The sequence below is a fragment of the Natrialba magadii ATCC 43099 genome (assembly GCF_000025625.1).
Taxonomy (GTDB): Archaea; Halobacteriota; Halobacteria; order Halobacteriales; family Natrialbaceae; genus Natrialba; species Natrialba magadii.
Genome location: NC_013922.1, coordinates 1,133,220 through 1,358,938 on the forward strand (window position 1 = coordinate 1,133,220; position 225,719 = coordinate 1,358,938).

The 225,719-nt window shown below is 62.1% G+C and carries 211 protein-coding genes, 1 tRNA gene and 3 pseudogenes (2 of these 215 cut by a window edge); 104 read left to right on the top strand and 111 right to left on the bottom strand.

The window, feature by feature from the left end; all coding sequences use genetic code 11:
• The 4 genes from NMAG_RS05315 to NMAG_RS05330 all read right to left on the bottom strand — a co-directional run.
• A protein-coding gene (locus NMAG_RS05315; RefSeq protein ID WP_004216970.1) for an AI-2E family transporter crosses the window boundary here: on the bottom strand, nt 1-361 show its start. Its footprint begins 785 nt before the window's first position; the window shows 361 of its 1,146 coding nt (coding positions 1-361); it begins with the start codon at nt 359-361; its stop codon lies off the left edge, out of view.
• 87 nt (nt 362-448) lie between these two features.
• Nucleotides 449-913: a DUF302 domain-containing protein gene (locus NMAG_RS05320; RefSeq protein ID WP_004216971.1), complete on the bottom strand. Its 465-nt coding sequence runs from the start codon at nt 911-913 to the stop codon at nt 449-451.
• A gap of 66 nt (nt 914-979) precedes the next feature.
• Nucleotides 980-1,687: a CPBP family glutamic-type intramembrane protease gene (locus NMAG_RS05325; RefSeq protein ID WP_004216972.1), complete on the bottom strand. Its 708-nt coding sequence runs from the start codon at nt 1,685-1,687 to the stop codon at nt 980-982.
• A gap of 6 nt (nt 1,688-1,693) precedes the next feature.
• On the bottom strand, nt 1,694-1,978 hold the full coding sequence (locus NMAG_RS05330; protein WP_004216974.1) for a DUF5789 family protein: 285 nt from the start codon (nt 1,976-1,978) through the stop codon (nt 1,694-1,696).
• Between the two features lie 143 nt (nt 1,979-2,121).
• Here NMAG_RS05330 and NMAG_RS05335 point away from each other — a divergent pair, with 143 nt between their 5' ends.
• The gene (locus tag NMAG_RS05335; RefSeq protein ID WP_004216976.1) at nt 2,122-3,822 is read left to right on the top strand and encodes a thiamine pyrophosphate-binding protein; all 1,701 of its coding nucleotides are present in this window, start codon (nt 2,122-2,124) and stop codon (nt 3,820-3,822) included.
• A 95-nt stretch (nt 3,823-3,917) separates the two neighbouring features.
• Nucleotides 3,918-4,976, top strand: a complete 1,059-nt coding sequence (locus tag NMAG_RS05340; RefSeq protein ID WP_004216978.1) for a DUF7139 domain-containing protein — start codon at nt 3,918-3,920, stop codon at nt 4,974-4,976.
• Nucleotides 4,977-5,010: 34 nt separating this feature from the next.
• Here the strand turns inward: NMAG_RS05340 and NMAG_RS05345 are convergent, their stop codons facing one another.
• On the bottom strand, nt 5,011-5,496 hold the full coding sequence (locus NMAG_RS05345; RefSeq protein WP_004216979.1) for a metal-dependent hydrolase: 486 nt from the start codon (nt 5,494-5,496) through the stop codon (nt 5,011-5,013).
• 101 nt (nt 5,497-5,597) lie between these two features.
• A complete protein-coding gene (locus NMAG_RS05350) occupies nt 5,598-6,143 on the bottom strand; it encodes a CinA family protein (protein ID WP_004216980.1) in 546 nt (181 codons plus the stop codon).
• A 119-nt stretch (nt 6,144-6,262) separates the two neighbouring features.
• Here NMAG_RS05350 and NMAG_RS05355 point away from each other — a divergent pair, with 119 nt between their 5' ends.
• From NMAG_RS05355 to NMAG_RS05365, 3 genes are all read left to right on the top strand, one after another.
• Nucleotides 6,263-7,369, top strand: a complete 1,107-nt coding sequence (locus tag NMAG_RS05355) for a pyridoxal phosphate-dependent aminotransferase (RefSeq protein ID WP_004216981.1) — start codon at nt 6,263-6,265, stop codon at nt 7,367-7,369.
• Nucleotides 7,370-7,513: 144 nt separating this feature from the next.
• Nucleotides 7,514-7,936 (top strand): universal stress protein, encoded by a 423-nt coding sequence (locus tag NMAG_RS05360; RefSeq protein ID WP_012996463.1) that lies wholly within the window; start codon nt 7,514-7,516, stop codon nt 7,934-7,936.
• 137 nt (nt 7,937-8,073) lie between these two features.
• Entirely contained in the window at nt 8,074-9,342 is a 1,269-nt protein-coding gene (locus tag NMAG_RS05365) for an ArsA family ATPase (protein WP_004216983.1), read from the top strand.
• Between the two features lie 182 nt (nt 9,343-9,524).
• Here the strand turns inward: NMAG_RS05365 and NMAG_RS05370 are convergent, their stop codons facing one another.
• Nucleotides 9,525-10,022, bottom strand: coding sequence for a universal stress protein (locus NMAG_RS05370; RefSeq protein WP_004216984.1), 498 nt, complete (start codon nt 10,020-10,022; stop codon nt 9,525-9,527).
• 252 nt (nt 10,023-10,274) lie between these two features.
• Between NMAG_RS05370 and NMAG_RS05375 the strand changes: the two genes are divergently transcribed.
• Together NMAG_RS05375 and NMAG_RS05380 are read left to right on the top strand one after the other, a co-directional pair.
• Complete coding sequence (locus NMAG_RS05375; RefSeq protein WP_012996465.1) at nt 10,275-12,257, top strand: SLC13 family permease; 1,983 nt, start codon at nt 10,275-10,277, stop codon at nt 12,255-12,257.
• A gap of 362 nt (nt 12,258-12,619) precedes the next feature.
• Nucleotides 12,620-12,847 (top strand): hypothetical protein, encoded by a 228-nt coding sequence (locus tag NMAG_RS05380; RefSeq protein WP_004216987.1) that lies wholly within the window; start codon nt 12,620-12,622, stop codon nt 12,845-12,847.
• Nucleotides 12,848-12,892: 45 nt separating this feature from the next.
• On the opposite strand, the gene NMAG_RS05385 is transcribed toward NMAG_RS05380, so the two are convergent.
• The 4 genes from NMAG_RS05385 to NMAG_RS05400 form a co-directional block, all read right to left on the bottom strand.
• Entirely contained in the window at nt 12,893-13,522 is a 630-nt protein-coding gene (locus NMAG_RS05385; protein ID WP_004216990.1) for a hypothetical protein, read from the bottom strand.
• A 52-nt stretch (nt 13,523-13,574) separates the two neighbouring features.
• Nucleotides 13,575-14,591, bottom strand: a complete 1,017-nt coding sequence (locus tag NMAG_RS05390) for an SDR family oxidoreductase (protein ID WP_004216991.1) — start codon at nt 14,589-14,591, stop codon at nt 13,575-13,577.
• A gap of 95 nt (nt 14,592-14,686) precedes the next feature.
• Nucleotides 14,687-15,535 carry an endonuclease V gene (locus NMAG_RS05395; RefSeq protein ID WP_004216992.1) on the bottom strand — a complete coding sequence of 283 codons (849 nt, stop codon included), beginning with the start codon at nt 15,533-15,535 and terminating at the stop codon, nt 14,687-14,689.
• Nucleotides 15,536-15,652: 117 nt separating this feature from the next.
• Nucleotides 15,653-16,612, bottom strand: a complete 960-nt coding sequence (locus NMAG_RS05400; protein WP_012996466.1) for a rhomboid family intramembrane serine protease — start codon at nt 16,610-16,612, stop codon at nt 15,653-15,655.
• Between the two features lie 210 nt (nt 16,613-16,822).
• Between NMAG_RS05400 and NMAG_RS05405 the strand changes: the two genes are divergently transcribed.
• From NMAG_RS05405 to NMAG_RS05435, 7 genes are all read left to right on the top strand, one after another.
• The gene (locus tag NMAG_RS05405; RefSeq protein WP_004216996.1) at nt 16,823-18,043 is read left to right on the top strand and encodes a hypothetical protein; all 1,221 of its coding nucleotides are present in this window, start codon (nt 16,823-16,825) and stop codon (nt 18,041-18,043) included.
• On the top strand, nt 18,043-18,408 hold the full coding sequence (locus NMAG_RS05410; protein ID WP_004216997.1) for a response regulator transcription factor: 366 nt from the start codon (nt 18,043-18,045) through the stop codon (nt 18,406-18,408). The genes NMAG_RS05405 and NMAG_RS05410 overlap by 1 nt, the downstream gene beginning before the upstream one ends.
• Before the next feature lie 17 nt (nt 18,409-18,425).
• Nucleotides 18,426-19,502: a HEAT repeat domain-containing protein gene (locus NMAG_RS05415; protein ID WP_004216998.1), complete on the top strand. Its 1,077-nt coding sequence runs from the start codon at nt 18,426-18,428 to the stop codon at nt 19,500-19,502.
• Nucleotides 19,493-20,893 (top strand): glycosyltransferase family 2 protein, encoded by a 1,401-nt coding sequence (locus NMAG_RS05420; RefSeq protein WP_004216999.1) that lies wholly within the window; start codon nt 19,493-19,495, stop codon nt 20,891-20,893. The genes NMAG_RS05415 and NMAG_RS05420 overlap by 10 nt, the downstream gene beginning before the upstream one ends.
• Nucleotides 20,894-21,018: 125 nt before the next feature.
• Complete coding sequence (locus NMAG_RS05425; RefSeq protein ID WP_004217000.1) at nt 21,019-21,459, top strand: DUF5788 family protein; 441 nt, start codon at nt 21,019-21,021, stop codon at nt 21,457-21,459.
• Between the two features lie 5 nt (nt 21,460-21,464).
• A complete protein-coding gene (gene polX / locus NMAG_RS05430; protein ID WP_004217001.1) occupies nt 21,465-23,216 on the top strand; it encodes a DNA polymerase/3'-5' exonuclease PolX in 1,752 nt (583 codons plus the stop codon).
• Nucleotides 23,217-23,243: 27 nt separating this feature from the next.
• The gene (locus tag NMAG_RS05435; RefSeq protein ID WP_012996469.1) at nt 23,244-23,738 is read left to right on the top strand and encodes a Mut7-C RNAse domain-containing protein; all 495 of its coding nucleotides are present in this window, start codon (nt 23,244-23,246) and stop codon (nt 23,736-23,738) included.
• A 648-nt stretch (nt 23,739-24,386) separates the two neighbouring features.
• Here NMAG_RS05435 and NMAG_RS05440 read toward each other — a convergent pair.
• Nucleotides 24,387-25,139, bottom strand: a complete 753-nt coding sequence (locus NMAG_RS05440; protein WP_049916407.1) for a PHP-associated domain-containing protein — start codon at nt 25,137-25,139, stop codon at nt 24,387-24,389.
• 150 nt (nt 25,140-25,289) lie between these two features.
• Between NMAG_RS05440 and NMAG_RS05445 the strand changes: the two genes are divergently transcribed.
• Nucleotides 25,290-25,589 carry a DUF7565 family protein gene (locus NMAG_RS05445; RefSeq protein WP_004217005.1) on the top strand — a complete coding sequence of 100 codons (300 nt, stop codon included), beginning with the start codon at nt 25,290-25,292 and terminating at the stop codon, nt 25,587-25,589.
• 83 nt (nt 25,590-25,672) lie between these two features.
• Here NMAG_RS05445 and NMAG_RS05450 read toward each other — a convergent pair whose 3' ends face one another.
• On the bottom strand, nt 25,673-26,110 hold the full coding sequence (locus NMAG_RS05450) for a transcription elongation factor Spt5 (protein ID WP_004217006.1): 438 nt from the start codon (nt 26,108-26,110) through the stop codon (nt 25,673-25,675).
• Nucleotides 26,110-26,289 carry a protein translocase SEC61 complex subunit gamma gene (locus NMAG_RS05455; protein ID WP_004217007.1) on the bottom strand — a complete coding sequence of 60 codons (180 nt, stop codon included), beginning with the start codon at nt 26,287-26,289 and terminating at the stop codon, nt 26,110-26,112. Before NMAG_RS05455 ends, NMAG_RS05450 begins: the two co-directional genes overlap by 1 nt.
• Nucleotides 26,290-26,453: 164 nt before the next feature.
• Between NMAG_RS05455 and NMAG_RS05460 the strand changes: the two genes are divergently transcribed.
• The gene (locus NMAG_RS05460; protein ID WP_012996471.1) at nt 26,454-26,687 is read left to right on the top strand and encodes a hypothetical protein; all 234 of its coding nucleotides are present in this window, start codon (nt 26,454-26,456) and stop codon (nt 26,685-26,687) included.
• A 32-nt stretch (nt 26,688-26,719) separates the two neighbouring features.
• Here NMAG_RS05460 and NMAG_RS05465 read toward each other — a convergent pair whose 3' ends face one another.
• The gene (locus tag NMAG_RS05465; protein WP_004217017.1) at nt 26,720-27,676 is read right to left on the bottom strand and encodes a TIGR03557 family F420-dependent LLM class oxidoreductase; all 957 of its coding nucleotides are present in this window, start codon (nt 27,674-27,676) and stop codon (nt 26,720-26,722) included.
• An 84-nt stretch (nt 27,677-27,760) separates the two neighbouring features.
• Entirely contained in the window at nt 27,761-28,924 is a 1,164-nt protein-coding gene (locus NMAG_RS05470; RefSeq protein WP_004217018.1) for a S1C family serine protease, read from the bottom strand.
• Between the two features lie 379 nt (nt 28,925-29,303).
• On the opposite strand from NMAG_RS05470, the gene NMAG_RS05475 reads away from it, so the two are divergent.
• The gene (locus NMAG_RS05475; RefSeq protein WP_004217020.1) at nt 29,304-31,394 is read left to right on the top strand and encodes a glycoside hydrolase family 15 protein; all 2,091 of its coding nucleotides are present in this window, start codon (nt 29,304-29,306) and stop codon (nt 31,392-31,394) included.
• Nucleotides 31,395-31,512: 118 nt separating this feature from the next.
• On the opposite strand, the gene NMAG_RS05480 is transcribed toward NMAG_RS05475, so the two are convergent.
• From NMAG_RS05480 to NMAG_RS05495, 4 genes are all read right to left on the bottom strand, one after another.
• Entirely contained in the window at nt 31,513-32,751 is a 1,239-nt protein-coding gene (locus NMAG_RS05480) for a mandelate racemase/muconate lactonizing enzyme family protein (RefSeq protein ID WP_004217022.1), read from the bottom strand.
• 116 nt (nt 32,752-32,867) lie between these two features.
• Entirely contained in the window at nt 32,868-33,935 is a 1,068-nt protein-coding gene (locus NMAG_RS05485) for a glucose 1-dehydrogenase (protein WP_004217024.1), read from the bottom strand.
• Nucleotides 33,936-34,322: 387 nt separating this feature from the next.
• Entirely contained in the window at nt 34,323-34,970 is a 648-nt protein-coding gene (locus tag NMAG_RS05490) for a bifunctional 4-hydroxy-2-oxoglutarate aldolase/2-dehydro-3-deoxy-phosphogluconate aldolase (RefSeq protein ID WP_004217025.1), read from the bottom strand.
• A gap of 138 nt (nt 34,971-35,108) precedes the next feature.
• Complete coding sequence (locus NMAG_RS05495) at nt 35,109-36,200, bottom strand: TrmB family transcriptional regulator (RefSeq protein ID WP_004217026.1); 1,092 nt, start codon at nt 36,198-36,200, stop codon at nt 35,109-35,111.
• 158 nt (nt 36,201-36,358) lie between these two features.
• Here NMAG_RS05495 and NMAG_RS05500 point away from each other — a divergent pair, with 158 nt between their 5' ends.
• On the top strand, nt 36,359-38,506 hold the full coding sequence (locus NMAG_RS05500; protein WP_004217027.1) for a hypothetical protein: 2,148 nt from the start codon (nt 36,359-36,361) through the stop codon (nt 38,504-38,506).
• 137 nt (nt 38,507-38,643) lie between these two features.
• Here the strand turns inward: NMAG_RS05500 and NMAG_RS05505 are convergent, their stop codons facing one another.
• Nucleotides 38,644-39,783 (bottom strand): ABC transporter ATP-binding protein, encoded by a 1,140-nt coding sequence (locus tag NMAG_RS05505; protein WP_004217028.1) that lies wholly within the window; start codon nt 39,781-39,783, stop codon nt 38,644-38,646.
• A 257-nt stretch (nt 39,784-40,040) separates the two neighbouring features.
• On the opposite strand from NMAG_RS05505, the gene NMAG_RS05510 reads away from it, so the two are divergent.
• Genes NMAG_RS05510 through NMAG_RS05520 form a run of 3 tightly spaced genes read left to right on the top strand, consistent with a single transcriptional unit; the run spans nt 40,041 to nt 43,298 of the window.
• Nucleotides 40,041-41,243 (top strand): extracellular solute-binding protein, encoded by a 1,203-nt coding sequence (locus NMAG_RS05510; protein ID WP_004217029.1) that lies wholly within the window; start codon nt 40,041-40,043, stop codon nt 41,241-41,243.
• A 43-nt stretch (nt 41,244-41,286) separates the two neighbouring features.
• Nucleotides 41,287-42,321, top strand: a complete 1,035-nt coding sequence (locus NMAG_RS05515; RefSeq protein WP_004217030.1) for a carbohydrate ABC transporter permease — start codon at nt 41,287-41,289, stop codon at nt 42,319-42,321.
• On the top strand, nt 42,318-43,298 hold the full coding sequence (locus NMAG_RS05520) for a sugar ABC transporter permease (protein ID WP_004217031.1): 981 nt from the start codon (nt 42,318-42,320) through the stop codon (nt 43,296-43,298). The genes NMAG_RS05515 and NMAG_RS05520 overlap by 4 nt, the downstream gene beginning before the upstream one ends.
• Before the next feature lie 85 nt (nt 43,299-43,383).
• Here NMAG_RS05520 and NMAG_RS05525 read toward each other — a convergent pair whose 3' ends face one another.
• From NMAG_RS05525 to NMAG_RS05540, 4 genes are all read right to left on the bottom strand, one after another.
• Nucleotides 43,384-45,642: an alpha-amylase family glycosyl hydrolase gene (locus tag NMAG_RS05525; RefSeq protein WP_004217033.1), complete on the bottom strand. Its 2,259-nt coding sequence runs from the start codon at nt 45,640-45,642 to the stop codon at nt 43,384-43,386.
• 46 nt (nt 45,643-45,688) lie between these two features.
• Nucleotides 45,689-46,927, bottom strand: a complete 1,239-nt coding sequence (locus NMAG_RS05530) for a mandelate racemase/muconate lactonizing enzyme family protein (RefSeq protein ID WP_004217034.1) — start codon at nt 46,925-46,927, stop codon at nt 45,689-45,691.
• Nucleotides 46,928-47,100: 173 nt separating this feature from the next.
• Complete coding sequence (locus NMAG_RS05535; protein WP_004217035.1) at nt 47,101-48,441, bottom strand: alanyl-tRNA editing protein; 1,341 nt, start codon at nt 48,439-48,441, stop codon at nt 47,101-47,103.
• 94 nt (nt 48,442-48,535) lie between these two features.
• Nucleotides 48,536-49,060, bottom strand: coding sequence for a helix-turn-helix domain-containing protein (locus tag NMAG_RS05540; RefSeq protein WP_004217036.1), 525 nt, complete (start codon nt 49,058-49,060; stop codon nt 48,536-48,538).
• Nucleotides 49,061-49,201: 141 nt separating this feature from the next.
• Here NMAG_RS05540 and NMAG_RS05545 point away from each other — a divergent pair.
• Nucleotides 49,202-49,286 (top strand) — tRNA-Leu (locus NMAG_RS05545).
• A 543-nt stretch (nt 49,287-49,829) separates the two neighbouring features.
• Nucleotides 49,830-50,393 carry a DUF420 domain-containing protein gene (locus NMAG_RS05550; RefSeq protein WP_004217037.1) on the top strand — a complete coding sequence of 188 codons (564 nt, stop codon included), beginning with the start codon at nt 49,830-49,832 and terminating at the stop codon, nt 50,391-50,393.
• 180 nt (nt 50,394-50,573) lie between these two features.
• Here the strand turns inward: NMAG_RS05550 and NMAG_RS21995 are convergent, their stop codons facing one another.
• The 3 genes from NMAG_RS21995 to NMAG_RS05560 all read right to left on the bottom strand — a co-directional run bounded on the left by NMAG_RS21995 (nt 50,574) and on the right by NMAG_RS05560 (nt 53,016).
• Entirely contained in the window at nt 50,574-50,717 is a 144-nt protein-coding gene (locus NMAG_RS21995; protein ID WP_004217038.1) for a hypothetical protein, read from the bottom strand.
• Nucleotides 50,718-50,814: 97 nt separating this feature from the next.
• Nucleotides 50,815-52,287, bottom strand: a complete 1,473-nt coding sequence (gene purF / locus NMAG_RS05555; protein ID WP_004217039.1) for an amidophosphoribosyltransferase — start codon at nt 52,285-52,287, stop codon at nt 50,815-50,817.
• A gap of 150 nt (nt 52,288-52,437) precedes the next feature.
• Entirely contained in the window at nt 52,438-53,016 is a 579-nt protein-coding gene (locus NMAG_RS05560) for a hypothetical protein (RefSeq protein ID WP_004217040.1), read from the bottom strand.
• Between the two features lie 140 nt (nt 53,017-53,156).
• Here NMAG_RS05560 and NMAG_RS05565 point away from each other — a divergent pair, with 140 nt between their 5' ends.
• Entirely contained in the window at nt 53,157-55,082 is a 1,926-nt protein-coding gene (locus NMAG_RS05565; RefSeq protein ID WP_004217041.1) for a MutS-related protein, read from the top strand.
• A gap of 34 nt (nt 55,083-55,116) precedes the next feature.
• On the opposite strand, the gene NMAG_RS05570 is transcribed toward NMAG_RS05565, so the two are convergent.
• Together NMAG_RS05570 and NMAG_RS22825 are read right to left on the bottom strand one after the other, a co-directional pair.
• On the bottom strand, nt 55,117-55,785 hold the full coding sequence (locus NMAG_RS05570) for a DUF6735 family protein (RefSeq protein WP_004217042.1): 669 nt from the start codon (nt 55,783-55,785) through the stop codon (nt 55,117-55,119).
• Nucleotides 55,786-56,081: 296 nt separating this feature from the next.
• Nucleotides 56,082-56,225, bottom strand: coding sequence for a DUF7577 domain-containing protein (locus NMAG_RS22825; protein ID WP_449289181.1), 144 nt, complete (start codon nt 56,223-56,225; stop codon nt 56,082-56,084).
• A 390-nt stretch (nt 56,226-56,615) separates the two neighbouring features.
• On the opposite strand from NMAG_RS22825, the gene NMAG_RS05580 reads away from it, so the two are divergent.
• Nucleotides 56,616-57,278 carry an HAD family hydrolase gene (locus NMAG_RS05580; protein WP_012996474.1) on the top strand — a complete coding sequence of 221 codons (663 nt, stop codon included), beginning with the start codon at nt 56,616-56,618 and terminating at the stop codon, nt 57,276-57,278.
• A 4-nt stretch (nt 57,279-57,282) separates the two neighbouring features.
• Here NMAG_RS05580 and NMAG_RS05585 read toward each other — a convergent pair whose 3' ends face one another.
• On the bottom strand, nt 57,283-57,729 hold the full coding sequence (locus NMAG_RS05585; protein WP_004217047.1) for an SRPBCC domain-containing protein: 447 nt from the start codon (nt 57,727-57,729) through the stop codon (nt 57,283-57,285).
• 126 nt (nt 57,730-57,855) lie between these two features.
• Between NMAG_RS05585 and NMAG_RS05590 the strand changes: the two genes are divergently transcribed.
• The 3 genes from NMAG_RS05590 to NMAG_RS05600 all read left to right on the top strand — a co-directional run bounded on the left by NMAG_RS05590 (nt 57,856) and on the right by NMAG_RS05600 (nt 59,582).
• A complete protein-coding gene (locus tag NMAG_RS05590) occupies nt 57,856-58,626 on the top strand; it encodes an NAD-dependent epimerase/dehydratase family protein (RefSeq protein ID WP_004217048.1) in 771 nt (256 codons plus the stop codon).
• 123 nt (nt 58,627-58,749) lie between these two features.
• The gene (locus NMAG_RS05595) at nt 58,750-59,211 is read left to right on the top strand and encodes a hypothetical protein (protein WP_004217049.1); all 462 of its coding nucleotides are present in this window, start codon (nt 58,750-58,752) and stop codon (nt 59,209-59,211) included.
• A 125-nt stretch (nt 59,212-59,336) separates the two neighbouring features.
• Nucleotides 59,337-59,582, top strand: a complete 246-nt coding sequence (locus NMAG_RS05600; protein WP_004217050.1) for a DUF7535 family protein — start codon at nt 59,337-59,339, stop codon at nt 59,580-59,582.
• 19 nt (nt 59,583-59,601) lie between these two features.
• Here the strand turns inward: NMAG_RS05600 and NMAG_RS05605 are convergent, their stop codons facing one another.
• Both NMAG_RS05605 and NMAG_RS05610 read right to left on the bottom strand, forming a co-directional pair.
• Nucleotides 59,602-60,606 carry a glutathione S-transferase family protein gene (locus NMAG_RS05605; protein WP_004217051.1) on the bottom strand — a complete coding sequence of 335 codons (1,005 nt, stop codon included), beginning with the start codon at nt 60,604-60,606 and terminating at the stop codon, nt 59,602-59,604.
• 183 nt (nt 60,607-60,789) lie between these two features.
• Nucleotides 60,790-61,038, bottom strand: a complete 249-nt coding sequence (locus NMAG_RS05610) for a bacteriophage holin (protein WP_004217052.1) — start codon at nt 61,036-61,038, stop codon at nt 60,790-60,792.
• Between the two features lie 98 nt (nt 61,039-61,136).
• On the opposite strand from NMAG_RS05610, the gene NMAG_RS05615 reads away from it, so the two are divergent.
• Complete coding sequence (locus tag NMAG_RS05615; RefSeq protein WP_004217053.1) at nt 61,137-62,237, top strand: DNA methyltransferase; 1,101 nt, start codon at nt 61,137-61,139, stop codon at nt 62,235-62,237.
• An 82-nt stretch (nt 62,238-62,319) separates the two neighbouring features.
• Here the strand turns inward: NMAG_RS05615 and NMAG_RS05620 are convergent, their stop codons facing one another.
• Nucleotides 62,320-62,970, bottom strand: a complete 651-nt coding sequence (locus NMAG_RS05620) for a potassium channel family protein (RefSeq protein WP_191219371.1) — start codon at nt 62,968-62,970, stop codon at nt 62,320-62,322.
• Nucleotides 62,971-63,164: 194 nt separating this feature from the next.
• Between NMAG_RS05620 and NMAG_RS05625 the strand changes: the two genes are divergently transcribed.
• Together NMAG_RS05625 and NMAG_RS05630 are read left to right on the top strand one after the other, a co-directional pair.
• Nucleotides 63,165-64,610 carry an NCS2 family permease gene (locus tag NMAG_RS05625; RefSeq protein WP_004217056.1) on the top strand — a complete coding sequence of 482 codons (1,446 nt, stop codon included), beginning with the start codon at nt 63,165-63,167 and terminating at the stop codon, nt 64,608-64,610.
• A gap of 154 nt (nt 64,611-64,764) precedes the next feature.
• Nucleotides 64,765-65,013 carry a glutaredoxin family protein gene (locus NMAG_RS05630; protein ID WP_004217057.1) on the top strand — a complete coding sequence of 83 codons (249 nt, stop codon included), beginning with the start codon at nt 64,765-64,767 and terminating at the stop codon, nt 65,011-65,013.
• Between the two features lie 53 nt (nt 65,014-65,066).
• On the opposite strand, the gene NMAG_RS05635 is transcribed toward NMAG_RS05630, so the two are convergent.
• Together NMAG_RS05635 and NMAG_RS05640 are read right to left on the bottom strand one after the other, a co-directional pair.
• A complete protein-coding gene (locus tag NMAG_RS05635) occupies nt 65,067-67,007 on the bottom strand; it encodes a pentapeptide repeat-containing protein (protein WP_004217058.1) in 1,941 nt (646 codons plus the stop codon).
• A 37-nt stretch (nt 67,008-67,044) separates the two neighbouring features.
• Entirely contained in the window at nt 67,045-68,010 is a 966-nt protein-coding gene (locus tag NMAG_RS05640; RefSeq protein WP_004217059.1) for a transcriptional regulator, read from the bottom strand.
• A 226-nt stretch (nt 68,011-68,236) separates the two neighbouring features.
• Here NMAG_RS05640 and NMAG_RS05645 point away from each other — a divergent pair, with 226 nt between their 5' ends.
• Entirely contained in the window at nt 68,237-69,619 is a 1,383-nt protein-coding gene (locus NMAG_RS05645; RefSeq protein ID WP_004217060.1) for a tRNA(Ile)(2)-agmatinylcytidine synthase, read from the top strand.
• A 68-nt stretch (nt 69,620-69,687) separates the two neighbouring features.
• On the top strand, nt 69,688-69,903 hold the full coding sequence (locus NMAG_RS05650; RefSeq protein ID WP_004217061.1) for a hypothetical protein: 216 nt from the start codon (nt 69,688-69,690) through the stop codon (nt 69,901-69,903).
• Nucleotides 69,904-69,969: 66 nt separating this feature from the next.
• Here NMAG_RS05650 and NMAG_RS05655 read toward each other — a convergent pair whose 3' ends face one another.
• Entirely contained in the window at nt 69,970-70,173 is a 204-nt protein-coding gene (locus NMAG_RS05655; protein ID WP_004217062.1) for a VNG_1110C family protein, read from the bottom strand.
• Nucleotides 70,174-70,336: 163 nt separating this feature from the next.
• On the opposite strand from NMAG_RS05655, the gene NMAG_RS05660 reads away from it, so the two are divergent.
• The 5 genes from NMAG_RS05660 (at nt 70,337) to NMAG_RS05680 (ending at nt 77,098) form a co-directional block, all read left to right on the top strand.
• Complete coding sequence (locus NMAG_RS05660) at nt 70,337-71,449, top strand: OBG GTPase family GTP-binding protein (RefSeq protein WP_004217063.1); 1,113 nt, start codon at nt 70,337-70,339, stop codon at nt 71,447-71,449.
• Between the two features lie 243 nt (nt 71,450-71,692).
• Nucleotides 71,693-73,387 (top strand): Na+/H+ antiporter NhaC family protein, encoded by a 1,695-nt coding sequence (locus tag NMAG_RS05665; protein WP_012996475.1) that lies wholly within the window; start codon nt 71,693-71,695, stop codon nt 73,385-73,387.
• Nucleotides 73,388-73,550: 163 nt separating this feature from the next.
• Entirely contained in the window at nt 73,551-74,348 is a 798-nt protein-coding gene (locus NMAG_RS05670; RefSeq protein WP_004217066.1) for a VOC family protein, read from the top strand.
• Between the two features lie 162 nt (nt 74,349-74,510).
• On the top strand, nt 74,511-76,034 hold the full coding sequence (locus NMAG_RS05675; protein ID WP_004217068.1) for a sugar transferase: 1,524 nt from the start codon (nt 74,511-74,513) through the stop codon (nt 76,032-76,034).
• A gap of 242 nt (nt 76,035-76,276) precedes the next feature.
• Nucleotides 76,277-77,098, top strand: coding sequence for an IS5-like element ISNma2 family transposase (locus NMAG_RS05680; protein WP_004217070.1), 822 nt, complete (start codon nt 76,277-76,279; stop codon nt 77,096-77,098).
• A 40-nt stretch (nt 77,099-77,138) separates the two neighbouring features.
• Here NMAG_RS05680 and NMAG_RS05685 read toward each other — a convergent pair whose 3' ends face one another.
• The 4 genes from NMAG_RS05685 to NMAG_RS05700 form a co-directional block, all read right to left on the bottom strand.
• Nucleotides 77,139-77,582 carry a DUF4870 domain-containing protein gene (locus NMAG_RS05685; RefSeq protein ID WP_004217071.1) on the bottom strand — a complete coding sequence of 148 codons (444 nt, stop codon included), beginning with the start codon at nt 77,580-77,582 and terminating at the stop codon, nt 77,139-77,141.
• Nucleotides 77,583-77,882: 300 nt separating this feature from the next.
• A complete protein-coding gene (locus tag NMAG_RS05690; protein WP_004217072.1) occupies nt 77,883-78,665 on the bottom strand; it encodes a hypothetical protein in 783 nt (260 codons plus the stop codon).
• A gap of 4 nt (nt 78,666-78,669) precedes the next feature.
• Nucleotides 78,670-79,407 carry a hypothetical protein gene (locus NMAG_RS20850; RefSeq protein ID WP_237076819.1) on the bottom strand — a complete coding sequence of 246 codons (738 nt, stop codon included), beginning with the start codon at nt 79,405-79,407 and terminating at the stop codon, nt 78,670-78,672.
• A complete protein-coding gene (locus NMAG_RS05700; protein ID WP_004217077.1) occupies nt 79,376-81,295 on the bottom strand; it encodes an eCIS core domain-containing protein in 1,920 nt (639 codons plus the stop codon). The genes NMAG_RS20850 and NMAG_RS05700 overlap by 32 nt, the downstream gene beginning before the upstream one ends.
• A 563-nt stretch (nt 81,296-81,858) precedes the next feature.
• Here NMAG_RS05700 and NMAG_RS20855 point away from each other — a divergent pair.
• A pseudogene (locus NMAG_RS20855) lies at nt 81,859-82,527 on the top strand (hypothetical protein); the annotation flags it as partial.
• A 220-nt stretch (nt 82,528-82,747) separates the two neighbouring features.
• On the opposite strand, the gene NMAG_RS05710 reads toward NMAG_RS20855, so the two are convergent.
• Nucleotides 82,748-83,449, bottom strand: coding sequence for a DUF2270 domain-containing protein (locus NMAG_RS05710; RefSeq protein ID WP_004217078.1), 702 nt, complete (start codon nt 83,447-83,449; stop codon nt 82,748-82,750).
• Between the two features lie 125 nt (nt 83,450-83,574).
• On the opposite strand from NMAG_RS05710, the gene NMAG_RS05715 reads away from it, so the two are divergent.
• From NMAG_RS05715 to NMAG_RS05725, 3 genes are all read left to right on the top strand, one after another.
• Nucleotides 83,575-84,384: a helix-turn-helix transcriptional regulator gene (locus NMAG_RS05715; protein ID WP_004217080.1), complete on the top strand. Its 810-nt coding sequence runs from the start codon at nt 83,575-83,577 to the stop codon at nt 84,382-84,384.
• A 290-nt stretch (nt 84,385-84,674) separates the two neighbouring features.
• Nucleotides 84,675-84,908, top strand: coding sequence for a DUF1059 domain-containing protein (locus NMAG_RS05720; protein ID WP_012996478.1), 234 nt, complete (start codon nt 84,675-84,677; stop codon nt 84,906-84,908).
• 63 nt (nt 84,909-84,971) lie between these two features.
• Entirely contained in the window at nt 84,972-85,751 is a 780-nt protein-coding gene (locus NMAG_RS05725; RefSeq protein ID WP_004217082.1) for a methyltransferase domain-containing protein, read from the top strand.
• A gap of 16 nt (nt 85,752-85,767) precedes the next feature.
• Here NMAG_RS05725 and NMAG_RS05730 read toward each other — a convergent pair whose 3' ends face one another.
• Nucleotides 85,768-87,456 (bottom strand): HTTM domain-containing protein, encoded by a 1,689-nt coding sequence (locus tag NMAG_RS05730; protein ID WP_004217083.1) that lies wholly within the window; start codon nt 87,454-87,456, stop codon nt 85,768-85,770.
• Between the two features lie 101 nt (nt 87,457-87,557).
• Here NMAG_RS05730 and NMAG_RS05735 point away from each other — a divergent pair, with 101 nt between their 5' ends.
• Nucleotides 87,558-88,052: a DUF7260 family protein gene (locus NMAG_RS05735; RefSeq protein WP_455363789.1), complete on the top strand. Its 495-nt coding sequence runs from the start codon at nt 87,558-87,560 to the stop codon at nt 88,050-88,052.
• 281 nt (nt 88,053-88,333) lie between these two features.
• On the opposite strand, the gene NMAG_RS22000 is transcribed toward NMAG_RS05735, so the two are convergent.
• Nucleotides 88,334-88,690 carry a hypothetical protein gene (locus NMAG_RS22000; protein ID WP_004217085.1) on the bottom strand — a complete coding sequence of 119 codons (357 nt, stop codon included), beginning with the start codon at nt 88,688-88,690 and terminating at the stop codon, nt 88,334-88,336.
• Between the two features lie 283 nt (nt 88,691-88,973).
• Here NMAG_RS22000 and NMAG_RS05745 point away from each other — a divergent pair, with 283 nt between their 5' ends.
• Nucleotides 88,974-89,687 carry a glycosyltransferase gene (locus NMAG_RS05745; RefSeq protein ID WP_012996480.1) on the top strand — a complete coding sequence of 238 codons (714 nt, stop codon included), beginning with the start codon at nt 88,974-88,976 and terminating at the stop codon, nt 89,685-89,687.
• A gap of 87 nt (nt 89,688-89,774) precedes the next feature.
• Nucleotides 89,775-90,167, top strand: coding sequence for a pyridoxamine 5'-phosphate oxidase family protein (locus tag NMAG_RS05750; protein ID WP_012996481.1), 393 nt, complete (start codon nt 89,775-89,777; stop codon nt 90,165-90,167).
• 60 nt (nt 90,168-90,227) lie between these two features.
• Here NMAG_RS05750 and NMAG_RS05755 read toward each other — a convergent pair whose 3' ends face one another.
• The 3 genes from NMAG_RS05755 to NMAG_RS05765 form a co-directional block, all read right to left on the bottom strand.
• Nucleotides 90,228-90,719 (bottom strand): TspO/MBR family protein, encoded by a 492-nt coding sequence (locus NMAG_RS05755; protein ID WP_049916415.1) that lies wholly within the window; start codon nt 90,717-90,719, stop codon nt 90,228-90,230.
• A gap of 70 nt (nt 90,720-90,789) precedes the next feature.
• On the bottom strand, nt 90,790-91,563 hold the full coding sequence (locus NMAG_RS05760) for a Nif3-like dinuclear metal center hexameric protein (RefSeq protein ID WP_004217091.1): 774 nt from the start codon (nt 91,561-91,563) through the stop codon (nt 90,790-90,792).
• A gap of 84 nt (nt 91,564-91,647) precedes the next feature.
• Nucleotides 91,648-92,379, bottom strand: a complete 732-nt coding sequence (locus NMAG_RS05765; protein WP_004217092.1) for a class I SAM-dependent methyltransferase — start codon at nt 92,377-92,379, stop codon at nt 91,648-91,650.
• A gap of 359 nt (nt 92,380-92,738) precedes the next feature.
• On the opposite strand from NMAG_RS05765, the gene NMAG_RS05770 reads away from it, so the two are divergent.
• Entirely contained in the window at nt 92,739-93,650 is a 912-nt protein-coding gene (locus NMAG_RS05770; protein ID WP_004217093.1) for an acetamidase/formamidase family protein, read from the top strand.
• A gap of 31 nt (nt 93,651-93,681) precedes the next feature.
• On the opposite strand, the gene speB is transcribed toward NMAG_RS05770, so the two are convergent.
• Together speB and NMAG_RS05780 are read right to left on the bottom strand one after the other, a co-directional pair.
• Complete coding sequence (gene speB, locus NMAG_RS05775; protein WP_004217094.1) at nt 93,682-94,536, bottom strand: agmatinase; 855 nt, start codon at nt 94,534-94,536, stop codon at nt 93,682-93,684.
• A gap of 2 nt (nt 94,537-94,538) precedes the next feature.
• Nucleotides 94,539-94,913, bottom strand: coding sequence for a translation initiation factor IF-5A (locus NMAG_RS05780; protein ID WP_004217095.1), 375 nt, complete (start codon nt 94,911-94,913; stop codon nt 94,539-94,541).
• Nucleotides 94,914-95,110: 197 nt separating this feature from the next.
• On the opposite strand from NMAG_RS05780, the gene NMAG_RS05785 reads away from it, so the two are divergent.
• On the top strand, nt 95,111-95,977 hold the full coding sequence (locus NMAG_RS05785; RefSeq protein ID WP_004217097.1) for a hypothetical protein: 867 nt from the start codon (nt 95,111-95,113) through the stop codon (nt 95,975-95,977).
• A 183-nt stretch (nt 95,978-96,160) separates the two neighbouring features.
• Nucleotides 96,161-97,501, top strand: coding sequence for an outer membrane protein assembly factor BamB family protein (locus NMAG_RS05790; RefSeq protein WP_012996483.1), 1,341 nt, complete (start codon nt 96,161-96,163; stop codon nt 97,499-97,501).
• 57 nt (nt 97,502-97,558) lie between these two features.
• Here the strand turns inward: NMAG_RS05790 and NMAG_RS05795 are convergent, their stop codons facing one another.
• The 3 genes from NMAG_RS05795 to NMAG_RS05805 form a co-directional block, all read right to left on the bottom strand.
• Nucleotides 97,559-98,656 (bottom strand): enolase-like domain-containing protein, encoded by a 1,098-nt coding sequence (locus NMAG_RS05795; RefSeq protein ID WP_004217099.1) that lies wholly within the window; start codon nt 98,654-98,656, stop codon nt 97,559-97,561.
• A 154-nt stretch (nt 98,657-98,810) separates the two neighbouring features.
• Nucleotides 98,811-100,448 (bottom strand): ABC1 kinase family protein, encoded by a 1,638-nt coding sequence (locus NMAG_RS05800; RefSeq protein WP_004217100.1) that lies wholly within the window; start codon nt 100,446-100,448, stop codon nt 98,811-98,813.
• 63 nt (nt 100,449-100,511) lie between these two features.
• Entirely contained in the window at nt 100,512-101,090 is a 579-nt protein-coding gene (locus tag NMAG_RS05805; RefSeq protein WP_012996484.1) for an Hsp20/alpha crystallin family protein, read from the bottom strand.
• A gap of 149 nt (nt 101,091-101,239) precedes the next feature.
• Between NMAG_RS05805 and NMAG_RS05810 the strand changes: the two genes are divergently transcribed.
• The 3 genes from NMAG_RS05810 (at nt 101,240) to NMAG_RS05820 (ending at nt 105,492) form a co-directional block, all read left to right on the top strand.
• Nucleotides 101,240-102,571 carry a molybdopterin molybdotransferase MoeA gene (locus NMAG_RS05810; protein ID WP_004217102.1) on the top strand — a complete coding sequence of 444 codons (1,332 nt, stop codon included), beginning with the start codon at nt 101,240-101,242 and terminating at the stop codon, nt 102,569-102,571.
• A gap of 39 nt (nt 102,572-102,610) precedes the next feature.
• Entirely contained in the window at nt 102,611-104,659 is a 2,049-nt protein-coding gene (locus tag NMAG_RS05815) for a molybdopterin biosynthesis protein (protein WP_004217104.1), read from the top strand.
• Between the two features lie 185 nt (nt 104,660-104,844).
• The gene (locus NMAG_RS05820; RefSeq protein WP_004217106.1) at nt 104,845-105,492 is read left to right on the top strand and encodes a helix-turn-helix domain-containing protein; all 648 of its coding nucleotides are present in this window, start codon (nt 104,845-104,847) and stop codon (nt 105,490-105,492) included.
• A 46-nt stretch (nt 105,493-105,538) separates the two neighbouring features.
• Here NMAG_RS05820 and NMAG_RS05825 read toward each other — a convergent pair whose 3' ends face one another.
• The 8 genes from NMAG_RS05825 to NMAG_RS05860 all read right to left on the bottom strand — a co-directional run bounded on the left by NMAG_RS05825 (nt 105,539) and on the right by NMAG_RS05860 (nt 112,074).
• Nucleotides 105,539-106,189 carry an HAD family hydrolase gene (locus tag NMAG_RS05825; RefSeq protein ID WP_004217107.1) on the bottom strand — a complete coding sequence of 217 codons (651 nt, stop codon included), beginning with the start codon at nt 106,187-106,189 and terminating at the stop codon, nt 105,539-105,541.
• Nucleotides 106,190-106,342: 153 nt separating this feature from the next.
• The gene (gene lwrS / locus NMAG_RS05830) at nt 106,343-106,741 is read right to left on the bottom strand and encodes an LWR-salt protein (RefSeq protein ID WP_004217108.1); all 399 of its coding nucleotides are present in this window, start codon (nt 106,739-106,741) and stop codon (nt 106,343-106,345) included.
• Between the two features lie 259 nt (nt 106,742-107,000).
• A complete protein-coding gene (locus NMAG_RS05835) occupies nt 107,001-107,282 on the bottom strand; it encodes a 4a-hydroxytetrahydrobiopterin dehydratase (protein WP_006166884.1) in 282 nt (93 codons plus the stop codon).
• A gap of 264 nt (nt 107,283-107,546) precedes the next feature.
• Nucleotides 107,547-108,920: a glutamyl-tRNA reductase gene (hemA, locus tag NMAG_RS05840; RefSeq protein ID WP_004217111.1), complete on the bottom strand. Its 1,374-nt coding sequence runs from the start codon at nt 108,918-108,920 to the stop codon at nt 107,547-107,549.
• On the bottom strand, nt 108,917-109,633 hold the full coding sequence (locus tag NMAG_RS05845) for a precorrin-2 dehydrogenase/sirohydrochlorin ferrochelatase family protein (protein ID WP_004217113.1): 717 nt from the start codon (nt 109,631-109,633) through the stop codon (nt 108,917-108,919). The genes hemA and NMAG_RS05845 overlap by 4 nt, the downstream gene beginning before the upstream one ends.
• 26 nt (nt 109,634-109,659) lie before the next feature.
• Nucleotides 109,660-110,751 (bottom strand): siroheme decarboxylase subunit beta, encoded by a 1,092-nt coding sequence (gene ahbB / locus NMAG_RS05850; RefSeq protein WP_004217114.1) that lies wholly within the window; start codon nt 110,749-110,751, stop codon nt 109,660-109,662.
• A gap of 265 nt (nt 110,752-111,016) precedes the next feature.
• On the bottom strand, nt 111,017-111,571 hold the full coding sequence (locus NMAG_RS05855; protein ID WP_004217115.1) for a hypothetical protein: 555 nt from the start codon (nt 111,569-111,571) through the stop codon (nt 111,017-111,019).
• 98 nt (nt 111,572-111,669) lie between these two features.
• Entirely contained in the window at nt 111,670-112,074 is a 405-nt protein-coding gene (locus tag NMAG_RS05860) for a DUF5778 family protein (protein ID WP_004217116.1), read from the bottom strand.
• A 167-nt stretch (nt 112,075-112,241) separates the two neighbouring features.
• Here NMAG_RS05860 and uppS point away from each other — a divergent pair, with 167 nt between their 5' ends.
• Together uppS and NMAG_RS05870 are read left to right on the top strand one after the other, a co-directional pair.
• Nucleotides 112,242-113,219 (top strand): polyprenyl diphosphate synthase, encoded by a 978-nt coding sequence (uppS, locus tag NMAG_RS05865; RefSeq protein ID WP_004217118.1) that lies wholly within the window; start codon nt 112,242-112,244, stop codon nt 113,217-113,219.
• 127 nt (nt 113,220-113,346) lie between these two features.
• Entirely contained in the window at nt 113,347-113,718 is a 372-nt protein-coding gene (locus NMAG_RS05870; RefSeq protein WP_004217120.1) for a DUF7344 domain-containing protein, read from the top strand.
• A gap of 386 nt (nt 113,719-114,104) precedes the next feature.
• On the opposite strand, the gene NMAG_RS05875 is transcribed toward NMAG_RS05870, so the two are convergent.
• Nucleotides 114,105-114,710, bottom strand: a complete 606-nt coding sequence (locus NMAG_RS05875) for an undecaprenyl diphosphate synthase family protein (protein WP_004217121.1) — start codon at nt 114,708-114,710, stop codon at nt 114,105-114,107.
• 162 nt (nt 114,711-114,872) lie between these two features.
• Here NMAG_RS05875 and NMAG_RS05880 point away from each other — a divergent pair, with 162 nt between their 5' ends.
• Both NMAG_RS05880 and NMAG_RS05885 read left to right on the top strand, forming a co-directional pair.
• The gene (locus NMAG_RS05880) at nt 114,873-116,216 is read left to right on the top strand and encodes a DUF92 domain-containing protein (RefSeq protein WP_004217122.1); all 1,344 of its coding nucleotides are present in this window, start codon (nt 114,873-114,875) and stop codon (nt 116,214-116,216) included.
• 166 nt (nt 116,217-116,382) lie between these two features.
• Complete coding sequence (locus NMAG_RS05885) at nt 116,383-117,498, top strand: hypothetical protein (protein WP_004217123.1); 1,116 nt, start codon at nt 116,383-116,385, stop codon at nt 117,496-117,498.
• Between the two features lie 83 nt (nt 117,499-117,581).
• Here the strand turns inward: NMAG_RS05885 and dnaG are convergent, their stop codons facing one another.
• Together dnaG and NMAG_RS05895 are read right to left on the bottom strand one after the other, a co-directional pair.
• The gene (gene dnaG, locus NMAG_RS05890; RefSeq protein ID WP_004217124.1) at nt 117,582-119,057 is read right to left on the bottom strand and encodes a DNA primase DnaG; all 1,476 of its coding nucleotides are present in this window, start codon (nt 119,055-119,057) and stop codon (nt 117,582-117,584) included.
• 200 nt (nt 119,058-119,257) lie between these two features.
• On the bottom strand, nt 119,258-120,250 hold the full coding sequence (locus NMAG_RS05895) for an ArsR/SmtB family transcription factor (protein WP_004217125.1): 993 nt from the start codon (nt 120,248-120,250) through the stop codon (nt 119,258-119,260).
• A gap of 175 nt (nt 120,251-120,425) precedes the next feature.
• On the opposite strand from NMAG_RS05895, the gene NMAG_RS05900 reads away from it, so the two are divergent.
• The 4 genes from NMAG_RS05900 (at nt 120,426) to NMAG_RS05915 (ending at nt 123,952) form a co-directional block, all read left to right on the top strand.
• On the top strand, nt 120,426-120,695 hold the full coding sequence (locus NMAG_RS05900) for a DUF3311 domain-containing protein (protein WP_004217126.1): 270 nt from the start codon (nt 120,426-120,428) through the stop codon (nt 120,693-120,695).
• On the top strand, nt 120,692-122,176 hold the full coding sequence (locus NMAG_RS05905) for a sodium:solute symporter family protein (RefSeq protein ID WP_004217127.1): 1,485 nt from the start codon (nt 120,692-120,694) through the stop codon (nt 122,174-122,176). Before NMAG_RS05900 ends, NMAG_RS05905 begins: the two co-directional genes overlap by 4 nt.
• 117 nt (nt 122,177-122,293) lie before the next feature.
• Nucleotides 122,294-123,007: a hypothetical protein gene (locus tag NMAG_RS05910; RefSeq protein ID WP_004217129.1), complete on the top strand. Its 714-nt coding sequence runs from the start codon at nt 122,294-122,296 to the stop codon at nt 123,005-123,007.
• Between the two features lie 48 nt (nt 123,008-123,055).
• A complete protein-coding gene (locus tag NMAG_RS05915; protein ID WP_004217131.1) occupies nt 123,056-123,952 on the top strand; it encodes an HFX_2341 family transcriptional regulator in 897 nt (298 codons plus the stop codon).
• 342 nt (nt 123,953-124,294) lie between these two features.
• Here NMAG_RS05915 and NMAG_RS05920 read toward each other — a convergent pair whose 3' ends face one another.
• Entirely contained in the window at nt 124,295-124,735 is a 441-nt protein-coding gene (locus tag NMAG_RS05920; RefSeq protein ID WP_004217132.1) for a hypothetical protein, read from the bottom strand.
• Nucleotides 124,736-125,073: 338 nt separating this feature from the next.
• On the opposite strand from NMAG_RS05920, the gene NMAG_RS05925 reads away from it, so the two are divergent.
• The 3 genes from NMAG_RS05925 to NMAG_RS05935 all read left to right on the top strand — a co-directional run bounded on the left by NMAG_RS05925 (nt 125,074) and on the right by NMAG_RS05935 (nt 128,560).
• Nucleotides 125,074-125,529 (top strand): winged helix-turn-helix domain-containing protein, encoded by a 456-nt coding sequence (locus NMAG_RS05925; protein ID WP_012996485.1) that lies wholly within the window; start codon nt 125,074-125,076, stop codon nt 125,527-125,529.
• Nucleotides 125,526-125,804 carry a DUF7521 family protein gene (locus tag NMAG_RS05930; RefSeq protein ID WP_004217135.1) on the top strand — a complete coding sequence of 93 codons (279 nt, stop codon included), beginning with the start codon at nt 125,526-125,528 and terminating at the stop codon, nt 125,802-125,804. The genes NMAG_RS05925 and NMAG_RS05930 overlap by 4 nt, the downstream gene beginning before the upstream one ends.
• A 188-nt stretch (nt 125,805-125,992) precedes the next feature.
• Nucleotides 125,993-128,560 carry an efflux RND transporter permease subunit gene (locus NMAG_RS05935; RefSeq protein WP_004217137.1) on the top strand — a complete coding sequence of 856 codons (2,568 nt, stop codon included), beginning with the start codon at nt 125,993-125,995 and terminating at the stop codon, nt 128,558-128,560.
• A gap of 441 nt (nt 128,561-129,001) precedes the next feature.
• Here NMAG_RS05935 and NMAG_RS05940 read toward each other — a convergent pair whose 3' ends face one another.
• Nucleotides 129,002-131,590, bottom strand: coding sequence for an efflux RND transporter permease subunit (locus NMAG_RS05940; RefSeq protein WP_004217139.1), 2,589 nt, complete (start codon nt 131,588-131,590; stop codon nt 129,002-129,004).
• Between the two features lie 580 nt (nt 131,591-132,170).
• Between NMAG_RS05940 and NMAG_RS05945 the strand changes: the two genes are divergently transcribed.
• Complete coding sequence (locus tag NMAG_RS05945; RefSeq protein ID WP_012996487.1) at nt 132,171-134,861, top strand: valine--tRNA ligase; 2,691 nt, start codon at nt 132,171-132,173, stop codon at nt 134,859-134,861.
• Nucleotides 134,862-134,989: 128 nt separating this feature from the next.
• Here the strand turns inward: NMAG_RS05945 and NMAG_RS05950 are convergent, their stop codons facing one another.
• The 5 genes from NMAG_RS05950 to NMAG_RS05970 all read right to left on the bottom strand — a co-directional run bounded on the left by NMAG_RS05950 (nt 134,990) and on the right by NMAG_RS05970 (nt 139,744).
• Nucleotides 134,990-136,039: a hypothetical protein gene (locus NMAG_RS05950; RefSeq protein ID WP_004217142.1), complete on the bottom strand. Its 1,050-nt coding sequence runs from the start codon at nt 136,037-136,039 to the stop codon at nt 134,990-134,992.
• Between the two features lie 94 nt (nt 136,040-136,133).
• A complete protein-coding gene (locus NMAG_RS05955; protein WP_004217143.1) occupies nt 136,134-136,991 on the bottom strand; it encodes an ABC transporter permease in 858 nt (285 codons plus the stop codon).
• A complete protein-coding gene (locus tag NMAG_RS05960; RefSeq protein ID WP_004217145.1) occupies nt 136,991-137,773 on the bottom strand; it encodes an ABC transporter permease subunit in 783 nt (260 codons plus the stop codon). The genes NMAG_RS05955 and NMAG_RS05960 overlap by 1 nt, the downstream gene beginning before the upstream one ends.
• Complete coding sequence (locus NMAG_RS05965) at nt 137,770-138,711, bottom strand: ABC transporter ATP-binding protein (RefSeq protein ID WP_004217146.1); 942 nt, start codon at nt 138,709-138,711, stop codon at nt 137,770-137,772. Before NMAG_RS05965 ends, NMAG_RS05960 begins: the two co-directional genes overlap by 4 nt.
• Before the next feature lie 301 nt (nt 138,712-139,012).
• Nucleotides 139,013-139,744 (bottom strand): DUF1405 domain-containing protein, encoded by a 732-nt coding sequence (locus tag NMAG_RS05970; protein WP_012996488.1) that lies wholly within the window; start codon nt 139,742-139,744, stop codon nt 139,013-139,015.
• A gap of 407 nt (nt 139,745-140,151) precedes the next feature.
• On the opposite strand from NMAG_RS05970, the gene NMAG_RS05975 reads away from it, so the two are divergent.
• Complete coding sequence (locus NMAG_RS05975; protein ID WP_237076820.1) at nt 140,152-140,499, top strand: PH domain-containing protein; 348 nt, start codon at nt 140,152-140,154, stop codon at nt 140,497-140,499.
• 92 nt (nt 140,500-140,591) lie between these two features.
• The gene (pdxS, locus tag NMAG_RS05980; protein WP_004217150.1) at nt 140,592-141,500 is read left to right on the top strand and encodes a pyridoxal 5'-phosphate synthase lyase subunit PdxS; all 909 of its coding nucleotides are present in this window, start codon (nt 140,592-140,594) and stop codon (nt 141,498-141,500) included.
• A 114-nt stretch (nt 141,501-141,614) separates the two neighbouring features.
• On the opposite strand, the gene NMAG_RS05985 is transcribed toward pdxS, so the two are convergent.
• The 5 genes and pseudogenes from NMAG_RS05985 to NMAG_RS06005 form a co-directional block, all read right to left on the bottom strand.
• Nucleotides 141,615-142,910 carry a S8 family peptidase gene (locus NMAG_RS05985; protein ID WP_004217152.1) on the bottom strand — a complete coding sequence of 432 codons (1,296 nt, stop codon included), beginning with the start codon at nt 142,908-142,910 and terminating at the stop codon, nt 141,615-141,617.
• A gap of 218 nt (nt 142,911-143,128) precedes the next feature.
• Nucleotides 143,129-143,500, bottom strand: a complete 372-nt coding sequence (locus NMAG_RS05990) for a hypothetical protein (RefSeq protein WP_004217153.1) — start codon at nt 143,498-143,500, stop codon at nt 143,129-143,131.
• Nucleotides 143,501-143,644: 144 nt separating this feature from the next.
• Entirely contained in the window at nt 143,645-144,535 is an 891-nt protein-coding gene (locus NMAG_RS05995) for a homoserine kinase (protein ID WP_004217154.1), read from the bottom strand.
• Between the two features lie 177 nt (nt 144,536-144,712).
• A pseudogene (locus NMAG_RS22750) lies at nt 144,713-147,389 on the bottom strand (methyl-accepting chemotaxis protein).
• 188 nt (nt 147,390-147,577) lie between these two features.
• The gene (locus tag NMAG_RS06005) at nt 147,578-150,373 is read right to left on the bottom strand and encodes a methyl-accepting chemotaxis protein (RefSeq protein WP_012996489.1); all 2,796 of its coding nucleotides are present in this window, start codon (nt 150,371-150,373) and stop codon (nt 147,578-147,580) included.
• 270 nt (nt 150,374-150,643) lie between these two features.
• On the opposite strand from NMAG_RS06005, the gene NMAG_RS06010 reads away from it, so the two are divergent.
• Nucleotides 150,644-152,068: an ABC transporter substrate-binding protein gene (locus tag NMAG_RS06010; RefSeq protein ID WP_012996490.1), complete on the top strand. Its 1,425-nt coding sequence runs from the start codon at nt 150,644-150,646 to the stop codon at nt 152,066-152,068.
• 24 nt (nt 152,069-152,092) lie between these two features.
• Here NMAG_RS06010 and NMAG_RS06015 read toward each other — a convergent pair whose 3' ends face one another.
• Nucleotides 152,093-152,737, bottom strand: coding sequence for a DUF6149 family protein (locus NMAG_RS06015; RefSeq protein WP_004217163.1), 645 nt, complete (start codon nt 152,735-152,737; stop codon nt 152,093-152,095).
• Nucleotides 152,738-152,948: 211 nt separating this feature from the next.
• Between NMAG_RS06015 and NMAG_RS06020 the strand changes: the two genes are divergently transcribed.
• Nucleotides 152,949-154,187 (top strand): NAD(P)/FAD-dependent oxidoreductase, encoded by a 1,239-nt coding sequence (locus NMAG_RS06020; protein ID WP_004217166.1) that lies wholly within the window; start codon nt 152,949-152,951, stop codon nt 154,185-154,187.
• 66 nt (nt 154,188-154,253) lie between these two features.
• Here the strand turns inward: NMAG_RS06020 and NMAG_RS06025 are convergent, their stop codons facing one another.
• On the bottom strand, nt 154,254-154,664 hold the full coding sequence (locus NMAG_RS06025; protein WP_004217167.1) for a universal stress protein: 411 nt from the start codon (nt 154,662-154,664) through the stop codon (nt 154,254-154,256).
• Between the two features lie 212 nt (nt 154,665-154,876).
• Here NMAG_RS06025 and nrfD point away from each other — a divergent pair, with 212 nt between their 5' ends.
• Nucleotides 154,877-156,244, top strand: coding sequence for an NrfD/PsrC family molybdoenzyme membrane anchor subunit (gene nrfD / locus NMAG_RS06030; protein WP_004217168.1), 1,368 nt, complete (start codon nt 154,877-154,879; stop codon nt 156,242-156,244).
• Nucleotides 156,245-156,306: 62 nt separating this feature from the next.
• Here nrfD and NMAG_RS06035 read toward each other — a convergent pair whose 3' ends face one another.
• A complete protein-coding gene (locus tag NMAG_RS06035) occupies nt 156,307-157,020 on the bottom strand; it encodes a triose-phosphate isomerase (RefSeq protein WP_004217171.1) in 714 nt (237 codons plus the stop codon).
• Between the two features lie 117 nt (nt 157,021-157,137).
• Here NMAG_RS06035 and NMAG_RS06040 point away from each other — a divergent pair, with 117 nt between their 5' ends.
• Nucleotides 157,138-157,377, top strand: a complete 240-nt coding sequence (locus tag NMAG_RS06040) for a hypothetical protein (protein WP_004217175.1) — start codon at nt 157,138-157,140, stop codon at nt 157,375-157,377.
• A gap of 11 nt (nt 157,378-157,388) precedes the next feature.
• Here the strand turns inward: NMAG_RS06040 and NMAG_RS06045 are convergent.
• Nucleotides 157,389-158,252, bottom strand: a pseudogene (locus NMAG_RS06045) (RNA-guided endonuclease InsQ/TnpB family protein); the annotation flags it as partial.
• A 140-nt stretch (nt 158,253-158,392) separates the two neighbouring features.
• Nucleotides 158,393-158,989, bottom strand: coding sequence for a hypothetical protein (locus NMAG_RS06050; protein ID WP_004217177.1), 597 nt, complete (start codon nt 158,987-158,989; stop codon nt 158,393-158,395).
• 187 nt (nt 158,990-159,176) lie between these two features.
• Between NMAG_RS06050 and uvrA the strand changes: the two genes are divergently transcribed.
• Both uvrA and NMAG_RS06060 read left to right on the top strand, forming a co-directional pair.
• Nucleotides 159,177-162,140 carry an excinuclease ABC subunit UvrA gene (uvrA, locus tag NMAG_RS06055; protein WP_004217178.1) on the top strand — a complete coding sequence of 988 codons (2,964 nt, stop codon included), beginning with the start codon at nt 159,177-159,179 and terminating at the stop codon, nt 162,138-162,140.
• 167 nt (nt 162,141-162,307) lie between these two features.
• Entirely contained in the window at nt 162,308-162,544 is a 237-nt protein-coding gene (locus tag NMAG_RS06060; RefSeq protein ID WP_004217180.1) for a hypothetical protein, read from the top strand.
• 354 nt (nt 162,545-162,898) lie between these two features.
• Here the strand turns inward: NMAG_RS06060 and NMAG_RS06065 are convergent, their stop codons facing one another.
• Nucleotides 162,899-163,909 (bottom strand): PLP-dependent cysteine synthase family protein, encoded by a 1,011-nt coding sequence (locus tag NMAG_RS06065; protein WP_012996492.1) that lies wholly within the window; start codon nt 163,907-163,909, stop codon nt 162,899-162,901.
• Between the two features lie 202 nt (nt 163,910-164,111).
• Between NMAG_RS06065 and NMAG_RS06070 the strand changes: the two genes are divergently transcribed.
• Both NMAG_RS06070 and NMAG_RS06075 read left to right on the top strand, forming a co-directional pair.
• Entirely contained in the window at nt 164,112-164,516 is a 405-nt protein-coding gene (locus tag NMAG_RS06070) for a hypothetical protein (RefSeq protein ID WP_004217182.1), read from the top strand.
• Nucleotides 164,517-164,619: 103 nt separating this feature from the next.
• On the top strand, nt 164,620-165,633 hold the full coding sequence (locus NMAG_RS06075; protein WP_004217183.1) for a WD40/YVTN/BNR-like repeat-containing protein: 1,014 nt from the start codon (nt 164,620-164,622) through the stop codon (nt 165,631-165,633).
• Nucleotides 165,634-165,669: 36 nt separating this feature from the next.
• Here the strand turns inward: NMAG_RS06075 and NMAG_RS06080 are convergent, their stop codons facing one another.
• Both NMAG_RS06080 and NMAG_RS06085 read right to left on the bottom strand, forming a co-directional pair.
• Nucleotides 165,670-166,317 carry a hypothetical protein gene (locus NMAG_RS06080; protein WP_004217184.1) on the bottom strand — a complete coding sequence of 216 codons (648 nt, stop codon included), beginning with the start codon at nt 166,315-166,317 and terminating at the stop codon, nt 165,670-165,672.
• Between the two features lie 221 nt (nt 166,318-166,538).
• Nucleotides 166,539-167,819, bottom strand: coding sequence for a PQQ-binding-like beta-propeller repeat protein (locus tag NMAG_RS06085; RefSeq protein ID WP_004217185.1), 1,281 nt, complete (start codon nt 167,817-167,819; stop codon nt 166,539-166,541).
• Between the two features lie 214 nt (nt 167,820-168,033).
• Between NMAG_RS06085 and NMAG_RS06090 the strand changes: the two genes are divergently transcribed.
• The 7 genes from NMAG_RS06090 (at nt 168,034) to rdgB (ending at nt 173,056) form a co-directional block, all read left to right on the top strand.
• On the top strand, nt 168,034-168,354 hold the full coding sequence (locus tag NMAG_RS06090; RefSeq protein ID WP_004217186.1) for a 30S ribosomal protein S24e: 321 nt from the start codon (nt 168,034-168,036) through the stop codon (nt 168,352-168,354).
• Complete coding sequence (locus tag NMAG_RS06095; protein WP_004217187.1) at nt 168,355-168,489, top strand: 30S ribosomal protein S27ae; 135 nt, start codon at nt 168,355-168,357, stop codon at nt 168,487-168,489.
• A 19-nt stretch (nt 168,490-168,508) separates the two neighbouring features.
• Nucleotides 168,509-170,182, top strand: coding sequence for a bifunctional N(6)-L-threonylcarbamoyladenine synthase/serine/threonine protein kinase (locus NMAG_RS06100; protein ID WP_004217188.1), 1,674 nt, complete (start codon nt 168,509-168,511; stop codon nt 170,180-170,182).
• Between the two features lie 128 nt (nt 170,183-170,310).
• Nucleotides 170,311-171,006, top strand: coding sequence for a pyroglutamyl-peptidase I (gene pcp / locus NMAG_RS06105; protein ID WP_004217189.1), 696 nt, complete (start codon nt 170,311-170,313; stop codon nt 171,004-171,006).
• 141 nt (nt 171,007-171,147) lie between these two features.
• Nucleotides 171,148-171,432, top strand: a complete 285-nt coding sequence (locus NMAG_RS06110) for a DUF5808 domain-containing protein (protein WP_004217190.1) — start codon at nt 171,148-171,150, stop codon at nt 171,430-171,432.
• 60 nt (nt 171,433-171,492) lie between these two features.
• Nucleotides 171,493-172,308, top strand: coding sequence for a hypothetical protein (locus tag NMAG_RS06115; RefSeq protein WP_004217191.1), 816 nt, complete (start codon nt 171,493-171,495; stop codon nt 172,306-172,308).
• A 202-nt stretch (nt 172,309-172,510) separates the two neighbouring features.
• Complete coding sequence (gene rdgB, locus NMAG_RS06120) at nt 172,511-173,056, top strand: RdgB/HAM1 family non-canonical purine NTP pyrophosphatase (RefSeq protein ID WP_049916416.1); 546 nt, start codon at nt 172,511-172,513, stop codon at nt 173,054-173,056.
• A gap of 32 nt (nt 173,057-173,088) precedes the next feature.
• Here the strand turns inward: rdgB and NMAG_RS06125 are convergent, their stop codons facing one another.
• Genes NMAG_RS06125 through NMAG_RS06130 form a run of 3 tightly spaced genes read right to left on the bottom strand, consistent with a single transcriptional unit; the run spans nt 173,089 to nt 174,886 of the window.
• Nucleotides 173,089-173,583, bottom strand: a complete 495-nt coding sequence (locus NMAG_RS06125) for a DUF7384 family protein (RefSeq protein ID WP_004217193.1) — start codon at nt 173,581-173,583, stop codon at nt 173,089-173,091.
• Nucleotides 173,576-173,779, bottom strand: a complete 204-nt coding sequence (locus tag NMAG_RS21530) for a hypothetical protein (protein WP_004217194.1) — start codon at nt 173,777-173,779, stop codon at nt 173,576-173,578. The genes NMAG_RS06125 and NMAG_RS21530 overlap by 8 nt, the downstream gene beginning before the upstream one ends.
• Before the next feature lie 3 nt (nt 173,780-173,782).
• Entirely contained in the window at nt 173,783-174,886 is a 1,104-nt protein-coding gene (locus tag NMAG_RS06130) for a putative sulfate/molybdate transporter (RefSeq protein ID WP_004217195.1), read from the bottom strand.
• A 270-nt stretch (nt 174,887-175,156) separates the two neighbouring features.
• Here NMAG_RS06130 and NMAG_RS06135 point away from each other — a divergent pair, with 270 nt between their 5' ends.
• The 5 genes from NMAG_RS06135 (at nt 175,157) to NMAG_RS06155 (ending at nt 181,760) form a co-directional block, all read left to right on the top strand.
• Nucleotides 175,157-176,194 (top strand): AIR synthase family protein, encoded by a 1,038-nt coding sequence (locus NMAG_RS06135; protein ID WP_004217196.1) that lies wholly within the window; start codon nt 175,157-175,159, stop codon nt 176,192-176,194.
• Nucleotides 176,195-176,310: 116 nt separating this feature from the next.
• Nucleotides 176,311-177,696 carry a bifunctional hydroxymethylpyrimidine kinase/phosphomethylpyrimidine kinase gene (gene thiD, locus NMAG_RS06140; protein WP_004217198.1) on the top strand — a complete coding sequence of 462 codons (1,386 nt, stop codon included), beginning with the start codon at nt 176,311-176,313 and terminating at the stop codon, nt 177,694-177,696.
• A 95-nt stretch (nt 177,697-177,791) separates the two neighbouring features.
• Nucleotides 177,792-178,127, top strand: a complete 336-nt coding sequence (locus NMAG_RS06145) for a tRNA-binding protein (protein WP_004217199.1) — start codon at nt 177,792-177,794, stop codon at nt 178,125-178,127.
• Between the two features lie 63 nt (nt 178,128-178,190).
• Nucleotides 178,191-180,860 carry a DNA mismatch repair protein MutS gene (mutS, locus tag NMAG_RS06150; protein WP_004217201.1) on the top strand — a complete coding sequence of 890 codons (2,670 nt, stop codon included), beginning with the start codon at nt 178,191-178,193 and terminating at the stop codon, nt 180,858-180,860.
• A gap of 99 nt (nt 180,861-180,959) precedes the next feature.
• Nucleotides 180,960-181,760 (top strand): SDR family NAD(P)-dependent oxidoreductase, encoded by an 801-nt coding sequence (locus NMAG_RS06155; RefSeq protein ID WP_004217202.1) that lies wholly within the window; start codon nt 180,960-180,962, stop codon nt 181,758-181,760.
• A gap of 54 nt (nt 181,761-181,814) precedes the next feature.
• Here the strand turns inward: NMAG_RS06155 and NMAG_RS06160 are convergent, their stop codons facing one another.
• Entirely contained in the window at nt 181,815-182,702 is an 888-nt protein-coding gene (locus tag NMAG_RS06160) for a M48 family metalloprotease (protein ID WP_012996497.1), read from the bottom strand.
• Between the two features lie 154 nt (nt 182,703-182,856).
• On the opposite strand from NMAG_RS06160, the gene NMAG_RS06165 reads away from it, so the two are divergent.
• The 3 genes from NMAG_RS06165 (at nt 182,857) to mutL (ending at nt 187,248) form a co-directional block, all read left to right on the top strand.
• Nucleotides 182,857-183,783, top strand: coding sequence for a dihydrodipicolinate synthase family protein (locus tag NMAG_RS06165; protein WP_004217204.1), 927 nt, complete (start codon nt 182,857-182,859; stop codon nt 183,781-183,783).
• 27 nt (nt 183,784-183,810) lie between these two features.
• Entirely contained in the window at nt 183,811-184,803 is a 993-nt protein-coding gene (locus NMAG_RS06170; protein ID WP_004217205.1) for a hypothetical protein, read from the top strand.
• 147 nt (nt 184,804-184,950) lie between these two features.
• On the top strand, nt 184,951-187,248 hold the full coding sequence (gene mutL, locus NMAG_RS06175) for a DNA mismatch repair endonuclease MutL (RefSeq protein WP_004217206.1): 2,298 nt from the start codon (nt 184,951-184,953) through the stop codon (nt 187,246-187,248).
• Between the two features lie 26 nt (nt 187,249-187,274).
• Here mutL and NMAG_RS06180 read toward each other — a convergent pair whose 3' ends face one another.
• Complete coding sequence (locus NMAG_RS06180; protein WP_004217207.1) at nt 187,275-188,600, bottom strand: MFS transporter; 1,326 nt, start codon at nt 188,598-188,600, stop codon at nt 187,275-187,277.
• Nucleotides 188,601-188,726: 126 nt separating this feature from the next.
• Between NMAG_RS06180 and rtcA the strand changes: the two genes are divergently transcribed.
• The 4 genes from rtcA to NMAG_RS06200 all read left to right on the top strand — a co-directional run bounded on the left by rtcA (nt 188,727) and on the right by NMAG_RS06200 (nt 192,313).
• On the top strand, nt 188,727-189,845 hold the full coding sequence (gene rtcA, locus NMAG_RS06185) for an RNA 3'-terminal phosphate cyclase (protein ID WP_004217208.1): 1,119 nt from the start codon (nt 188,727-188,729) through the stop codon (nt 189,843-189,845).
• Between the two features lie 107 nt (nt 189,846-189,952).
• A complete protein-coding gene (gene kdgK1, locus NMAG_RS06190) occupies nt 189,953-190,906 on the top strand; it encodes a bifunctional 2-dehydro-3-deoxygluconokinase/2-dehydro-3-deoxygalactonokinase (RefSeq protein ID WP_004217209.1) in 954 nt (317 codons plus the stop codon).
• Between the two features lie 230 nt (nt 190,907-191,136).
• Nucleotides 191,137-191,709, top strand: coding sequence for a GNAT family N-acetyltransferase (locus NMAG_RS06195; protein WP_004217211.1), 573 nt, complete (start codon nt 191,137-191,139; stop codon nt 191,707-191,709).
• 100 nt (nt 191,710-191,809) lie between these two features.
• Nucleotides 191,810-192,313, top strand: a complete 504-nt coding sequence (locus NMAG_RS06200) for a hypothetical protein (RefSeq protein ID WP_004217212.1) — start codon at nt 191,810-191,812, stop codon at nt 192,311-192,313.
• A gap of 114 nt (nt 192,314-192,427) precedes the next feature.
• Here the strand turns inward: NMAG_RS06200 and NMAG_RS06205 are convergent, their stop codons facing one another.
• The 5 genes from NMAG_RS06205 to NMAG_RS06225 form a co-directional block, all read right to left on the bottom strand.
• Nucleotides 192,428-193,726 carry an RNB domain-containing ribonuclease gene (locus NMAG_RS06205; protein ID WP_004217213.1) on the bottom strand — a complete coding sequence of 433 codons (1,299 nt, stop codon included), beginning with the start codon at nt 193,724-193,726 and terminating at the stop codon, nt 192,428-192,430.
• A 191-nt stretch (nt 193,727-193,917) separates the two neighbouring features.
• Nucleotides 193,918-195,054: a sensor histidine kinase gene (locus NMAG_RS06210; RefSeq protein ID WP_004217215.1), complete on the bottom strand. Its 1,137-nt coding sequence runs from the start codon at nt 195,052-195,054 to the stop codon at nt 193,918-193,920.
• 171 nt (nt 195,055-195,225) lie between these two features.
• Nucleotides 195,226-196,704: an ATPase domain-containing protein gene (locus NMAG_RS06215; RefSeq protein ID WP_004217217.1), complete on the bottom strand. Its 1,479-nt coding sequence runs from the start codon at nt 196,702-196,704 to the stop codon at nt 195,226-195,228.
• A gap of 154 nt (nt 196,705-196,858) precedes the next feature.
• Nucleotides 196,859-197,683, bottom strand: a complete 825-nt coding sequence (locus tag NMAG_RS06220) for an MBL fold metallo-hydrolase (RefSeq protein WP_004217218.1) — start codon at nt 197,681-197,683, stop codon at nt 196,859-196,861.
• A gap of 87 nt (nt 197,684-197,770) precedes the next feature.
• Entirely contained in the window at nt 197,771-198,199 is a 429-nt protein-coding gene (locus NMAG_RS06225) for a hypothetical protein (RefSeq protein WP_004217219.1), read from the bottom strand.
• 196 nt (nt 198,200-198,395) lie between these two features.
• Here NMAG_RS06225 and NMAG_RS06230 point away from each other — a divergent pair, with 196 nt between their 5' ends.
• On the top strand, nt 198,396-198,596 hold the full coding sequence (locus NMAG_RS06230) for a hypothetical protein (RefSeq protein WP_004217220.1): 201 nt from the start codon (nt 198,396-198,398) through the stop codon (nt 198,594-198,596).
• A 150-nt stretch (nt 198,597-198,746) separates the two neighbouring features.
• On the opposite strand, the gene NMAG_RS06235 is transcribed toward NMAG_RS06230, so the two are convergent.
• Complete coding sequence (locus NMAG_RS06235) at nt 198,747-200,180, bottom strand: ATP-binding protein (RefSeq protein ID WP_004217223.1); 1,434 nt, start codon at nt 200,178-200,180, stop codon at nt 198,747-198,749.
• A gap of 192 nt (nt 200,181-200,372) precedes the next feature.
• Between NMAG_RS06235 and NMAG_RS06240 the strand changes: the two genes are divergently transcribed.
• Both NMAG_RS06240 and NMAG_RS06245 read left to right on the top strand, forming a co-directional pair.
• Complete coding sequence (locus NMAG_RS06240; RefSeq protein ID WP_012996499.1) at nt 200,373-200,741, top strand: universal stress protein; 369 nt, start codon at nt 200,373-200,375, stop codon at nt 200,739-200,741.
• Between the two features lie 2 nt (nt 200,742-200,743).
• A complete protein-coding gene (locus NMAG_RS06245; RefSeq protein ID WP_012996500.1) occupies nt 200,744-201,307 on the top strand; it encodes a GNAT family N-acetyltransferase in 564 nt (187 codons plus the stop codon).
• A gap of 53 nt (nt 201,308-201,360) precedes the next feature.
• On the opposite strand, the gene NMAG_RS06250 is transcribed toward NMAG_RS06245, so the two are convergent.
• Together NMAG_RS06250 and NMAG_RS06255 are read right to left on the bottom strand one after the other, a co-directional pair.
• A complete protein-coding gene (locus tag NMAG_RS06250) occupies nt 201,361-201,822 on the bottom strand; it encodes a universal stress protein (protein ID WP_049916418.1) in 462 nt (153 codons plus the stop codon).
• Nucleotides 201,823-201,905: 83 nt separating this feature from the next.
• Nucleotides 201,906-203,222: an APC family permease gene (locus NMAG_RS06255; protein WP_237076840.1), complete on the bottom strand. Its 1,317-nt coding sequence runs from the start codon at nt 203,220-203,222 to the stop codon at nt 201,906-201,908.
• A gap of 387 nt (nt 203,223-203,609) precedes the next feature.
• Between NMAG_RS06255 and NMAG_RS06260 the strand changes: the two genes are divergently transcribed.
• Entirely contained in the window at nt 203,610-204,161 is a 552-nt protein-coding gene (locus NMAG_RS06260; RefSeq protein WP_004267937.1) for an Lrp/AsnC family transcriptional regulator, read from the top strand.
• An 82-nt stretch (nt 204,162-204,243) separates the two neighbouring features.
• Nucleotides 204,244-204,705 (top strand): universal stress protein, encoded by a 462-nt coding sequence (locus NMAG_RS06265; RefSeq protein ID WP_004267938.1) that lies wholly within the window; start codon nt 204,244-204,246, stop codon nt 204,703-204,705.
• A gap of 93 nt (nt 204,706-204,798) precedes the next feature.
• Here NMAG_RS06265 and NMAG_RS06270 read toward each other — a convergent pair whose 3' ends face one another.
• Nucleotides 204,799-205,572 (bottom strand): SDR family oxidoreductase, encoded by a 774-nt coding sequence (locus tag NMAG_RS06270; protein ID WP_004267939.1) that lies wholly within the window; start codon nt 205,570-205,572, stop codon nt 204,799-204,801.
• A gap of 127 nt (nt 205,573-205,699) precedes the next feature.
• Here NMAG_RS06270 and NMAG_RS06275 point away from each other — a divergent pair, with 127 nt between their 5' ends.
• Nucleotides 205,700-206,989 carry a DHH family phosphoesterase gene (locus NMAG_RS06275; protein ID WP_004267940.1) on the top strand — a complete coding sequence of 430 codons (1,290 nt, stop codon included), beginning with the start codon at nt 205,700-205,702 and terminating at the stop codon, nt 206,987-206,989.
• 85 nt (nt 206,990-207,074) lie between these two features.
• Here the strand turns inward: NMAG_RS06275 and NMAG_RS06280 are convergent, their stop codons facing one another.
• Together NMAG_RS06280 and NMAG_RS06285 are read right to left on the bottom strand one after the other, a co-directional pair.
• Nucleotides 207,075-207,377 carry a hypothetical protein gene (locus tag NMAG_RS06280; protein ID WP_004267941.1) on the bottom strand — a complete coding sequence of 101 codons (303 nt, stop codon included), beginning with the start codon at nt 207,375-207,377 and terminating at the stop codon, nt 207,075-207,077.
• Nucleotides 207,378-207,477: 100 nt separating this feature from the next.
• Nucleotides 207,478-208,182: a hypothetical protein gene (locus NMAG_RS06285; RefSeq protein WP_004267942.1), complete on the bottom strand. Its 705-nt coding sequence runs from the start codon at nt 208,180-208,182 to the stop codon at nt 207,478-207,480.
• Nucleotides 208,183-208,348: 166 nt separating this feature from the next.
• Here NMAG_RS06285 and NMAG_RS06290 point away from each other — a divergent pair, with 166 nt between their 5' ends.
• Nucleotides 208,349-209,716 (top strand): restriction endonuclease, encoded by a 1,368-nt coding sequence (locus NMAG_RS06290; RefSeq protein WP_004267943.1) that lies wholly within the window; start codon nt 208,349-208,351, stop codon nt 209,714-209,716.
• A 62-nt stretch (nt 209,717-209,778) separates the two neighbouring features.
• On the opposite strand, the gene NMAG_RS06295 is transcribed toward NMAG_RS06290, so the two are convergent.
• From NMAG_RS06295 to NMAG_RS06315, 5 genes are read right to left on the bottom strand one after another with little or no spacing between them, the layout of a single operon-like run.
• Nucleotides 209,779-211,077 carry an MBL fold metallo-hydrolase gene (locus NMAG_RS06295; RefSeq protein ID WP_004267944.1) on the bottom strand — a complete coding sequence of 433 codons (1,299 nt, stop codon included), beginning with the start codon at nt 211,075-211,077 and terminating at the stop codon, nt 209,779-209,781.
• 58 nt (nt 211,078-211,135) lie between these two features.
• Nucleotides 211,136-211,480, bottom strand: a complete 345-nt coding sequence (locus NMAG_RS06300; protein ID WP_004267946.1) for a hypothetical protein — start codon at nt 211,478-211,480, stop codon at nt 211,136-211,138.
• Nucleotides 211,473-212,780, bottom strand: a complete 1,308-nt coding sequence (locus NMAG_RS06305; protein WP_004267947.1) for a hypothetical protein — start codon at nt 212,778-212,780, stop codon at nt 211,473-211,475. Before NMAG_RS06305 ends, NMAG_RS06300 begins: the two co-directional genes overlap by 8 nt.
• Before the next feature lie 33 nt (nt 212,781-212,813).
• Nucleotides 212,814-213,623: a TetR/AcrR family transcriptional regulator gene (locus tag NMAG_RS06310; RefSeq protein WP_004267948.1), complete on the bottom strand. Its 810-nt coding sequence runs from the start codon at nt 213,621-213,623 to the stop codon at nt 212,814-212,816.
• Between the two features lie 52 nt (nt 213,624-213,675).
• Nucleotides 213,676-213,954 carry a hypothetical protein gene (locus NMAG_RS06315; protein WP_004267949.1) on the bottom strand — a complete coding sequence of 93 codons (279 nt, stop codon included), beginning with the start codon at nt 213,952-213,954 and terminating at the stop codon, nt 213,676-213,678.
• A gap of 295 nt (nt 213,955-214,249) precedes the next feature.
• On the opposite strand from NMAG_RS06315, the gene NMAG_RS06320 reads away from it, so the two are divergent.
• Nucleotides 214,250-214,654, top strand: coding sequence for a 30S ribosomal protein S6e (locus NMAG_RS06320; RefSeq protein ID WP_004267950.1), 405 nt, complete (start codon nt 214,250-214,252; stop codon nt 214,652-214,654).
• 24 nt (nt 214,655-214,678) lie between these two features.
• Entirely contained in the window at nt 214,679-215,113 is a 435-nt protein-coding gene (locus tag NMAG_RS06325) for a DUF7112 family protein (RefSeq protein WP_004267951.1), read from the top strand.
• 139 nt (nt 215,114-215,252) lie between these two features.
• Here NMAG_RS06325 and NMAG_RS06330 read toward each other — a convergent pair whose 3' ends face one another.
• Nucleotides 215,253-215,816: a PadR family transcriptional regulator gene (locus tag NMAG_RS06330; RefSeq protein WP_004267952.1), complete on the bottom strand. Its 564-nt coding sequence runs from the start codon at nt 215,814-215,816 to the stop codon at nt 215,253-215,255.
• A gap of 468 nt (nt 215,817-216,284) precedes the next feature.
• Between NMAG_RS06330 and NMAG_RS06335 the strand changes: the two genes are divergently transcribed.
• The 3 genes from NMAG_RS06335 to solA all read left to right on the top strand — a co-directional run bounded on the left by NMAG_RS06335 (nt 216,285) and on the right by solA (nt 218,741).
• Nucleotides 216,285-216,878, top strand: coding sequence for a DUF5807 family protein (locus NMAG_RS06335; protein WP_004267953.1), 594 nt, complete (start codon nt 216,285-216,287; stop codon nt 216,876-216,878).
• Between the two features lie 61 nt (nt 216,879-216,939).
• Nucleotides 216,940-217,365 (top strand): hypothetical protein, encoded by a 426-nt coding sequence (locus NMAG_RS06340; RefSeq protein WP_004267954.1) that lies wholly within the window; start codon nt 216,940-216,942, stop codon nt 217,363-217,365.
• Between the two features lie 245 nt (nt 217,366-217,610).
• Nucleotides 217,611-218,741, top strand: a complete 1,131-nt coding sequence (solA, locus tag NMAG_RS06345; RefSeq protein WP_004267955.1) for an N-methyl-L-tryptophan oxidase — start codon at nt 217,611-217,613, stop codon at nt 218,739-218,741.
• Between the two features lie 64 nt (nt 218,742-218,805).
• Here the strand turns inward: solA and NMAG_RS06350 are convergent, their stop codons facing one another.
• The 6 genes from NMAG_RS06350 to NMAG_RS06375 form a co-directional block, all read right to left on the bottom strand.
• Entirely contained in the window at nt 218,806-220,212 is a 1,407-nt protein-coding gene (locus NMAG_RS06350) for a DUF5305 family protein (protein WP_004267956.1), read from the bottom strand.
• Between the two features lie 56 nt (nt 220,213-220,268).
• A complete protein-coding gene (locus tag NMAG_RS06355) occupies nt 220,269-221,582 on the bottom strand; it encodes an RNA-guided endonuclease InsQ/TnpB family protein (RefSeq protein ID WP_004267958.1) in 1,314 nt (437 codons plus the stop codon).
• 123 nt (nt 221,583-221,705) lie between these two features.
• Nucleotides 221,706-222,722 carry a signal peptidase I gene (locus NMAG_RS06360; protein ID WP_004267959.1) on the bottom strand — a complete coding sequence of 339 codons (1,017 nt, stop codon included), beginning with the start codon at nt 222,720-222,722 and terminating at the stop codon, nt 221,706-221,708.
• 139 nt (nt 222,723-222,861) lie between these two features.
• The gene (locus NMAG_RS06365) at nt 222,862-224,520 is read right to left on the bottom strand and encodes a hypothetical protein (RefSeq protein WP_004267961.1); all 1,659 of its coding nucleotides are present in this window, start codon (nt 224,518-224,520) and stop codon (nt 222,862-222,864) included.
• Nucleotides 224,521-224,719: 199 nt separating this feature from the next.
• On the bottom strand, nt 224,720-225,106 hold the full coding sequence (locus NMAG_RS06370) for a hypothetical protein (RefSeq protein WP_004267964.1): 387 nt from the start codon (nt 225,104-225,106) through the stop codon (nt 224,720-224,722).
• Between the two features lie 399 nt (nt 225,107-225,505).
• A protein-coding gene (locus NMAG_RS06375) for a DUF1102 domain-containing protein (RefSeq protein ID WP_004267965.1) crosses the window boundary here: on the bottom strand, nt 225,506-225,719 show its 3' end. 338 nt of this gene lie beyond the right edge of the window; only the last 214 of its 552 coding nucleotides appear in the window; its start codon lies beyond the right edge, outside the window; the stop codon is at nt 225,506-225,508.

Sequence of the window (225,719 nt, forward strand, 5' to 3'; positions counted from 1 at the left end):
CGGCGGTTTCGAGCGACTGGATCTGTTCGGTGTCGATACCGAAGTCATCGTGGGCAATCGTTCGGATTTCGTCAACAGTACTGGCGGCGTCGAAGCCGACGACAAATGAGACGACGGTATCGAGGACGATCAGGGAGACGAGCATGAGCGGAACGATAGCACCGACGATGGCGACAACAGTTAACAGGAGCGCGCTGGGACGCGTTCCGAGTCTGGGCTCGAGTCGCTCGTGCGTTGGATAGAGGATAAACGCAAGGAGCGCAGCGCCCAGCACGTACTGGAGCAGCGGTGCGACCATCAGGGTGGCAATCGCGCCAAGGACGAGGAGGAGGAGGACAAAGGCGGCAGTTCGAACGTCCATGGCGCTACGTGACCCGTCTGACACGTAAGTCTTGATATTTTGTAACAGACAGACAGTCGATGAAAACGGAGTGTCGTGGAGAACGACTTACGACGAGACGGCGGCGTCGGAGGACTCGAGTTCCGCGAACAACGCTTCGGTGAGTTCGCCGGTTTCCGCGAGAATCTCGTCCCAGGCCTCGTTGTCCGGCGCGGTGCCAAGCAGGCGGGAGATTTTCATGATCGACACGTGATAGACGCGCTGGCGTCCCGGTTCCTCCTCCCAGATGATCACGTTGCAGGGGAACAGGCCGCCGATCCGTTTGGTCTCGTCGAGTGCCTTGTTCGCGATTTCGGGATTGCAGGCACCGAGCACGTAGTACGGATCGCGGTCCGCATCGACCTTCTCGTTCAGCAGTTCCGAGGGTGAGAACTCGACTGGAATCCCGAAGCCACAGTCGGTACAGGCCTCACGGACGAACTCGATTGCTTCGTCGTGGTCCATCTCGAGTACGGTCTCTTTTTCGCCGTACGCGTCCGGGTCGATCGCTGCGGGATCGAAGGGGAGTGACATACAGGCGATTCGGACTGGGTGATGAAAAGCCGTTGGGTCAACCGAAGTGCTGCGACTCAGCCCACGCTACAGCGGAATCGGTAGCCACTCGAGTACCCCGAGGAACAGGTTCGGATCGAATAGCGGGTCGTGGAGGACGAGCCAGTCGAGGAGGACGAGGCCGGCACCGTGTGCGATGACGGAGGGGAGGATCGAGTTCGATTTGTAGTCCACTGCGCCGAAGAGCACGTCTGTCGGCCCCGAAAGCAGGAATTCGATCGGTGGCTTCGAGGCGTGGTGAATCATGTAGACGATAGGGCTGATGAACACCGCCTTGAAGCCGATATCTCTGACGCCGACACAGAGGAGGCCGCGGTAGTAGGTTTCGGCGGCGAGCGCGAGCATGAATAGCTGAAACGCGTGTGGGATGAACTCGCCGGGTGCGGTCGAGGTCTCCCACATCGGGTAGAACTCGCGGATCGTCGGCAGCGTCGAGCCGACGAGGTAGAAGGGGAGGACGAACATCGAGAGCAAGACGGCGTTGCGGACGGCCACGCGGTTGATGTTCCAGCCGATGTGGCGTCCGTGGGTGAGGCCGAGGGCAAGCGGACCGCCGATTAACAGGACGCTGTCGACCACGACGCGGCGGTCGAGCTCTCCGGGAACGACGTACATCCACAGCAGCGTGAGCACTGCGCCGGTCAGTAACGTCTTCTGGAACCAGGAGAGGCGATCAGTCTGCTCACGAATCCAGCCGAGCAGGCCGACGACGCGCCGGTCGTCCTCGGTCGCCACGGGTCGTTACTCGTCCGCGGTCGGGACCGGGCCGGTTCCGATCACGTCGCGAACGTGAGACTCGAACTCCTGTCGACGCTGGAAGTACGTCTCGTCGACCGACTCGAGTACCGTCGAGAGTTCGACTGGGCCCTCGGGCGTGCGGATGACGCTGTCACCTTCCATGCGGTCGACCTCGCTGCGCTCTTTCGGCCAGGTCAGTCGCGAACTTACGCGAGCGAGTGGGGCACCCTCGACGGGCACGTGCTCGCCGAGTTCGACGGCCGGCTCGGAATCGTCCTCGTCACTCATGGCCGGAGGTTTGCAAGCGCGTCGATTCAAGGTTTCGCTTCCAGCCGCAGCCCGCAGCCAGATTCGGGCCTTCGTGGGGACTCGGAGACACGTCAATCCATCCGTGATATCCATATAAGGCCCCTCCATCGAGACGTAGCGCTATGGTAGCGACGGGTGCTGATCTCTTCATCGACAGTCTCGAATCGTACGGTGTCACGAAATTGTTCGGTAATCCCGGCACCACCGAACTCCCGCTCATGCAATCGCTCGTCGAGAGCGAACTCGAGTACGTGCTCGGCTTGCACGAGGACGTAGCGGTGGGAGCGGCGGCGGGGTATGCAATGCGGCGGCGGCATCACGCGACCGAAGCGGCAACTGGTACTGGTGGTCGCGATGCCGACGACGTCCTCCCGCTCGGCGTCGCGAACCTCCACCTCGCCGGTGGACTGGCACACGGGCTGGGGAACCTCTACAACGCAGACGTTTCGGGCGCGCCGCTGCTGGTCACGTCGGGAACCCACAGCCGGGACTACCAGCAGGAGGAACCGATTCTCAGCGGCGACCTCGTCGAGATGGCCGAGCCGTTCACGAAGTGGAGCGCCGAGGTAAAACACGTCGATGCGCTGCCGACGATGGTTCGTCGGGCCGTCCGGACCGCGCTGACGCCGCCGACGGGACCGGTCTTCCTCTCGATTCCGGTCGACGTCCAGACGGAGGAGACCACGGCTGAACCGGAGCCACTCGGTCGGATTCCGACGGCGGGCCGGGGCGACGAGGCGGCGATTCAGGAGGCTGCCACGATGCTCGCCGACGCCGACGAACCCGTCTTCGTCCTCGGCGACGAGGTTGGGCGCAGCGGTCCGGCAGCGGTTGAGGCTGCGGTCGACCTCGCTGAAGCGACGGGCGCACGCGTCCACAACGAAATCCTCGCCTACGAGGCGAACTTCCCGACGGACCACGGCCAGTGGCAGGGCGCGCTCTCGACGAAAGCGCCCGGCTCGGCCGCCGCGATGGACACGGACACGCTCGTCTTCGTCGGCTGCTCGACGAACACGACGGTAACGCGGCCGACGACTCAACTCGTCCCCGATGAGGCGACACGAGTTCACATCTCGCCCGACGCGTGGGAACTCGGCAAGCACGCTCCCGCAGAGACTGCGGTGCTTGGCGACCCCGCGACCGTCCTTGCGGATCTCGCCGATCGTGTCAGCAACGCTGTCGACGACGGCGAACGCGAACGGCGACTCGAGTCCGTCCGCGACTGGGCGAACGCACACGACACCGATCCTGCCCCCGAAACGATCGACGGGACGCTGACGAAAGCGGGGCTCGCTCGGGCGTTCGACAGCGTTGCGCCGGATGCGCTCGTGGTCAGCGAGGCAATCACCGCGTCGCCGCCGCTGTTCGACGAGTTCGAGTTCGAGGCCAACCAGCTCCTGGGAACGAAAGGTGGCGGCCTCGGCTACGGACTGCCGGCCAGCGTGGGCGCTGCGGTCGCAGAGCAGGAAGCCGGCGGCGACCGCTCGGTGCTTGGCTACGTCGGCGACGGCTCGTACCTCTACTACCCGCAGACGCTGTACACGGCGGTTCGAAACGACCTCGATCTCACCGTCGTCGTCCCCGACAACCGCAACTACCGCATCCTGAAGGAGAACACGGCGAACCTGCTCGGCGGCGACCCCGACGAGTACGAGTACGACGGCTTCGACTTCGAGCCGCCCGTCGACATTGCAGCGAGTGCCGCCGCCCACGGTGCGACGGGAGTGACTGTCGAGGAGCCAGGGGAACTCGAGTCGGTACTCGAGGACGCACTGACGACGGCGGGGCCTGCGGTTGTCGACGTACCGGTGACTGACGAATAACCCTCGACCGATCGGCTGTCAACGGGGTGGTTACTCCTCTGACGCTGACATATGTCTGACGTATCGTTTTGTGCTGGGAACACGAACGACCCAGCATGACAAGCCTGACGGAGGCGTATCAGGGGAACGCACGAGAGGTGACGAGCCTCCGGCGGCTGTACGCGGGAACTGCCCTCGTCCTGCTCGGTGCGACGCTTGCAGTGGTCGCTGTGCTCGTCGCGACGACGGACGTCTTCGCCGAGTTCGTGCTTGGACTCACTGATTGGGGAATGAACGACCAGTTCGCCATCGTGGCAATTGCCGGCGTTCTCGCAGGGACCGGTGTGCCGGCGGCACTCGTCGGTGTGTTCACTGTTCTCCCTGCCAGCCCCCGCGTTCGGGCCGCTGCCGCAATTAGCGCGAGTCTCTGTCTCCTCGGCGTCGTTCTCTTCTGGTACGCATACCCCCACCACTGGCGTGGCTACGGCGAGGACCTCACGCTTCACGTCTCTGCGATTTACCTGCTTGGCCTCTTCATCGCCGTCTGGTGTCTGTTCGTCGCCGTCGTCAACTTCAAGACCCGGAACGACCCTGGCGGTATGCTCGAGATGAACGTGACGCGGCACAACCAGACCGTCGTCGAGGTCGACGAGTCGACCGACACTGGTGGCTTCAGTGGCATTGGCTTCCTCGGTGGCACGCCCGATGGCGAAGTCGAGACGCAGACGAACGCCTCGAGCGAGGACGAAAACAAGGACACGACCGGACCCGCCGCAGCCGGCACGCAGTCTGAAACGGCCGCCAGCGACTCGACGTTCTCCTACGACGAATCACAGTCGACTACGAGCCGAACACAATCGAAATCACAGTCGAACGCCTCCCACTCTGGGGTCGGCGGACGCAGCGCCGTCACCAGCGACGGTGGCTCGACCACCCAGGATATCTCCTCGCCACTCGAGTCCCAGCCGATCGGCGACGGGCGGGATGCCGAAATCGTGACGGATGCGTCGGACGCCGACGAGTCGAAGACTGCGCCCACGGATCGATACTGTGGCAACTGTCAGCACTTCGAGTACGTGCGTTCGTCGTCGGGAATGGTGCCGTACTGCGGTCGTCACGAGCAGGCGATGGACGATATGGATGCCTGTGAGGAGTGGACGCCGAACCGTCGATAGATCGGCAGGAAACGGTTTGTAGTCGACAGATCCGTTACAGTCCGACTGACTGTCGCGCCAACTCAAACCCTTCTTGTGGTAGTTGAAAGATGATGACGGCTGCGATGACGAGTTCGCCTGCAGTGACGAGCACCGTCACGAGGTCGGCACGCTTGCTGCTGACTGCGACACCGGTCGGGAGCCCGTACTCCGTCTTCAGGACCGGGTAGAAGAGCGCGATGCCGCGCTTGCTGCCCGCGATGTCGAGCACGTAGTGGGTCAGGATACCGACCCAGACCCACTCCAGATTGCCGAAGAGGTACGGAAACGCCATGAACCCGGCGAGCAGCGGGAGGTTGTGCAGCGTCTTTCGGTGCTTGCCGAACGCCGTGTCGATATCGGGGACCATCGCGCCGAGCGTGATTGGGACGCCGATGGCGATGATCATCTCGAACGTTGCCAGGCTCCCGGACGGCTCGAGGAGATACCCCAGTCCAATACTCAGCAGGACGGCGTTGAGCACGTGCCCCTTCTTGTTCATTACCAGCAACTGGCGACCGGACCGCCGAATAGCTTTCTGTCGTGACTTTCAGTTCGCGGTATCAGTTCGTGGGCCGTCCGTCGGCGTGGAAGTTTCCGGGGTTAGTCCGTCGACTCGGGGTCGACCGCCTCGGGGTGCTGGCGCTCGACTGCGGCGAGAAGATCCAGCAGCGCCTGATCGACCGTCTTGGCCCGCACGTCCGCCCGGTCGCCGTCGAACTGGTAGCGCGAGACGGTTGCGAACGAGGCGTCGCTTCCCCAGGGACCAGCGTAGGAAATGGCGATATAGACCGTCCCGACCGGTTCGTCCTCGGTGCCGCCGGTTGGGCCGGCAACACCGGTCGTCGCGATTCCCCAGGTTACGTCCGTCACGTCGCGGACGCCACGAGCCATCTCGCGCGCGACTGGCTCCGAGACCGCACCGTGTTCGTCGAGTGCCTCGCGGCTCACGCCGAGGTGGCGGCGCTTGGCGTCGTAGGCGTAGGTCGTCAGTCCCGAATCGAAGTAGTCACTCGCACCCGGGACTGCGGTGATCGCCGCGCCGATCAGCCCGCCGGTACAGGACTCGGCGACCGCGAGGGTCTCCCCGGTCTCTCGTAAGGCATCCGCGACGTCCATCGGGAGTGTGCGGTCGATGTCGTCGTTCATGGCTGGCACGAGGAGCGCCAGGCTTGTCAAGGCGCGGTCTTCGGCGGTGTCTGTACCTCACAGAGGAGCAAACGAGACAAACGGAAAGAACGACGGTTCCGGCGTGCACACACTCACCTATGGACACGGAGTATGAGACGCCGCTTTTCTTCCACGTCATGGAGTACGCCGGCAACGCGGACACCGACGTGATCGACATGGTCAGCGGCAACCCCGACTGGGAACCGCCCGCAGCGCTTCGCGACGGTTTACACGAGTACGCCGACAGCAACCCCGACCAGTTCCAGTACCCGCCGAGTGAGGGGGTACTCGAGTTACGCGAGGAAATCGCCGAGCGACGCGGTGTCGCCACCGAGCAGGTCGTCATCACCAACGGCGCGGGTGAGGCGAACTATCTCGCGATGGCGCGCGCCTTAGAACGCGACCGCGGGAGCGAAATCGTGCTGACGGAGCCGGTCTACCCCTACTATCCGGGGAAGACGACGATGCTCGGCGGGACGACGAACTTCGTCGAGACGGCGGCGGACGGGCAGCTCGAGCCCGACGACGTGCGCGCCGCCGCGAGCGACGAGACGGCCGCCATCGTCGTCAACTCGCCGAACAATCCCACAGGCGCGGTCTACTCACGAGAGACGATCCGCGAACTCGTCGCCATCGCCGAGGAGCACGACGCGATCCTCGTCAGCGACGAGGTCTACGATCACTTCGACCTCACCGGCCGGTTCGCGAGCGCACTCGAGTTCGATTCTGATCACCGGATCGTCACCAACGCGTTCTCGAAGTCACTCGCCATCACGGGCTTTCGTGTGGGCTATGCGATTTTCCCGCCAGACCTCGTCGAGAACGCGAAGAGCCGCCACATGCTGGTGAACGTGGCAGGGAGTCGGCCGTCGCAGTATGCAGTGTTGCACGCACTTCGGGAGACGGGTCCCAACTACTACGAGCAGAATCGGGACCGCCTGCGCGAGCGCGTTGAGACGTTCACCGACGCGCTGGACGCTGCGGGTGCGGAGTATACCACACCGCAGGGGGCGTTCTACGTGATGGCGCGCTTCGACGGCTATCCGGGGACACTCGAGAACGTCGAGCGACTGATCGACGAGACGGGCGTCGCGGGGATGCCCGGCGAGGCGTTCGGCGACTCCCGTCGGGAGTGGCTCCGATTCGCGCTGGTTTCGCCGCGCGTCGAGGAGGCAGCAGAGCGGCTGGCGCGGTACTTCGAGTAGGTGGGTGGCAACTCGTTCTCGATGCCGGTCTGCCAGCCAGTGACACTCGGTACTGGTCTGCCAGCCAGTGACACTCGGTACTGGTCAACCAGCCAGTGACACGACGCCTTCACGTTTATGCGCCGTGCCGTCCGAGTTGCCAGTATGATTGACCGCGTGCTCGTCCCCTACGACGGGTCGGAGCCGGCGACTGCCGCACTCGAGTACGCACTCGACGCGCATCCTGAGGCCGACATCACCGTCCTCTACGTCATCCCGATACCGGAACTGGATTTCGAGCGCATCGACGGGCCAGATCTCACGCTGCCAGTCTCGGATCAGGCACGGGAGTACGCAGCCGGGATACTCGAGGAGGCGACGGAACGCGCGACGGCTGCGGACCGGACAATCGATACCGAAATCGCGACGGGTCGACCGGAGCGGCGGATCGTCGAGCGAGCGGGGGAGGGCTACGATTGCATCGTTATCGGGGCTCACGGGCGGCCCCGGGCCTCGCGTGTGTTGCTCGGTAGTGTTGCAGAGCCGGTCGTTCGCCGGGCACCGGTTCCGGTGACGGTGGTTCGATAGCTGAGCTGTACTTGGATCAGGATCGGAATCGGAATCGGAATCGGAATCGGAATCGGAATCGGAATCGAGACCAGCACATAGCTGACCGAGCACACAGGACCGACGAATACTCGTGTGGTCACCCCGAACCGCCTGTCATGAGTGGAATCGACGTCGAAGTCGTCGACGAGGACGACGCGAATACTGCAGCAGACGGCGGGGACGAGGGCGATGGCGAGTCGGACAACACCATCGAGGTCACGCCCACCAGTTCGACCGACTCCGCAGACGTAGAGCCGGACGAAGACCGCACAACCATCGATGTCGAACCGTCCGACGAGCCAATCGACGGCCCCGACTATATCCTCTACGGCGGCAAGGGTGGCGTCGGCAAGACGACCATGGCCGCGGCCACCGCACTCGACAGCGCCCGCGGCGGCACCAGTACGCTCGTCGTCTCGACGGACCCCGCCCACTCCCTCTCTGACACCTTCGAGAGGGACGTCCCCGCAGAACCCGCCCGGCTGCGCGAGGATATCCCACTGTACGGCGCTGAAATTGACCCCGAGGCGGCCGCTGAGCGTGGACAGGCCGTCTTTGGGAGTAACGCGAGTGCAGACTCAGACACTGACCCCGAGTGGGAAGCCAATGGACTCGGCGACGACGGCTTCGGCGGCGACAGCAGCCCCTTCGGCGACGACCAGGGCGGCCTCGGCGGCATCGGCCAACTCCTCGGCGATGACAATCCCATGGACGCCCTCTTCGGCGGTTCCATGCCAGGTGCCGACGAAGCTGCCGCGATGCAGTTGCTACTCGAGTACATGGATGACCCGCGATTCGAGCGCGTCGTCATCGACACCGCGCCGACGGGTCACACCCTTAGACTGCTCCAGTTACCCGAAATCATGGACTCGATGGTCGGGAAAATTCTGCAGTTCCGCCAGCGTATGAGCGGCCTCTTCGAGGGAATGAAGGGGATGTTCGGCGGACAGGACCAGCCGGCAGACCAGACGCCGGATCTCTCCGATCTAGACGAACTCCAGGAGCGGATCGAGCGCCTGCGGGCGGCGCTCCAGGATCCGACACGGACGGACTTCCGGATCGTGATGATTCCCGAGGAGATGAGCGTCTACGAGTCGACGCGGCTGCGCCAGCAGCTTCAGGAGTTCGACATTCCGGTCGGTACGGTCGTCGTCAACCGTGTGATGGAGCCGCTGTCGAACGTAACCGACGACGTGCGCGGCGAGTTCTTACAGCCGAATCTGGACGACTGTGAGTTCTGCCAACGGCGCTGGGATGTCCAGCAGTCCGCCCTTGCTGAGGCACAGGACCTCTTTCGCGGACCGGACGTTCGGCGCGTCCCGCTGTTCGCGGATGAAGTCCGTGGTGAGGGCATGCTCGAGGTCGTGGCGGCCTGTCTGCGATAACGGTGGTCGTTTTCGCTCGCGCTCACGCTCGTCTTCCGCCGCTGGCGGGTTACAGTTACAGTTACAGCCACAGTCGCAGTCGCAATCGCAGCCACAGTCGCAGTCGCAATCGCAGCCACAGTCGCAGTCGCAATCGCAGCCACAGTCGCAGTCGCAATCGCAGCCACAGTCGCAGTCGGAGATTACGACTCCATCTCCGTCACCGGAGCCGTCATCACCGGTCGATCGCTGTCGAGAAGCACCGCCTGCGCGACGCTCCCGAACAGGATTTTCCCCACCGGCGAGCGGTCCTGAACCCCCAGCACGATGAGGTCGCTCTCGTACTCCGTCGCTGCCTCGAGAATCGTCTCGGCCGGGTCACCAGTCGTCTCGTGAACCGTGTGCACGATCGAGGCGGACTCGAGTACCTCGCTTGCGACGCTGACCGACTCCGGAAGTCGATCGAACCGGTCGACGTTTTCGGCCATCTCCTCGGCGTAGGTTTCGGAGAAGCCACCGCCAGCGGCCCACTCCGCATCGGGTCCGGTGACGTCTCCATGGACGTGGAGGATGTCGACGGTAATTGTTGGATCCGCCGAGTCGGCCGGGTGAGAGTCCGCTTGCGGGAGAGTGATGACTGCATGGGCCTGTGCTCGTGCTCGTGAGTCCCGTTTGTCGACAGGGAGTAACACGCGATACATGACCGACCGTTCGACGTACGGTCCTAAAGTGGTTTGCTGCTCATCGATTGGCTCGTCCTGGCTGTCGCCGGTGCGATTAGAATCCTCGTTGGCTCGGTTTAATATCATAATTCTGATAGAACTCTGAGCACCAGTATTGTATGTCAGAAAGGAAATCTGTTCACGCATCGTGACCAAACATGTCAGTTCCGAACATGGCGTGTCAACCCGAATCATCGGTGTTTAATACCCGTACCTGAAATCTGTAGAAAGATGGCGTCTACTCGCAGAGAGAAATATCAAATATATTTACAACAGCTCTGGTCGTCCCTGTGGCGTCTCAACGAGCAGACGAAAGCGTATCTGACGCTCGACGGGCCAGCCATGCTCGCGGACATGGACGACAACCTGCCAGCCGAACACCGCCACGTTCAATCGGCTCCCGGTGACGACGAGCGGGACGTGGCTGACAGCAGTGCCAGTGCCACGAACCGAGAGACAGAACACGACGATGGCGGCGCCGAGACCGTCACCGCTGCCGACAGCCCCGATGGTAACGGTAACGGGGACGGGGGCGGGGGCGGGGACGGGAACGGAAGTGGAAACGGAGACGGCGGCAAGTCACCCTTCGACGTCGACGCGAGCTACGGGCTCCGGCAGAAGGTCGGTTTCGTCCTCGGCCCACTGCTGTTTGCCCTCCTGTTTCTCTCGCCGACACCCGAGGGACTGACGCCCGAAGGACAGGCAGTTGCAGCCGTCACCGCGTGGATCGCCGTCTGGTGGATGTCCGAGGCGATTCCGATCCCGGCTACCTCGTTGCTGCCGCTCGTCCTCTTTCCGTTGACGGGTGCACTCCCGGTCGAAGCGACAGCGCCCTCCTACGCCCATCCGCTCATCTTCCTCTTCATGGGTGGATTCTTCCTCGCGATGGCGATGCAGCGGTGGGGCCTCCATCGACGGATCGCTCTCCGAACGATCAAGGCCGTCGGCACGGAGCCCTCGCGACTCATCCTCGGGTTCATGCTTGCCACGGCGTTCCTCTCGATGTGGGTCTCGAACAGCGCGACCGTCATGATGATGGTTCCGATCGCGCTCGCGGTGATCTATCAGACCGCGGATCTGGTCGACGAGACCGGCCTTTCGATCGACACCAGCGAGGGGAACTTCTCCTTCGGCGTCGCACTCATGCTCTGTATCGCCTACGGGGCCTCCGTCGGCGGTGTCGCGACACTCATCGGGACGCCACCGAACATCCTCTTTGCCGGTCAGGCCGGCGAACTGTTCGACACGACGATCGGATTCGCCGAGTGGATGCTCTACGGCGTTCCGATCGCGATTATTGGGCTCGCGACGGTCTACCTCTACGTGACTCGCGTCGCTATCGCCCCGGAGTTCGATGACCTCCCGATCGGTGCGGACACGATCGACCGCGAACTCGAAGCACTCGGTGCGACGAGTCGCCAAGAGAAACTCGTGCTCGTCGTCTTCGTCGGGATGGCCGCCGCCTGGATCGGTGCCAGTCTGATCGACCAGTTCGATCAGTTCCCCGTCGCAGAACCGGATCTCGCCATCATCGGAACACTCGTCCTGTTCCTGACGTCGCTGCTGGCAACGGTGCTCGATCCGATCCTGGCGCTTCCGATTCCCGACGATGTCGACACGATCGTCGCTATCGGTGGCGCGCTCGTGCTCTTTACGCTGCCGACGACGACCGACGACGGCGGCCACACCTTCCTGCTCGACTGGACCCACGGCGTCGACATTCCGTGGGGCGTCATCCTCCTGTTCGGTGGCGGCCTCGCCATCGCCGCCGGTTTCGGTGAAACCGGCCTCGCTGCCTGGATCGGTCAACAACTCGCGCTCCTCGAGGGCGTCCCGATGATCGTCATCTTGCTCGCCGTGGTCACGATGACCGTCTTCCTCACGGAAGTCACCTCGAACACGGCCACGACGGCGATGCTCATGCCGATTCTCGCCGGCGTCGCGGTCGGAATCGGCGTCCACCCGTACGGACTGATGATCGCGGGCGCAACTGCTGCCTCGTTCGCGTTCATGCTCCCGGTCGCGACACCGCCGAACGCCATCGTCTTCGGCAGCGGGTACATCACGCTCCCACAGATGGCCCGCGTCGGTGCAGGACTCAACGTGATCGGAATCGCGTTGATTACACTCGTCGCCCTCCTCTGGTTGCCAGTCGCCTGGGGAATCGACCTCACGTCAATTCCGACGGCGTTCGTCGAGGCCTGGGACGGCTAAGCCGGGCTCCGCCACTTCGCGACGTGTCCCCTCACGCCGTGTCCGGAACCGGTGTCCATGCTCCCCGCTGTTCGCTCACCGACTCCCCGTCGACTCACATCGTTCCCACCGATTGGGAATCGGCTCGCGTCTTGATTGTCGAACTCGATAACGGAGACAACGAGGATGGCGCTGCCGACTTCGATTCGAGACAACCGCTCGACCCCGGTATACCAGGACGCTGATACAGTTCGTCACTCAGCGCCCATCGACGCTGTGCACACAAACACACCCCACAGAACAGCAGCGTCCGCCACTGCCGACTCGCCCGCTGCGCTTTCCACCGGCCCTCTCACCCAAACGCCCCTCTGCTCACACCACCAATGACTCGACTCTCGTCACAGGACCGATCGATTCTCGCCGCACTCGACAGCGCACAGCCGGCGACCGTCGCCGAACTCGCGGACGTACTCGAGTCGAGGCCACATCCGATGACGGTCGAGCGTCGCTGCCGGGCGTTACAACAGGCGGGATATCTGAACCGCGGACCGGGTGGCGCGTATCGGTTGACGAGAGCGGGTGCGTCGACGCGGCAGACAGCTGCGGATTGAACGGGCTGGCTCGAGAGTGTCTTCTGCGGTCTCGTTCCGTGTTGGTCAAGTGTCGGTGGTCTCGGCTTCGAGGTCAGCGTCAGCCGTGGTCTTGGTCGCAAGATCGGTCTGCGAATCACTGTCTGTAGTGGTGCTCCCGTCGACCTCGGAGAAAGCTTCACGCCAGTTCCCAGATTCGATTTCTTCCGCCTCGATAGCGTCCGGCAACTGAAGTTCCGCAGCTGCACACGCGAGGCAATAGTGGTTGTGTCCCACGGAATCGGTGTATACCGGCACGCCCGCGAGTGCGAATTCGGTTCGGTAGCGACGAACCATTCCCTTCTCGATCGGTGACTGACAGGCGACACAGCGTTCGGTGCAGTCTTCCTCGGGGCGAATCACGCGCTGGTCGACGGACTGGACGCGGCCGAACGTCGAGAGTGAGTGACGCCGACTAAGCCGGCGACGGAGGCGTGGGTTGACGAAGATACCGAGCGCGACAAAAACGAACGAAACCGCCAGCATGAGCGCAGTCAACAGCGCCTCCATACCGGCCAATCCGTCTCCGATAGCGTTCAGAGAGACCGTAACCGCAGCGAAAAGTCCGAGACCGATCAGGAGCCAGCCGACGATGCCGTAGAGGAGTTCAGAGACGGTGTCAGCGAGTGCAACGACGGCGCTGTTCGAATCAGACATCCGGGTTCTGTGGTCGTTCTACGTGTTCACTCGTCGTAACTCTGACGAAAACTCACACCAGCCGCTGAATGAGTCCGTACGCCGCATCGCGCAGTCGATCCGGCAGGAAGCGGGCGTAGACACCGTACTGAGCGATCGGCCCGACCGGGTACCGAGCCGGCGGTTCCGGCGTCGACGCCGCGTCGAGAATCGCCGCCGCAACGTCCTTCGGTTCCGAGGCGAACGGGCCACCGGCACCGCTACCGATCAATTCCGCCTCGTCGAGCAACTCGTACAGTGTCTCGTAAGCTGGCGTCCGCTCGTCTTCCGGTAATTCCTCGTCCAGACGCTCGGAGAAGTTCGTCTGCACCGGCCCGGGTTCGATCAGCGTCACCTGAATATCGAATCCCTCAACCTCTGCACGAAGCGAGTCGGTCATCGCCTCGAGTGCATGCTTCGAGCCAGCGTAGGATCCCATCCCCGGCACCGAGATGCGGCCGACAACACTCGAGACGTTGATGATTCGACCCTCGCCCTGAGCGCGCATGTGTGGAAGTGCGGCGCGAGTGAGTCGGTGTGGACCGTAGACGTTCACGTCGAACTGGCGGTGGAGGTCCGCCGTGGAGACGTCCTCGAGTGGCCCCGTCTGTGCGTAGCCGGCGTTGTTGACGAGGCAGTCGATTGCGCCGCCGATCTCGACGGTTTGCTCGACGGCCCTGGCGACCTGTTCGGGGTCGGTGACGTCGAGTTCGAGTGTCGTACAGCCGGCCTCTGCGAGCTCGGCGATGTCGTCGGTGTTGCGGGCGGTCGCGACGACCTGCCAGTCGCGCTGGAGAAATGCGAGTGCGGTCGCGCGACCGATCCCGGAGGAGCAGCCGGTGATCAGGACGCACTGTTTGCGGGTGTAGCGGTCGTCGGCTGTGGTTGTGCCGGTCTTCGGATCCGTTTCCGTTTCTGTTTCCGTCTCCGTCTCTGGATCCGTCTGTGCACCCGTGTTCGTGCGCGTATCCGTCTCCCGATTCGTGTCGGCGCTATCGGCCCCGACCCCGTCGGAGTCCGCGGGACGATCGGCTTCCTCAGCGGTGGCCATACGTGACCCGTTCGTGAGACGATACCTAAGTATCGACGGTTTGTCGCGCTACGTGGAAGTTCCGGATCGTGTGACTGTCAGGATGCCTCCGCAACTCAATCGAGGAACTCGCGTTTGGCCTCGCTGGCATACTGATCCGCCAATCGAACCGGCTCTGGCAACTTGTAGGAGCCCGCGAGCCCGAGCACAAGGTCGGCAGCCGTCTCCGGACCGACGCGATGGCCGGGGCTCACGTACAGCGGGTTGATGTACCGGTTCGGCGAGTCGTACTGGCGCGTCTGCACCGCGTAGCCGAGCAGCGTTCCCGCGGGCGCGTCGACTGAGTCATCGGCCTCGATGGCGACGCGCGTGCCTGCAGAGAGATTGTCGGTGTCGCCCTGGAGACGACCACAGAGCAGACTCTTCGCGACTCCGATGCTCGGCACGTCACGAACGACCCCGATGTGCGTCGCAATGCCCGCCTGTCGGAAGTGGATGCGTCCGCTCCCGTCGAACAAGAAGAGATCGGGTTCGACTGTGAGGGACTCGAGTGCAGCCAGAATTGCGCCACCTTCACGAAACGAGAGGAGACCGGGGATGTAGGGGGTTTTGAGGTCGGTGACGGCGTGGACGCGTTCGACCACTTCGCCGCCGCGCATGGCAACGACGGCGCTCAGGGCGCGGTCCTGATCGCCTGCCTCGTTGGTGAGAAACGATTGGTCGACGCCGACGACGGTGGGCTGGGAAGCGTTTGGAGAGTCGGCAGCGGAGTCAGTGTCTGTCGTCGCTGTCGCAGCGCTCGCAGCGAGCGGGTTGGTCAGCGGTTCGGGATCGAATCCGAACTCGTCTTCGAACACTGCAGCGCCGGCGATGTCGCGCTGCAGCGCTTCCATCTCCGCGTGGCCGAGGGACGGATCGGGTGCGAGGTCGGGGCGCGGTTGTGATTCGGAGCGAGGTGAAGTCATTGATACGGGTTGGTACGGTCGGACGAAAATAGGCGTTGGGTTGGCTGCTGGATGCTGAAGGCGACACCTGGAGTTGGGTAGCAGTGTGAGAACGGGTTTCGGGTGACGGTCGGTGAGTTAGAAGCGACGCCGTCCGCCGGGGCCGCCTGGGCCACCGGGACCGCCTGGGCCACCCGGTCCACCGCCACCGAGTTGGAACTGATTCGCGGTGCGGACGTTCTTCGTTCGTTTAATGTATGCGCCGTAGGCCAGTCCGATGACGAGGCCGACAAGGTGGGCTGCGTGAGCGATGCCACCGGCACCGCCCGCGCCAGTGCCGATGAGGCCGACGCTGATGAGCGCCGTCCCCACCGCGAGCATCCAGAGCCGAACGGGGACGATCATGTAGAGGTAGACGGTGAGGTTCGGGTTCAGGATGGTGAGCACGCCCATGATCGCGAGGGCTGCCCCGCTGGCTCCGAGGACGCCGCCGCCTCCGGGGAGCACCGGCCCCTGGTAGATCTGGATAGCGACCTGACTCAGGCCGGCGATGGCACCGCTGACGAGGAACAGAATGAGGAAGTTCCGCGACCCGATGTATCGCTCGACGAGCGGACCGAAGAAGAATATCACGATGGCGTTGAACGCGATGTGAACGATGCCGCCGTGGGCGAAGATCGAGGTCACCCAGGTCCAGACGTACTCCGGGTTCTGCGGGGTCAACACGAACAGCGAGCGCTGGAGACTGGCGGAACCAAACGTGCCGACGAGCAACTGCGCGAAGAACGTGATCCCCATGAGCGCGAGAATCGTGTAGGTCATGTTCCCGCGGAAGTACGCGAGCGGTCCGCCGGGGCCAGTGTCGATCGGCACTTTGTCGGCGATGCTCGCCGTTTTCGACGTGCTCCCGCTTGCGCTCCCGCTGTTGACACCCTCGTCGAAGCCGCTATCGAAGACACCGCTCGGATCGTTCCAGTTTTGCAGTCCGGAACAGTCGTGGTTCTCCGGCAACCGATGGTCGGCACAGTAGGTTCCCCCGCAGTGCCGACAGTTGTACGGCATGCTTTCGTCCTTCCGACACACGTCGCACTTGGCCATTGCCGGGGGGTATGTGCGGCGTCGCTAAGGGGTTTGGGGTTCCGGGGTTTCGACGTTTCGGGATTCCGGCGCTCCGTTCGTCGACTACATCTCGACCCGCTTCCCACTCCCCGCGGTTACCGGTCCATCCCCGTTACTTTCTATGATATTCTTTCACTCGTGACCTTGCTCGGATTTATGTCTGTCCGTGTTGACCTCTCTGTCGACTGTATGACCGATATTGGGTCCGAGTCCGCTTCTCCGTCACCAGTTGCGGACGACAACGATGACGATGCGAGGGCCGACGACACGGGCGACGACGGAGACGGAGACGGAGATGGAGACGGCGGTTCCAGTACCAACCAAAACGGATCCAGAGACGAGTTTGCGACACTCAGCTACGAGTTTCGGCGACACCTGGCGGTCGTCTACGGCAACTCAGAACTTCTCCTCGAGGAAGCCTTCGGCTCACTCACACCAGATCAGCAAGCGGCACTCGAGGAGATCATCGTGAACACCAGCGAACTGACCGCGCTCACGGCGCACGCGTTCGAGACGAACGATATCGAGGACGCGGTCGACCGCACCGATGCTCTCCCGGAGTCGACCGGCACGGACGAGTCGACACTGGCCGACCCCGACGAATTCGACCCGATCGTGCTGGCGTTCCAGAGCGAACCGTTCGCCGAACTCGTCGCCGAGCAACTCGAGTTGGCTGGCCACGAGGCGGCGCTGGTCGACGGTATCGACGAGAGCGCTGGTCTGGATACCCCATACCATCTCGTCGTCGACTGCGGGTTCCCGACGACGGAGATCGTCGAGCGGCTCGCAGCGCTCGCCCAGCCGACGAACGGACAGCGGTCGATAACGCTCGCGTCGACCGTCGATCCGGTGGTGGAGATGGAAGAAACAGCGAGAGAGCGTGCAGGAACGAAACCGGGAGCAAGATCAGCTGCAGGCACTGGCGCGACCGTCGGAGTCGCCGGTCCACTACTCGGGATCGACGGCATCCTCGACCCGGCAGCGAGTCGCTCGACTGTCGCCGAACTGGTCGCGGACGAGCTGGTACACACGGTTGATACCCCCTCGATTTCGACGGTTCATGTCGCCGGCGACGAGACGGAGGCACTCGCATCGTCGCTCGCAGAGCAGTCGTACACTGTCCAGCGCCAGACGACGGCGACGCTTCCGGAGCTCAACCCCGATGGAGACTCGTGTCTCTTCCTCGGGACGGACGTTTTCGACCGGTGTGACGCGCTCACACTCTCGCGATTCCGTTCGCCGGCCGACACGTCACAGCGTCCGATCCCAATCATCGCAGTTGCCGAAACCCCGTTCGCTGACCGGTCGTGGATACCGACCTGCGGCGCGGACCTCTTCGCACACAAACCAGTTACTGCCACAGAGTTCGCGGCCGAACTGCTGTGTTCGCTACCGGATGGTGATGGCTGATGCAAGTGCTCGTTGCTGAAGACGACGAGCACATCAACGAGATGCTTGTCTACCGGCTCGAGACCGCTGGCTACGATGTCATCTCCTTCCAGAACGGAGACGAGTGCTGGGAGTACCTCAAAGATACTGACGAGCCGCCGGACGCCCTGCTCCTCGACGTGATGATGCCCGGCATGGACGGCTTCGACGTTCTCAGACGGCTCCGTGAGTACGACTTCGACCCGGAACCCGCCGTCATCATCGTCTCCGGCCGTGGCCTGGAGCAAGACGTCCTGACCGGCTTCGATCTTGGTGTTGACGACTACGTCACGAAACCGTTCAGCCCCTCCGAAGTGGTTGCTCGACTCCGGCGGATACTCCAGTAATACCTCATTCCCACACGATGAACGGACTTCTCTGGACAGTGTTCGTCGTTATCGCCGTGGTAACGGTGTTCGTCGGATTCCTCACGCTTTCGCTATCGGTCTTTCTGTTCTGGTTCGATGGCAGGCGGACGGCTGCTCGCGCGGAAATCGCACCGGCGATACTGACACGTCTCGACCAGGACGACCCGGAGTGGGACGGCTGGTACCGAGAACTGTCATTGATCGAGCGCTACGTTGCCCGCCAGGTGGTGGCGAGCTATCTGCGACGCATTCGTGGCCATGAACGGGCGCAACTCGTTCGATTTGCGGAGGACGTGGGGATCGTCGATCACGCCCGCTCGTTGCTCGGCAATCCGTTGCTGTTCAACCGGCTGCGCGGACTCGTCTGGCTCACGCTACTCGAGTATCCGGTGTCGATCGAGCGGTTGCGAGCGACGAGTACGTCGCACCCTGAAACCAGAGCTGCGGCGGCGCGGTTGCTCGCCGTTAGCGACGCACCGGAGGCGAGCCAGAACGGGACGGCGTTGCTCTGCTGGTCGGGTGAGGACCGGCTGTCGACGTTCGGACTGGATACCCTCTATCAGCTCAACAACACCGACGCGACGGCGCTGTTGACGCTGACTGCCACGGACGGCGTCTGGTGGGACGAGGGCCTGTTGGTGCAGGCGCTGACGACGCTTGGCTACTGCCAGTCGACGCAGGAACTCGCGCAGTTCGAGTGGCTCTTGCCGTTGCTCGAGCACGACTCGCCGCGCGTTCGGTCGGCGACGCTGATTGCCCTCGGTCAGCACGGCTGGCGCTGGCGGCTGCGCGACCGTATCGACGTGGAGCGGGCACTCACTGATCCGGAGCCGCAGGTGCGAACGGCGGCGTACGACCTGTTCAGTCGTTGGGGCGATTCGGACTCGATCGAGTGGCTGCAGTATGGTGTCGTGTCGGATCCCGACGAGCGTTCGCGGCTGGCCGCCGTGCGTTTTCTGAATCGTTCCGGGACGTCGCTACCTGAGGCCACCGACGACGCCGTCGTCCGAACGATCGACTGGGTTCGCGCCGAACACGCCACACAGCGGCGGGTGACGACCGGATGGACGTAGCGGTCGAAGCCGTTGTCTGGCTCATCAGCTGGTTCTTCCTCGCGTACTTCGCACTGGTAAACGGCAGCTATCTGTTCGTCCACCTGGTTTCGATTGTCACCCTCCAGCGTGGGATCCGTGACTGGCTGCTCGACCCCGTCTATCACCCCCATAACTCGCCGTTTCTGCCGGGCATTGCGGTCATCGTCCCGGCGTACAACGAGGAAGTAACCATCGTGGACACCGTCCAGTCGCTACTCAATCTCGAGTACAGCAACCACGAGATCGTCGTCGTCAACGACGGGTCGCGAGACGAGACACTCGAGCAACTCATCTCGACGTTCGAACTCGAGCCGGTCGGCGAGGACGTTCCGTTCGATCTGCCCTGCGAGACGGTTCACGAGGTCTACCAGTCCTCGCGGGTCGATCTCGTCGTTATCGACAAGGACAACGGCGGGAAGGCAGACGCGCTCAACGCGGGCGTGTTCTTCACGGACCAGCCGTTGTTCTGTGCGATCGACGCGGACAGTATTATCGAGCGGAACGCGCTCCTCGAGGTCGTCCAGCCGTTCCTGCGCGATCCCGAGCGAATGATCGCCTCCGGCGGCGCGGTTCGGGTCGCAAATGGCTGTTCGATTACCCGCGGTGTCATCACCGATATCGGACTCTCGCGAAGCCATCTCGCGAATCTCCAGACCGTCGAGTACCTTCGTGCGTTTCTCTCCGGTCGGATCGGGTTGAGTGGCCTCGGTAGCTTGCTCATTATCTCCGGCGCGTTCGGCCTGTTCAGGACGAGTACAGTCCGCGAGGTCGGCGGCTACTCGACGGAGACGATCACCGAGGACATGGAACTGATCGTCAGACTCCAGAAACACGTTTCGGACGAGAAACATCGAATAACGTTCGTCCCGTACCCAGTCGTCTGGACGGAGGTGCCCGAGCGGCGGGCTGTCCTCGCCCGCCAGCGTGGTCGCTGGTTCAAAGGCATGCTCGAGACGCTCTGGGTACACCGGCGGATGATCGGCAATCCGAAGTATGGGATGGTCGGCCTGTTCGCGCTGCCCTTTTTTCTCTTCGTGGAGGCGCTCGGCCCGCTCATCGAGGGCTTGGGCTATATTATCGTCCCTGCTGCCTTTCTCCTCGGCTACCTGAACGTGCCCTTCTTCGTCGTCTTCCTCGGCGTCGCGGTTGGGGTCGGGACGCTGCTCTCGTGGCTCTCCGTGCTCAACGAGGTTGTGAGCTTCCGCCGATACAGGAATCCGAGAGACATCGCACTCTTGCTGCTCTATGGCCTCCTCGAGCACGTGCCGTTCCGCCAGTGGAAGTCGTTCATCACCTGGGTCGCATTCGTCCAGTATCTCCGTGGCGAGACAAGCTGGGGTGAGATGTCCCGACTCGGTTTTGACCGCTGAGCCGGACGATGGTGCAGTGACGGAAACGGAAACAGCGACGGAGACGGAAACGGCAACGGCAACGGCAACGGAGACGGCGACCGGGACGGTGTACACTTTTGCCCCTCAGTCCCCAACACAGAGGCGTGCAAGAGTTCGAGCGAAAACAACTGCTCGAGCGCGTCGAGCGCGAGGGTGCGACCGTCGGCGCGGACATTCCCGAGACGATCACGGTGCAAGGTGAGGAAATCGACCTTCGCACCTTCGTCTTCGAGATCAAACGCCGTGAGACAGTACCCCCAGGCGAGCGCGACCGCGTCGAGCAGGCGAAACGAAACCTCAGACGAGAGCGCGTCGAGCGCATAGAGCAAATCGAGGACGGTGAGATCCCCCGTACAGAGGGCGAAGAACTCGCCCAGAGCATCATCGGGATCGACCGCGCGCTGAACGCACTCGAGAACCTCGGTCCAACAGACCTAGAGCGCGAACAGCAGGCCAAGCAGGCTGCCGACACGAAACGCTGGATGTCGTTCCTCAAACAGGCGCTTGGCCACGAGGACGACCAGAGCGCGCGGCGGGGGCGGTGATCACAGTGGCGACCAACGCCGAACTCGCCGGCCGCTTCGAGGAGTTCGCCGATTTGCTCGAGGCTGATGACGTAGAGTACAAACCCCGCGCGTATCGCCGGGCTGCCGAGAATATCCGGGCTCATCCCGTTCCGATCGGTGACCGAGTTGCAGACGGCGACGAGGAGATTCTCGACGAAATCGACGGCGTCGGCGACGCGATTTCCGCGAAAATCGTCGAGTACGTCGAGACCGGTGAGATCGAGGAACTCGAGGAACTCAAAGCTGAGTTGCCGATCGACATCGCGGACATCACCCGAATCGAGGGCGTCGGCCCCAAGACGGCCGGCAAGCTGTACCGCGAACTGGGGATCGAAACGCTGGACGATCTCGAGGACGCCGCTGAGGCCGGCGAGATTCAGGAGGTCAAGGGGTTCGGTCCGAAGACGGAAGAAAACATCCGCGACAACATCGAGTTTGCACGCGAGGTCGGCCAGCGTCAGTTGCTCGGCGAGGCTCGCCCACTTGCCGACGACGTGCTCGCCTTTCTCGAGTCGCTCGACGCCGTCGAGCGCTGCGAGGTGGCGGGCTCGATTCGGCGCTGGCGTGAGACCATCGGTGACGTGGACGTGCTCGTCGCGACGAACGAGAACGAGACGGTGGTCGAGGAGTTCGTCGGCTGGAACTCCGTCGACAGCGAAATCGAGTCCGGGCCGGCAAAGGCGAGCGTGCGCATCGGCGAGAGTCGCGTCGACCTCCGCGTGGTCGTCCCCAGCGAGTTCGGCTCCGCACTGCAGTACTTTACGGGAAGCAAGGACCACAACGTCCGACTCCGCAACTACGCCATCGACCGCGGCCTGAAGGTCAACGAGTATGGCGTCTTCGACGTCAGCGACCTCGATGAGGGAGACGAGGGCCAACGCGTCGGCGAGCGTATTGCCGGCGAGACCGAGGACGGGATGTACAACGCACTCGGGCTACCGTGGATTCCGCCGGAACTGCGAACCGACCGCGGTGAGATCACGGCCGCCGAGAACGACGTTCTGCCGGACCTGCTCACACACGAGGACATCCGCGGCGACCTGCACAGCCACACCGAGTGGTCCGACGGCAACACCTCCATCGAGGCGATGGTGGCGGCCGCCGAAGACCGGGGCTACGACTACTTCGGTATTGCAGACCACGCAGAGGGTCCCGGGATCGTCGGCGGCATGGGGCTCTCGGACGCCGAGATTCTGGAGCAAGTCGAGGAAATCCGCGCGGTCGACGATGAGAGCGAGATTACCGTCTTCGCCGGCATCGAGGCAAACGTCGACGCCGAGGGTGAGATTGGTCTCTCCGAGGAGGTCATCGACGCGCTCGACGTTATCGTCGCCTCGACCCACAGCGCACTCGACCAGGACGCCGAGCGAGCGACCAACCGGCTCATCACCGCCGTCGAAAATCCCGCCATCGACGTTCTCGGACACCCCAGCGGGCGCATGCTGAACGAACGCTCCGGCCTCGACTTCAACGCGAGCGCACTCGGTGCGGCCGCCGCCGAGCACGGCACTGCACTCGAGGTCAACGCCAATCCGCGCCGCCTCGACCTCTGGGGCAGCGCCGCCCAGGCCGCAATCGACGAGGGCGCGGTAATCGCCGTCAACACGGACTCCCATCGGCCATCGACACTCGAGTACATGCGCTGGGGCGTCCACACGGCGCGTCGGGGGTGGGCCGAGCCCGAGGCTGTGATTAACACGTGGGAGCTAGCGGAGTTGCAGGCGTTCCTGCACTGAGTGGGCACTACGGCGTTGCTTTCGACCATGCAATTCCTCCTCGACACCATGTGCGGCGGGCTCGTTGCCTACCTTCGGATGTGTGACTACGACACGGTCTACGCGGGTGACCGCGAACCGGTACTCGAGTCCGACGACGACCTGCTCGCCGTCGCGGCGGCAGAAGACCGCACGCTCGTCACGCGAGATACCGAACTCGCAGGCCGCGCGGACGATGCGATTCTGCTGACGGCACTCGAGGTGGAGGAACAACTGGGGGAACTCAGCGAGGCAGGTGTGGAACTCGAACTCGCAGCTGAGCCGTCGTACTGCGGCCGGTGCAACGGGGTACTCGAGCGCGTCGATCCGTCAGCCGAGACGCCCGAGTATGCGCCGGATCCAGTTGCGGACCCAGGCGACGACGATGGTGGCGACGACGAGGACAGCGATACGATGGCCGTCTGGCGCTGTCGTTCGTGTGGACAGTATTTCTGGCGTGGGAGTCACTGGGACCGTGTCGCGCGGACACTGAGCGAGTACTGACGGGTAAAGTACCACGGGTCCGGTGACCCGTGGCGTTCCCAGAGGCGCGTCACGCCCAGAACCGGGCGGTAAAGCGTGTGAATCTTTAATTCCCTTCGCGCTCCCGTTCGGTCGCGTGGAACCAGTAACACCCGAACACGACGTTCGTATCCGTGAAGGTCAGCCACTTTACGATGGCTCGACACCACCAGTCTCACCACGTCTTACCATGTTTCAGTGCGTGGGTTTTGAGAGGTTGGTAACGGCGAGCTCCAGCATAATTCAATTATCTTACCAGTAATAAAACTATGGGTTATGACGAGGGGCGTACGCGATTCACCCACGGGTCGGGTGACCCATGGAACTCTCGCTGTACTCTTTAGAACCCCATCTGGACGAATACGACAGCGAACACGAGGAGCCCGAAAAGAGCGGTGAGTAGGAGCCAGATCGCAACGATGAGTCCTGCTTGCCGCCCCGTCAATTCTTGACCATCCAAGAAATCGAGCCGTTCTCCAAGCATCTCTTTAAGACCCATTTCTGGATGAAACTACCACCGGACGTATTAATCGCAACAGCTGTTTTCAGGTACTGAATCTGGTGTGGATCTCCTATTGCTGCGCTTAGTGTCATCACTGGTCTTTCAGTGGACCAGGACTCGCGCACCGTTCAGTACACCGCAGCATCGTCGAACCGCCCATTGTAGGCGATGTGATCCGGATGCGTCGGCTCCGTCCCCGAGAGAAACAGCCGCTCCGCCTTCTTCCACGTGTTCTCGTAGCCAAGATGGAGTAACTCCGCCGTCGTCGTCTGCCACCGGTCGAGTCCGTTCGAGCGGACAATCTGGCGTGGAGTATCGTTCTCGAACGCCTCACAGAGCTCCGCCTCGGATTCGATCACCGTCTCGAACGCCGTGTGGGCCACACCCACGGAACTCGGCAGGTGCGCATACGACGACGTGAACGGCGGCAACTCGAGTTCGTCCGCCAGCCGGCGCGCCCGTCGATTGTGCGGCGGCAGGTGTTTCGGGTTAAAAGTCTCGATGGCGTCGATCGTCTCGCAGTACTCGCGCAGGTCGGCGGGCGAGAGACTCACGTTCAGGAAGTCCGGATGCGGGGCGAGCACCGTCGCGTCCTGTCGGTCGAACGCTGCCATCGCGGCCTCGAGTGTGATGAAGTCCGGCACCGGCTCCTCGAGTCCGATCGCGAGCACGTGTTTTCGGTCCGACCAGGGACCGGTGAACACCTCACGACCAGGAACGACCAGCAGGTCGTCGTTCGAGTACTGTGTGGCTGTCTCCCGAATCTCTGGCAGCCGTTGGAAGTGCGGTGCGTAGACGATCACGTCGAGTTCCGCTTGCGTGGCGCGCTCGACGACGGTTTCGTCGAGCACCTTCACGTGGCAGTCGACCCGAGACGACACTCCATCACTCACGGCTGCTCGTTTCACGACCGGAGAGTTATGAATTCTGATTCGCCACAGGTCCAGCTACCGGGGTCGAACTCGTCTACTCGGTCACATGTACTACGAAAAGACCATTAGGGCGGCCCGTCCAGTTCGACGCGAAGACGAATGGGAACGGGACTAGCCTGGGAATGCGAAATCGACGGCTGTGGCGAAGTCTTTGGCGACATCGAGTCGGCTGTCACCCATCAGGCGACGGCGCACGACCATCTCGAGTGTGAAATCTGTGATGCGCTCGTTCCCGATGGGTATCTCGCGATCCGCCACACGTTCACGGAACACAGCCGTGCGGAGTACGTCCGCGCGTACGGCGCGAACTCGGCCGATGTGCGCGAGCGAGAGGAATTACTGGAGACAGTTGCGGATGTGGCTGATCCGGAGTCGCTTGGCTCCGACGTTCAGGAGTAGGTGCAATTCACAGCCCGGTACGAACTGTTTGACTGGCTGACTAGTGACTGACAGAGACGCCGTCTCACTCGCTCGTCGGCGTGCTATCGCTCGTCGGAGTCGAGCACGCGGATCTGGTCTCCGCGAACCGTCACCGGAATCGGAACCGTCGCTTCGTAGAGTTCGACCGTCACCTGATCCTTGCCTTCGTCGATGCGCTGAACCTGTGCCTTCTCGCCTTTGAACGGCCCAGCGATGAGTTCGACGATGTCTCCCTCCGCGATCCCCTCGACGTCCGGCTTTGGCGAGAGGAAGTGCTCGACTTCGGAGATGTCGGACTCGCCGGGGACGATGCTGCGCGCGTGGGGGATGTCCTCGAGGACGCGGTTCAGGACGGCGTTACCTTCGGCTTCGACCATCACGTACGAGGTCAGCGAGTCAGGCGCGAGCGCGGCGTGAATCTCTGGCTCTTCGCGATTGATGATCATGTCCGCGACGGTGCGCTCCTGGCTCGCCGTCGTTTTGACAGCGAAGATGCCCATTAGACACCACCACTACCGGTCAGCAACAGCATGATGCCGCCGATGATGAAGCCGATAAATCCGACCAGTAGGATGCCTGCGCCGGCGATCTTCGACACCTGGAGGAACTCCTGGGTGGTGGGTGTCGTCGCCATTTTCAACACCCGAACGTACGAGGTGAGATCGTAGGGAACGTCCATATTTGTCTGTTCACAACGCGGGGACTTTTATCTGTCTTTCGTGTTTTCCGAGAGATCGATCCCGGCTGAACCCGCCTGTACTCGAGTACCGACCGCCGACAACAGCCATCCGACGTTGCACTCGACGGCCGGTCGTCCAAACGGCTTGCGGCTGAAGTCGGAGTATGGCAGAAGACAACACCGATCGAACGGACGAGTACGAATCGGAGCGCAAGGCGGAGATCGAGGACGAACTCGAGCGCATCGACCGCGATCCGGACGAGGTCGACGAGGGGAGTACCGACGTTGGGTCCCAGAGCGCACCGAGGCGGGACGAACGTGGCGAGCAGGACGAACTGGGAGGCGAGGAGGGCGAGGAGGGCGAGGAGGCAGCCGAACGCGAGGAGACTGAAGAGTAGCGAGCCGACTCCTCCTCGAACAGGAGCCCGTCTCACTCGATCTCGGGAATGACTTCCTCCTCGTAGAACTCGACGAACTCGGCCTGATTCGAGCCGATCTGGTGGATCGTGATGTGATCGAAGCCGGCGTCGACGTACTCCTGGATCGTCTCGATATGCGCGTCGGGATCTGGTCCGCAGACCACGAGGTCGGCGATATCCTCCTCGGAAACAACCTCGGTCGCCTGCTGGAAGTGTGCAGGTGTCGCGAGTTCCCAGAGCAGTTCGCCGGGAAGCGCCGCCTGCGGCCAGATTTCGTGGGCGGTTTCGATCGCTTCCTGTTCGTCCTCTGCGTAGCAGACGTCGACCTCGGCGTACCGCGGTTTGTCCTCACCACCGCCGTCTTCGAACGCCTCGACGAGTTCTTCGTCCGGCGCGACGGCGACGAGTCCGTTGCCGATTTCGCCCGCTGCGCGTGCCGTTTTCGGCCCGTCGGCGGCGATCGGAATCGGCGGCAGTTCGTCGGGTAGCGTGTAGAGGCGTGCGTTTTCGACGGTGTAGTACTCACCGCGATAGCTCGTCGTCTCTCCTTCCCAGAGGGTGCGGATGAGGTCGACGGCTTCGCGCAGCATCTCGAGTCGAATCGCGTGTGGCGGCCAGCGATCGCCGAAGACGTGCTCGCTCAAGTTTTCGCCGGTACCGACGCCGAGGAAGAACTGGCCGGGAAGCTGGACGCCAGCCGTCGCGGCTGCCTGTGCGATAAGCCCGGGGTGATATCGGATGATCGGACAGGTGATGGACGTGCCGAGACGGAGGTCGTCAGTCGCCTGCGCGATTGCGCCGATGACGTTCCAGACGAACGGGCTCTCGCCCTGCGTCGAAGTCCAGGGATGAAAGTGGTCCGAGATCATCGCGAACTCGAACGCGGACTGGTCGGCCAGGGTGGCGTACTGGGTGAGGTCGGTCGGGCCGTGCTCCTCGCAGATGAGTTTGTAACCGAGTTGTGTCATGAGTGTGGTTGTGTGAGACGTGATCGATGCTATGACGGGGCTGTCTGGTGGGATGTGGTAGTGTGGCGTCGTGTACCGCTGTCGCTATGGGAGGTCGACATCCGGCCGCTCCTCGAGTGTCAACTCGACCTGCTGGGACTCGCCCTCGCGGATGACTTCGAGGTCGATCGTCTCATCCGGAGCCGTCTCGAGTGCGAGCACGGCGGTAAGTCGTGCCTCGTTCGGAATCTCTTCGTCTCCAATCGAGACGATGATGTCGCCGCCGGTGGGGACGGGCTCACCGTCGATGGCCGTCTCGCCATCGATCGGCTCGAGGACGCCATCTGCCGGTGAGTCGGGGACGACCTCTGAGACGAGGACGCCGCGGGCTTCCTCGAGGTCGTTGGCGGCAGCGATCTGGGGACCGACAGGAGAGACGCCGATTCCCATGTATGAATGCTCGTACTCGCCGTCTTCGATGAGCGCCGGGATGACGCGGTCTGCGAGTTGGGCGGAGATCGCGAAGCCGATCGTCTGACCGGCACCGGCGAAGACGACGCCGAGGACGTCGCCGTCGAGTGAGACGAGCGGGCCGCCGCTGTTGCCCGGGTTGACCGGCGCGTCGGTCTGGATCGCGGCTGGAATGGCAAAGCCCGTCGGACTCGGGAGCTGGCGGTCGACGCCGCTAACGATTCCCTGGGAGAGGGAGGCGTCGAGTCCGAGCGGGTTTCCGAGGACGAGGACCTCCTGGCCGATTACCGGGTCGTCCGCTGCGAACGACAGCCCGTCGGTGATTGCTGGACGGTCGTCGACAGCGATTGCTGCGAGGTCGCTGTGGCTGTCAGTGCCGACCACCTCGCCCTCTCGCCACTCCTCGTCGCGAAACTGGAGTTCGACGTCGTTGGCGTCGCCGACGACGTGAGCGTTGGTGACGACATGATCGCCGACGACGAAGCCAGAGCCGATACCGCCAGGGTCGCCGAACGGATCGTCGGAACCGAGCACGTTCACCAGCACCACGTCGTCGATAATGTCGTCGTAGACGTTTGCATAGGGCCCGCCAGCATCGAACGGGTCGTCTCCGTTTTCGTCGTTTTCGTCGTTTTCGGCGTTTTCGGCGTTTTCGGCGTTTTCGTTTCCGTCGTCCTGCATTCCTCGAGCGCCGCCGGTTCCGATACCTGCGCTTGCGCCGACCCCGGCGACCGCGATACCGGTGCCTGCGCGAAGAAGTCGTCGCCGTGAGAGTGTGTGCTGTCGTTGCCGTCCCATCGTAGACGTTCCACCTCGACGAGGGCCATAAAACGACGCCCAGCACGCCATTGTTCCACGACACCGGTCATACGACGAGGTCGTGTAGGCACTCCCTATTTGCCACACCCGGCCGCTGCTGGCCGACACTTATTCTCGCACGCGGTAGACAACGTAACGAGTTACGGAGATTCCGTGTGTGCATTGCCCCATCCAACCGCCGCTCGCTCAGCAAGGCCACAACGCTCGCTCAGCGAGACTACAACGGACGCGGACGCAACCCATGTCTTCCACAGTCCGCTCGCAGTCTGCTCATGCTCACAGCCCAGGTCCGTGCGCCGGTCCTGGCGACTGGTCCGATCACCGCGCGACCGGTCCGATCACCGCGTGACACACAACGATGGAACACGACTATCCACCCCTTCGAGACTACGGCAGTATCGGCAACGACGACCGGTGTGCACTGGTCAGCAGATACGGCTCGATCGACTGGTGTTGTTTCCCCCACCTCGAGTCACCGAGCGTGTTCGCCCGACTGCTCGATGCGACTGACGGGGGACACTTTACCGTCTCGCCGACGGCCGACGACTTCGAGTCGAGTCATCAGTACGCCGACCGAACGAACGTCCTTCAAACTACTTTCGAGACGGAATCGGGCCAGGTGACGCTGACCGACTTCATGCCCATCCAGAACGGGGATGCAGCGGAGCAACAATCTCGCAACCAGGATTCCGACGACCAGCACCGGGACCAACACCAACACCCACACCAACACCCACACCAGCACCAGCACCAACACCCACACCCCCAGCACGCAATCTACCGCCAACTCGAGTGCGACCGCGGTTCGATGGAGTGCCAGGTCGTTTTCGAACCCCGACTCGAGTACGCGCGAGTGACGCCGGCACTCGAGACGAGTGATGGTGGCGTCACAGCGGTTCGTGGGGGTGGTCGCAGCGAACCGGGCAATGATGATGATGATGATGATGATGGTGTCGATGGCCATGTCGATGACAATGCCGACTGGCTCGAGCAGCGCCACCAGCCGCTACACTACGTCGGCGATGTCGATCTCGAAATTAACGAGGCGGCGGCGAAAGCGACTGGAACAGTCACGCTCGAAGCCGGCGATACCTGCTGGCTCGGGGTCCAGTACGGCGGCGAGGAGCCACAGGGATCGCCGTCGTATCAGGAGTGGCTCGACGAGACGAAGCACTACTGGCGCGAGTGGGTCGGCGATCGGGAGGGAGTCGCAGAGTCAGTCTCGGAACGGTGGCACGAGATGGTCATCCGTTCGGAACTGGTGCTGAAACTCCTGATTCACCACGAGACGGGTGCAATTCCCGCGGCTGCAACCACGTCGGTCCCGGAGGAAATCGGCTCCGAACGCACCTGGGACTACCGGTATAACTGGATTCGGGACGCGAAGTTCACCGTACAGGCGTTGCACGACACCGGCCACCGCCAGGAGGCCAGAGACTACTTCGACTGGTTCGTCGGTATCGCAACGGATCATCCCACCGAAATCCGGCCGCTGTACGGACTTCATGGCGAATACGACGACGATCTCGAAGAACGGACGCTCGATCATCTCTCCGGCTATCGCGATACTGGTCCGGTTCGGATCGGCAACGGTGCAGCATCACAGCTCCAACTCGACGTCTACGGCACGTTCGTCCAGGCAATCTACGAAACCATCCAGTTCGACGAGGAAGCCGAACTGAGCGAGGACAGCTGGGACGCCGTCATCGAGAGCATCAACCACGTCTGTCGCAACTGGGACCAGCCGGACGCCGGAATCTGGGAGTTCCGCGACGAACATCGTCACTTCCTGCACTCGAAGCTGCTGTGCTGGGTCGCCCTCGACCGCGGTATCGCACTGGCTGAGGCAAACGACTTCGACGCACCGCTCGAGCACTGGAGAGACACACGCGACGAGGTTCGTGGCGCTATCGAAACGCGCGGCTACAGCGAGGAGGCCGGCAGCTTCGTCCAATACTTCGACAGTGACGAGGCGATCGACGCGACGGCACTTCTGATCCCCATTTACGAGTTTCTCCCGCCGGAGGACGAGCGCGTCCAGTCGACCATCGACACCGTCCTCGAGAAGCTCACGACGGACGATGGGCTCGTCGTGCGCTTCGTAGATACCGACGTACGGGAAGACGAGGAAGAGGGGTTCTTGCTCTGTTCGTTCTGGCTCATCGACGCGCTCGTCCTCTCGAACCGACTCGAACTCGCCACAGAGTACTTCGAATCGCTACTCGAGTACACCTCGCCGCTCGGGCTGTATTCGGAGAAGGTCGACCCCGATAGCGGTCGACTGCTCGGGAATTTCCCGCAGGCGTTCTCGCATCTGGGGTTGATCAACAGCGTGAGTTACCTCGCGCGGGCGATCGATGCGGAGGGGGACGTTTCACCCGAGGATTTCCATCCGGAGAACGTGGAGACGTTGTTTCGACGGGGTGACGAGGATGTCGTGACTGAGTAAGCGGCCTGTCGCTGCCCCAGATATCGAACGCTGAATTCTCAGTTCATTTGTTGCCGATGCGACGGACGCGTCGTCGAAAACGAAATACGAAACCCCTCAATTTTCGGGCGTGACGGGGTTACATCTCGTCAAAGAGCTCTTCACCCTCAACCATGTGCTCCTCGACAGTATCCAGATCGAGCGTGACACCGAGTCCTGGCGTTTCGGGAATCTCGATGTAGCCGTCCTCGATTACATCTTCCTCGACGAGATCCGACCACCACTCGAGTTCGTAGGAGTGGTACTCGACGGCGAGCGAGTTCGAGATGGCTGCGCCGACGTGGGCGCTGGCCATGGTCGCGACGGGCGAGGCGACGTTGTGCATCGCGACGGGGACGTAGTAGAGATCCGCGAGGTCGGCAATTTTCCGGGTTTCGCGCATGCCGCCGACCTTCGGCATGTCGGGGGCGATGATGTCGACGGCCTGCTCCTCTAAGAGGCGGCGCTGGCCGTGTTTTCGGTAGACGTTCTCGCCGACAGTGATCGGCGTGGTAGTGCTCTGCGTGACTTCGCGCTGGACGTCGTGGTTCTCCGGTGGGACGGGGTCTTCGAGCCACCAGACGTCGTACTCCTCGAGTCGCTTTGCGAGCCGTTTCGCGGAGCCACCGGAGAACGTCCAGTGACAGTCGAAGGCCACGTCGGCACGCGAGCCGACGCGTTCGGTGATGGCTTCGACGATACTGGCTTTGTGCTCGATCTCGGGCTTGCGAAGATGGCGGTTCGCGCGATCTTTTTCGTGGCCAGAGGGCACGTCGAGGTCGAATTTGAGGGCGTCGTAGCCGAGCTCTTCGACGACGCGTTCGGCCTCGTCAGCACACGAAATTGGGTCTGCCTCGTCCTCGGTGTGACAGTCACAGTAGACGCGGACCTCGTCGCGGTACTTACCGCCGAGTAACTGGTAGGCAGGGACCTCGAGAATTTTGCCCGCGAGGTCGTGGAGTGCGACTTCGATTCCTGAAATCGCCGTCACGGTGACGCCGCCGATCGAACCCTCGCCGGACATTTTCTGCACGAGGTGTTCGGTGAGCCGGTCGATGTCGAGGGGATTCTCCCCGCGGAGGAAGGGGGCCATGCGTTCGATCAGTTCTGGTGCGCCCGCGCCCCAGTAGGCCTCGCCGGTGCCGACGATGCCCGCGTCCGTGTAGATCCGGACGAGCGTCCACGGGAAGTTGCCGTCGACCATCGTCGTCTGGATATCCGTGATCTCGACGTCGCGGCCGCCGCCGCGTTCGCGTGTCACGCCCATCGTCTCCGCCGAGAGCTCTCGCATCGTGTACTCGGCGTTCGGATCGTGGAGCCGCGTGTAATCTACACCCATGAAATAGATACTTACACCTATGATAGTAATAGTTTTGCATCCATTACGGAAGAAGGAGCTTGAAGCGCAGTGTAGACGCGCAAACGGACAGTACAGACGACGAGCAGCGATTCGGCTCAGACGGTGTCGAACTCGATCGCAGTCTTGACGACTTCGTCGCCCGCATCGAAGGCGTCCTGATAGTTCTCGAGGTCGTACACCCCGGCCGCGAGTTCCTCGGTGAACCAGTCAGAAAGCTGTGCGAGCGTGTTGATCGCGGCCTCGAAGTGTCCGCGGTGGGAGTTGACCGTCCCGAGCAGCGCCTTGTTGTGCAAGACGAGTTCACGGTGGAGGCGGCCGCCGTCGACCTCGAACTCCCAGGGTTCGGGCACCCCCAGCAAGACGCCGACCCCGTTCGGCGCGAGCGCATCGACCGTCTCGAAGGCGTGCTTGGCATGCCCCGTCGCCTCGTAGACCAGGTCGACAGCCTCGTGTTCGGCCGGAATCTCGGACACCGGTGTCTCCCGCGAATCGACGTAGGTGCCGCCCAGTTTCGAGACGAGTTCGACCGTTGGGTGGGACCGATCCCGACGACCCAGACAGTAGGTCCGATCGAACTCGAGTACCGACTCGAACATCGCGAGGGTGATGAGCCCGAGCGGGCCGTTCCCGAGGACGAGCGCCGAGTCGGGCTCCCACTCGAAGGTGGATCGACTCGCGACGGCGTGCTCGAGTGCTTTCTCCGTGATGCTGATCGGTTCGACGAGGAAGCCAAGCGGTGCGAGTTCCGCGGGAATCGGGACGAGGTACTCCGCCGGGCTGGTGAAATATTCGGCCATAAAGCCGTGCGCACCGACGATTCCGCGCTCGACGTACGCACCGCTTGGGGCCATGTCGGGCTCGCCGCGTTCGAAGAACTCGTTATTCTCGTCGGGACGGCGGCGCACAGTCGGGACGACGAACTGACCGGACTCGAGTGCGGTCCCGTTTGGCTCCTCGACGACACCGACGGCTTCGTGGCCGAGAATGAGGTCGTCCGCCCCGGCGGGGAGGTCGCCGTGGTGGCCTGCGATCACCTCGTGGTCGGTGCCATCGATACCGACGCGCAGCGTCCGGACGAGGGCCTCTCCTGGCTCGGGTTCAGGGCGGGGCCGCTCGACGAGAGCGGGTTCGCCGGCCCCGGGGTCGACAGCGATCGCTTTCATATCCGAACCACAGCACTACGGGAATAAAAATTCACCCCTCCAGTAGTAAACTTCTGAATACTGCGGTCGTGACCGGCAGTACCTGTTCGGATTCGGATAGTGGGACGCTCTTCGACGAACGCCCGGTCCAACGCTTGAATTCCTGGTTTCGTCGCTTTCGGGCCCGCTTATCGGCAATCAACTCGAGTTGACTGTTACGCCCGTCCTGTTGGCTCGACTGGGGGTCGAACTGCCGTTCGATCTCTTGGACCTAACACAGCACTGCTACTGGTAGCAACGGACCACTTGTTTGGTCGCTGAGCAGGTTTTTGTGGCAAGCGCTGCCACTGCTGGGTAGATTGTGAACAGTGGTTCAGGGTCGGCAGTAACTATGGTGATGCCGACTACTTATCGAGCGTCTTCGACCGCCGCAACGAACGCCTCGGCGGTTTCGCGGACCTTCTCCATGTCGCCGCGTTCGATGGCTTCATCGTCGAGGATGGCACCGCCCGCGCCGACAGCGACGGCGCCCGCGTCGAAGAAGTCGGCGACGTTGTCCGGCGAGACGCCACCGGTCGGAATAATGTCTACATCGCCGAGTGGGCCGCTGAGCGCGCCGATGTGACCGGGTCCGACCGTCGAGGCGGGGAACATCTTCAACAGATCCGCGCCGGCTTCCATCGCCGTGACGGCCTCCGTCGGCGTCATGACGCCGGGTGCAGCGAGCACGCCGTGGCGATTGCAGGTCCGCACGACGTCGGGACTGGTGTGTGGCGAGACGACGAACGTCGCGCCCGCGTCGATCACCGACTGGGCCGTCGCCGCGTCGAGGACGGTTCCCGCGCCGATCACGGCATCGGTGTCCGCGAGTTCACGATCCACGTCGGCGATCATCTCGGCAGAACGGGTTCCATCGGCGGTGATCTCGAGTGCTCCGACGCCGGCGTCGGCGAGGGCGCGCGAGACGGGAACGATCTGGTCCTCGCTGACGCCGCGCAGGACGGCGATAACGCCACTCTCGACGATCCGGTCCTCGACGGTTCGTTTATCGGTCATTGGGTACCTCCACGTGGGCCCGACGGATAGTTCTCACCGGGCTGGCCGTTCCGGACGGTCGTGTCATGAGTCGCGTATTCGGACATCGCCTCCGACTTTCTGGCCACTACTCAAGAAATTTACTCACAGGCGACTCTATTACTCGCCGTTCAGTTCGCGGAGCGTCACCGACTCGGCCTCGAAATCTTCGAGGAACGCGCCGGTGCCGCCGATCGTGTAGCGCTCGGTCGCGCCGTCTCGCTCGTCCGCAACCTCGATCGTGAACGAGTTCTCGATCGGCACGGACGACGTTTCCGGGCGAACGAGACTCTGGCGCACGTCGACGACCCGCCCCGTGAGCGTGACCGGCGAAGTTTCGACATCTCCGTCGCCAACGGGTGTCCCCTCGACGGTCGCCTCGAGTGCCGTGTCCGTCGCGCGATGGAGTGCGATCTGGAACACCGCGTTCCGGAACCCGTCGTAGGTCTCGGGCAGCGCTCGCGGCGTCGTCACGTAGCGCTCCTCGGCAGTTGGCCAGTAGTTCGCCAGGAACGAGCCCGCGAGCACCGGCGCGAGCTGTTCCTGTGACAGGGAGATCGCGCGCGTATCGCTCGTCGAACTCGTGAGCAACTGACTCGGCGCGAGCAGCCCGTGCTGGCGATCCACGGTGAGCATCGTCGGTACCAGCGCATCCCACGTCCGTACCGTGCTTGCGGCACCTGCAAGCGAGGCGATATCCTGCTCGTCGCCACCGGTCGCACCGAGCAGGAGGAGCACGAGCACGCCGCGGTCGACGGTCTCCTCGAGTGTCGATCGAATCTGGGGCAGGATACCGACGGGAATCGAGAGCGTCACTTCGGTGTCGGCGCTCGCGAGCAGTTCCTCGAGTCGCTTGACGACGGTCTGGCGGGACTTGATCACCTCGAACTGCTCGCCGGTGCGTTCGGTCGCGGTGTAGCGTTCGCGGAGTTCGGGCTCGATATCTTCGACGCTGCGGGTGAGCCGGTCGACGACGGTTTCGGGATCGACGGGTCTGATCACGGTCGGGACGGCGTGGTCGTCGACCTCGACGAAGCCACGGCTCTCGAGTTCCTCGCTGATGCTGTAGACGTAGCGCTTCGAGACGTCGGCGGCGTCGGCGATGGTACTCGCCTTCGACGCACCGTGGTCGAGAATTGCGAGATACGTGTCGATTTCCTTTTCGGAGAGTCCGAACCGTTCGAGGAGGTCAGCGAGCCCGTCAGTATCCATGAGTATACAGTACCTCACGGATTGCGACGGTGCGTGAAAAAGTTTCACGGTTGTGCCGGGCTCGCAAGCCGATTGAGCCCCACAGGCGGGCAGTTCGAAAAGTAAGATTACATTTTACAACAAACTTTAATCGGTGGGGGTCGTAGTCGTTCGTCACGATGAAACTTCACAGCGCCCTGAACGACGTGAAACGCTCGTGGGGTGACGACCGCCGATTCCCCGGCGAGCGCCGGTCGACGACGGGCCGCTTCTCCGGCTTCGACGACAGGCTCGTCCACGTCGCACCGAACGGTGCACTCAGGGACTACTCCTACCCGCTCTCGGGACTGGTCGGTATCGACCATTCCCGGTTCGGTCTCGAACTCGACGACACGCTCTACTGGCTCGATAAACCGGGCGACCAGCGCTACGTCGACGACACAGCGCTCGTGGAGACGGCACACGAGGTCGCCGGCCACACGCTCACGCAGTACGATCTCACGCTCGGCCGCCTCCACCTCACCCACTTCTCCCTCTCTACCGACGAGCACGACGACACCGACCCGGACGCGACTCTCCACGCCTGCGTCGCCTTCGCCCCCGAAGACCGCGTCAGCCGCATCGGCCAGTTGCTCCACGGTGACGCCGTCGAAGTCCACCACGACCGCGAACACGACTTCCTGACCGCCGCGACCGACATCGAGGTCACCGGCCAGATCCCCGCGACATTTGCGGAGCTACTCGAGTCCGAACCAACGGAACTCCCCCGTGGCGAGGACGATGGCCGGTACGAGGAGGCACGACTGAGCCCGATCACGCTGGCCGAAGTCGACCTTTCGGAATCGGACGCCTCGACAACGGTGGCGACGTTGCTCGCCGATTCGGAGGCAGACGAGGAGTCCCGAACTGGTGCGCTCAAACGCGCCCGCGCTGGCGCTGCGGAGCACGCGACTCGTGACGGACTCCTCGAGGCAGCCCGAGCGCAGGCCGAAACCGCGTTCGAGGGCGTTCGAGCGACTGCAGACGACGGCGAGACTGTCGATATCGCCGATCCGATCGCCGACTTGCGAACGCTGCGCCTGCTTCGCGCGCCAACCGGGGCGCGCATCGCCGGTCCCGAGTTCGACCCGTTCTACCGCTACTCGGGCGGCTACGGCTACACGTGGTTCCGAGACGACGCCGAAATCGCCGGCTTCCTGCTCGCGGCCGACCGTCGCGCCGGACTCGGGCTCGAACAGTGGCACCGCCAGAGCGCACACTTCTACACCACGAGTCAGCTCGCAGACGGCACCTGGCCTCACCGCGTCTGGCCGCGAAACGGACGGCTCGCTCCCGGCTGGGCACACGGCCGCGTCGAGGAGGCCGCTGACTCGACGGACTACCAGGCCGACCAGACTGCGAGCGTCGCCGCCTATCTCGCGACGTACCTTCGCACCGTCGACGCCGACGACGAGCAGGTCCGGGAGGCGCTCGTCGCCGCACTCGACGGCCTCGACGCGACGCTCGCCGACGACGGCCTGCCGGAGCGCGTCCAGAACGCCTGGGAGAACATGACCGGGCGATTCACTCACACCGCCGCGACGTTCCTCGAGGCCTACGCGGCGATCGCTCGCGCTCCCATCGCGGACGAGCACCGCGAACGTGCACGCGAACGGGCTCGCACCGTCTACAGCGCGCTCGACGACCTCTGGGTCGCCGACCGCGGCTGCTACGCGCTCCGACTCGACGATGGAGTACTGGACGAGCGCCTCGACGGGAGCACCTTCGCGCTCGCTGCAGCCCATCGTGAGTTCGACGTACTCGAGTCTGAGCAATCAGCCGCTGACGGAACTGGCGAGAACGGCGGCGACGGCGTCGGGGTCGACGCCGATCGCCTCGACCGACTGGTGACACACATCGAGACGACCATCGACGGGCTCTACCGCGATCCCGAGGGGGCACTCGAGGGCGTCGCTCGCTTCGAGGACGATCCGTGGCGTGTCGACGATCAGGCTGACGCCAAGATCTGGTCCGTGACGACGGCGTGGGGAGCACACGCCGCGGCCGAGATGGGATCGCTGCTCGCCGCACACGACCACGAGACCGCCTCGCGTTTCGACGAGCGAGCGCGTGAATTGCTCGCGCTCGTTGCGCCCGGTGGGAAACTCCGTCGCGACGGGGAGTATCTCCCCGAGCAGTTCTTCGACGACGGAACGGCCGACAGTGCGACGCCGCTGGGCTGGCCGCACGCGTTGCGGCTCGCAACGGCGGCGGAGCTGGCGACGGGTGCGCAGGAAGGAACAGCAGCGCCGGTAGTGGACTCAGATCGCGCGCCGGTTCAGGACTGAGACTGAAGTTGTGGCACTTTTTTAGTGGGGTGTGCGCGTCGCTGGCGGGATAATAAACAGGCCGAGAAATAGCAGTCTGCGGTGCTCCGAAACGATTTTTCGAGAATCGGATTTCGTGCTGGCCGAACCGTCCGCTGCTACGGCGCCGTTGCCGGCTGGGACTCCTGGTCGTGACCGAGAATCTCCGCACCGCTGTCCATGTCGAACAGGTGGATATCCGATTCGTCGAACGTGATCGAGATGTGATCTCCGGACTCGATATCGACGTCAGACGGCACACGAGCGATGAATTCCGGGCCAACGTCGAGATGGAGGAAGTTGTCCGAGCCGACCGGTTCGACGACGTCGACGCCGGCCGTAATCGCGTTCTGGGGCTGTCCGTCTGCGAGGGAGACGTTCTCCGGCCGAATACCGAGCGTATAGCGATCCATGCCGAGCGCTGCGTCGTTCGCCGTGGCGTACGCTGCGGACAGTGTAAACGAGAAGTCGCCGTCGGTATCACGCAGTCGGAGGCCGTCGCTTACCTGATCGACAGTGACATCGATGAAGTTCATCGACGGCGAGCCGATAAAGCCACCGACGAAGCGGTTTGTTGGGTTCTCGTAGACCTCGGTTGGCGCGCCCTGCTGTTGCAGTTCGCCGTCGTTCAGGATCACGATTCGATCACCCATCGTCATCGCCTCGTGCTGGTCGTGTGTGACGTAGACCGCCGTGATCCCGAGTTCATCCTGCAGGCGCTGAATCTCGGCCCGCATGGTCGTCCGGAGTTTGGCGTCTAAGTTACTGAGTGGCTCGTCGAACAGGAACAGGTCGGGCTCTCTGACGATCGCGCGACCGAGTGCAACGCGCTGTTTCTGCCCACCGGACAGTTCGTCCGGCTTGTCCTCGAGTAGCTCCGAAATATCCATCATCTCGGCGGTCTCGACGACGCGTCGTTCGCGTTCGCTCGCGTCGAGATCGGTGCTCATTCGGAGTCCGAACTCCATGTTCTCGAAAACGGTCTTGTGCGGGTACAGCGCGTAGTTCTGGAACACCATCGCGACGTCCCGGTTCTTGGCGTGAACGTCGGTAACGTCCTCGTCGCCGATCTCGATCCGGCCACTGGTCGGCTCCTCGAGTCCGGCCAGCATTCGGAGCGTGGTCGTCTTTCCGCAGCCGGAAGGACCGACGACGGTAACGAACTCGCCGTCCTCGATTTCGAGGTTCAGATCGTCGACTGCGACGACCGTTCCAACGTCGTATTCCTTTCGGAGCGATTCGACCCTGACACGTGCCATTTCCGTGTTCGTTCGGTGAGCGGCCATAAAGTCCTTTCCCAAAAATCAGGACGAAAGAAGAAATATTACACCACGAATTATAATCTGGCTGGCTGTCAGTCGTGCCGAGTCGGTGTGTTCATCCGTGTCCGTTGCTGAAGCCATAGCCGGCACCCGCGCGAAGAACGGCCGCGTGCGCTTCGCTGGCGGTCGACAGCCCAGAGTACCGGATCCTAACAATTAAATATATGAAGATATAATTCATCACTGTTTCCACCATGCCACTGCAACGCAGGCAACTCCTCGCGGGGATCGGGGGAGCCGCAACGCTGACAGTCGCAGGATGTCTCGGTGACGATGACCGCGGTACCACGCTCTGGAACGAGTTCGAAGACGCTGAAGAGGAGACGCTCGAAGAGCACCTCGAAGTGTTCAACGAGGGTCGTGACGACGAACTCAACGCGGATAACATCGCCGATATGGAAGACCAGCTCGAGACGGCGATTCCAGCCGGTGACGGTCCTGGAACGTTCGCATGGGCGCACGACTGGCTCGGGCGCTACCACGACCAGGAGTTCGGCTACGATGCCAGTGGCGACCTCTCGCTCGACCTTGAGAGCGAGTTCACCGCTGACGCTGTCGACGCAGTCCAGTGGGAGGGGCACACCTACGGCGTCCCGTACGCGTCCGAGACGGTGACGCTAATGTACAATCCAGATCTTGTCGACGAGCCACCAGAGACGCTCGAGGAGATGGTCGACATCATGGACGACCACCACGACCCGTCCAACGGCCAGTACGGCCTCTCGTACCCACCGGTCGATCCGTACTTCGTCAGCGGCTATCTCCACGCCTTCGGCGGCCGAATCTTCCACGAGGATACCGGCGAACTCGGCATCGAAGACGACGAGTTCATCGAGGGCCTCGAACTACTCCAGGACAACCTCTGGGAGTACGTTCCTGAAGACCCAGAGTACGGGTCCCAGATGGCACCGTTCAACGACGGCAACGCACCGTTCGCGATCAACGGTCCGTGGCAGGTCGGCGGCTTCCGGGATGCTGGCGTCGACGCGACGCTCGCACCGCTGCCGGACGTCGACGGCGGATCGCCGACGCCGTACACCGGCATTCAGGTCTGGTACTTCACTGCCGCACTCGAGGACGCAGACGAGACCACGTTCGAGACGATCATGGACTTCGCCGAGTGGTACACGACGAACGAGGACGTCATCGTCGACAACGCCGAACGGCACGGCCTGATTCCAGTCCATCAGGAGTACGCAGAGAGCGACGACCTGGGTGAGGACGTCGAGACCTTCATCGAAACCGTCGAGATGGGAACGCCGATGCCGGCCGACCCGCGAATGGACCTCGTCTTCACGCCACTCGAGGAGGCACTCGAGCGCGTGTTCAACGAGAGCGAAGAACCGGCCGAGGCGATGGAAGCGGCAGCCGAAGAGATTCGCGGACGCTGGGACTAAGCGTAAGCGACTGCCACCCAGTTTCAGTTAGCACCTTCACGTCATGTCTACGTCATTCCTCGATCGCGTTTCGTCGGAGGGCCAGCGGCTGCTCCCGTTCGAGACGCGTAATCTCAACCTGTTCGGGCTCTTGCTCGTTGCACCCGGCGTCGTGTTGTTCCTGTCGTTCATGCTGTTTCCGATCGCGTTCCTGGTCTATCTCTCGATGACCGACGCGACCCACGCAGGGACGATTATCGGCGGCGACACGAACTTCGTCGGGTTCGACAACTACGTCGACCTCTTCACAGATAGTCAGTTCTGGACCTCCTTCGGGATAACCTGGCTGTTCCTGGCGGTGAGTCTGGTCATCAAGATTATCGTCGGACTCGGCCTCGCGATGTTGCTCACGCACGCTCGCGTCGTCGGAAAGCGGTACATGCGAGCGATCGTCATCATCCCGATGGGGCTGCCGGCGATTTTCATTATCACGGTCTGGCGCGGGATGTTCAGCGGTGCCCGATTCGGTCCGTTCAACGAGCTATTAGCGACGTACAACAGCGCTGTCTCCACGCTCGCCGGCATGGTCGATCAAGCGCTGTTTTTCGTTGCCGTTTCAGTACCCGAGTTCCTGCTCGTTGACCTGCCAGTGAGCTGGCTGAGCGGTCGGTGGAGTGCGTTTATGGCGTACGTGACGACGGAGGTCTGGTTGGCGTATCCGTTCATGGTGATCATCATCGTGAGCGCGCTGCAGGACGTCCCGATGGAACTGCACGACGCTGCCAAAGTCGACGGCGCGGGCTACTTCCACCGCTTTATCCACGTGACGCTGCCGGCGGTCAAGCGGCCGGTCATGTTCGCGTCGATCCTGACTGCTGCAACCTCGTTCCAGCAGTTCCTCATTCCGTGGATCTTCAACGCGGGTGGTCCCTCGCGCCAGAACGAGTTGCTCATCGTCTACGGCTATCGCGAGGCGATCGAACTCAATCAGTACGCCTACGCATCCGCAATCATGGTCACAGCAATCGCATTTATCGGCCTGTTCATGTGGCTCGCCGTCAGAAAAGGCAACCTCGCCGAGGGGGTGGATAGCGCATGATCGCGGTCGTTGCCATCCTCGCGAACGTCATCGGCGTGCTCACCACCTGGGCACACGAGAAGGTGGCCTGGCCGATGCGGGCCGCCAGAACGGCCAGACTCACCTTCGAACAGGTTCGCACCGGGAAGCGAAGCGTCTGGGATCTCGCCAAGACGGTCGCCAGTACCGTTGGCGCGATTGCGGTCCTCGTCGTGCTCATGTTCCCGATCTACTGGATCTTCGCGGCCTCGCTCTCCGAGGGCGCGGGGCTGATGAGCACCGACGGCGTCTTCGCGGATCCATCGACGTACAATCTGGATGCCTACCGCTGGGTGCTGTTCGAATCCGCCTTCCCGAGTGCGCTGCTCAACAGCCTGATCGTCGTCTTCGTGACCGTCTCGGTCTCGATGTCGGTCGTCATCCCAGGCGCGTACGCACTCTCACGCCACGAGTTCCGCGGTCGAAAGAAGATTCTCTACGGCTACGTCCTGTTTACGCAGGTCGGTGCCGGACTGTCGATCGCGACGCTCATCGCACTCTACGTGCTGTTCGTCAACTTCGGCCTGAGCAACAACCTGCTTGTGCTCGGGCTGTTCTACGCTGCGGGTGCGATTCCGTTCAACACCTGGCTGCTCAAGACGTTCATGGACAACATTCCGATCTCTTACGAGGAGGCCGCCGTCATCGACGGCGCGAGCCGCTGGCAGGTCATCCGCGAAGTGATCCTCCCACTCTCGAAGCCCGGTATCGCCGTCGTCCTGGTGTTTACCTTCCTCGCGGGCTGGAACGAGTTCATCGTCGCCCAGACACTGCTTCGACCCGAGAACTACACGCTCTCGGTCGAACTCTACGCGCTCGCGACGTCCGGCCAGTACGACACACCGTGGACCCAGTTCTCGGCGTTCGCGATCCTGTTTGCGATGCCCGTGGCGCTGATCTACTTCTTCGCCCAGAGCTACGTCGAGAGCGGACTCTCGTTTGGCGGGATGGAAGGGTAACGGCTGCGGCCCGCCGCTCCGTTTGCTTTTCAGCGGACCACACGACAAAACAGAGACGCCAAGAACCAGCGATTCAACAGCAGCGCTACTCCATACTCGATCCCGTGGACTCGAGTACCACCGCCGAATCGACAGTCACCGCCCGATCCCACTCAGGGTCGCCCCCGTCGCTCTCGCTGACGACCTGTGCACCGGAGAGCAGATCTTGGCCCGAAACGCGCTCGCTCACTCGCACTGTCGTCGGTTCCGGGCTGAAATTGAGGACGACGAGAACACGTTGTGGTCCGTCCTCGGTGTCCGCTTGATCCGCCTGCACCGCCCGATCCGCCGTCGATGCGTCACGCGCGTACACGACTGCATGCTTCGTCGGCGTCTCGTAGGCCACCCGCTCGAGTGCCGCCGCGCGCTGGAGCGCCGGTACCGACTGACGCAGGTCGATGAGTTGGTGGTAGTACTCGAGTACCTCCGTCTCGAACGACCCCCAGTTCATGGGTTCGCGGCGCTCGGTAAGACCGGTTTCCTGGCCGTAGTAGAGCATCGGCGAGCCGGGGAGTGTGAAGGTGGCAGCGGCAGCGGCCCGCTGTGCGTCGCGGCCGTGTTCGGTGAGGAAGCGGTCGGTGTCGTGGTTTTCGACGTAGAGGAGCCACTCCGAGTCGGGGTGTGCACCGCGGCGTGCTCGTTCCGCGACAGCGTCGAGGATAGCGCGAGCGCCGTCGCTGGCGTCGACGGACATGTCGGAGAAGGTGTCTGCGACGGCGTCTTCGGTGTCTGTGTCGTTGTTTTCTGTTTCTGCTTCTTCGTCTTCCGCTTCGTCGTCTTCCCCTTCTCCTCGCCCCCTTCCCTCAACCCGATCAGCGTCGTCGCCCGCATCTCGAGACACAGCCGCCGCGGCAACCGACTCGAGTGTATCGTGCAGCACGTCGTCGTGGTGCATGTGGAACCGGCCGCCGCCCATCTCGACGTCCGAGGGGATGGTTTCATCGAGCAGGAAGAACTCCGCGTCGTACCGGCGCAGTCGGTCGGAAACTTCCGTCCAGAAGCCAAGTGGGACGCCCCAGGCGACGTCCGTGCGGAAGCCATCGACCAGCGGAGCCCAGAAGTCGATCACCTCAAGTAGGTACGCGCGCACGGCTGGGTTGCTGTGATCGAGGTTCGGGATGCCCTCCCAGCCGAAGTAGGTGTCTGCGTCTCGCTCGTCGAAACTCTCCCAGCGGTACCAGTCGCGGTAGCGCTCGTGCTCTGGATGGGAATCGTCGACGGCGGCCTCGTAGAACGGATGCGTATCCCCGGTGTGGTTGATCACCAGGTCGAAGACGACTCGGATGTCGTGGTCGTGGCAGGTCTCGACCAGGGCCTCGAAATCAGCTATCGAGCCCAGATCCGGGTCGACCTGGAGGTAGTCGTCCGTGTGATAGCCGTGCGGCCCACCCTGGCTGTCCGGCGTGCCAAAGCCACGGTCCGTCTCGAGCATCGGTGTGAGCCAGAGCACGTCGATACCGAGGTCGGCGAGATGATCAACTCGATCCGCGATCGTCTCGAAGGTCGGGTCGTCCTGGTCCGGGAACCGACGCGTGAAAATTTCGTAGATGATGGCGTCCTCGACCCAGGTGGGGGGTTCGAAGGGACGCTCGAGTTGGACACCGTCAGCGTCGGCTGCTGAATCGAGTTTCACTGCGTCAGGAATCGAATACCGTCCGTCGTCGGTGACCGCAACCGCGTAGACGCAGACGGGGTACTCGAGCCCCTCGAGTTCAGCAATGCGAATCCCGTTCCGGTCGTCCAACTCGAGTGCGCTCCGATCGTCGACGTAGTATTCGACGGTCAGGTCGGTTTGGGTTTCGTCATCGTCGTCCGCTGTCGCGTCGCTGCCCGCCAGATTCGCCGTCGCGTCAAACTGTATTCGATCCGGGTCCTGATTCTGATTTTGATTCTGACCCTGTTCCCGATCCTGCTCCGTGTCCACAGTCGTCTCGAGTCGGACCTGCGGACGCAGCTGTTCATCCCTGCCCTCGTCCGCCTGCTGTGGAAACGCACGAACCGTGAGTTCGTGCTCGCCGTCGGGAGCCTCGAGGACGAGGGTGTACTCGCCGGGAACGTCGGGGACGAACTCCGCGATTGGCGCGTCGGTGGGAGTGGCAGTCGAACCCTCGGGTGCGTCTGCGACGTGCCAGGCATAGTCGCCGTCAGGATTGCGGTCGAGATTCCACGGTGCGAGTTCGTCGCGCGTCTCCATCTCGTGCCCGTTCGGGTTGACCAGTCCCTCGCCGACGGTGACGAAGCGCGGCGGACCGGGATGGTGAGAGCCGTTGCCGCTTTCGAGTCTGTCGGTATTTTCGCGAGCCATACCGCCAATACGCACAGCGGCTGTATAGTTATGGTGTACTATTACATCACGCCTCGTCAAAGAGTTCTTCGCCGTCGATCATGTGCTCCGCAACGGCGTCCATATCCAGTGTGACGCCCAGTCCTGGCTCCTCCGGCACCCCGATGTAGCCATCCTCGATCACGTCCTCCTCGACCAGGTCTTCCCACCAGCCGAGTTCGTAGGAATGGTACTCGAGTGCCAGCGAGTTCGAGATTGAGGCAGCGACGTGGACGCCGCCCATCGTCGCAACGGGAGAGGCGACGTTGTGCATGGCGACGGGCATGTAGTAGAGGTCCGCGAGGTCGGCGATCTTCTGTGTCTCGCGCATCCCCCCAACTTTCGGCATGTCGGGGGCGATGATGTCGACGGCCTGTTCCTCGATGAGCCTCCGTTGGCCGTGGGTCCGATAGACGTTCTCGCCGGCGGCGATCGGTGTCGATGTCTGGTGGGAAATCTCGCGCTGCACGTCGTGGTTCTCCGGCGGGACGGGATCCTCGAGCCACCAGATGTCGTACTCCTCGAGTCGCCTGGCGAGTCGTTTTGCGCTGCCGCCGGAGAAGGTCCAGTGACAATCGAAGGCGACATCGGCCCGCGAGCCGACGCGGTCGGTGACGGCCTCGACGATGCTGGCCTTGTGCTCGATTTCGGGTTCGCGAAGGTGGCGGTTCGCGCGATCCTTCTCGTGGCCCGAGGGGACGTCGAGGTCGAATTTGAGGGCGTCGTACCCCAGTTCGTCCACGACGCGCTCGGCTTCGTCCGCGCAGGCGATCGGATCAGCTTCTTCTTCGGTGTGGCAGTCGCAGTAGACGCGGATCTCGTCCCGATACTTCCCACCCAGCAGCTGGTAGGCGGGCACGTCGAGCACTTTGCCGGCCAGATCGTGCAGCGCGATTTCGATTCCCGAAATCGCCGTCACCGTGACACCACCAATCGAGCCCTCACCGGACATCTTCTGGACGAGGTGTTCGGTGAGCCGGTCGATATCCAGCGGATTTTCGCCACGGAGGAAGGGTGCCATACGTTCGATGAGTTCCGGCGCGCCCGCGCCCCAGTAGGCCTCGCCAGTGCCGACGATGCCCGCGTCGGTGTAGACCCGGACGAGCGTCCACGGGAAGTTGCCGTCGACCATCGTCGTCTGTACGTCGGTGATCTCGAGATCCCGATCGCCGCCACGCTCGCGTGTGAGGCCCATCGTCTCCGCAGAGAGCTCCCGCATCGTGTACTCAGCGTTCGGATCACGAAGCTGTGAGTAATCGATTCCCATCGGGGCGAGTACACTGATGACGGGCATAATGCTGGGGGGCAAAGCGCTCGGCTCGTTGACACAGTCGTCTCGGAGATCACGACTCCGACTCCGACTCCGAATCCGAATCCCGACCCAGATCTGAGTGGCAACACAAACGTAGCCCAACCAAAACCGAAGTCTCAGCCAAAACCCTACTGGAACTCGACCGACTCGAGTACGTCCCGAATCTCGTCCTCGTCTGGCAACTCGGCGAAGCCACCGGCCTGTGCGAGCGCATCCGAGCCGCCGCCACCACCGCCGAACTCAGCCGTAAGAGCGTCGATCACCGAGCCAGCCGACATCGTCTCCTGTGCGTCTTCGGCTACGCTTGCAACCGCATACGGTGAGCCAGCCGCACCCGCGATGACGACGACGTCCGCACGCTCTCCCGCAGCTTCGCGCGCGATTTCGCCCGCATCGTTCGCGTCGACACCTGCGCTCTCGCCGCCGCCTCCGTCTTCTCCTCCGACCGCGACGGCCAGCCACTCGAGTCCGTCCCGTTCGAACGAGTCGGCGGACTCGAGTTGCTGGTCGACCAGGTCGCGCTGGAGTGTTTGTATCTCGGCGGAGAGGTTGTCGCGTTCGTCCTGCAGGCGAGTCAGTTCGTCGCCGACCTCCTCGAGGGGAACGCCGAGTTCCTGACGCGCGGTGAGCGCGGTGGCTTTCTCCTCACGGCGGCGGTCGATAGCCGTCGGGCCGACGCTGAACTCGACGCGCGTCATGCCTTCGCCGGGGTTCGATCGTCCGAGGACTGTGACGGGGCCGATTTCGCGCGTGTTACGGACGTGTGTGCCACCGCAGGCGGCGACATCCCACGGTTCGGCTGAGCCGTCGGTGCTCGTGGTCACGGTCGGCCCGCTAGAAGATCTGTTCCGCGCGCGTGTACCGTTGCCGCCGTTCTCGTCCGCGCCACCGATCGTGACGATGCGGACGCGCCCCTTCTGGAACGCGCCGTCCTCGGTGGCCTCGTTGAACGCGATATCCTCGCGCTCGCGTGCGTCGGCAACCGGGATGTCATCCCAGGAGACGGGTCGGGACTCCCAGACGGCTTTGTTCACGAGCGAGTCGAGTTCGAGCAGCGTCTCGTCGTCGAGGTCACTGGTCGTCTCGAGGTCGACGCGGACCTTCTCCTCGCCGATGTCGAAGCCGCCGTAGCCGAGGTCGTCGAGGAGCCGGCGGCCGGCTCCGTAGAGTACGTGGCTGGCAGTGTGTGCGCGCATGCAGTACATCCGGAACGCCCAGTCGATCGAGCAGAGGACGCGCTGGCCAGTTCGGAACGTTGGCTCCTCGGCCATGACGTGGACCTGCTTGCCGTCCGCGAGTTGGACATCCTCGACTGCGGCCCCGTCGATCGTCCCGCGGTCGGCCGGTTGGCCGCCGCTCTCGCCGTAGAAGTAGCTCGTCTCGAGCCAGATTCGTCGGCCGTCGATCGCTGTCACTTCGGTCTCGAACCGCGTGGCGTACGGCTCCGCTGCCGCCCGTTGCCCACTCATCGGTCTCACTCCGTCGCCCGGCACTAAAAAGCTGCTCGCCGATCGCGGGTGTTACCCTGTTCAGTCTCGGTTACTCCCGATCGTTTTCGGTCTCTCACTCGGCCAGTTCGATATCGAGGTGCTCCTCGAGTGCATCGATCAGTCCGCCGCCGATGCCGGCCTGCGTTGCACGGGCCTGTTCGACCGCGAGGAGGTCTTTTTCGGGAACATCGAGTTCCTCGGCGAGTTCGGAGCGCTGGAGGCCGGCTTCCTGGCGGGCCTCGGTGAGTTTGTCACCGTAGTCCGAAACGAGGTACGGTAGCGGGTCGTCGTCGTAGTTCGTGCCGTCCTTTTCCCAGTGCTCGGAGTCGCCGTCCCAGACGGGGTTTGCCTTCGCGACGTTCTGGGCGGCCTTTTTCTTGCGGCTCGGTTCGTCCTGCGAGCGCGAGCCGCCCGAATCCTGCGAGGAGCGTCGGCGACTCGACGTTTGCTGGGTATCGTCGTGGGGCGCACAGTCGGGGCAGACCTCGAGTTCTGCGCCGGCGACTGACGCTAGCCGCAGGGAGTCGCTTTCGGCACCACAGAGTTCGCAGTTCGTCCCGCCACCGCCGCCGGACGAACCGGTCGAGTATTTAGCCATGGTATGCTTTGGCAATTGCGCCATTTGAAATCTCCGTTCCAATCGGTCCCGTGTGACCCCGCCGCAGACGCAAGCACAAAGGAAAGGGCTTTTATAACCACACTGGATACGATTGAGTGCAGACAAAGAACGAAACCGCGAGCGTGGGTAGCCAAGCCAGGCCAACGGCGCAGCGTTGAGGGCGCTGTCCCGTAGGGGTCCGCCGGTTCGAATCCGGTCCCACGCATCGCATGCGCGGTACATCGTACCGCGAAACGCAAGGTGGTTTCACCGCCAAGCAAAACGATGCAGGTGATTTCCCTTCGCGGACATCACCCACGCATAATCCTTTCAGGAAACTACACCAAGAAGCGACGGCTTTCCCGACCCGTGAGGGCGCTGTCCCGAACGGGTCCGCCGATGAGCGATCGGCCCTGCCGATCGCGAATGTCGTCGTGGAGCGACGCGTGGCGCGGAGCGAAACGACGGTAGTTCGAATCCGGTCCCACGCATCGCATGCGCGGTACATCGTACCGCGAAACGCAAGGTGGTTTCACCGCCAAGCAAAACGATGCAGGTGATTTCCCTTCGCGGTCATCACCCACGCATAATCCTTTCAGAAACCTACACCAAAGAGCGACAGTGTAGCGTTCTGGCCCGGAACACCACAACACCTACTCTCACTCGAGAGCACCGCTGCACCGCTGCACCGCTGCACCGCTGCACCGCTGCCCGCCACACCAAAGTCGATACGCACTTCCTCGTTCCCTCTAACACTCTCACATAGACCATGGAATACGTCCCTCGCAAACGCGTCACCCCCCTGACCGCCATCCTGAGCGTCGTCTCGCTCATCATCGTCTTCGCCGCTGCCGGTGGTCGCGTCCCCCAATCAGCCGTCCCCGCCGCGCCCGAGTGGATACTCGAGTCCATTCCGCATCTCAACGTTGCGATCAGCGCAACGGCGATCGTGACGATCGTAGTCGGATGGCGAGCGATCCGCCGTGGTGACGTTGTCGCACATCGACGGGCAATGCTCGCCTCGTTCGGCCTGTTCGGAGCGTTTTTGGTCTTCTATCTCTACCGACTGATCGCGACGGGTGGCCCGGATCCGTTCCCCGGTCCCGAGACAGTGTACCTCACCGTCTATCTGCCCATCCTGGCGATTCACATCTTCCTCGCGGTCGTCTGTATCCCGCTTGTGTACTACGCGCTGCTGTTAGCGGTGTCTCGCCCGATTTCTGAACTTCGGCAAACGAGCCACGCCCGCGTGGGCCGGGTTGCGGCGAGCCTCTGGCTGATCTCGTTCTCGCTGGGAATCGTGGTGTATGTGCTCGGACACGTGCTCTATTGAGGGACAGTACTGGTTCGGCGTCCTTGTCGGCAGTCGAAACGGGGAGAGAAAGAGAGAGGGCTGGTGACAACGAGCTGTGTTTTAACGTCGGGGGAGGGGGAGCCGAAGCGGTGATGAGCCCTGATCCCATTGATCACCGATTACCGATCACCGATCACTGTCGCGGTCGGTCTGGCGTCATCACGAGATTAGCTCCTGGAAGAAGTCACTGAATGTGATCAGAAAGATCCCCGCGATGATAATCAGCAACAGGAACGTAAAGAAGATAATCGCTGCCTGTCGCCCGGTCAGGTTATGCCCCTCGAGGAATTCGTTCAGGTCCATAGTGGGGTGTTCACGCGTCTCTATGTTAAAATTAGCGCAGCGTTTTGTTGGCTGTCACGTTCGGGCGACGACAATCGATGCCGGGAGCGACTAACGACTAGTCGTTAGCCGACAGCTGTCGACTGGTGAGTTGCGGTCGCTCTACGTTGCGATCGGTCTCCTCGCCCTCGATATCGTAGGGATACTCGCCGGTAACACAGCCCAGACAGAGATCGAGGCGCTCTTTACCGAGCACGTCGGCGACGGCATCCGTCGAGAGGTACGCAAGACTATCGGCGCTAATCGCGTCTCGAATCTCGTCGATTGACTTGCCCGAGGCGATCAGTTCCTCGCGAGTAGCCATGTCGATCCCCATGTAACACGGTGCGACGATTTCCGGAGCGCCAATCCGGACGTGGACTTCTGTCGCGCCGCAGTCTTTCAGGAGCTGGACGAGTTGGGTCGAGGTCGTCCCACGGACGATCGAGTCGTCGATGACGGTGACGGTTCTCCCCTCGATCGTCGACTTGATCGGGTTGAGCTTCAGCCGGACGGCGCGCTCGCGTTCGTCTTGCGTTGGCATGATGAACGTCCGGCCGACGTAGCGGTTTTTCATCAACCCCTCGGCAAACTCGACGCCGTCGTCCGCTTCGTCCCGAGTCTCGCCGTCAGCGGTTGTCTCGGTTGCCGCGTCGGCGTAGCCGGACGCAAAGGCGCGTCCGGAGTCCGGCACCGGCATGACGACGTCCGTCTCGACGCCGCTTTCCTCCCAGAGCTTGCGGCCCAGGTTTCGCCGAGCCTCGTAGACGAGCGTTTCGTCGATGATACTGTCCGGTCGCGCGAAGTAGACGTGCTCGAAGAAGCAGTGGGCGGTGTTGTCCTCCTCGACGAGCTGGTAGGAGTCGAAGCCGTCGCCGTCTTCCTGGAGAACGACGAGTTCGCCCGGCCGAACGTCGCGGACGAGTTCGCCGTCGAGCGTGTCGATCGCAGCCGACTCGGAGGCGAGTATGTAGCCGTCCTCGAGTTCCCCGATACAGAGCGGGCGATTGCCCTGCGGGTCGCGGACGCCGAGGACGGTGTCGTCGTGGCTGATCGTTAACGCGTAGGAGCCGTGTACCCGGCCCATCGTACGTTTGACGGCACGCACGAGGTCCTCTTCCAGAAGGTTGCGTGCAAGGTCGTGGGCGATAACCTCGGTGTCGCCGTCGCTCGTGAACGCGTGGCCGACGGCGGCGAGTTCGTCCCGGATCTCGTCGGCGTTGACGAGGTTCCCGTTGTGAGACAGGCCGAGCGAGCCGCTCTTGAACGAGACGGAAAAGGGCTGTGCACACGAGGTGTCGACGGAGCCGGCGGTCGGATAGCGGACGTGACCGATCCCGGCCGATCCGGCGAGTGGGTTGAGGTCGCCCTCGCCGAAGACGTCCCCGACGAGGCCCATGTCTACGTGGCTGTGTTGCTGGAAGCCGTCGTGCGTGACGATCCCGGCGGACTCCTGGCCGCGGTGCTGGAGTGCGTAGAGCGCGTAGTACAACGGTCGTGCCGCGTCTCGACCATCCAGTGAGACGCCGACGACGCCGCACTTTTCGGTCATTCCTGTTCGCCGGGGAGTTTCGCCCCGCCCATCAGTCATGGTCGTCCATAGGAGCCTGCCCGGATAAAAATCCCCGTGTTTGTGCGCTCCAGAGACGGTTCATTGGACAGTATTATACACATTTGTGTATACTATCGGCGATCGGGGTCGCTATCTGTATTCGTCGAGGGTGACCGTTGTCGTCGCAACCGACTCACTACCCGACCGAAGTTCGACCGTCAGCACGTCCTGGTCCCGATGAATCCAGCTCCACGCGACGTCGACTGTCGCCGTCTCGCCCGACTCGAGTGCCACCGCCTCGATCGGCGCGCCCTTTTCTGGCTCGTCGTCGAACGCGAGTCCCGCGCGGTCGACCGTCAGCGGCGCAGTACCACGATTTTCGACAGTGACGACGAACGACTCGACGGCGTGTTTCGTCTGGGTGGACTCGAGTACGAGTTCTACATCGACGATCGTAGCAGTCTGTGCAGCCGGGTCGGATCCTCGATTTGGTTTCGATGGAGTCTTCGACGAGTTGCCTGTTTCCGACGAGTTGCCTGTTTCCGGCGATCCGTCTGCTTCTGCTGACCCGTCCGCTCCGCGGTGTCGCGCGATTACGCGATCCGGCACGTCTTCGAGGTCGAGTTCGACCCAGCGCATTCGGGTGGTGTCGTACTGTCGAACCATTCCGTCGCTGGCACCCGCCTCGTCCCAGCCGGAGTACTGCCGTTCGTGACGCTTGTTCGCCATGATGTGGTCTTGCTGGTGGTAGCTGCTTAAAGATACGCTCAGCCGATTGCGTACGCGTTTGGCTGTGCTGTCGGTCTCGCCCGTTGTCCGACAGATGACACAGTATTCAAGCGTACTGACTCGAATGCGGTGCGTATACAATGCGACTCGAGGAGTACTGGGGCGTCGGCCCGAAGACGAGGGAGACACTTGTGTCGGAGCTGGGACGGGAACGCGCGATCCAGGCGATCGAGAGCGGCGACGTTCGCGAACTCGCGACTGCCGGCCTCGCTCGCGGGCGCGCAACACGTATCTTGCGACGGGCGACCGGCGGCGACGGAATCGACATGCTGGCGACGAGCGACGCCCGCGCGGCGTACAAGGACCTGCTCGATCTGGCGGTCGAACACGCCGTCACGCAGCGCGCGGCCGACCGAATCCGCGTCCTCACGCCGCTCACCAGCCGCGAGGAGATGGAATCTCGCCTCGACGACGTGCTCGCGGCCCGCGACGCCTGGGCGACACTCGAGAAGGCAGACCGCGAGGCCGTCCTCGCAGCCTACGAGCGCTACGACGAGCGCGACGAGAGCGAACGCGCTGCCGTCGAAACCGCGCTCGCCCTGCTTGAGGCCGGGGTCGACTCCGGTCCGTTCGAAACTGTCGCCGAACTCGAGCGCGACACGCTCACAACCGCCGCCGATGCACTCTCCGCGTTCGCAGACGACGGCGGGCAGGGTCGACTCGTCCGCGGTGCCGACGACGAACTCGACCGCCTGCGCGACGCACTCGGCACCGTCGAAGACATGGACGCCAACGCACTCGAGTTGATCGAGGAACTGCGAGACGACGGCGTCCGCGACGTGAGCCAGTTCCGCGAGGCGTTCGAGGACCACCTGCTCTCGGAGACGGCGGTGACGGTCGACCAGGTTCGCGAGGCGATGCCGACGGACGCGACCGACGCGACGGATTTCGTGGGGAGTACGCTTCGGACCTTGCGCGGCGATCTCACGGCGGCGATCGACGAACGCGAAGAGCAGGTCGCTGGGGAGTTGCAGGCAGAACTCGAGGACGCTCGCGACGCCATCGACCAGGCGGTCGCGGCGGTCGACGACATCGCGTTGCACCTCTCGCTCGCGCGCTTCGCGCTCGCGTACGACTGTACTCGTCCGACGTTCGTCGAGGGCGAGTCGGCCGCAGTGTCGGTCGTCAACGCGCGAAATCTGACGCTCGCCTCGCCGGCGACCGACTCGAATGTCGACCAGCGCGATGGTGGCCGGGGCGAGGGTGGCGATCAGGTCCAGCCGATCACCTACGCGCTGGGTGAGCATGGGCTCACTGAGGCGGATGCGATTTCCGGTCGAAGCGGGATTGGTACTGGCGTTGGCACTGGTACCAGCATCGCCACCGAGACCGGCGTCGGCACCGATACCGACGGCGACGACGGCTCCAGCGCAAACGCACTTCCCGGACGGGAACGCGTCTCCGTCCTCACCGGCGCGAACAGCGGCGGGAAAACCACGCTGCTCGAAACGTGTTGCCAGGTCGTCCTGCTCGCTTCGATGGGACTGCCCGTCCCCGCCGAGCGCGCCGAGGTGACGCCCGTCGACTCGCTCGTGTTCCACCGCCGCCACGCCAGTTTCAACGCGGGAGTACTCGAGTCCACCCTGCGCTCGGTCGTCCCACCGCTGTCCTCGGATGGTCGGACGCTAATGCTGGTCGACGAGTTCGAGGCGATAACGGAGCCGGGAAGTGCGGCTGACCTCCTGCACGGCCTTGTGACGCTGACGGTCGAGCGCGACGCGCTCGGCGTCTTCGTCACGCACCTCGCAGACGACCTGGAGCCGCTGCCGCCCGAGGCTCGCGTGGATGGTATTTTCGCCGAGGGACTGAGCCCGGAACTCGAGTTACTCGTGGATTACCAGCCGCGGTTCGATACGGTGGGCCGGTCGACGCCGGAGTTCATCGTCTCGCGGTTGGTAGCGAACGCGGATGACCGGGCCGAGCGTGCGGGGTTCGAGACGCTTGGCGAGGCGGTCGGCAACGACGTGGTTCAGCGGACGCTGGCGGACGCTCGCTGGAGTGAGTGAGCAAGTGACGGCGATGAGCAAGTGACGGCGATGATCACGTCCAGTCGGAATCTCGCTCATCGTCTCGCTTATCGTGCGGTGAGGTGGAGTCGTTGGGTGGCGTCCCATCGACCCACTCGTGGAGATCCGGAGGTAATCGATCTCCCTCCGGAAGTGAAGTCGGCTGGACCGGCGATTCACTGGCGGCTCCGGATAGATCTGTTTCCGCCGAACCGGAACCAGTCCCCGTGTAGGTGTAGACGACGCCGGCGTACTCCTCGCAGACGCGCGCTTCGAGATACGCCTGCGCGGCTCGCTGTGAGAGGACGCCCATTTCGATCACGTCAGAGAGGGTCGTTTTGGTCGCGCGAAACCACGTTCTGACGGGCTCGTCCGTCTGTTCCGTTCCGATGAGTGCGCCCCGGCCGTCCTCGTGGCCGTCACCCCACTCGAGCCAGCAGACGTGGTAGGGTGTGACCTCGTAGCCGGCACTGGGTGCGACGAGAAACAGCATCTCGTGGACACACGGATCGAGGTAGTCGGTGAGGATGCGGTCGCGTGCGATCGAATCGGTGAGCAGGCTCGCAGAGACTGCGCCGTCGGCGAGCGGGGTGTCGTCGCTGATCTCGGCTGCGAGTGAGGGATCGGTGCCGCCCCAGTGGCTGTATCGAAGGTCGTAGAGCCCGTCTGGGCGGCGGTAGCCGACGAGTGCTCTATGTCCCACGCGTCCCCTCCATCTCGTCGCGTGTGATTTCCGAGGTTCCGTCACGGCCGCTGGTGTGGTCTGCTTTCGGTGTGTGTCGGTGTCTCCAGCGTGGGACGTTGCTGAGACGGGCACACGGTGTCAGCACCGACATCGGCATCGTCACCGACATCGGCATCGGCATCAACATTGGAATCGGAATCGACATTGGAATCGGAATCGACATTGTCGACTCTGGTTCCCCTTCGGTATTTGAACCTCAGGACGGAAACCCGGCCGACCGACGAACGGTTCCAGTGAGGACAAACTGACTGTCGTCAGTGTGGTGAGTGACGCCGCGCGTTACTCGGCAGTTCCTGCAAACAGTTCCGACAGAACGTGTAGAAAAAGTCGTTTTCGGCCGAACAGTACGGGCACGAACCCTGTACCGTCGAGTTACTCGAGGCAGTCGTCTCTCGCATACACACCGCTCCGCCCGTCCCGGGAAAAAGAATGGCTCCGGCACGCGAAGGCACCGTCACTATAGTAACAACTGCAACTATTCACACACTGATCGCCGAACTGTCTGGTGATCAGGTGTGCATTGACTTGCAGTGGCTACTATAGCAGGTGGCGGTTACTCGGAGCATGATTCGATCAGCAGTTATAGTAACAACTGCAACTATTTACACACTGATCGCCGAGCAGGCTGGCGATCAGGTGTGTATTGACTTGCAGTGGCTACTATAGTCGCTCCTCCAGTCGTGAGGCGCATCTGTTCAACGAGCAGACTCGTCCACCAAGCACACCTTCGAATCCGAACCCGGCGAAACACCGAACTGGCTCGCGCCCCTCCGTCGAACTGAACACGAATGGATATGGACGGCTCGTACGACGCAATCCTCTTCGACAACGACGGCGTGCTGACCACCCCGACGGACCGAGACGTCCTCCTCGAGGCCATGACCGAGGCGTTCGCGACCGTCGGCGTCTCGAACCCTCCACAGGCAGCCATCGAGACGCTCCTCAGTCCAGATGTCGACTCGCTTCGGACCACCGCAGTCGAGCACGGTGTCGAACCCCAGACGCTCTGGACCGCCCGCGAGGAGGCCGCCATCGCCGCCCAGCGCGCAGAACTCACTGCCGGTCGCAAACAACTCTACGACGACACGGCCGTACTCGACTCGCTGTCCCAGCCAACCGCGATCGTGAGCAACAACCAGCACGAGACGATCGGAAACATCCTGGAACACCTCGATCTCCCGCCGTTCGAGGTCTGGTACGGGCGAGAGCCGACGATCGAGGGAATCAACCGCAAGAAACCGCGGCCGTACTATCTCGAGCAGGCAATCGACGAGTTAGGGGCGACGGAGCCACTCTACGTGGGCGACAGCTACGCCGACGTCGCGGCCGCGGCTGCTCTCGACATCGACGTGGCGTTCATCCGGCGCGAGCATCGCGAGGGCTACACCTTCGACGGTCCCGCTCGGCCGACGTTCGAGATCGAGTCACTTCGAGCGCTTCCACTCCACTAACGGCTCAACTCGACGCCGCAACGCGCGCCTCGGCACGCTCCTTGATGGCCTCGTTCATCGACTGAAAGCCGCGCTCGAGTTGGGCCTGATTGGCGAGCAGCGGAACGAGTGCACCACGAAACGTCTCCCGATGCAGGAATCGCGTTCGTTCGCCCCCGTCGACCGGCTCCAGTCGGAACTCGTGGTAGCCATCGAACGCGAAGGGGACGACCAGCCGCCCGAACCAGGCGAGTCGCCGCTGGTCCTCGACCGCGACGACCTCCGGTTTGAACGTCAGTCCGCGGCCGCCAGGCGGCTGAATACGTACCGTCAACTGCTCGCCCGCCGCCGGTGTGCCCTCGATCGACTGCACGAACGGATTCCACTCCGGATAGCGCTCGAACTCGAGTAGGACGTCCCAGACGACGTCGGGAGGAGCGTCGATCTCTTCGAAGACCTCGATCTGTCTCATGAGTAGCGCTAACGTGACGCATCTGTATGGGCGTAGCGGTTGGGTGAGTCCTCGATCAGTTCTCGAGTGTTGATCACCGGAACGCGCTGGCCCGACCTATTTCCCCGCGGTCGATGTCCTCCCGGTATGACGAACGTTGCGATCACTGGAGCAACCGGCCGGGTCGGCGGGGAGACTATCGAGGCGTTCGCGAACCGCGAGGAAACACTCACGCTCTTCTCGCACAGTGAACCCGACGACCTCGAGGCGACCCCAATCGAAATCGGCAATCGCGAGGAGGTCATGGACGCACTCGACGGACAGGATATCGTCGTTCACCTCGCAGCCAACCCCGATCCGCGCGCCGAGTGGGATGCAGTGCAAGAACCGAATATCGAAGGTGTCTACAACGTCTACGCGGCCGCAGTCGAACACGACCTCCAGCGCGTCGTCTTTGCGAGTTCGAACCACGCGGTCAACATGGATAACACCGTCTCACCCACCCGCCCGGAGTCGACTATTGGCACGCCGACCGCCGTCCAACCGGACGATCCGATGGACCCAGACACGTACTATGGCGTCACCAAGGTCTTCGGCGAGGCGATGGGGTCCTACTATGCCAACCGACACGGCCTGGACGTGATCAATCTCCGAATCGGCTGGCTTCTCTCACGTGAAGAACTGGCAGACGAGATTGCCGACCGCGACGGTCCCGGCGAACGCTACGCCCGCGCGATGTGGCTCAGCCCCGATGACTGCCAACGACTCATGAAGGCTGCCGTGACGAGTTCGCTCCCGAACACACCGGTTACCGCCCACGGCATCTCGAACAACTCCGAACGATTCCTCTCGCTCACCGAAACCATGCTTGCACTCGAGTACCAGCCACAGGACGATTCGGCGCGGGTACTCGAGTAGTCCTCGTTCCCAGACTGTGGTTGTGGGCTGTGGGTTGTGGGTTGCGGGGTGTCGGATTCTGTGCGGACGGGATATCACACGCACGTTTTTATAGGAATACGTGAAAGATCAGAGTCGATACGGATGGGGGAGACAGATGGATCTGCGGCGCGACTCGTAGATTATGGACTCGCCGTGCTCGTACTTGCCGTTGCAGCCGTGGTGTTCACCGATATTCCGCGGCCGTATCCGGTGTGGCTGAGCGGTGGCTCTGTTCCTGTCCCGCTCCCCGTTTCTGTTCCCGTTTCGCCCGAACTCGTCGCCGCTGGGTCGCTTGGTCTCGTGGTGTTGCATCGCCTGCAAACGGCTGAGATGCGTGGTGTGACGCCGATCACCGTCTTACTGGGAACGCTGACGCTGTTTCTCGCCGTGTTGGCGACGTACCTTCGGTGGGCCGGTGCCGGCGAGGGAAGCGGCGTGATCGTCATCGTGGCGTTCACGTTGGTCTGTGGTGTGGTCCTCGCGGGAGTCGTACTGGCCGAGGCGCTCGTTCGTGCTGGCCGATACTGGCAGCGACGGCGAGGCCAGTCGGTGTCTGTCCAGTGATCATCGCCACGTCGGTGTGATTACCTGGAGAGCGGCAACAGACAGTGTCAGGGCACGATTCAGGAGTTCGTCGAGCCGTCGCTGGGATCGAAAGACCGAATATCGGAACGTTCGTACGATATCGCATGTCCACGAAAGTCTCCGAGTCGACGGGCTACATGCCGAATCGACAGATGTCGGCGTTCGGCTACGTGATGGCGGTGGCAATTGCCCTGTTGCTCTTACCGGCACTGCCAGTCATCGCGGTCGTGTGGCTCCTCTGGCGTGCCTTCGTCGCCGAGGATCCGCCGGAATCGAGTTACGAACGCTGGCGAACCGAGACGGCGAATCGAGAACGAGACCGGGAGCCCAACTCGCCGAACGGCGCCTGATCGCGACGGACTGACTCTCTCACCGACCTGCAGACGAGACGAGCGCAGCCGGCGGCTCACCGGCCAGCTCGTCCCGGCTGTGTGGTGCCTCGAAGTCGAGGTCGGGCCCGCGGGCGACGATTCGGTGTGGATTCACATCCGGGTGGGTCGTGTAGTAGTGTTCCGTGATGTGGTCCATTTCCACCGTTTCGGCAATACCGTGCGTCTGATAGAGGTCCCGAAGGTAGGGCCACAGATTGTCGAACTCGCGGATGTACTGGACGTTACACATGAAGTGGGTGTGATAGACGTTGTCGAATCGAACCAGCGTCGTGAACATGGCGATATCGGCCTCGGTTAGCCGGTCACCGGCGAGATAGCGCTGGTCTGCAAGCACGTCGTCCCAGTGGGCGAGGGCACCGAAGAGTTCGGCGACCGCCTCGTCGTACGGCTCCTGTTCGGTCGCGAAGCCGGCGCGGTAGACGCCGTTGTTGATCGGCTCGTAGATGTTGTCGATGATTTGGTCGACTTTCTCCTGATATCCTTCTGGATAGAGGTCGACGGTGTGGTCCGCGAACTCGTCGAACTCGGTGTCGAACATCCGCATGATCTCTTCCGATTCGTTGTTGACGATGGTATCTTCCTCGGTGTCCCAGAGAACCGGCACCGTCACACGGCAGGTTACGTCCGGAGCCGCCCGAACGTACAGTTCGCGCAAATAATCGACGTCGTGAACGTGGTCGTGCGTACAGCCTTCCTTCTCGGGTGTAAACTGCCAGCCGTCCTCGGCCCGGTAGGGGTCGACGACCGAAACTGAGATGGCGTCCTCGAGTCCCTTCAGCGTCCGCGTCACGAGCGTCCGGTGTGCCCACGGACACGCGTAGGAGACGTAGAGGTGGTAGCGGCCCGCTTCGGGCTGGAATCGGGCGTCAGAATCGTCCTGCACCCAGTTACGGAACGTCGTCGCTTGACGCTCGAACGAGCCGTCGCCAGCCGTCAGTTCGTGTGCGTCTGTCCGCCACTCGCCGTCGACGAGCATGTTCATACCCCTTCGTAGCGCTTTGAAACCTAAAGCATGCAGCCAGCGTGCCAAGCGGCTACCAAGTGCGTGCTACCCGCTCGAGAACACTGTATCTGGATGTCTATAGTTGCAGTTGTTACTATAGAACGATCATCCTGTCCTGCAATGGGTATTGCCAACTACCAACACTACACGGAGACGAGTGAGTTACTCCGCGAGACGATTGTACAGCCAGCCAAACGAGACTCCGGCACTGAATCCATCCACAAACGCCAGTGTCGTCCCCCAGAGAAGGTCGCCAGGTGTTCGGTCGTATCCCGGGTAGATATCCTCGAAGAGCAACCGCCACCGCTCGCCATATCCGGTGCCGGCTGTCAGTTCGAGGACGGCGATGAGCAGTGCCCAGAAAATACCGGACGCGAGTCCGAGTGCGCGCGTATCGATCGGTCCAGTCATGGCTCTGTAGACGATACGTCGACAGCTATGACTGGTGGCTGCAATCGAAAGCCCAGTGTTCGGAATTTAAGTGGACTGGGCGTTCACTCCGGGATACAATGGCAGATGAGGGCGACGGGACGGGGAAACACCGACAGAGCCGACTCTTGACCGACGACGACGGCACGTTCGACGCCGAACGCGCTCGTGACGAGTCGCTGCCGGTCGAGGACGGCGAGGTCATCGACACCGACGACCTTGCTGATCATCAGCACTATATTGCGGGGCGAGGCATCTACGACGACCGAAATCGGGTCAACGACCTCACCGGCAAAGAGTGGAAGTACGCGACCAAGTCGGTCATTGCGGAGCGCTACCCGCCGGATGTCCAGCACGACCTGCGAAGCGAACACGGTGGCCAGAAACCGCCCCGACTCTGTGCGGAACTCATCGGCCGGTTCAGCAAGGCCGGCGATACCGTCCTGGACCCGTTCGCCGGCGTCGGCGGCACCCTCCTCGGTGCGAGCTTCTGCGAACACGAGGGGACCGGTCTCCGCGAGGCCATCGGCTTCGAGCGGACCGAGCGCTGGACCGAAATCTACGCCGAGGTACTCGAGTGCGAGAACGCGGAGCGTCGCGACCGCGGGGAACCCGAACTCGCCGCACAGGACATGCGCCACGGCGACTGTGCGGACCTGATCGAGGAGGTTGACGACGACAGCGTGGATCTGCTCCTCACTGACGTCCCCTACTGGCACATGGACGAACTCGAGCAGACGCGCAACGTCCACGAGGCCCGAGAGAGCAAGTTGGGGTCGTTCGACGTGGACGAAACGGGAGATGACGGGGCTGAGAAAGAAGATGGCACAGAGACCACCGGAGACGCAACGGAGCCTGTTGGAGACACGGCCGAAACCGCAACAAAAGACGACTGGCTCGCCGACATGGCCACCAAATTCGACCGCTTCACTGACGCCGTCGCCCCCGACGGCCACGTCGTCGTCTTCATCGGCGACATGTACCGCGACCAGTCCTACAAGTTCCTCTCGGCCGACCTTGCACGAGCGATTGAATCGACCGCTCCCCTAACCCTCGCGGCAAACCTGGTCTGGTACGACCCGACGAAAGACCTCCACGTCTACGGCTATCCGTTCTCGTTCGTCCCCTCGATGGTCCACCAAAATATCCTCGTTTTCCGCCCCGACGACACTGCAGACTGACGGTTGTTCGTTGGTTCGTTAGGTGCACTCGAGTACCCGACTGGTCCGTACCTCTTACAGCAGATCTGTTCCTCGGCCACCACTACTGCAACGCCGTCCGCACCTCGTCTGCACTACTCGTCTCCGTCACCACCGCCACCTCGTCACCCGCCTCGAGTTCCGTCCCCGGCAGCGGAATCGTCAACGACTCGCGGGCTCGCCCGTGAGCATAGATCCGCGCCGACTCGGGTAACTCGAGCTCACTCATGCGCTTTCCGACTGCGGTCGAGCCGTCGGGGATTTCGAGAACGGTGAGCTGGAGATTCGTTGCGAGATCGGTGACGGCGTTGAAGTCGCCACCGAGCATGGCGGTTTTCGCACCGGCCGCGCCGAGGCGTTCGGGGTAGATGATCTCGTCGACTTCGTCGGCGTATCTGGTATAGATTTCCTCGCGATAGTCCTCGTCGATTCGCAAAGCGGTCCGGCAGTCGTGGTGGTTACCGACCATACAGGCGGCGAAGTTGGCGTTGAGGTCGGGAGTGAACGCGCCGATTGCGTCTGCTGTTTCGATGTCGGCGTCGACGAGGACGGCTTCGTCTGCGCCGTCGCCCTGGACGGTTTCGAAGCCGTCGCCGCTCGCCCGATCGATCCGGTCGGGGTCGTTGTCGACGACGACCACGTCGTGTCCTTCCTCGCTGAGGATCCGACTGGTTCGAGAGCCCACGCGACCGTACCCAACGATGACGAACTTCATGATAACACAGTACATGCTCCGAGATGAAATACGTTCGTCCCATCACGGGTTGTGAACTGCTACTCCAATCGTGTCAATCACCACACCAACCTCTCTGCCACGGTATTCGAATGTATGCACATATGTGGAACGGATTTCCGAAACTGAGACAAGAACTTTTAACTAAGCGCTGTGGATATGCTTGACCATCCAACATGGGGGTTACCGAAACGATCGCGGACTACTTTGGATTCGATGAGTACGACACAAGCCTGTCGACCGAGGCGGTCGCGGGACTGACGACGTTCCTGGCGATGTCGTACATCATCATCGTCAACCCGACGATTCTGAGTAGTGCAATCCAGATCGACGGCTACACCGACACACAAACATTTCAGATGATCGCCGTTGCGACGATTCTCGCATCGATCGTCGCGACAATCGTGATGGCGTTCTGGGCGGACCGTCCGTTCGGACTCGCACCCGGAATGGGGTTAAACGCCTTCTTCGCGTTCACCGTCGTCATCGGACTCGGCGTCCCCTGGGAAGTCGCTCTCGCCGCCGTGTTCGTCGAAGGAATCATCTTCATCGCACTGACTGCAGTCGGTGCGCGTCGCTACATCATCGAACTATTCCCGGAACCAGTCAAGTTCGCCGTTGGGGCCGGTATCGGTGTTTTCTTGCTCTTCCTCGGTCTGCAAGAGATCGAACTGGTCGTCGCCGACGATGCAACGCTGGTCTATCTCGGCAACGTCGCGACGAGTCCCGTTGCCGCACTTTCGCTCGTCGGATTGGTACTGACGTTCGTCCTCTACGCTCGCGGTGTGCGTGGTGGGATCGTTCTCGGCATTCTCTTCACCGCGATCAGCGGCTGGCTGCTCACCCTCCTCGGCTTTGTCGCACCGGGTGAACTCGCGCCCGAAGACGAGTACAACCAGATCACGAACGAGGGGCTGAGCGGCATCATCGACATGATCACGAGCGTTCAGTACGACTTTACGCCACTCATCTACGGCTTCGTGGACGGACTGGGGATGATCACTGAGGAGCCACTCGTCTTCGCGCTCGTCGTCTTCACGTTCTTCTTCGTCGACTTCTTCGACACCGCCGGCACGCTTATCGGCGTCTCCCAGATCGGTGGCTTCCTCAACGAGGACGGGAACCTGCCCGAGATGGAGCGCCCGCTGATGGCCGACGCAGTCGGCACAACCGTCGGTGCAATGATCGGGACCTCGACCGTGACGACGTTCATCGAATCCTCGGCCGGACTCGAGGAGGGCGGTCGAACCGGCTTCACCGCGCTGGTGGTCGCCGGTCTCTTCACGCTCTCGCTGCTGTTCGTCCCGCTGATGGGTGCGATTCCGCAGTACGCGACCTACATCGCGCTGGTCGTGGTCGGTATCATCATGCTCCAGGGCGTTGCTGACATCGACTGGAACGACCCTGCCTGGCTGATCTCGAGTGGACTTACGATTACGATCATGCCGCTGACGGCCTCGATTGCGAACGGCCTGGCCGCGGGGATCATGAGCTACCCGCTTATCAAGGCGGCGGTGGGCGAGCGCGCTGACGTCTCGCTCGGTCAGTGGGCGCTCGTCGTTGCGTTCATCATCTACTATATTGCCTACTTCGCGACGGATGCTGGCATGCTGGCGTTCTGACGGCTGACGGCAGACGGCTGACGGCTGACGGCTGACGCGGGGCACCGTCCCCGGTGTTTTGTCACTCCATTTGTCACCGTTTACTACACCGCACCGCCAACCGATCGATACCGCTACCGGTGTCCTCATACACCTCCATCCGTTAGCCCTTCGTATGGCTGACATCACACTGTACAATCTTCCCGGCTGTCCATTCTGCGTCAAGGTCCAATCGAAACTCGACGAACTCGAACTCGAGTATGATGTAATCAACGTCGAACGAGACCACGCGAAACGAACGGAGGTCGAAGCAGTGAGTGGGCAGACTGGCGTCCCAGTTATCACTGATGAAGCAACCGATGTCGAGGGAATGCACGAAAGCGATGATATCGTTGCCTATCTCGAGGAAATGTACGGAGCCTGAAAGACCTGTCAGGTGGAACGAATCGCTATCGATGGCCCGTCGTCGACCTGACGCTACCGTTGAATCGACCGCGTAAGCGTAAACACGAATAGCGCGATGAGAAAGGCCCCAACGAACGCCTGCACTTGTGCTGCCAGTCGAACGGCGGTGCGCTCGACCGGTACGGAGCCGCCCAGTACGAGCGTTACGAACGATTCGAGACTAAACATCAGGTAGCCGACGGAACCTCCATATGGCGGTGAGCCCGGCCAAAGCGCCGCGTACAAGAGCGCAAACCCAGCGACGATTCCAGCAGCAGTCAGGACGACCCGACCCGGTCGTTCGCCGTGACCGGCGACAGCACCGAAGATCGCATTTGCGACCCACTTACCGCTATCGACGATTCTCGACCGTGACCAACCCGCCTCTCGTGCGCGTTTTGCGTGTCCATCTCGCCGGTAGCGCATCTCGTGGCGGAAGAACTCGCCGGCAGCCTTGCTATCGCCGACGGCTTTTGCACCGTGTTTTGCCTTGAGGTACGTGCTCTCGAGTGTTTCTGGCGACCATTGTCGCTCGTCTCTGTCTCTGTCTCTGTCTCTGTCTCTGTCTCCGTCGCCTGCACCCTCGCTTCCATGGTTCCCCTCGTGGAGTCGCCACCCACTGGACTCGAGTGCACTCCGCACGGTCCGATCCCGGAAGTCGAACCCGTCGAAGTGCGTGTTTTCGATGATGAACTGGGAGAGCGACAGCGGAACCGTTTCCGTCCGGTTTTCAGTGTCGGTGTTGCCCTCCGTACCAGTGGCTCCGTCGGTCTCACTGTCGCTTTTCGTTCCCCACTCGATCGGTCCAACTTCGGCACCCGAAAGATCGTACGTGAGTGACGCAACCGTTTCTAGTCGTCCACCAGAGAGCACTGCGCCGGACAGATCAACCAGACAGGAATCGGCATCGCACTCGAGTCCCGTGAGCAATAGTCGGTCGGCAAACGTCGCCTGTGCGAAGACGGCTCGAGATGGAACGGTGACGTTGGTGAGTCGGACGACATCCTCGAAGGTCCCGTCCTGGAACATTGCCTCCTGTCGAATCGTCGCACCGCCGAAACGGGTCGGCCCAGCGACAGTTACGTTCCACCAGTTGAGTCCACCGGCGAAGGTAGCACCGGAAAAGAACGCTTCGCCCTGAAACGAGGCGTTGCTGAACGACGACTCCTCGATTGCTGTCGCCCTGTCGAAGAGTGCGTCGTCCCCAAATCTGGCACCAGGCGCATCGATCCCGCGACCAGTTTCCACTCCGCGGCAGACGGCACGACCGCCGAACGTCGCATCGGGTAGCGAGAGGTCGCCCGTAACCACGGTATTCGATATCGAGACGCGATCGTCGAACCGTGCGTCACCTGCACGTAGATCGCCGTCGATGTGAGCGTCTGCAACTGAGACTGACTGTTGTGCACGGATAGTCGAACACTCAAAATCACCGTTGCAGATCGCACCATCGAACTGGAGCGGGTTCTCGACTGTCGCCTTGCGCAGATCGACCCCCTGTTCGATAGTCGCGTGACGGAGATCGATTGGGTAGTTATCTCGAGTAGCCAGTGTTTCGTGGCGAAGGTCGAGCGAAACGAATATCGCTCCGATGAACTGTTTGCTCCGACGACGGTCTCGCTTGCCGTCGCTGTCGCTATCTCTATCACTATCACTATCACTATCACTATCGCTATCGTTATCGTTTCCGTCCGGGTTACTACAGACTGCGTCTCGGAGCGCGTCACCCGTTTCGCTGGGGTCCCAGTCCCGTTCTGCAAGCGGGGTGTGAAAGCGACAGTATCCATCGTTCCCGTCGGCGGACCGATGGCATCGCCACGTTCCGTCGGCGTTCAACTCGCTTGTATCCAGTGTGTTTCCGGTTTCGGCCGTTCGTTCCCATCCATCGGGATCGAATTCGTACTGACACTGGCGCTCACGCTCACACTCGCGCTCACGCTCACGCTCACGCTCACACTCACTCTCGCTCGTCACACCTTACCTGTCCGCGAAACCAAAATAAATCGACCGGCTAGGCTGCTTCCTCGTGCTCTGCGCGCTCGCGAATCACGTCTCGAAGTTCGTCTGTATCGCGAAGGTTCTCGAGTTCCTCGCGTTCGACGAGCGCCGTGCCGTCGACGGACTCCTGCTTGGCGCGGTCGACGACGTACACCGATCGCGTGCGGGTGACGTGCCCGATCGAACTCATGATGCGGGCGCGCTTCTCTGCGGCCTTGGTGAACTTCGAGTGGCCGGTGAGGACGACTTCGCTGTCGTCTTCGTCCTTGCTGACGGCCTTGAACGGCGAGCGGATCGTCGGGTGAACGCTGTAGCCGGCTCGTGTGAGAACGGCGACGACCTGTTTGTCGTCCGGATCGGCCTCGGGGTCGTCCGGCGTATCATCGGTCTCGTGGACGTCGTCTGCACCCTCGAGCACGTCGACGGGGCTCGTCAGCGGCGCGTTGAAGAGATCCTCAAGTGCCATTGCGACTTCGACGGAGGCGTTCATCCCGTCTTCGTACTTCGAAACGGTGCGCCGGGAGACGCCGAGTTCGGTTGCGAGTTGGCCGAGACTCCAGTCGCGGCCCTCGCGTTCGTCGGCGAGAAGATCGCCGTCGATGTTGACGTAGAGGCCGCCGGGTGCGGCGTAGATCAGCGGCGGCACGTCCTCGATGAACAAGTTGTACGCGGTGTCGGGACTCAGGACCGGAACGCCGTGGCGGAAGTAGACGACGTCTGGCTTGAGATCCTCGTCACGACTGCGCAGACCGAGCACGAGCGGCGTCGCCTGGAGATAGGTTCCGAGACGACGCATCTCGTGGCCGGTCGCTTCGTTGAACGCATCGATATTGCCGAGAATCTTGACGAGCAACAGGTCCTCGCCACGACGCGCGGCGATATCGAAACTCTTCGGGCGGATTGCACACCGGTCACTGACGACGAATCCCGCGTCCTCTAACATCGCGGTCACGTTGCCGACCAGTGCGGAGCGGGACATAGGGTATTGTAAGCTATTCCTCCTACAAGAGCGTTTCCCCGCGATGGCTACCTGCGGGGTCGCGATTGGAGGGTGTATCAGCAGTATTCTTATGTAGGGTCGACAGTGCTCATGTATAATTGTTCGTCTCGCATCGGCTGCTGATTCTGCTGCTCCAGTCGCCGCAGTTCACTGGAACAGTTGGCACACCGAAAGGCGTTACTCACGCCCGTCATAAGACTCGCTGATGACGATCGTCGGGCTCGACGACACAGATTCCCGTGAACACGGTATGTGTACGACCTACGCCGCCGCACAGGTTGCAAAGCAACTGCGTCGTGAGGCTGGCGCCGCGGTCGCTCGCACCCTCCTCGTCCGGCTCAACCCCGCAGTTGAATACAAAACGCGCGGCAACGCCGCGCTCGCGATCCACACCGACTGCGATCCTGCTCGCGCGTTCGAAATTTCACAGGGAGTACTCGAGTCCCTCGCGGAAACGCGCGACGAACGGACCAACCCGGGACTGGTCGTCGCGGACGTCGATCCCGACGCTGGCGAGGACGCGATTCCGGCGTCACTCGCCCGCTTTTCCACGCGCGCAATCAGAGATCACCTCTCGCGCGCTGCGGCCGAGACGCTGATCACCGACCACGACTACCAGTCCTGGCACGCGGGAAACGGCCGCGGGCGAATCGGCGCGCTGGCTGCAATCGGCGCTTGGCGCGCGCTCTCGGACTGGACCTACGAACAGATCTCCTACCGCGAACCCGAACGGTGGGGAACGCCGCGCGAGGTCGACCACAACAGCGTCTTCGCGGCCGCAGCAGCCGGCTATCCCGACGTGTGGGACACCGTCGACCGCGGAGAGAACGAACCCGTCTGCGTCCCCCACACACCGGGGCCGATCCTTCACGGGATCCGTGGCGACTACCCCGAGGCCGTCCACCGCGTCGCCGAACAGATCGACAGCGAGCCGGTGTACTCGAGTCACCTGTTCGTGACGAACCAGGGGACGGACGTGCATTTGCGGGATGTAACTGTGACTGTGGGTGCTGACAGTGGCTCAGGGATCACTGAGGCGGATACCGGTGCAGCGACCACGACCACCCTGCAGGACGGCCGCGCCTACCGACTCGACGCACGAGTCGTTGCTGAGCCGGAGACGCGACGCGGCGGCCACGTCTTCGTCGACGTTGAGCCGAAGGGTGTGGCAGTCGACGATGCGGACAGCACCGCTAGCTCACCGTCCACTCTCTCCTGTGCCGCCTTCGAACCCACCAAACGCTTTCGCGACCACGTTCGCGCACTGCGACCCGGCGACCGCCTCACCGTCTGTGGGGAACTCGCCGGCGGCACGCTCAAACTCGAGAAGGTCGCCATCCGCGACCTCGACACCACCGACCTCGTGACACCGGTCTGTCCCGACTGCGAGCGAACGATGGAGAGCGCGGGCCGCGATCAGGGCTATCGCTGTCGAGATTGTGGAACCGACGCACCCGGGAAGGAACGCACTGAGATCGAGCGGGGACTCGAGTTGGGCTGGTACGAGGTGCCGCCGTGTGCGCGGAGACATATCGCGAAACCGCTGGTTCGGGGTGGGTTCGACGGGCCGGTGCATCCGGAGCGCTAAGGGCGCGTTGGAGTGGAGTCGCCGGAACGTGACCGGAGATTCTTTGTTCCCGCCGTCGTGCAGCCGATATGGGACTATCGACGAGTGCGGACCCGAAGCCGCCGGGTGTGTTCGCGTTCGAGATGCTGGCAGCGCTGCTCGTTCCGCCGCTGGTCGGTGGCGCTGGACTCGCAGCGGTGAGCGGGACTGAGAACTTTCTTCCGGGATTCGGTATCGGGCTTCTGCTGGGGATTATGCTTGCATCGCTCAGACGGGAGATTCGTGGCGTACGGGGCGGCGAATGATGCGAGCGTGCAGGGTGAGAAAGAGATGCGGGGCCAGCGTCGAACAGCTGACACTGCGAATACAGCCTACGGGACACTCACGCCGCGTCGAGCCAGGAACTCGCCCACGGCCTTGATCTCGACTGGACTGCCGATGATCCGACAGTAGTTCTCGCCCTCCGGGAACACCGTGATGGTAAACTCCTCGGTGAGCTGTGGCTCGAGACTCTCGACAGCCTCGGCCGGGAGGACGATTTGCGTACTGTCACGCAGCCGTGTCGGGTCTGACATCTGCTTAGGCTGCGGTTTTGCCTGGTCCCGTTTATCTGTGTCGGAATTCAGTTTGTATTGGTAATAGGACCGGGAACAATGAACAGGAGCGGGGACTCGAACACGACTCGCCGTTCCCTCGCATGGAAAGGGTTTTTCGGGACGACCGGCTGGGTATAGACAAATGGGGCTCGAGGAGGACATCCAGGAGATCGAGGACGAAATCGCCAACACGCCCTACAACAAGTCGACCGAGGCCCATATCGGTCGACTGAAGTCCAAGCTCGCCGAGAAAAAAGAGAAGTTCGAGAAACAACAGTCCGGCTCGGGCGGTGGCGGTGGCTACTCCGTGGAGAAACACGGCGACGCCACGATCGCGCTGGTCGGCTTTCCGAGCGTCGGGAAGTCGTCGCTGTTGAACTCGATGACCAACGCGGAGAGTGAGACGGGCTCCTACGAGTTCACGACGCTCGACGTGAACCCCGGCATGCTCAGTCACCGCGGGGCGAACATCCAGATGCTGGACGTGCCCGGGCTGATCGAAGGCGCAGCGACGGGGCGTGGCGACGGCAAGCAGGTGCTCGCGGTCGTGCGAAACGCGGACCTGATCGTGTACGTACTGTCGGTGTTCGAAATCGAGCAGTACGACCGCTTGCAAGAGGAACTGTACGACATCAACATCCGCGTCGACGAGGAGCCACCCGGCGTGACGGTTCGCCCGAAGATCAAAGACGGAATCAAGATCACTTCCAGTACCGAGCAGGACCTCGACGAAGAGACGATTTCGGACGTGCTCCGCGATCAGGGCTACGTCAACGCCGACCTGAATCTTCAGGAGAACGTCACGATCGACCGTCTGATCGACGGGTTGATGGACAACCGTGAGTACATCCCGTCGATCACCTGTGTCAACAAGGTCGACCTCATCGAACCCGACTACAAGGAAACGGTCGACGAACAACTTCGCGAGCGCGACCTCGACCCTGAGGAGGTGACGTTCATCAGCGCCGAAATGGAGAAAGGACTCGAGGCGCTCAAAGACCGCATCTGGAACAATCTCGACCTCATCCGCGTCTATATGGACAAACCCGGTCGCGGCGTCGACTGGGACGAACCGCTCGTCATCGAACGCGGCTCCACCGTGGGCGAGGCGATCACAAAACTCGGCGGAGAGATGGAAGAACGGTTCCGATTCGCCCGGGTCAGCGGACCAAGTGCGACACACGACGAACAGCAGGTCGGTGAGGAGCACGTACTCGAGGACGAGGACGTGTTGAAGTTGATTCTGCGTCGCTGACGGACGGGGCACTTTTTCGACACACGTTGTTCGACATGCGTTGGTGAGTCTCGAAACTAGGTCAGAACGTCTCACGATCGGACTGACTTTTTCGAGCGCAACGCGAACGAACGAGTCGCGGTTCGGGACACAATACGTTGCTGTCCGTAAACGAGACGCGGATAGACTTTCGAGAATATACTGATCTATAGGGCAAACAATCGAATACGTAGGATTATTTGCACACCTGGTGAATAGTGGCGCATGTCGGATTTTGGTGCACTTTCGCTCGTTCCACCGCTGCTTGCGATTGTCCTCGCAATCGTGACACGCCGACCGATTCTATCGCTATTTGTCGGGATCTGGTCGGGTGGCATCATCGCAACGGGGACGCACGGAATTGGACAGACGTTCGATTGGATCTCCGGATCGATTGGGGACGTATTCCACGCCCAAATTCTGGTCTTCACGCTGTTGCTTGGTTCCGGCGTGGCGCTCATCTGGCGTCTCGGTGGTGCAACAGCCGTTCGAAACTGGGCGACCAATCGGATTCGAACCCAGCGAACCACCGGGCTCACCACGTGGATTCTCGGGATACTCCTGTTCTTCGACGATTACGCAAACACGGCCATCGTCGGCAACACAATGCGCGAAATCTCCGATCAGATGCGGATGTCGCGCGAAAAGCTGTCTTACATTGTAGACTCGACCGCCGCACCGGTCGCAACCATCGGGCTCTCGAGTTGGGTCGCGTTTCAGCTGTCGATGATCGACGAGGGGTACGAGAGTCTGGTCAACGACGATGACCTCGACGTTGCTGCAGGAGACGTGCCAGGAGTCTTCGAAACGTTCGTCGGGTCGATTCCGTTTAATACATACTCGCTGCTTGCGATCGTGATGGTTGGCGTTATCGTCCTCTCGCGACGCGATTACGGGGAGATGCTCACCGCCGAGCGCCGCTCCTGGCAGACGGGGAAGGTCAATCGGGACGACGCACAACCGCTGCAAGAGGTCGAAGAGGACCTTCGCGAACCGATCGAGAAAAAGCCGATGCTACGGACGTTCTTCGCGCCGATTGTGGCCCTCGTTGCGGTGACGCTCGCCGGTGCGTTCTGGACGGGGTATCAGGAGTGGGGTGCCGAACAGGCCGAGGAGGGAGCCCCGACGACGGTTACGGAGGCCATGAACGAGGAGGGGGTCGTTCAGGCCCTTGTTGACATCGTCGGTGCCGGTGACTTCGCTGCCGCGCTCGTCTGGGGATCGTTCGCCATGGTCGCGACGGCAATCATCATCGGACTCGCGTACGGCCTGTTCGATCTCGGTGACAGCGTCGAGACGGTACTCGAAGGATTCAACCTTATGCTGACCGCAGTGACCGTGCTCGTCCTCGCGTGGTCGATCAGCGCCGTCGCGGAGGACCTCGGGACCGGCGACTACGTCGCCACCGTGGTCGGCGACTTCCTCCCGCCCGAACTGCTCCCAATCGTCGTCCTCTTTGTGGCCGCCTTCGTCGCGTTCACGATGGGGTCGTCCTGGGCAACGATGGGGATCGTGACGCCGATTGCCATCACGGTCGCCTACAACCTCACTGGTACCTTCGAACTGATGCCAGTCGTCGTCGGCGCAGTGTTCTCCGGTGCTATCTTCGGTGACCACACGTCGCCGATTTCGGACACCTCCGTCCTCTCGTCGACGTTTACCGGCGCAGACCTCATCGACCACATTCGGACGCAGATATACTACGCTACGACGGTCATGTTTGTCGTCGTCATCTGCTACCTCCTCTACGGCTACTTCTCGGTGCCACCCATTGTCTTCCTCCCGATCGGTTTTTTCCTGCTTGTCGGGCTGGTCTACGCCCTTTCGGAACTCGATGGGCTCCGCCGGGGAGTCGACCCGAAGACGTCTGCCGGTCCCCAGGAGCCACCCGCTCGCTCGGCCCAGGACCGCGAGGACTGAGACTGAGCACGAACCACGACCGAGAGGACTGCACACCACTTACGGACTGTTTCACCATTCCTCGCCAGCCACTCGCCAGCCACTCGCCAGCCACTCGTCACACACTACCGAACAGACCGCCGCCTTCGCCACTCTTTTGCCAATTCCCGGCGTTTGCTCGCCCATGGACGGAACGCTCGACCACGTGATGCTTCGCGTCGCAAACCTCGAGGAGTCACTCGAGTGGTACCAGACCCATCTCGAGTACGAAGAGAAAGATCGCTACGAGGGCGACGGCTTCACCATCGTCTATCTCGGCCCCGAAGAGATGCACGAGGACGGTGCACTGCTCGAACTCACCCACAACGAGGGCGAGGACGACCTCGAGGTCGGCGACGCCTGGGGGCACATCGCTGTCCGCGTTCCCGAGGGGGAACTCGAGGACTACTACCAGCAGCTCATGGACGAGGGCGTCGAGGACTACCGCGATCCTGAGTCCTGCGGTGGCCGCTACGCGTTCGTGAAGGATCCGGACGGCCACGAAATCGAGATCGTCAAGCGCGACCCCGATGAGGGCGCGCTCTGGTCGCTCGACCACACGATGATCCGCGTCGAGGACGCCGACGAGGCGCTCGGTTACTGGACTCGCAAATTCGAGTACGAACACACCGGCCGCTGGGAGGCAGACACGTTCTCGAACTACTTCCTGAAGCCCGAGGACGCCGCGCCTGAAGAGATGGCACTCGAGCTCACCTACAACTACGACGGCCGTAGCTACGACATGGGCGACGCCTGGGGTCACCTCTGCGTTCGCGTCGACGATCTCGAGGACGACTGGGAGCAGCTGCTAACCCGTGAGGCGCCGGATTACCGCGACCCCGAGAGCAACGACAACATGTACGCCTTCACGAAAGATCAGGACGGCCACGAGATCGAGCTCCTCGAACGCGACCCGGACGCTGACTCACTGTTCCCGTTCTAGATACAGTCAATTAAGCAACTAGAACGTCTCGTATTAGCGGTTTCGAAACACCGGGGTAATAACGATATCGGCCGTTATCGGCTGTTTCTCGGAAGAAAGACGGTACCAGCTGGTGATATCTTCAACAAGTTTATGCCGGGTCCGGTTCGTAAACAGTAACGAATGTTGACAGGGTGGCGGTTTCGAATCGGAAGCGTTCTTGGCGTGATCGCGGTGACGATCACTGCCGTACTCGCTGCAAACCACCCCGCTTTGCAGGCTCTCTTTACGACGTACGTGCCGCTGTTCAATCGACTCGAGGTTACAGTCCTCTCTGGATCGTCGTTGTACTGGGCGGTCGCACTGAGTGTGATCGCAGTCGTTGGCTGTCTCATTCCGCTGTATAAACCCCAGCCGCGGCGGACGCTCGATCTGGTACTTTTCGCCCAGAAACGCGTTGTTGTCGCAATGCTCGCACTCGCGGCACTTGGCTACTTCAAGTGGTCACACCGCTTGCCACGAGCGACGCTTGCGATGATTGCAGGCGTGCTTCTCGTGACGATTCCGCTGCTGTTTCTCGTCATTCGTCGTCATCCCGGGAAAGGCGCTTCGCGGACACTCATCGTGGGTGACGACCTCGGCCAGATCGAACGTATCGCTCCGGAAATCGATACACCGGTGCTTGGCTATCTCTGTCCGTCGACAGTAGCCACGTTTTCCTTCGACGAACAGACGATCGACTCTCATCTCACGACTGACGGTGGGATGGTCGTTGGAGATCCAACGAATCAGCAGCCCGGCGACCACGATCAGGATTCAGAGGGGAAGGCCTCCGGTGAGACAGATCCGAATGCTGGGACACTACGTCACGGCGACCACGACACCGTCGACGCGTTGACCCGACTCGGTGGCCTCTCGAGACTCGAGGACGTGCTGGTCGAGTACGACATCGACACCGTCGTACTCGCCTTCCAGCGGCCCGACCGCGCCGAGTTTTTCGGTGCGCTCGATGCCTGCCACGAACACGGCGTGCGAGCGAAAGTCCACCGCAAGTACGCCGATAGCGTGTTGGTCGCGAGCAGCGCCGTCGATACACTGGTCGACGTCGACCTCGAGCCGTGGGATCCGTTCGATCACTTCTTCAAGCGCGTCTTCGACGTCTGTTTTGCCGCCGCCGGGTTGCTCGCGTTCGCGCCGCTCATGCTGGTGATCGCACTCGCGATCAAACTCGACAGCGCCGGACCGGTGCTGTACAGCCAGCATCGAACTGCCGGCTTCGGTGAGACGTTCCCGATCTACAAGTTCCGGACGATGGTACCCGAAGGTGAGTCCGCGACACCGACCGACGACGAAAACAACGACCGCATTACGCGGGTCGGACGCGTGCTCCGAACAACCCACCTTGACGAGCTCCCACAGCTGTGGTCGATCCTGCTCGGCGAGATGAGCGTCGTCGGTCCGCGGGCGGTCTGGACCAGCGAGGAGCCGCTGCTCGAACAGGACGTTCCCGCGTGGCGAAAGCGCTGGTTCGTCAAACCCGGCCTCACCGGACTCGCTCAGATCAACGACGCCAAGAGCACCGACCCGAACATGAAGCTCCGGTACGATCTCGAGTACATCCGCAAACAGTCCATCTGGTTCGACTGTACGATCGTGATCCGCCAGCTCTGGAAGGTACTCGACGATGTCAGAGGGGCGTCTGAGTAAATCGTCATAATATAGTAACAACTGCAACTAGTTACACACTGATCGCCGAGCAGGCTGGCGATCAGGTGTGCAGTGACTTGCAGTGGCTACTATAGTGCCTGAAGCGTCTCAGCCAGCGGCGTGCACTGGTCTGCCCCGCCAGATGGAGCGAAAGTGGCCAATCCACGGTGAGACAGTCTGGTATTCGATAGGCTCTGTTGAAATCCTTAGTGAGTTACAGGTTCGGTCGGTAGTTTGAGTAGATGCAGACCCTCCCAAAGTCTCGGTTGCTCCGATTTGTCGAGGAAGCATTTCAGTTAGCGAAACGTGCCGTAGCTCGATACTCCTCAAAGTTCTCGAAACAACGCTACACGCTCCATCAGCACATCGTTCTCCTCTGTCTCAAGGTTCGGAAGAACACGACCTATCGTACACTCCTCGACGAACTCATCGAGATGCCCCGTATCCGGAACGCGATCAATCTCACTGAACTCCCTGCGCCGTCTACGCTCTGCAAGGCGTTCAACAGACTCGATATGGCTGTCTGGCGAGTGCTGCTCAATCTCTCTGTTTCACTGCTCCCGACCACCGGCGTTGCGGGGATCGATGCTTCGGGATTCGACCGCAGTCACGCCTCGAAACACTACACGAAACGAGCCAAACTCACGATTCAGCAACTCAAAGTAACACTGTTGGTCGATTCCAAAGTGAACGCAGTCCTTGATTTACACGTGACGACGACACGAAAACACGATAGCCAGATCGCTCCATCGTTGATCAAACGTAACCCCGAGACTATCGACATCTTGCTCGGGGACAAAGGCTACGACGACCAGAAAATCAGACAGCTTGCTCGTCAACACGAGATTCGTCCACTAATCAAGCATCGTGAGTTCACACCGCTTCACAAGGCATGGAACGCACGCTTAGACGCTGACCTCTACGGCCAACGGAGTCAATCAGAGACAGTCAACTCAACGCTCAAGCGGAAGTACGGTGCATTCGTCCGTTCACGACGCTGGTGGAAGCAGTTTCGTGAACTCGCTCTTGGGTGTATCGTCCACAATCTTGACCAAGCAATCTAACGGTTAGTACAGGGCAAGAAGTCATCGCTCAATAGAGCGACTATCGGAACCGTTCGATGATATTAATCGAGCCGGGATACGACCACGCTGACCCGGACGCCGCTTTCTGTGTGGCAACGACAGCAAATCCGAATGTAGCGAAAACCGCGACCACCAGTGCAAGTAGCAAGGGGATTCCAATGAAGGTAAACACTGTGTCGAGGGGTGACGGTACCGCCAGCAGTTCAGTCGGCTCACCGTTGATTGTTACTTCGTCGGCACCAAGGAAGCCTGTCACGAACGCAGCAACTGCCAGAACAATAACGGTGATATGCCAATTAATCGCGTTTCGGGCGTTCTCTCGCGTAAATTCGTGGTCTGATACGGCATACATGATGGCAGGGCCAACGAAACTGGTGAAAAGCGCCAACACGTGGACGAGAATGCCGCCCAAAGAACGATTCTCAGGTTGGTCGGAGCCGGACAGTGTTGCTGTGGAGGGCATTATATTTTGATAACTTGTCTCGCCCTGTATATCTTTTCTTGCTCAGTTCGCACGTGTAGGGCACAGTAGATTCGCGCGAATAAATATCTAAAGAAGAGGATTTCAACAGAGCCTTATAACCGTAGCAACACCTTTCACGCCCTCTTTAAATCTGAAATTACACTGCTGATTCCAAGGCCGAGGTCGTTTCACCTTTCCTGATAGCTGCTGTGTAACCCAGGTATACTTTCATCCTCATTGTAGGAAGAATTTATATTGATGTCATTCTTGAGTGTCAAGATGCCTCAGGAAACCTATCGGTTATTCCCATGGTAGATATTGGTCATAATCGAAATTACCGGTCCCCTTCCCAAACCCTTGAATATTGTACTGTTCTGGTGGATCCTCACCCATATTCAGATAAATATCTCTAATCTGGCATATGAGGTTATGGATCATGAACCCTCGGAAATCCTCAGGGTAGACGAAATCATCATCACCAGGTGGCTCTTTGAACGGTGGAATCATTGGCGTTATTTGCGTCAAATTATCTGAACAACTTGCAAATGTTCCTGTCGTATAATTCATCTCCGCATTCTCATTTGAGTAGTAAATACAGAAATCAGAAAGAACGTTCACAACTTTGTTCGACTCATCAATACAGAATCCTTTCATAATCAGCGAGACCTGGGGTTCACCAGGAAATTCGACTGAGTCTTTAGTAATGCCGTACTCTTCCTTGGTTTTTTCCGGATTGATGAGTGCGTGGTAATACTCACGGAACGCTTCATCAAACTCCTCCGCTGGCATGTTCTCGAGAGCGTCAATCCCCCGTCGTAGTTGTCGAGGGTCCCAGCCGTCCCGAAGGATCTCATATTCCGTCTGAGTATGGGCTTCGAACCTGGCTCGAGCTGCAACTTGATTCATGAGACGTTCCTGTTCTTGGGTTCGCTTCGATGCGTCGAGCGGATACGATTCTTGGGCGTGGAGATCTTCGGAATCCTCGTCTTCAACGTCAATCTCAACGAGATGTTGATTTCCACGTGGATCGATAACTTTCACACCAATAATGCCATCTTCGGTGCCGATGATTTCTGCCTTCATAAATCTACTTTGCTTGTTCGTTGAAGGGAACAATTTCAGAATCGTTGACCCCTAACCCGTCTACCCGATACTTTTCTGGAGGGTGACATCCTTGCATATAGTGGAGATCTCTTATCCTACATTTAAGCTGGTGGATAATAAGGTCCCGGAACCGCTTATCACAGGCGAATATCTCCTCGAGCGGCGGGATTGTAACATAAGCGTCGGGATCGCGCTCGAAAGAAAACTCAGTGTGAGCGAGATCATCGTTTTCGTGATAGAACGCTACTGGATCAGATTGTCTAACAAGTTCATCACGACCATCGTTCAGGAAGAGGAACAGTGCAGTATAGGCAACGTTGTCGACGGGTGGATCCTGAATCGCTTCATAAAAGTCCTCGAAGTGTTCCATAATCTGTGGAACATCGAACGATTCGAGCACGCCGATGGTGTCTTCAATGACGGTCCAGTCGAGGATGGGAAGGAGAAGATCGGCTTCAGTCTGGCGATGAGCCTCGTTTCGTGCCCGGAACTGCACCCGTTTGAGGATTCGGGCAGGTTCTGGATCAGTTTGGGTTGCTTCTGTGAATCGTTCGTGTACGTGACCAATGAGTTCCCCATCCCGGTCGAATAACACGTGGTTCGTGTATCCCTTGCAGTCAGTTACTTCGACTGCGATTCCTACCGAATCTTCTCCGATAATATGTGCATCCATCGATTCGTGTCCGTTATTAGTCATAATTCTCGAAACGTTCCTCTTCATCTAGTATTTTGATGAGTTCGACGACGAGTTCGTCGTATGCTTCCTTCGAATCCTGCGTCTGTTCTGGTTGGGATCTGATTCCTTTCACAGATTTTAGGATATCTTCCTCTATTCTGTCGCCTGTCTCTTTGATTTTTTCTTCAGTGCCAAGTCGATCGGCAGCAATCTTCGTGAGGATTGTTGCAAAGCCTTTGGTGCTCCCCTTCGCTGCTCCGATTGACAGTGCCTCTATTGGATCTGTGCTGCCCGAGTCGACAGTATTGGTCCCTGCCTTCTGTACCGTACCCGCTGTTCCTGATACTCCAGCACTCGATACACCCTCTTTTGCATACTCAACGGGATCTGGTCGATCGATATTCTCCGGATCGACCGATGCCATCGTGCCGACGAGCACACGCGACATCAGCCCTTCCTCCTGTAATGTTTTGATGTACTTTTCACGCTTGTCCTGACTCAGATTCACCCATTCCTCGCTTTGTATTGCTCTGAGATCCCGAAGATTTTCTTCGATCTGTTCAGGACCCGTTGACTGGCCTCCGGTACTAGACTCTATTCCATGGTCTGTCTGTATCTGATCACCGTATTTTGCATTTTCAAACTGGGTTCGCTCAGTTTTAGGTACCTTCTCTTCGTCCCTCTCTTTGGTGAGGTCTCTCTCACTCTCTTTGGCTTCTTTGAGAGCATCTCTGACTAGTTCGAGCTTGTTGTATTCCTCGTAGTCTTTTGGGAGACGTTTATCGACCTGATACTCGAGTTGCGCTTTGACAGGCGCGGTAATCGCCCCCACTGTGGTTGCGATAAACGGCTGACCCAGCGAGAGATCGACTACTGCCCCAGCAGTCGAATTTTCGGCGGTCTCGTTCAGATAATCGCCCCCGGAGAGACCCTGCCAGTGGCGCTCGATCGTTTTTCCGAACTCCGCAGCGATCTCGTCGGATTCGTTCATGAACAGCGCCAGCGTTCGTTGCTCGCGCTCGCTGAGATTCTCGATTCCTTCCCGACTATTGTATAGGATCGAATTGGCGACCTCTTCCCAGGTCCAGTGGACTTCCCCCTCCTCACCCCAGCGCTCACTGTTTCGGAACGACGATTTGGTGAGGTCCTGAAACGTCGCATTATCGAACTCCCGCTCATAGGCCCGCGTAAACGCTGGATGACCGTTCTCGTAGCCGTCACGTAGTGCCTCTGGCAGCTTTTCGAGGACCTCCTCCGGCAGGCCGTCCTCGAACTCCTCGGGGAGGTCTTCCTCGAGTTCGTCGTCAAGGACCTCAAGGAGTTCGTGTTTGTGCATCCGCTGGACGGACAGCGCTGCTTGGCTCGGGGTGAGCGCCCCTACGCCCGCGTCCGATCGGAGCGCCTCACTGGCGAGCTCGTCCGCCTCACGCTCGTACGCACTCGAGGAATCTCGCACCTCGAGTTCCTTTGCAGCCGGCAATCGAGTGACCTGTCCGTCCGTCTGCTGGCGAGTATGCACCAACTCGTGGGCAAGCAGGTACTTGCCTGTGGCGCTGTCCGGATCGAACTCGCCGTAATTGAACACGACGTGCGAGCCCACGGTGAACGCGCGGGCGTCGATCGACTCGCAGGCTTTCGCTGCTTCCGGGCCGGTATGAATCGTGACGTCGTCGAAACGATCACCCAGACGCTCGGCCAAATCCGACTGGACCGCCGCATCCAGCGACTGCCCAGGTGTGGAGAGAACCCGTCGAACTGGGTCGGGAACGGCTGTTTCTCCAGACCGGTCATCATCCAGGTGAGTGTATCTGTTTCGGTGTTTCGACAGCTCGTTCTGCCGTTCGATATCAGTTGGGACTGCTTCAGGAGACTGCGCTTGCCGCGTTCGGAACGCAGCCATCTTCTCGGAATCACCCATTATCTCGACTGGCATCCCTTCGTCGGCCCACTGTTCGACTGTCTCACGACCTTCGGTGTTTACTACCTGCTCGAGCGTCCGCCTGAGAGACGCTGTGGGTACCGAGTGGCCAAGTAACGCTTCGCAGTCGTCGGGTGAGAGCCAGATTCGATCGGCGTGATCGGTATCGGTCTCAGCAGCAGACCGGCTACGCCGAGCAGCAGATGACTGTGAGCCGGTTGTAGTGCGGGTGGCGTTGCGGTTGGATCGACGAGCCGTTGTCGACGGCTTCGACGATGGAGACGCTGATGACTGAGATGATGAAGTACCTGAATCGGAGCTGGATTTCCGAGGGCGGCGAAACCCCATCTATTACAGACAAATGTAGAGAGGAATTATATATCTTACCATTGGAAAGTAGATGAGATTTATACAGATTACTGTAACGATTTACCGGCGCACCCACCGACTGGGTCGTGGGTGCGCCGGAAATGACTTACAGTAAACCGTATGAGTGGTTCCCGAACTCCGTCATCAATATTTTCAGCTCGGTACAAGAAAAAGAAGCAGGGTTGCTGGTATATTCTGGAGATTATATACGAAGCGACGATGGACCGACGCAGAAGGCGGTCTCCCTCCGAAGCGCGAGTGGGAACGGGAAGACGAGGCCGATGACGGCACGGACGTGACGATTCGCCAGGAACTCATCGAGGACTTCGAGGACATCGGCGATACAACACCGCTCTCGGCGGATCGTGACGGCGACTCGCCGTTGAGCAATCTTCTCGATGAAGTAGCGGACGAGGAGGAGATCGACGAGCCGGCACGAGTCGAAGCGCCGACGGTACCCTTCGAGACGAACCTGCCGTGGGTAGACGTCGATCCCGCTGACGAACAGGAGATGAAGCACCAGATCGGGCGGGTATAGTAGCCACTGCAAGTCACTGCACACCTGAGCGCCAGATGACTCGGCGATCAGTGTGTAACTAGTTGCAGTTGTTACTATAATAGTCCGATAGAAGCGGCGCTGGGGTATCGAAAACGGGTTCAAGAAGCTGAAGACGTTCCTCGCAGAGACACAGTCGCCCGACCACCGGTTCCGGTACTTCAATTTCGCGTTCGCCTGTGTCCTATACAACTGCTGGCGGCTGGTGGATATCCTCGTCCAACTCGAACTGGACGGCAAAGTGGGGGACGGGCCGGCGCTCACGGCGAACTCGTTCCTGACGTTCGCCAAGAAGAATTACGGCCACGACCCACCCGACTAACCCACTCGTTTCCGCTGGACTCTCCTCACTGGGGAGCGCCAGCGCTGTCCTGAGCGCGGTTTCTCCAGTGATTTCCTGAGATCTATCCGATAGGTTTCTCAGAAGTGCGTTCTCAATGGCTCTCGGAGAGTTCTTTCAGCCTGTTTAGTCGTGAAACCTGTGCATCATAGAGGCATCTACGCAACATCAGGACACTACATTTCGTATAGCTGTATGTGGTTCATCCTGTCCGTTTCCACGCGTGCTCCTCGCCCTTCCGGAACTCTCCCATCGCGCCTCGGTCGTGTGGCCACAACGAAATTACCAGTATCACCGCGTAGAACACGCCAACGACCACGGACACGACAGTCCCCGAGAAGTCACCAACCGACGCCGCGGTTCGGAAGCTCTCTCCGGTGGCAAACGCGGTGACGCGGAAGATCCAGGCGAGCAACAACACGAACAACAGCGCGAGATAAATCCGCCGAAGCCGGTTACTGGCCGCTTCGAGAAACGTGATCTTTACCGTCGGTCGTCGATAGTCACTACTCAGCTGTGTGCGCCAATCGTCGTGTGTAAGTCCCTGCGATGGATCAAGGGCGTCCGCGAGTAGATTCTTCTGGAAGAGTCGGACGCGCGATCGGTAGACGTCGTAGTCGCGATACCGACGTGCCTCGATCACCAGAAACGTCGTCACAGCCAGCACGGCGACCAGAATGATATAGTGCGGATTGTCCGGACTCGAGAAGGCCCACGTGAGAATCGCAGCCATCACGGTAACGCTCCAGGTGGTCGTCTGATCGAGTCGGCCCCGCCAGGTCGTCTCGCGGTCGAGTTCGCCGCGGTAGGCGTCGCCGAGAACGGAATTCATCGTCGAAATCTCCTCGCCGATTTCGTCGCCGAGTTCCTCCTCGGTCGCGTCCTGTTCGTTGTCCGACCCCATAGCGAACGCACACGAGCGAGTCCCAAGTAACGACCACCAGGGCTGACTACACAGCTGGTGGCGACGACGGCATACCTAAGTCGTATGAGTGGCAGAACTATAGTCGCCGGGTCAGTACTAGAACTATGTTACCACACACCACAGACACGGCGCTCGACGACATCGAGTTTCTGGCTCGCTCGCCCCACCGAGTTACCGTACTCGAGTCCCTCGCCGAACAGCCACAGAGTCGGGCGGCGCTTCGTTCGGAGACGGGGGCGTCGGCGTCGACGGTCGGTCGGCTGCTTCGAGAGTTCGAGGCGCGCCACTGGATCGTTCGGGAGGGAAACGAATACGTGGCGACGCAATTGGGTTCGTTCGTCGCAGCGGGGCTCGGCGAGCTCATCGAACGGATCGAAACCGAGCGGACGCTGCGCGAGGTCTGGGAGTGGTTGCCCATTGAGGCGAGCGAGTTCCCCATCGAGATTGGTGCCGACGCGGTGGTGACGGTCGCAGAGACGAGTGATCCGTACCGACCGATCAACCGGTTCGTCGAGTTGCTTCGAGAGACGAGCGAGTTTCGATTCCTTGGTTTCGATCTGGCGCTGCTCGATCCCTGTCGAGAGGAGTTCTGCCAGCGGATTATCGACGGGATGCAAACGGAGATTATCGACCCACCACACGTTGCGGCTGCTGTGCGCCGAATGTACCCGGACCTCTCGACAGAGACCCTCGAGAGCGACAATATCACCGTCTTGCTCCACGAGGAGGTGCCACCCTACGGAATCAGTCTGTTCGATCACCGCGTCGGCATCAGCGGCTACAATCAGGACAGCGGTACCGTCAAGGTGTTCGTCGACACGGAAACGCCAGCGGCTCGCCGCTGGGCCGAGGACACCTACCAGCGGTTCCGGCGTGAGGCGCGTCCGCTCGCGGCCGGCCCGGAACTCGAGTGACGCTGCAGTCGAGTAATGTTGCGGCCGAGTAACGTTGCGGCACGTTGCGTTTGCGATGTCTGTCTGGTGGAGAGTTCGTTTGTGTCGATGCGTTTCGCCGCCCTTCTGCGAGTTCTCGTCTATCGGTGTGTGCTGCAAGCCGGTCACACCGTGCACGGTGTGCAGCACCTGCACTCACATCACCGTCTGCCCGCGTGTCGCGGTCTGCTCGCGGTGCACCGCGTACCAAGCCGGTGTCGGATGACTACATGCGCGTCTCGGTCGTATCGACACTCGCGAGGCGAGAACCCATGACAGCAAACGTTCACGACGAGGAAACAACGACAGCGCTTCAGGTTGCCTGCGACACGGCTGTCTCGGGCTGTGTCTTCACGATGCGGACCGAAGAGAACGACAGGGAGCGACTACTCGAGATCACACGCGACCACGTCGCCGAACAGCACGGAAAGGATTACACACTCGAGGAGATCGAAGAACAGCACGTCGAAACGGTCGACGTCTCGACGGACGGGCACGACCACTAGCGCGGGGCAGAGCCAGGTGCGGTCGCGAACAGGGAGGAGAACGTCGAAACGAACACAGCCACTATGGCATACAAACTCGACGAACGCGAACTTGAGGAGAAGGTAACGACACTCTATCAAGCGGTTGCGACGGAGCCGGACGAGGAGTACCACTTCGAAATGGGGCGACCGCTGGCGGAGCAACTGGGGTATCCGACGGCGGATCTCGACCGGATTCCAGAGCGTGCACTCGCATCGTTCGCTGGGGTTGGCTACCACATAGACATGGCCGGACTTCGAGCCGGCGATTCGGTACTCGACCTGGGGAGCGGGTCGGGGACGGACGCCTTTGTCGCCGCCTTGCACGTTGGCGACGAGGGACGCGTCGTCGGGATCGACATGACCGACGAGCAACTCGAGGGCGCACGTGCCGCTCGCGACGCGGCCGGGATGGACACCGTCTCGTTCGAACGCGGCTACATCGAGGAGTTACCTTTCGGTGACGACTCCTTCGACGTCGTGCTCTCGAACGGCGTAATCAACCTCTCGGCGCAGAAAGAACGGGTATTCGAGGAGGTCGAGCGGGTCCTCGCACCGAACGGACGCCTCGCGCTCTCAGATATCGTCAGCCGAGAGCACATGCCGGAACGGATCAAGAACGACGTGGATCTCTGGGCGTCGTGTATCGGCGGCGCGATGCAGCTCGACGACTACACCGACGTCATCGAACGTCCCGGCATCGATATCGTTGTGATGCGCGCGAATCCACAGTACGAGTTTACCTCAGAGCGCGCACAGGGTGCCTGCCAGCGCTACGGCGTGCGGAGCATCTCGATCGGGGCTCGCGTCAACCCTCATCGGTAACCGACGAACAGTCAAACTACGGCATCCCATCCCGCTCGGGGTCCACGATTTCGATCGGCTCGTTGTCATCGCAGCCGTGTTTATACAGCAACACCGCCGAGCGATCGCGCTCGTCCGGCGTTCCGATCGTCTCGCGGGTCACCTCCTCTTGCACTTGGTACATCGTGAGGTGCGTGAGTTCGTCGCCGCCGTCGTGGGCCTCGTTCCACTCAGTGCAGATGTGTTCGGCCAGCAGGGCAGTTGTCTCGGGCGGGTCTGCCGACCCGACACTGTTCATGTAGAAGCGCTCACGGTACGTCTCGTACTGGTGTTGCAGGTTATCGTACGGCCGATCGAACGACAACGCCCGGTCGTTGTACACGTCGAAGCGCTCGCCCGAGGCAGTCTCCGCCGGGAAGACGTAGTAGCGGTCCGTCGTTCGCGGCTCCGGTGCAAAGATACTCCACTCCGTCTGGTGGTCGATGAACCCGGTCGCCCCCCGTTCGATTTCCGTAGCCGGATCGACCTCGTCACTGACCAGCCCGCCAGCTGAGAGCACCGACACCAGCGCGACGACGGCTCCGAGCGCGACAACGGTTGCCGCCACTGTCCGGGCGGGGTTGTGTCGGATTCGATGTGTGAGATTTGCAGTGTACTCGAGTCGGAGCCGTGGCAGGTGGGTGGCGATTGCAGTTGCAGTTTCAGTTGCAGTTGCAGTTGCAGTTGAGAGGATACGGTGGCTGCGGTAGCGACGAGCGAGCGGGAGTCGAGTGTGGACTGTTCTGTGGGTGTCGGCGGTCGTGGTCGTGGTCGCGGTCGTAGTTGGAAGCGAGAGTCGCTGTGCAACGGCCGAGAGATCGTCCCAGAACGACGACTGCAAAAAGAGGAGGAGGCCGGCGAGCGCGACGAACGCGAACGCGCCGATGCGGACGGTGACGGCGAACGACAGGTGTGCGACCATGTAAATCGAGACGAGTCCAGTGCGGAACCGACCGTGTGCGAGGACGAGCAGGCCGGAGACACTGAGCATGTAGTACCACGCGAGGCCGCCGGCCTGGAGCAACGACGGGACTGCGTGAAGCGAGTCCGCGAGGAGAAAGGTCATGTCGTCGAGGCCGAAGACGAGGACGGCCGCCTCGCCACTCGTCCACAGGTCAGAGCCTGACTTGTGATAGCCGTTGACCGTGTACATCGTGATCATCTGAAAGAGTGCGAGCGCCGAACCGATGCTCGCGACGCTGGCTCTCGATTCCCGATCAACGTGGACAGCGTCGATCGACCACCGTTCGCCGAGCGGGAGGAAGATCGCCCAGAAAAGCAGCCAGGCGAACAGCGTATCGGCGTAGCTCAGCACCAGCGGGTTCCGCAGGTCGAGCGAGAGAACGAACACGAACGAGAGCGCAGTCACGATCCGAGTGTGGTAGCCAACGAGCAACAGGACGGCGAGTACGCCGTGGAGGACGAACAGCGCCGCCGTGCCGGCAGGATCTGTGGTGAGGAAGTATACGGCCGGCACGTCAGCCGGTAGTGCGATCGTTGCGAGCGACTGAGGGACTGGGCCGGCCTCCGTGTAAAAGTACGAAAAGTTCCGGGATCGAAGGAAGAGATCGGCGAGAATCAACAGTGCAAGAGCAATTCGAAAGAGCGCGAGCGATCGGGTATCGGTGCGGACACGCTCGCGAAGGGCAGTTCGCAGCGCCGAGAGCGTAGAGGTAGCCGAGACCATCGAGAGCGTCTTTTTCCAGACGAATCGGACACAGTATATGTCTTGTTATGTGGCAGTCCGATGAACAGTGATTACACGCTGAGCGCTCGCTTTGGTCTCGTCTGCACTATCACGTCCCACGCGACTGGTGTGACAGCAGCGCGTCTCTCGATCGGTTTACGCCAATACTGCAGGAAGCGATCCAGATGAGCGCGGGCCATCGCCGAACCGAACTCGAGACGATGGCTCGCGTCCTGGAGCGCGAAATAGCCTCGCTAAACGAGGCAGTAACTGCGGTCGACGGCGTACTCGAGTGGCTCGAAACGGTGGACAAGTCGCCGCTGTCGTCGCTCGGGTTCGAAGCGCTTCGAGAACGCCACGAAGCCCTCGCTGTTCGCCGAATGTGCTGTCAGCGATTCGTCAAGGAGCGACAGGAGACGTTGGCGCGGGTGAGTGCGCAGGAGACGCCTGCCAAAACGGCTCATCGCGAGGTTGTCGAGTACCTGTATCAGGAGCAGCGACAGACGTATCCGGTTCTGGCCGCGATGGTGGCTCTCGATCGGCTCTGTGGGACGTGCCAGCGGGTTGTTCGTGCTCACCTCGTCCGGCGTGCCTGAGCGGCGGTGTGTCTGGCACTCGCGAATTGAACACAGCGTCCAACAGCCAGTCGGCTGGTCGAATCCAATTCGAGAGAACGCTATCGCCGGGAATCGGCGACAGCGGGCCTGGCAGTACTCATAGGGTTCGTCATCGCCAGGTGCCGAGTCTGGCTCGGGTCAGCACTTCGTCATCGGCCAGGCGGCAATAGGGATGCGAGCGGAAAACGGTTGTCGGTTAGCCAGCTAGCCTGGTGACCGGCGGCTGTGAGTGGGTGTACTCGAGTCCAACTGCGTTCTGACTACGGTTGAGTGGAGTCATCCGAGGACCGCGAATTTGCGAAGGCGGTGTTCCACTCGTCGATGAGGTTCTGGAGGCGGTCCGTGTGGCGGTGGGAGAACGTTGCTGGCGAGCGGGCGGTGGCGGATGTCCCCGATGAAGGACTAGCTCCGTCGGCAGTGCTTGCGTCAGTGCTAGTATCGGGTCCGAAGCGTGTAGCGGTGTCTGTCTGTGTCTGCGTCTGTGTCTGTGTCTGTGTCTGTGTCTGCGTCTGTGTCTGCGTCTGCGTCTGTGTCTGCGTCTGTGTCTGTGTCTGTGTCTGCGTCTGTGCTTGTGCTTGCGTTCGCGTCTGGGTCTGTGGTCGGTGTCGTGTGCTCATGTCGGTCGGGTCTGGTTGGGCTGCAGGGTATCATAAGAGGCGGTTCGAAGACGGGGTGGTGTGTGAGCGAGTTCACGCTCCAAGGCGTACGTGTACGACCGACATTGTCTGTACACAATCCATCATGGTCCATCATTATAAATCTTCATGATAGATACTGCATGTTGCCGTGAATAGACGAATCGGCGGCTAACAGGGTGATCTCCGGGGAGAGACTGCGATTACGCGGGGCGTACACCACCACGGCTAAGCAACCCGCAGGTGAGCGAGTACGACGAGAAGGATGTCCGCGAGTACGACCCGGTCGGCAGTTGAGGACTCATCGTCGACACCAGCCCCACCACCCATCGACGTGAGCATCGTTATCCCCGCACGAAACGAGGCCGCATACCTGCGCGGCGCGCTCTCGAGTATCGCCGCGCTCGACACCGCCTACGAGTACGAGGTGATCGTCGTCGACGGCGCGTCTACCGACGACACGCAGGTGATCGCCCGCGAGTACGGGGCGACGGTCGTCGAGGAGGAGGGCTCGAGTATCGCCGTGGCTCGTAACCGTGGTGCCAGCCACGCCGACGGCGAGTGGCTTGCGTTCGTCGATGCCGACACCCGCATGCGGGCTGATTACCTCACCGAGATGCTGGGGTTCGTCGAACGCGAGGGGATCGCGGCCGCGAGTTCGCGCTGTTGGATGACCGGCCCCGTTCGCGCGAAGCTGATGGAGGCGACGATCAATCAGCTCTTCCCACGGCTTGCGTCCCCGGTGCTGCCAGGGTTCAACTGCGTCGTACACCGGCGGGCGTTCCACGATGTGGGCGGCTTTCCGGACGTCCCGAACGAGGATACGGCGTTCAGCCGACGGCTCGGCCGACAGTATCCGACGGCCTACCATCCCGACGTACTCGTCGCGAGTTCTGGCCGCCGGATTACCGACGATGGACTGACGGGAACGCTCTGGCACTATTTGCGGCTGGACGTGGGCCGACTCCGGTCCTCGTGATCGTGATTCTGTTGCGAACGCCGGTTCCGACACGAGCATGACTCCGCCGGGACACCACTTTTGTCCGTTCTCGTGGGGTACCGAGTCGTGTCTACCGTCTCAGCCGAGACTGCCGAGCTACTCGAGAGCGAACCGCTCATGGCACACCTCGGAACCTGTGTCGACGAGCGACCACACGTCGCGCCGGTCTGGTACTCCTACGACGAGTCGGCCGAGGTCGTCGAGGTCGTGACGAGTGGGAAGAAACTGGCGAACATCAGGGAGAACCCGCGCGTCGCGCTTTCGATACAGGCTGACGAGGGCGGACAGACCCAGTGGACGGTGAGCCTGCTCGGCACGGCGACGATCGTCGAGGACGAGGCAGCGAACGAGGACGCTCGCCGGCGAATCCATGCGAAGTACGACGCGCCTGCAGACGCTTACGCGGATAACACGCTGGTGCGGATCGACGTGGGGTCGGCAACGTCACAGACGTATTGAGGATGGTGCGTGACCAACTGAGACTGTCACGTGGCTGTTCTCGTGCCCGCGTTTCGGTGCTCAGCTGGCGTAAATCGTGTAGTTGAGCACGGCGGCGAACGAGACCCAGGCGATGTAGGGAACCAGCAACACCGCCGCCAGTCGATCGACGCGGGCAAACGTCCAGATGGTCGCGACGACGGCGACCCACAGCACCGCGATGACGAGCAAGCCGAGATCCGCCCGCTGCAGGCCGAAAAACGCGGGCGTCCACGAGACGTTCACGACGAGTTGCACCGCGAAAATAGCAATTGCGAGGCGAACATCGCTCCGGGAGGTGCCGTGTCGCCAGACGAGGTACAGCGCGAGTCCCATCAGCGTGAACAGGGTCGTCCAGGCGATCCCGAAAACGATCCCCGGCGGAAAGAACCACGGCTCGGCGAACCAGCTCGTATCCGAACCGAAAACGAGCGACGGCGACGAGCCGATCACGTTGACGCCGATGATCATACCGACCGCGACCGCAACCTCGCGCGCAGACGGTCGTGGCGGGAGTTCGCGTACAACCTCCATATCCATACGGAACGTCCACCGGCGACTGGAATAGTATTCGGGGTGAGTTAGCCAGTCGGCCAGCTCCAGCCTACAGCCCGGTTGGAACCTCGAAATAACTCGTCTCGAGGTCGACGTCCCACGACTCGACGCGCTCCCGAACTGCTCGGACGCCGAACGTCTCCGTCGCGTAGTGGCCTGCCAGCACGACGTGAATGCCAGCCTCCCTGGCCTCGTGGTAGGCCTTCTGTTTCCCCTCTCCCGTCACAAGCGCATCCACGCCCGCCTCGACTGCCTCGTCGAGCCAGTCCGTCCCGCTTCCCGTGATGATCCCTACCTCCTCGATTTCGTCCGGGCCGAACTCGAGTACTTGCACTGGCTGGCCGCCCGTCTCGAGAGTGGACTCGAGTTGGTCGCGCAGTTCGGCAGGCGTATACGAGTCAGTAGCGCGGCCGCGCTGGCCGATGTACTCGGGGCCGAGTTCGCCGAACGGCTGGCGGTTTTCGAGGCCGAGGACGTCGGCGACGCCGGCGGCGTTGCCGAGTTTCTGGTGGCCGTCGAGTGGGAGGTGTGAGACGTACAGCGCGAGGTCGTGTTCGATCAGCGGTTGGAGGCGGTCGTAGGTTCGACCAGTCACACGATCAAAGCCGCCCCAGGAGATGCCGTGGTGGGTGACCAGCACGTCCGCGTCGGCCTCGATCGCCTGCTCGAACGTCTCTTGGACGCCGTCGACTGCGAACGCGACGTGCTCGACTGTTCTCTCGTGTGGTCCGACCTGGAGGCCGTTCGCGCTGGCGTCGAGGTCGGCGTACGCTGCGGTGTCGAGCGTCTCGTCGAGTCGGTCGACGAACGCGGCGAGTTCCATGCTCATGGGTAGCTTACACGCGTCCGTTATTCCGCGGCGGGCTTGTATCCTTGCGGTCTCTGGCTGTGCCGTGGACGGAGTCAGCTACGACCGACAGTCGAACGCACGCACCGTGTGGCGCTCGATTTCGGTATCGGTGCAGTCGACCGGCCGGAGACCGCGGTCGGTGAAGACCTGTTCCCAGTCTCGGATGTAGAGCGGGAGTCCGTCGACTTCGCGGACTTCGCGCAGTGGGGAATCTGAGTCTGGGCCTGAAGCTGAATATGATTCTGCTTCTGGCCCTGGCCCTGCTTCTGCTTCTGGCCCTGCTTCTGGCTCTGCTTCCGCTGTCGAATCGGACCCAGAATCCCCGTTCGAGGTATTACCCTCGTTCTCGGCCGTGATAACCGCAGTACTGGCGATACGAGCGAGGTCGTCGAACACCCAGTCGTTGTCGGGGTGGACGTGCTGAATCGTTTCGACCGAGTAGACGACGTCGAAGCGATTCGTCGGGAGAGAGTCGACGAGGTGTTCGATCGAGCAGCAGTAGAAGGTGCCCGCTTCGAACAGTTCGGGTGAGTTCTGAGCCATCACCTCGAAGGCGGTTTCGTTGATGTCGATGCCGGCGAGATTTTCGTAACCGTGTTCGTGGAGGTGTGCGAGGTGGCGTCCCGAACTGCAGCCGAGTTCGAGGACGGACGCATTCGGGTCGACGAGTTCGGACAGCGTCTGCTGAAGGGCCTTGCTCGTCGCGTTCGGGCCGTAGTAGGCGTAGTATTCGGGGGAGTAAGCTCCCGAGAGCGATTCCCAGCGGTCGTGGACGTCGGTTACGTTCATGGTGGATCGGTGTCGTATGCTCCGCATCTGCGGTCGCATCGCCGGTCGGACTCACAGTCACGTGTGCGCGTCTCAGTGTCCGTTTCCGTGTCCGTGTCCGACTCCAACGGGCTGATTTCGCGATCGTGTCCGCAACCGTATTGCAGTCATCGCCGCGACCATACCGCACCTCTCGCCGCAGTCGCATCGCAAACAGTCCGCGAGTAGCCTCCACCCGCGTGATACATATACCTGTGGTCCTGCACTCGCACGCAATCCTGCACTCGAACGCTGTAAACCGCGCCAGCACCGCTTGCGACTCCGAATCACGAATTTCCGCGAGAGGACGATTTACAACCACGCCATTCGTATCGATGGCTATGTCGCGACGAACGATCAGTCACGAGGAGGGCGCTATCTACGAGTTCACGCCGGAACTGGAACCGATCGCAACGGTCGAATCTGGCGAGAAGCTGACGATCGACACCAGAGACAGCTTAGACGGCGCAGTCCAGTCCGATTCGGACGTGATCGAAGCCGTCCCCGACGAGGTCAACGCCGCAACGGGACCCATCGAAGTCGCAGGTGCCAAACCGGGCGACGTACTTCGCGTCGACATCGAGGACATCCGCCTCACGGAAGAACACGGTCGCGTCATCTCGATCGAGGGCTTCGGTTTACTCGCCGGCCACGACGGGATCGAGGCCCCGAAAACACGGATGACACCCGTCGAAGATGGCAGCCTCTCGTTCGAGGGAATCGACGCCGACATCCCAGTCGACCCGCTCATCGGCACCATCGGCGTCGCGACTGAGTCGGAAACACACACGACGCTCGTCCCACACAACCACGGCGGCAACCTCGACACGACGGATCTCGCCGCCGGGAACACAGTCTATCTCCCCGTCTTTCAGGAGGGTGCCATGCTCGCGATGGGCGACTGCAAGGCTGCGATGGCCGACGGCGAGATGTGCGGCACCGGCGCGGAGATCGGCACGGACATCGACGTGACGGTCGAAGTGTTGAAAGAGCCCGAGACGGAGCTCGAACGCCCGCTGATCGAAACGCCCGACGCCTGGAAGCCGCTGGCCAACGCGGAGACACTGGAGGAAGCCTGCGAACTGGCCAACCGGGATGCACTCGAACTGCTGTCCGCAGAGCACGATATCAGTACGACTGACGCCTACCTGTTCTCGAGTCTGGTTGGTGGACTGGAGATCAGTCAGGTCGTGGACCCGCTGGTGACGGTGCGGAATTCGATTCCGAAGGAGTATCTGTCGTCGCCGTTCTGAACGGACGGGACGGTTCAAAGCGCCCCGGCTGCTACAGCCGCTCTGCTGCGTGCTCGTAGACGAACTCTCGCAGTAGCTTCGCGCCGAGCGAGGCCGCCTGGCCGTCGTCGCGGTCGTTGACCTCGACGATATCGAAGCCAGTCGCCTGTGGTGCGACCGCTCGAACCACGTTGCGCAACTCGCGTGGCTCGAGACCGAACGGCTCCGTGGTTCCGGTACCGGGCGCGTAGCCGGGATCTGCGGCGTCGATGTCGACGCTGAGGTAGGCCTCTCGATTGTCGACCCACCCTGTTGCGTTCCAGTCAGCGACATCTTCGGGTGGAACGACGGTCACGTCGTCTTCCGTGGCCCGCTCCCACTCGGCTTCGCTGCCGGCGCGAGCACCGATGACGACCAGTTCCTCGACCGAGTCGACGTCGTCGAGAATGCGGCGCATGACGCTCGCGTGTGAAAGCGGGTTGCCGTCGTAGTCGTCTCGCAGATCCAGATGGGCGTCGAGCGAGACGACAACCTCGGGTTCGACGGCCCGAGCGCCGGCCAGCGAGACCGTGTGCTCGCCACCGAGGGTGAGCGGGACGGCGTCGTCCCAGACGATATCGCGCAGCGTTCCCTCGAGCCACTCGAGATACGCGGACACGTCGTCCCACGCGCGAACGTCGCCGTGGTCGAGAACGCCGAGGTCCGAAAAGTACTGGTCCGTCCGATGGTCGTAATCGTCGAACGGCTCTGCAAACGTCCGCAGTTGCCGCGGACCGAATCTGGTCCCCGGCTGAAAGGTCGTCGACACGTCCAGGGGCGCACCGACGACCACGAAGTTCGCGTCTCCACGGGCGGACTCGGCCGCCGTGTCTGCTGCCTCGCGTTCGTCAGTCGCCCCAGGAAACATCCTTAGACGATCTTTCGCTGGTCTTCCATCTCGAGGTACTCGATGTTCTCGTCAGGGGAAGCGTCGACATCCTCGGGCATGCGCATCGTGATCGTTTCGTACGTTTCCAGGTCCATGACCTGCATGTCGTCGCCGTCGACGGAGACGACCTGACCCTGTTTGCGCTCGATGATCGGAACCCAGATCTTCGCGTCGACTGGCTGGGAGAGCGAGCGCTTCTTCCCGTCGAAGACGCCGACAGCCTCGATTCGGGCCTTGGCGCTGCCGTGCTTGCCTGGCTTCGCCGTCGAGTACGCGTTGATCTTGCACGCTGCGTCGTCAATAACTACGTAGCTACCTTCCTGGAGGTCGCGAACTTCTTGCTGCTGTTTCGCCATGTCCCGGGGTAATCAACCGATGGCCATAAACCGTTTGGAATGGCGGCTCCGACAGTTGTTTCTTCGATATCGGCCAACTTCGGCTTCTATCAGCCGCTAACGGCGGTTTCGAGGGGGTCGAATGGACAACAACGCCCCGACAAAACCGGCTGTCAGAAGCGAAACTATCTCGGCCCGAACCCACGAACAGCGACCCAATGACTGGCGGCACCGGCACTGTTACTTCCCACCTGGGGCACCTCCTCCAACTCGAGTTCGTCCAACTCGAGTTCGGGTTCGAGTTCGCGGTCACTGCCGAGTGGCAGTACCAGTACCAGTACCAGTACCTGCGGCTGTGGCAAGGTACACACCCCTCGCCTGGTGACCTCTCCGCCTCGGGAGTCATCCCGTCGACCACACTTGCGCTGGAGGCGGTCGTCATCACGCTTGTCGCCGTCGCCGCCGTCGTCGCCATCGTCTCCGGAATCACACGCTGGCTCTGGCAACGCTACCACCGATCCCGCGAGTCACCACCACTCTCGTCGCTGGCTGCCGACCTCGACGACCACCTCGCCACGGCACTCGGTCCCGGCACCGGCTCACACCTCGAGACGCCGCCGACCGTTCGCCGACTCGAGCGCGTCGACGACTCCGCTGCTCCTGCTGCGGGGGTGACTACCACCGTCGTTCCCGTTGTTCCCGTCATTCACATCGACCTCGGCACAACCGACACCCCTGGGCTGGGGCTGGTACTCGAGTACGTCGCGGCTGCACTCGAGACGGTGCATCCGGTACTCGAGGGGGATGGGTGTGAGTGCGAGTGTGAGTGTGAGTGCGAGTGTGAGTGTGGGTGTCCGTACGACGAGGACGAGCGAGACATCCGTCCACACTACTACGAATTCGAGGTCACGTTCGGGCCGGACGGCCTGCTCGTGTCGGGAGAGTGTCGTCGCATCGTGGTGCCGGTGACGTGTGCTGAGCAGTTGTGTTCGGAGTCGCGATATGGTGTCCACGAGTTACAACGGGAACTCGAGGATGGCGTTGGTGGGGAGGGAGTGCCGTCGGCTCTGTGGGAGCCGTGTTGAGTGGAGTCATGTGAGTGGAATTGTGTGAGTGAAATCGTGTGAGCGGAATCACCAGTATGTAGCCAACTGTCGCCTGCGCAGAACGTGGTGGCTGCGTAGCCCGTTTAGGGAGCGACAAGCGGCCTTGAAACCGTCCACGAACACAAATTATTTGCCGTGAACCGAGAGAACGAAACCACAGACATGCCCTCCAGACGTGCGGTACTCGCGACCTGCGGGAGCGCTGTTCTTGCCGGCTGTAGCGCCGTCCGACGGGAGCCGTCGGTGACCGGGTCGTGGCCTCAGCGCGGATATAACCGCTCTCGATCCGGTGTTCATCCCGGTGATATCGACGGGCCTGAGTCACCACTGACGGCCCGGTGGACGCGCTCACTGCCGTCGTATGGCGGATCGAGTACGTCGCCACTGCTCGCGAACGGCTCGCTCTACGTGGGCTACACCGACGGCCCACCGTCGCTCATGGAAGGAGAGCGGGCCATCGTGATCGAAGCAATCGACCCCGCGACCGGCGACAGTCAGTGGACCACGACTGCAACGACGACACGAGAGAGCCAGCAGACGTACCATCACGCCGATTCACTCACGCTCGCCGACGACGGATCGCTGATCCTGATACAGACGTCGAACGGTCTCTGTGCAGTCGCGACGGACGAGAACGAGGGGGAACAGTGGTGTTTCGACAACGTCAGCGACGGACAGCTCAGTTACCAACCGATCTCGCCTGCAATCGACGACGATACGGTCTATGTCGGTCACTATCGCCAGGTCGCCAGTGGTGAATCAGTGCCGCTGTTCTACGCCATCGATCTCACGGACGGCTCCGAACGTTGGCGCCACGAGTTCACGACGTGGGACGGAACGGGTGTCTACTCGGCTGTCGCTGTCGATGACGTCGTCTACCTCACGGAGTTCGAGGAAGGCGTGAAAGCGCTCGACGCAGCCGACGGCACCGAACTGTGGAGCGAGTCGCTCTCGGTAGACAGTGCGCCGACCGTCGTCGACGGTACCATCTTCGTCACCGAGGGATACCGCGGGGACGATGAGAGCTACGGCGCAGCAGCACTCGATACAACGACCGGCGAGGTCCTGTGGGAAGCTACTGACGACGAGTATGGCGGCGGGTGGATCCCCCGACAGCTGGCGGCAACTGACGACACGATGTACTACGCCGCCGGCTTTCGGCTCCTCGCCCGAGACACGGCGACTGGCGAGCGACGCTGGCCGGACGCGGATCGCCAGCTAGCCTCGCCAAACACCGACCCAGACGAACTCAGAGAGGCCGAACCCACCGCCGCTAGAACGGGTATCCCGGCAGTCGTCGGCGATCGCATCTACGTCGGCAATCGCAACCTCCTCGTCGTCATCGACCGCGAGACCGGCTCGGTCCACACGCACTACGATACCGAACGCTCACTCAGGAACTCGGTCGCCGTCGCAGACGATTGGCTCTACGCGAACACCGACAGCACCCTGTACGGACTCACGACGTGTGAGACCGAACTGTTCGGGCGCTGTCTTCGGTAGTCACCCCCTCACCAGGTCCCCGGTATCGAACATCCTACCCATGCCAGCCGTCACAGCTCACCACCGGAACCCTGCCGACGCTGCTGGCGGCTCGAGTGGACTCATCGGTAACTCCCCGTCAACGTCCGGATCGTTGTACGCCCCTGGCGCAACGTCGTTCGGCGTGTCGGGGTAGAACAGCGACGCTAACAACTGAATGTGTCCCCGGCCGACGCCGAGTTCGAACTGCCCGCCACCGTACATCTGAATGCCGCGTTCCTCGCAGTAGGCGATCGTCTCGAGTACCGACGCGACCGAGCCGAACCGGGACGGTTTGATGTTCAGCCAGTCGGGCTCCCAGGGCAGCTCCTTGACGTCCGCCAGGCTCTCGATCGGGGCGTCCCAGGAGACGCGCTCGCGGACGGCCTCGTCCTCGAACAGCGGCTCCGTCTCGTCGGTCAGGCCCGGGTCTTCGACGAGTGCGTCGGGAAAGGACTCGAGTGCCAACTCGTACAGCTCGGGGTCGGCGGGCGTGTCGACATCCGTCCCCTCGTACTGTCCCTTGAGGTCGAGAATCCGGATCAGGTCGGTTCCGACGGTGTCGGACTCCTCGAAGCGCGCGATGAGCGATTCGTCCCAGTCAGTCGTCGGATCGAGTTTGAACTCGATTTCTGGCACCTGTTCGCGAAGGGACTCGAGTCGGTCCGTCGTCGGTGGCTCGCCGAGGCGCATGCTGGTGACGAAGCGGACGGGGTCGCGCTCGCGGCCGAGTTCGGCGGCCAGCTTCGTGTCGGACTGGCGCAGCGCGAGGTCGAGCGCAGCGCTCTCGAGCCCCCAGCGGCGGTAGTTCCGAAAGACCTCGCGGTCGGGAGCGGTTGGGAAGAGATCGAGGTCGGCGAGGCGATTCGAGAAGGACTCGAGTGTGAACTCGCCGGTGAGATCCGGCAGGCCGTAGGCGGCGAGTTCGTCGTGGTCCTCGGTTTCGTAGGTGACGTCCTCGCCGATGCCCTCGAGGCCGTTACCGGCGAGTGTGATTTCGGTGGTGACGCGGGTGAAGCCACTCGAGGTGTCACGGGAGAGTCGTGCTGTCGAGACGCGTTCGATGGTGAGCGGCAGGTCGGCGAGCGAGCCGAACGAGAGGGGTGGTGGCGAGTCCGTGTCTGAATCCGGATCCATACCACTCTTTCGGAGGCCAGTGGAAAGAACGTTGAGGTGTTCTCACACGGAGGGTCGCCAGTGGTGGTCACAGCGTGGGTCATGGAGACGGTCAGCGGAGCAGTCGTCTCGCGGCAGAAGGACGAGACGACTGCCACGCAGCGGAACGACGACGCTATTCGTCGCGCCGACGTTGTCGCATGCTCTGTCTCGTAAACTGTGGTCGCGCCCGAATCGACCGCGGTTCGCGAAACGTCCGGTAGAGTTGGATCCCGACGAAAAAGGAGAAGACGGCCGCGACGATTGCAGCCCAGGGCGCGTTGAGCGCGTAGAGAACGCCCATCGAGAACAGCGACATCGTGAGCAACATGCCGTAGACGAGTCGCTTTGCGAGTTTGTCGAACACGCCGTCGGGATCTTCGACGCCAATACGGACGTAGAGGTCGTCCCGGTCGAGTCGGTCGAGTGTTCGCTCTGCTTTCGGCGTGATCCGGGTCAGCGATTCGCCGGTTTGGCGGAGTTGCTGTGCCGTTTCGGCGGCGTACTGTCTTGCCGTCTCCTCGCGGTAGCCCTGTTCGGTCAGGTAGCCCGTCGCGGTCTCGATGAAGTCGAAGTTCTCGTCGAGCGTAACACAGACGCCCTCGACGACTGTCGCGACCCGCAGGACGAGCGCGAGATTCTTTGGCAGCCGAAACGGAAAGACGTAGATCGAGTCCTCGATCTGACTGATGATCTGGTTGACCCGGTACTGTTCGATATCCTCGCCGCGGGCGTCCTGAATGGCGATCTCCATCACCTCAGCCATCACCCCGCGATCTGCATCGGGCGAGAGCGTCCCAATCTCGATCAGCGCGTCGAGGATACCGTCGATGTCCTGATTGGCGACGGCGATGTAGAACTCGATGATCTTCTCCTGGACGAAATCATCGACCCGGCCGGACATACCGAAGTCGTAGAAGACGATCCGGCCCTCGTCGGTCACCGCGAGGTTCCCCGGGTGCGGATCGGCGTGGAACACGCCGTCGTCCATGATCATCTGCATGTACGCCCACTGGAGGTTCTCCGCGACCTCGCTGCGGTCGATCCCGCGCGACTCGAGTTCAGCCACGTCGTTGATCTTCGTCCCTCCGATGTACTCCATCGTGAGGATGCGCGCCCCGGAGTGGCTCTCGACGACGGCCGGGATACGATAGCGGTCGTCGCCCACGAAGTTCGAGCGGATGGTCTCGAGCATCTCCGCTTCGCGCTCGTAGTCCATTTCCTCGCGGATCGTCTTCGCGAACTCGTCGGCGAGGTTCTCGAGTGAGAACGCGCGTGATTCGTCGACGAAAAAGAGCAACAGTGGGAGCGACCAGCGGATGACGCGCAGGTCGGCTTCGACCAGTGACTCGATTTCCGGGCGTCGGACCTTGACGGCGACCTCGCGGACATCGTCCTCGCGGTCGTCGACTGTCTCGGAGTGGAGCCGTGCCCGGTAGACCTGCCCCAGACTCGCACCACTGATCGCGTCGGTGTCGAACGACTCGAACTGCTCGTCGATCGAGCCGAGATCCGCTTCGATGATCGCTCTCGCCTCGTCCCACTCGGCCGGTGGCACCTCGTCTTGCAACGCGGCGAGTACGTCGATGTACGCCGGCGGAAGCACGTCCGGACGCGTCGAGAGGAGCTGGCCGAGTTTGATGAACGTCGGCCCGAGCGTCAGCAGCGACTCGAGTAGGACCGACGCGCGGTGGCGGCGGGTTTCGGTGTCGACGGATCGAGAGCGACCGAACAGGAGGAAGCGACGGCGGTCCCGTGCATACGCGAGTAGCAAGGGGAGAAACTGCCAGGCGACGAGGACGAATCGCTTGTACGCACGGAGAGAGCCCAGCCTCGGTCACCTCGGTTCGTCGGTTCCTGCAGTGTCGTTGGTCTCGTTGCGATCGTTGTCGTTGTCGCTACCGCTGTCGTTGATGTTGTCGTTGTCGGTATCGCTGTCGTTGTCGGTATCGCTGTCGCTGTGGTCGTGGTCGTGGCCGTACGTCAGTTCACCATCGTCGCCAGTATCGTCGCCAGCACCGCCAACAGCACTGTCGACAGCACCGTCGACAGCACCAGATTCATCGACAATGTTGATCATCATCTCCTCGCTCGTCGCCTTCGGTAGCGTGATCTCGAGTACCCCGCGCTCGACGACGGCGTCCGTCTCGACCCCCGCCGTCTGGACGTCGTTCGGGAGCGGTAGTTCGACGTCAACGAGCAGCGACCGGTTCTCCTCGAGATACTGGTAGCCATCGGGTGTGTCTTTCTCGCGCTGGGCAGTGATCGCGAGCTGGCCGTCCTCGACGACGCAGTCGAGCGAATCGGCGGTGATTCCTGGTACGTCGAGAACGAGCAGGTACGACTCGTCGCTCTCGAGAAGATCGAAGAAGACGTCCTCGGTGAGATCCCGCAGGGCGTCGCGGAGCGCTGGCATAGATACAGGTTCGAACGCCGATACGAAAAAGCCCGCGGTCGCGGTCATCACGTCCGCGGCCCGCTCACGCTCTGCTATCCGCCTGGGGAAGAGACACACCACGATGGTCCTCCCCTACGCTTTTGACGCCCCGCGACCCGCTACAGCATATGAAAGGAGCCGACAGCGAGCGCACCGAGGCCGGGTTCAAGGTCCGAACCCCGGTCACAGAGGCGCGCCAGCTACTCAGGGAGGCGATCGACGACCGTCACGGGAGGATGGCCGAGGGGACGGAGCCACCAACCGACACGGACGCCGTGTCACTCGAGTCCGCCGACGGTCGCGTGCTCGCAGCGCCGGTCGAGGCCGGCCGAAACGTGCCACACTACGAGCGGGCGGCGATGGACGGCTACGCCGTTCGCGCGGCGGATACGTTCGGTGCGAGCGAGCGCTCGCCGGCGGTGCTGCGGTCGAACGGGGGCCAAGACGGCGAAACGGTTACTGACGCACCTGTCACACCCGAAACCGCGACGCGGGTCCACACGGGCAGCGCGCTTCCCGAGGGGGCCGACGCGGTCGTGATGATCGAGCACGTCGAGACGGTCGCGTCGACGGGAGACCTCGAGATCACCGACGCCGTCGCGGAGGGGGAAAACGTCGCACCAGTGGGTGAGGACGTCGAGGCTGGACAGCACCTCTACGATGCCGGCCACCGGCTTCGGCCGTCGGATCTCGGCCTGTTGCGGTCGGTCGGGCGCACCGAGGTCGAAGTCCCAACGCGGCCGACGGTGGGCATCATCCCGACCGGCGAGGAAGTCGTCGAACACGACCCGGATCCGGGCGAGGTCATCGAGACCAACGGGCTCACCGTCTCGCGGCTGGTCGAACGCTGGGGTGGACGCGCGACCTACCGTGACATCGTCACGGACGACCACGAATCCCTGCGCGTCGCGATCCAGCGCGACCTGACGAAAGACGTTGTGGTGACGACCGGCGGTTCCTCGGTCGGCGAACGTGACCTGCTACCCGAGGTGATCGACGACCTTGGCGAGGTGCTCGTCCACGGCGTCGGCCTCAAGCCCGGCCATCCGGTCTGTCTTGGGATTGTTGAAGAGACGCCTGTCCTCGCGCTACCAGGCTATCCGGTCGCCTGTATCATCAACGCCGTGCAGTTCGTCCGGCCAGTACTTCACTGGCTCGCCGGGACCGAACCCGAACCCCATCCGACGACGCGGGCCCGACTCGAGCGCAAGATTCCCAGCGAACCCGGCACGCGAACGTTCGCCCGCGTGCAGTTGTCGCACAGCGGTGACAGCGACGACACAGCGGACGGACCTACCTACACCGCGACGCCAACCCGGGCCAGCGGCTCGGGGGTCCTCTCGAGTGTCGCGCTCGCGGACGGTTGGGTTGTCGTCGACGACGACCGGGAGGGGATTCCCGAGGGAGAGACGGTTCTGGTGGAGAACTGGGAGCCCGCCGGCGGCTGTGGCCGGCGGTAAGCAACTGACGTTTTTACCGTCCGCCTGCGAAGGGCCCGTATGAACCGCAAGGAGTTTCGCGACCTCGCCTCCCCAACGGAGGCCCGCGAGGCGATCGACTCGCTGTCGATCGAGGGCGGCGTCGAACGCGTGTCACTCGAGGACGCCCGCGGCCGCGTCCTCGTCGCACGGCTCGACGCCGAACTCGACGTACCCGGTTTCGATCGGGCCAGTCTGGACGGCTACGCGCTCAACGCACGGGATACGTTCGGCGCGGACGAGGCAGACCCCGCCGAACTCGACGTGGTCGGGACGGTCCACGCCGGCGAGGAGCCAGGAGTTGTACTCGAGTCGGGCCAGGCGGCCGAGATTTCGACGGGGGCGGTGATGCCGGATGGGGCGGATGCGATGGTGCCGGTGGAGCGGACGGACGTTGGTGGCGATGTCGACGATAGAACTGATGAGAACGGCGAGAGCGGCGAGGACCACGAGAGCAACGAGACAGTACTGGTCCGCACATCCGTCGCCCCCGGCGACAACGTCATGTTCGCCGGCGCGGACGTTGCTGCCGGCGAACGCGCACTCGGCCCCGGAACCCGCATCACACCGCGAGACATCGGCCTCCTCTCCGCGCTCGGGATCGACGAGGTGCCTGTCCGGCGCAAACCGCGCGTCGGCATCGTCTCCACGGGTGACGAACTGGTGCGTCCCGGCGGGGACGGGGAACTCGAGAGCACCCGTGGCGAGATCTACGACGTGAACAGCTATACGATCGCGGCCGGCGTCGAGGACGCGGGCGGCGAGGCGGTCCTCTACCCGCACGCGGGCGACGAGCAGGACGAGATGGAGCGGATTCTCCGCGAGGCTGCCGCGGAGTGTGACCTCGTGCTCTCCTCGGGGTCGACCAGCGCGAGCGCGGTCGACGTGATCTATCGCGTCATCGAGGAGCAGGGGGAACTGCTGCTTCACGGCGTGAGCGTCAAGCCTGGGAAACCGATGCTCGTCGGCCGACTGGACTCCTCCGCGTACGTCGGGCTTCCTGGCTACCCCGTCTCGGCGATGATGGTTTTCCGGACGTTCGTCGCGCCGGCGATCCGGCGGGCTGCTGGGCTTCCCGAACCCGAATCGGCGACCGTCACCGGCCGAATGGCTCGCGACGAGCGCTACGGCGAGGGCCGACTCCGGCTGATGCCGGTGGGGCTCGTTACCGACGGGGACGGGGGCGGGGGCGGGAACGGTAACGGTGCTGGTGCCACCGCTGGTAACGGTGCTGGAGCCAGTGACACCCTCGTCTACCCCGTCGACAAGGGCAGCGGCGCGACGACCAGCCTCGCCGAAGCCGACGGCGTCGTCGAAGTCGGTCCCGAGACGGACTACCTCGAACGCGGCGAGTCCGTCGATGTCCAGCTCTTTTCCCCCGACGTTCGCCCGCCTACGCTGCTCGGCGTCGGCGAAGACGATCCGACCCTCAACCGTGTGCTCGACCGCCTCGACAACCCCCGATATCTCTCGGTGGGCTCCCGACCTGGTCTCCGACGGCTCCGAGAGGGTATTCCGGACGTAGCCGTCGTCGCTGGTCCGAGCGGGCGCGAACACGGGCTCGAGGCGACCGAACTCGGCAGCTGGGAGCGCGACTGGGGGCTCGTCGTCCGCGCGGGCAACCCCGACGAGATCGACGGCCTCGACGACCTGGTCGACCGAGACTTGCAGTTCGTCAACCGAACGTCGGACTCCGGCCTCCGCACGAGCCTCGAGCGAGCACTCGCCGATCTCGCTGCAGAACGAGATGCAGAGACGGGAACAGGAACAGGAACAGGAACAGAAACAGGGACGAAAACCGACCACCACAACCTCGCCACCCAAATCGACGGCTTCGACGTCGGTCTGCGTGCCCACGAGAGCCCCGCCAGACGAGTTATTGCGGGTGAGGCTGACGCCGCACTCGGCCTGCGCGACACTGCGGAGCGACTCTCACTCGAGTACGTCCCACTCGGGACCCAGACGATGCACGTGCTCGCGAACCCGGATCGGGTAGAGAAAGCGAGCGTGCGGGAACTCGAGTCCGTGCTCGCGGACGCGGTTGTGGACGATGAAGGGCTGTCGCTCTGAGTGACGAAGAGCTGTACCGACGATGGGCGGTGAGCACTACGGAGTCAGTGGGTCACTGACTGGGACGACACAAGTCGGAACGAACGCGATCCGGAACGAACTGCCGGCGTAGTGTATATCCTAACAGAAGACAGTCAGCACGCCGTGAACAGCTATTTTTAGGTGATGCCGGTGTACGTAGCGTGATGTCGACGATAGCCGAGCTTCGGCTTCCGGCCACCGAAAACACCCTCGTGACTGCGTTCGAACACACCCCCGAGATTACCTTCGAACTCGAGTCGTCGGTCTCGAAAACCAGACCCTGTCTCTGGGTCACGGACGTCTCTCGCGAGGCGGCCGAGGAGACGTTCGATACCGACCCGGTTGTGCTCGAGCACGACCTGCTCGTCGAGTCAGATTCGAGACTGCTGTTCGACGTCGAGTTCGTCGACGGTGCGGGCACTGACGAGCTCTGTGAGACGCTGCTGGTCGACGGCGGCTCGCTGCTCGAGATGTGGGGCACCGACGGCTGGTGGCAAGCCAGAGTCAGATACCGTGACCGCGAAACGTTAACCGACGCCTACGACCGCCTGACGGAGTCGGGTACCAACGTCGACCTGCGACGGATCACCGATATCGCCCAGTCGAACGGTGGCGAGACCCGGCTCACCCCCGAACAGCAAGAGGCGCTCGAGGCCGCACTCGAGTACGGTTACTTCGAGATTCCGCGAAGCATCTCGATGGAGGAGCTGGCGGCCGAGCTGGGAATCTCGCATCAGGCGCTCTCCGAGCGATTCCGCCGGGCGTACGAGACGCTGGTAAACGAGGAGCTACAGCACGTAGAGCAGTCCTAACTGAGCGCTGATCGCTGTCATCCGTGGTACGGCAAGGAGTGGTCGCTCAAAACAGCTCGTCGAACGTCTCGACACGATAGTCACCGAGGACACACTGTCCGCGGCGGTCGTGGCCGACGCGCTCGATGTGGATTGCATCGAGGCCCGCGTTCCAGGCCGCACCCACGTCGTTCGCGCCGTCGCCCGCGAGCACGCCGCGGTGGCCGTTTTCAGCGACACCAAGGTCGTTCATCACCCGCTCGACCGGCTGTGGATCCGGCTTCCAGCCCGTCTGCTCCGTACAGCACAACCGCGCGTCGAACCAGTCGCCGATACCGACGTGGTCGAGCACCGGCTCACAGAGGAACTCCTGGCAGTGCGTGACCAGCCCGACTGGTTTGTCAAGTTCGGCGACGAACGCCGCGTCCTCGTGTAAATACGTCTGCTCGGCCCGCACCTGCGGGTCCTCCTCGGCGTGGAACGCGTCCCAGAACTCCCGTGGATCGATACCCCACTCGAGTAGCTGTCGGTCGCGCGAGCCGGTGAGGCCGTTCCAGAGGATGTCGGCCTCTGTGTCGGTGAACTCGCGGCCGAGACGGTCGCCGACGCGGTCGAATACGCCACGGGTGTAGGACCACTCGACGTCGACGAGGGTGCCGTCGAGGTCGAGCAGCCAGAAGTCGTACTCGTCGTCATCGTGCACGTTCTGGGTGGCCATCGGGACACTGCACTACGGTTTTCGTGAGTAAATGTGTACCGATTCGCTGAACGATTTTGGCGGCTGACAGCTGGGAGTGGTGGCTGCTGTCGATGCGTTGGCGGGTTCACGTGCTCCGGCTACGCAGACGATCGGAGACGAAGAGACGGACCGTCACGCAGACGGCTCGTCGAGGTCCTCCTCGACGCGGATACTCGAACCGAGGTACTTCGAGAGCACTTCGGAGACGGTGTCGGCTTTGAACGCCGTCAGATCGTCCGCGATTTCCTCCTTGAGGGCGTCCATGTACGCCTCGTCGGCCTGCAGTTCGCTGAACGAGACGTCCTCGACGGGGAGGTCGAGCCAGTCTTCTGCGAGTCGGCGCGCGTGGGCCTCGTCTGCGATCTCGCCGCGCCAGAGCGTATCTCGGAAGAATCGCCAGCCGCCGGTTCCCGGTGCCGGTGCCTCGCGGGTGACGGTAACGGTGGTCGTCTCAGTCCCGGGTTCGAGCGAGATGCCGGGCTGAGAAGGTTGGAGTCGGACACGGACCCTGAAGACGTATTGTCCGTACATCGTACGTTTGCTGACGCGTTCCAGCTACTCAATGGTGGAGGTGGCGACTCACGGGTGGTGATGGCAGTGACAGTGGCAGTAGCAGTCGCGGTCACAGCTGACGACTGCACAGGCGAACCGACGACTAGTGCGTAGTGAGGCCCTCACAGGGCAGGATCGAAAAACTGCGAACCGGTGTGCGGGTACGGTATGGTACCCGGTATGCGGTGCGGTGTGCGGTGTGCGGTATGCTGTATGCGGTATGCAGTATACAGTCCGCCTATGCGTTGCGCTCGGACTCGATCAACTCTGCCATCTCCGTATCTGCATCCGTAATGCCGCCTTCCTCGTGGGAGGTCAGCCGAATCTCGACTTCCGAGTACCGAATCGTGATCTCGGGGTGGTGGAACTGCGATTCGGCGATCTCGCCGACCATCTGGGCGAAGTTGACGCCGCGAAGGTAGTCGTCGAACTCGTAGACGCGAACGATCTCGTCGCCGTCCCGGTCCCACTCGTCCGGAAGCTGTGCCTCGATTTCGTCGTCTGCCAAGAGATCAGCCATAGTCTTCCGAACGAAGCCCACTCAAATAATGATTGTGCCATGTCGGATTGCGTGACACATTCGGCACTCACTGTACGCCTTCAGTCCACCCAACCGTGAGAGAGTCCTGATAGCAGCAAATTTCGGCCTCGCCGTTGTGAGTGACCAGTTCCAGACCAGCGGTTGCTCGAGTGTCCAGTCGCTACCAGCCGGTTTCCAGTCAAGCAGGAGAACTCAGTCCGTAGTCCGCAGTCCGCATTTCGTAGTCCGTAGTCCACAGCCCGATCAGTCGTCGTCAGTCGCCTCGAACGCCGCCTCCGTGCGCTGTGCAGTCTGCGTTCGCTCCAGCAGCGACGGTCCATCCTCGTCACCGAAATCGGGGTCGAACAGCTGGAGGGCAGTATTGATCGTACTCCAGTCGTCCTCGGCCGCCGCCTCGCGCAAACTCCGCGTTGGTGGTGCGAGCAGCTGATTCACCAGCGCGTCGGCCATCGCCTCGACGACCTCGCGCTGGGCCGGCGTGAACGACTCGCCCTCGAGTTGGGACAGCGCCGTCTCGAGTTCCCGCTGTTTGATCTGGGCTGCGGATTCGTACATCGCGCCGATGACCTCGTCGGCACGAGCCCGTTTGTACTGGTCACAGAGCAGGTCGAACTCGCGGTCGATCATCGCCTCGACCTCGCGTGCGGCGTCGGCGCGCTGCTTGCGGGTCTCCTCGGTAATCGTCTCGAGGTCGTCTAAGTCGTAGACGGTGATGGCGTCGAGGGCATCTATCGTCGGGTCGACGTCGCGCGGTTGGCCGAGGTCGACGACGACGCGTTCGGAACTGGAAACCGTTGCGTCCTCACCGACCATGGCGTCCTCGCTGTCCGTCCCGACGAAGTGCCGTCGGCAGACTACCGGCTCGTCGCTGCCGGTCGCCGCCACGATCACGTCCGCTCTCGCTGCGAGGGTATCGAGGGACTCGAGTGGAACGGCACGCGTGTCGTCGTGGTCGACGTCCGAGATGAGGTGTTCGGCGCGCGAAACAGTTCGGTTCGAGACGACGAGTTCGTCGACGCCGGCGTCGGCGAGGCTGCGTGCGGCCAGTTGACCCATCTCGCCTGCACCGACGACGAGCGCGGTCGCGCCCTCGAGCGATACTGTCTGGCCGGCGAGTTGGGTCGCGGCCGAGCCGAGCGAGACGATGCCCTCGTTGATCTTGGTCTCGGTTCGGGCGCGCTCGCCGACGTGAATGGCCTTCGTGACGGCCGGCTCGAGCATGGTGCCGATGCCGCCGGCAGCGCGGGCGTCCTCGTAGGCCGTGCGAACCTGGCCGATGATCTGGTCCTCGCCGAGGACGACGGACTCGAGTCCGGTTGCGACGCGAAGCAGGTGTGTGAGGCTGTCGTCGTGGTCGGTGATGACGAGTGGGTCTTGGTCGTCGACAGCAGCGAAGAATTCAGAGAGTGCTGTGCGGCCAATGACGGGGTCGGAGGCAACGACGTAGGCTTCGACGCGGTTGCACGTCGAGAGCACGTAGGCCTCGTCGATGCCGGATGCCGAGCAGAGTTCTGCGACGGCAGCCTGCTGGCTGTCGGGACTCGCGGCTGCGAGATCGTCGACGGTGCCGCTCTCGTGTGTGACGCGGCCTGCGGTGACGACGCCCGCCGGAATCATCGCTGCTCACCCCTCGATAGATACTCCTCACCCAGCACGTCCTCGATCACTTGTCGAACATTCGGATCTCCAGCACGTAAAGCTGTCCAAACCGCCGGAGAATTGACGACGTCGGTGACGAGTTCGCGCCGGCGGGCCGGTGGCACCGCCTGTGATTTGAGTTCAGCGCGTAACTCGCCACAGAGTCTCGCCATTTCGCCCGCGCCGTCGAGGGTCTCCTCGAGTTCCTGTCGCAGGTACTTGCTCAGCGCGGGTGCAGTACCGCCGGTCGCGATGGAGACGACGACGGGGTCCTCGCGGACCGTCGCGGGGACGACGACGCTGCCTGGTTCGCGCTCGCCGGCCCGATCGGCTCGGTTGACGAGGACGCCACGCTCGCGGGCCGCGGTGACGATTGCGTCGTTGACCGCTTCGTCGTCGGTCGCGGCAACGACTAGCGCCGGCGTCGTGCGCTCGAGCCAGTCCGGAATTTCGTCAGGAGCGGGGGCGGCCCGACAGCGTGCTGCGTCGCCGAAGTCGGCGTCCGTGTTCGTGTTCGTGTTCGTGTTCGCGTCCGCGTCCGCGTCTCCGTCCTCGTTTGCGTCTACGAAGTCGGGGCTAACCACGATCACCTCGGCCTCTCGAGCGAATCGGCGGGCCTTCCGTGCGCCGACGGGACCGCCGCCGAAGATCAACACCGTCGCGTCGGTAAAGTCGTGGAGGAGTGGAATCATTGGGAGGTCTGTGAAACGGGGGTTGGTTACTCTGCCTCGGTCCGTGTGTTCGCGGCCGCGCGTTCGTCGAGTCTGATCCCGGTCTTCTTCAAAATCTGCGTCGAGAACAGCGAGTCCCAGTCTTCGTCCGTGACCTCCCAGTGGCGGCCCATGGTCTCACGGACCTGTTCGATCCGGCGCTCACTCTCTGCCTCGCTTCGGCCGTGGGTCATCGCGAAGAAGTTGTACGGCCAGACACCTTCGTGGCGCGGGCGCTCGTAGCAGTGCGTGACGAACGGCAGCGAGGCGACTTCGGGGCCGACCTCGGAGACGAGTTCGTCCGGCACGTTCCAGACTGTCATCCCGTTCTCCGTGTAGCCGAGTGCGTAGTGGTTCGGCACGACGCCAATGCGTCGGATCTTCCCCTCCTGCTCGAATCGCTTGACCGTTTCGAGCACCCACTCGAGTTCCTGTCCAATTGCGGCGGCTACGTCGGCGTAGGGTGTCTCGGTGAGCGGCAGGCCGTCCTGGATCTCGAGGACGAGGTCGCGTTCGGCGGGCGACAGCGTGGATTCGTCGCGTAGTTGGACGTCAGGTCCCAGTTCCGAGAGATCGATGCCGGCGTCCGTCTCGTCCTTGCTGGATCCATCGAGCGGGCCGTCCACGTAGAACTTTGCCTCGACGCGGAACTCCTGTTGCTTGGGCAAATTGTACGTCTCCTGGCCGGTTTCGTCCTCGATGGCGGCGAGCACCCCGGAGACTCGTTGCTCATCTGCCACGCTCACGACGAACCAGACGTTGAGATGCGGGTGCTCGCGCTCGTAGTTGTGCGCGACCTCGCGGTGGGCGTTGACCTGCTCGACGACCTCGTCGAACCGATCGTCGGGGGCGTGCATCGCGACAAGCGTCGCCGCACCGCCGATTTCCTGAGCGTTGACCAGCGGCCCGAACCGGGAGAGGACACCGCGCTCGTCCAGGTCGCGGATCGTCTCGAGCAGCTCCGTCTCGTCGATATCCACGCCGCCGTCGCGCATGGCGCTTGCAGCAGGTTCGAAGGGGCGTTCCACGACGGGGAAGCCACCCTGATAGGCGTTGACGACGGCCCGCTCGCGATCTGTGAGGTCGACGTCGGCGTTCATACGTAAAACTCACGACTGGCGGAGCATAAGCGACTCGGGGTTGGGCTGGTCGCCCACGAAGAATGACCGGGAAGAGACTCGACTGCGACAGCAATCTGTGACTCGAGTACAGCGGTCGACTCGAGGGACGGTCGTATGTGTTCCAGTGGGGAGTCGCCGTGTGGTGCACTCGAAGTCAGTTATACTGGGGTTGCATGGTGCACTCGAAGTCAGTTATACTGGGGTTGCAATTCGAAGCAGGTGGCGAGAACAGGGGTCGATGGCGCTACGTCACCGATCCCGTTTGCACTGCTTCGTCACCACGATTGTCACCACCACGGTTGGCGACCGTCGCGAGCGCCGCGCCAGCGCAGGCAATCAGCGCAGATTGAATCCCGAACCCGAGCGGGCGGCCAACAGCCAGCAACGTCGACGGGAAATCGACGGTAAACAGTTGCCCGACCGTCGCGAAGACCGACGAGTCACCGACGAAGAGTGTGGTACCAAAGACGACAACAACCGGCACCAGCGCACCGATGAGTGCCCCGAGGCCGACAGCTACTGCAAAGCGCCCGAACTGTCTGCTGGACTCGAGTGGGACACCGAACCGATAACCGAGAACGAACAGACCACCAATGCCGAGGAGAAAGGCGCTGGCGTCGACGACGCCATGATAGAGGACCATCGTTTCGGCCGTCGACCCGAGGCGGGGAAACCACTGCCAGTGTCCGTTGCCGAGTTGCATGGCTGCATAGCCGGGTGACAGCTGGAGGAGTGAGACGACGAGGCCAATGAGTGCGGCACCGATTGCTGCGATGAGTGTGTTCGTTCGGACGGACATATATCACTTATTGAATAGTAGGGACAAAAACATATGGGTGGAGTTGATGACCTGCGAACCGGTCGAGACAATTCGGCGACGAACGCCGGAACGAGGATTTAGTCGCCTTCGACGCCCGTCACGTCGAAGCCAAGCTCCTCGATATCCGCGAGGATAGCCTCGTGGTCGGCACTCGCCTCGTAGTAGATGACGATGTCGAAACTCCCGTTTCGAAGCAGTTGCTGGCACTCCCAGACGAACGCCTCGTCCTCGAGTGTGAGTCCCTGGTGCTGGTTCGAGGAAAAGTCCGTGTCGTCGTTGCCCGAGTAGACGTAGCAGTCTTTCGGGTCGTGGCCCGAGTGCTCCGCGATGATGTCGCCGGCGTCGATCGTCGCCTGCATCATCTGCACGTCCTCGCTCCCGTCGTACTCGGTGTGGATGATTGCACCATTGAGTTGGATCTCGCCCGGCTCGAGAAGTGCCTTGGTCCGCCGGTACAGATCGTCGTCGATCGCGTTACTCATTGGGCGAATCGAGAACGTGCGGACTGATAGCCGTCACGGTTCGACGGGGAGAACCCAACCGAAACGGGTCGTCCGTTCACGGACTCTGTGTGTTATACTACCGCATACTTTCACTGTCGGAGAATACCACACAAGACACATAGTCCCCGATGCCGTCTCATTGACTGATGAAGCGGTGGTTTCGTCGACGCGTCGATGCAGCGTACGAGCGGTTGCTCTCCCGCGAAATTGCCGGTGCCCCCACCCACGTCGCCGTCATTCAGGACGGCAACCGCCGATACGCCCGCCGGAACGGCGGCGACGCCCACGAGGGTCATCGCGCCGGAGCCCAGACGACCGAACAGGTACTCGAGTGGTGCCAGGATATCGGCGTCGAGGAACTGACGCTGTACACATTTTCCACGGAGAACTTCAATCGCCCTGAAGACGAGCGCGAGGCGCTGTACGAACTGCTCTGTGAGAAGTTGACCGAGTTCGCCGATGCCGACCGGGTGCACGACAACGAGGTCTGTATCCAGGCGATCGGTGAAATCGACCTGCTCCCTGAACACGTCCGGGACGCCGTCGCATATGCCGAGCGCCGCACACAGGAGTACGATCAGTTCGTACTCAACATCGCACTCGCCTATGGCGGTCGGTCACGACTGCTCGAAGCCGCTCGCGGCGTCGCAAGAGATGTCGACGCCGACAAAATCGACCCTGGCGAGATCGATGTCGGGACGATCGAACAACGGCTATACGATCAGCCGGTTCGAGATGTCGATCTGATTATTCGTCCCGGCGGCGAGGAACGGACATCGAACTTCCTGCCCTGGCACGCGAACGGCAACGAGGCGGCCGTATTCTTCTGTACGCCCTACTGGCCGGAGTTCTCGAAGGCCGACTTCCTGCGCGGGATTCGAACCTACGAACACCGCAAGGAATCCTGGCGGCGCACGCGCGCCCGCCGCGCACTCGCTCTACTCGGTGCAGTCAGCGAGCCGGAATTGACGGAGGCACAGTCCATCGTCAATCGGTTCCGTGACTCGCTCCCCGTCGGCGAACGACCACCCGGTGCCGACCGAGAACTGACCGGCGTCGCCGATGCCGGTGAGACGACATCGAACGACGACGGACTCGACTCGAGTAGCCGGGCGGCCGACTGAGTCGGCAGCCAGGTTCCTGCCGGTCGTCCGACGGGCGACACACCCGATACACGGTCAGGCTCCGCCACAGACGTGTTAGCCATATTACCAGAAGTGTTTTATTAATAAGTATGACAATAGTACCTGAATGTCGTCACACACCGCTCCCGTCGACGTCGAACGATTCGTACGGTTGACGGACGTCCCACTCGACGACGTGTACGCGCTTCTCGCGAACGCCCGACTGCGCGTCACGCTCCACGTCCTCTCCGCGTGTGAAGGGCCCGTTTCGGTTGACTGGATTACCGAAGTCACCAGTCAGTGGGATGACGACCCCCGCGAGACGGTCAAAACAGAACTCGTCCACAACGTCTTGCCGAAACTCGACGACTACCAGATACTCGAGTACGATGCGCGGTCGGGCATCGTCCGGATGGACGATCCGGTGGTCGCGTTCGAACATCCACAGTCTGAGTCGCTGTTAGTATCGGTCACCGACGAGGGCGAGTCGTTCGCCTGAACCGGGGCGGAAAGTGAGCGTGGAAGCGTGAGAGTGAGAGGGTGGGATGTGAGAGTGTGGGATGTGAGAGGGTGGGATGTGAGAGTGTGGGATGTGAGAGGGTGGGATGTGAGAGTGTGGGATGTGAGAGGGTGGGATGTGAGAGTGTGGGATGTGAGAGGGTGGGATGTGAGAGTGTGGGATGTGAGAGGGTGGGATGTGAGAGTGTGGGATGTGAGAGGGTGGGATGTGAGAGTGTGGGATGTGAGAGTGTGGGATGTGAGAGTGTGGGATGTGAGAGTGTGAGAGTGGGAATGGGAATGAGAATCAGAATGAGAGAGGAGGTGCAGGCCGCGGGAGGCAGGAGTCGGGTAGCGGAGTCGGGCAACAGGAGAAACGACAAACGCCTAGCGCCCAAACCGACGCGAGCGATTACAGTACTCTCTGACAGCGCGCAGGAAGTCTCGTTTGCGGAAATCGCGCCAGTTGACGTCGGTAAAATACAGCTCCGAGTAGACGGACTGCCAGATCATGAAATCCGAGAGGCGCTCTGCACCGGTCTTGATGACGAGGTCAGGCTCCGAGGGGAACACCAGATGATCCTCGACACGGTCGTCGTCGATGTCGTCCGGCTCGAGAGCGCCCGCTTCGACGCCCTCCGCAAGTGTTCGGACCGCGCTCGTGAACTCGTGTTTCCCGCCGAGGCCGATTCCGATCTGGATCGGTGCGTCCGCTGGATCACGGTCGTCCGGTCCGCGGACGGCAACGTCACGAGGAGCTTCGATCGTCTCGAGTTCGCGTCGCAGCGCGGGGACCGCGGCGGCGTCGAGGACGCTGACGTAGACGGTGACGCGCTCGGCGTACTCGAACGCCCAGTCGAAGAACTCGATGAGCGTCTCGTAGGCACCGCGTTCGAGGAGGTCCCGTTCGGTGATGACGAGTGCGATATGCTCGGGGAGGGCGGCATCGTCCCGGCTGATTCGACGAGCCAGGTAGCGTTCGTACAGTCCCACAGGTCGGCTTCCGCGTCCGATAGTATACAGGTTACGGGTCGTTCTCAGCGTCTGCACAGGCCCAGTCTGGGGATCGGCGCGGACAGGACCTGTCACCCGTGAAACGAGGCGGCGGCGTGTTCGGGAACCTTCAAGTAACCGCCACAGAAAGACACCGATATCGTGACATCACCCGTTCGGCGAGCCAGCGTCTTCGCGGCGCTGAGTACGCTGTCGCTCGCCGTGCCGCTCGCTGGGCTCGAGGTCGCGACCGCTCTCGCAGCGGCGGTCTTACTCGGCGCGTTCCTCGTCACGGATGGGCCGCTCTTCGAGCTGGTCGCCTACCCCGGTGACTACGAGGACCGCCGCCTCTACGGCCTCATTACGTTCGTTCTCGCAGCCGTCGCCCTCGGACTCGTTGCCGTCAATTCCTCGATGACACTCGCCGTCTTCGTCGGCACCGTCCTCCTCGTCGGCTACGGCAACCTCGCAGAACGGCTCGTCCGCGCCCGCTCCGACAGCGACGTGCTCGCCGTCACTGCGTTCTGTCTCGTCGCGACCGTCGCCGCAGCCCTCGGACAACTCGTGACGCTGGCCGCAGCGGCAGGCGAAGCGGCGACCGTACTCGAGTCCGCCCTGCCGAGCGTGCTCTTTCTCGCAGCCAGCGGTGCGCTTCTCGCGGCACTCTTGCGTGACGTGTTCCTGATCTACGACGATCCGGTCGTCATGCTCTCGGTCGGCTTCCTGCTCTGGCTGCTCACGGAACTCGATCCCGGACTTGGCACCGTCGACATCATCGTCGCACTCGCGATCACCGCCCTGTTGGGATACGTGTCGTACGCACTCGAGACAGCCTCCATCGCGGGTATGATCACCGGCGTCCTTCTCGGGTTGCTCACCATCGTCCTCGGCGGCTACGCCTGGTTTGCCGTCCTCATCGCCTTCTTCGGTGTCGGCGGCCTCTCGACGAAGTTCCGTTACGGCCGCAAGGAGGAACTCGGTGTCGCCGAGGACAACAACGGTGCCCGCGGCAGCGGGAACGTCCTCGGTAACGCCGCCGTCGCCATCGCGGCTGTCCTCGGCTACGCCGCGAGTTCGGCCGACCTGTTGCCGGTCACCGTCGATCTCTTCCTGTTCGCCTTTGCCGGCTCCGTCGCGACTGCCATGAGCGACACCCTCTCGAGTGAGGTCGGAAGCGTCTTCGAAACGCCGCGGTTGATCACCACGCTCGAGCCGGTCGAGCCGGGAACAGACGGCGGCATCACCTGGCAGGGTGAGGTGGCTGGCCTCACCGGTGCGGCCATCGTCGGCGGGCTGAGCTACCTGCTCTTTCCGGCTGTCGGAGCCGTCGGCGCAGCGATTATCGTCGCGGCCGGCTTCGTCGGGATGACCGTCGACAGTCTCCTCGGCGCGACACTCGAGGGAACGCTGCTCGGCAATCAAGGTGTTAACTTCCTCGCGACGCTCTCCGGTGCAATCGTCTGTGCGGTGTTGTTGATGCTATTCTCGACTGCTGTGCTCGGCTGATCGTCGCTGAGGCCGTGTTCGACTACGCACAACCGCAGGTGACAGTGCGGAGTGTCGGATTGTAGAGTTCGCGATGCGGAGTGCGGAGGACAGAATACGGAGTACGGATTTTCTCACTCAGAAGCTACCCTGCGCAGTTCAAGTACCGAGCGTGTGGACCGCCAGTATGGGATCGAGACGTGCGTTCGTGCGGACCGCAGCGGCACTCGTCGGCGGACTGCCATTGGTCGGCAGTGTCGGCGCTGTAGACACCGGATCGGCCATAACCAGCGGAGTGCCCGGTGATGTTGATACCACCACTGCCGCCAACGCCTCCGACACCACCAACACTTCCGACACACCCACCCAACGAACAGCGACCGCCAACCGCCTCCCCACGAACATCACGACACTCACCGGCAGCGCAAACCGAACCGCACTACGGGCCGCCAGACTCCCCGCCGGTCTCGCACCGCTCGTCTCCGCGTTCGAGCAGCGATTCGACAGCGTCTCGCTCGATGCACTCGAGTCCGCGACCGGCACGGCCGCCGTCGCAGGGGCCACCCCGATCGCAGGGTCGGCGACCATCACAGGGTCCGTTTCAACGCGCGCGCTTCGACGTGACCTCTCTCGGAACGGCTTTACCGAACTCGAGTCCCAACGCGATGGGCAATCACAGGAAGCCTCGGCTGCACGGTTCATCGCCGACGAACGCGCCGTTGCCGTCGCACTCACGGAGTCCGCAGTCGTTCTCGGCTACGATTCGCGAGTCGATACAGACGCCTCACCGGCGAGTGCACCGGCGCTCGCACACGTCGACGCGACACTCGAGCAGTCGACCCGCTCACCGTCCGGCGGGACGCTCCCTGCTGGGACGGCGGCTCACAAACTCTCGCGGAAACTGCCGGGTGATGCAACCGGCGCTGTTGCACTCGACTCGAGTACCAGAGCCCTGCTGACGGGTGCGGTAGCTGACGCCGACGACGCTGTTTCGACTGTCGTCGACGCAGCGGCGGCGCTCGGGGCAGCAGCGCGCGTTCGATCTGCGGCGGAGACGACGCTGACCTACGGTGTCGTCGCACCACCCTCGCGGCTGTCGACCGAAACGGTCGAATCAGCGCTGTCTGTCGACGATCCATCGAGCGGAACGGATGCACCAGCACTCCGAGACGTCAGCGTCGACCGAGATGGCCGATTCGTCCTGGCAACAGCCACTGTCGATACTGAGGCACTCGTCGCTGCACACGCCCGTGCGTTCGAGATCGATGCCGACCGCGACGAGTTGCTACAGGCGCTCCGATAGCGGCGGAGAATACGTTCGACCAGTCCGCAGGCGCGCCATATGGGCGCGCCACATCTGTCGTCGTCTGCTGACGGTCACGTAACTTAGCTCGGTGGCTCGCTTGCCACATCCTCGATCGCGTGGATCTGCACACCCGACGGTCGCTTGGTGAACTGCCCGAGCGACCGCGCAATGATTCGTTCGACACCGCGGTCGGCCGCCAGATCGAGAATTTGCTGGCTGAGAATTCCATCGAGGATGATCGTCGTCGGCGTCGTCTCGAGTGCTTCGAGCTCGTCAAAGACATCACTCGCCGACGTTTCCTCGAGTACGTCGTTGTCGCCGTCGAGGAATCGGGCGCGGTCTGTGTCCGCGCGGATGATCGCAGTCGCGTGCTCGTAGACTGTGTCGAGGTCGTTCGGATCCGACTCGGCGTCCGGCGCTGATTCGGGCTGTTGGTTGCGTTGTCGTTGCCGTTGTCGGTGTTGCCGTTGTCCTTGTTGTCGGTGTTGACCATCTGCCCCGGAGTGATCTGCGTCTCCCCTCGGTGTCGTTGCATCCGCGGTCTCTGCTGTAGCCGTCGCAGAATCGGGCGAATCCACGTTTGCACTCGCACGTTCAGTCTGGTCGGTCGCTCCAGCAGCCTCTGCAGACTCTGACTCGGCCGATTCGATCTGCGTTCCGCTGCGGGCGAGGCCGGTCTTGGCGTCCGTTCGGGACGGTGCCGGACTCGAGCTACCGTCTGTCGCGGCGACGGCCTCCCGCGGCTCGTTCAGCCCGGAGACAGTGTCGTAGGGGACCTTGTTCCGAAGCGACGCGAACAGCTGGTGGTGGTCGAGTTCCTCGACCGAGGTTCCGGACGGAGCGAACGCGACGTAGTCGATATCGCCGACCTGAGAGAGTTCTTCGAGAATGAGATCACCACCCCGGTCACCGTCGAGAAAGGCCGTGACGGTCCGGTGGTTCGTGAGTTCGGCGACGGCGTCGGGGACGTTCGTCCCCTCGACGGCGATGGCATTTTTCACGCCGTACTTGAGCAGCGTCAGTACGTCTGAACGTCCCTCGACGACGATGATGGCGTCGCTGTCTGTGACGCGCGGGCCGGCCGGCAACCCTTCGTACTCGGTGATATCCTCGACGCGGACGTGCTGGCGGACCTCCGCGAGAATCTCCTCGGAGGACATGACGGAATCGTCAAAGCCAGTCCGCAGGAGTTCCTTCGCACGGTCGACGACTTCCTTTCGCTTGGCCGCTCGAACGTCTTCGATTTCGCGGACCTCGAGTGTCGCGCGACATGGGCCGACGCGAGAGATGGTTTCGAGGGAGGCGGCGAGCGTCGCTGTTTCGACCTTGTCCAGGCTGGTCGCGATGGTGACGCTGCCGTGGGACTGGCCCTGTGTGCTTGCGATTTCGACGTCAATGCGTCCGACTTTTTGTGACTGACGGAGATCGCGCAGATCGAGTTCGTCGCCGAGGAGGCCTTCGGTCTGGCCGAAGATCGCACCGACGACGTCGCTGCGCTCGACGACCCCGTCAGCCGTGACGTCCGCGTGAATGAGGTATTTCGAGGTGTCTTCCATGGGAGATCTGCCCCAGACGGGGCGCGGTGACGCGAGAGTCGCGTGCAGAGACCGGGTTAGTGAAGATTTGGGTCGTGAACGGCAAATAGCTGTTGACATTCGGGGCCGTTGTGGGGTTCGGAGACTGAACGAGTGGCCACGGTGCTGTCTGTCACTGTCAGTGGAGCCGAGAGCAGACAAACCCAATCAGTTGCCGAGCGTTACCGCATCGGCTGGTAGGCTCGCCAGTACCAGTAGGCCGAGACGCCGAAGAGGACGACCAGGCCACCGAGGAAGAAGAGCAGCCCTGGTGGAACCGTCGCGAGGATGGGGTCTGCTACCTCTGTAACGCCGTCCGTTACGTTTTCGAAACCACCGTCGCCGCCGTCCGTCCGGTATTCCGTATCAAACGAGTCGATGTCGTCGGCTTCGGTATCGGCCTCGTCTTCGGCGGTTGCGTCTTCGGCGGTTGCGTCGTCGGCTTCTACATCGTCTGCATCGTCGACATCGTCAGCAGCGCTTGTGTCGTCTGCATCCACCTCCTCGTCCGCTTCGGCGGCTCCGAACCCGTCTCCGTCTTCGTCTCCGTTTCCGTCGTCCGCTACATCGTCGCTCTCGTCATCTGCAGTCGTTTCGTCTCCCTCGCCCCCGTCATCTCCGTCGGCTGCTGTGCCATCCTGCTGTGTCCCGTCGTCCGTCCGTGCGTCTCCATCATCTGCTGGCGCCGCCTCGTCGGCTGGCGCTCCTGCGCCCCAGGCCTCTGCGCTATCAGGGCCAATCCACTGTGTCAGTCCGTACTGCACGAGCAGACTCCCGCCGGCGAGCGCGCCGATACCTCCGATGAGTCGGGAGAGAGCCGTCTTGAGCTGTGAGCCTGCCGACTCGTCGCTGGTTACGATTAGCGGACCATCGGTCGTCGCGTAGACACTCATCTCGTTGCCACGCGAGGAGTACCAGGTGTCGACCACCTCGACTAGGCCAGCCTCTTCGAGGTTCTCCAGGTGGTAGCGGACGTTCTGAATCGAGGAATCGATGGCGTCCGCGATGTCGCTCGGGGTACCGGGATCGTCGTCGAGACAGGAGTAGATCTGTCGGGCTGTCGTCGAGGAGAGCGCGCTGAAAACGGCGTCGGCGTCCTCACCTTCGAGGTCGACGACACGGGGTTGCCCGTCCTGGGCGGAGGTCTCGGACCGGAGGGGGAACAGACGGGCCATATCGCTATAGTATCCATTCTCTGGCCGACACATATACTCCTTTTCCTACGTGAAAGAGCCGTTTTAGCTAGTAGAAATCGCACGACTGCACCGCCTTCAGTAGTTGAAGAACAACAGTCTTCGATACCGCGTGTCGAAGGAAAGTTATTACTCACGGGCGTGCCGAACACGGCGTATGCGTCACCTGCAACTCGTCGGCTGGCTCGCGGTCGCGGTCGTGCTTTGTGCGCTCGCGATTCCGTGGTTCCTCTGGGGTGATTCGAGGACAGTCGCCGGCATCCCGCTCTGGCTCTGGTGGCACATTGGCTGGATGGGACTCACCTCGGTCGTCTTCTGGCTCTTCAGCCGACATGCCTGGGGACTCGGCATCGAACCTGGCGGAGCGACACAGGCCGGCAATATGGCCGCAAAAACTGAAACCGACGCCGGAGGTGACCAGCCGTGACGCTGACACTCCAACTCGGCATCATCGTCGGCTACCTGATTCTGGCGCTTGCAATCGGACTCGTTGCCTACCGGCTTGCCGACCGGACAGCAGAGGACTTCTACCTGGCGAGTCGGACCTTTGGCACGATCGTTCTCCTGTTTACCACCTTCGCGACGCTGCTCTCGGCGTTTACCTTCTTCGCCGGTCCCAACGTGGCCTACCAGCAAGGCCCCGAATGGGTGCTCGTCATGGGGCTGATGGACGGTATCATCTTCGCAATCCTCTGGTACGTAATCGGCTACAAACAGTGGCTGCTGGGTCAGAACCACGGCTACGTTACGCTCGGCGAGATGCTCGGCGACCGGTTCGGCTCCACGTGGTTCCGTGGACTCGTGGCTGGAATCAGCCTCGTCTGGCTCTTTCCCTACGTGATGCTTCAGCAGGTCGGCGCTGGCACCGCCCTCACGGCGCTGACCGAAGGTGCAATCCCCTACTGGGCTGGCGCAGGACTGATTACGGCGTTTATGATCCTCTACGTCGTCCTCGCCGGCATGCGCGGTATCGCGTGGACAGACACCCTCCAGGGCGCGTTCATGCTCGTCGTGACCTGGGTCGCGATGCTCTGGCTGCTCGCCGTCGTCGGCGGACCGACGAGCGCAACTGCAGCACTGGAGGCGGAGGCTGCACAACATCTCGCACTCGGCAGTGACCACTACACGCCCCAGTGGATGCTCTCAACCGCAATCACGATCGGCTTCGGCGTCGCGATGTTCCCGCAGGTGAACCAGCGATTCTTCGCCGCCGGCTCTCGAACCGTCCTCAAGCGGTCGTTCGCCCTCTGGCCCATCCTCTGTGTTCTCCTGTTCGTCCCCTCCTTCCTGATCGGCGCGTGGGCCCGCGGCCTCGACGTGACGATTCCAGAGGGCGGGAACGTCCTTCCGATCGTTCTCGCCGAGTACACGCCCGTCTGGTTCGCCGCACTCGTCATCGCCGGCGCAATGGCCGCGATGATGTCCTCCTCGGACTCGATGTTGCTCTCCGGTTCGTCGTACTTTACCCGGGACCTCTACCGGCCGGTACTCGAGTCCCGCTCCGATATCCAGTCGATTTCGTCGCGACGCGAGGACCTCGTCGCACGAGTCGGCGTGGTCGTCTTCGCGACGGCGTCGTTCCTGGTGAGTCTGGTGAATCCGGCGACGCTGTTCGAACTGGGTGATGCGGCCTTCAGCGGGTTCGCACAGCTCGCCTTGCCGGTGCTGGTGGCACTCTACTGGCGCGGGACGACACGTGCAGGGATGACGGCAGGAATCCTGGCGAGTCAGGCGTTCTACCTCGCAAGCCTGTTTACCGCGGTCGTACCGAGCACCTACGCAGGGTGGACGGCGGGACTCGTGGGAATGGGACTCGGACTCGTCGTTACGGTCGTGGTGTCGCTGGTGACGATGCCGGCTGCAGACGAGCAGCGGGCGCTGTACTTCGATGGGTTGCGCTCGGATTGAACTCGGGTTGTACACTGAGCACGTACAAATCGAGCGCGACGAGCGTGTCTCCCGCGACGCCCAACAGTGTCGTACGGAGCGACACACCGAAAGGCCTCCTCGTCCTATCGCATCGCAATGCCAACCGATCTTCCCTCCTCACTCGCCGACGCGTGGCAGCCACTCGGCACCCGTTCTGGGAGCACGAGCGTGCTCGTCGCCTCGATCACCGCCGAGACGACGCTGTACGAACCAGTCGACGAACCGGCGACCGCTGCAATCGGCGCGGGCGACATCCCCGTCAGGTCGCTCTTCGCTGTCGATCTCTCGATCTCTCCGCCGCTATCGGCCATCGGCATCGCCCCCGACGCCGCCCTCTCGAAGGCCGCACCCAAAGCCAAGTCTCAGTTCGTCGACACCGTCGCCGACGACGGCCTCACCGTCGAGGAAACACGGGACGTACTCGAATTCGAAGGGCCGAACGGAGCGGTCGGTCGGTGGTACGTGCTCGACGTGAGCTACACGGTCGATTCGGAACAGGTATCCAACGGAACCGACCAGCTCGCCGCCGAAGCGAACGTCGCCGTCTGGCCGACCGCGGAGAGTTACGGGGTCGCCGGCGGCGTGTTGCCACTCGAGTCCGTCGTGGAGCAGGCAGCCGATTCGGCCGGTAGATCCGAACTCGAGTCCGGCCTCAACGTGAATCCGGAGCGCGACCGCGAGACGATCGCAACGCTGATTCGGTCGATCGACTTCGGCGACGATGCTACCGAGGCTGATGACGTCGCCGAGGATGACGTTCCCGACGAATCAGCAGCCACGTCGGACGAGTCGCCCGACGCGGACGCCTGACCACCCCAATCCAATACTGTTAGGAGATGACCGGTCCAAGTCGGAGCTATGCAAACACACATCGTTCCGGTCGGCTTCGACTACGACCGGCTGATCGCCCCGCTCGTGCGCGATCAGATCGACGTCGACAGCGTCATCCTACTGGAGGGCGCGGTCGGCAGCGAGGCCAACGTCGAGTACTCCCGACACCTCTCGGAGAAACTCGAAACCGACTTCCGGAGCCTGCTCGGGGCCGAAACCGAACGCTTCGTCCTCGAAGACGTCTACGACTACGACGAGGCGTTCGAGCAGGCCTACGACCTCATCACCGCCGAACTCGACGCCGGCAACGAGGTCTGGGTCAACGTCGCCGCGATGCCCCGCACCGTGAGCTTCGCGTTCGCGACGGCCGCGAACTCGCTGATGGTCGAACGCGAGGACGAACGCGAGCAGATCCACACCTACTACACGGCTCCCGAAAAGTATCTGGAGACCGAACTGGCAGAGGAGCTCCGTGAGCAGAGTCGGCTTCTCGAGGAACTCAAGAACGGCGCCGTCGAAGACGACCAGATCGACGACCGTCTCGAGAGCGCCCGCGACCTCCTCTCGGAGTTCGACGAGCGCGGCACCACGATCGGCGCGAAGGAAATCGACGGCGCGCATATCGTCGAACTTCCCGTCACCTCGTTCTCGAACGTCAAGCCGTTCGAGGAGCTAATCCTCTACAAACTCGGTGAGGACGGCGAGTTCGACTCGGTCTCCGAACTCGCGGAGTCGCTCGCCCGCGAATTGAACGAAGAGTACACCGACAGCTTCCGCTCGAAGGTCATCTACAACGTCGATCGCCTCGGACCGGGCGGCAAGGGGTACATCGAACGTGAGGAACACGGCAAGTCCTACCGAACCCGACTCTCCAGAATTGGCGAACTGTGGGTGCGCGCACACTCCGATTCCGAGTCAGTGTAGGTCTCAGGTGGTATCCCACCCGCGTTGCACTCCTTTGGCTCTGTTGAAACCCTCACTACCTGACAAGAGAGGCGTGCTGAATATAGAGCATGAGTTCAGCACTGCAGTTTCGTTTGTATCACTCGGAGGTCAGAGAATTGATCATCCAGTAGAGTTGCGATATTTTGCTCTGCGTTCCCTTGCTTCGTTCGGCCGCTCGGCAAAGTGTTGATGAAAAGCACGTCGTCACTACCCTCAACCGCTCCAAAATTGTGGCTTCGATGATCCTTAGCTCGCCTCTCGCACCTATTAGTGAAAAATGATCTATAGAGAGTCGAAGGAATAGGTTTCAACTAAGAAATCCTACAACAAAGCAGCAACGATGAGCAACGCAATTGAGATCGCGCTTGCCCCAATAAACCACGGTTGCGCTGCTGTTGCTGCAGATACTGTAGACTTCTCCGCAGAGATGTGCATGAGAGGACGAGAGCCGAAGTAGAGTACAATCGGTAAGAGAAACCACAACCCGACCATACTCAGTACGAGATGGCCTCGGTCCGTCGTTTGTAACGTTTCAGCAGTATAGAGCGTGCCCGCAAGATGGCCACCTGTGAACAGTAATAGCAGAACTGACGCGACTGTCACGTACCAAAACCGCCGAACGATTAGGGAGATCGCGTTCTCGTTGAGCGATTCGTTGCGAGCAGCCGGGATAACTGCACCTGCAATCACGAGGGTTCCGCCCGTCCAGACTGCAGCAAAGACGGTGTGTATTATCATGACGACATCGAAAGTCGTCATCATTGTGGATCACTGCTCCGAGAATGTAGACGCCCGTGGTTGCAGTCACCCTGGAAAATGATCGAATTGGCGGTTCTGCGTTGGTATTGGAACGTCTTTCGAGTAGCACATATTTCACTGGACATCATAATCGATGTCGAAAGGAGAATATAAGGAGAAGAGGAGACGTCCCAGAACGTGGGACTAGGGTGCAGTATTGGAAAGCTATTCGTCGGCGAATCTTCGACACTAGTCTAATGATATGGGAATGGCCAAGACCTCTTTGACCTCTCAGCCGAAACGGAGAGTAACACCGGCGATCTTGCCCGCGAAGCTCCTGGGAATCCATTCACATCGAGGAAATGAGTGAAGAAAACATCAACTGGAATCGGCTCTGTCTGATCCCGTCAAAGAGAAGTGAAATTGAATCGAACCATATAATGGGAGAGGAGAGTTCAAAGACGCACGAAGAGGCAGACATTTCCACAGTGTTGGAGTCGCTCGATGATAGCAAATGCCGGAAGATACTCCAGTCATTGTACGAGCCGAAATCTGCGAACACGCTGTGTGATGAATGTGGATTCCCTAAATCGACCATGTATCGAAAGTTAGAGTTGCTTCGTGATGCTGATCTTGTCAAGGAGTATACAGAAGTTCGTCGAGATGGACCGAACGTAACCCTCTATGAACGAAATTTCACGAACATTTCGGTCGGAATCGACGAGGCTGACGAATTTACGCTCGAAATCGATCGGCCCGAAGAGAGCCCGGAAGACCGATTAGCAACGTTCTGGTCGGAGATGAAAAAAGAATCATGATCGGTCCATTCGAACTACTGCTCGGGCTCGTCAAATTGGCTGTTCTCGTGCTTGGAGGGGCAGTCTCCGTGATGGCTTACAGAGCATACCTTCGAACGAAAATCGAGGGACTCCAGTACTTCTCGGCCGGGTTGTTGGTTATTACACTCGGGATGTTCTTAGCTGGAGTTCTTCATCACGTTCTCGGCGTGTCATCAGTTGTTGGGCTTTTCATCGAGAGCTTGCTTTTCTGTGTCGGCTTCCTCATCATGATCTTCGCGCTCTATCGGCGGTAACTTCTACCCGTTAATGGGCGCACTGGCGCTTCAAATTCTGTCTGTAGTTGTCCCAGATGTTGGGACGCCACCATCACCCCATATCAATTCCTCCCTGAGAAGCAAGTAATGCGTACTCGCCAGACAATTGCTGCGCTACCAGTACGGCCTGTGGACCTTCTCACAAGATCGGAGGTTGGAGATCCGCGATGAACGGAGACATTTCAACCCGGTACGCGAATGCGATCGTCTCGCGGAGCAAATTGGTAATCGTCCTCGTCCTCGTACTGACAGCCGCTGTCACAGCAGGAGCCGTCATTGGTGATCCAGCAGACGATGATGTGAATCAATTCGAGGTCGATTCCGCTGAGACAGACGCCCAGGAAGTAATCGAAGAACAGTACGGTACGGACGAGCAGATGGTCACGCAGATCGTCGTCCGTGATTCGAACGGTGACGTACTCACCCAAGATTCACTTCTTAAGAGTTTGCAGTTCCAACAGGAAATCTCCGATGAGGAGTCGATACACACGACACTTTCCGAGGATGGAATCGTTGGAATAGAGAACGTCGTTGCCACGGCTGCAGTGTTCGAAGACCGAGCCGCGAGTGGCGATGGACAGTTCGAGACCAGTTCGCCGACCCTCGACGAGCAAATCGATTCGCTCGCGTCTCGTTCTGAATCGGAGTTCACCGACCTGTTGGAAACGGTCCTCGATCCAGATGGGGATTTCCATGGAGAGGACCCTGCAGAATTCCTTCCAACATCGTACGAGCCCGGTTCGACTGAAGCCGATTCTCGAATCACGTTCGTCTTCCACAGTGACGATGCCGGTTCCGACGAGGAACCAGCGGCGGTCTTCGACGCACAACTCGAAATCGAATCGTTGTTCGAGGCGTTCTTCGACGACGGGTTCGTCTTCGGGGAGGGGATTACTGACGCGGCAAGTGCGAGCGCTATCGGAGATAGTTTCACGCTCATCACCCCTGTTGCACTCGTCCTCATTCTGTTTGTTCTCGCGGTAACGTATCGCGATGTCGTTGACGTGTTGATCGGACTGTTCGGTATTGGAACGGTGATGGCCTGGATCGTGGGGCTTCAGGGGTGGCTCGAAATTCCGATGGATTCGATGTTGATCGCCGTCCCATTTCTCTTAGTTGGCCTCTCGATCGACTATTCACTCCACGTCGTGATGAGATACCGGGAGGCGAGAGAAGGTTCGCTAACCGAACCAGTAGCCGACGAAACAAACGGTGGATGGCAATCCCCTCGGGCTGGCATGGGCCTCGGTCTCGCTGGCGTCGTCCTCGCACTCGCAGCTGCGACGGTGTCAACAGGAATCGGCTTCCTCTCGAACGTACTCAGTCCACTTCCCGCAATTCAGAACTTTGCACTCCTCAGCGCGGGTGGGATCCTCGCAACGTTCGTCGCGTTCGGCGTCCTGATCCCTGCGATAAAGGTCGAAGTTGACGAGTTGCTCGAAACCAGATTTGGCCGAAACCGAGCCAAAGAGCCCTTCGGAACGGGAACTGGCATCGTCAATAGGGTCCTCCTCAACGGCGTGAGTCTCGTCAGGAAGGCACCTGTCGTTGTCATTCTCGTCGCATTGGTACTCGCTGTTGGCGGCGCATACGGTGCGACGGGGCTCGATACTGAGTTCAACCAGGCCGACTTCCTGCCTGAAGACGCTCCTGACTGGACACAGTCTCTCCCAGGTCCACTCGCTCCAGACACGTACACGATTTCAGAGGACGTCGCGTATCTGGGAGAGAACTTCCAGGATCGCGGGCCAAATTCACAAGCACAGATATTGCTAACAGGCAATATAACGGATCCATCGACACTCGTCGCTATCGAGAACGCGTCACAGAACGTCAGCGGAACGAGTACGATTGATGTCGGCGCAGACGGAACAGTTGCAGTAGAGGGACCTACTTCGGTACTGCAAACGGTCGCAAGTGAGAACGAGTCTGTGGCAGCCGCTCTGGACGAACGGGACACTACTGGTGATGGCCTCCCGAATGAAGATGTCGAAGGCCTCTACGATGTCGTATACGATGTCGCTCCTGACGAGGCAGCGTCGGTACTTCATCGAACGGCGGATGGCGAGTACGAATCGGCTCGGCTCATCGTCTCAGTTCGTGGTGATGCGGCTTCGCAGGATATTGCTGCGGACGTGAACAGCCTCGGTGACGAGATAGAAACGAGTGCCTCTGTGTCGGCCGTTGCAACCGGTGGTCCCGTCACTACAGCAGTCGTTCAAGACGCACTCCTCGAAACACTCATCCCGGCATTTACCACGACTGTCGTCGTGATTCTGGTGTTCCTCACGATCCTCTACTGGGTTCGACATAGAGAGCTCACCCTCGGTGCGATCACGCTTGCACCCGTTGTCGCGGCGCTGGCGTGGTTACTCGGAGCGATGGCACTCCTCGATGTACCCTTCAACACTGAGACGATAGTAATGACGAGTCTCGCTATTGGACTCGGAGTAGACTACAGCATTCACGTCGGGGAACGGTTTATCGCTGAACGGCAACGACAATCCTCACTGGAGGAGGCGTTGACGAGGACTGTCGTCGGAACTGGTGGGGCACTACTCGGAAGTGCAGCGACAACAGCCGCTGGGTTCGGTGTGCTCGCACTCGCACTTTCACCGCCACTCCAGCGATTCGGGATCGTTACTGGCCTCAGTATCATGTTTGCGTTCGTCGCGTGCTTGACAGTGTTACCATGTCTCCTACTCGTTCGAGAGCGGCTGATCGAGTGGTTCTGACACGTCTTGTTGTAGTTAGGAGACGACGCACTGACGTGGTGCCACTCTACGCACTGGTGGGATTACTGAGGGCCTGTTGACTTGCCCCCTTCTTCTACTGAAATAGCCGTTGTGTAGAGCTGCAACAGTTAGCTCTGCGCTCGGTCGCTCGGCACAACGAACTTTTGCGCTGCGGGCGCGGCAGGCCGTACCTTCGGCAAAACTTCGCTGAAAAGCACTCCTTCCTCCCCTACGGTCGGTCACCGGCCAGCTCGCTCACTCTGTTCACTCGCGGTGAGTGCACAGTTCTTCTACTGTGCTGACCGATCACGCCTTCGAAGATCGGCTCACAGTGGTACAACATTCGCGCTCTGTATTCAGCACGGCTGCTGAAACCTATCACCGATTGAGGGTTTCAACAAGGCCACTCCTTTCCTTACCCCATTATTGGTGCTCTCACACTCACACTCGCTCCAGCACCCGCTCTCGCAACACCAGCAGACACGGCAACACCGTGAGACACGCGACGAACGCGAAGATGATGCTCACACCGGTCACGATCCCGAACCGCTGTAGCGGCGGGGCCAGCGCCAGCGCGAGCACACCGAATCCCGCCGCCGTCGTGAGCGCACTTCCAAGCAGCGCGCCACCCGTCCCCGTCACCGTCGCAGCGAGAGCGGACTCGAGTGTCGGCTGCTGGTCGCGTTCGGCGACGAAGCGCTCGCCGACGTGGATGCTGTAGTCGACGCCGAGTCCGATCGCGAGGCTAGTGATAACTGCTGTCTCGCTGTTGAACGGAATATCGAGGACAGCCATCGCTCCCAGAAGCCACGCGAGCGCAGCGACGACCGGCGCGAGCGTGATCGCGCCGAGTGAGAGCGCCCGATGGCGAACCCAGTACAGGATCGTCAAGAAGACGAGAATGACGACCAGCGTGACGGCGAACGCCTGGACGAGCGTCTCGAGGAGCGCGTCCTGGACGACGGCGGTCGTCACCGGGCCACCGGTCGCGATTGCCGTACTCGGGGACTGAGATTCGATTACGCTGGCGACGCCGCGCGTGTCGTCGGCGATATCCTGCGCGGCGGCATCGCCGCGAACGCTCGCGAGTAGCCGTGCCGAATCGTACTCGCCGTCGTCAGTTCGGGAGAGCACTGACGAGACGGCCTCTTCGTCGGCCTCGTACAGCACGTCGTAAAAGCCGGCGACGTCCTCGTCTGGAAGGTCGTTCCCGCTCGTGTCTCGCTCGTCGAGTTCGGCGGCGACGGTGTCGTTCTCCGCTGCGAGGTCGTCGATAACCGAGACAGGACTGTCGATTGCGGCGGTGCCGTCCGCCTGGACCGTGATCGTGCTGTTCTCCTCGATATCGCTGGTCGCGTTCTCGATGGCGGTCAGCGTTGCTGGATCAGCCGGTGAGTCACGTATCAGTATCTGGCTCTGGCTGTCTGGCCCCTGTTCCTGGAAGTTCTCGCCGAGATACTCCGCTTCGGCACTGATCGTGTACGTATCGGGTGCGAGCGGCCCGGGGAGCGACTTGGCCCACTCCGGCGCATCCTCCGGCAGGAAGTCGGCCTCGTTGAACTCGGTGTCGATCCCCGTGGCTCCGTACGCACCGCCAATGGCCAACACGAGCGCGAGCAGAACGATGACGACCGGTGCCCGCTGGACGAGTTCGACGACTCCTGACAGACCGCGGTTGACCGGCCCCGTTCCCCGGCCGAAGGGCTGCTTGCGGCGGTCACGACTGAAGCGGTTCTCGAGTAGGTCGTCGACTTCGACTTTCAGCGCAGGGATGAAAACGGCGAAGGCGACGAACGTCGCGAGAATGCCACCCGCGCTCAGGATCGCGAAGTCCTGAATCGCCGGCAGCGGACTGACGACGTTCGAGAGGAAACCGACCCCGGTCGAGAACGTGGTCGCGGCGAGGGCAAGCACGACGCTCGCGAGACCGAACTGCATCCCCGGTCTGACGCCTGCCGCGGGAGTTTCCCCATCGGTGTCCGCTGAACGGTGCGCAGCCTGCCCCGTCTCGAGTTGTCCCGTTCTCGCCTCCCGTGAGCGCATCACGACGTGTAACGAGTAGTCGATCGAGAGCCCGATCAACAGGAACGGAACGGCGATCAGCAACTGACTCATCGGGATTTCGAGCCAGCCCATGAGGCCGCCGAGCCAGCCCATGACGACGGCGATACCGGCGATGCCGAGCAGCACGTCGACGACGTCCCTGTAGGCCGTCCCGAGCGCGAACAGCACGAGGACGAGCGCGACGGGCGTGATGATCGCGAAACTGTCACCGACCGCGTTCGACGACGCCTCGTCAGTGACACCCTGTCCGAAGAGGAACGCATCGTCGAATCGGTCGTCGACGAGATCGGCGATCTCGACCTGCGCGTCGTAGGCTGCCTGTGGCTCGTCGTCAGGGCCGCTGTCGTCTATCTGGAAGACAAATCCGATCCGGGACTCGGCGTCAGTCGACCCCGGTTCGTACTCCGTCGGCAGGAACTCGTATGGATCCTCACCCTGCGTCTGGTCGCTGTCCGGATCGAGCACGTCCGCGAGCAATGCCTCCACCTCGTCGTCCGACCGGGACTCGAGTGCATCGAGTTGTTCCTCGAGGGTGGGCGCGCTCGTGTCCGGTGGCCCGTTCGCCTCGGCGGCGCGGTCCTCGAAGACGGCACCGGTTGCAACGATGTTTTCGAGGGTGACGAAGCCCTGGTCATTCAGTGTTGCGTTGAGCGATTCGTTCTCCTGCACATCCTGTTGGAGACGTAGCCCCTCCAGCAGCGAGTCGCGGGTGAGGACGTCTCCGCCCTCATCGCGGACGACAAGCTGAGCGACGACGCCGTCGTCAGTCTCGTACGTTTCGTCAATCTCCTCGAGTGCGGCCGTTTCCTCGGAGTCGGTTTCGAACTGACCGATGCCGCCGTCTTCTGTCTCCCCGATCGCAGCCCCGGCTGCGATGACGGCTGTGAGCACCAGCACGAGGACGACGACGAGTCGGCTGTGATCGACGATCGTCTCGGCGTATCGAGAGGAGAGTCCGCCGCTCATGCAACATCACGCGATCGCATCCAGTTCATTGTCCAGCGATCGAACCTGGTGGTTCGAAGACACGTCACACTCATACTGGTCCTAGTAGGGCGGACGGTGATACCAGTTCGGCCGTACTAGTTGGATACTCGAACAGTGGTTCGCCCTTCTCCCTTTGTTTCACACGTGAGGTGGGATGGTCCGGGATAGTCAGACATGGGATGGCATGGACTGGGATGGTCTGGCATGGACGGGGGTGGTCTGGCGTGGGCTGGGTTGCTGAGATGGAATGGGACAGGACGAAGTCCAAGAGTAAGACGCGAAACACCTAACATTGCTGGCGTTGAAGTGGCTGGTATATGACCGATTCCGTCGCGGTCGCAACCGCAATTGCAGTTGCAGTCGTGGTCCGTCAGTTCGATGGCCCGCGCGAGTCGGTGTTCGTAGGGGCCCCGTAGCCCCCCATCACCCACCCTGTTTCGACGGATGTATTGTCGGCGACCAGCATTCACCGAGCAACGACCGGTATCACCATGGATTACAGTCACTGCCGTACCACCCTGACGACGCATCGACGACGCCCGATTCGGGCGGTGAGAGCATGAGCATGGACGACCCAGCACAGGCCGACGAGACGGCTCACCACGAGCCCACACTCGAGAGCGGCTACGATCCCGAAACCGTCGAGTCCCACTGGCAGGACCGATGGGTCGACGAGGAAATCTACGCCTACGAGAGCGACCCGAAGCGAGACCCGAACACGGTCTACGCCATCGACACGCCGCCGCCGACGGTGTCGGGCAGTCTGCACATGGGCCACCTCTACGGCTCGACGCTGCAGGATTTCGCCGCCCGATTCCAGCGAATGACAGACGGCGAGGTGCTGTTCCCGTTCGGCTACGACGACAACGGGATCGCCTCCGAGCGCCTGACCGAGACAGAACTCGACATTCGCCACCAGGACTACGAGCGCCGCGAGTTCCAGGAACTCTGTCGCGAGGTCTGTACGGAGTACGAGGCCGAGTTTACCGAGAAGATGCAGGATCTCGGAACCTCGATCGACTGGTCGAACACCTACAAGACGATCGAGCCCCGCGTCCAGCGCATCTCGCAACTCTCCTTCCTCGACCTCTACGAGAAGGGCCGAGAGTACCGCAAGAAGGCACCCGCGATCTGGTGTCCAGAGTGTGAGACCGCAATTTCGCAGGTCGAGATGGAAGACGACGAGCGCGGCTCGCACTTTAACGATATCGCGTTCGAACTAGCTTCCGACGGCACGGACCGTGAGGAGTTCGTCATCTCGACGACCCGACCGGAACTCATCCCGGCCTGTGTCTCCGTCTTCGTCCACCCCGACGACGAGGAAAATCGGGATCTGGTCGGCGAGACAGCAAAAATCCCGATCTTCGGCCACGAGGTGCCGATCATCGCCGACGAGCGCGTCGACATGGAGAAAGGCAGCGGCGTCGTCATGTGCTGTACGTTCGGCGACCAGAACGACATCGAGTGGTACCAGGCCCACGACCTGCCGCTTCGCGTCGCCATCGACGAGTCCGCGACGATGACTGATCTCGCCGGCGACTACGAGGGCCTCTCGACGGAAGAAGCACGCGAGGCCATCGTCGAGGATCTGGACGACGAGGGCTCCCTCCGGGACCGCTGGGAGATCACCCACGCCGTCGGTGTCCACGAGCGCTGTGACACCCCCGTCGAGTACCGCGTCTCCAAGCAGTGGTACGTCGAGATCCTCGATCACAAAGAGGAGTACCTCGAGGCCGGCCAGGAGATGGACTGGTACCCCGAAAAGATGTTCACCCGCTACAAGCACTGGATCGAGGGCCTGGAGTGGGACTGGCTCATCTCGCGCCAGCGCGACTCGGGGATTCCGTTCCCGGTCTGGTACTGCGAGGACTGCGACCATCCGATCATGGCCGAGAAAGAGGACCTGCCGGTCGACCCCCTCTCGGACGAGCCGCCAGTCGACGCCTGTCCAGAGTGTGGCCACGACGAGTTCGACCCCGAAGAGGACGTCTTCGACACGTGGGCGACCTCCTCACTGACGCCACTCATCAACGCCGGCTGGGACTGGGACGAAGAGAGCGAGGAGTTCGCGATGGACAAGCCAGAACTGTACCCGTTCGATCTGCGCCCACAGGGCCACGACATCATCTCGTTCTGGCTGTTCCACACCGTCGTCAAGTGCTACGAACACACCGGCGAGGTGCCCTTCGACGCGACGATGATCAACGGCCACGTCCTGGACGAGAACCGCGAGAAGATGTCCAAGTCCAAGGGCAACATCGTCGCTCCCGACGAGGTGCTCGCTGAGTACCCAGTCGATGCCGTTCGCTTCTGGGCCGCAAGCGCCGCCGTCGGCGACGACTTCCCGTACCAGGAGAAGGATCTCCGAGCCGGCGAAAAACTCCTGCGTAAACTCTGGAACGCCTCGAAGCTCGTCGACACCCTCGCTCCCGCAGACCCCGAGGAGCCGGACGAACTCGAGCCCATCGACCGCTGGCTGCTCGCCGAACTCGACGACGCCGTCGCAGAACTCACCACGCAGTTCGAAGAATACGAGTTCGCCAAGGCCCGCGACCGCCTGCGAACGTTCTTCTGGAACACCTTCTGTGACGACTACCTCGAAATCGCGAAGGGCCGCGAGGACAACCCCTCGACGCAGTACGCGCTGCGGACAGCACACCGGACCTTCCTCGAGTTGTGGGCACCGTTCCTCCCGCACGTCACGGAGGAAATCTGGCAGGCAGTGTATGCAGACAGCAACGCTTCGCTCGGCGATGCAAGCATCCACACCCGCGACTGGCCCACCCCACAGGGCTACGAGGCCGACCTCGCAGCCGGCGAAACCGCACTCGAGGTCATCGGCGCGCTCCGACGCTACAAGAGCGAGAACCAGCTCCCGCTCAACGCCGATCTCGAGTCGGTCGCCGTCTACGGTCCGATCGAGGGCTTCGAGGACGCCATCCAGAACGTGATGCACGTCCAGGAGCTCACCGTGCTCGAGTCAGAGCCGGAGGTCACCACCGAAATCACCTCGATCGACCTCGACTACTCCACGCTCGGGCCGAAATTCGGCTCCAAAGTCGGCGATATCGACGCCGGCATCGAGAGCGGCGAGTACGAGATCGAGGCGGACGACGACGGCACCGCAACCGCGCTTCACGTCGCCGACGAGGAACTCGAGTCCGACCTGTTCGAGATCGAACGCGAGCGCACCTACTCCGGCGAGGGTGAGATGATCGAGACGGAGTCGGCTGTGGTCGTACTCGAGTAGGTTTTGTCGTCCGTCTTGTCTCGGTTTCCGTTTTCTGCGTGGCGCTTTCCGTCCGCCAGAGTGTTCGCGCAGGACGTGTTTGCAGCAACGCAGATCTGTTAGTTGATCGTTGCAGCAACGCAGGTCCGTTAGTTGATCGCCAGGTCCTCCCGCCAGATCGCCGTAGCGATGACGCGATCGCCGTCGATCTCGAGCGAACGGTCCTCACCTGAAGCGCCGAGCACTGCCTCGAGGGCAGCCTCGTCCGGATCGTCGATCACCGCCGCGAAGTCGCCGGTAGCCGTCTCCTCGTCCTCGACGGTGAACGAGGAACTGATCCCCTCTGCACCCTCGAGTTCGTCGTACTCGAAATCAATGTCGACGAGCCCGTCGGTCGGGTCACCGTACTGTCCAACGGCGACGTCGACACCGCCGTTATTGTTACCGTCGGCCTCCTGTTCGAGCAGCCACGCGAGCGTCTCAGAGTCGTCCGTCGCACGTTCAGTCTCGCCGTCAGCGGCCTGGATCGCGCTCTCGAGTGCGGTCAATGGATCGTCGGCCGCCGGAACCGCTTCGGCAACCAGGATCGCATCTGTCCCGACGGCAACCGCCACGTCAGCCTCGGGATCGACCGGCGTGTAGATGTCGTACGCACCGATCTCGTCCGTTCGCTCGAGTTGCTGGAGGAACTCGGCGTCCGCCTCGGCGGTGACTTGGGCGTCGATTTCGTCGGGGTCGATTTCGCCGGTCGCGACGAACACACGGTCGGTCAACAGCAGGTCCTCGACGGTCGAGTCGAACGTTTCGGCCTCGAGAATCCGTCCGAGCCTGTACTGGGCAAGATCCAGCGCGACGTAGAAGTACGCCGAGAGCAGCGCCTCCGAGAGAGGTGCGACCATCGGATCTGCTTCGAACTCCGGTGGTACTTCCTCCGCTGGCTCGGTCACCTCTCCCTCGAGTTCCGCCTGGATCTCGTCGCCGACGGCCGTCCAGTCGACGAAGACGAACTCGAGGGCGTCGTCCTCGAGGGTGAGCCATCGACTGTACTCCGGGTAGGCGTCTGTGTCGTCTTCGTTGTCGGTCTCGTCTTCCTGTGCTGCCGCGTCGGCTGCCAGCCAGTCCGCGGGTCCGACGGCGGCAGTCGTTGCGAGTCCGATCGCCCCCGTGAACTCGAGAACGGTCCGTCGGTTCGGTGTCATAACAGTGTGCCACATCGCCAACTACGATATAGTCGGGGCCTTCCTTCGTCGCGAACTGATGGTTAGCTGCGTGTTGAATTGTGGCCACGCCGGGTCAGATATCTCGTCGCGTAAAGAGCAGTAACGAAAGGCCGACCAACACGAGAAAGCCCACGAGGAGAACGGCGGCGTCACCGAACGCGTACTCCTCGCGGACGAGGATTGCCGTTTCGTCGTAGTACCGGCTCGGGGTCACCGCACCGATCCACTCGAAATCCGGGTCCAGTCCGGAGACCGCGTCGACCAGCCAGAGGACGAACACGAGCGTCAGTGCCGCCGCCCTGGCGGTTCTCGGACGGTCGACAACCGTGGAGAGCACAAATCCGATGCCGGCACAGACCAGCAGATACGGAATCGAGAGCAGGTGTACCATCGTGAGGGCAACAGGGTTGAACGATTCGCCGATGATGAGCGCACCGACGTAGACGATGGTTGCTACCCCGACGTTCAACACGACGAGCGGGACCCACAGCGCCGCGATTTTCTGGAGGACGACCGACTCGCGTGAGACCGGATTTGAAAGGGTGAGATCCATCTTCCGGTCGTCGATGTCGGCCGCGATCAGTCCTGCACCGACGTACGCGAAATAGATGCCGACGAGGATCACCCAGAAAAACGAGTAGATTTCGGCGGCGATGAACCCCTCAATCGTGTGCAGCGCTTCGATCCCGAAGAGGTCGAAGAAAAATGCCGGGAACGCCTGCTCGAGCGCTTCCATCTCTTCGGAGAGACTGGGGAACATCGAAAAGTACAGCGCTGACAGGAGGCCGAATACCACGACGAGGACGACCGAGGCCCGGACGCGCTTTCCCGACTCGACGCGGAGGATGGCCGTGGAACTATCGGTTCCATTCGTTGCTGGAGGGCCATCAGCAGCAGCCGTCGTGGTATCGCTGCCCGTATCCCCCGCCATCAGATATCCCTCCGAACGAAGACGACGGTGGCAATCGCAAGTAACGCGAAAAACGCCACCAGGAGGACCCCAGCGTCGGCAAACGCGTATTCCTGATGAACCAGAACATCTCCCGGATCGAAGTACCGACTCGGCGCGATCGCACCGACCCACTCGAAATCCGGGTCCATATGAGAGAGTCCGTCGACCAGCCAGAGGACGAATACGAGCCCTAGCGCGGTAGCCTGGGCGCTCTCGACACGCTCGAGAACGACTGAGAGAACGATGCCGATCCCGGCACAGACTAGCAGGTAGGGGACGGTGAACAGATGCGCGATCACGAGCGTGACGGGATCGAGCGTCTCGCCGATAAGCAGGAGTCCGACGTAGAGGACCGCGAACAGACCAACGTTCAGTGCGACCAGCGGTACCCACAGTGCGGCAACCTTCTGGAGGACGACCGACTCGCGTGAGACCGGCGTCGAGAGGAGGAGATCCATCCGGCGTGTTCGGATGTCGTCGACGATCATCCCGGCGCTGACGTACGCGAAGTAGATACCGGCGAACAGCAGCCAGATGATGGAGAAGATATAGCCGCCAACGAACCCCTCGATCGTGTGAATCTCCTCGATACCCAGCAGTCCGAGCAGGACCGGCGGAAACGCCTCCTCGATGAGTTCAGCTTCTTCCGCAAAGCCGGGGAAGACGGCGAGTACGAACGCGAGTACCAGCCCCAATAGGCCGGTCAGAACGAGCGAACTGCGGACCAGCTGTCTCGACTCGGCACGCAGAACGGCTGTCATCCTCCCTCCGGCTGCGCACTGCCCCCGTAGTAGTGTTTGAAAATCTCGTCGAGTTGTGGATCGGTGATCTCGACGTTAGCGATGTCGAACTCCCCCAGGTGATCGATGAGCGCGTTGTACTCACCAGTGTACGTAAACTGCACTGCGCTGTCGACGATATCGAGGTCGATCATATCGTCCGTCACGAACCGCGTCTCGTCGACCGGCTCCGCGAGGTGGACCCACACGCGTTTGCCGCTGCGTTCCAGGAGCGTGTCGATGTCCTCGAGAGCGACCAATCCGCCCTCCCGAATGATCCCGACGCGATCGCAGACGCGCTGGACTTCGCTCAGCACGTGCGACGAGAAGAAGATCGTTTTCCCTGCGTCGCGTTCTTTCTCGAGAAACGCGTGCATTCGATCCTGTTTGAGCGGGTCGAGTCCCGACGTCGGCTCGTCGAGAATCGCGAGATCCGGATCGTGCATGAACGCCTGAACGATGCCAAGCATCCGTTTGTTCCCGTGCGAGTAGGTTTCGACCGGCTTCTCGAGTGGCGGATGGAACAGCTCCAGGAGTTCGTCCCGTCGTTCGTCCCCGCGCATCCGGGCGAAATAATCGAGGACCTGACGACCGGTCAATCGCTCTTCGAATCCGAGCGTGTCCGGGAGGTACCCGATGTTGGCTTTCACCTCGGTGAGCGCCCGCCGATTACGGATGTCCGCACCGAGCACTTCAGCGGTTCCCGAAGTCGGTTTGATGAGTCCAAGTAACAGCCGGATGGTCGTCGTCTTGCCCGCTCCGTTCGGGCCGAGATAGCCGAATATCTCGCCGGGTTCGACGGTAAAGCTGACCGCGTCGTTAGCCATGACCTCGCCGTATCGTTTGGTGAGATTGTCCAACCTGATCGTTGCTGCATCGTGATCTGGATCGGTCTCACGTGTCTCGGTTTGCGTCGACATGAGTACTCCTCTCGTGGCTCCACGCGGTTGCTACCGCGACGTACTGCGCTGCGCTACGTTACTCGACACCGCCACAGAATATAAACATCTGTCTTACCTCTCACACAATTTCTCGACGTGATTGATGTTTTGAAGCTGTCATATCTCTCCGTTCTCGTCGGAACGAATGTCGGTGATAAGTGACTGTGTGTTGTGGAAACATCTGTCAAAACATCGTGCTGGTCAAACTACCGTCCATCACCTATTCGGTTTGGAACAAGAGAACGGGAAGGAAAACGACCAAACGGAGCGACAAAACGGGTTACGAATCAGAGTCAGCACCAGCAGTCGCCCCAGTCTGTTGCGTGTCGCTCTCGAGTACCGCTTCGCACTTCTTTACCCGAATCGAGAGCGCGAGAAACAGCGCGAGCAGCGTAAACGTCACTTCGCCGGCAGCGATGACGCCGAGCGCGTCGGCCTGCAGGAACATCGGTTCGTCGCGCGCGACAGGAATCGCGGTGTGGTGGGGCTCGCCGACGATTGGGATAAAGTAGTCGACGATCAGATTACTCGTATACCAGACGAACGCGACGGCAACACCCCAGACAGGGAAGTCGGTGATTCGGTAGAGAACGAGCGCCTGGACAACCATCCCGAGGTGGCTCCAGAAGAGGAACTGGAACATCAGCGGGTGGAGATACGAGTACGAGTCGTAGAACACGAGCAAGGTGTACGGCGTCCAGAGCCCAAGGATGATGTTTCCGAAGAACGCGAGCGCGGTCAGCCACGGCAGTTCGTGGCCAAGTTTCCAGGCAGCAATGGCCAGCGCGATGAACAGCGTCGCCATCGGACTGTCCGGCACCCAGGGCCACATTACGGCCGGCGTCTGGGCGAACTGTCCCGAGTAGTACCAGAAGCCAAAGACTGTCCCGAGAAGGTTGATTGTCACGACGAGCCAGGCGAATCTGAGCCCGAGGTTCTCGAGTACCCGCGGGACAGGAGCGAGGTATCGCGGGAGTGGGGTACGAGTCGGCAATCCGGTCGACGATGTCATCAGTTCGTCTACTGGTTGGCCGGAGAACGCAAAATGGTAGCGGTATCGTCGAACGAGCGTCGTCACTACGTTGGATGGTGAAGTGGTGCTCGAAAACCGTCATCCAGGGTGGGGTCTCTGGTGGAAGCTGTTGGCAATTGCCGGATTCTTCTTCCTGTTTATAGTAACAACTGCAACTAGTTACACACTGATCGCACAGCCCACTCACGGGTCACGTTGTTCCCCGCTCGCTGTGTCGCGGTTCTCACTCACTTCGTTCGCTCGCGGGTCACGTTGTTCCCCGCTCGCGGTCCGCGGTTCTCACTCACTTCGTTCGTTCCGAACCGCGCTCGCTCCGAACCGCGCTCGCTCCGAACCGCGCTCGTCGTGCGATCAGGTGTGCATTGACTTGCAGTGGCTACTATAGTTTGAGTGCAGGACTGGACGGAATTCTGGGTGGGTTGCTGGTCGCCGGTGCAATCGTCGGATACGTTGCATTTGCACGTTCTAAATCACGGTACATCGTCACCGATGAACGTGTAAAGATGGACATTGGGTTCATAAACGGCGCATCGCGCGAATATCGGATCTCCGACGTGCAGGGGATCGACACGTCCCAGAGCCTCATCGGGAAGCTCTTTTCCATTGGGGATATAGCCGTTCGAACCGCTGATGGCACCGAAATCCCGTGGCGAGGCGTCCCCGATCACGAACAAGTAGCACACACCATTCGAGAGCACCAACGCAAGTACGACCAGACGATGGATCGAAAGTAAATCCGTCTCTCATTTCGTTCTGTTTGTTTCGCGTCATGCCGGAATCAGAACCAACAGATACGTGTAAGTGCCGTGGGTGAAAACGCCACACCATGTCCGAGACGACAGATCTCGAAGACCTTCGACGTGGAACCGATCTCGTCAAGCGCGGCTTCGCACAGATGCAAAAGGGCGGCGTCATCATGGACGTCGTCAACCCCGAACAGGCCCGAATCGCCGAAGACGCGGGCGCAGTCGCCGTCATGGCACTCGAAGCAGTACCGGCGGACATCCGCAAGCGCGGCGGCGTCGCCCGGATGGCAGACCCAGCGGACGTCGAGGAAATCGTCAACGAAGTCTCGATTCCGGTAATGGGCAAAGCCCGAATCGGGCACACGAAAGAAGCACAGATACTCGAGTCCGTCGGCGTCGACATGATCGACGAGTCCGAAGTACTCACGCCCGCAGACGATGCCTACCACATCGATAAGCGCGACTTTACGGCTCCGTTCGTCTGTGGCGCGCGCAATCTCGGCGAAGCATTGCGCCGGATCGAGGAGGGTGCGGCGATGATCCGAACGAAGGGTGAAGCCGGGACGGGTGACGTGAACCAGGCTGTCCACCACCAGCGGACGATCAAAGGGGAGATCCGCCAACTGGAGGGGATGACCCACGAGGAACGCGAGGCCTACGCCCGCGAAATCGAAGCGCCTGCGGAACTCGTCCACGAAACGGCAGAGATGGGGCGTCTCCCGGTCGTCAACTTCGCCGCGGGCGGTATCGCGACGCCTGCAGACGCGGCGCTCATGATGCATCACGAGTGTGACGGCATCTTCGTCGGCAGCGGTATCTTCGGCGCGGAGAACCCGCCAGCAATGGGTGAGGCAATCGTCGAGGCCGTAAACAACTGGGACGACGCCGACGAACTCGCAGAGATTTCGAAGAACCTCGGCAAGGGGATGAAAGGCGACGCAAACGTCGATCTTCCCGAAGAAGAGAAACTCCAGAGCCGCGGCGTCTAAGAACAACGACCCTCGAATTTGGCAGTGGTTTGAGGAAGGAGGAACGACGAACGATGGAGCGCGACGAGTACTATCAGAGACGACGTGGGCAGTCAGTCTCGAACGTTCCTCGCGTTACTTCGTGTTCGCTTTGTCCTTTTTGTCCTTCTTGTCCTTCCCGTAGTCCTTGTCCTTCTTGTGGGCGTCTTTCTTGCCCTTCTTGCCCTTCTTGCCTTTCTTCCCTTTCTTCCCTTTCTTGATTTTGGCCACCGCTGCGGCGTTAACCAGCCCGGAACCCTGCTTTTTGGACGGCAGACCGAGGTCGATCGCTGTGTCGGTCATGAAGTACCGGGCTTCCTTTGCAGAGTAGCCCTTCGCCATCAGCAGCGCTGCCGTTCCAGTGACGTGCGGCGTTCCAAACGAGGACCCGGTTGCAACACCGTACTCGCCGCCTGGTATCGTTGAGAGGATATCGACACCCGGTGCAGCCAGCTCGATCTCGGGACCGTAGTTCGAGAACTCCGCGAAGCCATCGTCTTGTGTCGTCGAACTCACTGCGACAACTTCCTCTGCGGATGCTGGGTACGAAACGGCCTCACCGCTATTGCCAGCCGAGGAAACCATCAGGAGGCCCCGCTGGTGGGCAAAGTGGATTGCCCGCTGTACGAGCGGCGAGTAGGGACCGCTCAGACTCATGTTGGCCACATCACAGCCCTTGATTGCGGACCAGATGATCCCCATCGCGACGTCGGATGCATAGCCCACACCCTCCTGGTTCAACACTTTCACGGCGTGGAGCGTCGACTCCGGCGCGACACCGACGACACCGAAGTCGTTGTCGGCTGCAGCGATCGTTCCGGCAATGTGGGTGCCGTGGCCGTTGTCGTCGATCCAGTTGATCTCGGGATAGCCAACCGCACGGTTGTACGCGATACCCTCACCGATATTCTCGGCGAGGTCCGGATGGGTCGGGTCGATCCCGGTGTTGATCACTGCGACGTTCGCTCCCTTTCCGCGCTTGCTCGCTTTGTGGGCTTTCCGTGCACCGATTCGTTCGACGCCCCAGGGAACGACTTGTCCCCCAGCGTTGTCGTTGTCGTCGTTCGTATCCGAACCCGCGTAGTACTCCTGATCCGGTGCAACGAAGTCGATGTGATCGGACTCCGTGAGCGCCTCCATGTCTTCAACCGCTGCCTCGACAGTGAGGGTGTTCACCGAGTGAATCGCGTGGATGACGTTGTCCGCCGCGTCCCTGATTTGCTGTTCTCCCGTCTCGGTCGCGTACCCAGCGTTAAACCGACCCGCTTCACCGTGGGAGTCAGCCTGCACGCTCGACACGCTCGCGAGTCCGCCCAGAGCGATCCCCGCACCGCTAACCGTTTTGAGCACGTTCCGTCGACCGGTACTGTTGTGCGTCATTTCATCCGACATGACAGTCGCAACGAGAATACCTACGTAAATTGTATAATCCCGCCTACCGATCAGTATCCGAAAACTGAACTACTCGAGTACAACACTCACTTCGAATCTAACGTGCCGATGAGAGCGCGGCCAATACGCCGGTGTGACGAGTCGGCGTACGTGAAGGTTTCCAGCTACTAGACGCCAGGTACCCCACAAACGGAGAGCTGAAAGTGGTAAAGCGGTTGTCAGTCGTTCTTGGTAGTCGGCTGCCACCAGGTCTGTAGCGGCGGCAAGACGCCCATACGCCACGCTAGGAGCAGCGTACAGTACGTCACGAGCGCGCCACAGCCGAGCGAGAGAACGATCACGGGAGCGAACCACGCCCCGCCAACTGCGAGCAGCGCCGCGAGCGCGAGCGAGCCAAACTGGACGGACCAGCGCTCCCAGTAGTAGCGAACCCGCGCCGGATCGCGAGCCGCGAGCAGTTCGAACCCAACCGTGAGCGCGCCGCCGACGACAAACAATGACGGCGAGAGCGACGTGCCACTCGCCAGCGCGAGGCCGCCGAAGATGGCGAGAGTGAGCACGGCGAGTGCGGCGTCGACTCGAGTACCCATACCTGCGTCTGCGACAGGGGAGACGATAGTAGTGTGGCCGACACAGAGGGGCGAATCGACTGCAGGGACGGTGACGGGAGGACTGAAGAAATGGTGAAAGAAGAACGTCCGTGAAAACCAACAAAACAACAAAACCAAAACCGTTCAGGACCGGTCGCCGTACACGTGCGCACCCTCACCAATCGCCGTCTGATAAGCACGACTTTCGATCCCCACAGCATCGAAGGCATCGAGCATCGCGCCGGCAACCGCGCCGCGGTCCGACTCAGTCCGACAGACCGCGAGGATGGCGGGGCCGGCACCGCTGACGGTGACGCCAGTCGCACCGGACTCGAGTGCGGCCTCGCGGACGGCGTCGTAGCCGTCGATCAGGACGCTGCGCTCGGGGGTGACGATTTCGTCTGCCATGCCGCGGCCGACGAGTTCGGGGTCGTTGCGCGTCATGCCGACGGAGAGGGTAGCGGCGTGGCCGACGGTGTCGACGACGTCGCCGAGTCGGGCCTGTTCGGGGACGACACCGCGTGCGTCGCACGTCGAGACGGTGATCTCGGGCAGGCAGACGACGACGGGGAGCGACGCATCGACCTGCGTAATGCCGTCGTCGGTGACGATGACGAAGCCACCGAGTAGCGACGGGGCGACGTTGTCGGCGTGTGCCGTGCCAGAGACGATTGCCTCACCCTCGGCGGCGATGGGGACGAGTTCCTTGCGCGAGAGACCGCGATCGTAGAGTTCGTTGAGGGCGACGGCAGCGCCAGCTGCGCTGGCGGCCGAGGAACCAAGCCCGGAGGAGGGCCGGACACCTTTGTCGATCTCGATGTGTGCGGGGGCGTCGAGCGCCTCGGCGACGGCACCGACGGTGTTCTTCTTCGGGTCTTCGGGGATGTATTCGCTGCCAGTTCCGGTCACGGTGATCGTCGTTTCGGGGGCGCGAGACACCCGGACGATATCGGCGGGTGCGCCGAGCGCGACGCCGAAGACGTCGAAGCCGCTCCCCAGGTTTGCGCTCGTCGCTGGAGCCCGCACGGTGAGCATGGCGAATCATTGCGACACTGCAGGCAAAAAGGTAGCGGAGCGCGGTCAGTGAACGGCTACTGCAACTCGAGTTTGGCTGTCGATTGTCGATTGTCGATTGTCGATTGCCGATTGCCGATTGCCGATTGCCGATTGCCGATTGCCGATTGCCGATTGCTGATTCCTACTCGCTCTTCGTTACTCGTCGTCCGGTGTGTTGTCGAACGTGAAGACGTCGTCTGGATCGTCACCGTCGTCTTCGTCAGCCGCAGTCTCGTGGTCATCGTCGGCGACACCCGTTTCGCTGTCGACAGCCTCGTCACCGCTCGCTTCGACGGCGAGCGGGTCGGGTTGATCATCAGTCGTGGCCGCGTCGGAATCGACCTCGGCCGAGTCAAGCGGGTCGTCTCCTGGGTTCGATTCCTCGACGGGTTCGAACGCCGTCTCCTCGTCGAACGTAATTCCAGTAGTCGTGTCCTCACCGTCGCCCGTATCGTCGCTGCTGAGGTCGAGTTCCGTCTGTGGAGCTTCGAGCTCGGCTTCCACATCGAGCTCTGCGTCCTCGACATCGGTCTCGAACCGGTCGAGGGCTGCCGAGAGCTGGCCGGACTGCTGGGAGAGGTTCGACGCCGAGTTCGTCACCTCGGTCAGTGCCGTCGTCTGCTCCTCGGCGGCTGCCGCCACGTTCTCCGCTTCGGTCGTCGTCTCTTCAGAAACGGTGGCTGCGTCGTCGACCATCGCGACGACCTCCTGCGTCGAGGCTGCCTGCTGTTCCGTCGCCGCCGAAATCTCCTGGACACCGATGTTCGTCTCGCGAGCGAGTTCTGCGATCTCTTCTAATGCATCCACTGCTTCCTGCACCTGCTGTCCGGCGTCGACGATGTCCGAACTCGTTCCCTGCACTTCTGTGGCGGATTGTTCGGTCCGCTCGCGGATGGACTCGAGTCGGTCTTCTGCTTCGTCAGCCGCTTCGGCAACGTCCTCGGAGAGCGCCTTGACCTCCTTCGCGACGACCGAGAAGCCTTCTTCGTCCTCGCCGCTGGCGGAGCGGGAAGCCTCGATGTTGGCGTTGAGCGCCAGCATGTTCGTCTGGCGGGCAATCTCGGAAATCGTCGCGATGAGTTGGTCGATCTGCTGGACTTCTTCTTCGAGGCGCTCGATTCCTGCGACCGCATCGCCGGCCTCGGTCTCGATTTCGTCCATCGCAGCGATCGCGTCCTGGGCGGCTTCCTGACCCTCCTGGCCGGTGGTGACCGTCCGCTCGGCGATGTCTGCGACCTGGTTCGAGGAGGCAGCAATCTCCTCCGTCGTGGTCGAGAGCGCGCTCATCTCCTGGTTGACCGACTGGAGCGACTGGTTCTGCCGTTCTGCACCGTCGGAAATCTCCTGCACCGATTCGGTGACCTGCTGGGAGGCCGAGCGGACCTCCTCGCTCGAGGCGGTCACCTGCTCGGAGGCCGTGGCGACGTCGGTCGCGAACTGGCTGAGTTCCCGCGACGGTCTGCTCGATCTCCTCGAGCATGACGTTGAAGTCCGTCGCGATGTCGGCCATCGCCTCGTTGTCGCTGTCGGCGTCCATTCGCGCGGTGAGGTCGCCGTCGGCGGCGGCCTCCATCACGTCGCTGTACTCGTCGGCGGTCCGCTCGAGTTGCCGATTGATTCGAGCGACGCGTTCGCGTTCGTGTTCTGCGTCCTCGCGCGCAGTTTCGGCTTCATCGATGGTTTCGACGAGCGAACCGCGCATGTCGTCGAACGAGTCGTAGAGAACACCGATTTCGTCGATACGGGAAGATTCGACGGTCGTATCGTACGCACCGTCTCTGATCGAGGTCGCGCGCTCGGAGAGATCGCTCAGCGAGCGGGCCGTATTCCGGCCGAGAATCGTCCCGAAGAGCCCGATCAGCGCAACGCCGGCGAACGTGATCAACAGTCCGAACTGGGTCGCGCTGTTGGCGAGACCGAGCGCATCTGCTTCGTCCGTGTGGACGAGGACGGTCCAGCCGTCGTTGGTCGTGTAATAGCCGGCGACGTACCCCTCAGGGTCGAAGTTGTACGGTTCGTTCTGTAGCGTCTCGCCCGGTGGATCGTCGACCCGGATCGAGCCGCGTGCTTCTTCCTGACTCGCCTCGAGAACGCCGTTTGTATCCTCGTACTCCATAAGGAACGTCTGGCCCGCGTCATCTATGCTGCCGCCGAGATAGGCGTCGTCGCCGACGATCTGTCCCTGCTCGTCGACAACGGTCACGACCGTTCCCGAGTCGGCCGCAGAGACCATCCCGGTCGAGCGATCGGCGAGATCGAAGCTAAAGACCAACGCACCGTCTCCACCATCGACGCCGACGTAGTACGAAACAACCGCCTGCTCGTCAGTTTCGGTACCGGTTTCGTCCGGCGTCGCGTACGGTTCCGTCTGCTGCACGAGGTTCGTCGAAAGATCCTCGTTGAGTTCGTCTGTCTCTGGGAACTCGAGTTCCTCGACCGTCTCGGCGTCGGTCCCGATGCCGGTGAGAATTTCACCGGACTCTGTGTCTACGTAGAGAGCGTTAACACGCGCTTCGGAGAGGTCGTAGTAGACGTTCTCCAGATAGGAGTCGATCGCCGCCACGTCGCCGCTATCGGTCACCGGTGCGTCGGCTGTCGTGGCAACCTGATTCTCGTTCTGTGTGAGCCACTCTTCGAGTGCGACTCCCTCCTGATACGCTGCATCCTCTCGCTCGTCGAGCGATGTCGCCTCGACGTTGTCCGTGAGCAACGTCGTCGAAACCAATCCGAGGCCACCGATCGAGAGCCCGAGGACGAGGAAGACTATTCCAAACTTCACTGCGAAACTTCGTCTGATGAACGACGGTATGAGACGCCGTCCCTTCCACACCATAGGTGCTAACGATAAGCAATGTACTTAATTCTTATCGTTAAACGTGACTGTCTGTGCATACTATAGCAGTAGTGTGAGTTGAACAAATCACTCGGGCGGAGAGAATTCTCGGTGTTGTCCAGACTGGGAGACGTGAGAGAACGTCTCAGTGGGAGAACGAATCAGCGTGAGGCCTGTCCGACGAACGGTTATTCGTCGTCTGACGTGTTTCCGAACGTGAATACGTCGTCGGTGCTGGCTTCGTTTTCGTTCTCGTCCTCGTCCTCGTTTTCGTTTTCGTCTTCGTCGTCTCTGTCGCGGTCTACGCCTTCATCTCCGTCGGTGTCTCCATCGTCCGAACTGTCGTCAGTCGTCTCTGCTCCGCCGACAGGTCCGAGTGGGTCAGACTGCCCAGCATCTGTTGCAAGTGGATCAGACTGCTCAGCAGTCCCACTATCACTGGATTCAGCGCCGACTGGGTCGAGCGGTTCGCCGAAGCCAGTCGATTCGTCGGCCGGTTCGAACGCCGTCTCGTCATCGAACACAACGTCGCTTCCCGTCTCATCGTCGTCGAACACAACGTCGCTTCCCGCTTCATCTTCGTCGAAGGTGACGCCGATTGACTCCTCATTTCCATCGTCAGCAGCGTCGAGCGGCTGTTCGCCGAGGTCGAGTTCAGTCTGTGGTGCCTCGAGTTCCGCGTCCGGATCGAGTTCCGCATCCTCGACATCGGTCTCGAACCGGTCGAGTGCCGCCGAGAGCTGGCCGGACTGCTGGGAGAGGTTCGACGCCGAGTTCGTCACCTCGGTCAGTGCCGTCGTCTGCTCCTCGGCGGCTGCCGCCACGTTCTCCGCTTCGGTTGTCGTCTCTTCAGAAACGGTGGCCGCATCGTCGACCATCGCGACGACCTCCTGTGTCGAGGCCGCCTGCTGTTCCGTCGCCGCCGAAATCTCCTGGACGCCGACGTTCGTCTCACGGGCCAGTTCTGCAATCTCCTCCAGCGCATCCACCGCTTCCTGCACCTGCTGGCCAGCGTCGACGATATCCGAACTCGTCCCCTGCACTTCCGCGGCGGATTGTTCGGTCCGCTCGCGGATGGACTCGAGTCGGTCTTCTGCTTCGTCGGCCGCTTCGGCAACGTCCTCGGAGAGCGCCTTGACCTCCTTCGCGACGACCGAGAAGCCTTCTTCGTCCTCGCCGCTGGCGGAGCGGGAAGCCTCGATGTTGGCGTTGAGCGCCAGCATGTTCGTCTGGCGGGCAATCTCAGAAATCGTCGCGATGAGTTGGTCGATCTGCTGGACCTCTGCCTCGAGACGCTCGATTTCTGCGACGGCGTCGTCGGCTTCGGTCTCGATTTCGTCCATCGCGGTCATTGCGTCTCGCGCAGCTTCCTGGCCGGTCTGCCCGGTCGAAACTGTCTGCTCGGCGATGTCCGCGACTTCGTTCGAGGAGGCGGCGATCTCTTCGGTCGTCGTCGAGAGCGCGCTCATCTCCTGGTTGACCGACTGGAGCGACTGGTTCTGCCGTTCTGCACCGTCGGAAATCTCCTGCACCGATTCGGTGACCTGCTGGGAGGCCGAGCGGACCTCCTCGCTCGAGGCGGTCACCTGCTCGGATGCTGTCGCGACGTCGGTCGCGAACTGGCTGAGTTCCGCGACGGTCTGCTCGATCTCCTCGAGCATGACGTTGAAGTCCGTCGCGATGTCGGCCATCGCCTCGTTGTCGCTGTCGGCGTCCATTCGCGCGGTGAGGTCGCCGTCGGCGGCGGCCTCCATCACGTCGCTGTACTCGTCGGCGGTCCGCTCGAGTTCGTCGTTGATCTCGGCGATGCGTTCGCGCTCGTGCTCGGCCTCTTCGCGGGCGGTTTCGGCCTCGTCGATCTGCTCGCGGAGGGCGACGCGCATGGAGTCGAATCCGTCGTAGAGCCGACCGATGTTGTCGATACGCCTGGTCTCGAGGTCGACGTCGAGGTCACCGTCTTCTATCTGGCCGGCCTTGTCCGTCAGGCGGTCGATCGAAACCGCCGTGTTTCGGCCGAGCACCGCGCCGACCATCCCGATCATGAGGACGCCAACGATCGTTGCAATGTATCCCCAGTCGTTGACCGTGTTGACGAAGCCGTACGCCTGGTCGGTCGGTTCGTGTGTCAGAACGACCCAGTCAGTGCCGTAGACCCGGGCCGAACTGACGACGTACTCGTCGGTGTCGAAGTCGTAGGTGTCGAGGACGCTCGCACCGTTACCCGAAACCTCCCACGTGCTCGCACCCGACGTGCGTGCGGTGTCGACGAGCGTGTCGTTGCCGTCGTAGGATTCGCCGAGCGCCGCGTAGTCGTCGCCGTATCCAGCGTTGTCGAGTATGACCTCGTTGTCCCCGTCGACGACGACGGTCGCGACCTGCTCGCCGTCCTGGAACTGGCCGCCGTAGGCCTCGAGTTCGGCCGTGTAAACGATCGCTCTGTCGTCCTGACCAGGAACCGTTACGACATAGGTGATGACGGCAGCGTCTTCGTCGAGTTCACCGTCGAGGACGTACGGCTCAGACACCCAGGGCACCTCAACCGTTGCCTCGTCGAAGGCGGTTTCAGGAACGGACTCGAGTTCGTCCGTCGACGCGCCGCGGACGTCACCGTCGGTGCTTGCGAGGATCGAGCCCTCCTCAAGGTCGACGTAGCTGATCGAGAAAATGTCGGCGTCGAGGTGTTCTTCCCAGTCGAGCAGCCGTTGTTCGATCGCGGCCGGCTCGTCACTCGCGACGACATCCGAGTGTGCGAACGTCGAAATCGTCTGTTCGTTCTGTTCGTTCCACATCTGCAGCCCCTGTGCTTCCTGTCCGGCGAAGGACGTCTGATCGGCCTGGACACGCTCTTCGACCTCGTGAGTGATGCCAGCGGTCGCAACGAACCCGATCAACCCCACCGAAAGTCCGAGTACCAGTAACGCGATGCCAAACTTGACCGCGTACCGGCGTCGGATCGCTGCAGGTACTACTCGTCGGAGATCCATCGATATGCAACGCGTGTAACCGTTCCCACATAAATTGTCATTCGAGAGTATCAGTTCCGATAATCGGTCAGAGAGGGAGTAATTACCACTGTTTGCTGAACTCGTCGTCGCTACCGGTAGTCGCTGCGAACGCTTGTATACCCCTCCGATCCATTGTTATTCGACTGTTAGTTTCAGTAAACGTTCCAATCGGCTTCGAGGGTGGGCAGGGTGTGGGACCCGTTGACCTCCGGAACCGTTAAGAAATATAGGTCGAAAGGACATTCCAGTATGAGTGACTCTACCGGGGATCGGTTGACTTCGTCACCAGTCAGTGGGGAGCGCGGGGAGCCATCGACACAGCAGGGGCAGCAACGGGCTGGCAAGAACGGGTCGGCCCCGATCCGACGCCGCCGATTTTTGCAGGCAACCGCTGTGACGACCGCAACGGCCTCGCTCGCCGGCTGTACGGACAGCTACGAGACGCTCGTCGAAAGCGCCACGTCCGACGAAGACGACGACACTGTCACGATTGGCGTTCTCGCGCCAAATCCGGACAGCGACTTCATCGGCCGCTCGATGGCGCAGGCAGCCCAGGTCGCTGTCGAGGAACTCAACGAAAACGGCGGGATCAACGGTCACGAGGTTGAACTCAGTGTCCGGGATACGAACGCAAGTGCATCTGAAGCCCGCCGACAGTACCAGCAACTCATCCTGGAAGACGGCGCAGTCGCCACAACGGGCGTCTTCGATAGCCCCGCGCTCGTCAACATCATGGACGATATCGCCGAGCAGGAGACGATTCACCTGACGACGGGTGCCGCAGCCGCAGACGCGACGCGACTCGTCAACGAGCAGTACGACGAGTACAAGTACCACTTCCGGGTGGGCGTCATCAACGAGTTCGATCTCGGCCGAGCTAAGATCGACTTCCTCGACGACATGGCCGACGAGATCGGCTGGGAGTCGATCGCCGCGCTTGCGGAGGACTACCAGTGGTCCGAGGGTATCTGGGAGGCGACACAGGACCGACTCGACGATCTCGACCTCGACGTCGTTATGGAGGAACGCTACCCGCCCGCGACGGACGACTTCACCGACCTCTACAGTGAGGCGGCAGCGGCGGGCGCTGACGCCGTGCTCATCACGGCGGCACACACGGGGAACGAGGCCATGCTCGACTGGGCGTACCCGAACCGACCCGAACAGCAACCCCAGCCACAGCCGTTCGCGTTCGGCGGCACGCACGTCCCGATGCAGTTGCCCTCCTACTACGAACAGACCGACGGTGCCTGCCGATACGGATTCGGCCAGATCAACGCGACGGAACAGAGTACCACCGGCGATCTGACCCAGGAGTTCGTCTCGACCTACCAGGACCGATTCGACGGCGAGAGTCCGGTGTACACCGGCTACGGAACCTACGACGCAATTCTCGTCTACGCCGAAGCCGTCGAAGCCGCCGGAACGTTCGACGCGGACGACGTGGTCTCCGAACTCGAGTTCATTCAGTTCTCGGGTGCGTCGGGGCCGGTCGAGTTCTACGGTCCGGATCACGAGTTCGCTCACGACCTCGCCTACGAGGCGAGCAACCCACTGTACTTCCAGTGGCAGGAAGACGACGACGGAACCGGCGTTCAGGAGATTATCTGGCCGGAAGAAGAGGCGACGAGCGAGTATCAAGCGCCAGCGTGGCTCCAATCACCGAGCCCCTAGTCCCTGGTCTCTAGTCTCGACTCGTTAATCGCTGGTTCCGTCGCCACTGGACCCGGCCCCATCGTTACTGCCATCGGCGTCGACAGCCGTCTCCTCACTCACACCGACCGCCTGTGAAACGTCGATGTCGTCAGGTTCGTCCTGCCCACCGACAATGAGGTCACCAGTCGCCGTCTCGACGTAGACGTCGTCCGCGAAGCCACCCTCGGCGTGTGGATGTACTGGATCCTCGAGTTTTTCCGGGGTCGAGGGCGCTTCGGTCAACCCTTCCGGTGGTTTGAACTGTCCGAGTGGCTCGTCGATCGTAATGTCCCAGCGCTCGAAGAATTCCCGGTAGCGATCGTAGTGGGCCTCGAGTTCGTCTGCCGGGAACTCCATCATCTCCGTCCAGCCGTGATTGTAGAAGTCGAAGTTGGCCTGGATGTGCGTAATCTCCCGGGCTTCGGCTTCGGAGTAGCCGTCGTTGAGCGCCCGCAGGTAGGTGTCAACCGTCGCCTCGAAGAGGTCATCGAGGTGAGCCTCGCGCTCGTCGGCGTGTTCGGGGTCTGCCTTCCGCAAAAAGACGCGAGTGTGCAGTCTAACGAGTCCCGATTTGGCGACCGACCGAACGACGGGCGTCTCGAGTGCCGTTCGCGATGCGAAGTGGCGCGCGTTCTGACGGAGCTTCATGGAGGCTGCTAGAGCAGGGAGTGTAAAGAGCCGTTCGGGACAGCGAGTGTTTTTCGTCGGAAACGTGGCTGCTGCTGCTGCGGAGAGTTGCTATGTTAGCAAGGTTCATAATTTCGCACGAGTAGTTGGAGATCGTTCAAGTATTCGAGATCGAAGGGAAAAATGAGCGAGATAGCAATCCACTTTAACCCGCATTACGAACGGTCGGGATATGACAGAGTACGTCATCATCGGAGACGGGATCTCGGGCAGTTCGGCCGCCGAGACCCTCCGGGAGGAAGACCCGGAGTCGACGATCACCGTCATCACCGATGAGGGGGAGCCACTGTATAATCGTATTCTCATCAAAGAGCACGCGAAGGGCAAACTTCCCGAAGCGCCGATTTCGATCCACGACGAGGAGTGGTACGAAGAGCGCGACATCGACCTCTCGCTCAACACGCACGTCTCGTCGATCGACGCCGACGAGAAGGTCGTCCACACCCACGAGGGAGAGGACATCACCTACGACAAGCTTCTCGTCGCGACGGGCGGCACGCCAACGCAGCTGCCAGTCGACCACAGTGACGCCGACGGCATCCACCACTTCTGGACGTTCCAGGACGCACGGAACATCCGCGAGAGCGCAGAAGCCGCAGAAAACGGCGTCATCGTCGGTGCCGGTCTCCTCGGCATTGACTTCGCCGCAGTCTGTGGCTCGCAGGGCGTCGACGGAAAGTACCTGATGCGCGGTGACCGCTGGTGGCGCTACGCGCTCTCGGAAGACGGCGCGGAGATCATGCACGAGGGCATGCGCGAGAAGGGCGTCGAGCCGGTCTTCGACAGCGGTGTCGACCACTTCGAGACCGACGACGACGGGACCGTCACCGCCGCCGTCGACCCCAACGGCGAGCGCTTCGAGTGTGACTTCGCCGGCGTCGCCATCGGCCTGACGTTCAACACCGAGTTCCTCCGTGGTGTCGACCTCGAGATGGACAACGGCATCGTCGTCGACGAATACATGCAGACGAGTGTCGACGACATCTACGCGGCCGGTGACATCACGCGCTTCTACGACGTCCTGCTCGGTGACCGGGCCCAGAACGGATCCTGGGGCTCGGCCAAGGAACAGGGCCGCGTCGCCGCGATCAACATGGCCGCAGACGACGAGGACGAGGTCTTCGAGTGGGTCTCCTCGTACTCGATTACGCACTTCGACTTCCCGTTCCTCTCCTTCGGTCACCCGACCATCGGCGACGAGCACGCCGAACGACGCTACAGCGACACCGAGTGGCGACGCATCGCCTTCAAGGACGGCAAGATCGTCGGCGGCGTTCTCATCGGCGACCTCTCGCCACAGAGCACGCTCAAACAGCTCATGCGCGAACAGCGCGAGGTTGCCGACCAGGCAGAGGTGCTGCTCGAGCAGTCGGTCGACGCCGACAAGCTTGCACCCACACAGGAACAGTAACGTCCTCGTCTGGCCCTGATCGGCCAGCCTTGGCTGCTGCGGTCTGTGAGTACAAGTGGACAGACACTACCGAACGATCGTTACCGGAACCGGTGCTCGCCGAGCGACTCGTTCTGCAACGCTCCCTAACAACGCCCGCGAGACACCTGTCCGCCCGTGACTCCCGATGATGATCCGATCGACCGGCTGCTCGCGCGCATAGTTTACGATCGCCCGCGCCGGTCGCCCTTCGATCAGTTCGGTGTCGAACGATTGGGTTCCAAGCTGCTCTTCAGCCCGCTCAAATAACTCCATTGCCTGCTCTCGTCGCTGCTCGAGCATCGTTCCCGTTCCCAGGTGGCCGACTTCGCCGTACCCACTCTCGGAGAGGTCCACTACGTGTACCGCCGTGAGGTCGTCGTCCGGGTGCTCGGAAAGGGCGTACTCGAGTGCAGCCCACCCGGGTTCTGACTCGTCGAGTGCGACGAGCAGGTGCATACGAAACGCTACGTTCTGAACATACTTGAGTTTGTGTACCGTACACATACGTCTGCCCAGACCCGTCCACAGACTCCGCTGTCAATCGGTTCGGACGACTGGCAATCGACACGTACGAGTCAGGGAGTGTGAAGACCGACGGTAGTGACCTTGCAAGACCAACGTTCGAAACGAAAGGGATTGCCGGGGTAGGGCTGTGTGGACTATTCGCAATGAGCACGAAATCCCCGTCAAAGGCCGATCTCCTGCGGCCAATTCGAGAGACATCGACGGCATACTACGTCCTGGTTGCCGTTGCGGCGATCGCGTTCGGTCTCTTCTTGCTCGGGTGGGCCTACCAGTTAGCCGAAGGGATGATCGTCACCGGACTGGGAGACTGGGGTACCGGTGGCGGGGTCACCTGGGGTATCTACATCGGCGCGTTCATCTGGTGGGTCGGCATCGCTCATGGAGGAATTATCCTCTCTGCTGCGGTGCGACTCCTTGGCATGGAGCGATACATGCCGGTTGCGAGACTGGCCGAATTGCTCACGCTCGGGGCGCTCTCTGCGGCCGGTTTCTACATCGTCGTCCACCTCGGTCGGCCGGATCGGATGGTGACGAGCGTCATCGGACACTACCACATCACGGTGAACAACTCGCCGCTCGTGTGGGACGTGACGGTCATCACGGCCTACTTCGTGCTGACGGCGACGTACCTCGCGCTGACGCTTCGGTACGACATCAGTCGGCTCAGGGACGACCTTCCAGATCGGTACGGACCGATTTACTCGCTGCTCACGATCGGCTACTCCGAGCGTGAGGATGCGGTCATCCAACGGATGGTCTGGTGGATCGCGCTTGCGATCATCATCATGGCACCACTCTTGCTCCACGGCGGCGTCATTCCGTGGCTGTTCGCCGTGATTCCGTCGATGCCACGCTGGTTCGGTGCCGTTCAGGGCCCGCAGTTCCTCACGATCGCGCTTACCTCTGCGATTAGCGGCGTCATCATCCTCTCGGCGGCGTTCCGGCGAGCCTACGACTGGGACCATATCATCACGGACGACGTCTTCCGCGGCCTGTTGCTCTGGCTCGGCTTCTTCAGCCTGCTGTTCCTCTGGCTCCAGCTACAGCAGGTCACCGCCGGAAGCTTCGCTCCACCGATCGACCTCAGCGTCGTCTGGTCTGCGACCCTGTCCGACCCGATCTACATCGTCGCCATGTTGCTCGTCGGACTCGTGCTCGCGTTCATCTTCGCCCAAACACTTCGGCCCTCGCTGTTCTCCAGGGGCCGCGCAATCGTCTGCGCTGTTGCTGTCCTCACCGCGACGCTCCTCGAGAAGGTTCTGTTCGTCGTCGAGGGCATGTTCCACCCCTCCTTCGAAATCTACGCGGCGACGCCCGGCTACTACATCCCAAGTCTGATCGAGATTGCGTCCGTCATCGGCACGATCGGCATGGTGTCGCTGTTCTTCCTGCTCGTCGCCAAGATCGTCCCGGTACTCGAGTTACACGCGATCGAACACCTGCAGGCGGAGCATCAGGAGGGCCGGACGAGCGACCACGCGAGTCGGCAGTCGGCGTCGGAAGACGAGTAGCGCAGCGTTTGCTGGCTTCCGTACTCACCTCCACCCACTCCCCCTCCCCTTACCTCGCCTTCTCACGTATTCGAGTCGCCGGCCGGCGGCATCACCGCTGCAACTGCTCGAAGCCACGCCTCAAAATCGTCGCCAGCAGCGGCTTCCAGCGCGGCCGAGGCCGCGCCGGTCGCGTCGACGCCGCAGTCGAACGCCTGCTCCACGTCCTCAGCGGTTCGAATGCCGCCGCCGACGAAGACCCTGGTTTTCGACGATTCGGCGGCGACGAACTCGACGAACGACTCGAGTCCCTCCGGATCCGATCGCACCATGCCACCCTCGGAGGCGATGTCCGCGGGCTGTTCGAACAGCAGGCAGTCCGGCGCGGGGTCGAACGCGAGCGCCGCCGCGGCAGTCTGGTGGTCCGGGACGCAGACGATCGATTCCAGTCCGAGCGCGTCGCAGCGCTCGATGAGTCGGCCAACGGTCCCAAAGGTGTCCTCGTTCTCAGGGTGATTGACGAAGACAGCGTCAGCGCCGGCAGCGGCGACCGCCTCGCAGGTCGCGTCGCCGATACTCGCATCTTCGTGACGGACAGCGGTCTGGGCAACGATCGGAAGCGTGGTCTCCGACGCGACGAGGCGTATATCAGGAACCTGTGGCGCGAGCGCGAACCGGCGCTCGGTGTCGTCTGCGACGCGTTCGACCGTCGCCGCGAACTCACGAAGGTCGTCGCCGACGACCTCGGGGTTGGTCTTGGTGTTGACCAGAAAGAAGGGGTACTCGAGTTCGGACATACCCACACATTCGATGGGGCGGTGTATCGCAGTTGTGGTCAACGCCGTTAGAAGAAACGACTGCAACCAGCAGGAGACGGCCCGACCTTTAGGCGTCAGTTCCCCATATCGGATGATATGGCAGCAACGCTAACCGACGACGAGGTTGGAAAGACGGTCGTCGACGCAGAGCAGAAGGAACTCGGAATCGTCGCGAAGGTCGACGGCGGCCGCGCTTACGTCGATCCCAACCCGTCCGTCGCCGAACACGTGATGGCCGCAGTGGGCTGGGAAGGCGAGGACGAGGAGGACTACCTCGTCACGGAGGATATGATCGCGTCAGTCGGCGACGAGATCGTGCTGCAGGGCGATCTGTGAACTACCCTACCCTACTCGCTCACGGCTGAGGCCGTTCGCTCGTTGAGGGTAGGGCTTCCTGCTTCCACGACGCGCTTTGCAGACACGGAATCGGTGTCCGTAGGGAGCGCAGTCTCCACAGGCGTTCGAAAATCACTGCGCGATTTTCGCAGCCCATCAGAATCGCACGGCGATTCTGAGGACGTTGATTCGGAGTGTCCCACTCCTATATCTTCGAGGCCGCGAGAAAGGATGTTCCACGCTGCATTCGCGTCCCTGTCCGCCTCAAACCCACAGGCAGGACAAGAGTGTTCACGAACCCACAACGGCTTATCTGTCGAGACGCCGCACGCCGCGCACTCTTTCGTCGTTCCTCTCGGGTTGACCATCACGAAATGCGTCCCTTCACGCTTACACTTGTATTCGAGCAACGAGAGAAACGTTCGCCACGCCGCCGACGCCCTGTTGCGGCTGTTCGACGGCGAGTCCATCATCCCCTTCACGTTCAGATCTTCGACCGCCACGAAGTCGTACTCCCGAGCGTAGTAGTTCGAGAGTTTGTGCAAGAAGTCGCGGCGCTTACGTCGGAGGTCGGCGTGACACTCTGCGACACGACGCCGTTGCTTCTCGTAGTTGTTCGACCCGTGTTGCTTCCGCGAGAGCTTCCGTTGCTCACGTTCCAGCCGCTCCCGTTCGTCGGAGAGGTCCAACGACCCGATCGCTGCCCCATCGGTATCGTGGGCGTACTTGAGAATCCCCACGTCGATTCCGACGCACTGCTCGGGGTTCTCAGGCGGTTCGGGCAGTTCATGGTCCATTTCGACGCCGAACGTAGCGAACCACTCGCCCGTCGGCTCCTTCTTGAGCGTGACCTGTTTGAGTGCCGCATCGTCCTCAGAAACGCTCGCGTTTCTGATGGGCTGCACAAGAGCTTGCTCTTGTGAACGCTGTATCCCCTCCCTACTGCGCTACTCACTCACTCCGCTCGTTGCGTTGCTCCTTGAGGAAGGGGGCTTAGCGCCTCAATTCAGCTAAACTACCTGTTTGTCTTGGTGCCGTCTCCGCTCTGATCACCGTCGTTCGCATCGCTCTCGTCCGCCGACTCCGCCGGATCGTCGGCCGACCCAGCCGCCGCAGCCGCCTCGTACATCGTCTCACGCTCCTCGAAGTACACCGGCGCATCGGTCTCCGCTTCGAAGCGAATCACTCGCTCGAGTGCAGCCTGTCCGTCCGCGGCCTCGGATTGCAACTCCGCAGCCAGATCGGTGTAATCGGCCGCGAGCTGCTGAAACGCCTCCATTCGCGTCTGTTTCGCCTCGACCAGAAACTGCTTTTCCTCGACATCGTTCTCGAGTGCCTCGATTTCGTCGAGGTCCGTCTCGTCCGTCTCAGAGCCGACACCGGTTGCACCTGTGGTTCCCGCCGACGGGGTCGCCGTGCCGTTGACGCCAGAGGACTGGGACTCGAGTCGGGATCGGATTTCGGCCATGTCCTCATCGATGTCGTCGAGCAGGTCATCGGCCTCCTCGCGCATGGTTTCGACGTGGCCCGTGAGCAGTCCCGCCTGGGTTCGACAGTACTCGACGAAGTCGTCAACCGAGAGTGTGTTCCGACCGTCGCTGTCGTCGCTCATGAGTGGTCATTCGGGGTACCGACCGAAGATACTTTGGTCACCGCAGTTTCTCATGCCCAGTGCTAACAGCCACCACGACATTCAGGTTTCAGACTCGTTAAGTTGCTCCGGCCACTGACACAACTACAATGAATCGAGCACCGTTGCTGCGACCGCTATTCTCACGTCAGCCGACGAGGAGCGACCGATGAGTAAGGAGACGATCGAGGTACGCGGTGCGGAAGAACACAACCTGAAAGATATCGACGTGACGATTCCACGCGAGGAACTCACCGTGGTCACCGGTCTTTCGGGCTCTGGGAAGTCGTCGCTGGCGTTCGAGACGGTCTACGCCGAAGGCCAGCGCCGATACATCGAGAGCCTCTCGGCCTACGCACGGAACTTCCTGGGCCAGATGGACAAGCCCCAGGTCGAGACCGTCGAAGGCCTCTCGCCGGCGATTTCGATCGACCAGAAGAACGCGGCGAACAACCCGCGTTCGACGGTCGGGACGGTGACGGAGCTCCACGACTACCTCCGCTTGCTGTACGCCCGCGTTGGGACGCCTCATTGTCCCGAGTGTGGCCGTGAAGTCGGCGAGCAGTCGGCCCAGAACATGGTCGAGCGAATTCTCGAACTCCCCGAGGGCACGAAGGCCAAACTCGCCGCGCCCGTCGTCCGCGACCAGAAAGGTGCGTTCGAGGACCTCTTCGAAGAGTTAGTATCTGAAGGGTACGCTCGCGTCGAGGTCGACGGCGAGGAACACGACCTCACGCTCGACCGCCCCGAACTGGACGAGAACTTCGATCACACGATCGACGTGATCGTCGACCGCGTGAAGGTCTCGACCGAGGCCCGGCCTCGAATCGTCGACAGCGTCGAAACGGCGCTCGACGAGGCCGAGGGCGTCCTGAAGGTCATTCTCCCCGATGCACCCGAGGAGGTCGCAGCCGAACTCGGCGAGGAAGCCCGCCGAACCGGCGCACTGGGCGATGAATCCCAGAGCGACGACCGCTCCGTCGTCGAGTTCTCGAAGGACCTCGCCTGCACCCACTGTGGCATCGACGTTCCGGAGATTGAGACCCGCTCGTTCTCCTTCAACTCGCCACACGGTGCCTGTCCCGAGTGTGAGGGGCTCGGCGAGACGAAGGAAGTCGACGAGGACTTCGTCATTCAGGACCCCTCGAAACCCATCAAGCACGTCTTCGAGGCCTGGAGCTACAACCGCTCGTACTACCAGACGCGCCTCGACGCCGTCGCTGAGCACTTCGATGTCTCACTCTCAACGTCGTTCGAGGACCTGGATACGGATGTCCAACAGCAGTTCCTCTACGGCACCGACCGCGAGGTCGTCTTCAAGCGCAGCACGAAAAACGGCATCCGGCGCAAGCAAAAGCGCTTCGAGGGCGTCATCCCGAATCTGGAGCGGCGCTACCTCGAAACCGACTCCGACTCCACCCGCGAACACATCGAGGACTACATGTCCGTCACCGAGTGCCCGGCCTGTGACGGCACCCGTCTCAAGCCCGCCTCCCGCGCCGTGCTCGTCGACGACACCGCCATCACGGAGATCAACGCGCTGTCCATCGGCGACGCACTCGACCACTTCGAGTCGATGGAAGCCGACCTCACCGAGCGCGAGAAGGTTATCGCCGAGGAGATCCTGAAAGAGATTCGTGCCCGTCTCGGCTTCATGGTCGAGGTTGGACTCGAGTACCTCACGCTCGACCGTGAGGCCTCGACGCTCTCCGGTGGGGAGAGCCAGCGCATTCGCCTGGCGACCCAGATCGGGTCCGGACTCGTCGGCGTCCTGTACGTCCTCGACGAGCCCTCGATCGGGCTTCACCAGCGGGACAACGATCGACTGCTCGACACCTTAGAGGAACTTCGGGATCTGGGCAACACGCTGCTGATCGTCGAGCACGACGAGGAGACGATGCGCCGTGCGGACACTGTTGTCGACATGGGTCCCGGACCGGGTAAGCGCGGCGGCGAGGTCGTCGTCAACGGCCCCGTCGATGACGTCAAAGCCTGCGAGGACTCGGTGACGGGCGACTACCTCTCCGGACGCCGGCAGATTCCGGTGCCCGAAGAGCGACGCGACCCGGATGGCGCATTGACGATTCTTGGCGCGCGTCAGCACAACCTGAAGGACCTGGATGTGGATCTCCCACTTGGCTGCTTTACCGCGATCACGGGCGTCTCGGGATCCGGCAAGTCAACCCTGATGCACGACGTGCTGTACAAGGGAATCGCCCGCCAGATGAACGACAACACGAGCGTCATCCCGGGCGATCACGACAGCCTCGAGGGACTCGAGGACGTCGAGACGGTGCGCCTGATCGACCAGTCGCCGATCGGTCGCACGCCGCGGTCCAATCCCGCGACCTACACCGGCGTCTTCGACCACATCCGCGACCTGTTCGCCCAGACCAAGCTGTCGAAACAGCGCGGCTACGAGAAGGGCCGCTTCTCGTTCAACGTCAAGGAAGGACGCTGTGAGGAGTGTGGCGGCCAGGGTACAGTGAAGATCGAGATGAACTTCCTCTCGGACGTGTACGTCCCCTGTGAGGAGTGTGACGGCGCGCGGTACAACGACGCCACGCTTGACGTCACCTACAAGGGCAAGACGATTTCCGACGTGCTCGACATGGAGGTCGACGAGGCCTACGAGTTCTTCGAGTCGAACTCCCAGCTCCGCCGTCGCCTCAAACTGCTGAAGGACGTCGGCCTGGACTACATGACTCTCGGCCAGCCCTCGACGACCCTCTCGGGTGGGGAGGCCCAGCGGATCAAGCTCGCCGAGGAACTCGGCAAGAAAGACAGCGGGAACACCCTCTACCTGCTCGACGAGCCGACGACGGGGCTGCACAGCGAGGACGAGCGCAAGCTGATCAACGTCCTCCACCGGCTCACCGACAACGACAACACCGTCGTCGTCATCGAGCACGAACTCGACCTGGTGAAAAACGCCGACCACGTCATCGACCTCGGACCCGAAGGTGGCGAGAACGGCGGCGAAATCGTGGCGACGGGGACGCCAGAGGAAGTCGCCCGACTCGACGACTCCCACACCGGCCGCTACCTGCGTGATCTACTTCCGAAGGTCGACATCGACGGGCCACGCGGCGAGCGCGTCGAGCCGGTCTCGGCACCGATGGACGACGACTGAGGCAGAAACTCGCGTCCTGAGTAAGATTCCGGCCTTCTGTTCTTGATTGCGAGCTGATCCTTGCACCTGCGTCACGACGAGCGGGTGTGCCAGCGATCCGTTCGGAACGGTATCTTGTTGTTGGGTAACCATTATGTAGCTATCAGTAATAGCCAAAGGTGGTGTCAATGAACCGACGAACCATCCTCAAACGAGCCAGCGCAGCAGGACTGGGAGTCGCAACAATCGGTGCGGGAAGTGCCGCCGCACGAAACGACGAGCCGGAGGTCCGCCGGGTCGAAATCGACGGCGAAACGTACCTCGTGTTCGGCGACGCAACTGTTGACGACCTGAGCGAGGACGACCTCTGCACCTGCGACAACTGTGACCCCGTCCTCTGTGACTGGTGTGGCCCCTGCCGGTAACCACCACCCAAACACGGCTCATTTTTCGTGGCGACGATCCGGAAGCGGGAGTCCGTACTCGATGACGATCCGGAATCAGGAGTCCGTACTCGAGTACGCCGTGCGAACCGGTTCACCGACGCACTGTCACTGACACTGTTACTGCCACTGTTACTGCCACTGTCACTGTGCGTCGGCACTGCCAGACAGAACATAGCACGGTCTGTATCAGTGGTACTGCGACTATCACTGCACTGTCGGCGTGGAGGCACTGACGCTCAATCCAGCGTCACAGACCATACTGTGAACTAAATCCAGACCGTACTGCAGAGACCATACTGTGAACCGACCTCAGACCCAGTCGCCACGGAAACGCTAGCAGAGACAGAACGTCGACCCTTCGAGTCCCTCGTACAGTCCGTCGGAGAGATATTTGAGCCCGGTATCACAGGCGATGGTGACGATCACATCGTCCGGGTCACGCGCCTCGGCGGTGCGGCGAGCAGCAGCGACGTTCATTCCCGTACTGGTTCCGACGAGTAACCCCTCCTCGCTGGCAATCTGCTGTACTGTTTCGATACCGTCGTCGGTTGGAATCGTGTACACACGGTCGTAGAGTTCGTCATCGACCAGTGGAGGAGATGCGACGATTGCAGTCCCCTGCACGCTGTGCTCGCCCGTGGTTCCGTCGGTGAGGACGGGCGACTCGGCGGGCTCAACCACCCCAATATCGATATCGCGATTGCTCTCGCGCAACGCTTTTGCAGTGCCCATCGCACAGCCACCGGTCCCGACGATCATCACGAACTCGTCGATATCGGGCTGCTGGGTGAGAATCTCCGCACCGAGTGCGCGGTAGCCGTCGAGTTGGTCTGGATTTTCGAACTGATTGGTGAAGTATGCGCCCGTTTCGTCGGCAATGCGTTCGGTTTCGCGCCGAAGATCATCGAAGAGGCCGTCGTACGCGACACCGTCCGGTGTTTCGACGACCTCGACATCGGCACCGAGAGCCCGCATCGATGCAATCTTCTCGTCGGCGACGCAGTCGGCGGTGACGACCCGGAACGGGTGACCGAGTACCGAACAGACGAACGCGAGACTCGAACCCGTGCTGCCGCCCGTGAACTCGATCACTGGCTCACCAGGTTCGAGTTCACCACGCTCACGTGCCGCTCGAATCATAGCGAGTGCCATGCGGTCTTTGATGCTTCCGGTCGGGTTTCCACCCTCCCACTTGGCGTAAATCGTTGCCCCGTCGTCCGGCGAGATGGTGGGGAGTTCAACCAGCGGTGAATCGCCAATAGCGGCTATCGTCCCATCGTCAGCAGCAGACAGCTCGAGTGGTTCGTGATTCTCGTGATCGTCCATACCCGCTCGATCGTTCATGGAGTAGTGTTCGACGGTAGCGCGTATATAAGGGGTTCGACCCCCAGATAGATGACAGCACGGAGCAGACGTATGAGATGCTGCTCTTGTCCACCCAGTTGCCCAGCGGAGCGCCGCTTGCACCCATCGTCGCCGAGGAAAACCCGAACGGTTACCGGACCCGAAGCGAAACCCTCCCGTAGATACGTATGCGAGGGATTCGATGACGACGGAGACACTCCAGCGGCGACTGCTCGGCGGCGGCCTCGTGGCACTCCTCGTTGCGGCCAGTCTGCTCACTCTCGACGGCGCAGGCGCTACACTCAATCAATTCATCGTGGGCTGGCTCGCAGCAGGTGGCGCGCTGCTTGTCGTTGCCGGCCTCCAGAATCGGTTCCCACTCGGTGTTGCGACCCTCGGCTGGCCGAAACTCGCCGCCGCCGGCCTCGCAATTCTCTCGATCGGCTCGAGTACTGTCGGTTTCCTCCAGCTATTTGTCGCCCCCGCCGGCCTGGGACTTCTGAACGGCATCCTCGCCGTGCTCGCCGCACTGGTGCTCGCACTGGGTGCACTCGAGTGCTGGCTGGGTGGTGTGTTACTCGACGAGGAGTTGTTTGCGGTCGAGTGATCGCAACCGCGGCCGCAACTCGACCGCGGCGTGACCGCAGCCAACCGCGATGCGAACGGGCTAAACCACGACTCGTTTGTACAGTGACTGCATAGCACACCGCATGCGCGTCTACGTAGCGCTGCGAGACCGGCTGCTTCGCTGTTCGACCGACGGCACGTCGTGGGAGACTGCGACGCAACTCGAGGGACGGGCACTCGAGTGCGTCGCCACCACACCTGCTACACCCGACCGGGTGTTCGTCGGGGCCTTCGAGAGCGGGCTGTTCCGGAGCACCGACGGCGGGGAGACGTTCGAGCGACTCGAGACGGACGACGTGTTCGAGAGCGACGCCGTGATGTCGCTCACGATCAGTCCGCACGATCCGGACGTGATCTACGCGGGGACGGAGCCGAGTCGGGTCTACCGCAGCACGGACGGCGGCGATTCCTGGACGCGCCGCGACGGACTCACCGACCTTCCCTCGGCGTCGGAGTGGTACTTCCCGCCGCGTCCGGAGACCCATCACGTTCGCTGGCTCGAGGTGGATCCGTTCGATCCGGATCGGCTCTACGTGGGCATCGAGGCCGGCGCGTTCGTCCTGAGCGAGGACGGCGGGGAGACGTGGCGCGAGCGCCCCGAGGGGTCGCGAATCGACAACCACAGTCTGGCAACGCACCCGGATCGCGAGGGACGCGTCTACACTGCGGCCGGCGACGGCTACGCCGAGAGCGACGACGGCGGCGAACACTGGGACCAGCCACAGGACGGACTCGACCACCGCTACTGCTGGAGCGTCGTTCCCGACCCGGCGGATCCCGAGCGCGTACTCGTCTCGAGTGCGAGCGGTGCGTCGACGGCCCATACGGCGAGTCGGGCGGAGTCGTACGTGTATCGCAGGAGAAAAGACGAGGGCGACCCATGGGAGCGCCTCGACGGAACCGGATTGCCGATGGGTGACGGTGTCGTCCGTGCCATCTTCGCGGCTGCTGAGGAATCCGGCGAGATCTATGGGGTGAACAACCAGGGACTGTACGTTACGGAGAACTTCGGCGATTCCTGGGACCGGGTCGACATCGAGTGGCCCGAGGGGGCAGAGACGCAAACCCCGCGCGGGCTGGCTGTGGTCGAGCCGTAGTGTAGCCGGGGAGGAGTGGAAGGTCGGAAGGTCGGGCTACGGCTCCGAGGGAGCCAAAAACCGCTCACCCGCACGCCGATACTCGAACAGCGACACGATCAGCGCGGCGTGCAGTGGCGCGATGAGTGCGCCGGTCAGAAACGTTCCAACGACCGGAACGCTGGCGAGGAGCCACGTACCGATACCGAGGAGCAAAACCAGCCCGAGCACCGTCCAGCGCTCACCGCGGACCACAGCCCCGCTCCAGCGGAGGGCATTCCAGGGCGACACACCAGCGGCGACGAGTCCGGGTGCTGGAAAAAGCCACACCAGCGCGAACAGAGCGAGCGCCAGCGGAACGATCCCCAGCAACCCCATGTTCTGGAGAAATTCGGCCGAACTGAGCAGCCGATACCCCAGATCGAGTCCAACGACGAGACCGACGTACGACGGAAGCGGCCCGAAGTGTGCCTCGCCGTCCAGAAGCGCAGTGAACGTGAGCACGCCCGCAGCGCTCACTGCGAGCAGCGAGAGAACGTAGAGGCCGCCTCCCCAGACGAGATACGGGAGTTCGAGCCCGACGAGCGCCTCGAGCGGGAGCGTCGTCTGGCCGGTCGCGGTTGGGTAGCCGACGAACTCGAGATGGATCGTCGCCTGCTCGAGGCCGCCGTACTCGAGTACCGGGATCGGATCGTGGCGTCGCATCGTGTCGATGATTGCGAGGACGAAGCCGGCGAGTGCGAAGGGTGCGAGGAGGAGAGGGTTCCTGCCGATACGAGCGATAGCCGTCGAGAGGGCGCGCGTGACGTACCACGCTGGGTGATCGTCTCGATTGGAGTGAGGGCCAGAGTTTGAACCTGAGCCTGAACCTGAGCCTGGGCCCGAACCAGAGCCTGAGTCGCGACCAGCAGCACCGTCCGACACGATTAGCTCCCCTCCTCGAGCGCCATCAGGCCCTCGTCGCCGAAGACGTACAGTACGCCGTCGGCGGCGATCGGCTGTGAGAAGTAGATTGCGTCCTCGTACGTCCAGCGCCGGTCGCCGGTATCGGCGTCGATCGCGACCAGTTCGGACATCTGATAGCCGAGGTAGACGACACCGTCGGCGACGATGGGATGTGTATCGGGGCTGTACTCAGCCGTCCACTCGCGCTCGCCGGTTTCGAGGCCGATCGCGTGCAGTGACTCCGTGCCGTCCGTGACGAACACCGTCCCGTCGGCGACTGCAGCGCTCCCGTCGGTGCCGTTCCCGTCGTGGAAGTAGTCCCACACTAGACTGCCGTCGGCGCGGTCGAACAGCGCGACGCCCTTCCGGTCGGGGACGACAATTCCCGCATCAGTCACCGTTGGTGCCTGAAACTCGCGGTACTGGAGGTTGCTTTCCTCGCGGGGGGCTGGGTGGGCCTGCCAGCGAGTCGTTCCCGTCTCCGCGTCGAAGGCGACGAGATCACCGGGGGTACTCGAGACGTAGACGGTGCCGTCGGAGACGACTGGTTGATTCGTACCGATCGATCGTTCCTTGCCGATAACGTGCTCCCATTGCTGCTGGCCGCTGCTCGCGTCCAGTGCGGCGACCCGGTCGGTTTCGGGGATAACTGCGTACACGGTTCCGTCCGCGGCGACGGGGGAGGGCTCGCGTGCTGACGAACTGGACCAGTTGCTGGTGTCCTGGCCGGGTGCGTGCCAGCGCTCGGTGCCGATGGGGCGTCCGAGCAGTTCGTAGCCGCCGTCGGCGCTCAGGCCGTAGACACCCGTTCGGCTGTAGACTGCGAGCGTGTCGCTCCGGTAGGCCGTCGCCTCGGCACGGGCTGGCGTCGACCAGTACGACCCCGATCGTTCGAATTGGATCTCGCCAGTATCGCGGTCGAAGGCGACCAGGGAGTCACGGCCAACGCCGTACAGGGTGTCACCGACGAGTATCGGTGCCGTCAACCCATGCATCGTCGACGCTGTATCCTGTCGCCATGCGAGTTCGGGGGTCGATTTCGGCCCTGATGCATCGGGGTTGTGAGCCGTTCCGGCGGGGTCGTATCGCGCCAGGGGCCACTCGATTCGGTCGGTGTGGTCGGCGCGGTCAGCGCGGTCGGCATCCTCCCCATTGTCGGCGAGTATCGGCTCCGTTCCGGCCAGCGCTGCGGCCGTCACAGTAGTGCCGACGGCACCGGCAATTCCGGCAGCGCCGACGAGGAGGCGTCGTCTGGAGGGCATCTATCCGGCGGTTTAGTCAGGCAAGTAATATGTCTTTTCGTTAGTCGGGAGCGGCGGCTGAACCCGTGTTGAGTCAGTGCACGACGCACAACGCTCGACGGACCACTGAAGTGGCGACGTGCTGTTCGGCTCGTGGCGACTCCCCGGCAGCCACTGAGCGCTTCGAAATCCTTTTAGGCGCTACACGGGGATAGTAGGGTAACTGAGTGATATCATGGACGTCGACATCATCTCCGAATCGGAGAACCCCATGTTGCACCGGACGGACGTCACGTTCGAACTGACCCACGAGGACGCCACGCCAGAGCGTCTCCAGGTCCGTGACAGTCTCGCAGCCAAACTGAACAAGGACGCCGACGAGGTCGTCATCCGCAAACTCGAGACGAAGTTCGGGATGCGAAAGACCGTTGGCGAGGCCAAGGTCTACGACAGCGCAGACCACGCCCGCGACGTCGAGCAGGACCACATGCTCGAGCGAAACAAGATCGGCGTCGAGGACGAGGCCGAGGCAGAAGCCGACGCGGAGGAAGCATAAATGGCGCGCTACGAACTCTACGGCGACGACGGCACCACCGAAGGCGACCAGTGCCCCCGCTGTGGCGACGTCTTCCTCGCCGACCACGGCGACCGCAAGCACTGTGGCAAGTGCGGCTACACCGAGTGGGAGTAACGACGCCCACCGCTGAGTCGTGACCACAAGTTCAGCCACACGAACACGCGTTCTCGGCATCGAAGGCACCGCCTGGGCCGCCAGCGCGGCCGTCTTCGACACCGAGTCCGACGACGTTTTTATCGAAACCGACGCCTACGAGCCAGACAGCGGCGGCATTCACCCCCGCGAGGCCGCAGAACACATGCACGACGCCATCCCGCGCGTCGTCGAGACGGCACTCGCACACGCCCGGGAGACGTTCGACGGGCCCGACACAGAGCCGCCCGTAGACGCCGTCGCCTTCTCGCGTGGCCCCGGCCTCGGACCGTGTCTTCGGACGGTCGGCACGGCAGCGCGGGCGCTCGCCCAGTCGCTCGACGTGCCGCTTATCGGCGTGAATCACATGGTGGCCCACCTCGAGATCGGTCGCCACACAGCCGACTTCGACTCGCCGGTCTGTCTGAACGCGAGCGGCGCGAACGCGCACCTGCTCGCGTACCGCAACGGCCGCTATCGCGTGCTCGGGGAGACGATGGACACCGGCGTCGGCAACGCCATCGACAAGTTCACCCGCCACGTCGGCTGGTCCCATCCCGGCGGACCGAAGGTCGAGGCGGCCGCGAAAGACGGCGAACTCATCGACTTGCCCTACGTCGTGAAGGGAATGGATTTCTCCTTCTCGGGTATTATGAGTGCCGCGAAGCAGCGCTACGATAATGGGATTCCTGTCGAGGACATCTGTTACTCGCTGCAGGAGACCATCTTCGCCATGCTGACGGAAGTCGCCGAACGCGCGCTCTCGCTGACCGGCAGCGACGAACTCGTCCTCGGCGGCGGTGTCGGACAGAACGCCCGCCTCCGTGAGATGCTCGCAGACATGTGCGACCAGCGCGGGGCGGACTTTCACGCACCCGAGCCGCGATTCCTGCGCGACAACGCGGGGATGATCGCCGTCCTCGGCGCGAAGATGTACGAGGCCGGCGAGACGCTTGCGATCGAAGACTCGCGCGTCGACCCGAACTTCCGGCCGGATCAGGTACCCGTCACCTGGCGTACGGACGAGCCAGAGCTCGCGGTCGGCCGTGGAGGAGACAGCGCAGGCGAGGAAACAGAACAGGTCCAGGGCGCTGAGGCCGTCGTCAACCTCGACTCCACCACCGGCCGCGTCACCAAACGCCGACGGCCCAAAGCCTACCGCCACCCCGACCTCGACGAACGCCTCCGCACGGAGCGGACTCGTCTCGAAGCCCGCCTGACGAACCTCGCCCGCCGCGAGGGCGTCCCTACACCCGTGCTCTCGGACATCGATCCGAAGGAGTCGGTACTCGAGTTCGCCTTCGTCGGCGACTGCGATCTGCGCGCGGTTCTCGACGACGAGTCGGGGGAGACGCACGTCCGGAACGTGGGTCGCCATCTCGCGCGACTCCACCGGGCTGGCATCGTTCACGGAGATCCGACGACACGAAACGTACGGATCGCTGCAGACCGCACCTATCTCATCGACTTCGGACTGGGCTACCACACCGACCACGTCGAGGACTACGCGATGGACCTACACGTCTTCGACCAGAGTCTCGTCGGGACCGCGAACGACCCCGAGCCGCTCCGCGAAGCGGTCCGTGAGGGGTATCGCGAGGTCGGCGAGGAGCGGGTACTCGAGCGGCTGCTCGACGTCGAGGGACGCGGCCGGTACGTGGGCGGAGAGAGCTGACGGCCGTTCACGACCTTCCCGAGAGCTGAGAACCGAGGACCAGTTCGCGGCTTCGTTCGGTACCCACAGTCAGCTCATCGAGTGCCGAGACCCAGACACTCTTGTCCCGACGCGAGTAGTCACGACCGATGGAGACGAGTACGAATACGAGTACCGAGACACGCAGCGACACCGACGCCACTGACGCCACAGCGCCCACCGTTCTCCTCACCGGCTACGAACCCTTCGGCGACTTCGAAACCAACCCCGCTCGCCAACTCGCCGCGCGCCTCGACGGCACCGACCTCGGCACCCACACTGTCGTCGGCCGCGAACTGCCCGTCGTGTTCGATCAGGCCGCGGACGTACTCGAGTCCGCCATCGACGAGCACGATCCTGACATCGTCTGCGCGCTGGGGCTGGCCGGCGGCCGGAACACGCTCTCGCTCGAGCGTGTGGGGATCAACCTCCGGGATACGAGCGCCTCCGGCATTCCGGACAACGACGACCGTGAGCCTGTCGACGAGTGCGTCGTCGCGGATGGGCCGGACGCCTACTTCACGACGCTGCCGGTGCGAGCGATGAAAGCGGCAATGCAGGACGCCGGCGTACCGACGACGCTTTCGACGGACGCCGGAACGCACTGCTGTAACAACCTGCTGTACGCCGCGCGCCACCTCGTGGAGACAGAGGCGAGTACAGTCGACGACTGCGACGTAGGGTTCGTTCACGTTCCGTTCTCGCACGTACAGGCAGCGGCACGCGACGAGGGTGAGCCGAGTATGGCACTCGAGACGATGCAGGAGGGGCTGCTGGTGGGACTCGAAGCGGCGTGTTCTCGGTGACGGACTGTGCGTGCTCTCGGTGACAGCCTGTGGGGGAGGACGTGGCGAATTCGGCGAACGAGTCGAAAACCGAGAGTGACCAATTTCCACAGACGAGACGGGCACACAATACTCTTAATGGGGAAGACCGTACTGTGCCGTATGGCAGATAAACCGACCTCCGGTGAGATTCTTGGCGTCCCGTACAACTTCGAACGACCGAGCTTTGGCCGCATGCTCTCGTCGTACTGGCAGCCCGGCGAGGGGATGCTCGTCGAGAAGCCCTTTGGCGTCGGGTACACGCTGAACCTCGCCAACTGGCGCTCGTGGGTCGTCGTCGCGGTCGCTGGCGCACTCCTCTGGCAACAAGAACAGGGCTCCTCGGCGGACACCGAGGAGGCGCAGGACGAACCCGTCGAAGTGATCGTCGACGACGACGAGAACTGACGCGCGAGGCAACTGTTTTTCTGACAAACAGTTATAGTGAGTGCGGCTGTCTGTTCCGCCATGCCCGTTCCACGTCGCGCTGCAGTGATCGGTGCCGTCGCCTGCTGGGCAGTCGCGACAGGCTACTTCGCTGCGACCGGGTACAGACTCGACGGACTCGTCCCGCCGAGGCTCCCCGCCGCCGCATTGCTCGCACTCGGCGCACTCGCTGGCGGTTCGTACGCCGCGGGGTACCGCGTCTCCCCAGTCGCGATCATCGGTGGACTCGTCCTGAGCGCCCCAGTGCTGTTCGAACCCGCCGGCGCGCCAGATCCGTCGCTCGGACGCGGGATCGACAGTCTGTCACTGGTCATCGGGGCATACCTCGCTGGTATTCTCGTGGCAATCGAGTACGCGGCTCGGAATCCTGGCCGAATTCGAGCGTGGTTCACGCCTCGAACGATTGCGATCGGTGTCGCTGGCGGCGTTCTCCACGCGGTCGTCGTTCGGGCGATCTATGCGTCCGTTCGCCACGCACCCATCTGGGACGGCTCCGTCATCCTCGAACCGATCGTGTTGCTCGCTGTTTCGTACATCCTCGTCGGCCAGTTACTCGTTGGTGCCGTCACCGCAGTCATGCTCGTTCGCCACCGGCTCGTCACGCCGTTGGTTGCTCTTACGGCACTCTTCTCCTGGCTCTCCTACCGAACCTGGCTCTCGCTCGAGGCCACTCGCGAACTCGGCGCAACGCCTGGCATCTCGCCGCAACCAGACGCGCTCTACGTCGCCCTCTGGTTCGTCCCGCTGACGATCGCGCTGGTGCTGGGGGGACTCGAGTACCTGCTTCGCGCCAGAGTGAGTGCTGGGCTTCCAGGGAGTGGGTCGGTAGCGGAGTGAGCGAGTGAGCGAGTGTGGGTGTGGGTGTGAGTGTGAGTGTGAGTGTGTGTGAGCGCGTGTGAGTGTGTGTGATCGAATGAGCGGGACAGTGCGTGCGATCTGGGCCGCAAGCCCCGACTCGTGGAGCAGGACCCGAAACTCATCACCACTGCCACGGACGGCAACCGACGGCTATATTCCCGCGGCGGCCGCCGCCTCGAACATGGCTATCCGCTTCGTCACCGGAAACGACGGCAAGGCGCGCGAGGCGCGGGCCTACCTCGACGGCATCGAAGCCGTCGAGCAGGTCCCCTACGACTACACCGAAATTCAGAGCGACTCGCTCGAAGAAATCGCGATTCAGGGAGCCGAAGAAGCACACGCGGAACTCGAGGGCGAGGACCCGATCCTGGTCGGCGACACCGGCCTGTTCGTCGATGCGCTCGGCGGCTTCCCGGGGCCGTACTCGGCGTACGTCGAGGACACTGTCGGCGTTGAACGCCTCTGGCGACTCGTCGAACCAGAGGACAACCACAGAGCACGATTCAAGACGGTACTCGGCTTCACGGACGGCGAGCGGACGGAGACCTTCGAGGGGACGCTCGCGGGGACCATCGTCTCCCCGCGGGGTGACGACGGCTTCGGCTACGATCCGATCTTCGAGTTCAACGGGCAGACCCTGGCCGAAATGGACATCGAGGAGAAGAACGCGATTTCCCACCGCGGGCGGGCGCTGGCGACGTTCTCAGACTGGTACGCAGACCAGTAACACACTCGGAGACAGGCAGCCGACTTCTTCGACTACTCGCGAGGGTTACAGTCCGGTCCCGGATACGGCCCCTCCTCAACTGCGGGATACAGCTTTTCAGGGTCGAACACCGCCGCGAACGCGTCCGGCGTGCGTACGCTGATCGAGAGCCGCGGCTGCATCGACAGCCCCGCCTTCGCGGAGTTCAACCGTTCGTCGTAGGAGAGCAGGTGCGCCGCCTCGCCACGGTAGGCCGAGGCCAGCGCCGGATGGTCGTCGTCGGGGTGGTCCACCGCGACGCGGTCGGACTCGAGTCGGTCCCGATGTGCGGCCGCCAGGTCGGGGTCCGCGAGGGCGGCGACGAGTTCTTCGGTCGCCGCGAGGAGGTGGTCGCTGGCGACGAGGGCGATCCAGGAGTGACTGCGGACCAGGTCCAGCGCTCGGCGAGCGTCGCCATCGACGAACAGGTCGGCGGCGAGGACGGACGAATCCGCGACGACGCGGGCCGGATCGGGGTGGTCCGCGTCCCCTCGGGAGTGGTTAGCCATCGGTCTCACCCGACGCTGTCTCGTCGTCGGTCAGTTCCGCAGCAGTCGAACGGACTTGCTCGAGCGTGATCTCGGCGGACTCCGCGCGGTCGAAGAGGTCGCCCCAGGTAGCAGGCATTGGTGGCCGTTCGGTGTACGGGAAGAAAAGCCGCCCGGAGACTGGAGCCAGCTGCCAGCGCTCGAAGGGATCGGCCACCGGTCACTCGGAGAGCAGCCAGAACACGACCGCGCCGAGGACGAACGCGATACCGACGTTGACGACGAGCCCCACGACACCGACGCCGGCGACGAGTGCGAGCGCGCGGCGATCCGTAAACGGAATCGGATCGAACGCTGCCCGGCCGAGTTCGATGGCGACGACGACGAGCAAGACTCCGAGCAGGGCCATCGGAAACGCGGCTAGCAACGCGCCGGTCGCGACGAGCGCGAGGGCGATGTAGCCCACACCGAGCAACACGTTCGCACCCGCGGTCCGCGCGCCGAAGGCGTACTTGCCCGCGAGGCCGCCGCTGCCGTGACACATCGGAACCCCGCCGGCAGGGATCGCTGCGAGGCAGGTGACACCCATGCTCTGGGAGAGCCTGTCGGCCGACACGTCGCGGTCGTAGAGATCGCCACAGAGCAGCGCGGTCGCGATGGCTGCGTTGCCAATCGTCATCCCGAGCTGTGCGACGGTGCCCTCGAGTGCCGCGCCAGAAATCGTCGGCGAGCCAGCGGGGAAGAGTGTGAGTTCGGGGAGCCGCGGAGCGGGAACGCCGGCTGCGAGCACTGCGGCGACGCCACCGAGTGCGAGCACGACGAGCACACTCGACTGGCGATAGCCCAGAAGCGCGAGCAGGCAGACGAGCGCGAGCCCGGCGACGGCGACGCCGGGCGCGCCGAGCGAGAGGTCGACCGCGGCCTCGAGCAGGAGGAGGGCGACGGCGAACTGTACGCCACGAATAACGGGTTCACCGACGACGCGCTGGAGGTGCCCGACGAGGCCGAACGAGCCCACGATCAGCAGAACGCCACCGGCGAGCAGCCCAGCCGCCGCGAGTTCGGGGTAAGAAAGCGAGCCGACGATCGCCAGGCCGACGAGCGCTTTCATCGGCTCGACGGAGAGCGGCATTCCGTAGTACAGCCCCCAGATAATCTGGAAGACGCCGAAGCCGACGAGCACGTGTGCGAGCGAGACGCTCGTCGTCGCAGCGAGCGCGACGAGCAACGGCAGGACAGTAACCGAATCTCCTAGCGCACCCGTGAGTTCGCTGGCCGAGAACTCGAGTTCGGTCTGTGCGTCTCGCCTGAACGAGTGCCCCATTCGGTGGTGCTTTGCCGGGCAGTGATTTCACTGTTTTCAGAAATCGAGTATGGTTGCGTCAGCGGCCGTCTTAAACCGTTATTGGTTACAGGGACGGAGTACGTATTGACGTCGAAGGTCGCCCTCATCGGCACTGTCCGCGAGCGGGACTCGAGTACACCGGATCATCACTCAGCACTACCGACTCCCAGTCCCTCAGGCAAACGAGCCGGTGGTTGCTGCCAACTGGGGATCAGCAGCCTGAAGAGCGGCCGCTGGGTGCGTGTTCGTATGGCTGATCTCGGCAAGATAGATCGCGAGTTCTTCGAGCGCCGGATTGCGCCGAATCTCGGTGCTGACCGGGACGACGTGGTTCTCGGGCCGACCCACGGTGTCGACTTCGGCGTGCTCGATATCGGCGGGCAGGCGTTCGTCACCGCGACCGATCCGCTCTCGATCCCGCCAGCGCTCGGGTTCGAACGCGCGGCACGGTTCGCGCTCGACCTCGTGCTCGCGGACGTGGCCGTCAGCGGCGTCGCGCCGTCACATCTCTCGGTCTGTTTCACGCTTCCCGAGACGATGTCCGACGGGGAGTTCGCGACCGTCTGGGAGACGTTTCACGAGGAGTGCGTCGATCTCGGTGTGTCCGTCGTGACGGGGCACACGGCCAGATACTCTGACCCGTCCCATCCGTGGGTCGGCGCAGCGACCGCGATGGGCGTCGGCGAGCACGACGAAATCGTCCGCCCAGACGGAGCGCGTGTCGGCGACCGACTCCTGCTGACGACCGGGCCTGCCGTCGAGTCTGTCGGACTCCTGAGTACGATCTTCGCCGACGAGATCGACCTTCCGGCGGACGTGCTCGCCGACGCACAGGAGCGCCTCGACGAGGTGTACGCCGTCCGGGACGCGCTCACGGCGGCCGCGGCAGGCTCTGGAACCGTCACCGCGATGCACGACGTAACCGAAGGCGGGCTCGCCGGCGCGCTGAACGAGATGGCCGCCGGTGCGGGTGCTCAGTTCGTGATCGACCGTGAGGCTGTACCGATGCGCCCCGGTGTCGCCGAACTCTGTGAGCATCTCGAAATCGACCCCTGGGCGATGACCAGCAGCGGCTCGCTTCTCATCGCGGTCGACCCCGACGGCGCTGCTGCGGTCACGGACGCACTCGAGAACAGGGGCACTGTCGTTGCGGACATCGGTCGAGTGGAGCGCGCCGAGTCCGCGGACGACTCTGCGGCAGGGGAGGTCGTCGTCGATGGAGAGCGGCTCGACCACCCGAACGAGGATCCGTCGTGGGCGGCATACGCGGAGCTTGCAACTGAGTAGCACAACCTGACGTGGCTGCAGGGTGTCGCGCTGAGTAACCCGACCCAGTCCGAATTACAATCCGCAGCGAACAGTGCACCATCATCGATTTGTATAACCAGTGAATACCAACAGCTATGAGAACACCAGCACCCGACAGCCGCCCCGTTGCGCTCACAATTGCGGGCAGTGACTCCGGCGGCGGGGCCGGTATCCAGGCCGACCTCGCGACGATGACTGCCCACGGCGTCTTCGGAACGTCGGCGATCACCGCCGTCACCGCCCAGCACACCCGCGGCGTCGAGCGCTCGTTCGCCCTCCCCACCGAGGAGGTCACAGCCCAGATTGACGCCGTCACCGGCGACTTCGCCGTTGGCGCGGCGAAAACGGGGATGCTCGCAACAACTGAACTCGTCGAAACCGTCGCCGAGAAGGCAGCCACGTTCGAGTTCCCACTCGTCGTCGACCCCGTGATGGTCGCGACGACCGGCGATCGATTGTTAGAACCCGATGCCGAGCGCGCCTACGAGGATCTCCTGTCGGAGGCGACTCTCGCCACGCCGAACGCGGACGAGGCCGAGGTGCTGACGGATATCGCAGTCACGGACGAGGAAAGCGCCCGCGAGGCTGGCGAGGCGATCCGTGACCTCGGCGTTGACGCAGTACTAGTGAAGGGGGGCCACGTTCCCGGAGAGACAGTCACCGACCTGCTCGTCACGGAGGCGGGGACGACGACGTTCGAACATCCGCGCGTCGGAACCGCGGCGACTCACGGCTCGGGCTGTACGCTGGCGGCGGCCATCGCGGCCCGGCTGGCGACCGGCGACGACCTCGAGACCGCAGTTAGCGGTGCGACTGACTTCCTCGCTCGCGCGGTGCGCTACGCCTACGATGTCGGTGAGGGTGACGGTGCGGTAAATCACGCCGTCGACCTGCGAAACCAGGCCGCGCGGGAGCCGACCGCCGAAGCCGTGCAAACGGTCGTCGACCGACTCGTCAACGCCGACGTCACCGCACTCGTCCCCGAGGTCGGGATGAACGTCGTCGGCGCGACGCCCTACGCCGAATCCGTCGACGAGACAGCCGCCGTCGAGGGCCGCATTACACGAACGTTGTCGGGCATCCAGCCGAACCGCGGCGTCCGCTTCGGCGCGTCGAGTCACGTCGCCCGCTTCCTCCTCTCCGCACGCGAATTCAGCCCCGACCTTCGGTTCGCCGTCAACTGCCGATTCGGACCGGATGTGGAGGCGGCGCTCGAGGCACTCGAGTGGGACGTCGCGGAGTACGATCGTGGGGACGAGCCGACGAGTAGTGCTGAACAGGAGGGCGAGACGATGGGGTGGGGCGCACAGCAGGCGTTCGGAGGCCGTGACGGCGAGCAGTCGCAGGAGTCGCAGGAGCCGTCCACAGCCGTGATCGACCGCGGTGCAGTCGGCAAGGAGGCGATGACGAAACTCGTCGCGGCTGATCCAGCGACCCTCGCGGAGCGTGTCGTGGCGCTCGACGCGGCACTCGAGCGCTGAAGTTGCACCGATCCCGAGGCCGCGTCAGTGGCTTCCTGTGGGAACAGTCGCCGCAAACCGAACGCTCATTCCCCAACACGCCGACAGCACGCCACATGGTCGAGAACCCATTCGACGTCGACATTCGCGTCGGCGAAGTACTCGAGGCCGAGGCATTTCCGGAAGCGAACAAACCCAAGATGACCAAACTCTGGATCGATCTGGGTGACAAACACGGCGAGATTCAGTCTGCGGCGCAGTACGACCACCACTACGAACCCGAGGAACTCGAGGGACGGCGCGTACTGTGCGCGACGAACCTTGGTACCGTCCGCATCGCAGGGTTCAAATCCGAGGCGCTGACGGTCGGCGTCCCCGACGAGGAGGAGTATCCAGTGCTGGTCGAACCGGACCGAGACGTGGACGTGCCGCTCGGTGGCCTGCTATTCTAAGACGGTAATCACTTCCACTGCGGATCCCGCAGGGTTTTTGGGATGGAAAGCCAGGCTCCGAGTATGACAGAGGCGACGGGCATCGTCGGGGAGTTCTTCTCGCTCAAGGAGGGCACCGACGCGGAGTTGCTGGCGATGCAGTGTGGCGATTTCTACGAGTTCTTCGGCGAGGACGCGGAAACGGTCAGCGACGAACTCGATCTCAAAGTATCCCAGAAGTCCTCACACGGCTCGTCGTACCCGATGGCCGGCGTGCCATTGGACGACCTGACGCCGTATCTCAAGGCCCTGGTCGAGCGCGGCTACCGGGTCGCCGTCGCCGACCAGTACGAAACCGACTCCGGCCACGCGCGAGAGATTGTCCGCGTCGTGACGCCCGGGACGCTACTCGAGACGAGTGATGCAGACGCGCAGTATTTGGCGGCGGTAGTGGACGGTGGCTCTGGCTCGAGTAGCGGGTCGACGGACGCGCGCTACGGCCTCGCCTTCGCCGACGTGACCACCGGCCGCTTCCTCGTCGCCGAAGCCGCAGACACCGACGAGGCGCTGACGGAACTCTACCGGTTCGATCCCGTCGAGGTACTTCCCGGGCCCGAGAGCAGAACTGACGACGACCTGCTCGGAACCGTTCGGGAGCGCATCGACGCAACCCTCACGCTCCACGAGACGGAGGCGTTCGCACCGAAGCGCGCCGACCACGCAGTCCAGGAACAGTTCGGCAGCGAGACCGTCGATCGACTGGCGGTCGGCGAGGCAGCCATCGCCGCCGCGGGCGCGATCCTTTCCTACGTCGAGGAGACCGGCGCGGGCGTACTCGCCTCGATGACACGGATCCAGTCCCACCACGGCGACGATCACGTCACCCTCGACGCGACGACCCAGCGCAACCTCGAGCTGACCGAAACGATGCAGGGCGAACGCGACGGCTCGCTGTTCGCGACGATCGACCACACGGAGACCAGCGCCGGCGGGCGGCTCCTCAAGGAGTGGCTCCAGCGCCCTCGTCGCGCGCTCGACACGCTCGAACAGCGCCAGGAGAGCGTCGCCGCGCTCGCCTCGGCCGCGCTCGCTCGCGACGAGATGCAGGACACGCTCGGTGAGGCCTACGACCTCGCGCGGCTGGCCTCGAAGGCAACCCACGGCAGCGCAGACGCTCGCGACCTCGTCGCCGTGCGCGAGACGCTCGCCGTGCTGCCGGCGCTCGCGGAGACAATTGAATCCGCGCCAGACCTGGCTGATTCGCCGCTCGCCGAAATCATCGACCGGCCGGACCGCGAGACCGCACGCGAGCTTCGGGAGGCACTCGAGAACGCCATCGCTTCGGACCCCCCGTCGACGGTGACCCAGGGTGAACTCTTCCAGTACGGCTACGACGATGACCTGGACGAGGTCATCGACAGTCACGAGGAGGTCAAGCAGTGGCTCGACACGCTCGCCGAGCGAGAGAAGCGCCAGTACTCCCTCTCGCACGTCACCGTCGACCGGAACAAGACCGACGGCTACTACATCCAGGTCGGCAAGTCCGCCGCCGACGGCGTCCCCGACCATTACGAGCAGATCAAGACGCTCAAGAACTCGAAGCGGTTCACGACCGACGAACTCGCGGAGAAGGAACGCGACGTGCTCCGACTCGAGGAGAAACGAGGGGAACTCGAGTACGAACTCTTCGAGGAGCTCCGGGAAGAGGTCGCCGAGCAGGCGGAACTCCTGCAGGACGTGGGCCGGGCGCTCGCGACGGTCGACGCGCTGGCGAGTCTGGCGACCCACGCGGCCGAGAACCGGTGGGTCAAGCCCGACCTGCACCACGGTGACGCGCTCGACATCGACCAGGGTCGCCACCCCGTCGTCGAGCAGACGACCGAGTTCGTTCCGAACGATGTCCGACTAGACGGCGAGCAGCGAGGCTTCCTGGTCGTTACCGGCCCCAACATGTCCGGAAAGTCGACCTACATGCGCCAGGTCGCCTGTATCGTTCTGCTGGCCCAGATCGGGAGTTTTGTCCCGGCCAAGGAGGCCGAGATCGGCCTCGTCGACGGTATCTTCACCCGCGTCGGTGCGCTCGACGAACTCGCACAGGGCCGGTCGACGTTCATGGTCGAGATGAGCGAACTCTCGAACATCCTCCACGCGGCGACCGACGAGTCGCTGGTCATTCTGGACGAAGTCGGCCGCGGCACGGCGACGTACGATGGCATCTCGATCGCCTGGGCGGCCACCGAGTACCTCCACAACGAAGTCGCAGCGAAGACGCTGTTCGCAACGCACTACCACGAACTGACCGGGCTCGCGGAGAACCTGCCGCGCGTCGCCAACGTCCACATTGCAGCGGACGAACGCGACGGCGACGTGACCTTCCTCCGAACCGTCCGGGACGGTCCGACTGACCGCTCGTACGGGATCCACGTCGCCGATCTGGCGGGCGTCCCCGGCCCCGTCGTCGACCGCGCGCAGGACGTCCTCGAGCGCCTCCGCGAGGAGAAGGCTATCGAGGCGAAGGGAGGACACACGACCGAGCCGGTCCAGACGGTGTTCGATGTGGGAAGCGGCCAGTTCCGCGGGCCGGCGAACGCGGATGGCGGTGAACCGGACGATGCGCCGGACGAGAGTGAGCGTGGGCCTGACCCCGAGACCGAGGCCGTACTCGAGGACCTCGAGGAGCTCGACGTGAACGCGACGCCGCCGGTTGAGCTTATGTCCAAGGTACAGGAATGGCAAGAGAACCTCTCTGAGTGAGTCTGCGCCGACGGCGGAGCCCCTCGTCCATTGTACAACTCTCGGCCGACTGGTTTTACATCGGTAAATCTATACGCCGATTCGCCATTGCATAGCACGATGCACGAACCAGATTATGACGTGTCGGGCGAGACTGCCATCGTCACCGGCGCGAGTCAGGGAATCGGCAAGTCGATCGCGGAGACGCTCGCCGCGAGCGGGGCGAACGTCGCGATCTGTTCGCGCTCGATCGACCGCGTCGGCCCGGTCGCGGAGGCGATTAACGACGCCGAAGACGTGCCTGGCGAGGCCCTCGCCGTCGAGTGTAACGTCCGCGAGCGCGACCAGGTCCAGTCGTTCGTCGACGACACCGTCGAGGCGTTCGGTGACATCGACATCCTCGTCAACAACGCCGGCGGCGAGTTCATCGCGAACTTCGAGGACATCTCGGAGAACGGCTGGAAAACCATTGTCGACCTCAACCTCCACAGCACGGTTCACTGCACCCAGCTCGCCGGCGAGGTCATGCGCGAGGGCGACGGCGGCACGATCATCAACCTCTCGTCGGTCAACGGCCAGCACGCCGCGCCGGGCGAAAGCCACTACAGCGCCTCGAAGGCGGCGATTATCCGACTGACCGAGACGCTCGCGACCGAGTGGGCCGGCGACGGCATCCGCGTCAACTGCGTCGCACCCGGCCTGATCCAGACCCCCGGCGTCGCCGAGACGCTCGGCATCCAGAGCGAGGATATGCCACCGCGCGAGAAAACGGAGCGCCGCATCGGCCACACCGAGGAAATCGCAGACGCCGTCCAGTTCCTCGCCAGTCCGGCAGCCTCGTTCATCACCGGGGAGACGTTGACCATCAAAGGGGTTCCACGCGCCGGGAACTCGATGTCCCAGGACCTGGGACTCGAGTAGATAGTGACGGAGACGGCGTCTCGTGCCCCTCGTGGACGCTGTACTGTTTGCTGCTCACGTTGACGCTGCACCTGACGTATTCTCGACGAACTGCTCGCGAAGCCGGGCGATTCGCCGGTGTGTGGGTGGGTGCGTCGAAACCGGCGACAGGGAGTGCGTTGGAACGATACAGAACGCGTTGAACCCGGCGACCGTCCGGAGGTCTGCATCCGGCGGCGCGGGTTCGCCGTGCAGCGTCGCGAGTGCGCTTGCGAGGGCGTACGGATCGCCCGTGATCGCGACGGCACCGCGGTCAGCAGCGTACTCGCGATACCGCGACAGAACGAGCGTTCCCGGTAGGCTGGCGAGATACACCGGAAGCCCGACGAACAGCAGGTACGTGCCGAGCAGAAACGGCAGCCCGATCAGCCACGAACCGAACGTGAACGTCCGTCTCGCGGTCGACAGCGCGACAGCCGAGACGACCATCGGGAAGCCGGCGACGGTCATCACCGTCGAGTCATCGTTCTTGAGGTATGCGAGTTCGTGCGCGAGGACCGCTTCGAGTTCGTCGTCCTCGAGCGTCCGCAGGAGCCCGGTCGTCACGCAGACGACGGTTCTGTTTCCCGTTCCGGCCGAAAGAGCGTTCGGCTCGTCCGATGGGATCACGGCGACTGGGGGCACCGGGAGGTCGGCCTGGCGAGCCAGCCGCTCGATGGTGTCGTACAGCAGCGGATACTGCTCGCGGTCGATGGCGACCGCGTTCGTCGCCCAGTAGGCGATGTAGTCGGCCTGCGAGACGCTTGTCAGGATGATGACGGCAAAGAGCGCACAGACCACAAGTGCCATGGTCGTCGACAGGACCGAGAGGACGACCCAGCCAAGGACGGCGTATCCGGCGAGTGTGAGGACGAGTGCCAGTAGCATCCGCCACTGAAGCCGTCTGTCGGAGGACCAATCCATACGAGACGTTCACCGACACGAGTCAAATACCTAACTGAACTGGAGCCCGATCGAGTCGTATCGCACTCGTAGCGGGCTACTACGTGCTGGAGTGGACCCAACGACCGATCTCCTGCGGGCATACGCTTTTACAGATTCCGGAAGACACCCACGTATGACCCTTCGACAGTCACTTACCGGAATTACCTGCCCCATCGTCACGCCGTTCGACGAGCGCGGCGCCGTCGACGAACGCGCACTCGGTGATCTACTCGAGTACCTCCTCGCGGGCGACATCGACGCCCTCTTTCCCTGCGGGACGACCGGCGAGTTCGCCAGCCTGTCGCGGGACGAGCACCGGCGCGTGACCGAACTAACCGTCGAGCAGGCCGACGGCGAGGTCCCAGTGCTGGCCGGCGCGGCCGCGACGAGCGTGGACGACGTTCTCACCGCCATCGAGGACGCCGCTGCAGTCGGTGCCGACGCTGCCGTCGTCACACCGCCGTACTTCCACACGGCGAACGATCCGGCCGGCAACCAGCAGTTCTTCGAGACCATTGCGGACGAGTCGTCGCTGCCGCTGTTGCTGTACAACATTCCGGCCTGTACTGGGCAGGGAATTGCACCGGAAACCGTTGGGGCGCTCGCGAGTCGCGACGACGTGCTCGGCCTGAAGGACTCGAGTGGCGACCTCGAGTACTTCCTCGAGACGATGCGCCGGACGGCCGACACCGACACCGACACCGACACCGACGCGGATTCGGACTTTCTCATGCTGCAAGGGTACGACGCCCTCCTCGTCCCGGCGCTGCGGATGGGTGCCGACGGCGGCGTGAATGCGCTCTCGAACGTCGCACCCGAGACGTACGCCGACCTGTACGAGACAGCTACTGGAGTTCGAGGCGCAGAACTTCAGACCGCCGTTGCCGACCTGTTCGACACCTGCGGCGAGTACGGCTTCGCACCAGTGACGAAGACGGCACTCGAGTACCACGGCGTGATTCCCTCGGCTGCGGTTCGGCCGCCGTTCGTGTCCGTTCCCGACGATGGGCGGGCGGCGATCGAGCGGGCCGTCGACGGACTCGTGCAGTCGGAAGATTGATACGCTGAAGTGAGTAGGTGCTGACATATGAGCGACCCCGAAGCTGACTCGACGACGGGTGTCGGTGGGTTGGCTGAACTGACCGACTCGTCCGACCAGGCCGATCTGGACGTCGGCGTGAGCACGCCTGCCGCCGTTGGACTCTATCTCGCCGTCGTCGCAGTGGGTGTGACCGCGCTCGTCTCGGTCGCCACGGGCGCGACTGCTGAGGTTCTACTTACCTCCCTGCCGACTGCGTTCACGGGAGGGGTGCTCGGTGGGATCGTTCTCGCCCGAATTCGTCCCACCGTCCTGTTCCGCCTCGGGCGCTTTCGGTGGCGGACGCTTACCCTCTGGCTACCCGCACCGCTCGTTGCCGGTGGCGCACTCGTCCTCGATTCGACGGGGCTCGTTCCAGAAACGGGGCTCACGCTCCCCCTGCTCATCCCGGCGGCTGGCGTTCTGCTGACGGGACGGCTCGCAGCGCACGCCGTACACGATCTTGCCGCCGGTGCGACGGTGGATAACGGAGCGCCGATCATCGAGTGGACGTGGTACCAGTCGGGACCCAACCCGCCGCTGATTGCACTCGGGGTTGGCTCGCTGCTGTTCGCTGGCCTCACGTACACGCTTTCAGGGTCGAACAGACTCCCGACTCGCCTCGGCGCGCTCGGCGCGATCAGTCTCCTTCTCGGCTGGGCACCGACCGTTCGACTCCCATCGTCTGGTGACACGCCGACCACGCTGTTCTCGGTCCCCGACTTCGACTACGCGCGTGCCGAGATTCGGGCCTACGCGGACGGCCTCGTCGTCGAACCCCGATTTCGGCCGTCCTACCGGCGCGTCGTTCCCTGGGACCGAGTCACCGGCGTCCGCCTGACTGAGGACCGACTCGTGCTCGAACGGCGCTGGTGGCCAGATATCCGGTGTGATCGCGCTGCAATCGACGACGTGGACGCCGTACTCGAGACCGTCGAGACGAGCGGCCGGAACCGACCACAGCGAGTCGACCCAGCCACGGCCGACGAACCGCAATTCTGACCTCCCTCGAGCCCCAGTTGGGACCATACGCCGACCGTCATCGTCCGGACCGATATCGGAGTTGTGCTCGCGCTCGTGCTCGTACTCGCACTTGCATTTGCACTCGAGTCGGTCCAACCTCAACCCACCTGAGACTGTGCCCGAACCATGACCGACACACAACCACCGACCGACGAAACCGAGATTCACCAGTTAGACGAGGACACCGTCGCCCGCATCGCCGCCGGCGAGGTCGTCGAGCGGCCCGCAAGCGCCGTCAAGGAACTCGTCGAGAATAGCCTCGACGCCGGGGCGTCGAGTATCGACGTCACCGTCGAGGCCGGCGGCACCGACCTCGTCCGCGTCGCGGACGACGGCCACGGCATGACTGAAGCCGACCTTCGCGCTGCCGTCCGCCAGCACACGACGAGCAAGATCAGCGGCCTCGACGACCTCGAGTCGGGTGTTGCCACCCTCGGCTTTCGCGGCGAAGCCCTGCACACTATCGGCTCCGTCTCGCGCCTGACCATCCAGTCGCGCCCGCAGGACGGCGACGGCGCGGGCACCGAACTCGTCTACGAGGGCGGCACCGTCGAATCGGTCTCGCCGACCGGCTGTCCCGCGGGAACGACAGTCGAGGTCGCGGATCTCTTCTACAACACACCTGCCCGACGAAAGTTCCTCAAGACGACGGCGACCGAGTTTGCCCACGTCAACCGCGTCGTCACCCGCTACGCGCTCGCCAACCCCGAGGTGGCCGTCTCGCTGACCCACGACGGCCGCGAGGTGTTCTCGACGACCGGCCAGGGCGACCTTCAGGCCGCCGTGCTCGCCGTCTACGGCCGCGAGGTCGCCTCCGCGATGATCCCCGTCGACGCCGACGGCGAGGAACTGCCGCCGGGGCCACTCGAGTCCGTCGCTGGTCTCGTCTCCCATCCCGAGACGAATCGCGCGAGCCGAGAGTATCTGGCGACGTACGTCAACGACCGTGCGGTGACCTCGGACGCGCTTCGAGAAGGAATCATGGGTGCCTACGGGACGCAACTCGGCGGAGACCGCTACCCCTTCGTCGTGCTCTTTCACGAGGTCCCAGGCGACGCCGTGGACGTGAACGTCCACCCGCGAAAGCGGGAGGTCCGCTTCGACGACGACGATGCAGTGCGCCGGCAGGTCGATTCGGCGGTCGAGAGCGCCCTCCTCGAGCATGGCCTGCTTCGCTCGCGAGCGCCGCGCGGTCGCTCGGCACCGGGAGAGGCGCAGGTGACGCCGACACAGGAGGAACTCGCGGAGCGATCAGGTGCTGGAACGGAGACGAGTGCAGCGGAACCGAGTGCAGCGGAACCGAGTACGTCCGAAGGCGACGCCGACGAGTCGGGGGTACTCGAGAGCGGTGACACAGCGAGCGGGACGAACGAGGAGACAGCCACGAGCGCTGCCGGTGGCGATCGGAAACCGACGACGCCGGATCGAGCGGAAGATCCGAAATCGGCAGAGTCGGTGGACGCGACGAAGTCGCAAGCGAGTGAGTCGACGGAATCGGCTGACGCCGAGTTCCAGTCGGCTGCAGCGTTCCGTCCAGATGACGATTCGACGAGTGACATCTCCGCCGCATCGTCCAGTTCGCCGAGTGGTGTGGGCGGCCAGGCCGATCCAGATCCAGATACAGATACAGAAACGAATACGGATACGGATTCGGCTCCAGACCCGAAACCAAATCCGGAATCCGCGGCCGCCTCCTCGATGGAGACGCCGGGAGCCACTGAGACGAAGGATGGAAACAGCAAGTTCGACGCCACAACGGAACAACGGACGCTCGCAGGCGACGCTGCGACAGGCGGAGACTACGACCACGAGTTCGACTCACTGCCACCCCTACGGGTACTCGGACAGCTCAGCGACACCTACCTCGTCTGCGAAACCGACGACGGTCTCGCACTGATCGACCAGCACGCGGCCGACGAACGGGTCAACTACGAGCGCCTGCGTACTGCGTTCGACGAGGACTCGTCCGCGCAGGCGCTGGCCTCGCCGGTCGAACTCGAGTTGACCGCCGCCGAAGCGGAGGCGTTCGCGGCCTACCGCGATGCGCTCGCCCAACTCGGATTTTACGCGGATCGGGTCGACGACCGGACGGTGGCGGTGACGACAGTGCCGGCGGTGTTCGAGAAGACGCTCGATCCGGAGCAGCTTCGAGACGTGCTCGTCTCGTTCGTCGAGGGCGACCGCGAGGCAGGGGCGGAGACGGTCGACGCGCTGGCGGACGAGTTTATCGGCGACCTGGCGTGTTATCCCTCTATTACGGGCAACACGTCGCTGACGGAGGGCTCCGTCGTCGACCTGCTCGCAGCGCTCGACGACTGTGAGAACCCGTACGCTTGCCCGCACGGGCGACCGGTGGTCGTACAGTTCGACGAGGCCGAAATCGAGGATCGGTTCGAGCGAGATTATCCGGGCCACAGCGGCTGAGGTGTCGCCGCCTCGGTTTCTGGTCGCTACTCTGCACGGTGTGGCTCCGGTTCGTCGAGCGAGCGGACTGGGCTCTCGGAACGGCGTTCGTGATAGTAGAGCCAGACGCTACAGAGGAGCGCGACGAGCGCTGCACCGGTCGCAATCGCGAACGCGATCTGATAGCCGGTTTCAGTGTAGACCCGGACACCGCCGACGAGTTCGCCGGTCCAGTAGGTGTCGAGTACCCAGCCCATCACCGTCGGGAGCATCGCTGCACCGAAGAACGCCGCGCCGTTGACGGTCCCCGTCGAGAGCCCGCTGGCGCTGCTCGGATGGCGGTCTTTGACCATCGCATAGCCGAGCAGGAACGCGCCGAGTAGCGTGCCGGCCATAAAGAACGCGAGCCCGACGATGGGCAGCGGCGGATTACCGAGAATCGCGAGCACGGCGAAGCAGGCCACGAAACCGGTCCCACCGACAACCATCAGTTCGCCGCGCCGCTCGAGTCGGTCGGAGAGCCATCCAAACGCCGGTGGGCCGACCATAATGCCGACGCCGCCGAGCAGGGTGAACGTCGAGGCGTAGGCGACCGAGACGTCGTACAACTGGACTACGTAGGGAATCCCCCAGAGGCCAAATAGCGTGAGATTCAGTCCGGTCGTACAGAACAGCATGACGCTGACGACCCAGATCCACCGATCACGGAGAATCTCGGTGAGGTGCGTCCGAAGCTCCGCGTTCGTGAGCGTCGGCTGTCCCGGCACACCCTCTATCGGATCGAATCCGGCGCTTTGGGGTGTATCACGAACGAAGAGGTAGACGCCCACGCTCGCGACGAGACCGGCGATGCCGAGCCAGGCGAGCGAACTTCGCCAGCCGACTGCGTCGACGGCGAGCGCGAGCGGCGTCGTCGCGAGGACGCCACCAACGCCGGAGACAGCAAAAGTGAGCCCGCTCATCGTCGCGAACTCGTCAGCCCGGTACCAGTTTGCACAAAAGCGGAGGATACAGACGAAGATGACGCTCCCGCCTAGCCCGACGAGTCCGCGGGCCGCGATCGCGCTCAGGTAGCCGTCCGCAAACGCGAACCAGACGACACCGACGTTCATCACCAGTCCGCCGATCGTGGCAGTCCGTCGCGGCCCGATCCGATCCGCGAGGATGCCCGTCGGAATCTGCATGAACGCATACACCCAGAAGAACATCGCGTGCAGGGTTCCGAGCTGTGCGCCGGTCGTCCCGAACGAAACCATGAGTTCTTCCGAGAGCACCGCCGACGAGAGTCGGTTGAGGTTGACGAGCAAGAAGACGACGCCAAGTGTCAGCCACAGTATCCAGCGCCGCCGGAGCGGATCGGTCCAGAGTCGCATTCGCTGGGAGTCTCCGCCGAAGCACCGAAAACGTTCACGAAGCGGAAGTATGTGCCGCCCGCTCACCGTTGCTTCGCTGCTGCCGACAACGAAACGGCACTCCAGCCCGTACTGGCTGTCACTACTATGACGACGCTCGAACTCGACGGCGAACACGCCGGCGGCCAGTTCCTGCGAACCGCACTCGCGCTGTCAGTACTCGAGTCCAGACCGATTCGAATCGAGAACATTCGCGGCGACCGGCCGACACCGGGGTTGGGCCACCAGCATCTGGCGGTCCTCGAGACGATGGCTGAACTCACCGACGCCGACGTATCGGGTGCCGACCACGGCGCGGAGACCGTCGCGTTCGATCCCGGAACGTCCCGACTGGCGGGCGGGGAGTACGCCGTCGACATCGGCACCGCCGGCAGCGTGACGCTGCTGTTCGACGCCGTTCTCCCGCTGGCGACCGTACTCGAGTCCCCGCTGTCGCTGACAGTGACCGGCGGAACGGACGTGGCGTGGTCGCCGCCGCTGGATTACACGCGATACGTGAAACTGCCGCTGCTGCGCCGATTCGGACTCACTGCCACAATCGAGTGTGAGCGGCGCGGATTCTACCCCGATGGTGACGGACGAGCGACGCTCCACCTCGCACCGTCCGAAATCGAGCCACTCGACGCTCCCTCGCTGGTCGAGCGGCCGGACGTGGCTGGGCTCCGGGCGTACTCGACAGAGGCCGCCGCGCTGGCGGAGCAGGATGTCGCACATCGACAGGCTGCGGGGGCGCTGAATCGACTCGGACTCGAGTCGGTGGGCACCGAGACCCCCAGAACCGACTCAGCGCTCGCCGAGTGCGAGGTCGTCGAGCGGATCGAGACGACCGCAGCGAGCGCCTGTCCCGGCTCGGCAATCGTGCTCCGACTCGAGTCCGAAGACGGCGTTCCGGTCGCGGGCTGCAGCGCACTCGGCGAGCGCGGCGTGCCAGCCGAGCGCGTCGGCGAGGACGCCGCGGATGCCGCAAACCAATTTGCGGGCAGTGAGGCCGCCGTCGACCGCCACCTGGCCGATCAGCTTCTCGTCTTTCTCGCACTCGCCGGCGGCCGGGTTCGCGTGCCCGCCGTCACCGATCACGTCGACTCGAGTTGCGACCTTCTCGAGTCGTTCGGCGTGCCGGTCGTGCGCGTCGGAGAGGGGACGGGAGAGACGGCCGTGGTCGCCGTCGAGTCGGGTGACGAAGTCGGTGAAGCCGACGGTGTCTGAACCGACAGGGATGCTCACGTGACACCAGAACAACTTATACCGGCAGCGTCCGATTGTCGCGATATGACTCGGACAGACGGCACCGACCGACGGCGGAGGGTCGACCCATGAGCGAACTCGTCACCTTCGGCGAGTCCATGCTCAGACTCTCCCCGCCCGGTCACGAGCGACTCGAGAACGCGACCGAACTCGAGGTTCACGCCGGCGGTTCAGAGAGTAACGTCGCTATTGCCGCCCAGCGGCTCGGAACGGAGTCAACGTGGACATCGAAGGTACCCGAGACACCACTCGGCCGGCGCGTCGTCGGCGAACTCAGACAGCACGGCATCGAAACAGATGTGGTCTGGAGCCACCGCGGTCGGCAGGGTACCTACTACCTGGAGCAGGGTGGCTCGCCCCGCGGCACGAACGTCATCTACGACCGCGCGGATAGCGCTATCACGACCGCCTCAGCAAGCGAGTTCAATCTCGGTTTGATCCAGAACGCGCAGGTGTTCTTCACCAGCGGTATCACACCCGCGCTCTCGGAATCACTCCGGGATGCCACAGCGAACCTGCTCAAGGCAGCCAGACAGGGCGGGACGACGACCGCCGTCGATTTTAACTACCGGCGGAAGCTCTGGAGCCCCGAGGAAGCCGAGTCGACGATGACTCGACTGTTCCCTGGTATCGATATCCTCATCATCGCCGCCCGCGACGCCCGCACCGTCCTCGGCTTCGAGGGCGACCCGCGCCAGCTCGCGCACAAACTCGGCTCTCAGTACAACTTCACCACCGTCGTCGTCACCCGCGGCGACGAGGGCGCAATCGGCTGGCACGACAGCGTCGTCCACGACCAGGCGGCCTACGAGACCGACACCGCCGACGCCATCGGCACCGGCGACGCCTTCACCGGCGCGTTCATCGCCCGCCGACTCGACGGCGACGACGTCCCGACGGCACTCGAGTACGCGGCTGCGACGGCGGCACTGAAGCGGACGATTCCGGGCGACGCGGCGCTGGTTACGGCGGAGGAAGTCGAGGAGGTCGTTGCGGAGCAGGGCGAGGATATTTCGCGTTGACGGTGTGGCTGGCAGGTCGAGTGTTGTTTTGTCCGTTGTGCTGTCCGTTCCATTCTGTTTCCGCTCAGCTTTCGTTCTACTCCGTTCTGTTTTCGTTTCTCACTGTCCCGTCGCTTACTGTCTCTTCCTCCGCTTTCCCGCATGTGCTCCACCTACGACACTGGCCGTGGGACACCAAGACACACCAGGCCAGTACTTTTGCCGACTCCATCTGAAATTCCACTATCACTATGGACTGGACTATTCGCCAGGCACCGCCGTCGGCCGCAGCAACCATCCGGGAAATCGCCCGCGAAAGCTGGCATGCCGCCTACGACGACTTCCTCGGCACGTCGCAGGTCGACCGGATGATCGATGACTGGTACGAACTCGAGGCACTCGAGTCATCCATCGCGACCGCAGCCGACCAAGCGAGAGCGTCGTTTCTGGTCGCCGTTCCATCCGAGGTCGACGACGCAGCCAATGGTGAGCACGCTGAGAACGCTGAGAACGCTACAGCCGCCGTCGGCTTCGCACACGCTGGCGTCGACCCAGACGAGCCCGAAACCGCATACCTCCCACGGCTGTACGCCCGGCCGAGTGTCTGGGGAGAAGGGGTCGGAACTGCGCTGATCGACCGCGTTGAAGCCGACCTGCGCTCACACAGCGACCGACTTCGACTCACCGTCCTCGCAGACAACGAGGTCGGCGTCTCGTTCTACGAATCGCGCGGCTTCGAGCGAGTTGAAACGCGACCGTCGGATCTGGAGTCCGTGGATGGCGAGGGTGTACTCGAGGAGCACATCTACGAAAAGTCGCTGTGAGTGTGGTGGACTGGTTTGAAAGGAGGATACCGAATCGAACGAGTTTTTCATAACGATTCAAGTATATAAATTTATGGTGTTGTAGTGAGGTTGGTAGGGCATGAATCGGCGCAAGCTGCTGCTCGGTAGTGGAACGTTCGTTGCATCGATGGCAGCAGGTTGTCTACAAGCGGGCGGAACTAGCGAAAATAAAGCGACCGTCGCCACCGACGCAGTTGAACAGTATTTCCAGGCGCTGCAAGAGAACGATCAAGAGCGGGCGAACCAGCACGCACATCCAGACGGCGAGTACTATCTCGACGATGAGAGCGATCCCGTTCTGAGCGCGGAGGGGCTCACAATTGACGAAACGGAGGTCGTCGATGTCGAAACGGGCGTCGGACACATGCACGAAGACGCTGACGAGGTCTCCATTGACGAACGCGTCGAAGAGGAGAGAACTGCACTCGAAGCGCTGCAGGACGAGTACGGGTTCGACGACTACGCCTACGTACGTCACGACGCCGAAGCCGAGGGGCTCACATTTAATTCGATCTACGTCCTCTTCGAGAGCGATGACGGGTGGGTCATCTGGTCGGTGCCAACCGTTCTCCACGAACACTGAGGACCTATCGGTTGTGCTGTGGATAGAAAGCCGGTGTACGTACAAAAGCCGCTGTAACCCGGTTCGAAGAAGCAAACCGGTTTCTCAAGCGCTATAGCGCCTTTTCGGTTTCACCTACAGCGTCTTTTCGGCTTCGTCGTCGTCGACGATTTCGATCCCACGGTTGTTGACCGCCATCGGATCGAGACCAACCTCCTGCAGGAACTGCTTGTACTCGCGCTCACACTGCTCTGCGTCCTTTTGCTTATCGCTCGCGCGGTCACAGAGTTCCACGAGGTTCTCCGGCACGTCGTTCTGGTAGACGATCCAGTGATTGATCAAGTCCGAGAGGCGGCGGATCGGGCTGGTGAAGTGGCCGTAGATCTCGAAGTTCAACGCGTGGTGGCCGCCAAACGGGTCGTTCATGTACTTTGCGCGGGGCATCACCTTCATCACGGCCCACTGGATCTTGTCGAGTTGGCGGCCGGGTGCCTCCTCCAGGGTCGCGTTGACGGCCTTTCGTGGGTCCTCCCAGGTATCGCCGGGGATCGAGACGCCGTCCAAGTCCTGAATCTCGCGCAGCGCCTCGGACCACTCGTCCGGGCTTGGCTGCGGGTGAACGCGGTACATCGCCTCGACGCCGCGGTCCCACATCAGCGTGTGCGTGACGGCCTTGTTGGCCTTGAGCATACACTCCTCGATGATCGTGTGGGCGCGGTCGCGGCTCGGGTTCAAAACGAGCGAGCCGTCTTCCTTGCGCTGTTCGTGCATCCGGTCTGCGACTTCGTGGACCAGTTTGTTCTCCTTGTGCAGCGGCGCGTCGGGATCGTCGAGCCGGTTCTCGGCCTGCGAGTACGTCAGGCGCTCGTCGGACTCGATAACCGACTTGTAAATCTCGATGTTCTCGTAGCCGAGGTGCTCCTTATCCAGGTGCATCTCGACGGTGTGGGCAAAGCGCTCCTCGTTTGGCACGAGCGAGCAAACCGACTCCGCCAGAATCGGCGGGAGCATGTGGATCGTATAGCCCGGCAGGTAGACCGTGTTACTGCGCTCGACGGCCTCGTCCCACATCGCCGTCTCCGGGTTGACGTAGTGGGTCACGTCGGCGATGTGCACCCAGAGGACGTACTCGTCTTCGCGCTCTTCGATCGAGAGCGCGTCGTCGAAGTCCTGGGCGTCGATCGGGTCCGTCGTCCAGGTCGTCAGGTCTCGCAGGTCCTTTCGGTCGTCGATCCCCTCTGAGATCTCCGACTGTACGTTCTGCGTTCGCGCTTCGGCCTCCTCGAGTACCGCCTCGGGGAACTCGTCCCGAATCTCGAATTTCTCGAAGAGGTCATCGCGCTTGTTCTCGAGATGACGGGCGAGATCCTCCGAGATCTGGACGGGACCCTGCCCTTCGGCCGTACCGGCTTCGGCCTGTGCGTCGTCGCTCATGGCGTGGGGTACGGAGGTGAGGGTGAAAGTCGTGTCGGGTTCTGTGTTTGGCTCGAGGGTTCGTGAACAGGGGGGACAGAGATCACTGTCTATACATCATCCGTACATCACCCACCCGCACATCACTCGCATCTCACACCACCCGCACATCACTCGCATCTCACACCACCCGCACAGCACTGGTCACATGTTTAGACCGCCTGTTCTCGCTCTTCTCGCTCGCTCGTCGACGCCACCGGTAACGTGAACGAAAACGTCGCCCCCTCGTTGGGCGCAGACTCCACCCAGAGACGCCCGTCATGTCGCTTGACGATTCGCTTACACAGCGCCAGGCCAATGCCCGTGCCAGAGCGCTCCTCGTGGCTGTGCAAGCGCTGGAATACCTCGAAAATCCGTTCCTGGTCGTCCACCGCGATACCGATCCCATCGTCGTGAAGCGAAATCTGCCATTCCGTGTCCGTTCGCTCGGCTGTGATCGTGATCTCCGGTCGCTCCCCCCCGCTGTACTCGATTGCGTTCGAAAGCAGATTCTGGAACAACTGGCGCAACTGGTCCGCATCACCCGCCACCGTCGGCAGCGACTCCGACTCGATCTGTGCGTCGTGTTCCTCGATTTTTACCTGCAGGTCCTGACGAACGTTCGCGAGCACGTCGTCCAGTTCCGTCGGCGTCAGCGGACTGCCTTCCGTGTCGATTCGAGAGTACTCGAGTAACGCGTCGATCATACTGCGCATTCGATCCGCGCCGTCGATGGCGAACTCGAGGAACTCCTCGCCGTCCTCGTCGAACCCGTCGCCGTAGCGCTGTTCGATGAGCTGGAGGTAACTCGAGACCATCCGCAGGGGTTCTTGCAGGTCGTGGGAGGCGGCGTAGGCGAACTGCTCGAGTGACTTGTTCGACGCCTCGAGCTGTGAGATGTAGTGGAGGAGGTCTTTGGACTGTTCGCGACGGACGAGCAGCGAGTTGAGTCGGCGAAAGAGCAGCAGTCGGTCTACCGGTGCGTCGATGATGTCGTCAATCAGGTAGGGAGGTTCGCGATCGTCGACGTCTGGGAGAGTGATTTGTGGGTTGCTGTCGGTCCGGCGGATGAGGACGACCGGACAGAAAATGGGGTCACTCTCCTCGACGCGTTCTTCGAGGGCGGCGTGATACTCCGGGAACGAGTGGTCGTCGACGAGATAGAGGTCGGCCTGCCCAATAGACTGCGTCGTCCGGACGGTGTAGTGGTTCTCGAGGAGTTTGCGGATCGCGGCACGGTTTCCTTCCTCGGTGATGAGTAACTGTATCGTGGTCGTCTGTGTCCCGGCTGTGGGCGTGTTCGAACTCATGTGTGATCTGTGTCGCTGACGTCCGCTACCCCATCCCTGCCGTGTAGATCGGTCGTTGTGCACGTTCCGAGGTAGCTGGCTGCTCGGGATACCCCGGTCGTTCGCGTCTGTGCTTGCGTCTCTGACCCACCCGCGCTTCGTCTCGGCTCGATACAACTCGCTGGTGACGACTCATTCGCACTGGTGCTGGTGTGGATCTGCTGGCCCGCCCATTCGCGGCGTTCCCTGGAGGATGCCGTAGAGACCGGTCAGCGGTTCACCGACGCGGATGCCGTTGCTCTCGATTTTAAACTCCCGAAGGTTGTGCTCGAAACTGCCCGAGCGCTTCTTGAGGACGCCGACTACCTTCCGGAGGCTGCCGTCCATCTCGACGTAGCTCAGGAACAGCAGATTGTCCGCGACGTAGCTCAAATTGTTACTCGTTGCGTTCGAGATACCCGTGATTTCAGAGATTTCGTTCGTGATCAGGACCGTCACGCCCCGGTTCTTGAGATAGCGGGTGAGCGCGTGAAGCTTTCGGACGAGCATGTCCTCGTTGCCCTGAATTGAGGTCGTATAGCCGTCGAGTCCGTCGATCATCACAATGTCCGTCTCGCGCTCGTCGACCTCCTGTTTGACCATATGCGCGAACTCCTCGCCTGAGAGCGTCCGCGGTTCGATTTCAGTGATCGAAAGCGTCCCCTCCTCGCGCATCGTCGTCACCGGCATCCCGATCGCCTCGGAACGATGCTCGTAGGTCTCCATATCCTCCTCGAAGAGGTACACCGCCGATTTCATCCCGTTTTTCGCCGCCTGTGCGAGGAACTGTGTCCCAGTCGAGGTCTTCCCCGCTCCCGTCGGACCGCTGATGAACGTCACGGTGCGCTTGTCGAACCCACCGCCGACGAGTTCGTCCAGTCCCTCGATACCGAACTCGAGTTGGATCGATTCGAACGGGTGCTCGTGGCGTTCGGGGACCAGTTGTGGGAAGATTTCGAGGCCGCTTCCGCGGATCTCCATGCCGTGGTCGCCCTCGCGCTGGCCAAGTGCGCGATGTTTGGCGACCTTGATGCGGCGACCGCCGTCGCCACGCGTGAGTTCGATGATACCGTCGCTGAGCGACCGTATTTCGGTGTCATACTCCTGGTCCGTGGAGGGCGTTGCGGTCGTGACGACGGTAATTTCGCGCTGTTTGAGAAACCGCATGAACGCGAGGATGCGCTTTCGGAACTGGTAGTCGTTCGCCTCGACGTACCGAAGTTGGGTGATAGGGTCGACGACGACCCGGTCGGGGTCGATCTCTCGGATCGCGTCGTGAATGTTCTGTGTGTACCGGTCTTGCTCGATGTCGCTCGGGTCGACCAAATCGTACGAGTAGTCTTCAGTGAAGAAATCCGAGTCGGGCCCGAGATCGAGAAACTCCGCGTCCGTAACGTCGATACCCACTGCCTCGCCGTTTGCGACGATTTCCTCTTTGGACTCCTCGCCGTGGATGAACAGCACCGTTTCGTCGTCGTTCAGCCCCTCTTCGAGGAAGTGCATCCCGAGTAACGTCTTCCCGGTGCCGGGCTGACCGTGAACGAGATACATTCGCCCTGGAACGAACCCGCCGTGCAAAATATCGTCGAGGCCACCGACCCCGCTACTCACCGGGGACGTTCGATGTTCCATATAGGGTTTAAAAGGGGCTGAGTGACATTAAGTAATCGCTTGCGGATGGGGAAAGAACCTCTCCCCGCTTGCAGGCCATACCTGGCGCTACCAGCAGTTTTGCGCGACAATAACCAACACAGGTCGGTGACGTGATGAGGACTCACCACGACGATTACAGTTCGTACGTCTCGCCATCGAGCGCCAGCGGCTCCGCAAACGCATCGTCTGCCGGATAAAAGTGTGCGATGTGGACGAGCCTCGTTTGCTCGGCGTCGAGGTCGTCCGCGAGCGCGAGTGCACCCTCGCGCGTCATGTGTTTGGTCCCGAAGGTGCGCGCCACTCCATCGTCGTCTGTGTGTCTGCCGCCGATCGGATGTGCATCACAGAGTTCCGCGGGAACGATCGCATCCGCTAACAACAGGTCAGGATCGGCAAGCACCTCACGCGAAGCCTGCGGGATCGCATAGCTCGTATCACCCGACAGCGAGAGCTTCGCCCCGGTTTGGGGGTCCTCGATAGCAAGCCCATAACACACGAGCGGTGGGTGATCGACCGGGACGAGCGTCACATCGAACCCACAGATTCGGGTGGACTCGAGTGGCGTCGTCGGCTGGACGGTGACGGCGTCGAGGTAGTCGTAGTCGCTGGCGACGGTTTCGGCGACGCTCTGGCCGGTCTGGGGGTCGGTTTCGTCGGCGGCGTGGACGTCGAGCGAGTCAAACACGCGAAAGACGTTGCCGAGGCCGTCGAGGTGGTCGAAGTGGATGTGGGTGATGATAGCGGCGTCGGGAAGTGGAACCGACTCACGCAGGAACTGATACCGGAAGTCGGGGCTGAAGTCGACGAGCAGGGACTCGTCGGTGCGGTCGTTCTCGACGTGGACCGAAAAGCGCGTGCGTTCTATGTCGCGCTCGCGGGCGGTTTCGCAGGTGTCACACTCACAGCCGACGGTGGGTGTGCCGGTCGTATCGCCGGTTCCGAGGAGCGTTACGCGCACGGGGTGATCACCATGGCTGTGGTTGGACTGCACTGCCCTGCTTCGGCCCGTCCCGTCTCACGGCCGATCAGTCGGCGTCGGCGTCGATTATACATACGTCTGCCCTTCCGCCAGCGCCTGCTGGATCAACGGGTGATTCGGTTGCGATTCGAACCGCTTCGCCGGGATGACGGACACCGAGACGACGATACCGTGCTCGATGCCGATCGATTCGCCAAGCGACTCGAGTTGGCGTTCGAGTTCGTCGTCGAGTGCGTCGTCTGCGAGGCCGACCAGGAGTTCCACCGAGGCGTGGACGGGGCGGTCGTTCTGGACGGCATCGCCGAAGGCGACGAGACGTTCGATTGCGTCGCCGTACTCGGCCTGTGCCTGGCGGGCGAACGCCGCTGCGGGGTCGGAAGGGGATCCGCTGTGAGAACCAGGATCCGAATCGGAACGCGTGACCCGATTCAGAGTGCGGTCTCCCCGACCGTCCGTATCGCGGTCTCTGTCCCCGGGTCGTGGCCCATCAGTCATTGCTAGACCGTTTATCCCCATCGCATAAAGGGTATACTGATCACCGACACCATGGGAGAGGCGTACGCCCCGGAACCGTGATCGATGTCGAGGATGTGTGCTTGTATGTCATTCTCTAGGTGATCGGATCCCTTTCCACCCACTATGCAGTTGGACAAATAGCCACAAATTCAGACTAGAAATCCGTTCCTGTTCAGTGATTACGTATGAGAAAAACGAGACACTGATCCCACGACTCAGCGGCTACGGGAAGCTGACTGTTGGGAGCGTCGTGGCCGGTGTCGTGGTGCTGCTTCTCGGCAACTCGAGTTCGCTTGCCGACGGGGTCGTCAGTCTCGCTGTCGTCGTTCTGGTCGTCGCGATGTATCGGAATCGGTCCGACGGGGACAACCGGTGACACGGAGACGGAACTGACTCCGGAACAGAACGGATTCGATCAAAAGAGTCGGTCGACGAGTTCGGTTTGTAGTCGTGTGGGGTCAGTGTCGGGCGTCGGGTCGATTACGAGTTCGAAGGTCGGCGTGAACTGCGGTGCGTGCTCGCGCAATCAGTGGTCGTGGCTGTGATCGTGGTCATGATCATGGTCATGGTCATGCTCGTGTCCACCATCACTCGCCGTCCCCTCGATATCTCCACCCGCGACGAGCGCGTCGTGGTCGCCCTCGATCATGTCCATATTCTTCAGGCTATCCCGTTCCTCGAACTCCTCGACCGCATTGAGCAGGTCGTCCTGGGTTAGTGTTCGTCGGTCCTCTGTGAGCGCTTCGAGGACCGCCTCGCGAAGCACCATCCGAAGGTCGCTGCCGGTCAGCCCTTCCGTGGCCTCGGCGATGAGTTGCGGATCGAACTCCTCGATGTCCATCGTACGGGTGATGACCTGCAGGATGTCCGCGCGCATGCCGTAGTCCGGCTTTGGGAAGTTGATGATCTCGTCGAAGCGCCGCCAGGCGGCGTCGTCTAGCTGATCGGGGTGGTTCGTTGCACCGATCAACAACACGTCGTCGTCGATCAGCGAGATGTTGTCGACGGCTTTGAGCAAGGTGTTGACCGCGCGCTTTAACGCCGCGTGCTCGTCGCTGCGGCGAGTCTTGGCGACGAAGTCGAACTCGTCGATAAAGAGAATACACGGCGAGAGCCGCTTTGCGACCTCGAACGTCTTGTCCACGTTCTTCGCCGTCTCACCGAGGTACTGGGAGGTGATCATCGAGAGTTTGACCTCGACGAACGGGAGGTCCATATCCCGCGCGAGCGCCTGTGCGGTCGAGGTCTTCCCGGTTCCCGGTGGGCCGACGAACAGCAGTTTCCCGATCTCGCGCAGACCGATTTCCGCGAGGTAGTCGCGGTGTTCGATCGCCTTCGAAATCTTGTCGATTTCGGCCTCCTGACCGTCCGTCAACACCAGATCGTCGAGCGTGATGTCGACTTCTTCGGGTGCGCGAACGTCGACGAGGTCGAGCATCTCCTCGTCCTCCTCGGTATCGAAGTACTCTTCGAGAAGGCTGTCGATCCAGACGCGGTCGGCCTGTATCGGCCGGTTGCGCTCGCGGGCTTCCTCGTGGCTCACGTCGCCGTCGATGGCGTCGTGGTCCGCGAAGTGCTTTGCGAGCGTTGGGTTCTCGTGTAAGCGGTCGGCGTCGACGCGCTCTGCGAACCAGGATTCGGCCATCTCCTGCTGAGTGAGCGAGATCGAGCCGGAGAATTCGTCGCGCTCGGTGAACATCAGTTCGGAAATGGCGTCCCACGGCCGGTCGACGCCGGTTGCCTCGCGAGCGGTGCTGTTGGTCGCCGAAAGCGGCCGGCTGATACCGGTGTGGCGACGGCGGTTCGGTTCCTCCTCTTCATCCTCCTCGTTGTCGACGCCGCCGGTCCAGAATACCCGGCGAAACGACGGTGGAAGGTCGTTCTCGTCAAGCGTCCTGTCGTCCGAGTACACGCTCGTCGTGAGCAGGAACTCCACGACATCGAGCGCTGCATCACTCATTCGGTCACCGTACTCACTACACGGTCTTAACAGCGTCGTCACGTCCATCGTATGTGAGAGCGTGCCGACATCGTCATCGCCGGTCAGTGGTCACCGCTGGCGACCACGGCTGGGCCGAAACAGCGACGACAGGCAACGGTGACAACTGGCGACGGCACAACGATTTTCGTCCCCCGGTGCACACCAGTCCGTATGAACGTACTCGTAGGACTCGGCGGTAGCGACGAATCGATCAAAACGCTCCAACAGACGATCGAGCGCACCCAGGATGTGGGCGACGACCTCACCGTCGCCGTCCTCGAGAAGCCAGAGTCGAAACGCAGCCAGGACGAAATGTACGAGGAAGCCGACTCCCTGCTCTCCGAGGCCGGCGTCGACGCCGATCTCGTCCGTCTCGAGGGCGACCCCGGCAGTGCGCTCGTCGACCACGCTGAACAGGGCGAGTTCGACCAACTGGTCATCGGCGGCGGCACACTCAGTCCGATGGGGAAAATTCAGCTCGGACCGATCACCGAGTTCGTCCTGCTGAACGCGCCGACGACCGTCAAACTGGTGCGATAACGATGGGCCGCGAGCGACTCTACCCCGACGAGCCGTCGGGACCGTTTCCGTCGCCACCGTCGACTATCGAGGACCGCGAGGGTCGCGACATCGAGATTCAAGCCCCTGGCGAGCTCACGACCGACCTCGAAGCCGTCGTCGAAATGTACGACCAGTTCGATCCAACCGACCGGGCCCAGGGGATCCCACCGACAGGCGAACAACGGATCCGCAACTGGCTCGAAACGATCGCCGACAAGAGCGTCAACGTGATCGCCCGCCACGGCGAGACCGTCATCGCTCACGCAATGCTGGTGCCCGACACAGACGACCCAGCAGCGATCGAGGACAGGGATGAGATCGAGTGGGAACTCGCCATCTTCGTCCTGCAGGACTACCAGCGGGCGGGAATCGGGACCCACCTGCTCGAACACCTGCTCGGCCACGCGAGCGACGTCGGTATCGAACGCGTCTGGCTCACCGTCGAGCGATGGAACAATCCCGCAATCGCACTCTACGAGCGCGTCGGCTTCGAAGCCTCCGGCACCGAGAGCTTCGAACAGGAGATGTCGATTCGACTCGAGTAGTTCTTCCTCGAGACTCGGTTTCCTCTCGCACTCTCTGTCTCTCCTTGTCCCTGTTAGACCGAGAGCACCGGCTGACTCGCATAGGACAGCACGTACTCGGCGACCTTCTCGAGTACCTCCGCCGACGCGGCGTCGCTCACGGGTTCGCGTGGGAGAACGATGAAGTCGGCGTCGACGTCGTCTGCGGTGTCGAGGACGACGTTGCCGGGGTGGCGCGTCTTGCGCGTCTGTGAAAAGCCGTCGTCGATCGAGGTCGACAGCGAGACGTCTCGCTGGTCGGCGATCCGGCTCACGTCTTCGAGAAAGCCCTGTGAGTTCTCGGCGACGGCGGCTTCGTCGACGGTGCCAACGTCCATCCCGCGGACGACGCCGCGGCCGAGTACGTAGAGAACGTGGACCGACGCGTCGTAGCGGTCAGCGACCGCGACGGCATACTCGACAGCAGTCGCAGACTCGTCACTTCCGTCGACGGGTGCGAGAACGGTATCTACGGTCACCGGCTCGCTGTCGTCCATGGACATATGGGGAGGGTGTGCGCGCAGTCGGCAAAAAGCCTCGGGCGAGAGTCACCACATTGGAGTCGCTCTGTCCACGCAGGTCAGTCGTCTTGCAGTTGTTCGATCTTCTCGAATGCGGCCTGTTCGTGTTCTTCTGAGTGGCCCTCGGAGACGAAGTAGAAGACGAGGCCAAGCACACACCACAACAACACGATCAGCCACTCGTAGGGCCACAGCAGGGCAGATTGACCGCCAGGAAGGTAGAGGTAGACGAAGAACACCGTCAGAGCGAGGCCGAAGGAGCCGACGGCCTTGCCGCCCGGCACTTTGTACGGTCGGTCCATCTCGGGCTCGCGGTAGCGCAGAACGAGGAAGGAGACGGCGACGAGCAGCCACGCGACGACGATACCGAGTCCGCCCGCGTTGACGATCCAGTCGAGCATCTGTTCGCCGAACAGCGGTGCGAGCACGGAGAGACCGCCGATAAAGAGGATCGCATTACTCGGCGTGTTGTACTTGGGATGGATCTTCGCAAAGGACTTCGGCAGCATACCGCTCTCTGCAAGCGCGAAGATGGCGCGGCTGCCACCGATGATGAAGGCGTTCCAGCTGGTGAGGATGCCAGCGATGCCGGCCAGCGCCATGAGCTGGCCGATGGTCTGGCTGTCGAACAGCGCGGCCATCGCATCAGCGGCCGGCAGCGTACTGTCGACGAGTTCAGCGCCGGAGAGGCCGCGACTTCCACCCCAGATCACGGCGATGTAGAACAGCGTCGCCATCCCGACGGCGGCGATCACGAGCAAGCCGAGCGAGCGCGGATCGACGTCGGCCTCCTCGGCCGACTGAGGGATCACGTCGAACCCGACGAACATGAACGGCGTCTGGAGGATAACGGCGAAGATGCCGGCGGTGCCGGCGGTGAACGCGGGGTCCGGCGAGGGAGAGCCGTAGCCAATCGCGCCGGCGATGAGGACGGCACCCGCAAACGCGATCACGATGGTCATGATGATCTGGAACTGCGCCGCCGGACGGATGCCGACGTAGTTCAGCGCCGTGATGAAGACGGTACCGAGGACGCCAACGAGGACCCACGTCCCGTAGACCGGTTCCCCGGCGACCGACCAAAGTTCGACCGCGTTGAAGTTCGGAATCAAGAACGCCATCGCCGAGGGGAGCGCGACGGCTTCGAACGCGGCGACGGTGACGTAGCCGAAGATGATCGCCCACGTACAGACGAACGCTCCGATCGGCCCGAGCGCCCGTAAACTGTAGACGTGCTCGCCGCCGACGATCGGCATCGCAGAGGCGAGTTCGCCGTAGAGGATCGCGACGACACCGACCATGAACCCGCCGATAATAAAGGCGAGAATCGAGCCGAGCGGGCCGCCTTCGTTGATCCACGTGCCGGAGAGGATAATCCATCCCTAGCCGATCATCGCACCGAACGCGAGAACTAACGTGTCTCGTTTTGAGAGTGTGCGAACGAGTCCACTCTCGGTTGTCTCTGACATACACACTCGCAAACCAATTGATTGTATAAAACACCATCTCTCTCGCGCATATTAGACATGGTCCGTGTTTTCAATATATGGTGGGATATTAGACAACAATTCACAAATTAGCGCCAGTTGGGACAGCCAATCTATCGCGATAGAATCCGTTTCGAACCGTGTTCAATTGAGAAACAGTTACAGCGGTTCGGACGACAGCATAGAGACACACCGACGCACTGTCCCACATCGGGTCACCGAGTCGGCCCGCTGCCGACCCGACTCGAGTACGGACGTGCACGGCGAGTGATCACAATGAGCGACGACATGGGACGCGACACAGCCGACCTCGACGAAAAGGACATTCAGATTCTCAAAGCGGTCGCCTCGAAGGGCGTTACCAGCCCCGACAAGATCCACCAGGAGACTGGCATCCCCAAATCCACGGTTCACTACCGCCTGGATCAGCTGCAGGACGCGGGGGTACTCGAGAACGACCGCTACGATATGAACCTCGAGAAACTGGGACTTTCGATCACACTCATCTCGGAGGTGTGGGCGGAGTTCGACGAGGGGTACCACCAGACCGTCGGCGAGAAACTCACCGCGATCGAGGGCGTCAATCAAGTGCACTTCACGATGGGCGAGACGGATTTCGTCGTCATCGCACACGTGCCGAACCGACAGCTGGTCGAATCGCTAGTGGCGGACTACGAGGCGATCGACGAGATTCGGCGCACGAGTTCGAAGTTCGTTATCACGACGCTCAAGGACGAGCCGTTACCGGTCAACGATTTCGAGTACGAGACGCTCGTGCGTACGTTGACGGATTCGGAGCTCGACGTCGAGGATGACGCCGACAACTGACCCCGACGACTGACCTTGACGGAGTCCCGCCCGCGGCGGACTGCCGTCAGGGTTTATAGCAACGGCCACCCAATCGTCGGCCATGTTCGACACGGTCGTCGTCGCCACAGACGGCTCCGACAGCGTCAGCCGTGCTATCGACGTCGCACTCGATCTGGCCGGCCGATTCGACGCCGAGGTCCACGCGCTCTCGGTCGTCGACGCCAGCGAGGTCGACGCCTCACCCCAACAGCTCCGCGAGGAACTGCGCACCGCACTCGAGACGACCGCCGACGCCGCGCTCGCCACCGTCGAGGATCGGACGGACCGCGAGATTACGACCGCGGCGCGCGAAGGCCGTCCAGCCGCCGAAATCTGTGAGTACGCCCGCGAGGTCGACGCCGACCTCGTCGCGACCGGTACCCGCGGCCGCCACGGCGAGAACCGCCTGCTGCTCGGCAGTGTTGCCGAGCGCATTGTCCGCACCTCGCCCGTCCCGGTGCTGACTGTTCGGCAACTCGAGTCGATGGCTGAGAGCGGTGACGATTCGGCTGCTGTGGCGTAACAGCAGCTATAGTGGGAGTGGTGCCGTCCGAAACAGCTCTGAACTGTGGAAGAGGGTTCGACGGCCACTGGTCCTCGTGACCGGTGTCGGTACCTACTGTGTGTTCGTCATCCCGCCGTCAACGACGAGCGATTCACCAGTTACGTAGTCCGAGAGGTCGCTTGCGAGATACAGCGCCGCGTCCGCAACGTCTTCAGGTTGACCCGCCCGGCGTGACGGGATTGCCTGCAAGAAGTCCGCTTCGGCATCTGTTCCCATGATTGGGTAGTCATCAGTCGTCATCGCCGTCTCGATCAGGCCCGGATGAATCGCGTTCACACGAACGCCATCGGGCCCCAGATTCGCCGCCATCGCATACGTGAACAGCCGCACAGCACCTTTTGTCCCACAGTAGGTGACGAACTCGCCCGACCCCTCAAGACCAGCGACCGACGAGAGGTTGATAATCTTGCCACCGTCGGCTTCGACCATCCGCTTTGCTGCCGCTTGCGCGCCGAAAAAGACACCTTTGACGTTGATGTCCATCATCCGGCCGAACTCGTCCTCGTCGACGTCGAGGAATTCCTCGCCGTGGAAGATTCCCGCGTTGTTCACCATTACGGTGACACCGCCGAACTCCTCAGCGGCCTCGACGGCCGATTCGAGGTCATCGACATTCGTGACGTCACACTCGACGAATGTCGCCTTCGCGTCCGTTTCGGCCTCGATCAGTTCGTGCGTTGGTTTCCCATCCTCTCGAGGCGACTCCTGGATGTCTGCGACGACGATGTCGGCTCCCTCTGAAGCGAACTGGCGTGCAATCGCGCGTCCGTTTCCGCTCGAACCACCCGTAACAACGGCTACGTCATCCGTGAGTAATGGAGACATTACACACGATATAGGCCACCAGAAGAGATAACGTTAGCGCGAGTGAGTCGGCCAGGAGTATAGACGGGAGCTGACAACAGCCACCCAAGACCGGCGGTTACTTCCCGCCCGCTCACCCAGTACCGGTATGTTCGACGAACTCATCGACAGCGGCGAGCTCCCGATCGCTCGCAAGTCTGTCCTCCCGGGCACCGGCTTCTTTCTCCCGGACGAACTCGAGGAGGACTTCGAAGACGAACAGACCCAGGCAGCACTCGAGGGTGCGGATGTCGCAGTCATCGCCGACTCCGACGCGGACGGCCTCGCCTGTGTCGCACTGATTCGTGAGGCGTACGACGACGTGCAGGTTGTGCCGGAGCCGGACGACGACACGGACACCGAGGACGCTGAAGGAACCGAAGAAACCGAAGAAACCGAAGCAATCGCCGCCGGCGACAACGGCGACAACCCACTCGAAGAACCCGAGCCAACACCACACTCCGTCGCGCTCGTCCCCGCCAGCCCGCACAACGTCGAGGACGCCCTCGCCCGCGTCGCGGAATTCGGCGACGACGGCATCGATCTCTTCGTCTGTGACCTCTGTCCCGACCGCTACGAGTACGTCGAGGACGAACTCGACGCCGCACTTGACACCGCCGACAGCGTCTCGTGGTACGACCATCACCAGTGGGGCGACGACGTGGCTGACGCGGTTCGCGATGCCGGTGTTGAACTCGTCGTCGGCGACTCCGACGAAGAGTGCAGCGCCGATGTCGTCTACCGGTCACTCGAGTACGAGTTCGATTCGATGTACGAGGAGCTCGCAGCGGTCACCCGGGATCACGACCTCTGGCTGCGCGAGGATCCGCGCAGCGACGATTTGGCGGATTACGCCTACTGGACGGATCCGGCGGAGTACGTCGAGGTCGTTCGCGAGTACGGCGTCGATCTGCCAGCGTGGGCCGAGGAGTTCATCGCCGAGCGGCGAATCGAGAAAGAGCAATTGATCGAGCAGGCGATCGGTCGCGCCGAGTTCCGCGAGATTGGCGATTACACGGTCGGGATCACCTACGGCCGATGTTCGCAGAACGAGGTGGCAGAGGCGATGCGCGAGGACGGTGCCGACGCCTCGGTGATCGTCAAGCCCGCGGGCTCGGCGTCGATCCGCGGCACGGACGAGTTCGACCGCTGTCACGAGGTCGCGGGGAAGGTAAACGGTGGCGGGCATCCGAAGGCGGCGGGCTGTAAGCCCGATATCTACAACGATATGCTCGACTACGCGAATCACTGGACCTCCCGCGGTGCGGTGACGAAGCAGGTGATTCTCACTGCGTTCCGAGATGTGGTTGAGTCAGAGCCCGAGTCCGAATCCGACGAGGCTGCAGACGACGAACACGAAGACGACGAAAGTGAGACTGACGCGAACGGCGACGCCTGAGACGAGCGGTATACAACTCTTCGCGCCCGGAATCCACTCTTCTATCCAGGGACACCGAAACTGACGCTGGTCGCTTCCCGTCACGTCACAATCTCATATCGGTTCGCCAGTAGTGGATCATAACGGACGCAGTTCCGAGGATCGAGAACGCGCCACCGATCACGCCGACTGCACTGGCCGCGAAGAACGGAACGATGAGCGCACCGATGACGCCGCCGCCGACCTGCAGCAGTTTCCCAAATTCAGTGAGCTCGACGGTTCGAATCTGAAAAATGTTCTCGTAGCGAAACGCTCGCTCGGGGTCGACGATACTGAGTCCGGCAAAGGCCCCGATGAGGCCGAAGATAACGCCGAAAACGACGTTGAGTACGGAGATGGTGGCGGACATATGAGTATAATCTAACAATTGTCTCAAGAACCTTTCTGTCTGTTGAGACTCGGTACGAGAACTTCGGCTGCTGAGAAACGATGTGAGAACCGCTAAAAGACTACTCCTGGGAGAGCACGTACCGCAACACCAGCTGCAGCACGTGGACGAAGACACCGGCCACGGCGATGTAGACGCCGATCGTCTGCAGGGTTGCCGAGGCGTCTCTGTTATCTCTGACCTGCCAGATCTCGTAGCCGAGGCGGAGCAGGAAGCCGAGGAAGATCAGCACGAAGCCAACGAGCAGCAACTCTGGTAGGACGAACGAACCGACGAGGATTACGAGAACGCCGCCGATGAACGAGAAGTTCGCGAATCGCCCCCAGTGCTCGAACGTCGCACTTCGCGCGTAGATGTAGCCGGAGATCAGCGCCGTCATCACGGCGACGACGACCGCAGTCAGGGCCAGAATCTCGACCTGCAAGACCTGCGGTGCCCGCGAGAGGACGCCAGCTCCGAAGATTCCGAACGCGAGTTGCAGGATGAGCATCCCGACGAACGCGATTCCCATATCGCCGCCCGTGACGCCGCGTTCGGCGATGAGTTCGCCACCCATGATCGCTGCGCCGTAGATGATCACGCCGAGAATCGGTGCGGCCCCGAACAGGTAATTGTTGATCTCCGCAAGCTGTGGCATCTGTGCGAAGACGTACATCAGGACGACGTTGATCCCCATCAGCACGCTCGCACCGCCGATGACGCGCGCCTCACGACTCGAGAGGCCGAAGCCACGCTCTGTCTCCTGTGGTGTCTCGAAGGAACTCATTGGACGTGCTACCGCAGCAGGGCTGAAAAGCGTGGTCCTTGTTGTCGGGCGGTTTTCCGGTACCGTCAGTCGACCGCCCCAGCCGTCACGATCCGTGATCGTCACAATCCGCGACCATCACGACCGAAAGACTGTCGGTAATACCACAACAAGCGCCGCTATCCGGATGGCACTACTGGACGAACTCTCGGGCTACGAATTCGAGGACCTGATGGTCGACGTCTTTCGTCATCTCGGCTACGAGAACGTCCGCCAGTCGGCGCGTACGGCCGACGAAGGGCGCGATATTCTGATGGAAGAAGTCGTCGACGGCAGGCGACGCGCGGTCGTCGTAGAGTGCAAGCACACAGACACGGTTAGCCGCCCCGTCGTCCAGAAACTCCACTCAGCAGTGGCGACGTACGACTACGACGGCCCCAAACGGGGAATGGTGGCGACAACTGGACGGTTCACCCGGCCGGCCAGGGAGTACGCCGCCGAACTCGGCACCACCACCGACGGCGGCGTCGAACTCGTCGACGGCACCGACCTCCGCGAGATCGGCGAGGAAATCGGGATGGACCTCTACAACGGCCGCATCGAGATCCTCTGTGAGGAGGCACTCGCGCCAACTCACCCGACGGCCGGCCGCGACGCACCCGTCTTCGAGACACTCCGAGACGTCAGAAACATCGCCCCCGAAACGGTTCCGACACCCGAGACGAGCGTCGCGTTCGAGCCGATGGTCACCGTGAGTGCCAACACGAGCGCAACCTTCGAAACCTCCGTCGGCGTCATCCATAGCCTGAACGAGACGACGGACCTGGTGCTCCACGCCGGCGGCGACGAACCGCGCGTCGCACGCGGTGAGCGTCGCGACCTGGTCACCGACCGAACCGCACCGCGGGTTTCCCTCGAGGAGCGGAAAACTGAACTCGAGTGCACGTTCGACGAACTCGAGTACACTCGCTTCGGCCGGACCGAAACGGCGTACAAGGAGTGGGCAATCGACCGGCTTCGACAGGTACACACGACGACGGTTCACTACACGGGCGACAACAACGTCGACTACGAAAAGACGTGCACGCCGAACCGATCTGACGTGTCAGTCCGTTCGATCGACCCGGTCTACCTGCCACGCGTTCGCTCGCGGCTCGCACTCGGCGAGTACGAGTATCGCTACGTGTACGATGCAGCAGGCTCGTCGCGGGCAGTGGTTCGAAACGAGTTTCGCGAGTGTGTCCACTGCGAGACCAGCGGCGTCGGCGGTTCGTACACCTACTGCGACAACTGTGGGAGCATCAACTGCGAGGACCATATCAGGACGGAACGACTCGAGGACGAGCCAGTCTGTACCGGCTGTGCAGTCACCGAGCGGTTCGCGCTGAAGACGAAGTACTTCTACGACGAGGAGAATCGGGAGGCGTTCCGCGCGGAGTACGAGGAGATGGCATTGCACGAGAAGGCGATGGAGAACGTGCCGCTCGCCGTTGGGTGCGTCCTGGCGCTCCTGTTCACGCTGTTCGTCGTTGCGAGTTCGGTCGGCGTGGTGTAGGCACCAGTTTCTTGCTGTGGCTCCGCCCTCCGACACAGGCGTTCGTTGATACACTCGCGTACTCAGGCGTCCGTCGACCACGACTCACCGAGTGCCGGCGCACTCGCGTCGAACCCGTCCGCTCGTAACTCGTCTGCGAAGGCGACACACCGGTCGCCGTGGTTCACGAGAATCGTGCTGTCGCGATACGACTCGAGGAACGAGTGCAGCCCATCGCGGTCCGCATGCGCAGAGAAGTCGTACTGCTCGACCTGCGCGCTAACCGGCAGCATTCGGCCGTCGAGTTCGGCGCTGCCGGTGTCGAGCAGGTCACGTCCGGGCGTGCCCTCGACCTGATAGCCCGTCATCGCGATTTTGTTTACCGGGTGCGAGCGGATTTCGGGAATGTAGGTCATCGCCGGCCCACCGTGAAGCATCCCGCTGGTGGTGATAATGACGGTGTTCTGTTCGGCGATTCGCTTGCGTTGTCCGCGAGACGGCCCCCGTCTCGCGTGGCCAGCAAGAGCTCCACTCTTGCGTTGGCCGTCGCGGCCGTCGACGAATCGGGCGTTGCCTTTCGCACGTCGGACGAGATCGGGGTCGCGCAAGAACTCTCGATTCGCTGTCTGGAGGAACCGTTCCGCGACGCGGGTTCCCATCCCATCGACGTAGCACTCGAGATCGTGCTGTTCGCAGATGCACATGATCTCCTGGGTGCGCCCGATGGCGAACGCCGGGACAACGACGGTTCCACCCTCCCAGAGCGTCGTCTGGACGCTCTCGACGAATTCGGCTTCAATTTCACTTCGTGGGCGGCGACTCGTCTCCGAGTAGGTGCTCTCGCAGACGACGACATCCGCCTCGGGACGGGTCGTCGTTCCCGAGAGGAGTTGCTGGTCTTCGGTGTGGAAGTCACCGGTGTAGAGCAGGCGCGTCTCGCCGTCGTCGATCAGGACGTGGGCGCTGCCAGGGATGTGCCCGGCGTCGTAGAAAGTGACCTCGTAGCCCGCTGCCTCGAACGTCTCGCGGTAGCCGTGGGTTTCGGAAACCTGCGTGAGTCGAGCGAGTTCGGCCTCGGTAAACGGACAGTCGTAGGTCCCGCCGTGGAGTTTGAGGGTGTCTCTCGCCAGCAACATCGTGAGATCGTACGTCGGCGGCGTCCAGTGAACTGGCGGGCGAGCATCGCCAGCGAGCAGCGCGGGAATCGAACCGACGTGATCGAGGTGGCCGTGACTGACGACGACCGCCTCGGGGTCAACGTCGCCGATCGGAAACGCGGGTGGGTTTCCCGAATCCATCCCGAAATCCACCAAGAGCGTGTCGTCGACGACCAGGGCGCTGCGACCGATCTCTCGCGCGCCGCCGACGAACTCGAGTTCCATCGGTCTGGAGTGGGTGCTGGCGAGGTTTTCTTCTGTCGGTTCCGTGTGGACACCGCCGCTACTTCGGCACGCCGTTGGTGTCGTCCGGTGGCTCGGGACGGTTTGCAAGGCCGAGCAAGTAGAGATCGAGGAGACAGACCACGAGCACGGCGAGTGGGACCGCAACGTCGGTGTAGCTCACGGATTCGAACTGTAACGCGGTGATGACGAACGGCTCGCTGAGGTCGAACGCCCCAGAGAGGGTACGCGCACTCAGGAACGCGAGCGCGAGCACGTAGAGCCCGAACCAGCTTGCGCCGCGTTTCCACTGTCCCAGATAACAGTGGCCGAGTCCGGCGACGAACGCCGAGAGAAGGTATGCTGGCCAGCGCGGGCGTGACAGCTCGAGAGCGGTCTCAGTCATCGTCTATTGGCTCAGGTGATCCGGGCGCGAGCGACGCGGTGTCGCCACCTGGGACACGCGTCGCTCGCTCGAGTGCGGTGCGGATCGACTTCGGGCAGGTGGCGTCGGTTGCGTTGTCGAGCGTCCGGAGCGCGTCGCGTGCGGACTCGAGTGCAGCGTCACGGTTGCGCGCTTGCACGTGCACTTGGTCTTGATCTTGCTCTTGATCTTGCTCTTGCTCTTGCACTCGAACCTGTTCGTGTTCACGCTCGCTCTCACTGCAGTCCCGAGCACCGAACTGGCCGGACGAGAGCGACGGGAGCCGATAGTGGCGATACACGTCGGTCTCAGTCGCTTCAGCGTCCACGAACGAGAGTGTCGTTTCGGTCTCGTGTGCTGTTGCAGTATCCTGGTCCTGCTCCTGTTCTCGCTCCTGAACCGTCGTCCACGCTGCTGACAGCACATCAACGGCGGCTGCAACGGGCGACGAATCGATGTCGGACTCTCGAGTAGCCTCGGCTGTGAGTGCAGCCGTCAACGATCCGCCGTAAGTCGTCATCGCGGCTCTGGTGTCGGCGGACGCACCGGCGGCGATCGAACCGAGTTCCGCTGCCGTTTCCGAGAGTGTGACGAGCGGGTTTGTAACGCTGGGATTGTGCTCAGTATTGTTGTTGTTGTCACCGTCGCCGTCACCACCTTCATCTCGGTCACAATCCCCATCATCACCATCGCAATCACCATCATCACCATCGCAATCACCATCATCACCATCACCATCACCATCTCCAGCAACCACTACCCGACTCGACCCCCCACTCGAGTGCGTCCCGGACACAGCACGACTCCGTGCCACAGCGAGGAGTTGGTGTGACAGCTGTGTCGACGCACGCGTCAACACACGGTACAACTCGAGTGTCCGCTGCTCGGAGAGTGGGGCGTCGGCGACGGCGGCATATGCGCCGGCGTGGAGGAAGTCGCTGGCGAGGATGGCTGCGTCGCGGGCTCTGGGTTGTGTGTCCGGGTAGCGGTCGGTCAGGAGGAGGTCGAGACGGAGTCGGACGTATGCCTCGAAGTACGAGAGTGCGGTTTCGAGTGGGGGAAGGACGGTCGAGAGTGGTTGTGGTGGTGTGTCGGTGGCTTGCTCGGGGGGAGCACGCTGTGGTCGACCAACTACGCCAGCGAGTCGGCAGAGCGAAACGGGAAGTGAACGGTCTCGCGGCGGGGTTGCGTCGGTTACGATGGGGTGCATCGGTGGGGTACGGTCGGCGAACGACTCGTCGGCCGTTGGCGTCGGTTCGTCAGTGGAGGTGTATTCGCTCATAGCTAGGCTGAAACGCGACCGTGTCTGTTGTGGTCAGTTGGTGTCACTGGTGGTGTTGGATTCGATGTCGGTGCCAGTGTCGGTGTCGGTGTCAGTGCCGGTGCCGGTGTCGGTGTCAGTGCCGGTGCCGGTGTCGGTGCTGGTGTCGGAGTTAGCGTCGGTGTCGGCATCGGTATCTGCGTCGGTAGAGACAGCCGTCTCAGTCGTGACAGTGTACCCATCCCGCTGTGTTCGGGTCTCGGGAAAGTCGACATCGTCGGCCAGAATATCGTCGAAGATTCGATCGATAGCGGCGGAGCGAACCTGGTCGACGTAGCTGTCACGGTCGAGGGTAAGCTGTCGAATGCGCGCGCCGTCGAGAGTGGCCATCAGCAGTGTGGCCATCTCTTCGGTGTCGTGGTCGACGAACTGGCCTGCGTCGATACCGTCTTGCAGGATGTCTTCGATGAGTTCGCGGAGATAGTCGTCGCTCTTCCGCAGGTTTTCACGATATGGTTCGTGATAGGGTGCCTGCGTTCGGAGTTCGAGCATCGCCGTGTGGAACGACTGGCGCTTGTCAGTATCGTTTGCGGAGCCATAGAGGAACCAGTCGACGACCGTTGCGAGCCGATCGACCGGCGGTAGCGACGTCGTCTTGTCAACTCGTTCGTCGAACCAGTCGACCAGATACTCGATGAACTCGGCGACGAGTTCTTCTTTCGAGTCGTAGTGATAGAACAGGAGGGACTTGCTCTTGTCCGTCTTGTCGGCGATAGACTGTGCCGTAAGCTCGCTGTAGCCGTGCTCGCACAGCGCCTCGTAGGTGGCGAGCATAATCTCCTCACGAACGTCGGAATCGGTCACTACTGACTCTTTGGTCAGGAACCCATAAAAGTCGTTTCGTTCGCCCCAGCTGTCACGTCCTGTAGGCTTGCACTCCGAATCGGGCATAGCCGCCAAATGCGAGTTCGAGCGACCCAATCCACCAGTTCCACCGGTTGACGACTGACTCGTCCGGGGCATCACCCAGTTCATCGACGACGACCGCAGCAGTGAGTGTCACATCACAATCTCGTTCGTACTGGCCCGAATCGTCGAGATCAACCGCTTGCCGGACCACGACACGTCGTTCGGCAGCCCCGCCAGCGAACGCCGCGGCCAACAGCTCGTCGAGTCGATCCGGGTCGAGTGCCATAGGTATCCATTGGGCGGGAAGCTCCTAACAGTATGCCAGCCAGTCAGACGGCCTGTTGTGATTTATTGTCAGTAACCACTCGACCCTCGGCCGGAGAGGAATCGCCGGCAAAACGCCACGCCGATCCGCATCGGTATCAGGGTACTCGACGCGACAGTCCCACCATCCACCAGAAAGCGCGATAGGCTTTCAATCCCGCAACTCAGTAGCAGCCACGTGAAACACGGCAGCGAACCCGCCCCAGAGTGGCCCGTGTTTCGATGTGTTTTTGAGCGGCGACCGTTTTTTCCCGTGCATGGCAAGTTTCACTGTTGTCGTTGGCGACCCCGAATCCGGGTCGTCGTACCAGCTCGAAGCGGCGGAACAGGACGCAAACCGATTTATCGGCAAGGAAATCGGCGAGGAAGTCGACGGCAGCGCCGTCGGCCTCGACGGCTACACGCTCGAGATTACGGGTGGCTCCGACGCCGCTGGCCGCCCACTCAACGGCGAGGTCGCAGGTGCGGACCTGACCGAAGTCCTGATGGAAGGTCGCCAGACTGGCTACAAGCCCGAGCGTGACGGCGAGCGCCGCCGCATCACCGTCCGTGGACGCGAAGTCTCCGACGCCGTCGCACAGATCAACGCCTCGATCGTTGGCCGTGGCAGCACCGACGTCGACGACCTTCTCGGCGAGGGCGGCGACGAAGACGACGAGTAATCCGACAGCGCGAGTTCAACTTTTATGGCAGATAGAATCGCGAGCGATCACCCGTCAGTGCAGACGGTTCGATCGACGTGTTCGGAGACGGCGACGGGCGTACAGCTTGCAATTCCGGCCGACGACCGCGAGGCGTTCACGACGGGCGACGTCGTTCGTATCGTCCTCGACGGCGACGAGTGCTTTACGCAGATCGAGCGTGCACTCGTCGGTGACGAGCTGACGATTCCTGGTGTCTACGAGACCCCTGACCTCGCGCGAGATCCAAGCGGTGGGACGGACCGCCTCGAAGCGTGGGTCGACGATCACGGAATCGCGAACGAGGGCTCGGTTCTAATCGACATCGTCGAACCCGACTTCCTCTATGGGCTGCGGGAACCAGGGTCAACGGCCTACTACGACGCCTACGAACCCCCAAGTGACAGTCTCTCGTCGATTGCGAAGGACCTCGAAGAGTAGTTGCTGACATCCGCCACCACTGAACAGGTCGTGGGCTCTCTCACTGCGTTCCGTGGCGTTGATGATTTTGACTGAGCGTTGCTGATTGTGGCCAGCAGTGAGAGAACCCAACGACACTCACACCTCTCGACCGACCGGCTCAGTAACGAGCCAGGAACACCGCCAGCAACAGACCGAACGCAAGATGTTCGAGCATCGTTTGCTCGAGTGTCGTCCGAACTGCGACCTCGTCTGCGGTCGAGTATTCTTTGGTTCGCACTTTGGCGTGCATCGAGAGGTAGCCTGCTTCCTGCAGGTCGTGCAGCGCTGGATACACCGTCCCAGGGCTCAACGTGGTCTCGAAGTGCTGTGACAGGTCCGACAGGAGCTCATTGCCGTGTGACCCATCGTGGAGTGCAATCAACAGGAGCAGAATCTCGTCGAGGTTGTGTTTGACGAGTTCGTCGGTAAATTCGACCTCGGTAACGGGCAGTTCTGCCAGTGCCTGTGCCAGCAGTTCGTCGAGGTCTGAGTCGATACTCCCGGTTGCAGCAGACTCCTGTTGGTGACTCTGGGGCCGGCCACTGTCGTCCGTCGATACACCTCTCACGCCTGCCGTTTCGATCCTATCGGCGGCCAGCGACTGTCCACCAGACAGGTCAGTTGCAGCCGTTTTCGAGAGCGCCTCGAAGAGTATGTCGATTGTCTGTGATGTATTTCCCATTCACTATCACCGCATCCCAGCGTGGCAACCGTCCAATCTCGGCCATGCACCGCCGAGCGACGGACCACACTACTCACATCGAGTGAACGTCTGGCTCTTCCATCGTATAAACGACAGGGTGTCAACCACACAGAACGTAGATAAATCAATCGCTGTGAATTGACATAATAACTGTTTGGTGGCCAGAATACGACTCTTTTCTCGGAGGCCGTCTGTCGGAGAGTGATTGTCTACTTATCTTCCACCTATGCCCTCATATATTTCGAAATAGTCCAGAATAGAATACATTGATAAGTATTATGGCCGATTTTGCCAATACAGACGGGAATTTCCGGGTCAAAATCCTCGGGCGCGGTCGGCACCAGCCCGAATGCAACACAGACCCACACTGCACTGATCACGGCGAACGCACCACGGAAACATCGCGCGAACAGCGGCCTTTTCCACGTCGAGCGCCAATCGCTGGCCATGAGTGTCCCACGCGAGGAGTTTTTGGCCGGCGAGCGGCCCGACGATGTCGCACTGTTTCTTGCAGAATCGTACGTTTCTGACGACCGACTCGAGTCCTTCGGCGAGTCCGTCGAGGGTGGCGTCCTGATTATCGTCGACGGCGAACGGGGCCGCAATGCCTTCGAGGCGGCGACCGGCAGCCAGGCAATGGAGTTCGCACAGTCCGCGATGGGTATCGAGGGACTCATCGACAGTGATCTTGCGGGCGGACGGTGTCCGGAACGCCCTGCCAGTGACGGAGATGGCGGGGGTGACAGTGGCAGTGGCAGTGGCAGTGGCAGTGGCAGTGGCAGTGGCTGTGGCAGTGACCGTGACCGTGACCGGGACAGTGACAGTGGTGGTGACAATGACCGTGACAGTAATCGTGACAACGACGGCGGCCCCCACGACGAAACCGACGATCACAACATCCAGTTCATCTTCGCCTTCGCCGAAGAACAGAACGAAGACGTCGGCGGAATCTATGCCGAAGGCGATGTCGTCCACGCATACGCACAGTGTTCCTGCGGAACGGCCTTCTCCGACCGCTGGAACGTCCACCAATCCCAGTAACAGCCCTTCCGGTCGCAACTGCGCGCAGAAACGTCTTTGAACTCCCTGCCATGTATTCACTATGCCGATCAATTCCGACAACGGAGAGCACCCACCGGACGCAGATCTCGACCTCTCGGACGCGGAACTCGACGCCCTGCACAATCTCCAGCTCGGCATCGAACACGTTCACCGTGCCTACGGGTCACTACTCGAGTTCCATCACCGACTGGGACACGCAATGGACCGTGTAAGCGACGCCGAGGACGAACTTCGCGAGGCCGGCCACGAGGAGTGGGCCGACGCGATTCGGGATGACCACCTTCCGGCAGGCGCGGTCAGCGACCAGTGGACGTACGAACTCGTCGAGGAGTTCTCCGCGGAGTTCGTCGCGGAGATGGACGAGTTCGAGACAGCAGTACGAAACGAGTTGGCCGATGGCGTCGGTCACGTGCGCGAGCGTCGCCAGCAGCGGCGGATTCGTGAGCGAGCAGTCGACGACGGCTGATGCCGGTGCTGGCATCTGGCCCCTTTCTCTGACTCCACGGACCCGGCCCTTTCTGCGGACCAGACTCCGACTACGACTACTTCGCTCGACTCTGACTCCTGAACCTGATTCTAATCACTGGACTCGACCCTAACCACTGGACTCGACCCTAACCACTGAACTCGACCCTAATCACTGAACCCGACCACTCCAGACAACTGCGAGAGTGAGGAAGGATTTTCGACACCCCAGTTGTATCACCAGGCATGACCGAACAGTACGACGTCATCGTCCTGGGCGTCGGCGGGATGGGAAGTGCAACGGTTTCCCATCTGGCCGAACGCGGCGTCGACGTCCTCGGCCTCGAACGATACGACATCCCGCACGGCTACGGCTCCTCGCACGGCATCACCCGCATCTTCCGGCTCGCATACTACGAGCACCCTGCGTACGTCCCCCTGCTCACGCGTGCAGACGAATTGTGGACGGCACTCGAGTCCGACCACGACCAGCAGCTACTGCACCGCACCGGCTCGGTCGACGCCGGCCCACGCGACGGTCCGCTCGTCGAGGGCTCGAAACGCTCCTGTGTGGAACACGACCTCGACCACGAAGTGCTCTCGAGTACCGAACTCGCAGAGCGCTACCCGGGCTATCAGCTCCCGGAAGACTACGAAGCCGTCTATCAGCCCGACGGTGGCTATCTGGTCCCCGAGGAGTGTATCGTCGCGCACGTGAACCGGGCCCACCAGCACGGCGCAACGGTTCGCGCACGAGAGCGCGTCGTCGAGTGGCAGTCGACGGCGGATGACGGTGTCCGCGTCGAGACCGATTACGGCATCTACGAAGCCGACAGGCTCGTCATCACTGCGGGTGCGTGGGCGGCCGCGTTCGTCGACGAGCTAGCAGAGATTGCTGTCCCCGAACGGCAAGTTCTCGCCTGGTTACAGCCCGAGGAGCCGTCACACTTCGAGCCCGATGCGTTCCCCGTCTGGAACCTACAGGTTCCGGAAGGACGATACTACGGCTTCCCAGTCCACGGCGTGCCCGGCTTCAAGTTCGGCCGGTACAACCACCGCGAGGAGACCGTCGATCCCGAGGCGTTCGAGCGCGAGCCGACCCAGGCCGACGAGCGGCTGCTGCGGCAGTTCGCCGAGCAGTACTTCCCCGACGGCGCAGGGCCGACGATGCGACTCGAAACCTGCCTGTTCACGAACACGCCGGACGACCACTTCGTGATCGACACCCTTCCAGACCGGCCACAGGTCTCCGTCGCAGCAGGGTTCTCCGGTCACGGCTTCAAGTTCGCGAGCGTGATCGGCGAAATCATGGCCGACCTGGCACTCGAGGGCGAGACCGAGCACGACATCGAGATGTTCTCGCTGGACCGGTTCTGACGGCGCGGCGGTACTCGAGTTGCTCCCCACTTCCAATTCACACCAGTTCCTGATTTCGACGAGTCTACTGCGTGGTAGACGACGGGGTGGCGTCGTTGGCGGTCGATTCGGTGTCCGTTTCAGCACCCGAGTCTGATCCTGACGTCATCGTGTTACGTCCGTTCGTTTCGTCGACCCACTCGAGTGTGTCTTTGGCTTTGGCTTCGGCTTTGTCTTTGTCTTCGTTTCCGTTTCCGCCTCCGTCTTCGTCTTCGTCTCTGTCTCCGCTGCCGTGTTCCTCTTGTACCTGCGCCTGTCCCTGTCCCAGTTCCTGCACCTGTTGTGTCTGTTCCCGTCCCCGATCCTGCATCCGATCCAGCCCTCGCTCACCGTCCACAGCCAGTACTCCAGCACGCGGCGGCTCGAACACGTACACCACGTCTGACCCCCGAACAAGATACCATCCCGTCCGCTCGTCGAACACCAGCGGCGACTCGAGATCGATCGCGAGGTCGGCGAGTGTCGCGAGCGTCTCGACTGCCGCCGTCGGCCCTGTGACTGCTTCGTCGGGCAGCGTTACTCGCGTCGTCATCGGTTCGAACTCCGCGCGTGCATCGAGGTACTCGAGCCGGGTCTGATCCTCGGGCGTCAGTTCCGGGAGGCGACGCGAAGCGAGAGCCGTCCCAGCAAGACCGGCGAGTCCGAGAGCGATCAGAAGTGGTCCGCCAGCAGCCTGCGTCGTACTCGGCTCCGCTGGTACAGTAACCGGCTCGTACTCGTCGTGGCGCTCGGCATAGGCGCCCGTCTCAGCGTCGGTCTCGAACTGATACGTCGAGCCGTCGGCTGCGACTGCAACCGGCACCTGATAGTGGTCGACGACTACCTGGGGGGTGCCGTCGAACGTCCCCTCGATTTCACGCTCGAACACGAGCACGAGTTCGGCCTCGCCGGGCGTTGCCCCCATCTCGTCGCGGATGGACTCGAGTGTCAGCTGTGCGTCGGTAACGTTCAATTCGAACGAAGCGGTGACATCGTCATCCGGGCCAACATCTGCTTCGGAGACGCTCGTGAGCTGTTCGCGTTCGCTCCAGTAGATCCCGTCATCCGTAGCTGTCTCGCTGGTTCCGCTCTCGGAGCCACCGCCAGTCGTTTCTCGATAGACGAGATCGACGGTGACCGTCACGTCAACATCCGTTGCGGTCGTTTCCGGTGCGGGGTCGTAGCCGGCTGTGAACGCCCCCGTCGCAGTTGGTGTCACGGCGGTGTAGTACAGGGGCTCGTCGGTGAGCTCTACACCCTCGTCGTGGACCGTCGTGGCTTCCTCGACGACTGCGGTGTGGCTGATCTCGCCGGTCGCCGTCCAGTCCGTCACGAGTTGCTGTTCAGTTTCGGCCCCCGGTGCTGCGTACGCGCCGTAGCTCAGCCAGATTCCAATCCCAAGCAAGACGACGGCCACGAGGTAGAGCACCACGCGATACTCCCAGATTGACATCCTCCTCCGCGTGAACACGGAGGAATCCCACGGCACCGCACCGCTGGATTGGGATATTAGGGTTTGCAGTCTACCACTTGTTCTCTCGGTGAGAATCCGTGAGACAAGTCATGAAGGTAGACTCCAGGCTGTGCCAACCAGCCGGTACTCCTATCCTCGCCCAAACTGGCCGAAGACTCGGAGTTACTTTGGTTCAGGTCGAGACGGATGTTCTCCGCCCCGTTCACATCAGCGTTGAACGCTGCATCACACTTCTCGCATACGTACAGGCCGCGTTCAACACGCTGACTATCATCTTCTCTACCGCAGACACAACACGTCTTGCTCGTGTCGCGTTCGGACACGTCCACGACCTCGATTCCCTCGACTTTCGCCTTGTACGTGAGGATGTTGCTGAAGCGGTCGAACGCCCATCCGTGTAAGTCGAGGTTGCCGTGCTTGCCCCAGTTTTTCGACTCACCATCGTTGTCTTCACGGACCCCCTCCAAGTCCCCGACGTTGATGCGGCCAACATCTTTCTCGACACACCGCTGGACGATGTGTTTGGCGAGACTGTGAAAGAAGTGAGTGCGGCGCTCCGACCACTTGTGATGAAGCCGCGTGGCTTCGTCGCCACCAGAATTGTCGCAGTTGGCAATTTCTTTCGGGAAGTAGTACCCGTCTTGTTTCAGGCGGTTGCCGGGATAGAGGTCGGCGTCTTCGGTGCTGTACGCGACCGCCGCGAAGTTGCTGATGCCGAGATCGATGCCCGCCGTTTCGGTGCCGGGAGCGCCAGGAGTCTCGATCTCGTCTTTGCAGACGAGATGCAGCTCCCACTGATCCTTCGCGTTATCGTAGACAGCACGAACCTGTTGTAGGTTCTCAACGGTGACGCCGGGGCGAGTTTCGTATTCGACAAGGATGTACTCCCATGCTTTCGGGTGTTCCTTGTGATTCGCGCCCTTCGAGAGCCGGACCCGGTTGTTTTTCGAGTCGTGTTTGATGCCGTTTTGCTTCCACGTCACCGTCGAACGTGGGTGTTCTTCGTGGACACGGCGGCCTTCGTCATCGTAGTAGTTTTTCTTGCGGTAGCCGGGCGGATTGTCCCTGCCATCGTCACTAGAGTACCACGAGTTGAAGGCTTCAGCGAGTTCCTCCAGAATCCGCTGACTGGACTGACTATGCAGCCCCTTGTACTTTGGATGGGTCTTCAACTCGTCTTTCAACTCCTCGTGGTTGGGGATCTCGCCTGTTTCCTCCCAGACGTCTCGGGAGTGGTAGTTGGCGACGTTCCAGAGTTTGCTGGCAGACCACCCATGCCAGTCAAGCGACTCTGCCACCTGTGAGTGGTTGCCTATTTTCGCTCGATGGGTGCGGTGGACCTCCAGCATTCTGAACGTCTGTATAATCACTTATATTCGCTTGTCTTATAACTATTTGGTTTAAGGGCGGTGGAATATCCGGCCCTGCCATCGGCGGTGGGCTGTGGAGGGGTTGTCGGATTCATCCTGACCCTAAAGGGCCAGGTATTCTCCTCTGTTTTGTATAACTGACGCCGGCAGCACGTGTAGATACCGGTACTCCGTCACGTACGCCGGATAATAGCCCGTCTCGTCGGGTGCCGAAATCGCGACCTCGATCTCGCCCGTCGACTGCGGTCCGACCGCTTCCCGATTGGACTCGAGTGCCACGTGCTCGCTCCCGGACTCGACGTAGGAAATGACCGGCACGTAGCCAGCGTTCGGGAGTGGGTGTGTGAGTTCGTCGGTCGTGCCACGTTCGACGACCAGCGGCTGCTCTGAGTCGAAGTCGGCGCTGACGACGTTGTAGGAGTGTGTCCCAGCAGGGACGACCATCGCGGCCGTCGCACCGACGACGACGAGCAGAGCGAACCCGAGACAGAGGTATCGTGGATCGAGGTCGGGACTCGAGTCCGGCTGCGCGAGTGACGATTCGGCCTGCTGTGCGCTGCGTTCTCGGATCGTTTCGACCACATAGAGACCGATCGAGAGCCCGAGTAGAACGAGTGCGAGCCCAGAGCTGTCGAGCAGCGATCGAATCCCGAGTGTCGTCGCGAGCCAGATCTGAACGCGCTCGAGCGCCGATCCTGCAGTCATGATCGCGGTTCCGAGCGATGGAATCGTCACCGGCTCACCGCCGAGTTCCCACGCTGTTGCGACGATTTGTCCGTCCTGGACGGGCGGCTCACCGTTATCCTGGTCGGTGAACGGATTCGCATCACCCTGGGTCGTGTAGCCGTGGTCGGTTTCCTCCACGATCCGGTGTGTCGTGAGTTCGCCGTCTTCGATTTCCTCTGCTTCGAAGACGACGACATCGCCGGGTTCGGGGCTTCCGGTGAGCGCTGTGGGAACGGCGACGAACCCGTCTCCGGTGTCGATCGTTGGCTCCATACTCCCCGTTTCGACGAAGCCAAACAGGATGGGCTGGCCGAGTATCTGTCCCGCAACGAGCGCGACAAGGACGAGCACGACACCCACCTGGACCGCGAGTTCGACAGCCTCCCGGCTCATTGTCTGTACGGTAGCGCCAACTCTACAGTATATTGAACTTTTGGCCGAACGTGACTATCAGCTGAGTTGATACCCGATTCGATCATCTGTCTGCCAACAGGGCTGGCCAGGTCCAATCGCGCAGTAGACGGACACGTGTTCATGCGCGCTGCCCCCGAAAGAGGAAAACCGCGAGTGCGAATGCGACACCGACCACCACAACCACAGCAGGACCGGTTCCAAAGACGAACGGGGTCGAGTCCGCTCCACTCGACGGTGTACCATCATCGCTTCTCTCGTCGCGATTCACGGTAGAGTCCGACGCAGATCCGTCATCGCTCCCCGCTACTGCCGTATCGATAGCCCCCTCGTCGACCAGAAACGCACTCTCGTGAGGCGTGTACGCGTAGCTGAGTTCGACCGCCTCTGCCGACTCCGCAATCTCGACCGTAACGTCGGTCGACTCGTGTGGCCCGACCACCACGTCCCGGTCTGCGACGCGCTCGCCGTCTGCAACGAACTCGAGTGCCACGTCCGCTGCAACTGTGTCCCGATTGCTGATCGTCGTGTCGACGAGCACTGACTCGTTCTGGGTCGCGTTCGGTTCCGTAGCGGTCAACGGCTCGACGGTCACTCGCGGCGCGTCGACGGCGATGGCGGTCAGCACCGGCTCTCCGTGGACGACGCCCTCGATATCGTCAGTGTCTGTGTTGTCGGCACCGATCACGGGGTCGGAATCGGAATCGGAATCAGAGTCGAAGCCGAAGTCGAGGTCGGTGTCAAGGTCGAGCTCACGTTCACGCCACTCAGTGCCGTCGTACTGGTAGGCCGAGAGTGCTGTCGCATCGAGTTTTGCCTGTTCCAGCCACGCGCGATCGATTGTAACCGTCTGCGTGGTCGAACGTGATTCAACAGCGTCGTCCGCCAGTCCGATGACGGTATAGCTCCCGACCGGAACAGCACCAGTTTCGCGGTGGAGTTCCGTGACGGGACCGACCGGTGACTTCGACCCCGCCGACTGTTCGCTCGGCGCGACGACCTCGAACTCGACCGTCCGCTCCTGGGAAAATTCAGCTCCCATGGACTCGAGTACCATTGCATCACCGATCGGCAGCGACTGGAGTGGAATCTGCTCCGGTGTGCAGGTCTGTGTCTCCATCACTGACACCGCTCGCTCCGCAAGCGATGGTGAATCGACGGTAACCGATGCTGGCTGACACTGTGGCCCCGATTCCGGCAGTGGACTCGGCACAGCAGAACTCTCGGCGTCGTCCGCATCGTCCGACTCGCCTGTATCAGCAGGACCGACCGCGTTTACCGCAACCGTCCCCTCCAGTGAGTCGCCCGCAGTAAGCCCTTCTCTATCGATCGTAACCCCGACCGAAACCGACTCGTTCGGCCCGAGAACCTCCGCCTCGGATTCGTTCTCGATCGGCCCCGCAACAGTGTGGTACTCGAGTTCATCGAGATCGTTCTCGAGCCACACCGAGGCCTGTTCGGAGCCAGTGTACGTGATCGTGAACACGTCCTGGATTTCGCTGACCGCACTCGACGAGAGTCCGCCGGCGTTCTCGATGGCTTCGTCCGTGAACTCGAGGGCGAGCGTCTCCGCTTCGACGGACGTGTAGACGCCGTTCGGCCCGTCGTGGGGTGCGAGAACGATGTCGTCGCCAACGTCGTCTTGCTGGTGGGTTGACCCGGAATCAAAACGGTCGCTCACGGTGTCCGCTGGGAGGGGAACCGCCCCGGTTCCGACGGCGGACGCTGTGAGCAGGAGGGCAACGACTGCGATGAGGTGGGTGGTGCGCAATCGGTTCATCGGTGGTTGGTAGTTGATGGTCGGTAGTTGGTGGTCGGTAGTTGATGGTCGGTAGTTGGTGGTCGGTAGTTGGTGGTCGGTAGTTGGTGGGTGGTGATCGGTTGCCGGTGATCGGTTGCCGGAACTACGGATTCTCGAGTTCGATCCTCTGCGTTCCGTTCTCGCCTACGTACGGGCCGTGGCTGTTGCTGTCACGATCTCACTGATCTGACTGCTGCCTCGACTGTGTCGTACCGTCTGTGTTGGAGGCCACACGCACCCACAGTTTGACCTCCGAGACGAGCGCGTGATCCTGCTGGTAGCCGTCGATGTCGTAATCGACCGTGATGTAGGTGATTTCGCGTTCCTCGACGACGTACGTCGTCTCGGTGGACTCCTCGCGGTAGCTAACGGCGTTCGTCTCGAAGTCGCCCTCCGCCTCTGCTTCGACGAAGGTGATTCGGTCGTCGACGTTGGGGATCGCGATCGACCTCGCGTCGTAGATCGCGTCGACGAGTTCGCCGCTTTCGCGCTCGTAGACGTAGAGGGAGATTTGATCGGTGTCTGTACCTGGACTCGAATGTGCGTGTTCGTGCGTGGATGTCATTTGGCGAGGTCTCGTGTGTCCGCAGAACGGGCCTGGTTCATTGCGGCAACGTGTCTCGGTAAGCGAGAGAGGGCGAAACTGCAACCGCTGTATTGGACTATTCGCGCGACTATCACAACGAAACCAGCAGTCCCCACCTGTATTGTAATATGATTATTGACGGCCGAAGGACAGTATTCAATCCTGAACTTCCTTCTTTGGGTCAAAGTATAGGTCATTTTGACCTGTCGCTGTTGCTGGAAATCGAAGGTTTTGGCTGCTGGTTACGTCTTCATCAACCACAGAGAAAACACAATCCGTAGTGACATGTGGATAGTAGTGACTGAACGATTCTCGATAAATACGTGAGGTTGTGTGGGGGCCGTGTTGGCCGTCGGAAAGAAGCTGTCCGTGGTAGCGCTACGCTGTTTCGGTCGCGTTACCGACAATCGTTAGCGTGTCTTCAACGGTCGTTCCGGGATCAACATCTGCGGAGTCGATGAACACGCCTGCATCGAAGTCTTCGCCGGGCTCGAGTTCGATTCCACGGTCCTTGTTCGTCAGTAGGGACCGCTCGTCGTGATCGCTATCATACAGCGCGATGTCACCGAGCTCACCCGAGAACTCGCTATAG

Excerpts from the sequence above, each read along its gene's own strand:
- NMAG_RS05825 (WP_004217107.1), bottom strand. The coding sequence starts at position 106,189 with ATGGCCACCCAGAACGTGCACGATGACGACGAGTACGACTTCTGGCTG.
- NMAG_RS05530 (WP_004217034.1), bottom strand. The coding sequence starts at position 46,927 with ATGGGAATCGATTACTCACAGCTTCGTGATCCGAACGCTGAGTACACG.
- NMAG_RS05870 (WP_004217120.1), top strand. The coding sequence starts at position 113,347 with ATGTCGTCACACACCGCTCCCGTCGACGTCGAACGATTCGTACGGTTG.
- NMAG_RS05835 (WP_006166884.1), bottom strand. The coding sequence starts at position 107,282 with ATGGCTGATCTCTTGGCAGACGACGAAATCGAGGCACAGCTTCCGGAC.
- NMAG_RS05965 (WP_004217146.1), bottom strand. The coding sequence starts at position 138,711 with ATGTCGACGCAAACCGAGACACGTGAGACCGATCCAGATCACGATGCA.
- NMAG_RS06285 (WP_004267942.1), bottom strand. The coding sequence starts at position 208,182 with ATGAGTTCCTTCGAGACACCACAGGAGACAGAGCGTGGCTTCGGCCTC.
- NMAG_RS05500 (WP_004217027.1), top strand. The coding sequence starts at position 36,359 with ATGAAACTTCACAGCGCCCTGAACGACGTGAAACGCTCGTGGGGTGAC.
- NMAG_RS05930 (WP_004217135.1), top strand. The coding sequence starts at position 125,526 with ATGATCGGTCCATTCGAACTACTGCTCGGGCTCGTCAAATTGGCTGTT.
- NMAG_RS05565 (WP_004217041.1), top strand. The coding sequence starts at position 53,157 with ATGCGACTCGAGGAGTACTGGGGCGTCGGCCCGAAGACGAGGGAGACA.
- NMAG_RS05450 (WP_004217006.1), bottom strand. The coding sequence starts at position 26,110 with ATGGGCATCTTCGCTGTCAAAACGACGGCGAGCCAGGAGCGCACCGTC.
- NMAG_RS05785 (WP_004217097.1), top strand. The coding sequence starts at position 95,111 with ATGACTGGCGGCACCGGCACTGTTACTTCCCACCTGGGGCACCTCCTC.
- NMAG_RS05590 (WP_004217048.1), top strand. The coding sequence starts at position 57,856 with ATGACGAACGTTGCGATCACTGGAGCAACCGGCCGGGTCGGCGGGGAG.
- NMAG_RS05910 (WP_004217129.1), top strand. The coding sequence starts at position 122,294 with ATGCCAACCGATCTTCCCTCCTCACTCGCCGACGCGTGGCAGCCACTC.
- NMAG_RS06145 (WP_004217199.1), top strand. The coding sequence starts at position 177,792 with ATGGTCGAGAACCCATTCGACGTCGACATTCGCGTCGGCGAAGTACTC.
- NMAG_RS05385 (WP_004216990.1), bottom strand. The coding sequence starts at position 13,522 with ATGTCTGATTCGAACAGCGCCGTCGTTGCACTCGCTGACACCGTCTCT.
- NMAG_RS05955 (WP_004217143.1), bottom strand. The coding sequence starts at position 136,991 with ATGGCGGGGGATACGGGCAGCGATACCACGACGGCTGCTGCTGATGGC.
- pcp (WP_004217189.1), top strand. The coding sequence starts at position 170,311 with ATGGAGACGAGTACGAATACGAGTACCGAGACACGCAGCGACACCGAC.
- NMAG_RS05815 (WP_004217104.1), top strand. The coding sequence starts at position 102,611 with ATGAACCGCAAGGAGTTTCGCGACCTCGCCTCCCCAACGGAGGCCCGC.
- uvrA (WP_004217178.1), top strand. The coding sequence starts at position 159,177 with ATGAGTAAGGAGACGATCGAGGTACGCGGTGCGGAAGAACACAACCTG.
- NMAG_RS05390 (WP_004216991.1), bottom strand. The coding sequence starts at position 14,591 with ATGGCCACCGCTGAGGAAGCCGATCGTCCCGCGGACTCCGACGGGGTC.
- mutS (WP_004217201.1), top strand. The coding sequence starts at position 178,191 with ATGACAGAGGCGACGGGCATCGTCGGGGAGTTCTTCTCGCTCAAGGAG.
- NMAG_RS06090 (WP_004217186.1), top strand. The coding sequence starts at position 168,034 with ATGGACGTCGACATCATCTCCGAATCGGAGAACCCCATGTTGCACCGG.
- NMAG_RS06215 (WP_004217217.1), bottom strand. The coding sequence starts at position 196,704 with ATGGAACATCGAACGTCCCCGGTGAGTAGCGGGGTCGGTGGCCTCGAC.
- NMAG_RS05675 (WP_004217068.1), top strand. The coding sequence starts at position 74,511 with ATGTTGACAGGGTGGCGGTTTCGAATCGGAAGCGTTCTTGGCGTGATC.
- NMAG_RS05510 (WP_004217029.1), top strand. The coding sequence starts at position 40,041 with ATGCCACTGCAACGCAGGCAACTCCTCGCGGGGATCGGGGGAGCCGCA.
- NMAG_RS05715 (WP_004217080.1), top strand. The coding sequence starts at position 83,575 with ATGTTACCACACACCACAGACACGGCGCTCGACGACATCGAGTTTCTG.
- NMAG_RS05915 (WP_004217131.1), top strand. The coding sequence starts at position 123,056 with ATGCAAACACACATCGTTCCGGTCGGCTTCGACTACGACCGGCTGATC.
- uppS (WP_004217118.1), top strand. The coding sequence starts at position 112,242 with ATGAAGCGGTGGTTTCGTCGACGCGTCGATGCAGCGTACGAGCGGTTG.
- NMAG_RS05655 (WP_004217062.1), bottom strand. The coding sequence starts at position 70,173 with ATGTCAGACCCGACACGGCTGCGTGACAGTACGCAAATCGTCCTCCCG.
- NMAG_RS05790 (WP_012996483.1), top strand. The coding sequence starts at position 96,161 with ATGCCCTCCAGACGTGCGGTACTCGCGACCTGCGGGAGCGCTGTTCTT.
- NMAG_RS05730 (WP_004217083.1), bottom strand. The coding sequence starts at position 87,456 with ATGGTCTCGGCTACCTCTACGCTCTCGGCGCTGCGAACTGCCCTTCGC.
- NMAG_RS06050 (WP_004217177.1), bottom strand. The coding sequence starts at position 158,989 with ATGAGCGACGACAGCGACGGTCGGAACACACTCTCGGTTGACGACTTC.
- NMAG_RS06290 (WP_004267943.1), top strand. The coding sequence starts at position 208,349 with ATGGCACTACTGGACGAACTCTCGGGCTACGAATTCGAGGACCTGATG.
- NMAG_RS05935 (WP_004217137.1), top strand. The coding sequence starts at position 125,993 with ATGAACGGAGACATTTCAACCCGGTACGCGAATGCGATCGTCTCGCGG.
- NMAG_RS06075 (WP_004217183.1), top strand. The coding sequence starts at position 164,620 with ATGCGCGTCTACGTAGCGCTGCGAGACCGGCTGCTTCGCTGTTCGACC.
- NMAG_RS05985 (WP_004217152.1), bottom strand. The coding sequence starts at position 142,910 with ATGTCGGATGAAATGACGCACAACAGTACCGGTCGACGGAACGTGCTC.
- pdxS (WP_004217150.1), top strand. The coding sequence starts at position 140,592 with ATGTCCGAGACGACAGATCTCGAAGACCTTCGACGTGGAACCGATCTC.
- NMAG_RS06330 (WP_004267952.1), bottom strand. The coding sequence starts at position 215,816 with ATGGGAAATACATCACAGACAATCGACATACTCTTCGAGGCGCTCTCG.
- NMAG_RS06085 (WP_004217185.1), bottom strand. The coding sequence starts at position 167,819 with ATGCCCTCCAGACGACGCCTCCTCGTCGGCGCTGCCGGAATTGCCGGT.
- NMAG_RS05650 (WP_004217061.1), top strand. The coding sequence starts at position 69,688 with ATGGGACTATCGACGAGTGCGGACCCGAAGCCGCCGGGTGTGTTCGCG.
- NMAG_RS05710 (WP_004217078.1), bottom strand. The coding sequence starts at position 83,449 with ATGGGGTCGGACAACGAACAGGACGCGACCGAGGAGGAACTCGGCGAC.
- NMAG_RS05645 (WP_004217060.1), top strand. The coding sequence starts at position 68,237 with ATGACGATCGTCGGGCTCGACGACACAGATTCCCGTGAACACGGTATG.
- NMAG_RS06360 (WP_004267959.1), bottom strand. The coding sequence starts at position 222,722 with ATGAGCCGGGAGGCTGTCGAACTCGCGGTCCAGGTGGGTGTCGTGCTC.
- nrfD (WP_004217168.1), top strand. The coding sequence starts at position 154,877 with ATGAGCACGAAATCCCCGTCAAAGGCCGATCTCCTGCGGCCAATTCGA.
- NMAG_RS06080 (WP_004217184.1), bottom strand. The coding sequence starts at position 166,317 with ATGCGACGCCACGATCCGATCCCGGTACTCGAGTACGGCGGCCTCGAG.
- NMAG_RS05690 (WP_004217072.1), bottom strand. The coding sequence starts at position 78,665 with ATGAAGGCAGAAATCATCGGCACCGAAGATGGCATTATTGGTGTGAAA.
- NMAG_RS05610 (WP_004217052.1), bottom strand. The coding sequence starts at position 61,038 with ATGACTGGACCGATCGATACGCGCGCACTCGGACTCGCGTCCGGTATT.
- NMAG_RS06250 (WP_049916418.1), bottom strand. The coding sequence starts at position 201,822 with ATGGACGACAGCGAGCCGGTGACCGTAGATACCGTTCTCGCACCCGTC.
- NMAG_RS05805 (WP_012996484.1), bottom strand. The coding sequence starts at position 101,090 with ATGCCAGCGCTCCGCGACGCCCTGCGGGATCTCACCGAGGACGTCTTC.
- NMAG_RS05925 (WP_012996485.1), top strand. The coding sequence starts at position 125,074 with ATGAGTGAAGAAAACATCAACTGGAATCGGCTCTGTCTGATCCCGTCA.
- NMAG_RS06130 (WP_004217195.1), bottom strand. The coding sequence starts at position 174,886 with ATGGGGCACTCGTTCAGGCGAGACGCACAGACCGAACTCGAGTTCTCG.
- NMAG_RS06160 (WP_012996497.1), bottom strand. The coding sequence starts at position 182,702 with ATGGATTGGTCCTCCGACAGACGGCTTCAGTGGCGGATGCTACTGGCA.
- NMAG_RS05400 (WP_012996466.1), bottom strand. The coding sequence starts at position 16,612 with ATGGCCAAGTGCGACGTGTGTCGGAAGGACGAAAGCATGCCGTACAAC.
- mutL (WP_004217206.1), top strand. The coding sequence starts at position 184,951 with ATGACCGACACACAACCACCGACCGACGAAACCGAGATTCACCAGTTA.
- speB (WP_004217094.1), bottom strand. The coding sequence starts at position 94,536 with ATGTTTCCTGGGGCGACTGACGAACGCGAGGCAGCAGACACGGCGGCC.
- NMAG_RS06040 (WP_004217175.1), top strand. The coding sequence starts at position 157,138 with ATGGCAGCAACGCTAACCGACGACGAGGTTGGAAAGACGGTCGTCGAC.
- NMAG_RS06020 (WP_004217166.1), top strand. The coding sequence starts at position 152,949 with ATGACAGAGTACGTCATCATCGGAGACGGGATCTCGGGCAGTTCGGCC.
- NMAG_RS06200 (WP_004217212.1), top strand. The coding sequence starts at position 191,810 with ATGAATCGGCGCAAGCTGCTGCTCGGTAGTGGAACGTTCGTTGCATCG.
- NMAG_RS06025 (WP_004217167.1), bottom strand. The coding sequence starts at position 154,664 with ATGCACCTGCTCGTCGCACTCGACGAGTCAGAACCCGGGTGGGCTGCA.
- rtcA (WP_004217208.1), top strand. The coding sequence starts at position 188,727 with ATGACGACGCTCGAACTCGACGGCGAACACGCCGGCGGCCAGTTCCTG.
- NMAG_RS22000 (WP_004217085.1), bottom strand. The coding sequence starts at position 88,690 with ATGAGCACACGACACCGACCACAGACCCAGACGCGAACGCAAGCACAA.
- NMAG_RS05345 (WP_004216979.1), bottom strand. The coding sequence starts at position 5,496 with ATGAACAAGAAGGGGCACGTGCTCAACGCCGTCCTGCTGAGTATTGGA.
- NMAG_RS05820 (WP_004217106.1), top strand. The coding sequence starts at position 104,845 with ATGTCGACGATAGCCGAGCTTCGGCTTCCGGCCACCGAAAACACCCTC.
- NMAG_RS05460 (WP_012996471.1), top strand. The coding sequence starts at position 26,454 with ATGGCAGAAGACAACACCGATCGAACGGACGAGTACGAATCGGAGCGC.
- NMAG_RS05700 (WP_004217077.1), bottom strand. The coding sequence starts at position 81,295 with ATGCCAGTCGAGATAATGGGTGATTCCGAGAAGATGGCTGCGTTCCGA.
- NMAG_RS06365 (WP_004267961.1), bottom strand. The coding sequence starts at position 224,520 with ATGAACCGATTGCGCACCACCCACCTCATCGCAGTCGTTGCCCTCCTG.
- NMAG_RS05755 (WP_049916415.1), bottom strand. The coding sequence starts at position 90,719 with ATGGAGGTTGTACGCGAACTCCCGCCACGACCGTCTGCGCGCGAGGTT.
- NMAG_RS05420 (WP_004216999.1), top strand. The coding sequence starts at position 19,493 with ATGGACGTAGCGGTCGAAGCCGTTGTCTGGCTCATCAGCTGGTTCTTC.
- NMAG_RS05375 (WP_012996465.1), top strand. The coding sequence starts at position 10,275 with ATGGCGTCTACTCGCAGAGAGAAATATCAAATATATTTACAACAGCTC.
- NMAG_RS05670 (WP_004217066.1), top strand. The coding sequence starts at position 73,551 with ATGGACGGAACGCTCGACCACGTGATGCTTCGCGTCGCAAACCTCGAG.
- NMAG_RS05365 (WP_004216983.1), top strand. The coding sequence starts at position 8,074 with ATGAGTGGAATCGACGTCGAAGTCGTCGACGAGGACGACGCGAATACT.
- NMAG_RS06035 (WP_004217171.1), bottom strand. The coding sequence starts at position 157,020 with ATGTCCGAACTCGAGTACCCCTTCTTTCTGGTCAACACCAAGACCAAC.
- NMAG_RS05360 (WP_012996463.1), top strand. The coding sequence starts at position 7,514 with ATGATTGACCGCGTGCTCGTCCCCTACGACGGGTCGGAGCCGGCGACT.
- NMAG_RS05940 (WP_004217139.1), bottom strand. The coding sequence starts at position 131,590 with ATGAGCGGCGGACTCTCCTCTCGATACGCCGAGACGATCGTCGATCAC.
- NMAG_RS05630 (WP_004217057.1), top strand. The coding sequence starts at position 64,765 with ATGGCTGACATCACACTGTACAATCTTCCCGGCTGTCCATTCTGCGTC.
- NMAG_RS05960 (WP_004217145.1), bottom strand. The coding sequence starts at position 137,773 with ATGACAGCCGTTCTGCGTGCCGAGTCGAGACAGCTGGTCCGCAGTTCG.
- NMAG_RS05855 (WP_004217115.1), bottom strand. The coding sequence starts at position 111,571 with ATGTCCGTCCGAACGAACACACTCATCGCAGCAATCGGTGCCGCACTC.
- NMAG_RS05765 (WP_004217092.1), bottom strand. The coding sequence starts at position 92,379 with ATGAACGTAACCGACGTCCACGACCGCTGGGAATCGCTCTCGGGAGCT.
- NMAG_RS05350 (WP_004216980.1), bottom strand. The coding sequence starts at position 6,143 with ATGAACGACGACATCGACCGCACACTCCCGATGGACGTCGCGGATGCC.
- NMAG_RS06340 (WP_004267954.1), top strand. The coding sequence starts at position 216,940 with ATGCCGATCAATTCCGACAACGGAGAGCACCCACCGGACGCAGATCTC.
- NMAG_RS06325 (WP_004267951.1), top strand. The coding sequence starts at position 214,679 with ATGGCAGATAGAATCGCGAGCGATCACCCGTCAGTGCAGACGGTTCGA.
- NMAG_RS05495 (WP_004217026.1), bottom strand. The coding sequence starts at position 36,200 with ATGGATACTGACGGGCTCGCTGACCTCCTCGAACGGTTCGGACTCTCC.
- NMAG_RS05595 (WP_004217049.1), top strand. The coding sequence starts at position 58,750 with ATGGGGGAGACAGATGGATCTGCGGCGCGACTCGTAGATTATGGACTC.
- NMAG_RS05795 (WP_004217099.1), bottom strand. The coding sequence starts at position 98,656 with ATGGATCCGGATTCAGACACGGACTCGCCACCACCCCTCTCGTTCGGC.
- NMAG_RS05725 (WP_004217082.1), top strand. The coding sequence starts at position 84,972 with ATGGCATACAAACTCGACGAACGCGAACTTGAGGAGAAGGTAACGACA.
- NMAG_RS06225 (WP_004217219.1), bottom strand. The coding sequence starts at position 198,199 with ATGACTGATGGGCCACGACCCGGGGACAGAGACCGCGATACGGACGGT.
- NMAG_RS05465 (WP_004217017.1), bottom strand. The coding sequence starts at position 27,676 with ATGACACAACTCGGTTACAAACTCATCTGCGAGGAGCACGGCCCGACC.
- NMAG_RS05405 (WP_004216996.1), top strand. The coding sequence starts at position 16,823 with ATGACCGATATTGGGTCCGAGTCCGCTTCTCCGTCACCAGTTGCGGAC.
- NMAG_RS05515 (WP_004217030.1), top strand. The coding sequence starts at position 41,287 with ATGTCTACGTCATTCCTCGATCGCGTTTCGTCGGAGGGCCAGCGGCTG.
- NMAG_RS05660 (WP_004217063.1), top strand. The coding sequence starts at position 70,337 with ATGGGGCTCGAGGAGGACATCCAGGAGATCGAGGACGAAATCGCCAAC.
- NMAG_RS05520 (WP_004217031.1), top strand. The coding sequence starts at position 42,318 with ATGATCGCGGTCGTTGCCATCCTCGCGAACGTCATCGGCGTGCTCACC.
- NMAG_RS05490 (WP_004217025.1), bottom strand. The coding sequence starts at position 34,970 with ATGACCGATAAACGAACCGTCGAGGACCGGATCGTCGAGAGTGGCGTT.
- NMAG_RS05990 (WP_004217153.1), bottom strand. The coding sequence starts at position 143,500 with ATGGGTACTCGAGTCGACGCCGCACTCGCCGTGCTCACTCTCGCCATC.
- NMAG_RS06125 (WP_004217193.1), bottom strand. The coding sequence starts at position 173,583 with ATGGCTAACCACTCCCGAGGGGACGCGGACCACCCCGATCCGGCCCGC.
- NMAG_RS06280 (WP_004267941.1), bottom strand. The coding sequence starts at position 207,377 with ATGTCCGCCACCATCTCCGTACTCAACGTCGTTTTCGGCGTTATCTTC.
- NMAG_RS06270 (WP_004267939.1), bottom strand. The coding sequence starts at position 205,572 with ATGTCTCCATTACTCACGGATGACGTAGCCGTTGTTACGGGTGGTTCG.
- NMAG_RS06260 (WP_004267937.1), top strand. The coding sequence starts at position 203,610 with ATGAGCGACGACATGGGACGCGACACAGCCGACCTCGACGAAAAGGAC.
- NMAG_RS05620 (WP_191219371.1), bottom strand. The coding sequence starts at position 62,970 with ATGAAGTTCGTCATCGTTGGGTACGGTCGCGTGGGCTCTCGAACCAGT.
- rdgB (WP_049916416.1), top strand. The coding sequence starts at position 172,511 with ATGGCTATCCGCTTCGTCACCGGAAACGACGGCAAGGCGCGCGAGGCG.
- NMAG_RS06305 (WP_004267947.1), bottom strand. The coding sequence starts at position 212,780 with ATGAGCGAATACACCTCCACTGACGAACCGACGCCAACGGCCGACGAG.
- NMAG_RS06005 (WP_012996489.1), bottom strand. The coding sequence starts at position 150,373 with ATGGATCTCCGACGAGTAGTACCTGCAGCGATCCGACGCCGGTACGCG.
- NMAG_RS06315 (WP_004267949.1), bottom strand. The coding sequence starts at position 213,954 with ATGGCACTCGACCCGGATCGACTCGACGAGCTGTTGGCCGCGGCGTTC.
- NMAG_RS05560 (WP_004217040.1), bottom strand. The coding sequence starts at position 53,016 with ATGGCGAACAAGCGTCACGAACGGCAGTACTCCGGCTGGGACGAGGCG.
- NMAG_RS05370 (WP_004216984.1), bottom strand. The coding sequence starts at position 10,022 with ATGTATCGCGTGTTACTCCCTGTCGACAAACGGGACTCACGAGCACGA.
- NMAG_RS05395 (WP_004216992.1), bottom strand. The coding sequence starts at position 15,535 with ATGACTTCACCTCGCTCCGAATCACAACCGCGCCCCGACCTCGCACCC.
- NMAG_RS05780 (WP_004217095.1), bottom strand. The coding sequence starts at position 94,913 with ATGGCGAAACAGCAGCAAGAAGTTCGCGACCTCCAGGAAGGTAGCTAC.
- NMAG_RS06245 (WP_012996500.1), top strand. The coding sequence starts at position 200,744 with ATGGGCCGCGAGCGACTCTACCCCGACGAGCCGTCGGGACCGTTTCCG.
- kdgK1 (WP_004217209.1), top strand. The coding sequence starts at position 189,953 with ATGAGCGAACTCGTCACCTTCGGCGAGTCCATGCTCAGACTCTCCCCG.
- NMAG_RS05760 (WP_004217091.1), bottom strand. The coding sequence starts at position 91,563 with ATGGAACTCGCCGCGTTCGTCGACCGACTCGACGAGACGCTCGACACC.
- NMAG_RS06165 (WP_004217204.1), top strand. The coding sequence starts at position 182,857 with ATGACCCTTCGACAGTCACTTACCGGAATTACCTGCCCCATCGTCACG.
- NMAG_RS05505 (WP_004217028.1), bottom strand. The coding sequence starts at position 39,783 with ATGGCACGTGTCAGGGTCGAATCGCTCCGAAAGGAATACGACGTTGGA.
- NMAG_RS06300 (WP_004267946.1), bottom strand. The coding sequence starts at position 211,480 with ATGACTGAGACCGCTCTCGAGCTGTCACGCCCGCGCTGGCCAGCATAC.
- NMAG_RS06275 (WP_004267940.1), top strand. The coding sequence starts at position 205,700 with ATGTTCGACGAACTCATCGACAGCGGCGAGCTCCCGATCGCTCGCAAG.
- NMAG_RS20850 (WP_237076819.1), bottom strand. The coding sequence starts at position 79,407 with ATGAAGAGGAACGTTTCGAGAATTATGACTAATAACGGACACGAATCG.
- NMAG_RS05535 (WP_004217035.1), bottom strand. The coding sequence starts at position 48,441 with ATGAGTGGGCAACGGGCGGCAGCGGAGCCGTACGCCACGCGGTTCGAG.
- hemA (WP_004217111.1), bottom strand. The coding sequence starts at position 108,920 with ATGATTCCGGCGGGCGTCGTCACCGCAGGCCGCGTCACACACGAGAGC.
- NMAG_RS05340 (WP_004216978.1), top strand. The coding sequence starts at position 3,918 with ATGACAAGCCTGACGGAGGCGTATCAGGGGAACGCACGAGAGGTGACG.
- NMAG_RS06110 (WP_004217190.1), top strand. The coding sequence starts at position 171,148 with ATGGCAGATAAACCGACCTCCGGTGAGATTCTTGGCGTCCCGTACAAC.
- NMAG_RS05485 (WP_004217024.1), bottom strand. The coding sequence starts at position 33,935 with ATGAAAGCGATCGCTGTCGACCCCGGGGCCGGCGAACCCGCTCTCGTC.
- NMAG_RS05380 (WP_004216987.1), top strand. The coding sequence starts at position 12,620 with ATGACTCGACTCTCGTCACAGGACCGATCGATTCTCGCCGCACTCGAC.
- NMAG_RS05995 (WP_004217154.1), bottom strand. The coding sequence starts at position 144,535 with ATGCTCACCGTGCGGGCTCCAGCGACGAGCGCAAACCTGGGGAGCGGC.
- NMAG_RS06295 (WP_004267944.1), bottom strand. The coding sequence starts at position 211,077 with ATGGAACTCGAGTTCGTCGGCGGCGCGCGAGAGATCGGTCGCAGCGCC.
- NMAG_RS06195 (WP_004217211.1), top strand. The coding sequence starts at position 191,137 with ATGGACTGGACTATTCGCCAGGCACCGCCGTCGGCCGCAGCAACCATC.
- thiD (WP_004217198.1), top strand. The coding sequence starts at position 176,311 with ATGAGAACACCAGCACCCGACAGCCGCCCCGTTGCGCTCACAATTGCG.
- NMAG_RS06060 (WP_004217180.1), top strand. The coding sequence starts at position 162,308 with ATGAACCGACGAACCATCCTCAAACGAGCCAGCGCAGCAGGACTGGGA.
- NMAG_RS05625 (WP_004217056.1), top strand. The coding sequence starts at position 63,165 with ATGGGGGTTACCGAAACGATCGCGGACTACTTTGGATTCGATGAGTAC.
- NMAG_RS05415 (WP_004216998.1), top strand. The coding sequence starts at position 18,426 with ATGAACGGACTTCTCTGGACAGTGTTCGTCGTTATCGCCGTGGTAACG.
- NMAG_RS06010 (WP_012996490.1), top strand. The coding sequence starts at position 150,644 with ATGAGTGACTCTACCGGGGATCGGTTGACTTCGTCACCAGTCAGTGGG.
- NMAG_RS06370 (WP_004267964.1), bottom strand. The coding sequence starts at position 225,106 with ATGACATCCACGCACGAACACGCACATTCGAGTCCAGGTACAGACACC.
- NMAG_RS06355 (WP_004267958.1), bottom strand. The coding sequence starts at position 221,582 with ATGCTGGAGGTCCACCGCACCCATCGAGCGAAAATAGGCAACCACTCA.
- NMAG_RS06320 (WP_004267950.1), top strand. The coding sequence starts at position 214,250 with ATGGCAAGTTTCACTGTTGTCGTTGGCGACCCCGAATCCGGGTCGTCG.
- NMAG_RS06180 (WP_004217207.1), bottom strand. The coding sequence starts at position 188,600 with ATGCGACTCTGGACCGATCCGCTCCGGCGGCGCTGGATACTGTGGCTG.
- NMAG_RS05410 (WP_004216997.1), top strand. The coding sequence starts at position 18,043 with ATGCAAGTGCTCGTTGCTGAAGACGACGAGCACATCAACGAGATGCTT.
- purF (WP_004217039.1), bottom strand. The coding sequence starts at position 52,287 with ATGACCGAAAAGTGCGGCGTCGTCGGCGTCTCACTGGATGGTCGAGAC.
- NMAG_RS05810 (WP_004217102.1), top strand. The coding sequence starts at position 101,240 with ATGAAAGGAGCCGACAGCGAGCGCACCGAGGCCGGGTTCAAGGTCCGA.
- NMAG_RS06235 (WP_004217223.1), bottom strand. The coding sequence starts at position 200,180 with ATGAGTGATGCAGCGCTCGATGTCGTGGAGTTCCTGCTCACGACGAGC.
- NMAG_RS22825 (WP_449289181.1), bottom strand. The coding sequence starts at position 56,225 with ATGCGAGAGACGACTGCCTCGAGTAACTCGACGGTACAGGGTTCGTGC.
- NMAG_RS05605 (WP_004217051.1), bottom strand. The coding sequence starts at position 60,606 with ATGAACATGCTCGTCGACGGCGAGTGGCGGACAGACGCACACGAACTG.
- NMAG_RS05640 (WP_004217059.1), bottom strand. The coding sequence starts at position 68,010 with ATGTCCCGCTCCGCACTGGTCGGCAACGTGACCGCGATGTTAGAGGAC.
- NMAG_RS06350 (WP_004267956.1), bottom strand. The coding sequence starts at position 220,212 with ATGTCAATCTGGGAGTATCGCGTGGTGCTCTACCTCGTGGCCGTCGTC.
- NMAG_RS06240 (WP_012996499.1), top strand. The coding sequence starts at position 200,373 with ATGAACGTACTCGTAGGACTCGGCGGTAGCGACGAATCGATCAAAACG.
- NMAG_RS06095 (WP_004217187.1), top strand. The coding sequence starts at position 168,355 with ATGGCGCGCTACGAACTCTACGGCGACGACGGCACCACCGAAGGCGAC.
- NMAG_RS05475 (WP_004217020.1), top strand. The coding sequence starts at position 29,304 with ATGGAACACGACTATCCACCCCTTCGAGACTACGGCAGTATCGGCAAC.
- NMAG_RS05330 (WP_004216974.1), bottom strand. The coding sequence starts at position 1,978 with ATGAGTGACGAGGACGATTCCGAGCCGGCCGTCGAACTCGGCGAGCAC.
- NMAG_RS05895 (WP_004217125.1), bottom strand. The coding sequence starts at position 120,250 with ATGGCCCGTCTGTTCCCCCTCCGGTCCGAGACCTCCGCCCAGGACGGG.
- NMAG_RS05720 (WP_012996478.1), top strand. The coding sequence starts at position 84,675 with ATGACAGCAAACGTTCACGACGAGGAAACAACGACAGCGCTTCAGGTT.
- NMAG_RS05945 (WP_012996487.1), top strand. The coding sequence starts at position 132,171 with ATGAGCATGGACGACCCAGCACAGGCCGACGAGACGGCTCACCACGAG.
- NMAG_RS06205 (WP_004217213.1), bottom strand. The coding sequence starts at position 193,726 with ATGAGCGACGACGCACAGGCCGAAGCCGGTACGGCCGAAGGGCAGGGT.
- NMAG_RS05445 (WP_004217005.1), top strand. The coding sequence starts at position 25,290 with ATGGGAACGGGACTAGCCTGGGAATGCGAAATCGACGGCTGTGGCGAA.
- NMAG_RS05845 (WP_004217113.1), bottom strand. The coding sequence starts at position 109,633 with ATGATTCCACTCCTCCACGACTTTACCGACGCGACGGTGTTGATCTTC.
- NMAG_RS06265 (WP_004267938.1), top strand. The coding sequence starts at position 204,244 with ATGTTCGACACGGTCGTCGTCGCCACAGACGGCTCCGACAGCGTCAGC.
- NMAG_RS06070 (WP_004217182.1), top strand. The coding sequence starts at position 164,112 with ATGACGACGGAGACACTCCAGCGGCGACTGCTCGGCGGCGGCCTCGTG.
- NMAG_RS05885 (WP_004217123.1), top strand. The coding sequence starts at position 116,383 with ATGGGATCGAGACGTGCGTTCGTGCGGACCGCAGCGGCACTCGTCGGC.
- NMAG_RS05550 (WP_004217037.1), top strand. The coding sequence starts at position 49,830 with ATGGAATACGTCCCTCGCAAACGCGTCACCCCCCTGACCGCCATCCTG.
- NMAG_RS06135 (WP_004217196.1), top strand. The coding sequence starts at position 175,157 with ATGGCTGATCTCGGCAAGATAGATCGCGAGTTCTTCGAGCGCCGGATT.
- NMAG_RS06015 (WP_004217163.1), bottom strand. The coding sequence starts at position 152,737 with ATGAAGCTCCGTCAGAACGCGCGCCACTTCGCATCGCGAACGGCACTC.
- NMAG_RS05540 (WP_004217036.1), bottom strand. The coding sequence starts at position 49,060 with ATGGCTAAATACTCGACCGGTTCGTCCGGCGGCGGTGGCGGGACGAAC.
- NMAG_RS05355 (WP_004216981.1), top strand. The coding sequence starts at position 6,263 with ATGGACACGGAGTATGAGACGCCGCTTTTCTTCCACGTCATGGAGTAC.
- NMAG_RS05685 (WP_004217071.1), bottom strand. The coding sequence starts at position 77,582 with ATGCCCTCCACAGCAACACTGTCCGGCTCCGACCAACCTGAGAATCGT.
- NMAG_RS05600 (WP_004217050.1), top strand. The coding sequence starts at position 59,337 with ATGTCCACGAAAGTCTCCGAGTCGACGGGCTACATGCCGAATCGACAG.
- NMAG_RS05665 (WP_012996475.1), top strand. The coding sequence starts at position 71,693 with ATGTCGGATTTTGGTGCACTTTCGCTCGTTCCACCGCTGCTTGCGATT.
- NMAG_RS05680 (WP_004217070.1), top strand. The coding sequence starts at position 76,277 with ATGCAGACCCTCCCAAAGTCTCGGTTGCTCCGATTTGTCGAGGAAGCA.
- NMAG_RS05770 (WP_004217093.1), top strand. The coding sequence starts at position 92,739 with ATGTCGCGACGAACGATCAGTCACGAGGAGGGCGCTATCTACGAGTTC.
- NMAG_RS21995 (WP_004217038.1), bottom strand. The coding sequence starts at position 50,717 with ATGGACCTGAACGAATTCCTCGAGGGGCATAACCTGACCGGGCGACAG.
- NMAG_RS05470 (WP_004217018.1), bottom strand. The coding sequence starts at position 28,924 with ATGGGACGGCAACGACAGCACACACTCTCACGGCGACGACTTCTTCGC.
- NMAG_RS06170 (WP_004217205.1), top strand. The coding sequence starts at position 183,811 with ATGAGCGACCCCGAAGCTGACTCGACGACGGGTGTCGGTGGGTTGGCT.
- NMAG_RS05900 (WP_004217126.1), top strand. The coding sequence starts at position 120,426 with ATGCGTCACCTGCAACTCGTCGGCTGGCTCGCGGTCGCGGTCGTGCTT.
- NMAG_RS05480 (WP_004217022.1), bottom strand. The coding sequence starts at position 32,751 with ATGGGTGTAGATTACACGCGGCTCCACGATCCGAACGCCGAGTACACG.
- dnaG (WP_004217124.1), bottom strand. The coding sequence starts at position 119,057 with ATGGAAGACACCTCGAAATACCTCATTCACGCGGACGTCACGGCTGAC.
- NMAG_RS05580 (WP_012996474.1), top strand. The coding sequence starts at position 56,616 with ATGGATATGGACGGCTCGTACGACGCAATCCTCTTCGACAACGACGGC.
- NMAG_RS05950 (WP_004217142.1), bottom strand. The coding sequence starts at position 136,039 with ATGACACCGAACCGACGGACCGTTCTCGAGTTCACGGGGGCGATCGGA.
- NMAG_RS05335 (WP_004216976.1), top strand. The coding sequence starts at position 2,122 with ATGGTAGCGACGGGTGCTGATCTCTTCATCGACAGTCTCGAATCGTAC.
- NMAG_RS06155 (WP_004217202.1), top strand. The coding sequence starts at position 180,960 with ATGCACGAACCAGATTATGACGTGTCGGGCGAGACTGCCATCGTCACC.
- NMAG_RS05525 (WP_004217033.1), bottom strand. The coding sequence starts at position 45,642 with ATGGCTCGCGAAAATACCGACAGACTCGAAAGCGGCAACGGCTCTCAC.
- lwrS (WP_004217108.1), bottom strand. The coding sequence starts at position 106,741 with ATGTACGGACAATACGTCTTCAGGGTCCGTGTCCGACTCCAACCTTCT.
- NMAG_RS05860 (WP_004217116.1), bottom strand. The coding sequence starts at position 112,074 with ATGAGTAACGCGATCGACGACGATCTGTACCGGCGGACCAAGGCACTT.
- NMAG_RS05435 (WP_012996469.1), top strand. The coding sequence starts at position 23,244 with ATGCAATTCCTCCTCGACACCATGTGCGGCGGGCTCGTTGCCTACCTT.
- NMAG_RS05745 (WP_012996480.1), top strand. The coding sequence starts at position 88,974 with ATGTCCGCGAGTACGACCCGGTCGGCAGTTGAGGACTCATCGTCGACA.
- NMAG_RS06065 (WP_012996492.1), bottom strand. The coding sequence starts at position 163,909 with ATGAACGATCGAGCGGGTATGGACGATCACGAGAATCACGAACCACTC.
- NMAG_RS05615 (WP_004217053.1), top strand. The coding sequence starts at position 61,137 with ATGGCAGATGAGGGCGACGGGACGGGGAAACACCGACAGAGCCGACTC.
- NMAG_RS05920 (WP_004217132.1), bottom strand. The coding sequence starts at position 124,735 with ATGATGACGACTTTCGATGTCGTCATGATAATACACACCGTCTTTGCT.
- NMAG_RS05585 (WP_004217047.1), bottom strand. The coding sequence starts at position 57,729 with ATGAGACAGATCGAGGTCTTCGAAGAGATCGACGCTCCTCCCGACGTC.
- NMAG_RS05320 (WP_004216971.1), bottom strand. The coding sequence starts at position 913 with ATGTCACTCCCCTTCGATCCCGCAGCGATCGACCCGGACGCGTACGGC.
- NMAG_RS05970 (WP_012996488.1), bottom strand. The coding sequence starts at position 139,744 with ATGACATCGTCGACCGGATTGCCGACTCGTACCCCACTCCCGCGATAC.
- NMAG_RS06115 (WP_004217191.1), top strand. The coding sequence starts at position 171,493 with ATGCCCGTTCCACGTCGCGCTGCAGTGATCGGTGCCGTCGCCTGCTGG.
- ahbB (WP_004217114.1), bottom strand. The coding sequence starts at position 110,751 with ATGAACGCCGACGTCGACCTCACAGATCGCGAGCGGGCCGTCGTCAAC.
- NMAG_RS06335 (WP_004267953.1), top strand. The coding sequence starts at position 216,285 with ATGAGTGTCCCACGCGAGGAGTTTTTGGCCGGCGAGCGGCCCGACGAT.
- NMAG_RS05455 (WP_004217007.1), bottom strand. The coding sequence starts at position 26,289 with ATGGACGTTCCCTACGATCTCACCTCGTACGTTCGGGTGTTGAAAATG.
- solA (WP_004267955.1), top strand. The coding sequence starts at position 217,611 with ATGACCGAACAGTACGACGTCATCGTCCTGGGCGTCGGCGGGATGGGA.
- NMAG_RS06210 (WP_004217215.1), bottom strand. The coding sequence starts at position 195,054 with ATGAGTTCGAACACGCCCACAGCCGGGACACAGACGACCACGATACAG.